The sequence below is a fragment of the Pseudoalteromonas sp. AOP31-A2-14 genome (assembly GCF_052378035.1).
Lineage (GTDB): Bacteria > Pseudomonadota > Gammaproteobacteria > Enterobacterales > Alteromonadaceae > Pseudoalteromonas.
Window position 1 is genome coordinate 736372 of the sequence record NZ_JBQSXI010000001.1, and the last position, 230686, is coordinate 967057.

Here is a 230686-nt window from a genome sequence, read left to right on the forward strand (position 1 = left end):
AACCCGCGAGAGCTTGCAAAAAAAATTATTGATAACCTCGATGTGAGCGATATTGCAGACAAAACTGAAATAGCCGGTCCTGGTTTTATCAATATTCATTTAAAGCCTGAGTTTTTAGCGCAAAGCTTAAAAGCGGCTAACCAAGACGAAAAATTGGCTGTTGCAGAACATGCAAAACCGCAAAAAGTAGTGGTTGATTACTCATCACCAAATCTTGCTAAAGAAATGCATGTAGGCCACTTACGCTCAACCATAATTGGTGATGCGGTTGTACGCGCCCTTGAGTTTAGGGGGGATACTGTTATTCGTCAAAATCACATGGGCGACTGGGGTACTCAGTTTGGTATGTTGATTGCGCATTTGGAAGATCAAATTAATCAAGGTGTAGATTTAGAAGCGGTTGCATTAGCTGATTTGGAAACCTTTTATCGTGATGCTAAAACACGTTTTGATGACGAAGAAGGCTTTGCCGATAAAGCGCGTAACTACGTAGTAAAACTACAAGGTGGCGATGCGCACTGTGAAAAGTTATGGAAGCTATTTATTGCCACTTCAGTTAAGCATTCTGAAGAAGTATATAAGCGCTTAAATGTAACGCTTACATCAGCCGACATTATGGCTGAAAGCGCTTATAACAGCGAGCTTAACGATATTATTGCTTTATTAAAAGATAAAGATATTGCCGTTGAATCACAAGGCGCCCAAGTGGTGTTTTTAGATGAGTTGGCTAACAAAGATGGCGAGCCATCGGCGTTTATTGTGCAAAAATCCGGTGGTGGCTTTTTATATGCAACTACTGATTTAGCAGCCTGTGATTACCGTTCAAATAAACTCGGTGCTCAGCGAATTTTAATTTTTGTTGATGCACGTCAAAGTCTGCACTTTAATCAAGTAGAGCTTACAGCACGTAAAGCTGGTTTGTTACGCGAGCAAACAAGTTACGAATTTTGCCCGTTTGGTACCATGATGGGGGAAGATGGTAAGCCGTTTAAAACCCGTACCGGCGGTACAGTAAAATTAGCAGACTTACTTGAAGAGTCAATCACCCGCGCCGCAGCAAAATTAGCACTGCGTGAATCAGATATGAGCGAAGAAGAATGCAGTGAAATAGCCCGTAAAGTAGGTATTGGCGCGGTTAAATACGCAGATTTATCAAAAAATCGCACCAGTGACTACATTTTTAACTGGGATAGTATGCTGAGCTTTGAAGGCGCTACAGCCCCTTATTTACAGTATGCATATACGCGTGTGCGCAGCATTTTCCGTAAATCAGGTATTGATGCAAGCGCTTTTGATGCCGATGTTTCCATTGCAGAACCACAAGAAAAAGCACTCGCATTAAAGCTTCTACAACTAGAAGAAGTGCTTGATCAAATGATCAATGAGGCCACTCCGCATGTGTTATGTAGCTACCTATATGAGCTAGCAAGTCTTTACATGACATTCTACGAAGCATGCCCAGTGCTTAAAGATGATGTAGAGCCAAGCGTACGTGACAGCCGTTTAGTGCTGTGTAATTTAGTGTCTAAAACATTAGAAACGGGGTTGGATCTACTTGGCATAGAAGTCATGGAGCAAATGTAACCACCGTCGTATTTTAACCTAATATTGCGTTGTCAAACCGACTGACCCTAATCACATACAACACGTATGCTCATAGGGATAAGTCGGTTTTCCGCCTTGTTTTAGGCTAAACTACTTAGGTGGACTCTGCTGCGTGTAGTTCGCTTTAGCTGCGTTGATAAAATTATTTAGCCTAAGTTACATACAAACCGTATGCTCCTAGGTAAAATAACTTTATTGCCTTGCTAGCATTTCTACACTTACAGATAATTTTAGGTGCAAGTGACACTGAGTGTGATTAAGTAATTTTATAGTTGATTGCTTATAAAGAAGGATTTGATTATGAAACTTGAAGATATTCGCCGCGAATACTTACAAGATGGTTTATCTGAGGAGATGCTCAATGATTCTCCTTTTAAGCAGTTTTCAACTTGGCTTGAGCAGGCTGTAACAGCTCAATTACCTGATCCTACAGCGATGGTAGTGGCGACGGTTGATGAAACTGGGCAGCCTTCACAGCGGATCGTGTTATTAAAACACCTTGATGATCAAGGTTTTGTTTTTTTTACTAATACTGGCTCACGTAAAGCGCAAGAGCTTAAAGGTAACAATAAAGTTTCATTGCACTTTCCATGGCATACCATGGAGCGCCAAGTTATTGTTTATGGTGAAGCTAAACCATTACCTACTAAAGCGGTGGCTAAGTACTTTTTATCGCGCCCTAAAGAAAGCCAATTGGCTGCGTGGGCATCAGCGCAGAGCCGGCCCGTTTCATCACGCAAAGTGCTGATGGAAACTTTTGCTAAAATGAAGCAAAAGTTCTCAGAGGGTGAAATCCCATTACCCGATTTTTGGGGCGGTTATTGTGTTGTACCTACTAAAATAGAATTTTGGCAGGGCGGTGCGCACCGTTTGCATGACCGTTTTATGTATCAACGTCATGCCGAAAAAAATTGGACTGTTGCGCGGTTAAATCCATAAACTGTGTTTATTGACTCTCATTGTCACCTCGACTTTTCAGAGTTTGATGATACCCGTCAGCAGCTTATCAGCCAGTGTCATCAAACAGATATTAAGTATTTTATTGTGCCGGGCGTTAGCTTGGCACAATCTAAAAAATTAATATCCTTTGCTAAAATTTATCCAAGCGTACGAATTAGCGCAGGGTTACATCCCTACTTTTTATCAGAACACCTAGAAAACCAAAAAAACGATCACTTACTTGAGCTTAGTGACTTCGCTCATAGTAACAAAATGCACTTAATTGCCATTGGTGAGTGTGGACTTGATCGCAGTGTTGATCATCTTGAAAAACAAACCCGGTTATTTGAAGGGCAAATAGAACTTGCTAATCAACTTGCGCTGCCGCTTATTGTTCACCATCGGCAAAGCCATGATTTGATTGCTCAGTCATTTAAGCGCTGTAAGCCTAAGATGGGCGGCGTTATTCATGCTTTTTCAGGGTCGATGCAACAAGCAGAGTATTATATTAAGCAAGGGTTTAAGTTAGGCGTTGGAGGCGTGATCACTTATCAACGAGCACAAAAAACACGTCAAGTTATTGCTCAACTAGGTGTAGAGCATTTAATGCTTGAGACTGATGCTCCTTCGATGCCGCTGGCTGGCTTCCAAGGGAAAATAAACACCCCACTGCAGATACAGCAGGTGTTTGCAGTACTTTGCCAGCTAAAGCAATTAAGTGATGAGCAAGCTAAAGCAAAGCTTGCTGAACAGCTTTATGATTCATGCTCTGAGGTTTTTCGCATATAACGATTAACTTGCCAGCGCTTTAAACCACTCCCTAGTTGCCATGTAAATATACAGGTGATCACCAACATTAATAATACTTGGCGGCCTAAATCATGGAAGTGACTGTGACTATCAGCTATCGCTGCCCGTGTTAAGTAAGTAACGCTTACAAAGCCTAGCGGGCGTTCATTATCACTAAAAACAGGTTCTATAAATGGCGTTTTGAGTTTACTTATTCCTGGCGTTGAATTAGGCAATTTGCCAAGGACATGGTGCGGCTGCCAATTATCACTATTGGCAATAAGTGCGCCTTGTTGGTCATAAACCGTGGCTGATAATACATATTTATCTTTACTTATATTATTACATAGCTGGTTTAATGCCGGTTTGTTCTTATCTTGTAACAAGGAAGTGGCATTAAGCGCCATTAAACGGGTTAAGCTTTTTGCTGTGTTGTCGGCATTATCATAAAGTAATTGGTGACTTTGAAAGCTGCTATTAATGGCAACCCAGGTAAGCAATAAAAAACACCCAGCGGCGACACCTAAGCGCACTAAACGTCTTCTTTGTGATGCTGAAATTGGGTTTTTAATATGTTTATTTTTCATAGTCACCGCTTGAGCTGCTGACAGCTTTTGCATTTGATGTTACAACTAAGCTAACTATAACCTTAAATCCCCCTCAATGGCGAATTAACTGTCATTTATTGGCGGGGTTGAGTCTTTTATTTGGAGTTATTATGTCTGAGGAGTGCTTAACCTCTTCACCTGTGTCTCTTGCTACGCTTGAAAAAGGGCAGTGGTTCACACTTAACAAAGATGGTGTCAGAGAAAGTACGCAGGTGCCAGTGAGCGGTGAAGGTGTTTTCAGCGTGGCATTTGGCGGCAAGCTTAGTGAGCAATTGATAACTCAAGCGCTTGAGTTTTTTACACAGCATAAACATGATGTTACTCAGTTATGTTATTACCAAGCTGACTTAGCTCTTGCTCCGGCACTTTGCTTTTATAGCCCAAATGCCAGCGGCGCAATTAACCCGCTAATATTAAAAACCTTTAGTGAAACACAAGGTTACCAATTAGTGCAACTAAGCACTTTGCCAAGCTTAAATGAGCCTGGCTTATTGGTAATGGATATGGACTCAACGGCAATCACAATCGAGTGTATTGATGAAATAGCGCGCCTTGCAAACGTATATGATGAAGTCGCTAGTGTCACCGCTGAGGCAATGGCGGGTAAGCTTGATTTTAGCCAAAGTTTACACCAGCGTGTGGCAAAGCTTAGCGGTATTGAGCAAAGTTTGATTAATGAATTAAAACAAAGCTTACCGCTAATGCCAGGTATCAAAGCACTTTGCCAAGTACTTAAACAGCATAATTGGTATTTAGCGATTGCCTCTGGCGGTTTTGTACCTTTTGCTGAGCGCGTGCAGGAGTTAATAGGTTTAGATGAGGTGCACGCAAATGAACTTGAATTTTCAGACAATAAACTAACCGGGAAGGTGCTGGGCACAATTGTGGATGCCCAGCAAAAAGCCAAAGTGCTCAAGCAGCTTCAACAGCAGCTAAATTTACCTAGCTCGCAAACTGTTGCGATTGGCGATGGCGCTAATGACTTAGTGATGATGTCGCAAGCGGGCTTAGGTGTTGCTGTGCATGGCAAACCTAAAGTAGTTGAGCAGGCCACCGCAGCAATATGCCAAGGTTCATTACTACAACTACTGTACTTATTGACTATTCCACATATGAAATCAGCGTAGTCGTTTTAAGCAACTTTGTTTGCGTTTATTTATTCTGGTGATTAACTTAGGTTCTAAGTCTAAATGAATAAGCGCTTCTTGAGTTATATCAATCATATCTCCCACCTCGGTTACAAACCATAGTGCTTCTTCAACGTCTTTTGCCTTGTGATGCGCGTACTGGCTCACGTATTTTAGTTCATTTGATAAGTAGTCAGTATCAGGTCTATCGGTGCGTCAAATGTATATTTGCATAGCAAATACTAAGTCAGCTTTGTGCGCTTTTTTAATAAATAAAGTTTGTGGCTCATAGGCATCACCGTCGGTACAGCGGCTTTTTATGGCTTCTCCAATAGTGTTTTTGCGAGGATCGAAACGGGGAGAAATAACGTAAGTAAACTCGGCGCATCTTGGCGGCTTATATCCTTAATAACAGGTGTGCAGCCTCTTTGTGAAGGTAAAACGGAAACTGACAAACGCTTTTGGTTACCATATTGCGCAGCGCCGTAGATAGGCCTGGTACTTTTGGTAATACTCGATTGTGGTGCTCAATTTTGGCGCTGGCAAGGATAATATTATGCAAACAAGATTATCGAATAGAAATTGTTTATAATCGTCTTTTACGTTTCTCCTTTTAAGCCAGTCGTTGGCAGGTAAGTGGTGAAGCTGCTTATATTCGTTAATCCTATAGGTAAGGTTTTCAGTAATGGCAAAGGCGTCAAAAATCGAGTTTGTTTGCACCGAATGTGGTATGAATTACCAGCGTTGGCAAGGGCAGTGTAAGTGCGGAGCTTGGAATACGTTAGCTGAATTTAAACCCGGTGCCGGGCAAAGTAAATCGGTTGCTAGTCGTGCTGCTGTTGCAGGTTATGCTGGTAACGCGGGGGGGGGGTCTAAAAAAATAAATGATGTACACACTACTGAAGCAGAAAAAAACCTTACCGGTATTGGCGAACTAGACCGCGTTTTAAGCGGCGGCGTAACAACAGGCTCTGTCAATATTATTTCAGGCGATCCGGGAGCGGGTAAAACCACTTTGTTGTCAGACTTAGTTGCCAGAATGTCACAAACAACTCCGTCTCTTTATTGCACCGCAGAAGAGTCACTATCGCAGTTTAAAAACCGGGTAAACCGTTTAAAGCTTGATTATAACCCTGAACAGCTATACCTACTTTCTGAAACTAGCGTCGAAAGCATTGTTGAAGAATTAGATAAAAATCAAATTAAGTTTGCAGTTATCGACTCAATTCAAGCCGTGGTTACTGAAAATGCTAACGGGACACCGGGGTCACCTTCACAAGTAAAAAGTGCGGCGCAAGCGCTTACGCAATATTGTAAACAAAACAATGTCACCATGTTTTTGATTGCACATGTAAATAAAAATAATGAGATTGCAGGGCCCCAGACTCTTGTTCATATTGTTGATGCGTTATTACATATTGATACCAATGATGGCCAAATACGTACACTCAGAGCGAATAAAAACCGGTTCGGTGATATTGATACCGTGGGTATTTTTAGAATGTGCGAAAAAGGTATGTTGAGTGTAGATAACCCCAGTGAAATATTTCTATCTGGCTCTACTACTGAGTCACCCGGCTCAGCAATTACCTGTATTCGTAAAGGTAACCGCAACTTATTATTAGAAATACAATGCTTAACAACCGAAACCGAGGCGGAATTTCCACAGAGAGTGTGTGTGGGGCTTAATATGAATCGGATTAAAATGTTGACGGGTATTTTACGTAAGCACACAAAAACTAAGATTTTCCATGATACTTTTTTTAATATTGTCGGAGGCTTAAAAATTGATGAGTCTGAAACTTGTATTGATTTAGCCCTAGTTAGCGCACTACTAAGCAGCTTAAATGAATTTGTAGTATCACGTACTACCTGCATTATGGGCGAGCTTAGTTTAAATGGTGACGTGCGGCCTATTGACAGTGGTGTACCGCGAGTGAAAGAAGCGGCGCAACACGGCTTTACTGAAATTTTTATTCCATATCGTAATTATCATAAGTCAATGGAAGGGCTGGGGGCTAAAATTACTCCAGTAAAAACGGTGCATGAGTTGTTATCATTGATTAACTAGTCACGTAGTTGTTATGATTGGTGCTATTTAGCCGTATTAAAATAAGGAAATAACATGAATAAATTATTAATAGTGACAGCTGTTGTAGTGGCCGCTGGTATAGGAGGCGTGGGCTATGCTAATCATACAGTCACACAAAAGGTGCAAAAAGAAGTTGATCATCAATTAGAGATGTTTACTAAGCAAACTGGCGTCACAACTCATTATGACGATATCAGCGCAAGTATATTTAATAGTGGTGTTGAGTTTTCAGGTATTTCGTTTATTAGCTCAAATGATCAGCCAATGGCAACGGTAGAGCGTATAGAAATGAGCGGTTATGAGCCGAATAAAATAGCTGAACACACTGAAGTAGCCGTTGAAGCATTTAAGTTTAGTGAAGAGTTTATTGCTCAATTACCACAAGGTTCAAATAATAAATTAGCAAAAGCAACTTATGACCTGTCTAGCTTAATGGATTATGATGAAGAATCAGGTGGCATAGAGCTGGCAGTCAATGTTAATGCTAATGATATTGCTGATGTACAATTTGATCTAGGTGTCACTAAAGCAACTGCATTAATGAATGCGTCGCTTAAAGCAGCTGAAATGCAACAATCTTCAGGCCAAGAAATTAGCATGCAACAACAGCTACAAATTCAAACTCTAGTGATGCAGGCTATGAATGAACTTGAACTACGTTCAATTAATTTAAATATCAATAATGAAGGGCAACTAAAACCTGTCGTTGAAGAAGCGCTTAATAAACAAGGTTTAACTTTTGAACAAATGCAACAGCTGGTTGCACAAGAGTTGCAACAAATTGCCGTTAGTGAAGACTTACGCAAAGCCATGACAGAGTTTAGCTCAGGGCTTAACTCATTCAGCATATCGGCTAGCTTACCAGAAGGGCAAACCATGACCCAAGTAAACCAACAGGTTATGACGCTTATGGGGCAACCTGAGGAACTCGCCAAGTTCATAAATCTAAAAGTGAAAGGTGAATAATTAGAGCGAGAAGTTGTCTTGTCTGGTTTGCTACTTCTAATAAAGTCGCGCAAGGCAACATGCTCTAGAATAAGGTTCTTAGGTAACTTCATGGCTTAAGCCATTTCCTACAAGTCACTTAAATCTCAAAGCGCGGGTTGATTTCGCGTTTTTTATTGAGCTTTACCAGTTTAATGTTTCAAGATGAAGGTTAAAAACAGCTAGTAGCTCGCCGTTGGTTTATTTAAACGCAGCGAGTTTTAACGAAAAGAAACTTATCAAATAATATCAGTGTTTTGGATTAGGTCGCTTCATCTTGCATTTGCGATCTTACTTAAAGTTATAACTTTTTTAAAGCCCAAGAAAAAGCCGTGCTTTGTCAAAAGTACGGCTTAATTTTGTAACTTGTAACTTGTAACTCAGATCTTAGTGCAATATACGAGCTCTAACCGTACCATCAACTGCGCTTAATTCTTTAAGTGCAACTTCAGATTGGTCGGTATCGACATCGATTACTACATAACCAATTGCTTCGTCGGTTTGTAAGTACTGAGCGGCGATGTTGATGCCATGCTGAGCAAACGCTTGGTTAATTTGCGTTAATACACCTGGGCGGTTGTGATGCACGTGTAGTAAGCGGCTGCGATTGGCAAGCTCTGGCAGTGATACTTCAGGGAAGTTAACGGCGGTAATCGTTGAGCCGTTATCTGAGTATTTAGCAAGCTTTCCTGCTACTTCAATACCTATATTTGCTTGTGCTTCTTGAGTTGAACCACCAATGTGCGGAGTTAAAATGACGTTGTCGAATTCACGAAGTGGTGAAACAAACTCTTCATCGTTTGATTTTGGTTCAACTGGGAATACATCAATAGCTGCACCGCTGATTTTTTTATCACGTAATGACTCTGCCAATGCGTCAATATCAACCACGGTACCGCGTGATGCGTTGATGAGAATAGCGCCTTGTTTCATTACTTCAAGTTCAGCTGTACCAATTAAGTTTTTAGTTTGTGGTGTCTCTGGCACGTGTAAACTAATTATATCAGCACGTTGTAAAAGTTGAGTCAGGTTATGTACTTGGGTTGCATTTCCTAGGCTAAGCTTGTCTTCAATGTCATAAAACTCGACATTCATGCCAATATTTTCTGCCATAATGCTTAGCTGAATACCAATATGACCATAACCGACTATACCTAAAGTTTTACCACGAGCTTCAAATGAACCATTAGCTGACTTTAACCAGTTGCCACGGTGCGCCATGGCATTACGCTTGGGAATACCACGAAGTAGCAATAGTATTTCACCGAGTACTAATTCGGCCACTGAGCGGGTATTAGAGAATGGTGCATTAAATACCGCAATACCACGTTCGCGAGCTGCGTTTAAATTGACTTGATTAGTACCAATACAAAAACAACCCACAGCGACAAGTTTCTCAGCGGCTTCTAGTACGGCTTCATTTATATTAGTACGAGAACGAAGGCCTACAAAATGCACGTCTTTTATGCGCTCAATCAGCTCTTCTTCAGGTAGAGAGGTTTTTACGTAATCAATATTACTATAGCCATTACGTTTTAGTGTTTCAACTGCGCTTTGGTGAACCCCTTCAAGCAAGAGAATTTTAATTTTGTCTTTTGCTAACGATACCTTACTCATATCCTCATCCTATTACTTTATTTGTGGACCATTTTTGGTGCCTATAATGACTTTATCTGCATTGCGATGAGCAAATAAGCCGTTGGTTACTACGCCAACAATTTGATTTATTGTTAATTCAAGCTGTTTGGCATCTTTAATTGCTAAGTTATATACGTCTAAAATCACATTACCGTTATCGGTTATTACGCCTTGGCGGTAAACCGGGTCACCACCGAGTTTTAATAGCTCACGAGCAACATAGCTGCGCGCCATTGGAATGACCTCTACGGGTAGTGGGAACTCACCTAATGTATCTACTAGCTTGGTGTCATCAACAATACATATAAACTGTTTGGCCACTGCGGCAACAATTTTTTCACGGGTTAGTGCGGCGCCACCGCCTTTGATCATATCGTTGCTTTGGTTTATTTCATCAGCGCCATCAACGTATACATCTAAAGTGCTAACATCATTGAGCTCAAATACTTCAATCCCTAGGCCTTTTAGCTTTTTAGTAGAAGCTTCTGAACTTGAAACTGCGCCCTTAATTGTGTCTTTAATTGACCCTAGTGCGTCAATAAAGTGATTTACCGTAGAGCCTGTGCCAACACCGACGATGGTGTTGTCTGTTACAAACTCAAGTGCTGCCCATGCAGCGGCTTTTTTTAATTCGTCTTGCGTCATAATATTATGCTCAATTAGTAAGAGAAACGGCTTACCAGTGAAAAACTTTCTCTGGGGTGATTATGCATTTTAATGGCACATCCCATGATTCAATAGGGAGTTTAGGTACTTGTTGGCATTGATGTGCAAGGCCAATAAGTTGCGGTTGGTGCCAATTTTCTTGGTAATAGTTCGCCAAGGTTTTATCGTAAAATCCACCTCCCATACCGAGTCGGTTACCATCTTTATCAAATGCGACTAAGGGCATAAGTAGATAATCAAGTTTAGGTAATGGGCATATTTGACTGCAATTCAACTTAGGCTCAAAGATACCATAGCGGTTTGCTTTCATGGGTGAATTTTCTTCATAGCGCTGAAATAGTAAAGTAGTGCCATTGAAGGGATGAATAATAGGGAGGTTAAGGGTGTGACCTAATGACCAAAGTTCTTTAATTAACAGTGATGTATCTATTTCAGAGTCATTGCTAAAATAAACTCCTATCTGACAGTTTTGGCTGGCTTTTGCATGCTTTAAGTGTTGAGTAAAATTCAACTTAAGCTGTTTGGCTGCAAATTCTTGTTCGTTTTTTGACAGGGAATTACGTGCTTTACGTAGTTTTTGCCTAATTTGTGCTCTGCTGTTTATCATTGATAAATACTTTCGGTGGATTTTTAGCTATCAAGAAAAGAAAATAAGTCAGGAAGTAGAAACGATAACCCCAGTAAGTGGGTCGTTATCTTGCCAGTGATGTTGATCATCACGGGCTTTATTATCTTCGCTGCTTGTAGACTCCGCAACGGTGTTATTAACTGATTGTAGTTTACTTTTGATACCTAGGCTTACCAATAGTTTGGTGTGCTTTAATGCTTTGTTTTTTTCATAGGGTGCGAACAGTGATTTACCCTGTAACAAGCCGGTTACCTTTTGTGGCTGAGTTTTTAGTTTTTCACTTAGTGTTTTTATCACCTCTGCTTGCTCTACTTGTCCGCTAAGCCCAGAAAACATAACACGAAATTTTTCAGCCATAGTTCACCTAAAACAATTATTATGAACAATAAGTATATTAGTATAAGCCTATAACTAGTTAAAAAAAAGCCCGCTTGTGCGGGCTTTTAGCATTAACTTTAAGTACTTAGCTTAGTACTTAGCTGCTTGGCCTTCTTTAGGTAATGATTGCATGATGAAATTACGTAAATCATTGTTAGATGATTCTAAATCAGCGTGTCGTAAATACATCATGTGCCCACTGCGGTAGCCTTTAAAGCTTAAACGGTCACGCATTTTCCCACTAGGGTCAAGTTGCCAAAGCGTGTATTTAGCGTCAAAGTAATTGGTAGCACCATCGTAGTAACCTGACTGGATCATTACGTTTAAGTATGGGTTTTGTGCCATGGCTAAACGTAAGTTTTCACCTGTTTCATTGCCACTACGATCCCATGGGTGAACGTTACCAAATAAATTATATTTAACATCAGTTTTGTAATTAAGTTCTTCACGTAAATAATGGTTTATTGCTGGGGTAAATGAGTGTAACCATGAAGTAAGCTCTGCCCAGTAATCAGGTGATTCGCCAGCATCGCGCTTATCAATACCTAAATAACGCGAATCTAAACGGCCTATCATTTGACCGCGGTCGCGTAGTAACTCTTTCCAGAAAAAGTTTGTCGGTATATCTAAATTATTTTGGCTCACAAACTGTTCAGAAACGCCTGCATATTTAGCCATTTGTTTAATTATTTGACGTTTTTCATCAGCACCAATAAAACCACCTTTAGCAATAGCAGGAATTAGTTTATTTACAGTAAACTCTTCAACCTCAGGAAGTAATTCGTCGAGATCTTTAGCTTGTAAATCTGCGCTTAATGCTTTGTGGTACCAGGCGGTTGCAGCAAAGTAAGGCAAGCGGTTAGCGGCTTTTACTGGACCGTCACGTTTGATGCCGATATCGGTGGGAGACACCAATACCACGCCATTAATATACATCCACTGGCGGTTTTGTAATTCATGAGCTAAGCCTGAAACACGGGTTGTACCGTAGCTTTCACCAATTAAAAACTTAGGTGAACGCCAACGTTCATTACGATTTACAAAGGTGTTTAACCATTCTGCAAGATATTTTATATCGGCCTTAACACCAAAAAACATTTTCTTTTGCGCGTCTTTGCTTGGTAATTCACCTTCGCTGTTCTCAAGCACACGAGAGTAGCCTGTATTAACTGGGTTCACATAGACAATATCGGCGACATCTAAAATTGAGTAAGGGTTGTCTTTAACGCCGTAGGGTTGCACCGGATAGCCTTCGTCATCAATTTTTAATACTCGTGGGCCAGTATAAGCAAGATGCATCCATACAGATGCAGAGCCCGGGCCACCATTAAAAGAAATAACGAGTGGGCGTTTTGTGCGGTCGTCTACTTTGTCGCGTTTATAATAAGTGTATTGTAGGGTAGCAACGGCATCGCCTTTATCATCCCATACAGGTTGTGTACCCGTGGCGACAGTGTATGAAAAGCGTTCGTCATTAATACGTGCTTTGTGTTCGGTAACAACTTTACTATCTACATCTATACGGCGTTGGTTATCTGCACTGGCAAGAGTGCAAAAAGTTAAGCTTACGGTAACTAATGATAAGCTAATAATTTTACTTAGCGTCATAGGTGATCCTTAAAAAGAGTTTCAGCTATTAAAATAAATTTTTAGGTAAATAACAAACTAATGAGACTAGTTACAAATCTATGAGATGAAGTCGATAAATAGTCTGTATGCTAGCAAAATTATTGCTTACTAATTATGCAATGCCGACTATGGATAGTTTTTAGCTCGTTGAAAGTGTGCGTAAATTTTGTGGCCTCAATGATTTATCTGCACTTTTAATTAAATATAGTGCTATGACACTTTAACGACACCGTTTATGAACGAAGAGTTTTGTTATCGAGTAATTCCACGAGAAGGGGGATTACTCGATAATAAATAACCTTATTAATACGTAATTCGTTTTAGGGCTTTAAAATTTACCTGCGTTAGCGGTGAAACGTTTGTTTGGAGCTTAACAATGTTGCATTGTTAGTGCCTCATAAAGTTTTAGAAAAGTTTAGGTTATGGTTATCTGATCATGTGTTCGAAATTAATGCTCAACCACTCTCTATTACGATGAGTGTTGGCTTATATGCATTTTCATTGTGTGAGTTTCGATACCATGTACCTTGCTGATAAAGCGCTGTATCAGGCGTAGCACCATAACCGCGGTGGTATGGTCAGTGGTGATTCAGTCTTTTGCACCAGTACAGATAAGATGCAAAAAAAACGCACCAAAACAGTGCGTTTTTTTAGTTTTTAATCTGCCTTATTAGTTTAAGTTCATGTAATTAAATAAAAATAAATATTGGCACAAAGGTTGGATTATCTAGCACCAAGCAGGATAACAATAAGCGTCCGAAGGGGGCCACTATGAAAATGATTAGTGCAATAATAAAGCCATTCAAACTTGATGATGTGCGAGAAGCACTGGCTGATTTAGGCATAGAGGGGATGACTGTTGTCGATGTGAAAGGCTTTGGCCGTCAGCGTGGGCATACCGAGTTATATCGTGGGGCTGAATACCAAGTCGATTTTATTCCAAAAATTAAACTTGAAATTGCAACGCGCACAGAAAATTGTCAGCGCGTGGTTGAAACCATCACCAAAATAGCGTCAACAGGAAAAATAGGTGACGGAAAAATATTCGTTTATGACTTAGATCAAATCATCCGTATTCGTACCGGTGAATTAGACGAAGAAGCAATTTAAGGGGGAATTTATGGAAAACACAATAATAGAACTAAAGTTTTCGCTCGATACATTTTACTTTTTAATGTCGGGTGTATTGGTAATGTGGATGGCAGCAGGTTTTTCGATGCTAGAAGCAGGCTTAGTTAGAGCTAAAAATACCACTGAAATACTAACTAAAAACGTGGCGTTATTTTCAATTGCTTGCACCATGTTCTTATTAGTAGGTTACAACATTATGTATGTAGATAACACTGAAGGCGGCTTTATTCCTTCGTTTGGTGCACTAATAGGCACTCAATCTGAAGGTGCTGATCATTCTCTTGAATCTGATTTCTTCTTTCAAGTAGTATTTGTGGCAACAGCGATGTCGATTGTATCTGGAGCTGTCGCTGAGCGAATGAAGTTATGGGCATTTTTAGCCTTTACTGTAGTAATGACGGGCTTTATTTACCCTATTGAAGGATATTGGACATGGGGCGGCGGCTTCCTATCTGAAATGGGTTTTGTTGATTTTGCAGGCTCGTCTATTGTACATGGAGCTGGTGCTGCAGCGGCGCTTGCGGGGGTATTATTCCTAGGTGCTCGTAAAGGTAAATACGGCAAAAATGGTGAAATCTATCCAATACCGGGCTCAAATTTACCACTTGCTACTTTAGGTACGCTTATTCTATGGATGGGCTGGTTCGGCTTCAACGGTGGCTCGCAGTTATTAATCTCTGATGCTGAGAATGCGACAGCGGTGGGTAAAATATTTTTAAACACTAATGCTGCTGCTGCGTGTGGTGCAATAGCATCACTGTTCTTATGTAAAATTTTATGGGGGAAAGCTGATTTAACAATGGTATTAAATGGTGCGCTTGCTGGCTTAGTTGTTATTACTGCAGAACCGGCATCACCAACGCCATTGATGGCTTGTTTGTGTGGCCTATTGGGTGGCGCATTAGTTATCTTCAGCATTGTCACCTTAGATAAGCTTAAAATTGATGATCCGGTGGGCGCTATTTCAGTGCATGGTGTGTGTGGCTCATTAGGTATTATGCTAGTACCAATTTCGAATTCAGAGGCAAACTTTATGACTCAGTTAATCGGTTTAGTTTGTATTTTAGGCTTCGTATTTATCGCTTCTTCAATCGTGTGGGCTGTACTTAAGAAAACCGTGGGTATTCGCGTTACAGAAGATGAAGAGTTAAGTGGTATGGATCAGCATGACTGCGGTATCGATGCTTACCCTGAGTTTGTATCTGTACGTAGTAACTAAGGTTACTAAAAAGTCAAAAATCATTGTGTGTTCAAATAAAGCTCTACCTAGGTAGAGCTTTTTTGCACCTACATTTTATTAGGTTTACCTTTCTCCTATCTTCAGTGATCTTACTACTTTGCCTGTGTTCGCATTAAGTTTCAGTGACGGTTAATTTTTCAGGTGCTATTATCATCTGCTCGTGCCTGTAAAATTAACTTATGGAAATAAATAGCAAAAATAAATGGCTGATAAAAAAAGTACTCCTAAAAAGAAAACACCTGCAAAGCGTGGTTCAAAACGTAGTGCGAAACCATCTTCAAAGAAAAGTATGGCAAAACCCAGTTTATTACGCCGTAGTTGGTCCATTTTTTGGAAGTTGAGTCTAGCGGGTATTATTGCTATGGCGCTTTATCTTATTTATCTGGATGCTCGCATCACTCGCCAATTTGAAGGTAATAAATGGCAATTACCTGCGCAAGTTTATGCTCGATCGATGAGTTTTTCACCGGGGCAGTTTTTATCTCGCCAAGAAGTGATTTGGGAGTTGGATCGTTTAAATTACTCCGTGGTCAATAAAATAAGCCGTACAGGACAATATGAAGTTGCAAAAAATAGTATAAAAATTTATCGCCGCGATTTTGAGTTTTATGATGGTCTAGAAGACGCTCACATTATTGAACTACGTTTTGCTGGGCAGAAAGTTGCCACTATTAAAGACAAATTTGGCCGAAGATTGAATACCGCACGACTAGAGCCTGTACAAATAGCCCGAATTGGTAATGACTCAAAACAAGATCGTGAATTTGTACCTTTAGATAAGTTTCCGCCAATGCTAAGAGATACGTTATTAGTTGTTGAAGATCAAGATTTTTATCAGCACCATGGCGTGTCTGTTTGGTCTATTATGCGTGCTTTATATAGTAATATTAAAGCGGGTAGAACAGTACAAGGCGGAAGTACATTAACTCAACAATTGGCAAAAAATATTTATCTTACTCGTGAGCGGACACTCTCTCGTAAGATCAATGAAGCTCTTATCGCACTGATACTCGATTACCGCTATTCTAAAGACCAAATTCTCGAAGCTTATTTAAATGAAGTTTACCTTGGTCAGTCATATAACCAAGGTGTGCATGGCATGGGTTTAGCCGCCGATTTTTACTTTTCTAAGCCGGTTGATGAATTAGAGTACGACCAAATAGCCATGCTGGTGGCTATGGTTAAAGGGCCATCTTATTACAATCCGCGTCGCTATCCTGAGCGCACCATGGAGCGTCGTGATTTAGTGCTGCGTTTAATGGCTGAAAATCAGCTTATTGATACTCGCGAATATCGAGCGTCGTTAAAACGCCCGATTGCGATTGCTAAAATGAAAGATAGCTTACAAAAATCATACCCTGGTTATTTAGAACTCGTAAATCGCGAACTTAAAAAGTTATTACCGGATCAAAAAGTGCTTGATGCAGGGGTGCGCGTATTTACTTACTTTGATCTTCAAAAACAAGCGGCTATGGAAGACTCGATTGTAAAAAGTCTTCCTTATTTAGAAAGACGCGCTGCAACTGATAAGTTGGAAGCGGCGATGATTTCCGTAAATGTTAAAAAGGGCGGTGTATCGGCATTGGTTGCAGGGCGTGACCCGCGATACTTTGGCTATAATCGCGTGTTAGACACTAAACGTAATATTGGCTCACTAGTTAAACCTGCGGTTTATTTAACCGCGCTTGAGTCACCTGAATTTAACTTGGCCACCCAAGTAGATGATTCCCCAGTACAAGTTACTAATGAACAAGGGAAGATATGGCAGCCAGAGAATTTTGATCATCAATTTCGTGGCATGATGCCGTTATATAAAGCATTTAGTCAAAGCATAAATATTCCGGCGGTTAATACAGGTTTAGATATAGGTGTAGAAAAGGTGATAAATACTTTGCAGCGCTTAGGTGCAAAGCAATCTATTCCTGCATATCCTTCTATTTTGTTAGGTGCGATTGAAATGTCGAGCTTCGATGTGGCGCAGTTATATACTACGCTTGCCGCTGATGGAAAATACCGTGAACTGACCGCTATTTCAGCGCTGACCGACTCTGTGGGTAAGGTGCTTTATAAGCACCAAGTGCAACCGCAAGCCCGCTTTGATGAAGCCGCTATGTATATGACTAAATACACAATGAAACGAGTAACTAAAGATGGCACTGCAAAACGTTTGAACGCGCACTTTCCATCAATTCAATTAGCAGGCAAAACTGGTACCAGTAACGATTTACGTGATAGCTGGTTTGCAGGTTTTGATCAAAATACCGTGACAGTTGCTTGGCTTGGTCGAGATGATAATAAAAGTACTGGACTTACCGGTAGTGTCGGTGCATTGGAAGCTTATATTCGTTATCTAAAGCCACTTAATCCAGAGGCGATTGCAGATACGCGTCCGCCATCAATTCGCTGGGCATTTGTTAATGAAGAAACTGGCCTACAAGCCCCCCCTGGCTGCGGTAAAGTGATACAGTTACCGCTAAGAGCTAGCGAATTTAAACCACGGCCAAGTTGTCAGAAGTGATAAATGAATTATCAATAATGCAGTTACATTTATTATAGCTGCATTATTTTGTCTAAGCTTTATTTATGAGTTTACGCTTAAAGTGATATGTTCGTTTTTCTGATGATGAGGAGTATGTAAACCAATTTTATTAAAGATATGGATTTTTTCTAACGAATTAAAGAACCTTTAGCGGCGTTAAAAAGCTCTTTACGTATGACTGTATATGAAAAAAGTAGATCAATGCAGAAGCGATTGTTGAGAAAGACTATATGTCATCATTTTAGCGCTGTTATTGGGCTATTTCCTAGTTTCATTTCCTAGTTTCAATAATCGATCGCTAATTCTATGTGTTTGATATAAAAGCCTATATTTTTTATAAATGTGTAAAGTTTAACCTTTAACGCAATTAACTTCCCTTCCTTTACTTGTTAGATCTTATTATATCAAGATTGAATTTAACTAAGTTTACTTCTTGCTCCAAAGCTACAAAATTATAGTGGTATTGCATTTAACTCACCCATTAAAATTACCTTATTAAATAGTAGCATGAGATATAGCTACTGCTTTGTAACTAACTAAATAGTGCAATTAGTTTGAAGTGAGCGACTGTTTATTATTAAAGCAGTGATATTGGACTTTTAAAAATTATTAATAGCTTTTTAGTATTGATTTATATACAGATATTAAAATCTGTTCCTTATTTGACGATTGCTATATTGACGGATTCTTGTTCAAAAGCTAATGTTAATTATGTAATAATAATGTTAATAAAGTTAATGGGGAATAAAAATGAAGCAATCATCTCTCTGTCGTGCAATTAAGCTTTCTATATTTGCAAGCTCTGTTGCGGCATCAAGTTATATACCACTTAGCGTAGCAGCAGAAGAAGAAGAAGGCGCTACAGAAACGGTAGAACGAATAGAAGTCACTGGTTCACGCATTAAACGTTCTGCTATGGTTGGCGCAAGTCCTGTTACTACAGTAACTTCTGAAGATATAAAAGTTGCAGGTATTACTCGCGTTGAAGATCTATTGAATGACTTACCTGCAGTGTTTGCAGGTCAAACATCGGGCACTGCAAATGGAGCGACAGGTACCGCAACAGTTGATTTACGGAACTTAGGCGCATCACGTACACTTGTACTTATTAATGGCCGACGTATGCCTTCAGGTTCGCCTTCTGCAGGCGGGATTAGTGCTGATGTTAATCAAATCCCAGCTGCATTAATTGAGAGAGTAGACGTATTAACAGGTGGTTCATCAGCTACTTATGGTTCAGATGCTGTTGCAGGTGTAGTTAACTTTATACTCAAAGATGATTTTGAAGGTTTTCAATTCGAATATCAAGGCAGTATGTATCAGCATAGTAATGACCATGGAGATATGCGTAGAGCGTTGGATGAATCTGGTTTTGAAGCGCCAGAAACAAATGTTACAGATGGTAATACCCATGATTTTTCGGTATTACTAGGGGTTAATTCTGCAGATGGGCGTGGCAATTTAACGGCTTATGCAACACTACGTGAAGTTGATGCAGTTACACAAAATAACCGTGATTATAGTGCTTGTGCAATGGATATTAATAGCGATGGCGAACGAGTGTGTGCAGGATCTAGTACAATACCTACAGGTAGGTTTACTGACTTTGATACATTTGATTTGACAACCGATGGAAATACATTTGTAGATCGTGATGGCTTACTTTATAACTACGGGCCGCTTAACTACTTTCAACGTCCTGATACTCGTAAAACTTTTGGTGTTACAGGGCATTATGATTTGAGCGACTCTCATACTGTATATACAGAAATGAGTTATATGGATGATAGAACTGTAGCGCAAATTGCCCCTTCAGGTTCTTTCTTTAATTCGCCTGTTAATGTTCAGTGTAATAACCCTTTTTTATCGGAGCAACAATATAATAAATTATGTGTAACTCAAGGTTTAGGGGTAGATGATTCTGTTTCTATGTTTGTGGGAAAACGTAATGTAGAAGGGGGGGCTAGACAAGATGACTTACGCCATACTTCCTCTCGCTTTGTGTTGGGTATTAGAGGCGAAATAAACGATGATTGGACGTATGATGCATTTATGAACTTTGGTTCTGTTGCTTATATTCAAACTTATCAGAATGATTTATCAATTACACGTATTGGGCGTGCACTGCAAGCTGTCGAAGATGGTGACGGCAATATAGTATGTCAGTCAGTTGTTGATGGATCAGATCCCTCTTGTGTACCTTGGAATGTATTCAACCCTAGTCAAATAGATCAAAGCCAGTTAGATTATTTAACTATCCCACTTTACTCTCGAGGAGATACAAAGACTAAACAATTAAGCGGCTATGTTACTGGTGATTTAACTGATGCTGGCGTGGTTGTTCCTGGTACATCAACAGGTGTAGGTGTTGTGTTTGGTCTTGAGCATCGTAAGGAGTACCTAACCTTAAATCCCGATAGTAACTTTACATCTGGAGATGGTGCTGGCCAAGGCGGACCAACGAGCGGCGTGACTGGTGAATTTGATGTGAGTGAATTTTTTACAGAATTAAACATTCCGCTTATAGAAGATACTTCATATGCTGAGTATATTACCTTAGAGCTTGCTTATAGATACTCAGACTACTCTACTGATAAGCAAACTGACACCTATAAAACAGCCTTTGATGTGCGCTTTAATGAACAGGTGGGCTTAAGAGCGAGTTATCAACGAGCGGTACGAGCAGGTAATGTTCGTGATTTATTTAGACCATCAGGAATCGGGCTATTTAACTGGGAAGACCCATGTGGAGCTGGTGCAGAGAATCCACTTACACAAGAACAATGTGCTAGAACCGGTATTACTGCAAATCAGTATGGTTCAAATGCACTAATAAATGATGCAGGACAATATAATTCTGTTACAGGTGGTAATCCTGACTTATCACCCGAAAAATCAGACACCTACTCATTTGGCCTTTTATTGTCACCAATTGATAACCTAGATATCGCTATTGATTATTTTAACATAACAGTAAATGATGCTATCCAAGCGATACCTGAAGCAACAATTCATAATGAATGTGCTGTTAATGGCAATGATGAGTTTTGTGATTTAATTAATCGGGACCCAAGTACAGGTTCGTTATGGATCGGTAGTAATGCCATTACAGCAACAGATATTAACATTGGTAAAGTTGAAACTGCAGGGGTAGATTTTGATATTTCATATCGCTATTCACTTGATGATTTAGGTGCTATGCGCTTTACGTTAATAGGTACGTGGCTGGATACATATTCGGTTCAAAATTTACCTGGCGGTGATACGGATGATTGTGTAGGTTATTGGGATCGTGCTGTTTGTGGTGCGCCGATGCCTGAGTTACGTACAAATTTAAGTGCAACATGGATAACGCCATGGGATGCAAACATAACTGCTAAAGTACGCTATTTTGGTGATGCCGATGAATATACACGTAATCAACAAAATGAAGTTGTAGCTGGGCCAACATCGCTTAATGCACAAACATATTTTGATTTGGCAGGTAGTTGGAACGTGGCCTCTGATATTAGTTTAAGAGCGGGTATTAATAATGTATTTGATGTCACCCCGCCACTAATACCTAACGGCCCATCAGGTATTGCTAATGGTAATATTTTCCCGGGTTCGTATGATGCACTAGGGCGCTATTTATTTGCAGGTTTTACTTATAGCTTTAATTAATAGTTAAATAATAAAGCCAAACAGAGTGATCTGTTTGGCTTTATTTTATAGGAATAAAATGAAAAGTATTATATTACTCAGCATGTCTTTAATTCTTTGTGGGTGTACTACCTCCCAAGATAAAGTGGCAGCTGAGTCATCAAATATAGAGACTGAAGTAGTCAGAAGTGCAAGTGGGTATAAATGCGAGCAAGAGATTATTACAGGCACTAAGTTCAAAAAAAAGCGCTGTCGTACAAGTGAACAAATCAAAAGAGATGAAGCTCAAGCTAAAGAAATGTTAAGATCTCAAAGAAGCTCTGCGGGCTCCCAGAATGATTAAACATTACTGTTATCTCGGTGTCTTTAAGTATAAATATTTAGGTGGTGAGTCATAGCTTGCTATGTGTTTTCTTTGATACTGTTTGTATATAAAAAAAGCCCTTTCGGGCTTTTTTTATATCTATGTTTTAATTAGTTTGCCGATTAAAGTTTAGCAAATGCGCGTTTAGCGGCGGCAATAGTGTCGCTAATTTCTTGTTCAGAGTGCTCTGAGCAAACAAAACCAGCTTCAAACGAAGAAGGTGCTAAATATACACCTTCTTCAAGCATTAAATGGAAGAATTTTTTAAAGCGCTCTAGATCACACTGCGTAGCTTGTTGGTAAGTAGTTACTTTTTCTTGTTCAGTGAAGAAAAAGCCATACATACCGCCCGCGTAGTTTGTGGTAAGTGGTATACCGGCTTCTTTTGCTCCCGCCTCAAAGCCTTCACATAAGGCTTTTGATTTTGCTTCAAGATCGTCATGTAAGTTAGTTTGTTCAATTAACTCTAAGGCTTTTAGGCCGGCAGCCATTGCGATTGGGTTGCCTGACAAGGTACCTGCTTGATAAACCGGGCCTACAGGGGCAATATAATCCATTATTTCAATTTTACCGCCAAATGCACCAACAGGCATTCCACCGCCAATAACTTTACCTAAACAGGTTAAATCTGGGGTGATGTTGTAATAAGATTGTGCACCGCCAAGAGCTACGCGAAAGCCGGTCATTACTTCATCAAAAATAAGTACTGATTTGTACTCATCACAGACTGCCCGCAAGCCCTCTAAGAAACCTTCAACAGGGGGAATACAGTTCATGTTACCGGCAACGGGTTCAACAATGATACAGGCGATTTCGTCTGCGTACTTTTCAAAAATAGCTTTTACTTCATCAAGATTATTAAACGATACTGTTAGCGTATGTTTAGCAAAGTCCTCAGGGATCCCCGGTGAATTTGGCACGCCCATAGTCAGTGCGCCAGAACCAGCTTTAACAAGTAATGAGTCAGCGTGGCCGTGGTAGCAACCTTCAAATTTTAAAATTTTGTCTCGGCCGGTAAAGCCACGTGCTAAACGAATTGCACTCATTGTTGCTTCAGTGCCAGAGTTTACCATGCGGACTTTTTCAATTGATGGTACGAGTTGCTTTACTTTCTCAGCCATGAAAGTTTCTGTTTCAGTTGGTGCGCCATAGCTTAGGCCGTTTTCAACTGCTTCAAGTACAGCTTGTTTAATAGCAGGGTGATTATGGCCCATGATCATTGGCCCCCACGAGCCTACATAATCAATATAACGATTACCATCTGCATCAAATGTGAACGGCCCTTGTGCTTTAGTGATAAATAAAGGTGTGCCGCCAACTCCATTAAAAGCACGAACCGGTGAGTTTACGCCACCTGGAATTGAAGCTTGGGCGCGGTCAAATAAATCTTGGCTAATAGTCATGAAAAATCCTATTGAGTTGTCATGTTTAAATTAAAAAATCGGCATTAGTATCTGTTTAGCTATTTTGTTTACGGCTAAACCATGGCACCGTCATTTCATATTGGTCAACTTTATCTGCAACATCTAAAGTCAGTGCAAAAAGTGCCATGCGAATTAATACGCCATTTTGTACTTGGCGGAAAATAGCTAAATTGTCATTGAGATTTAAATCGTTATCAAGCTCGTTGGCTTCAAGACGACTGTCACGAGGTAAAGGGTGCATTAGTACCGAGTTTGGTTTGCAATGAGCGTTATAGATTGATTGGCTAATTCTAAAGCCGCCACGGTATTTGTTTGCCTCTTCTTGTGAAGGGAATCGTTCTTCTTGAATACGCGTTTGATAAACAATATCGGCCGCAAGATTACCTTCCATCTTATTTACAATTTCAATTTTATGGCCGGCGTTATCAACCGCATCTAAAATAGAGGTCGGCATTTGCAAACCATCAGGCGCGACCATTGAAAATTTAATATCTTTGTAATGGCATAGTAGCTTTGATAATGAGTGGACGGTGCGGCCATATTTTAAATCACCGACTAGCGCGATATGCATGCCATCGATATTTTGCGCAAAACGATTTAGTTCGCGCTCAATGGTTAGTAAATCCAGTAATGCTTGTGTTGGATGCTCATTGGCACCATCTCCACCGTTAATTACAGGGACACTACAGCCAGTTGCAAATTCGGCTACTGAGCCAGAGTCAGGATGACGCATAGCGACTGTATCCGCGTAGGCCGAAATAACTCGAGCAGTGTCGTATAGTGACTCACCTTTAGCCAATGCAGAGCTTTGCATGCCGGTGGTTTCTCGGACTAACCCGCCCAATAAATTAAACGCAGTTCCAAAGCTTACACGGGTTCGGGTACTGGGCTCAAAAAATAAATTTGCTAAGATTGCGCCCTCCAATACATTGGTGCGCTTTTGTTTTTTAGCATAAGGCTCCATTTTTTTGGCAACTGCAAAAATACGTTCAATACAGTCGCGATCGAGCTGATTGACAGAAAGAATATTTTCACCTTGGAAACTTAACATGGGGTTTTCCTATCACATTTAAAAAGGGCGAAGCGCACAATTAATATGGCCTCGCAATCCGCGCTACTATAGCAAATTTTTTACAAGCTAGGTTTAGTGATGGCTAAAAAGACGATGACTAATAGTATAAGCACCGGAAGCTCGTTGAATAGGCGATAAAAACGATGGCTACGCGTGTTTCTATCGTGCTTAAAATCACTTAATAACTTAAAGCAATAAGCATGATAAAGGTAAAGCACAATCACCAGCACTAACTTGTAGTGCAGCCACATGCTGTACTTAAACCATTCGCGGCCATACTCTACAATAGTAAGTATACCAAAAACAGCAGTTAATATGGCAAATGGCGTAACAAAGTATAATAGCCGACGTTCCATTACTTTAAGCATGGAGTTGCACGCTTTTTCTTCACTCATGGCGTGGTAAACAAATAATCGAGGCAGGTAAAAAATCCCTGCAAACCATGCAATCATAAAAAAGACATGTAAGGATTTATAAACTAATAAAGCAGTCATGTGACTCCGTTTCGTTAAATTATTATAAACTGTTTCTTATGGTCAGAATGTGACTGATTTTATCCCAGCGCATAATCCCCATAATTTGTTGATTGTCGAGTAGGTTATAAACATACACGGCGCCACCACGTTTATCTTTTAATAAGTCAAACGCATCCGCAAGGGTGGCTTGGCTACTAACACCTTGCAGTGAGACATATTTTATATTTATGCTTTGATCAGACATTAAGCTCAAATCATACTCCGCCAACTGATAGCCGTTGTCTTCATCATAAACAATCAATGGTGTTTGGCTATTTACTGCATCTAACGTAGATTTTATTTGTTCTTTATCATTTGAGTAAAGTAACTTAAAATTTTCGTCCATTTCAGCAATCACTCCGACCTTTTGTAAGGCCTCAGTTGCGGGAGATATTTGATATTCTAAACCTTGAAAATCAAGCTGCTGTAAAAATATAGAACGATTACCAAACACTTGTAAAGCGGTTACATAAGCCGCTGATATAACTAGCATCGCAGGAACAATAATTTCTGGGCTTGAAGTTAGCTCCATCACAGTGGTGAGAGCCGCAAGAGGCGCATGCAAGGTGGCAGCCAAAAGCCCTGCCATTCCAAGTACACTATAGGTGCCTGCTATATCCACTTCAGGACTAATAAACTGGGCAAAAAATGCCATTAAAGTCCCCATTAAAACGCCAAGCCCAATAACCGGGCCGATAATCCCGCCTGGAATACCTAAGCCAATAGCAAATAAGGTGGCTAGTAATTTGGCGATTAAAATAGTGGTTAACAGTTGCACATTGTTCGGTGTTTCAATGGCAAGGGTAATTGCGCTCATTCCTGAACCCATAGCTTGTGGCACTAAATACGCAATGCCCCCGGCAATTATCCCCGCAATTAATAGGCGCGGGAACATACTTAATGGTTTAAAGGTACGAATGATCAGCATCAAGTTTTGATTAAATGCAAAAGCCACTGCACCGAGTGCCATACCAAATAAAATTAAAAACGGATAGTGCCAGCCACTGAGAGGATTAACAACAATAAGCGCAAGCTCTGAGGCATTACCAAAAACAAATTGAGTGGCTAAAGCACCGGTGACGGCCGCAAGCATAATAGGTACGAAAATATGTACTTTATATTCCCTAAGTACGACTTCCATAACAAAAATAACCGCAGCCAACGGGGTGTTAAATGACGCGGCAATACCCGCTGCAATACCGCAGCCACTTAAGGTACGCATGGCATTATGAGGTAAATGCAGTTTATCAGCGAGTAAGCTAGCACCTGTTGCTCCTATATGTACTGATGGGCCTTCACGGCCAACCGAAAAACCACTAATAAGAGCTAAAGCACCACCAACAAATTGATTTACAGTGTTGTAAATAGGCATGTGGCCGTAGTAGCGTTTAATACGATGAATTACAAACGGAATACCCAAACGGTAGTGTTTAAAACCAGTAAATGCGGCAAATAAAGCAATTAAAAAAGCGGCAATAATAGGCAGCAGCACTCGCTCAAGTGTTGGCAGCGTAGTGAAGTCGTCAGGGGTTTCTAAAAATAAGCCTTGGAAGAACAAGATAGTGAGGCGAAATAAAATAATTAAAAACGCAGCAACCAATCCTGTGCTTACTCCCAGTAAGCACATCTGTACTGATGTTCTAGGCTTTGCTAGTAGACGCCTTAGCGCTTCAAGCCACATGCATTTTTCCTCATCGCACTTTTTCAGACCGCAGTTTAGCAAATGATGCTGGCTAAGTCGTTGGGACTTTGCAAAAAAGTGAGGGTTTTCGCTGGCATAAATTATATGCTACTGAATAGTTAATTGGGCGATTAAAGTTTACCATTTTTTCGTTAGTCTGAGCTGTTTTTCACGCTTGTGTACATTATTTCATTAACCTTTAGAGCCGTGTATCAAAGTTTATTGCGTTATCATGGAAGTTACGTAGCTTATGTTCGCTGCTACTTGATGCTCCTACTGCCCAGTTGTTTATAGGATACAAATTGTCTTAATAATTCATTGCATCGCTATTTGTACTTACTTAGCCGTTAGCACCAAACAGATGATACAAAATGCGGTTTTATAGGGTTCGTTACGGTGGCCTTAACTTTTAAAAAATACAGCTAATAATAAAAAGGCGATTTTTAAAATAAATATAGCTCAAGAAGAAGTGCTTAGCCATTTTTTAAGCATTACTTTGCGCTATACTTGATTAAAACACTCGGGTATTAGATAATCACGGCAATATAGGAATTGAGGGGTTTGGTATGTCAGAAGAATTACCGATTAAATTCAGCGAAGCAGCTGCTGTACGTGTAAAACAATTAATCGACGAAGAAGAGAATCCTGAACTAAAACTGCGTGTTTACGTAACAGGTGGTGGTTGTTCTGGTTTTCAATATGGCTTTACCTTTGATGAAAAAGCCAACCCAGGTGATTTAGAAATCGTTAAAAATGGCGTAATGCTAGTTATTGATCCGATGAGTATCCAATACTTAGTCGATGGCACGGTTGATTACACAGAAGGACTTGAAGGAGCTCGCTTCTTCGTTAATAATCCTAATGCGACAACCACGTGCGGGTGTGGCGCTAGTTTTAGCGTATAGTGATAAAAAAATACAGTGTAAACTAAGCCGCTTTGAAGCGGCTTTTTTGTTTGCCCAGCGAAGCTGGCAAACCCGATAGGCTGAAAGATGCCTTATCACCCTGACTAAGGGGAAGATAATCTGAATGGCAAGGGCGTCACTGGCCAACGGTGGGGTCTGAAGGAAGCCATAAGAAGTTAGAGGTACACAACTAACCGTAACCTGTTTCGGCAGTATTGGTGGGTCAGCGTGCAAAATAGCGCAACGCCCTATACTTAGTCAGACCAATACTGTGCTTGAGGGTGGGATTTCTAACAGGGAGCCAGTGCAGTAACTGGGGAAGCCTGGCATCTAAACTTAATGAGAGTAAGTGGCCTAAATTCAAGGTGAAAGCCAAGATTTAGTGTCGGTGTGAGGTGGCAGATGAACCCGTAGTAGTGAGTAAGGCTAGGCCGATGAAAGCCAGTAATGGTGTGGAGGGGAAAACCAAGCCGACCATCAACATTATGTTTGATGGGGTCAACTTTAGCCAAAAGCTTTAATTGATTGCGAAGGGGGGAAGTATTCTTTAAGCGTATGAAAGACGGGAACTTTTGTTTATCGGCTCACAAGTATTTCGACGGAAATAGCCAAAATATGACGGCCAAACAGGAATGTAGACGCTGAGAATTGAAGGGCGAGCAATGGAGTAATGACTGACCACTTAGGCAGATTGCCAAAAAAGGCTAGCACACCTAATGTCATCATGAAGAATCAGCGATAAGTAGAGTGACACGAGCAGACATACCGCAAGCAAAGGCAGAAAATGACAGTTTACTACAGCTTGTACGGACAATTATTAGACATTAATAACCTGTACAAGGGATTCAAAAAAGTGAAAGCAGCTAAAGGAGCGGCCGGAATAGATAGGCAGACCGTAGGCGCATTCGCCCTGAATTTAGAAGCAAACTTAAAACAACTGCAACTTGAGCTGCAAACCAAGCAATATAGGGCACAACCTGTCAAACGGGTGGAAATACCCAAAGATGATGGCGGTGTCAGAATGCTAGGTATCCCCGCAGTTCGAGACCGAATAGTGCAACAAACACTATTGAACATACTCCAACCGATATTCGACATCGACTTTCACCCATCGAGTTATGGGTATAGGCCGAAACGAAGCTGTCATGACGCTATCAGTAAAGCAAGTGTATTTATCCGTAAATACCATCGCGACTGGGTCGTAGACATGGATTTGTCGAAGTGTTTTGACCTGCTTGATCATGCTTTGATAATTAGGAGTGTTAGACGCAAAGTGACGGACGGTAGTATTTTAAAACTGATTAATCAGTTCTTAAAAAGCGGAGTAATGATAGGTGAACACTGGGAGGCTAGTACGATAGGAAGCCCACAAGGTGGCGTAATTAGCCCGTTATTGGCCAATATCTACCTAGATGCTTTCGATCAAGAAATGAAAAAGCGTAATCACCGAATAGTGAGGTATGCAGATGATATCTTGATTTTGTGCAGCACAGAAAAAGCAGCGCAAGAAGCACTTAAGGCATCCACCCAGATACTAGAGCGAGACTTGAAATTAACCGTGAACCAAAATAAAACCCATATTGCTCATAGCAGCAAAGGAGTGAAGTTTTTGGGAGTAGAGATAGGTAGCCAGTGGACACGGATACAAGCATCAAAACTCATCGGGTTTAAACAAAAAGTGAAGCAATTAACAAAACGTAACGGCGGCATAAATTTAGCAGAAGTAATAAAACGGCTAAATCCAGTTGTGCGCGGTTTTGTAAATTATTTTAGTATAGCCAATTGTAAACGAGAGCTAAAAGCCTTGGCAGGTTGGATCAGACGAAGACTAAGGGCAATACAGCTGAGGTTGTGGAAGAAGCCATCAAGGCTACATCGACGACTAAAGCAGTTAGGAAAAAAGCCACCGTTTAAGTTCATTAAGATGAACTCGTGGCGTAACTCACTAAGCCCTTTATCTTGTGTATCGATGCCAAACCAATGGTTTGAGGAGCTTGGTTTATATCCAATAGAAAAAGTGAATACGGGATGGCTTGCTTTATCGGCGTTTAGGAAATAAGTTGATAAAATGTGAAGGGTACAGGAGCCGTATACGAGGTCCGTACGTACGGTTCTGTGAGAGGGATGAGGCATAAGCCTCACCCTACTCGATGTACCTGTTGGTTTAAAGTATCAACCAGTTATTACCTTGTTTGCTTGTATTACCCATTATTTACTGTAAAAAGTTTTAGTAAGCTACAGGTGCAACGCTTATGTAGTGTGCTAATTATCTAAATTCTGTTATTTGGATCATCAACACAAAAAATCCCAGCACAAATACAGAAAAGCCTAAAATATAAGCAAAACCTTTCTTGCCTTTTTTTATTGGAACATTATTTTGTTTAAGAAAAAAGTACCAACCAACGCAAAGTACAATCGGTAATAAAAACAATAATCTAAACATCTAATCACCTAACTAAAATTAATATACCTTCTATTTAAGCACAGATTTAGGCTAATACACGAAAAATAAATTATCACAAATAGGTTCAATTATATAAATTTTTTGTTACATTAAATTGGAATTAATTTTGGAGTATTTGCTTTAATATTAGTTATTGGGCTAGGTTAGTGTGTCGTTAGAGTCTATACCTAAAAATAGTATGTTGCTTGTAATTAGTTACTTCCCGCAATTGCTAATAGTATACAATGTCTTTAAGAGTGAGGCGGACAAAATTTCACTCTGGTATGTATACCAATTTTATTAAAATATGATCATTGTCGAATATAAACAGCTCATTAACTGCGTTAAAGCTTATTTATATGTGATTACATGGATGTATTAAAGTAGAGCAATACAGGAGCAATTGCACAGAGCAACTATATATCATTATTTTTCCGTGTTATTGAACCACTTCTCTGTCGCAATAATCGATCATTAATTCAATACAATTGGTATGGTTAACTTTAAATCATCTAGTAGGAGATGTTTTTTATGATGGGTAAAACAGTTTCTTCTGAAGAAAATTCAAAATTAACAAAGTGGCTTAAAACTAAACGTCATGAGAAAGGCCATACAATGCGTAGCCTTGCTCAAGTTCTTGGTACACCGCATTCATTTATTGGTAAAGTTGAAAACCAAGAGCGTCGTTTAGATGTGATTGAATTTTTACGCTACTGTGATGCGTTAGAAGTTGACCCATATGAAGGGTTAGGCTTACTAAAAGAAGACTAAATTACTCCCAGTTTATTCAACTTATACCAATGAGGTGCAAGGATGCACTCGTCTATTCAAAGAATCCTACTCTTATTAATATCTTTAACTACTTTGTTGACCATGGTAACTGTTTTCAAGTTGGTAGAGTTTATGTCTTATTATATATAAAAAGGTTAACGACGGTAACACCATTAGTGCGGTTAAAAGAAAAAATAGCGACCAATTACCTGCCAGCCAATCATCAATGACCACGCCACTGTAACTTGATAGTAAGGTTCTGCCTAAATTACCTAAAGATGCCAATAATGCATAGTGGGTAGCACTAAATGCGCGATCACAGAGCATTGATATAAATGCCACCATCGCCACTAAAGACCATGCTTGCGTGAATCCATCAACAACAACTGCAATAGCATATAAATGTTCTTGTGGGCCTGCAAGCGCTATCCATGAAAACATTAAATTAGAGACAGCCATAGCCACACCACTAATAAATAAGCCTTTAACAATACCGTATTTATGATTAAAAATACTGCCTAAAAAAGCAAATATAATAGTAATAAGGCCAGTACCTAATTTAGAATAGTTAGCTATCTGGGTGTTTGAAAAGCCTACTTCTTTATAGAATACAATAGACATTCTCGCTAAAAAAGCTTCGCCAATTTTAAATAAAAAGATAAATGCTAATAACGCGAGGGCTGTTTTAACGCCATTACGAGCAAAGAAGGTTCTAAATGGGTCGATAACGGTGACGGCAAGCCAAGCAAATACTTTACTTAAATGGGAATTATTGGAGCTGGGTAATTTTTGCTGATATTGGCGCTCCAGTTCGGCGTGTACTGCTTCGCGATTTGACTCTGGTTCTTTAGCCCAAAATACGCTGCTCATTAATAGCAGCATTAAACCGGCTAAAATATAATAAACTTGTGGCCAATCAATGCCTGGCATATCAGCCATATAAAATGGGATAGCACCTAATAATGCATAGCCGCTCCACCAGCCCGATGTTGCCATTGCTGCTGCTGCTGTGGCTTTGTGGCTTTCGCTTTCCGCGAGGGTATCAATCCTAAAAGCATCAATGGCAATGTCTTGGGTGGCAGAAGCGATAGCAATTAATAAACAAAGCGCGGCTGCGATACCTAAGTCGGCGGTAATATCTAAACCCGCAAGTAATATTACGCCAAGTAAAATAAAACACTGGCAAAGAAGTATCCAGCTGCGGCGTTGACCAAGCCAATTGTATAAAAAAGGCAGCTTGATACGGTCAACTAATGGCGACCACAAAAAGTTGATGCTGTAAGCGCCAAAGACAATACCAAATAAGCCAATCATGCCACGGCTCATCCCTTCATCTTGTAACCATGCCGACATCACTGAGCCGATTAAAACCCAAGGGAAACCGCTGCTCATACCAAAAATAAACACGTTGATCAGACGCTTATCTTTGAAGTAGCTAAAGTATTCAGAAAGTGAGATTGATTTATTCATGCGGCCTTCATGGCAGTCAATAAGCGCAGCCAAGCTGCGCATACATTAGGTTATAACGGAGTTGGGTCTAATATTTTAATATTTAAAATAACAACAGGCTTTTTGGGTACAAAATCGTAACCTATTTTATCGTTAAAGCCGGTTTCAACTTTCATTATTTTGTCTAAAGTTTCATAGCCTTCCATGACATTACCGAATACAGCAAAACCCCAATCACGACCAGGGTTTAGATGGTCGTTGTTATCCATGTTAAAAAAGAATTGCCGAGTGCCTGAATGCGGTTCGCGATCTTGGTAGGCCATCGCAATACTGTACATATCGTTTTTAAGGCCATTCCCACTTTCGTTAAAAATAGGGTCGCCTTCATACACACCATCGTATTTTTTATCATAACCGCCGCCTTGAATCACAAAGTCGCGGTCATTTTCTACGTCACGTTCAATACGGTGGAATACCGTGCCTTGGTAACTACCATCAGCAACGTAAGTTAAAAAGTTATTGACGGTAATGGGCGCACGAGAACGGTCGAGTTCAACAGTAATATTACCAAGCGTGGTAACAATCTCAACGCGTGGGAAAATATTGTCTTTTTGCACAAAATGGCCTTCCTGTGCAGCTTGCGCGTTATACGCAAAAAGTAACAAAAAACTAACCATAAAAAAGCGTTTCATATTTAACCTTCTAAAAATTCGAGTAATTCTGAATCTGTTACCATGCGGGTAATTAGTTGTTCAGTCAACTTATTGAGCTGGCCTTCAATTTTTGCTCGGTCATGACTGAGTGGCCCTTCTAGGTTTGCACTACCACGATATACTTTACTGAAATTGCTCGAGTTATTTATCACTCGTAGACCGAATTCAATCGTTGCTCGGCTAGTGTGGCTCATCATTTTTTCTGTAACCACGGCTTGCAGTGCATGAATATCAACTTCAAAACGCGTCGTTGCAAGGTTTGAAATTCTTGCTCCATTTCGGCTTAGGGCAGTGTCTAAAGTGCTTTTTATTGACGCTGTTAGCCCTTGGCTAGCAAGAGTTTTAGTTTTGTCTGAGTCAATTATTTTTAATGTCGCGGTTTCACCACGTAAATCAATCACGCTGGTGCTGAGGCTTTGTTTAATGTTGCTTAACTGGCCGCCTTTATATACAGGGTTCAAAATAACCTGATTAGGTTGATTGCTACATGCTGAAATAGTCGCAAAGGCAGAGCATGCAAGTATAAACTTTAGCAGCTGGATTTTCATAGCGTTCCATTATTTTTAGTTGAGCTTAAAACTACAAATTTCTTATTCGAACCTAACAGTGTGCAATTACCAAACATGCGTTTAAGCTTGTCATGATAATCTAAGTGGCGATTACCAATAATGCGTAATTCACCACCATTTTTTAATGTATCTTTTGCTTGTTTAAACATTTGCCATGCAATATGGTCAGTAACAGCTTGTGCTTGGTGAAAGGGTGGGTTGCACAGCACGATATCAACACTTTCACGGTCAAAATTACTGAGGCAGTCATTTTCAATAAACTCACAGCTTTCAAACCGCTCAGGTAAATTATTTTCTATTGTTAGCCGTGCAGATTCAACGGCCATGTACGACTCATCTACAAATGTTAGTTCGGCGCTTGGGCAGCGGCTAAGTGTCATTAAGCCCACCACACCATTACCACAACCTAAATCAATAATTTTTTTTGATTTACTGGTTTGCGGTAAATAATTAAAAAAGAACCGTGCGCCTATATCTAAAGAATCACGAGAAAACACATTGGCATGATTGCTAATGTTAAACTCGGTTTTTTCAAGCTCCCAGGTAACTGGAAATTCAGACGCTTTATAATCATACTGAGCATGACTTATGATCAAGCGTGATTTTTTAACCGCTAAACTAGTTTTAGTTTCGCCAATAAAGTGTTCAAACGCTTTGATGGTCGAATTATGTATATCTTTTGTTTTCCCTGCTGCAATAACAGGGGTGCCTTTAGTCAGTATGTCGCTTAACTCCGATAGCTGGTACTGCAAAAAACCAACGTTACGTGGAACTTTAATTAATACTAAATCTATGTCTGATGGTAACGCCGATAAACTATCAAGTTGACTAAATTTCGCGGTGCTTAATTTGTTTTCAGCTAAATTATAGGCTGCGGCTTGATGGCTAATATACGAGTCGTTTACTGAACAAACCGTTAACTTATTAAATGCACAAGCAAGTGCGCCAAAACTGTCGTTTAAAATTAATAAAGAACGACAATCAGGGTGATGTTCTGCTACATAATTGATAAGGTATTCATCACCAGAATCCCACGCCTGTAAACTGCGATTTTTTTGATCCAATGGAAAGCGTTCAAGAGTATAAGTATTTTCGCCGAGCTGTACTTGAGTGGTCATCATGGTTTTGTGATCAGTAAACAAAAGTAGGTAAATTCTAACATGCAACGGCAAAACGCCAACCCTAATTACTTACCAAATGGCTTTTCTTATCAAGCAAAAGCAATAAGTGCGCAAAAAAGCCTCGATTTATTCTATTTTTTACGAGATAACCTTAATTGGCAGCAGCCTAACATTACGCTTTTTGGTAAAACCCAATCCATTCCTCGTTTGGAATGTTTTATCGCTGATAAGCTAGTTAGTTATGGTTATTCGGGAACGACGCCAAATGTTGAACCTTGGCCTGAAGTACTGGATGCCATGCGCAAGCGCTTAATTTTTCAGTATAAAGTCCCTTTTAATGCCCTATTGGTTAACTTATACCGTGATGGTAATGACTCGATGGGATGGCATAGCGACAATGAAAAAGAGTTGGGGGTAGAGCCAACAATCGCATCTGTTTCGCTTGGGGCAGAGCGACCTTTTAAAATAAAGCATAAAATTAGTAATGCTATTTATACTATTAATTTACAAAGTGGCAGTTGTTTGATGATGAATGGCACCAGCCAACAAGATTATATGCATGCTTTACCTAAGCAGAAACGCCTAACTCATCCGCGAATAAATCTTACATTTCGGTATGTAATTTTATAAGCAAATTGATATAGTAACGCTACAATTATGTATAATGAGCTTAAATTATGTCAATGCAACAACAAATACAAAGCAAATTAGCGCAATCGATTGCCTGTAAACATCTTAATGTCATAAATGAAAGCCACATGCACAGCCGCGGCAGCGATTCACACTTTAAGGTGATTGTGGTGAGCGAACAGTTTAGCGGTAAACGTTTATTACAGCGCCATCGTGAGGTAAACGAAGCGCTAAAAGATGAGCTAGCTAAGCATATACATGCACTAGCGATTCACACATTTACCCCTGAAGAATTTGATGAGCAAGATAATGAAGTGGCAGACTCACCGGCTTGTTTAGGTGGCTCAAAGGTCGATTAATGAAGACGGTGTGATCAGTATTTGCATTCTTATTTACTGATCAGACCTGTATTTTTGCTATTAGCCTTTAAACTAGCGCTAATTTTTAATGTGATAGATATAGGATGATCAATGGTCATTAAGCCTAAAATTCGTGGATTTATCTGTACTAACGCCCACCCAGTTGGCTGTGCAGAGCATGTACAAGAACAAATTAATTACGTAAAACAACAAGGGGCATTAAAAAGTGCGCCTAAAAATGTTTTAGTTATTGGTGCATCAACAGGTTATGGCCTAGCATCACGCATTACAGCTGCATTTGGTGGTGATGCTAAAACTTTAGGTATTTTCTTTGAAAAAGAAGGCACCGAACGTAAAACAGGTTCAGCAGGTTGGTATAACACTGCAGCTTTTCAAAATGCAGCTGATGAAGCAGGGCTTTGGTCTAAAAATATTAATGGTGATGCGTTTTCGAACGAAATTAAGCAAAAAGCAATTGATACCATTAAAGCTGACCTAGGTAAAATCGATTGTGTTATTTATAGCTTAGCCTCGCCGCGTCGTACTGATCCAAATACCGGTGAGACATATACATCAACACTTAAGCCAATTGGTAGTGCAGTCACCACTAAAAATCTAAACACCTCAAAACGTGAAATCGATGAAGTTACCGTAGAAGCGGCGAGCCAAGATGATATAGACAACACCATTAAAGTAATGGGTGGCGAAGATTGGGAAATGTGGATTAACGCACTTAAAGAAGCTGATGTATTGGCTGATAACTTTAAAACCAGTGCGTACACTTATATTGGTAAAGAGTTAACATGGCCAATTTACGGTCACGCCACTATCGGTAAAGCTAAAGAGGATTTAGACCGTGCAACAGTTGCTATTAAAGAATCGACGAAAGCATTAAACGGCGAAGCGTATGTTTCTTCGTTAAATGCAGTAGTAACACAAGCAAGCTCGGCTATTCCAATTATGCCTTTGTATATTTCTGCATTATTTAAAGTAATGAAAGCAGATGGCACCTACGAAGGTACTATTGAGCAAATTCATGCTTTGTTTTCTGAAAACTTATACGGTGACTCGCCACGCTTTGATGACGGTGGTCACTTATTCCAAAACTACAAAGAGTTAGAAGATGACGTGCAAGCGCGTATTCAAACTGTTTGGGATTCAGTTACTACAGAGTCAATTGATGAATTAACCGATTATGTTGGTTACCATAATGAGTTTTTACGATTATTTGGTTTTGGCATTGATAGTGTTGATTACGAGCAAGAAGTTGACCCAATAGCGCCAATTACGAATATGATCGATTAATTTATTTTGTTTATTTGAAAAAGTCGCTGAGGCGACTTTTTTATTATCTTAATTTAGAGGTTAACCCTACAAAATAAACAGGATTCGTTTAATTCCCACTTCCTCGCCAGCAATACCACTTTGGTCTATATTGAATTTTATTCAGAGTGATAGATTGTAAAAAATAATCCTATCTACCGTATAATTTTTATATTTACACTCGCATAGTGACCCTGATTGATGTTAAAATTCGCGCAATATATATGAGGAGTTTACTGCGTTGCTGGTTTTATGGTTAAACGAGCGGGTCTATGCGAGTGTGCATTTGGCTTGATTAACCGAAATGCGACGTGGTTGGTATGATTTTTCAGTTTCTTTCCGTTAATGTAGTGCAAGTGCGTATGATCAATATAAAAAAAGGTCTGGATTTACCCTTAGAGGGCGCACCTCAGCAAGTTATTCATGATGGTTCTACCGTCAAACGTGTAGCTGTGCTAGGTGAAGAGTTTATTGGTATGCGTCCAACCATGCATGTTCGTGTGGATGACCAAGTGAAAAAAGGCCAGGTACTTTTTGAAGATAAAAAGAACCCAGGCGTCCTATTTACTGCACCAGCTTCTGGCACAGTAAAAGAAATTAATCGTGGTGCAAAACGTGTGCTGCAATCTGTTGTTATTGAAATAAATGGCAGTGAGCAAATCACCTTTGACTCTTTCTCGGCTGATGAGCTTTCGAGCTTAGACCGCGAAAAAGCTAAAGAAGTACTAATCCAGTCAGGTCAGTGGACGGCGCTTCGTGCCCGGCCATTTAGCAAAATTGCGGCAGTGGATGCAAATCCGAGTTCAATTTTTGTGACCGCTATCGACACTAACCCGTTAGCTGCAGATCCTGCGGTTATCATTGCTGAAAATGCAGCTGCATTTGAAGCGGGTTTAGCCGTTGTATCGCGTTTGACTGATGGTAAAGTATTTGTTTGTAAACAAGCAGGCAGCCAAGTGCCAAGTTCATCAATTGCTCAAGTAGAAGTACATGATTTTGATGGCAAACACCCAGCTGGCCTTGTTGGCACACATATTCATCATTTAGACGCTGTTTCAGCGAGCAAACAAGTTTGGCATATTGGTTACCAAGACGTTATAGCGTATGGTCAATTATTCCTAACTGGCGAGATCTTTACTGATCGCGTAATTGCTTTAGGCGGCCCTCGTGTTAAAAATCCTCGTTTAGTTAAAACTCAACTAGGTGCAGCGATGGATGATTTAGTTGCTGGAGAGTTAGAAGACGGTGATAACCGTGTTATTTCTGGTTCTGTTTTATCGGGTGCTATTTCTGCAGGTCCTCAAGCGTTCTTAGGTCGCTACCATGTTCAAGTATCAGTATTACTTGAAGGGCGTGAAAAAGAATTGTTTGGTTGGATCAGACCTGGAAGCGACAAGTTCTCTGTAACTAGAACCTTCTTGTCTCATCTAATGCCAAACCGTCGTTTTGATATGACAACTTCTACTGGTGGTTCAAAACGTGCCATGGTGCCAATTGGCAGCTATGAGCGTGTTATGCCGCTAGATATCTTGCCAACACTTTTATTACGCGACTTAATTGCCCGTGATTTAGATGGTGCGATTGCACTGGGTGCGCTTGAGCTTGATGAAGAAGATTTAGCGTTATGTACCTTCGTTTGTCCGGGCAAGTACGAGTATGGTTCCATCCTACGCGATTGCTTAACAACGATCGAGAAGGAAGGCTAGAGAGATGGGTTTAAAGAAATTTCTAGAAGATATCGAGCCGCATTTTGAAGCTGGTGGTAAACATGAAAAATTTTATGCGCTGTATGAAGCAGCGGCAACTATTTTTTATACCCCAGGCTATGTAAATAAAGGCGCGACACACGTTCGTGATAACATCGACCTAAAACGCATGATGATTTTAGTGTGGATGGCGACGTTCCCAGCCATGTTTTTTGGTATGTTCAATATTGGTCATCAGGCTGCTGGAGCAATTGCACAAGGTTTTGAACTTGCAAACTCTTGGCAGGTTGGTTTGTTCCAACTATTTGGTGGTGAGTTAACCGCTGAGTCAGGTTGGGGCGCAAAAATGTTTTACGGGGCATGCTTCTTCCTCCCTATCTATGCAGTAACATTCGCTGTAGGTGGTTTTTGGGAAGTAATATTTGCCTCAGTGCGTAAACATGAAGTAAACGAAGGTTTCTTTGTAACTTCGGTATTATTCGCACTTATCCTTCCTGCAACGATTCCTTTATGGCAAGTTGCGTTAGGTATTACATTTGGTGTGGTAATCGCTAAAGAAATATTTGGTGGTACTGGCCGTAACTTCCTAAACCCTGCATTAGCGGGTCGTGCGTTTTTATTCTTCGCATACCCTGCACAAATTTCAGGTGACACAGTATGGACCGCAGTAGATTCGTTCTCTGGCGCGACTATGCTTGGTCAAGCGTTTGTAGGGTCACTTGATTACAGCAATATGGCTCTTTGGTGGGATGCGTTTTATGGCTTCATCCAAGGTTCAATGGGCGAAACATCAACACTTGCAATATTGTTCGGTGGTTTGTTCCTTGTTTATGTGCGTATAGCTTCGTGGCGTATCGTACTAGGTGTATTCCTAGGTATGGTTGCAACGGCATTTTTATTAAATGCGATTGGCTCAGACACTAACCCTGTATTTGCTATGCCTTGGCACTGGCATCTAGTGTTAGGTGGTTTTGCGTTTGGTATGTTCTTTATGGCGACTGATCCAGTTTCAGCCTCATTTAGTAATAAAGCAAAGTTTGCTTATGGCGCATTGATTGGTGTTATGGTAGTGATGATCCGCGTAGTTAACCCTGCTTTCCCTGAAGGTATGATGCTAGCGATTTTATTTGCTAACTTATTTGCACCATTATTTGATCACTTTGTAGTGCAAGCTAATATTAAGCGGAGGTTGGCACGTAATGTCTAGTAATAACGAATCAATCGGCAAGACGCTAGGAGTTGTTGTTGCACTATGTTTAGTGTGTGCAGTTATCGTATCGTTTGCTTCAGTTCAGCTTCGCCCTTTACAGCAAGCTAATAAAACACAAGATATTCAAAAAAATATCTTAGCGGCAGCAGGTGTTAATCAAGTTACTGATGTAGCTGAAACCTTTAACGCTAAAATTGAAGCCCGTGTTGTAGATATGAAAACCGGCGAGTTTGTTGAGGATGTTGATCCTAACTCATTCGACTTCGAGAAAAGTAAATTTGATCAAGAGATCAGCTTTGCATTGAAAGAAGAGGGTATTAAAGACATAGCTGGTATTCAGCGTATGACTGAAAATTCACCTGTGTACTTATCTAAAAAAGAAGATGGTTCAACTGATGCGATCATTTTACCCATCCAAGGTTATGGCCTTTGGGGTATTATGTATGGTTTCTTAGCGCTTGAAAGCGATGGCGAAACACTTAGAGATATCAACTTTTATAAGCATAGCGAAACACCCGGTCTTGGTGGCGAAATTCAAAACCCACAATGGACTGCAAAATGGAAAGGTAAAGAATTACCTATCGATGTTGTTAAAAGTGGTGCGAATAATGAGCATAAAATTGATGGCTTATCAGGTGCCACACTAACGTCAAACGGTGTTGATAATACAGTTGATTTTTGGACTGGTGAGCACGGCTTTGGTCCTTTCCTTGAGAAAGTACGTAAAGGAGCGTTGAAATAATGGCTGATACTAAAGAAATGAAGTCGGTCCTATTTGGCCCGGTATTCGCAAATAACCCAATCGCACTACAAGTACTTGGTATTTGTTCAGCGCTTGCGGTTACTTCAAGTTTAAAAAATGCCTTAATCATGTCAATCGCATTGACGCTGGTAACTGGTTTTTCGAGCTTGTTTATCTCATCTATTCGTAATCATATTCCTTCATCTGTACGTATTATCGTGCAAATGACTATCATTGCATCATTGGTAATTGTGGTAGACCAAGTACTACAAGCATTCTCTTATGCTACGGCAAAAGAGCTTTCGGTATTTGTTGGTCTAATCATTACTAACTGTATCGTAATGGGCCGTGCTGAAGCATATGCAATGAAGTCACCACCAATTATGTCATTTCTTGATGGTATTGGTAATGGTTTAGGCTACTCAGTCGTGCTATTAACAGTGGGCTTTATTCGTGAATTATTTGGTAAAGGTTCGCTATTCGGTGTTGATATTATCCCATTAGTACAAAATGGTGGTTGGTATCAGCCTATGGGTCTATTGATTTTACCACCGAGTGCATTCTTCATCATTGGTTTATTCATATGGGTACTTCGTACTTATAAGAAAGACCAAGTAGAAGCGAAAGCGTAAGGGGCGAACAGTGGAACATTATATTAGTTTATTTGTAAAAGCGGTTTTTATTGAAAACTTAGCTTTAGCCTTCTTCTTAGGTATGTGTACTTTCCTTGCAGTATCAAAGAAAGTAACAACGTCTATCGGCCTAGGTGTGGCAGTTATCGTGGTGCTGGGTATTTCAGTACCGGTTAATAACTTGGTTTATCATGCGGTTCTTGCACCTGGTGCTCTCGATTGGCTTGGTTACCCTGAAGCGGATCTTAGCTTCTTACGTTTCTTAACTTTCATTGGTGTTATTGCAGCACTGGTGCAAATTCTTGAAATGGTATTAGATAAGTTCTTCCCTTCACTTTATAACGCGTTAGGTATCTTTTTACCGTTGATCACAGTTAACTGTGCAATCTTTGGTGCAGTATCTTTCATGGTTGAACGTAACTATAACTTCAGCGAGTCTGTGGTCTATGGTATCGGTTCTGGTGTAGGTTGGGCGCTGGCAATTACATTACTTGCTGGTATCCGTGAGAAAATGAAATATTCAGACGTGCCAGATGGCTTACGTGGTTTAGGTATTACCTTTATCACTGTGGGTCTGATGGGGCTTGGCTTTATGTCATTCTCTGGTATTTCACTGTAAGGTAGCGAGGATAAATCATGAATGAGATTTTCTTAGGCGTTGGTGTTTTTATCGCTATCGTTGTACTGCTAGTTTTAGTCATCATTGGTGCTAAATCTCAGTTAGTTGCAAGCGGCGACATTATCATCGGCGTAAATGGCGATCCAGATAAAGCCATTACAACATCTGCGGGTAGCAAGCTTTTAGGGGCACTATCTGAGTCAGGTATTTTCGTATCATCTGCATGTGGTGGCGGTGGCTCTTGTGGCCAATGTCGCGTTAACATCAAAGAAGGTGGCGGTGATATCTTACCAACAGAGCTTGATCATATTTCTAAAGGTGAGGCCCGTGAAGGCTGTCGTTTAGCGTGTCAGGTTAATGTTAAGAACGACATGGAAATTGAACTCGAAGAGTCAATTTTCGGTGTTAAAAAGTGGGATTGTGAAGTTATCTCTAACGATAACAAAGCAACGTTCATTAAAGAACTTGTATTACAAATTCCTGATGGCGAATCAGTGCCGTTTCGTGCCGGTGGTTATATTCAAATAGAAGCCCCTGCGCATCACATTAAATATGCTGATTTCGATGTACCAGAAGAGTACCGTAGCGATTGGAATCAATTTGGTTTCTTTGACCTGGAGTCAAAAGTAGACGAAGAAACAATTCGTGCTTACTCAATGGCTAACTATCCGGAAGAAGAAGGCATCATTATGCTTAACGTGCGTATTGCTGCTCCACCACCAAGAGATTTAAGCTTACCTTGTGGCAAAATGTCATCGTACATTTGGTCACTAACAAAAGGCGATAAAGTGACTATCTCTGGTCCATTTGGTGAGTTCTTTGCAAAGCAAACCGAAGCTGAAATGGTTTTTGTTGGCGGTGGTGCTGGTATGGCGCCGATGCGTTCACATATCTTTGACCAACTTAAACGCTTAAACTCTAAGCGTAAGATAAGCTTTTGGTATGGTGCTCGTTCTGAGCGTGAAATGTTTTATGTTGAAGATTTTGACGGCCTAGCCGCTGAAAATGACAACTTTGTATGGCATACAGCATTGTCTGATCCACAACCAGAAGATAACTGGGAAGGTTACACAGGCTTTATTCATAATGTGTTATACGAAAACTATTTAAAAGATCACGAAGCGCCAGAAGATTGTGAGTACTACATGTGTGGTCCTCCAATGATGAACGCAGCTGTTATCACTCTACTTAAAGACTTAGGTGTTGAGGAAGAGAACATTTTACTTGATGACTTTGGTGGCTAACATTTGCAATAACACTGATACCAAAACTGTTTAGTTTTAGGTAAAAGACCTGCCTCGTAGCACCTAGTGTTATGAGGCTTTTTTTATTTTTATTTTTATTTTTATTACCTAAGTAGGCTGCTATGAATAAAGTTTCCTCCACTCAGGGCATTATTGCCTTATTTTTTTTAACATGTGCTTTATTCATTGCTGGCTGTGGCCAAAATGATGAACCTCAAGAGTTATATCTTGAAGGTGAAACCATGGGCACCACTTTCCATATTAAAGTGTTTGCTAAACAAGAAAAGTTAGATTCACTCAATTTACTGCCAGAGGTAAATGAGCTTCTAAAAAATATTAACCAATCGATGTCGACCTATATTAGCGACTCAGAAATAAACCAGTTTAATCAGCTCCCTGCGGGGCAGGTTATGCCTATTAGTGATGACTTTAGAGCGGTTGTGAGTGAGTCAATACGCCTTGGTGAGTCAACTAAAACCCTTGATGTAACCATGGGGCCGCTAATTGATTTATGGGGGTTTGGCCCGGATAAAAAGCCCACTAAGCGTCCAAGTGATGCTGAGCTTGCTGCAATGACAGGCAATATTGGGATTGATAAGCTTGTTTTAACAGAGCAGGGTTTAGCAAAAACGAGAACCGGCTTAGAGTTGTCGTTTTCTGCAACCGCCAAAGGCTACGGTATTGATAAAGTAGCTGAGCTATTAGAAAGCCATGATTTAAGTAATTATATGGTTGAAATTGGCGGAGAGCTTCGAGTTTCAGGAATAAAAGCAAACAATATCAACTGGAAAATAGCCATCGAGCAACCAGACGCATCTACGGGAGCGCGCTCGGTACACAAAGTACTTAATCCTGGTACAAATGGCATTGCTACTTCTGGCGACTATCGTATTTTTTACGAAATGGATGGTGAAACGTATAGCCATTTGATTGATCCGAGGACAGGCATGCCGAGTCGTCATGACTTAGTGTCAGTAACTGTATTACATCCATCAGCAATGACCGCAGATGGCTTAGCAACGGCACTGACTATAATGGGTACGGAAAAAGCGCAAGAGTACGCACAAAAGCACGATTTAGCGGTGTATCTTATATCTAAATCGAATGACGGTTTGGTGACTTATTCAAGTCCTGCATTCAAACCATATTTGTAGCAAAGCGCAAAGCGGTTTATAATACATTTAGCTCAGCGACTTGCTGAGTGTTATTTTGTTGCTGAATAATAGGGGCTAAGCAATGTCACTTTTTCTTCTTACTTTTTGTTTACTAATTTTAATTGTCGCAGCAATGGCTGTGGGTATGATAGTGCAAAAGAAATCAATGGCCAGCAGTTGTGGTGGTCTAGGCTCTGTCGGTATTGATAAAGCTTGTGACTGTGACGACCCATGCGACAAGCGCAAAAAGCGTATGGCTAAAGAGCAAGTGTGGAAAGAAAACCAAATCTTTTAACCGCTCTTCAATTATAAGAATACTTGTAAGCACTACATGCAAAGTATTAAAAAAAAGCGCCTTGAGGCGCTTTTTTTGTGTTAAACAACTATAGCTCAACTAGTTTACTGCCAAGCACAGCATATTCAGCTTGATGCTTATTATTTTTAAGTAAAAAAGCGGCGCTGCTGTGAAGAGCAGGTAGCGCAGACGCATTCTTAGCGCATGAGTAGCTTAACCAGTCACTTTGGTTATTTAGTAGCGTGGGATCTCCTGAGAAACAGCTGTAGCCTTCTTTTAGCAAAGTGCGGTAACTTTCGTTGGTCAGTGTTAGTGGCTCTTTTAATGAATAAGCCGATCCTATACTAAAGGTTAGCTTGCTAGCATCAAGTTCACTAAAACCTTGGCGAATACTACTAATATCGCCAAGCTCATTTATACGTGGGTAAATTCCTTTATTGTTGATGGCGATATCAATAGCGTAATCGCCTTGCTTGTTTATAACATTGACATTATCAATCAGTAAATCAACCCATGCATTACTTTCATTAAAGGGGATTGCATTATAAGTTGCGACTTTTTGTTGTTGCCAAGTGCCTGAAGCTAGTGAATCTACGGCATCTTTATACATCACACGGTTAACCTTGCGGGCAACTTGGCGATTTGGATCATCAGCATAAGCACCTGACTCAATCAAAATAGTACTGATACCCATTTCTGAAAAGGTATCGCCGAAGCTGCGATATGAATAACTATCGTTATATTTGGCTAAGTGATTAGGAATATGTTGCTCAACACTATCGCTTAAGTGTGCAATTAACTGCATAGCGTTACCACGGCTTTTGTTAATTTCGCGAGCGTTATTATAAGCTGGTGCTAATACTGAAATAGTTGCAGGCTTGCCTTTAGGACCTACGCCGTAGTATGGGTTTTGATCATGAAGGTTAAAGCCAAAGTGCGGTTTGAACTCTTTAGCTGCAGCCATTAATATTTTGCCTTCTAGGGTGCGCTGGGCTTTTGCATCACGATTTAAATCAATGCCTTGAGCATTATAGCGAGTTTGCTTTTGTGCGCCGTCAGGGTTGAGCATTGGAATAATCATTAATGAAATTTTATCTTGCCAGCTAGTGCGCCATTGCTTGTTTTTATCATCTGTAATGTAACCTAAAAAGTCCATGAGCGCAGCTGTAGCGGTATTTTCATCGCCATGCATTTGGCTCCACATCATTATCTTGATTGGTCCAGAGCCAATGTATAGAGCATCTATAGGTTGTCCTAAGTAAGACTTCCCCAAGTTTTTAGTTTTGATTGTCGGATGAGCTGAAAATTGAGTTAAAAGAGGGGTGATATCACTGTGCTTAATTGCCGGTTTATTTAGTCCTTGCGTTTCGAAATCAGTAATAGGTACAGCGCTTGCTATAAAAGAAAAGCTCAGTGTCAAAGTTAAAAAAAATTTACGTGTCATCATTGCATCCTAATATTCTTATTTAGATTTTTATAAAGAATATAATATTTAAATGTGTGCGTCTAAAAAATATCCTTAAAAACAAACCTGCTATATAACTCATAATAAATAATAGCTTTATCTAGCTTGAAGGGTGATTTTAAGTTTTTGTTTTAATTTGTTTTATTGTTAAAGGGAAAGCAAGGTTAATACCTTTATTTAAAAGCATATTTGCTTTATTTTTAGACTAAAGTCTATAGATTAGTTTTTTTCACCTATTGAATTTATTTTTATCAGTTGTCACTAGAGAGCTATTACTCTAAATTTAGTTTCAAGAAAGCGAAGTGAAATACCGCTTACAAAGAATCTTTATAATTGTGTGTGAAGATGTTGTCAAAAGTGGTTCAAGTTTAGTGATTACTAAGCTTGAACTGTTTTTATTTTGCTACCACGCAGTTAATTGGCTTACAGCCGATATAAATTTTAAGCCTGATCAAACAGGCTAAAAACCGAATCTTTATAATTGTGTGTGAAGATGTTGTCAAAAGTGGTTCAAGTTTAGTGATTACTAAACTTGAACTGTTTTTATTTTGCTAGCACGCAGTTAATTGGCTTACAGCCGATATAAATTTTAAGCCTGATCAAACAGGCTAAAAACCGAATCTTTATAATTGTGTGTGAAGATGTTGTCAAAAGTGGTTCAAGTTTAGTGATTACTAAGCTTGAACTGTTTTTATTTTGCTAGCACGCAGTTAATTGGCTTACAGCCGATATAAATTTAAAGCCTGATCAAACAGGCTAAAAACCGAATCTTTATAATTGTGTGTGAAGATGTTGTCAAAGGCGGTTCAAGTTTAGTGATTACTAAGCTTGAACTGTTTTTATTTTGCTACCACGCAGTTAATTGGCTTACAGCCGATATAAATTTAAAGCCTGATCAAACAGGCTAAAACCGAATCTTTATAATTGTGTGTGAAGATGTTGTCAAAGGCGGTTCAAGTTTAGTAGTTACTAAGCTTGGGCTGTTTTTTTATTTACCGCCGCGCAATTATTTGACTTAGAATCAGTATAAACTCAAAGCCTAATTTACTGGCTCAAATAAAGTTTTTTATGTAAGCAACAAAAAAGCGCTAATTAAGCGCTTTTTTTTTGCCTATAATTTATCAATAGTGTTAAATACCAATAGTCTGAGACTTTACCTATTACTTCTCTTATTCCTATTTTAATATTGCCGATAACTGAGGCATATAAATCGTCTGGAGTTAATCACAGATTTAATATTCGTATTCAATGATGCTTAAATTATTTAGGCTAGTTTGTGTAAAGTTAGTAGTTAAGAAAGGGTTTAATCGTCAGGTGGGTACTTGCAGCCTTTATTATTAAAACTAAAGGCTATCAACTCTAATTGAATTTAAATAGCCTTTGTTTATATAGTTAACTTATCAGTAATGGGTGAGTCATGGTTGATTTAATGTACTGGAAATAAAGCAAATAAACCATCGATAAGCGTTCCTTGCCATACCAGATAATCGTGGCCGCCTGCATACTCTCTATAACTTACATCATAGCCTTTAACTTTTAGGATATCTCGCAAATGTCTACTTCCGTCAAGTATGCCCTTTTGACCGTTTCGTGCACCTTCAAAAAGCCCGGCACTGATAAAAAATCTGATAGGTTATCTAGCGTCAATTAACTTGGCCGGTTCCGCGTCAATTATCTTGGCCGGTTGACACCGAATTTTATTTGCTCTTATTGAGCGCTGTTTTGCGTCGGTAACTTTCACCTTCGCAATGAATAATCGTTGCATGATGAACCAAGCGATCTATTGCCGCTACAGTCATCGTTGAATCATCAAATAGTTCATCCCATTGTTCGAATGATTTGTTTGATGTGATGATCATGCTGTGTCGCTCATAGCGATGGGCTATCAATTCAAACAGCACGCTCGTTTCCTGTTCCGTTTTTCGTACGTAACCAACGTCATCAACGATTAATAAGCTGTATTTATCGAGCTTTACAAGTTCGTCTTGCAAGCGTAAATGTCGCTTTGCTTGCTGGAGTTGTTGAACAATCGCTGACGCGGCAACAAACTTAACTTTATGGCCCTGCTCGATAAGGCCATAACCGATACTACTGGCGATATGCGTTTTACCAAGACCACTGGCGCCAAATAGCAATATATTGCCACCGTGCTTCAACCAATCCGGCTGATTTATTAAATCAGCAACAAGGGGCTTACTAACCCCATCAACAAGGGTAAAGTCGAAGCTGCTAAGGTGTTTACCCACGGGCAATTTTGCATCTTTTAAAAGCCGCTGAAGGCGTTTATCATCGCGTGTCGCAAGTTCAATATGGCACAGCTCAGATAAGTATTGCTGTGGGCTCCATTGTTCTTCTATCGCTTTTTTGCCCAGGGTATTCCACTGTTGAAGCATGGTGCTAAGCTTTAATTGTTTCAGCATTAAAGGTAACGAGGCCGTGAAGTTATCCATGTAGACCTCCCGGTATCATGCTGCTATAAGCGCTCAAGCTGTGTTGCTTTATTGTTATTGTGGGTATGTTTGATGCAATCACTAAAAATTGCGCTTCACATTCTCGGATGGCCGGTAATTGTCGCTGAGTAATTGACGCTGCTACAAATCGTCCTAATTGACGTTCGCACCCACTTTGTTTTGCTAAATGGAGCAGTTTTACCATGTAATAGCTCGCTTCATCCGCTAAAAGGTGGGCATTAACGTATTCCCAAATAGCTTTGTAATTGTCGCTTGGAAGTAAGTCGTCACGTAGTTGTGAGTAGCGAAATGCCAATGGTTTTTTAACCAGTGCGTCAATAACATGCAAGTAACTAATATTACGTGCACGGCATCCTTTAGAAGCATAGACACGCGCTAACGTTTGAACTAAATCGCTGCCATAGTGCAGCTCTAAACGGTTGTCATATAAACGAACCAGTAATCGGCTACCAATAAGGCGTGACGGGACGCTATAGGTAACACGTTTCAATGAAATAGTACTCGTACGTGACACCGTTAGATAATGCTCGGTGTAATTGACGCTCATCGTCCGTGGTAAAGCATGTAATTGTCGCTGCTCTACTGCGTATTTATCACTTACACGGCGATTACGGCGAGCTACAATGTCGGCAACAAACGATTCATAGACTTCTCTTGTCTGAAAGTCATAACTACCACGGATTTTTAATGCTTGCTCCAGTTGCGATTTAAGATGCCCATGAGGGCTCTCAATAGCCCCATTTTCATGCGCAATACCGCGGTTATTGCGGGTCGCTTTAAAGCCATAATGGGTGACTAATTCATTAAAGCGCTCTGTAAAATCGTTATCATTAGTGTGATTACGATAGGCGGCACTCAGACTGTCTGTACGCACTTCTTTAGGCACACCGCCGGCTGCTTTAAATGCGTTTTGCACGCCATCAGAAAAAGCAGCAAAGCTTTCACCGCCGTAGATCACTTGGGCGTAAGCCCAGCCACTGGCGGGCATACGATAATGAAACAACATATGCTTTAAGGGTTCACTAGCAATGGTAACGGGTGACTTCACATGTGTAAAATCACACATACCTAATAGGCCATACTCGTGTGTTTGCAGGAATACGACCTCTTTACTTGAGCCATACAGTGCCCGCCATTTATGAATTCGACGCTCTAATGTACGCCGTGAGCTAGGGTTAAATTTGTCGGTGTGAAACTCGCAAAGGTGATCAAAAATTCCCACCGGAGTTAACGTTGCATCACCTTGAAGTAGAGGGACAACAATACTGTCCCAGATAGACTCAAGTGGATCTATACGCGTTCGCCATTGGCGTTTATTAGACAATGGCTGCTCATCCAGTTTATCAATGCGCCTTGCTGAACGTTCTGAAATACCTGCTTTCGCAGCCGCGATAACTTGGCTATTACGTTTTCTATGTTTCATATAAATAGTGACCTGCTGATCAGTGATTCGTGTTCCCGGCACAGTGAACTCCTCCGTTCTGCTGTACCGAACCTTATCAGATCAACCGGCCAAGATAATTGTCGCTAGACCGGCCACCGTAATTGTCGCTTAATAGATAGGTAAAGTTTTAGAATTCATGATCTTTTCAGAAAAATAATATGTTGTTAGTGATTTATTATTTTTAGGGTCCCACCAATATGAACCACTTAAGGAAATTACATTACCAAAAATATCAGAGCGCCTAAAAGCATTAGTAGATGCACCAATACCTCCATAGCTTGATCCAGCCAGCACTCTTTGTTTTGCTAAAAATTGAACTGGCGACGATTTTTCTATAGTTGGTAGTAACTCATTAGTCAGCATTTTAGTAAAATCAGCATTACTGGGTAATTCTTTGCCTCTAGTTTTACTATCTAAACTTTCGATAAATATTGCTTCTATAGGAGGAAGAGAACCATTTTTTACTAAGGTATTGAGTTTTAAGTTTAAGTTAATTTTTTCTAGATATTTAAGTCCATCAAACATTAAAAGCTGAATTGCATCAGACTTTGTTACATCACCAAATCGATAAACTTTAATAGTACGTTTATTTTTTAATATCTCACTATTTAGTTCAAATGATAAAGGCGGTGTCGGAACTTCGTCTAATAAGGTTGCTGGGTATTGAGGCGGGGCATCATTTAATTCTACAACAGACTTTTGTTCATATTTTGTTTTTGCGTTTTTAGGAAAATAATTTGGATTATTAAGATCTCGTTGCGCCGTTGCAAGTAATGCGACTCTTTTTTCATAAGACCCTGCGTTAAATTGTGGTACATCAGGTGCTAATTTATAAGAAAGCCGTGTCGTATTTGGCACTTTATAGCTCTTATACCAAATATTTGATTGTTGAAGTCGCTCCATCCAGCCATGATTACTAGCAGGGGCTCCAAAAATAAGCACATTGTTTTTCGCACCTTTGTAAATAAATGTTATGAGAGTTTCATCATCAACCTGCTCGATTAATGGAGAGCCATTTTTTATAAGTTTATTCCATATATCTTCAGTGCTAACACCGGATTTAAGCATCGAGAAAGCTTGATTTATTAATTTACTGTCGGTTTGTTTTATATAATTATCTTGCTCAGCCTTGCTAACAATTCGGTTAATTTTTATTTCTGGAACTGATCCTGAATATATCATTTTAGGATGATCGTAATCAGCAATAAAGTGTAGCCTAGCTTGCTTCGCATTTTTATCTAATACTTTTCTAATAGGGTTTGATTGTTGATCAATTAAAGAAACGTCTGTTTTGTTTTCAGCAGTAACAACCGCATTAATATAACTTCCTTTATCTACCAAAAAAGTATACGTTTTTTTTGTTTTATCTAGCGTTATTTCACTCTGCTTTGAGTGAGCATTACTTGTGAACCAGAAGGTTAATGTAATGAACAATAAAGTACCTAAGCGCATAGTCTTCCTTAAATCGTTAATTATTATATTTAATCGCAAGCTCTTTGATTATTAAGTTAACAAAGACTAAAACCGCCCAATATAATGATAATCGTTTTTATTTGCGTTTATTATGTGATGATTGTTATGATAAATCAATACAAATATAGGACTGTTGTTAAAGTGCGATTTACTTTTACACTTAAATTTTAAGGTATCTAAATGAAACGGATTTTTTTAATTTGTTTGTTTTTTACACATTCTGTTTATGCAAATACTGATTACCCATTATTAGTTGATATTAACGGGAAAAGTATATTATTGAATAAAAAACCTACACGAGTTGTTGTATACGATTTTGCCGCACTGGATACTCTTGATTTAATGGGGATCGAGCCAATTGCTATCGCTGACGGTGTTTTACCAAATTACTTGTCTGCGTATAGAAATAAAGAAAAAATGATAGCGGGGAGCTTATTTAAGCCTAATATTTCGGTACTCAAAAGTTTAGAGCCTGATTTAATTATAGTAGGGCCACGTTCGAAATCTGCATTAAATGATCTATCTAAAATAGCTCCTACAATAGATATGAGCGTTTCACCGCACAATTTCTTATCTGACATATCTCGGAACTTAAAGGTTTACGGAAAAATTTTTGATAAACAAACCATTGCTAAAAACTATACGCAGAAACTTCAAACTAAGGTAGAGAAATTACGACGTAAGGGATTAAAACAGGGGAGTGGTTTAGTTTTATTTACCATGAAAGATGAATTTATCGTTCACAGTCCAGGCGATCGTTTTGGCATGATTTATAAACTAACAGGACTTGAATATGATCATCACCTGACTGATAAAGTATTTAATAAAACCACTACAGATACACCCGATCTTTCGCTGCTGGAGCAAGGAATGGCTCAGAACCCAGACTGGTTAATAATACTCGATCGAGGTTTAGCAACTGGAGGGAGTAGCCAAATTGGTAAAGCATTTGAAAAGTATTCTATTATTCAAAGTTCTGAAGCTTGGACAAAAAAAAATGTATTTTATCTAAATGCAAATCAGTGGTACTTACTTACAGGTGGCTACAGGGCAAGATCATACTTAACTTGATTATTACTTCGAATCTGTGATCAAATCGCCTTTTTCTCAAAGGCGATTAACATGTCATTCATCAACCATTTCAACGACATTCAAGATACTCGTTCACACATCAACAAAAAACATGAATTGCTGGATGTTATATTCCTTACAGTCACTGCGATTATTTCAGGTGCTGAAGGGTGGAAGGATATTAAGCAATTCGGTGACAGTAAACTGACTTGGTTACGTAAGTTTCGTTCATTTGAAAATGGTATTCCTGTCGATGATACGATTGCTCGTATCATTAGCTCACTGGCCCCTGAAGCTTTATTAGCTTGTTTTGTTTCTTGGGTTAATGAGCTTAGAGATGCGAATAATCAAAGCGTCATTGCCTTTGACGGTAAAACACTTCGCCATTCTTATGATGGTGATAAAAAAACAGCTATTCACAGTGTTTCAGCTTATGCAGTTGAACAGGGCCTAGTACTAGCACAATGCAAATCCAAAAGTAAGAAGAATGAAGTATCAACAGTGATGGCACTTATTGAATTACTTGAGCTTAAAGGCAATATCATCACAGCAGACGCGATGCATTGTTTAAAGAAAGTGACGAAAGCCGTCAGCAAGAAAGACGGAGACTATTTGCTGCAAGTGAAGAATAACCAAGGAAAATTGAACAAAGAAATTCAAGCCTACTATCACAAAGTCAGACGAGAGCAGCCATCACTCATCCAGCAAAATAGCCATGAAACAGTAAATGATGGGCATGGTCGAATAGAGCAGCGCACGTACACTCAACTGTTGGTGACAGATTGGCTTGAGCAGCGCCACGGTTGGGTCAATTTCAACTCCATAGTCGAGGTAGTACGACAGCGTTATGTTGGCGATAGTCATACAATGGAAACGAGTTATTACATCAGCTCGCTAGGGATAAACCCAGAGCAAGTAGCCAAGTCTATTCGCCAGCATTGGGGAATAGAAAACTCAGCACACTGGGTATTAGATATGACATTTAAAGAAGACGATTCACGTATTCGTCGAGGTGATGCCCCCGAGAATATGGCGACCTTCAGACGATTTGCGATGAACTTAGCGAAATTAAGCGCGATAAAAGACAGTATGAAAGGTAAGTTGAAACAGGCTGCTTGGTCAGATGAGGTAAGAGAGCAGCTTATTTTAGGATAAATAACGCTCAAGTATGATTTTGCCCTGCAGGTGGCTATCGGAGTGTTTCAAACATGGTTGATTCGCTCAGTGTGAAATTCAACTCGGTTCGTCATTAATTACCTTGATTTGCACATAGTGTTTTTAGTTAACTTAGAATACACAATGATCTAAATATTAATTGTTTCTATTTGTGTTTGCGGTGCCGTTTTTGTATACTCCGATTTCTTATCAATTCTTGATCAGAAATCGGCTGTATGTAATTAAATCTTCTCGCTTTATATTTGGGTATTTACGGTGTGATTAATAATATTTTTAGCGGTAGATAAAATATTAAATTCTAGGTACAGAAGAATATATGCATTTCAGCTGATTTAACCATATTACCAATAAGGAAGAAATAAATGGGTATTGAAGCCTTGGTTAAAAATAAGCTATCAATAATAATAACTGCTATTTTAATTATGAATAGTCACAGTGTGTTAGGCCAAGAAAAAACATCTAAGTCAGAAAAAAAAGATGAAAAACTGCCTGAAACTATCACTATTGTTGGCCATAAAATTACTGAACTGTATGAACAAAATGATGGTGGCGCATTAGGCAACAGAACTGTGCTTGATACGCCATTTTCAGTGGATATGATTTCCCTTGAAGATATAGAAATACGCCAAGTAAATACCCTAGATAGTTTATTTAGTCGAGAGGCTTCTGTATCCGTAGATGGTAGCGCTTACAGTACCTTCGGCTCGACGATTAGAGTCAGGGGATTACCACTGGACTACACTAATAGTTTTAAGGTAAATGGTTTATCACTTAACAATTTTAGTGGTGAATTGCCTTATGAAGCATTTGAAAAAGTTGCTTTGTTAAAAGGCGCGACAGGTTACATGTATGGAATGGCAGCTCCTGGTGGGGTTGTTAACTACGTTACTAAAAAACCAGTTAATGATTTGCTTAATATAAGTGCAGGCTATCGAAGTGATGGTGTTTTGAATGCTCATATCGATGCGAGTACCAGGTTTGGTGAAGATGATAAATACGGTGTACGAGTTAATGCCGTTAACGAAGAAGGCGATACTTACCTTGAGGATGGAACTGTTGATCGACAGAGCTTATCTGTTGCATTTGATGCATACCTGACCGACAACTTACGTTGGAATGCCGATTTGATCTATAGTGACAGACTTACTGAAAACTCATGGACAACAATGTCAAACTCTATGAGTAGCGATAGTTCATTACCAGAGGCTGTTCATGGTGATAGAAGTATAGGTGTTGATGGTACCTTTGATGATTATAACAACCTTATCCTACTTACGGGCTTAACATGGGATATTAACCATAATTGGCAAGCTAAAATAGAATACGATTATTCAGAGAATGATACTCACTGGGTTAAAACTCTAGCGAATTTACTCAATAGTGAAGGTGATGTCTCAATCAGTCTTTATGAGCAATACTTTAAAGTTAACTATGAGCAGATACAAGGTATTCTAACTGGTCATTTTGAAACCGGTGATATTAGCCATGATTTAGTCATAGGCTCAGCTTATCAGGTTGCTGATACGTATCGAAACGATGGCGGTAAATATGGGCGTAGGGTTACACGTAATTATGGCGTTGATAATTTATATAACGCTGTAGAGCTTCCAGCTTATGAGGCAACACTGCAAGAAGATCTAGATCTTGCTTGGTCAGATACACAGCAATCATTTTTTGTTAATGACTCAATTAAATTTAATGAAAACTATGAATTATTAGTAGGCGTTCGTCATACAAAAATAGAGCATTCTCCTGGTGACTATTTTTTAGCTTATCAAGATGATTATAATGATTCATCAACTACTCCCGTCGTAGCTATGATGTACAAACCAAACAAGCAGACTACTTTCTACACTAGTTATGTTGAATCTTTTGAAGGACAAACATCGTCCGTTGGAGAAAGTTATGCAAATGCTAACGAACTATTAGAGCCACAAAAAAGTGAGCAAATTGAAATAGGTTATAAACAAAGTGGTAATGATTGGTCATCATCAGCGGCCCTATTTCGTATTGAGCGTGGTGCAGAGCTGGTAACTGATGATAATTATCTTATTCAAGATGGTGTTAGTTTATACCAAGGATTGGAGTTAAGTGGTGCATTAGATTTAACCAGTAACTTCTCTGTTTATGGTGAGTTAATGCTATTAGATGCAACTTACGATAAAACGAGCGAAAGCTATCAAGGCAACCAAGTTTCAGGTACTCCTGATTACCAAGTTAGTCTACAAACTAATTATAACATTGAGGCTGTGGATGGACTTACCGTTAACTTAGGGGGTAAGCAACATGGCGAAACATCAGCAAATGCTAATAATGACTGGGAACTACCTTCATATACTATTTTTTATGCTGGGGTTAGCTATAGCCATAAAGTGGGTAATAATAATTTAGTTTTAATTGGTACAGTTGATAATCTTTTTGATAAAGAATTTTGGGCAGTAGGTGACGATTATGGCGTATTAAGAATTGGCGAGCCTCGCACATTTGCAATCAAAGCTAAATTTGAATTCTAAAGTATAAGCTTTTGTAATTGTGAACTGGATTGCATGAGTGATGCAGTTCACAATCACGTAAAAAGTACTTATGCTTATCAAATCTTAAATATTTAATATTATTCTATAATAATTGCGTTTCAATATTAAAACTAATTTAGTACCTAACTAACTATTTATTATGGATTTATTATATTTTTAAGCTGGTTATCTTACTAAATAATCTAGTAAGCTAATTCAAATTTTATATTTTATAGTTTGAACAGTACATTCTCTTTGTTATACTCCCTTCAAACTTTCAGTCTTTTTTGAAAGTTCTATTGATACAGATCAACTTTCATCTAGCTAATATCTGCTAGATAAATTTGATTTTATGTAGCATTAACCATATTGAGCTTTTAGCGGCAATGTTTAAGATTTTTCATTATCGCAATATTACTTTAGTTATTATTTGTAATTTTATTAGGTGAATGGCTTTGAACACACTTTCTTTACAGCATACAAATAAGGAACTTGCCTCTGGCGAGCCATTTGTGTGTGAGCGCTTAAATAAAGCGGGTAAAGGAGCTTGTGTAGCTGTTATCTTACTTGTATTTAATATTGTTATGTTGCTAAGTGGTGCATTAGAAGATGCCTTTAAACTTGAAGCTTTACTTAGTGATGACTTAATTACAGACTCATTACTCGTTGTTATAGCCCAATTTTTAGCTCATCCGATCATTGCAAACCAGCTGCTTATTGGTCTTTGTTGGTTATTGTTCCACATAATTCCTGCACGTCGTGCTGGGATCATTTTACGTAAAACAGCTTTTGCTTTTCAACAAGCAAAAAGCTCAGTCGTAGTACACAGTGCTCACGGCTGTCGTGCGCCACCACAAGTAAATAGTTGATCGCTACTTAAGTTTAGTAGTTTAAATTTAGCTGTTTAGTCACTTGCTCGTTCTGCTTTTTTAATACTACTTAGACTTATTGCGTCTGCGATTCAACTAACCTCCTTCATTTTCTCACGTACTGCATGTTGGGCCTCTTTGTGTCTATAAAAGTCGTCAGAGAATATAAGTCGTTGTTTTATTATTAATAGTTAAAACAACAAATTTCAAACTTTAGGTTGTAGGGTAGTCCTTTGTTAATTCGAAACCTGTTTAATATTGCTCTGGGTACGTTTGTACTCGCATTAACCGGCTGTAAAGGCGGTGTGCTTGATCCAAAAGGGCAAGTTGGGATAGATGAAAAAAACCTGATCATCATCGCCACTGTGCTGATGTTGATAGTGGTTGTGCCAGTCATAATAATGACCTTGTATTTCGCATGGAAATATCGCGATGGCCAAGACCACGAAGTTTATGCGCCTAAGTGGGCGCACTCAAATAAAATTGAAGCTGTAGTATGGGCCATTCCAATTGTAATTGTGGCTATTTTAGGTGTGATTACTTGGCAATCCACTCAAGAATTAGACCCATATAAACCGCTTGAAGGAAAGGGAGAGCACTTAACTGTTGAAGTGGTATCTTTAAACTGGAAGTGGTTATTTATTTATCCGGAGCAGGGGATCGCCACGGTAAATGAATTAGTGTTCCCTGCTAATGTACCTGTCGAATATAAAATCACTTCAGAAAATACCATGAATTCATTTTTCATCCCTCAATTAGGGAGTCAGATTTACTCTATGGCTGGAATGGAAACAAAGCTGCATTTAATTGCTAATGAACCAGGAACTTATAAAGGTTTCTCTTCCAATTTCAGTGGTGAAGGTTTCTCTGACATGAAGTTTAATGCTATTGCCACGCCCACTGAATCGGGCTTTGAGCAGTGGGTTAAAACAGTTAAAAGTGACTCGAAAACACTTACTAAAGCAGATTACTATGAGTTGGCACAGCCGAGTAAAAGTGACCCTGTAACTTATTTTGGTAGTGTAGATGATGGTCTATTTCATACTATTGTAATGAAATATATGAAGGCGCATGGGGATATGAACAAAAAACATCATGCACAAAGTGAGCATAACGTACACGCCGATCATAGTGAGGGTGAGGAATAATTATGTCGTTATTAGGTAAGTTAACTTTAGAGGCAATTCCGTATCACGAACCCATTATTATGGTGACGTTAGCGGCGGTTGCTGTTATAGGCCTACTGCTTGTAGGTCTAATTACTAAATATCAAAAGTGGGGAGTGCTTTGGCACGATTGGATCACCTCAATTGATCATAAACGCTTAGGCGTTATGTATATTATTCTTGCGCTTATTATGCTGTTTCGTGGTTTCTCAGATGCCATTATGATGCGCGGGCAATTAGCACTGGCCACCAGTGGGGCCGCTGGTTTTTTACCACCAGAGCATTATAACCAAATATTTACCGCTCATGGGGTGATCATGATCATCTTTATGGCGATGCCATTTATGATCGGTTTGATGAATATCGTGTTGCCTTTACAAGTTGGTGCGCGTGATGTGGCTTTTCCATTTTTAAATAACTTAAGTTTTTGGTTAACAGCTGGTGGTGCGATATTAATTAATATTTCATTGTTTTTTGGCGAATTTGCAAAAACAGGCTGGATGGCTTATCCACCATTATCCGAACTGTCGATCAGTGCCGGGGTGGGGGTCGACTATTATATATGGGCGCTGCAAATATCCGGTATTGGTACGTTACTGACAGCGGTTAATTTCTTAGTGACTGTATTCAAAATGCGCGCACCCGGCATGACATTGATGAAAATGCCTATATTTACGTGGGCATGTACGTGGGCAAATATCTTAATTGCAGCATCTTTCCCTATTTTAACCGCCGTATTAACCATGTTAACGCTAGATCGTTATTTAGATTTTCACTTCTTTACCAAGGCAGCAGGCGGAAACGCCATGATGTATATCAACCTATTTTGGGCATGGGGTCACCCTGAAGTTTATATCTTGATTTTACCGGCGTTTGGTATTTTTTCTGAAATTATCTCTACCTTTACAGGCAAGCGTTTATTTGGTTACAAGTCAATGGTTTATGCCAGTGGAGCAATCTCTATTTTAGGTTTTGTTGTGTGGTTACACCACTTCTTTACTATGGGGTCGAGCGCTAATGTAAATGCCTTTTTTGGGGTGATGACGATGATCATCGCGGTGCCCACCGGTGTGAAACTATTTAGTTGGTTATTTACGATCTATCGTGGCCGTTTACGCTTTACAGTTCCTGTACTGTGGACGCTTGGGTTCATGGTTACTTTCACTATAGGTGGTATGACAGGGGTGTTACTTGCCATCCCAGGTGCCGACTATGTACTACACAATAGCTTATTCTTAATTGCACATTTTCATAACACTATTATTGGTGGTGCTGTATTTGGCTACTTAGCTGGTTTCGCTTTTTGGTTCCCTAAAGTGATGGGCTTTAAGCTTCATGAAGGGTGGGGTCGAGCGTCATTTTGGTGTTGGATAGTCGGTTTCTTCGTTGCATTTATGCCTTTATATGTACTTGGCTTCTTAGGTATGACACGTCGTTTAAATCACACTAATAACCCCGCTTATGATATGTGGTTGCACATCGCATTTGTAGGCGCGGTGATTATTATGTTCGGTATTATCTTTCAAGTAGTGCAATTGGTTGTCAGCTTTAGAAACCGTGAAGCGCTTGATGATCCTACGGGCGATCCTTGGAACGGCCATACGCTTGAATGGTCAACTGCGTCACCACCACAGTATTACAACTTTGCTACGGTTCCACACGTTAGTGATATTGATGCATGGACCGACATGAAAGAAAAAGGCGAAGCGTATAAAACGCAAAAAAGCTATTCCCCTATTCATATGCCAAAAAATACCTCTGCTGGGGTGTTAATGAGTATCAGCTTTACCACGTTCTGTTTTGCCATGATTTGGCATATTTGGTGGTTAGCGATTGTAGGTGTTGTTGCGGGTTTTGCTGTGTTTATCAAACGTTGTTACAACCCAGATGTTGATTACTACGTGCAACCAGATGAAATTTTAAAAATTGAAAGCGCGCATAACAAAAGCGCTGCTAAAGTAAATGACGCTAAGGAGGTCAGTGCATGAGTGCATTACCTGCAAATGTAGACACCCATGAGCATGATATCCATGCTCATGAACATCATGACACGGGTGGCGATACTGTTTTTGGTTTTTGGCTTTATCTAATGACCGATTGCTTGTTGTTTGCCTCATTTTTTGCAACCTATGCGGTGCTTTTTATGAACACCAATGGTGGCGTATCAGGGCGAGATATTTTTGAACTTGATTTTGTTGCGGTAGAAACCGCAGCACTTTTACTGAGTAGTATAACTTTTGGCTTTGCTATGATCAGCGCACATGCTCAGAAAAAAGCCCTCACGCTTATCTGGCTTGGCGTTACTTTTGCTTTTGGTGCCGCTTTTATAGGTATGGAAATCTATGAGTTTCATCATTTAATTGTGCATGGTAATGGGCCACAGCAAAGTGCATTTTTAACGTCGTTCTTTTCATTAGTCGGCTTACATGGACTACATGTAACCGCTGGCTTGATTTGGATGACAACAATGATGATAGAAGTGGTACGCCGTGGTCTTAAACCAGCAACTATAACTCGTTTAAGCTGCTTAAGCTTATTTTGGCACTTTTTAGACGTGGTATGGATTTGTGTATTTACCGTTGTTTATTTAATGGGGGCAATGTAATGAGTCAAACCGAATCACATGCCTCACATGGCACTGTAAAAGATTATTTAATTGGTTTTGTTTTATCAATTGTACTGACCGCGATCCCTTTTTGGGCTGTTATGAGCGGGACGTTAGAAAAGCAAACGACCTTTTATGGCATTATCGTTATGGCTGTTGTGCAAATTTGGGTACATTTAAAATACTTTTTACACCTAAACTTTAAAACTGAAGAGGGTAAAGCAAGCTCATTATCCTTTATTTTCAGTGCAATAATAATTGTTATGGTTGTTGGATTGTCGGTGTGGATCCTCTATGCATCTAACGCCATGATGATGTATTAATGTTCGAAATAAGCAAATAGTAGGAGTTTAGCTGATGTTTCGTCGTTATTTAAAAGTGACTAAGCCTGGCATTATTATGGGCAACTTGATCTCCGTAGCGGGTGGGTTCTTACTCGCGTCACAAGGAGATATAGATGGCTGGCTAATGTTGGCTACTTTATTAGGGTTATCTTTGGTTGTTGCCTCAGGGTGTGCAATTAATAATGTGATAGACCGTGATATTGATAGTCGCATGGCACGTACCAAAACCCGAGTGACAGTAACGGGCGAGATGTCAGCGAAAGCAGCGTTAGTACATGGAGTTGTACTTGGTGTGGTTGGTTTTAGTTTATTAGCCATTTATACCAACTGGGTCGCTGTATTTTTTGCCGTGTTTGGTTATGTTATTTATGTCGGGGTTTATAGTTTATATATGAAGCGTCGCTCTGTGTATGGCACTTTTATAGGTAGCTTATCCGGTGCGGTCCCCCCTGTTGTCGGCTATTGCGCAGTGAGTGCTCAATTCGATGCTGGTGCATTGATATTGCTCGTTATGTTTAGTTTATGGCAAATGCCGCACTCTTATGCGATTGCTATATTTCGTTATCAAGATTACAAGTCGGCATGTATTCCCGTGCTGCCAGTGGCGCAAGGTATTGATAAAGCAAAAAACCATATCGTCATGTATATAGCAATTTACGCTTTAGTGGTGATGTTACTCACGATTGGTGGTTATACCGGTATGGCATTTTTAGCTGTTGCGTGTACCACCAGTTTTTGGTGGCTATTGATGGCCCTTAGAGGTTACCGACGTAATATTGATATTAGCGGTTGGGCACGCCAAGTGTTTGCGTTTTCAATTATTAATATCACTGCGCTGAGCATTGCAATGGCCGTTGATTACCAACATTTTACGCCACAATTATCATTATTTAGTTAGTTGTGAGTTAGTTCCGAGTTTATTCCAAAGTTAACAAAGGCTCTGATTTATGACGAGCCTTTTTTCTTGTCTAAAATATAAGATAATCTTACTGCAAACCTTAGGAGCCGTAATACAGCGCCTTGAGGAACCACAATTAATAAGTTTATAAGTCAGTTCAGTTCATTTTGCTTTGGTATATGTGTAGAAGTGCGAAACTTTTGTATGCACATGCTGGTTAAATTAGCAAAAATGAGGCGGCTTATAGCTTGGTAAATTAATCGCAAAAATACGAAATCCTTGATTAATTAACACCATTACATGTTCTGCTTTATAAGCGGGGTTGATTGGTGGCAGGCCTTCTTTTACATCCCTTTTTTAGCCGAGATAATACTATTCATATGCATAGGTAGTTACATAAGCCGTTATCGCAAAATAATATCAATAACTATGTGGGTTTAAATTGTAGTAAATAAGCGCAGTAATCGCTTTTTCAATCGCATATTCTGTAAGTTATACACTTATTTAAAAACGCGCAGCTTGCTCAACAACAATGCCATGGCGCTGTGCTAAACGTAAATGGTCTCTGTCGTAACCACCACCAATAACGCTTGCCACTGGTATATTGTGTTCAATACAACGTTTTAATACTAGGTGATCGCGTTTTTCAATACCTTGCCAGCTAATATCAAGCTTACCTAAGCCATCTTGTTGCCATACATCAACACCGGCATCGTACAGGACTAAATCGGGGTTAAGTTCATTGAGTAAAAACTGTAGTGTGTCATCAACAATTCCCAAATATTCATCATCTTGCATATTATTGGCGAGGCCAATATCTAAATCGCTTGAGGACTTTCTAAACGGGAAATTTTTTTCACAGTGAATAGAGCAAGTATACGCATAAGGTTGGTGGGTAAGCATGGCGGCAGTGCCATCACCTTGATGTACGTCTAAGTCAAATATAAGTACGTTAGTTACTTCGCCACTTTGTATAAGTGTTTGAGTGGTAAAGGCAAGATCGTTGACCATACAAAAACCTGAGCCAAAGTCGAAGTGAGCATGATGAGTGCCGCCTGCTAAATGACACGCTAAACCATGTTTAAGTGCAAGGCGTGCAGTTTCTAGCGTACCTAAAGGGGCTGTAAATGTGCGCGCTATTAATGCCTCAGACCAAGGTAATCCTATGCGTCGAAGGGCTTTTTCGTCTAATTGATTGCGCCAAAGATCATCTAAATAGCTCGCACAATGCACGAGTTCTAGCTTATCAGGGTTACCAATCTCAGGCTGTACTAGATTATTATTTATAAGCCCTAACTCTTTAACATGCTGATATAAATTAGCAAACTTGCTCATAACAAAACGGTGTTTGGGATCAAAGTTAAATGAGTAGTTTGGATGATAAACTAAAGGTAAATGTGGGTTTAACGTCATAACCGCGCGCTTTTAATTATTTACGCTATGGTAATCAAGTTTATTTTGATAGTCCATGCTTGTGCTTAAAGGCTTGTTTATAAAAAAGCCCTATCGTTTGATAGGGCTAATATTACTCATAACGAGATTTCAGAGCGATAAATTAATGACTATACATTAGCCAATTTTTTTATACTTAATACGCTTAGGTTGAGTTGCCTCTGCACCTAAGGTCTTTTTAAGCCACTCTTCATATTCTGTGTAGTTACCATCGAAAAAGTTGATTTGACCTTCATCGCGGTAATCTAAAATATGCGTAGCAATACGGTCTAAGAACCAACGGTCATGCGAGATACACATCACGTTGCCCGGAAACTCTAAGATTGCATTTTCAAGAGCACGTAATGTTTCAACGTCCAAGTCATTAGTTGGCTCATCCAGCAGGATTACGTTGCCACCAGCTTTCAATAGTTTTGCTAAATGCAAACGATTACGCTCACCACCTGATAGGTCTTTAACAAACTTTTGCTGATCGTTACCTTTAAAATTAAAGCGACCAACATAAGCACGACTTGGAAACTCAAAATTACCAATTTTTAATATGTCTTGGCCGTCTGAAATTTCTTGGAAAACGGTGTTGCTGTCGTCCATGTTACCGCGGAACTGATCAACCGTTGCAAGCTCCACTGTTTCACCAATAGTGATTTCGCCGCTATCTGGCTTTTCTTCACCACTTAACATTTTAAATAGGGTTGATTTACCCGCGCCATTGGCACCGATAATGCCCACAATTGCGCCTTTTGGCATAGTAAAGTTTAAGTCGTCAATCAGTACACGGTCACCAAAGCTTTTCTTCAAGTTTTTAACTTCAATAACTTGGTCGCCTAAGCGCGGTCCTGGTGGAATAAATAGCTCATTGGTTTCGTTACGCTTTTGGTAATCTGAGTGCTGTAGCTCACTAAACTGCGCCATACGAGCTTTAGACTTTGCTTGACGACCTTTAGGGTTTGAACGCACCCATTCAAGTTCTTGCGCGATTGATTTTTGACGGGCTTTTTCAGATTTTTGCTCTTGCTGTAAGCGTGCATCTTTTTGCTCAAGCCATGAAGAGTAGTTACCTTCCCACGGAATACCTTCACCACGGTCAAGCTCTAGAATCCAACCGGCTACGTTATCAAGGAAATAACGGTCATGGGTTACTGCCACAACAGTGCCTTCGTAATCATGTAAGAAACGTTCAAGCCAAGCTACTGATTCTGCATCCAAGTGGTTAGTTGGCTCATCAAGAATAAGCATGTCAGGCTTTTCAAGTAATAAACGACAAATAGCGATACGACGACGCTCACCACCCGATAACACTTCAACTTTAGCATCCCAAGGTGGCAGACGTAGCGCATCAGCCGCGCGCTCTAATACGTTATCAATATTGTGACCGTCGTGGGCTTGAATGATAGCTTCAAGTTCGCCTTGCTCTTTTGCTAGTGCATCAAAGTCGGCGTCTTCCATAGCGTATTCGTTGTAAACTTCATCAAGACGGTTTAGTGCATTTTTAACTTCACTTACCGCTTCTTCAACGGTTTCGCGCACGGTTTTACTTTCATCAAGTACCGGTTCTTGCGGTAGGTAGCCAATTTTAATGCCCGGTTGAGGGTGAGCTTCACCTTCAAACTCTTGATCAACCCCTGCCATAATGCGCAGTAAGCTTGATTTACCCGAACCGTTTAAGCCAAGTACACCAATTTTTGCGCCAGGGAAAAAATGCAACGAGATATCTTTTAAGATAGTGCGCTTAGGCGGCACAACCTTAGATACATGACTCATCGAGAATATAAACTTATCAGGTAAAACCATGGAAAAAGCCTTCAAATAATAATAAAAATTTCAATGTGTATTGTAGTGGCTCACAGGTGAAACAGTCAACGAAACAGCAAAGCAGAACACTTTTTTGACTAAATAGGCTAATAAAATAAATTCATTTAGACATCTAAACATCTAGAGGTTGAAATTTTTAACTAACCGTTCATAATTAGCCATTGGTGAATTGTACCTTGGAGCTAAGAATGCCTATTACTGTTAAAGATGAATTGCCTGCGATTGCAAAATTACGTCATGAAAATGTGTTCGTAATGCCAAAAAGCCGTGCGAAAACGCAAGAGATTCGCCCGATGCGGTTGGCAATTTTGAATTTAATGCCTAATAAGGTAGAAACCGAGGTACAGTTTATTCGTTTGCTGGCAAACTCTCCGTTGCAAGTTAATGTTGAACTTTTACGCTTAGACACCCACCGTAGTAGAAATACCTCAGAGCAGCATTTAGACACTTTTTATCGTTACTTTTCTGAGGTTAAAGATAATAACTACGATGCACTTATCATCACTGGTGCGCCGCTTGCGCATTTAGAATACGACGAGGTTGCTTATTGGGATGAACTCACCGTATTGCTCGATTGGGCCGAAGAGCATGTTACCTCAACGTTGTTTTCGTGTTGGGCCGCTCATGCGGGTTTATATCATCACCATAAATTAAAACGTGAACTTAAAGAAAATAAACTTTGTGGCGTATTTAATCACCAATGTTATTTTAATCACGGCGCGCTTACTCGCGGTTTTGATGATTCGTTTTTAGTGCCGCACTCTCGTTTCGGTCATATTGATATTGAAAAAATAAATGCCAGCGATGACTTAGTTGTATTGGCAGGCTCACAGCAAGTGGGCGCTTACTTAGTTAAAAATAAATCGGGCAGTCAAGTGTATATAACGGGTCATCCAGAGTACGATGCTCATACGCTCAAGGATGAGTATCAGCGTGACCTAGAAAAAAGCCCTGATGCAGCGATCCCAGAAAACTATTTTCCAGATAATAATGCAGACAATGAGCCGTCGAAAACGTGGCAAAGTCATGCTTTTTTGCTTTTTTCGAACTGGTTAAATTATTATGTGTACCAAACTACACCTTATGATATTAATTTAGTTAGCCAAGCCGTAAGGACTAACAACTATGCCGAATAATAACGTTAATAAAAGTCAGCAGATTACAGAAGCATTAAAGCAGCGCATTTTAATTTTAGATGGTGCAATGGGTACCATGATCCAGCAGCATAAGTTTGAAGAAGACGACTATCGTGGTGAGCGCTTTAAAGATTGGCATGTACTAATAAAAGGTAATAACGACTTATTAAGCCTGACCCAGCCTAAAGTTATTGCGGATATCCATCGGGGTTTTTTAAATGCGGGTGCTGATATTATCGAAACCAACACCTTTAACTCGACCACCATTTCAATGGAAGATTACGACATGGCAAGTATCAGCCGTGAAGTAAACCTAGAGTCTGCTAAATTAGCACGCAGTATTTGTGACGAATACAGTGCTAAAAACCCAGCTAAACCACGCTATGTAGCGGGTGTACTTGGGCCAACCTCAAAAACATGTTCATTGTCGCCAGATGTAAACGACCCTGGTTATCGCAATATCACCTTTGATAAGCTAGTAACTGCGTACGTTGAGTCGACTTTGGCTTTAATGGAAGGCGGTGCAGATTTAATTTTAATTGAAACCATTTTCGACACCCTAAACGCTAAAGCCGCCTCGTTCGCAGTAGAAGAAGCATTTGAGCAAGCTGGACGCACATTACCCGTTATGATTTCAGGCACTATTACTGATGCTTCAGGGCGAACGCTTTCGGGGCAAACCACCGAAGCATTTTATAATTCAATTCGCCATATTAAGCCCATTTCAATTGGCCTTAATTGCGCGCTTGGCCCTGACTTATTGCGCCAATACGTGCAAGAGTTATCGCGTGTGTGTGAAACCTACACTTCAGTGCACCCGAACGCGGGTTTACCCAATGAGTTTGGGGAGTACGACTTAGAAGCGCCTGAAATGGCGAAAGAAATTATAGACTGGGGTAAGTCAGGCTTTATTAATATTGTGGGTGGTTGTTGTGGCACCACACCTGCACATATTAAAGCATTTGTTAAAGGTCTAGAAGGGGTTAAGCCCCGTGTATTACCAGAGCTTGAAGTGCGTATGCGCTTATCAGGCCTTGAAGCGTGTAACTTAAATTAGGATAGCCGACATGACACAACAAATAGCCGTATTTACCAACGTCGGTGAGCGTACCAATGTAACCGGTTCAGCCATGTTCAAACGTTTGATCATGGAAGAAGATTTTGAAACCGCGCTTAATGTTGCCCGTGAGCAAGTAGAAAACGGCGCACAGGTTATTGATATCAACATGGACGAAGCCATGCTGGACTCTAAAGCCGCCATGGTGAAGTTTTTAAATCTCATTGCCTCAGAGCCTGATATTTCTAAAGTACCAATTATGGTCGACTCCTCAAAGTGGGAAGTAATTGAAGCAGGTTTAAAGTGTATTCAAGGTAAGGCGATAGTTAACTCAATCTCGCTTAAAGAAGGCGAAGAGCCGTTTATTCATCAAGCTAAAATTATTAAACGCTTTGGTGCGGCGGCAGTAGTAATGGCATTTGATACTGACGGCCAAGCCGACACCGCTGACCGTAAATTTGCAATTTGTCAGCGTAGCTACCGTATTTTGGTTGATCAGGTGGGCTTTCCACCAGAAGATATTATTTTTGATCCGAATATTTTTGCAGTCGCCACGGGCATCGAAGAACATGATAATTACGCGGTCGAGTTTATCGAAGGGACGCGTCGTATCAAACAAAATTTACCTCATTGTAAAGTGTCGGGCGGGGTGTCTAATGTATCGTTTTCGTTTAGGGGTAATAACCCAGTACGTGAGGCGATTCACTCTGTATTTTTATATCACGCCATTCAAGCGGGTATGGATATGGGCATTGTTAACGCAGGGCAACTCGCCGTTTACGACGATATCCCAGAAGAGTTACGTAAAGCCGTTGAAGATGTTGTTTTAAACGCCGACTCAGGCGCTGGGGAGCGTTTAGTCGAACTTGCGCCTAAATACTCAGGTATGGCCCAAGCGGAACGTGTTGAAGATCTAGAATGGCGCACATGGTCTGTAGAAAAACGCCTAGAGCATGCCCTCGTTAAAGGTATCACCGAATACATAGAAGAAGACACCGAGCAGTGCCGCGTCGCTGCCGCTAAACCTATTCATGTTATTGAAGGGCCATTAATGGATGGTATGAACGTAGTAGGGGATTTATTCGGTGCAGGTAAAATGTTTTTACCACAAGTAGTAAAATCAGCTCGCGTAATGAAGCGTGCCGTAGCCTATCTTGACCCTTACATTGAAGCCGAAAAAGAAGAAGGCGCCACTAATGGTAAAATAGTCATGGCCACTGTTAAAGGTGACGTACACGACATCGGTAAGAATATTGTTGGCGTAGTGCTGCAATGTAATAATTATGAAGTTATTGATTTAGGTGTAATGGTGCCGGCAGAGAAAATACTACAAACCGCCATTGACGAAAAAGCCGATGCTATTGGTTTATCTGGCCTTATAACCCCATCGCTTGATGAAATGGTGCACGTAGCGAAAGAAATGACCCGCCGCGGATTTGAACTACCATTATTGATAGGCGGCGCGACCACTTCTAAAGCGCATACTGCAGTTAAAATTCAGCCGCAATACGATAAAGGAGTGGTATATGTAAATAATGCCAGCCGTGCAGTAGGTGTCGTCTCTAACTTATTATCAAAAGAGCATAAACCCACCTTTTTAGAAAAAATCAGCGCCGAGTATGTAAAAGTACGTGAGCAACAGGCTCGTAAAAAGCCCCGCTCAAAACCGGTAACAATACAACGTGCCCGTGATAATGCCGCCCAACTTGATTGGGATAACTACACGCCTCCTGTGCCTAATAAGCTGGGCGTGACCGAATTTAAAAATGTATCTATTGCTACACTTCGTAAATATATAGATTGGACGCCATACTTTATGACGTGGTCAATCGCAGGTAAATATCCGCGCATAATGACCGACGAGGTGGTTGGAGAGCAAGCACAAAGCTTATTTAAAGACGCTAACGACATGCTCGACGACCTTGAAAAAGCAGGTAGTTTACAACCGCTGGGTGTAATTGGTTTATTCCCTGCGAACCGTGTGGGTGATGATATAGAAATTTACACTGACGAAACTCGCAAAGAGCTGTTAAATACCTCGTGCCATTTACGCCAGCAAACCGAAAAAACCGACTTTGCTAACTACTGTTTGGCCGACTATATTGCGCCAAAAGGGACACCGGATTACTTTGGTGCGTTTGCCGTAACGGGCGGGTTAGAAGAAGACAATCTAGCCAATGCGTTCGACGCCAAGCAAGACGACTACAATAAAATAATGATAAAATCGGTGGCCGATAGGCTCGCAGAAGCGTTTGCCGAATACTTGCACGAACAAGTGCGTAAAGAGTATTGGGGTTATGCGCCCGATGAAAATCTGGGTAACGATGAGCTAATTCGCGAAAACTATCAAGGCATTCGTCCAGCCCCCGGTTACCCAGCGTGCCCTGAGCACACTGAGAAAAAGAAAATTTGGCAGTTGTTAGACACTGAAAAACGCATTGGCATGCGGCTCACTAGCTCATACGCCATGTGGCCAGGTGCTGCGGTTTCGGGCTGGTATTTTTCACACCCAGAGGCTAAATATTACGCTATAGCCGCGATTCAACAAGATCAGGTAGAAGATTATGCCAAACGTACCAACATGAGCTTGGAAGAGGCAGAACGTTGGTTATCGCCTAACTTGGGGTATGAGCCCGATTGAACTTATGCTCTGCATCAGTTCCAAGTAAATGTGAGCTAGAATTATAAAGTAGCCCCCAATAGTTGGAGATTCCAGTTAATGGGGGAGCGTGCAAAACTAAATGGGGGATTGGGCCTAAAACTATAGGCCCAATGTGATGATAAATTAGAACTTATAACTAAAGCTCAGTGATGCATTTTGCGGGGTGCCATAACGATAGTTATTGTAAAAACCTGCTGAGACATAACTATAATATTTCTCATCAAATAAGTTATTAACATTTAACTGTAAATCCATCGAATCGTTAATATCATAACGCGCCATAAGGTTTACTAAGGTATAAGCGTCTTGCTCAACACGTGCAGTGCTTCCTTGTGCGTATGTTTCGCTTTGCCAATTTATGCCTCCACCAATAGTGAGTTCGGGTAAATTATCAACAAACTGATATGTTGTGAATACTTTGAATTGCTTACGAGGGGCATCGGTATTTACTTTGATATCGTCGGCATCTTCAGCCTTAAACTGTGAGTAACCCGCGGACACATTCCAACCAGCAACGGGTTCACCCATAATTTCAAATTCAAAACCATAGCTTTGCGTACCCTCAGCCCCATAGTAAGCACTCATCTGCTCTGCTGTAGGTACATAGTTTGGATCTTCAACGGCTAAGTTATCTTGCTGGATATCAAAAATAGCAACGGATGTTTGTAAGCGCTCATCAAAATACGCACTTTTTAAGCCAATCTCGCTCGCTTTACCATCAATAGGGTCAAGGAAATCACCATTGGTATCTTGATTATTCTGTGGGCTGAAGATTTCTGTGTAGCTTGCGTAAATACGGTGCTGTTCATTAACATCATACAAAGCACCAACGTAGGGAACAAATACGCCTGTGTTACCATAGTTTTCTACTGTGCCGTAATTTACTCGGTCACGTTCCCACGAAGAAATTCGTCCACCACCAATGACTTTTAATGAATCGGTAATCGACAAGCGCGTTGCTGCATAGAAGCCCTTTTGCACTGTGTCGTTATCATCACGTAATGTCGACTCTGCTGTCCAATCAGGCTCTTGAATATCACTGTTTTCAAACTCATAAAAATTACCAATGTCCAAAGCATCCCATGTACCGCCGCCAGCCATTGGGGATGGATCATAAGTACTGGTTTGTCCTTCTTGCTCCGAGTATAGTGCGCCGAGAACGAAGTCATGAGTTTGTGAGAATAATCCATATTGACCCTTCAATTGAAAATCAACACTGTCTTGTTTAGTCGTACCAAATGAATAATCGCGCTGACCTGTAAGGCCTTCACCTGTTTCTTTATCGAGAGCACCACTCACATAAAAAAGTCGTGATGTTTTGTCGTACTCTGAGTGATTGTAATTGGCCACTAATTGCCAGCCATTAGCAAATAAATGCTCAATAGTTGCAAAGTAGTTTTTGTGCGTTGTTTCCCAGCGAGTCCAATCAAGAGCGGTGGTTTTTGATACGTCCCAATCAGTTGCTGTGCCATCAGAGAATATAGCTGGTAAGGCTCCCCAACTAGCGCCATAGGGGTTACTATTTTGATAACTTGCCCCAACTCGTAAAGTCGTATTAGTGCTTAAGTCAGCTTCTAAGACTCCGTATAAAATTTCCTTATTATCTTCATATAAATCAATATAAGAGTCACTATCAACGTACTTTGCAACAACACGACCTCGCACTGTTCCGCTGTCATTTAAGCTATCAGCTATATCGACAGTAAGCTGCTTTTTATTCCAACTTCCAACTGATAAATCTACATAGCCGGTTAAGTCAGTATTGGTTGCACGTTTACGTACTAAGTTAATTGAAGCGGATGGATCACCAGCACCAGTTAATAAACCTGTTGCACCACGTACAAACTCTACACGTTCATAAATAGATATATCTGCCGATGTTTCGCCCGCGTTACCAGCTAAACTCCAAGAAATAGGTACTCCGTCTATTTGATAATTAGTAACATCAAATCCACGTGATTGCATAGAGTTCCTAACATTATCCATTTTGGAGGACGATACACCCACCGTGTTATCTACAATATCAATAATGGTATCAAGATCCTGGTCACGAATTCGTTCAGCGGTGAATACCGTAACGGACTGAGGTGTTTCGCGAATAGATAACCCGAGACCTGTCGCAGTATCGATTGTTTCGTTGACTATGTATTTACCGTTAACCGTGATTTTTTCAATTTTATTTTTATCTTCACTTTGGGTGTTATTTTCTGCTGCAGCAATGTTTGTAGATATAAGTGCGACGCTGACAGCGGTCGCAATAGGAAGTAAGGTAAAATGCATAGTAATTCTCAATTTAAATACGATGAGTGCAAAGGTATCACTAATGAGAATTACTTGCATTAACTTTTCGGTAATATTGTTGTGCTTAAGTTAATTTATGTTTCTATCTATAGCTAATAAGGTTTAATAAATAGTAAACAAATGCCTTGAGGTGAATGTTAATCTGTAGGATTAATTAACATTAAAGCTGATACTTACAATATTATATGTACTATCAACCTCATTACCGCTAACCACCGCTTTTCCAGAAACAGGGTAATCGCTCGAAATAATATACTTACCAAGTTCTTCAGTTGCGACAGTTAACTGACCATTTTGATCCGTAGTTTTCTTGATTTTCTGGCTGGGTGTCTGTATTAAAACGTCGTGCTTGCTAACAGGTTTGCCCTTGTATGTTAAGGTAAAAGTATTGCCTTGCGGCTTTGTTGGTACAAATTCAAGATCTTGTTGCGCTTGAGTATCTTCACGTCCTGCTTTGGCATAAAGTTGTGCTGCTTGGAGTTTATCAGCCGTTTTCTCCATTTTCCAAGGCTTCCATAAATCATCAATATAAGCCCTGACATCTCCTTGCTTGGTAAGGTTTGCTGACCAATAATTTTGGTGTTGAGTAAGCGCTAAAGTAGACTGAATCGAATTTACAAAAACTTTAGTATTTTTAAGACCTGCAATTTTATCCCCCGATTCTGGCTCACCCGGTTCACCTAAATAGAGTTTTACATCATCAGTTGATTTTTCTAACCAAATTTCATGGGCTTGAGCTAAACCACTACAGGTAATTAATAGTGAGATAAATAATGATTTTTTTAAACTTAGCATATAGCTTCCTTTGAAGTTTCTTATAATTTGCTACCCAACGAGATGAAGAGATAAATTAGCAGTAAGTTTAAGAGTAATGATTATCAGTTGCTTTTGCAAATACTTTAATTTGTCCACATAAAGCTAGACCAAATAGGTTTGATAAATAGTTTAGGGCGTGTTGATCTTTGTGGTATGAAAAACAAACAGCATGAAGATAAGGTATAATTGAATTCGCCAGAAAACTTTACACCGAACCTACATGCCAAGATTAATGTTAACAGACGGGACATGGAATGTCTTATCAAAAGTAATGTACTTAAGTGGTCGAATTTATAATAAGCCCAACCATAGAAAAACGCTCGAAGGCATACTGTATAAGATGCGCACAGGTATTCCATGGCGAGATTTACCTTCTGATTTTGGCCGTTGGAGTGCTATCTACAGACGGTTTAATTTATGGTCCAAAAAAGGGATTTTGAATGAACTGTTTCGCGCATTATCTCGTGATGCGGACATGGATTGGGTCTTCATTGATGGCAGTATTGTCAGGGCTCATCAACATAGTTGCGGTGCAAGAACTGCTGACAATGAATCAATTGGAAAGAGCCGAGGTGGAAATTCTACGAAAATTCATCTTGCAGTCGATAGCGGAGGGTTGCCTGTTTATTATGAATTATCCTGTGGGAATACGCATGATATCGTCCATGCAGAGTCACTCGTAGCTAATTGCCCAACAAGTAATATGGTTGTCGCAGATAAAGGCTACGACAGTGAAAAACTGAGAGCGTTTGTTCGTGATAATAACGCTACACCCGTTATTCCACGTAAGGGCAACAGTTTAGTAGGCAATGAAGATATTGACTGGTGCATGTACAAATATCGGCACTTGGTTGAGAATGCATTTGGCCGTATTAAGCAATATAGAGGGATAGCCACGCGGTATGAAAAGCTTGAACGAAATTATCATTCAATGCTCGCTTTAGCATTTACTATGATGTGGCTACCAATGTGGGCTGATTGATATATGTACTACAAAGATCAACAGCCCCTAGTCGATTATTACTTTTATCAATTTTCAATTGTGGCAAACTATCTGACGATACTTTTTGTTACCTTAACGATTATAAATATAGGTATTTTATGAAGTTTTTAAGCTATGTTTTTCTGTGCTTTAGCATATTTAATTGCGCAGCCTCAATGGCTCTGGAGGCCAAATACCATGAGCATATTTCTACATTAGTTACTACTTTTAAAAACAATGATAAAGCAGCGATAGCTTCTCTAATTGATTACCCTCTACACCGCCAATATCCAGTACCTGAGATTAGCAATGAAAACGATCTTATTAATCGTTTTGATGAGGTTTTTGATAATGAACTCATTGCGGTTATAGCTAACTCAAACGTAAATGCTGATTGGAGTAAGGTTGGCTGGCGTGGAATTATGCTAAACCAAGGGGTAGTTTGGGTTGATACCAAGGGTAAGATTACCGGAATTAATCACCAAACAAACAAATCAAAAGCATTGGCAAGTGACATAATTGCACGAGATCAACACGCTCTTCATTCAAGCGTGAGCCGTTATAAGAAGCCAATATTAGATTGGCAAACAGCTAAGTATCATATTCGTGTTGATGATTTGGGTGACTATAATTATCGCTATGTTGCTTGGTCTATTGATAAAAAGCCAAGCGATAAGCCTGATATAATTTTAACCAATGGCGATATAATATTTGAGGGTAGTGGTGGAAACCATCATTACCTATTTAAAAATGGTCGTTTTCGTTATGTATTACATGTCACTGTAATAGGTTGTGACTCATCACCGCTTGGTTGGCTTGAGGTTTATAAAGACGATGATTTATTAATGTCTGAGCCTGTTATTAGCACTTGGTAATTATATAACCAGCGTATAGATAAAAACCGCCAAGCGGCGGTTTTTCAACTGTAAACGTTTAAATATTAATGGCCTTTCTCAAAGTCATTAACTTCACGCTCGGCGTCTTCTTTAGATTTACCGTATTTTTGCTGAATTTTACCAACAAGCTCTTGACGGCTACCCTCAATTTTATCTAAATCATCATCAGTAAGATCGCCCCATTTACGTTGCGCTTTACCTTTAAGTTCTTTCCAATTACCTTCGATACGATCGCTGTTCATAATTAGCTCCTTATCTTTACTTAGCTTAGTGAATTAACTTCACCTAAATAGGAGCAAAGGCTATACCAATTGAACGTTATTTTATTTTTATCTAATTATCAGTGCATTATGTTTTTATGATGAAGGTGTAATGAGTTTAAATGCGATCAGCTATTAAAAATATACAGGGCTTACTGTAATTTTTTCTTACCCAAATAGCAGTCGTTACCTGAGGGTTTTTGTTACACTGTTGGCAAAGTAATTTAGGGTAAATAGTCGTGCTGCCGGTTCAAGATATATATCAACAACTCGTTTCTACATTAAAGTCAAACCCTTTGACGCTATTACAAGCGCCACCGGGTGCGGGTAAGTCAACGTGGCTGCCGCTTAATTTAATGCAAGATGGACATTTTAAACGCATTGTTATGCTTGAGCCTCGGCGTTTAGCGGCGCGTAATATTGCCAGTTACTTAGCTAGTTGCCAAAATGAAACTGTAGGGCAAAGTGTTGGCCTGCGTGTTCGCGGTGAGAGTAAAATAAGTGCTGATACGCGCCTTGAGGTTGTTACCGAAGGCATGCTGACGCGTATGCTACAAAATGATCCTGAGTTAAGCGATGTTGACTTACTGATATTTGACGAGTTTCATGAGCGCTCAATTGCAGGTGATACTTCATTGGCGTTCGCGCTTGAGTCGCAAAGCGCGCTGCGTGACGATTTAACTATTTTGCTTATGTCTGCCACCTTAGATACCGAGCGTTATTCGCAGTTTTTTGGCTGCCCCATAATTGAATCCCCTGGTCGCAGTTATCCTGTTGATGAAGTTTATATTCCTATAAAAGATGAAAGTCGCTGGCTTGATGAAACTCCTGCTATTGTAAAGCAAGCACTTAGTGAACAACCCGGCAGTGCGTTAGTGTTTTTACCTGGTCAGCGTGAAATAGTACGTGTACAGCAAGCGCTTAGTGATTTACCCAAAGGTTGTGAAGTATTTACTTTATTTGGCGAGCAAGATAAAGCCCAGCAGCAAGCTGCAATTGCCCCCGCAGCAAAAGGTAAACGCAAAGTGGTGTTGACCACCAACGTAGCCGAAACCAGTTTAACCATCGAGGGCATTCGCATTGTTATTGATAGCGGCAAACGTCGCGCTGCGAGTTTTAACTTAAAAACCGGTGTAACGGAGCTTACCACGCAAAATATTTCGCGCTCGTCGGCGGTGCAGCGCGCAGGACGTGCAGGGCGAATTGAGCCAGGTGTCGTGTATAGGCTTGGCTCAAAACAAACTTTTGAGCGGCGCAATAGCCACGACAACCCTGAAATTCTCACCTCTGATATCAGCCAACTGATGCTTGAAGCTAAGCTTTGGGGCGCAGGTATAAACGAGCTAACCTTGCTTGATAAGCCAACAGAGCAACAATGTACGCAAGCACTAAATTTACTGCAAATGCTAGAGGCGGTAGATAGTAAAGGTAAGCTCACAACCCTAGGCAGTAAAATGCTCAGTTTTGGCGCTGATATTCGCTTAGCGCACATGTTATTAAAAGCGCAGCAATTGGATGAGCAAAACCCGGGTATTTATCAGCTTGCAATACATTTAGTTGCGCTGCTAGAAAGCCGTGTTAATAGTGCTAATGAACTGAGTTTAGCACTACACAGCATGAAGCAGAGGCCACACCCAGTATTTAAACAGCAGCTTAAATTTTGGTTAAATCGTTTAAAATTAAAAGCGGTAGATAAGGATCTTAAAACCGAATATTTGAGTTTGCTAGTGGCACTTGCTTACCCAGACCGCATCGCAAAAAAACGTGGTAACGGTTATTTACTTGCTAATGGCGCAGGGGCAGAACTTAATAGCGACTATTGGCATAATGATGACTACCTTGCTATTGCAACAATGGGGGGTTACAAAGGCGGGCGTATTTTTGCAGCTACTGCACTTAGCCCGTTTGATTTACAAGCTTATTTACCGCACTTATTTACTGAGCGAACTCGCTGTGAGTTTGATGAAAAAACGGCGCGGTTTATTCATCAAGATGAAATAAAGCTCGGTGCTATTACGCTTAGCAGCCAACCCAGTAAGCAAAAGCTTGATAAAAATGAGCGCGCTAAAGCATGGCTTAACTTATTTACTAAGCAGGGCGTTGCGCTGTTTAACGAACAAAAAGACGCCGACCAGTTATTGGTTAGAATGAGCTTGGCCAGCAAGCTCATGCCTGAAGAATTTCCACATATAAGTGAGGCGCAACTTATTGAAAGTGCTGATAGTTGGTTAGGTGTGTACGTACAAGATATTAAAACTCTTAGCCAGCTTAAAAAGTTTAACTACTTTGAGGCGTTGCAAAGTTGCTTTAATTGGCAACAGCAATGTGCTTTAAAAGAGTTATTACCACTTCGCTTAACAGTGCCAAGTGGCTCAAATGTTAAAGTGGTGTATCAGCTCGATGGTCCAGCTAAACTGAGTGTTCGCATACAAGAAGTGTATGGCATGACCCGCTCCCCAGTACTTGCAAAAGATAAGCTACCACTTTTAATAGAGCTGCTTTCGCCAGGTAAACGTTCATTGCAGCTAACTCAAGATTTAGCCCACTTTTGGGCTACTAGCTACCGCGAAGTACAAAAAGAGATGAAAGGCAGGTACCCAAAGCATTTTTGGCCTGACGATCCCGCAAATAGTGTCGCAACCAATAAAGTAAAAAGTAGGATGTGATCTGTAGTTGCTAATTTATTTGCGACTTTATTTACAAAACGCCCCTATTTATGATTGCTAGTAAGTTAGCTTTATTTTCTTTTTGAAATCTATTTTTTTAGAGAAGTCAGCTTTAACTTTACGCTTTAAAATAAATAATATAAGCGTGATTCTATATTACGCTATGATAATAAAAATAACCTCCATTATAAGATAACAATGCTACGTTTACGGCACTTCAAAAGCACTGATCAACCATTATTGATTAATTACCTTAATAACCTCGATATTAAGCATTTTCTCTCACCAAAAATACCTACACCTTATACCCTTGATGACGCACTTTGGTGGGTTGAAAAAGGTAGTAAAGCCGGGTTTACTCGCGCTATTGAAGTTGATGGGCAGTTGGTTGGCTGTATTGGCGCTCTACCCGGTGAATTTGAATACGCAAAATCGGCTGAAATTGGCTATTGGTTAGCACAAAAATATTGGGGACGTGGTTTAGTTGTTGCAGCCCTTGAGTTATTAATTGAAGAGTTAAAAATAAATACCGATATTGTCAGGCTACATGCAGTGGTATTTGCCGGGAATTCACAATCAACCAAGGTGCTCGAAAAAGTAGGCTTTGAACATGAGGGGCTGCTTAAAAAAGCTATTTATAAAGAGGGTGAATTTTATGATGGCCTGCTGTACGCCAAAGTGCTAACTGAAAGGTCGCGCTAAAAGGGCTATTAGCAATAGTTTGTCAGTAAAGTAAGTAAACTGGTATAAAAAGAAAGGTGTTCCCCAGGTATGTGGCGTTCGGTGTCAGTCCTGAAACCTTGAGGTTTCAGGGCGGGGATCTGCGGTTTACCGTAGGCTTCTCGGTACATGCCGAGCTTGCTCAATAGTAAACGAACAGAAACCCTAACGTAAAATTTATCGGCTCAGGGACTTAACCAAGCTCCAACACCCCAGGGAACAAATTCAGTATATAAGACATAATCCAATCCTTAAACCATAAAAGTAAAAAAGAAGTGCGTTTGGGTGGTTTTTACCCACCTTTAGCGAGGCGTTTACTCTGTAGGTTGCTTTTTAAGCGTTAGAAGTAACTTTCAGTAAGATGCTTTGAGTCGAATGATACATTTTATTGGAGTTGCCATTTATCGAGTGGTAGCATTGAGTTACTTAGTCGAGCGAAGATAAAACTATGAGCGATTTACCAGATTACCAACAAGCCCAGTTAATGCTAGAAAAGAACGAGATTTTTGTTGCCCCTGCAGAAGCCCACGGAGTCATAAGTGGTTTACTTGCTTGTGGCTTAAGTATTGAAGCTAAAGAATATTTAGGTTTACTTAGCGATGTATTTAACGATGGCCAAGCATTTAGCCAAGACCTAAAACAATTTTTTGCTACCATTTATAAGCAAGTTGTTGATAGTTTCAGCGATGATGAATTTCAGTTTGATCTATTTTTACCCGGTGATGATGAAACCCTTATCGACCAAGCTAATGGCTTAGTGTCGTGGGCGGCGGGTTTTATGCTGGGTTTTGGTTTAAAGCAAAAAGACTATGGCAAGCTTTCAGCTGATGTCAAAGAAGTGATCAGTGACTTTAGCGAAATTACTCGCCTTGATACCATGTTTGACGAAACCGAAGAAGACAGTCAAGCACTCCATGAAGTAATTGAATACGTGCGGGTATCTGCTTTATTGTGTTTTGCAGAGTTAGGTAAAGAACAAAGCAGCCAAGAAAACACTAAAAAAACGCTTCATTAACTAGCAATTAGAGTAGGTAATATGACCGCAGACTGTGTATTAGCACTGGCTATAAACAAATCTGAATTTAAAGCCCGCCGAGAGCATTTGATGGCGCAAATGGAGCCAAACAGCGTTGCTATTATTCCTGCTGCTGGCGAAGTTACTCGTAGTCGTGATACCGAATATGCTTTTCGTCAAGATAGCGACTTTTATTATCTAACTGGCTTTAATGAACCTGATGCGGTATTAGTGCTTAGCCCATCAAGTGAAGCGCAAAGTACCTTATTTTGCCGTGATAAAGATAAGCTTGCCGAAGTTTGGCATGGCAGGCGTATTGGCTTTGAAAAAGCAAAAAACGAGTACTTATTCGACGCAACTTGTGCATTGAGTGAACTAACTGAACAATTAATAGATTTGGTGAATGGCCGCACGATTTTATTTTATACGCAGGGTACTTACCCGCAGTTTGACGATAAAATATGGTCGTTATTGGGCTCGCTCCGTAGTAACCGAGCACATAAAGCACCGTCTACCATTAAAGACATAAGTGGCTTAGTTCATGAAATGCGCCTGATTAAATCAGCTCAAGAGCAAGCTATTATGGCCCAAAGTTGCAAAATAAGTGGTGAAGGGCATATTCGTGCTATGGAGTTTGTTAAACCGGGCGTTACTGAATACCAGCTTGAGGCTGAAATACATCATCACTTTGCCATGAATGGGGCTCGTCACCCTGCGTATGGCACTATTGTGGGCGGTGGTGATAATGCCACTATTTTACATTACACCGAAAATAGCGATGTACTGCGTGATGGCGATTTAGTCCTTATTGATTCAGGCTCCGAGTATCAAGGCTATGCCGGTGATATAACCCGTACTTTTCCGGTTAATGGTAAGTTTAGTGCATCGCAAACAGCACTTTACAATATTGTATTAGCTGCGCAACTAGCGGCATTTAACGAAGTTAAGCCCGGTAGTAGCTTAGTTAAAGCAAACCGTGTTGCTAGTAAAATTCTTACCCAAGGGTTACTTGATTTAGGTATTTTAAACGGCGATTTAGATGAGCTAATAGCAAAAGGTGCGTGTAGAGAGTATTACATGCACGGACTTGGTCACTGGCTTGGGCTCGATGTACATGATGTTGGCGATTATAAAAGCCAAGGTAAAGACCGTGAATTCACCCCCGGTATGGTGCTTACTATCGAGCCTGGTTTATATATAAGCCAAGATTCAAATGCGCCAGCGCAATACAAAGGCATTGGCATTCGTATTGAAGATAATCTGTTAGTAACTGACACAGGCTACGAAAATTTAACTGCACACGTACCAAAAACAATTGCTGACGTAGAAGCGCTGATGCAAGCAAAAAAAGACAACTAAGCGCGAGGAAGAAACCGTGGACAAGGCGTTTGATATAGTTATTATTGGTGGTGGACTCGTTGGGGCAAGTTGTGCGCTTGGGTTAAAAAATGCAGCGCCTAACTTATCAATTGCCGTGATAGAACCCAATGAAGTAAGTGATGACTATCACCCAAGCTTTGACGATAGAAGTATTGCTCTTGCTCAGCAGTCAGTTCAGTATTTACAAGACATTAAAGCATTTGATACGAGTGCTTGTTTTGCGGCGGCAATCGAAAAAGTAACCGTTTCAGATCGCGGCCATTTTGGTAAAGCGCATATTGATTGTAGTGACTATCAACAACAAGCGCTAGGTTATGTAGTTGAAGTCAACCCATTTGGGCGCAGCCTTCATCAACAGTTAGCTAAAACCGATATCACCTTGTACTGCCCCGATTCACTCACAAAGCTTGAATACCATGCACAGCATGTTGCACTTACGCTTACATCAAACCAGCAGTTAACGGCTAAATTGCTGGTGGTTGCCGATGGCGCTAATTCGCCAACCCGGCAATTAGCAAATATTGAATTTACCACAAAGCCTTATCAGCAAGCAGCGATTATCGCTAATGTTGAAGTGGCTGATGGGCATAATCATAATGCTTTAGAGCGCTTTACCGAGCATGGGCCTATAGCACTATTACCAATGAGTAATAATCGTTATTCGTTAGTGTGGTGCATGGAGCTTGAGCAAATAGATGCGATTATGGCGCTTGACGACGAAGGTTTTGTAAACGCATTACAAAGTGCGGTTGGTTATCGAGCAGGGCGGTTTACTCAAGTCGGTATGCGCACAAGTTACCCACTAGTTTATGGCCGAGCAGAGTCACTGATCGCACATCGTACGGTTTTAATGGGTAATGCTGGGCATGCTATTCACCCTATTGCGGGGCAAGGTTTTAACTTGGGTCTACGCGATGTACAGTTTTTAAGCGCGCTTGTTGCAAAAGGTGGATCACTTGGCGATTATCACTTTACTACAAGTTACGCAAAGCTGCGTAAGCAAGATATTAATACCGTTATGACGCTTACCGATGGATTGGTACGATTATTTTCAAATTCATCAAGAATACTTGCATTTAGCCGCAGCTGCGGACTATTGGCAATGAGCTTAAGTGATACGCTAAAAGCCCCTCTAGCTAAGCAGTTAATGGGGCAAGTAAAACAAGGTAAACGACTATGAAACAAACGCAAGTATGTATTGTTGGCGGTGGTTGTGTAGGTTTAACTCTCGCATTGGGGCTGGCTAAAGCGAATATTAGTGTGGTTGTAATAGATGCTGCGCCCACTCAGCAATTGCCGGGTGATGAATACGGTTTACGAGTAAGTGCGCTCAGTCTTGCTAGCCAAGCATTACTTGACAGACTTAATGTATGGCCAGAAATAATCGCTCAACGCGCTCGTGCATATACTCACATGGATGTGCGCGACCAAGACAGTTTTGGCAAAATTGCTTTTAACAGCGACGAACTTGGTTTATCGCACTTAGGTCATATTGTTGAAAACGATATTATTCGTTACGCCTTAATTAACGAGCTTGAAAAAAGTAGTAAAGTGACGCTTTTATTTGATACGGCTTATCAGCAGATTCACCAAAGTGACAACGATGTATTTATTACCCTTGATTCGGGTGAACCCGTTATAGCTAAATTGCTGGTTGCTGCTGATGGCGCAAATTCAGCTATACGTAAGCAATTTAATTTACCAGTAACGTTTAAAGATTACGATCACCATGGCATTGTTGCTACAGTCAAAACGGCAGAGCCACATAATAATACGGCGCGTCAAGTTTTTCTACCAAGTGGCCCATTGGCATTTTTGCCGCTGGCAGATGCCAACACTCACTCGATTGTTTGGTCAACGAGTCCTGCACACAGTGATTCATTACTTGCTATGGACGATAATAATTTTAATAAAGCGGTGATGGCTGCTATTGATGGCCAATGTGGTTTATGTGAAGTACAAAGTAAACGGGCTGCTTTCCCGCTTAAAATGCGTTATGCGCAAAAGTGGGTTGAAGGTAAAGTGGTGTTAATAGGTGATGCAGCGCATACAATTCATCCGCTTGCAGGACTTGGTATGAACTTAGGGCTAAAAGATGCCGCCTATTTAATTGAGCTTTTAAGCCAGCAGCAAACAGAGTTTGCAAGTTCGCGCACACTTCGTGATTACGAGCGTACTCGTAAGCTTGACGCACAAAAACACATCGCCATGATGCAAGGGCTAAAAGAGTTATTTAATGGCGCTAACCCATTGAAAAAGTTAGCCCGTGGTGTCGGGTTAAGTGTGGTCGATAACCTCGGACCAATAAAGCACTTGTTCGCAAGCCAAGCAATAGGGAAGTAAAAGTTGTTAGATAATGCCTAATAACCGCTAATAGTATATAAAACGCCAAAATTACAGTGGCGCTTTATATACTTCAGTTACTTTTAAAATGTGATTGTCGTTGGAATTAAAAGTGACTTAGGCTTTAGAATCAGGATTTGAGTTCTCTTCCTGCCTTAAATAACCCGCCGCTTCATCGTCATTTTTGTTAATAGCTTTTTGTGTAGGCTCAGCGCGTGTTTGCTGATTAAGTTGATGAATTTGAGAAGCATTTCCTAAATCACGCTCACTAGTGATTGACGCAATAGACTCGCGGTCTTTTAAGAATGCAATAACATCGTTTTTAATTGCCTGTAGTTGTCCTTCGTCTTTATGCATTTCCATAATATGGCGAGCATGCTCAAGATTTTTGATCCCCGTTGCAGCAAAAGTCGTTGAAACTATACGAGAGACAATAATCCACGGCGTAATACTGCTACGAACTAACGTATTTTCAGAGCGAGTACTATCGTGAATGCCTGTTCCGGTTGATATTTTAGATTCAGTAAAGGTGCCTTCACATTTAAAGTAAACCAATAGAGATTCAAATTGCATTTCAGCAAAAAATAAATGGGCGTTGGTACGTAATAAGCGTGCAAATGCTCTTATTAATAATCCGATTAATAGGAAGTGAAAGGCCGACATAGTTAATTCACTCACTTGCAAAATATGTTGTTCATTTAAGGCTTGTTTAAATGAATTAATATTAGAGTCAGCGATATAATGAAACACGTCGATTAGCGAGTAAGCTAATAAAATCGTAAAGACTAAAGCGACTATATAGAGTAAATTGGCGCTAAGAAGACTAACTAACCTAGCTACACTAAAGAGCTTGCCTAAATCCATCTTGTGCAATTTAGGTTGTATTTCTTGGATCATTTCCCCTTTAAAGCCGCCTTTACCATCAATTTGCTCTTGTAACTGAGGGTCAAGTTCACGATAGACTCTGTTTGGAACTTCTTTATAACGACGGTTCGCCATAACTAAATTATCAAGGTTTATAAAAACTTCATCAGGGTGAACAGACTCTTGCCAATTCTCACGTAGCTCAGATACTTCGGCAGAAGGAGCTATCGTATTTATACGTTCTTTTATCATTATAAAAATAGGCACACTACTTAATGCCGCAAGCACAATAATAGCAATTAAGTATATACCAGCATTTAAGCTCGGTAACTGTTCAAGCCAGCTATTGATTTGTACATTACTGATCTGTTGTTCTTTCATTACCCATGACAGAGAAAGACCTATAGCAATGGGTAAAATAAACGAAAGTGAAATTATTCTAGCAAGTGCGCCACCGCCAAGCGTTTCTATATTTTTTTCAGCGTCACGAGAAATTGGTTTTCCTGTATCACGCCACGATAAAAGCACATAAAACATCAGTAAAGCACTGTAAATAGGAAATGTTAATTCGCCAGCTTCACCCGTAAAACCAGATAAAGTTACAAATGCGACAAGCCCATACGCCAGTAAAGCTACTATGGTACTAACCCAAGAACCAAATAAACGCTGGGCAACATTACGAATTGGGTAAGGCAAAAATACTAATTTAGGAATAATACTATGTACTAAACGAGACAAAAAACCACTGGGCTCTACGAAGGTACTATTTTTACGACCCACCAACATTTCTTCTAATTCGTGGGAGTTGTATGCGACTACTTCAGCTTCTTCTTGGGCTGTTGAACCTTGTGATTTACTATGATTATAAGCAAGAGATGTTGGGTGATTACGACCAACAAAGTACTTCAGCATGGCATAAATACCACCAGAAAGCGTTCGAATGCCTAAAGCTAAAATTAGCATACCAAATAGCATTAAAAGCCAGCCTGTAATGGAGTCTTCTTTAACCAAGCCCGCAGCAATAACTAAAAGGGTAATTCCAGCAACAGATTCAATTGTCCCTCGTAAGGCAGTTACCTTTCCTTCCAGTTTAAAGGGATTTTTTATTCCAAGATCAATTGATCCATAATCAAAAGCCATTGAATATTCCTTGTAATAGCGTTTATGTTAGTTGTTTTAGTATATGTAGTGTATAAAATTATTGGTAAAGATGTAACTGTATAAGATCTTAAATTATTGAATTTTCATAGTGTGAATATTAATTATTTAGGCCTTAAATTATGGAATTAATCAAGCAGCTAAAAAGCTATATTTGATTCAACAAATATGGCTTATAAGTTTCTAGTTTTATAGAGGCCGCTATAGTGATGGTATTAAACCTTTAAGCCATGCGTAAGCTTATAAACTCAGCGAGTTTATCTACCGCATGTCCAGACTCATCAGCACGTTTTATTAAGCTAATACCTATCTGACCAAGTTCTGGTAGTTGTTTGGTGTGTAATTGATAACTTAGCTCGTTTGGCACGGTGCTTTTAGCTAATACTGTGATCCCTAACCCTTCTTTTAACGCGGCAGTAAGTCCGGTCAAGTCGGCATTACTATAAACAATGCGGTATTTAATACCTGCGTTTTTTAGTGCTTCGATGGCGCGACGTCTATAAATACAGCCCTCAGGTGCGGTAACAAGCGTAACCACCTCATTTTGTGCAAGGTTTAAATCACCCACCCAGACTAACTTATCTTGCATAAATACGGGGAACTTTTCAGAATTTAAATCTTCATTAAGCGCGAGCACTAAATCAAATTGATCTTGACGAGCAACCGACAGTAAATGCTTACTTAAACGTGATTTGACTTCTAAAGATACATCAGGGTAAAGCGCCACAAAATCACCAATAATTGCTGGTAAAATGCGTGCCGCAAATTCACTGGGGATCCCTAAGCGTACCTTACCAGTAACACTTTCATTGGTAAATTGCTGTAAAATACTGTCGTTAGTTAATAGCATTTGTTTTGCCATTGGTAATAACACCTCGCCATAATGATTAAGTACTTGGCGTTGGCCTTGTTTTTTAAAGAGCTTATGGCCGAGTAAATCTTCTAAACGTTTAATTTGTAAACTCACCGCAGGTTGCGATAAGCCCAGTAAATCACCGGCTTTAGCAAAGCCACCGACTTCTACAACGGTAATTAAGGTACGTAAGCTATCTGTTGAGATGTTTTTCATATTAAAAATTACTATTTAATTAGGTTAGTTCATAAGTATTATTTATCAATTGATTTAAAATTACAATTTGTTGTTGGTAAACTTGCGCCATATACTTTTGCTATTAAAGCTTGATAGGTGTCAATGATGACTTTTTCTCCCATAATGTTTGCGCGCCACAGCCTTGCTCAGCACGCTGAAAATAACGCGTTTGAGTTTAATACTGAGATGGCCGTTATGGATTTTAGTGGCACCGAAGCGCTGCTGTTTTTAACCTCTATACTGGGATTAGACATCAGCAAATTAACAGCCAGTGGTTTGGGTGTAAAAGGGTCGTTAGATGGCGATATAGACAGTGACTTTGCTTATTCCGTGTATTTTTTTAGTGAAACTGCGTTTAGATTTATATTACCTGCCCAAGCAAGCAAACAGTTACAATCACTTATAAATGAGCAGCAGTTACGTTTTGATATCGACTATGTAATGCGTAGCGACTTAAACGTAATGACCCTATGCGGTGAACAAGCTTTTGACGCTATTGTTGATGCATTTAAATTAACGCCAGGTTTGCGTTTATCAAACTCTCTGAGCTGTTATGGCGCACAAAGCGGAGCGGTATTTGTAACCGCCGTTACGACACAATTAAAGCAATATTTTCAGCTGGTGGCTAAAAATCCAGAGCTTGAAAAATGGCAAGCCTATTTACAGCAGCAAGGGTTTGACACGTCTTTGGTTGACGTGACATGACAGCATATTTTAAAACGACTGAGTGTAATAAACACTTGCCATTTTATGTAATAACAAATCGCAATTTGGGTGCCAGCGAATAACAACTTATGTATAATCGCCGCCCATGTTATTCCCCCTTATTAAGTTGAGGCCACGCCCAGTATTGGGTTAATTTTAAAGTGAAGGAATATTATGACTTCAAAAACAGTTTTACATGCAAAACACTTAGAATCAAAAGCTAAAATGGTTGATTTTCACGGCTGGGAAATGCCTATTAACTATGGTTCGCAAATCGAAGAGCATAACGCAGTACGCACAGATGCCGGTATGTTTGACGTATCACACATGACTATTGTTGATGTGCAAGGCGAGCAAGCTCAAGCGTTTTTACGCAAGCTAGTGGCAAACGATGTAGCTAAACTAACTGTTCCTGGCAAAGCGCTTTATACCGGCATGCTTAACGAGCAAGGCGGTGTAATTGACGATCTGATCATCTATTTCTTCTCTGAAACCAATTACCGTTTAGTGGTTAACTCAGCAACACGTGAAAAAGATTTAGCCCATATGGCTAAAGTATCAGCCGATTTTGCGGTTGAAGTTACTGAGCGTCCTGAATATGCAATGATTGCGGTACAAGGACCCAATGCTAAAGCTAAAACAGCAACACTACTAAGTGCAGAGCAACAAGCTGCAGTTGAAGGTATGAAGCCATTTTTTGGTGTACAAGTAGGTGATTTATTTATCGCCACAACAGGCTATACTGGCGAAGATGGTTACGAAATTGTAGTACCAAACGAGCAAGCCGCTAACCTTTGGCAACAACTGTTAGACGCAGGTGTAAAACCTGCAGGCCTTGGCGCACGTGACACGTTACGCCTAGAAGCCGGTATGAACCTTTACGGCCTTGATATGGACGAAAGCGTATCACCACTTGCCGCTAACATGGCATGGACAATTGCTTGGGAACCTGAAGATCGTGACTTTATCGGTCGTGATGTAGTGGTTAAGCAGCGCGCAGATAAAAGCACCAACAAACTTGTTGGTTTAGTGCTTGAAGAAAAAGGCGTACTGCGCACTGGTTTAAAAGTGATCATTGACGGTGGCGAAGGAATTATTACTTCAGGTACCTTCTCACCAACACTTGGACACAGTATTGCCCTTGCACGTGTACCACGCTCAATTGGTGAAACAGCCCAAGTAGAAATGCGTAAAAAATTAGTTAACGTAAAAGTAGTTAAAGCAGGCTTTGTACGTAACGGTAAATCAGTACTTTAAATATCAATTAAAAATTTGGTGTTATCACCCAATATAAACCAAAGGAATAAACAAATGAGTAATATCCCTAGCGAGTTAAAGTATGCCCCTTCACACGAGTGGGTTCGCAACGAAGGTGACGGTACCTTTACTGTTGGTATTTCTGAGCATGCACAAGAACTTCTTGGTGACATGGTATTCGTAGAATTACCAGAAGTGGGTGACGAAGTAGATGCAGGCGAAGAATGTGCAGTAGCAGAGTCAGTAAAAGCAGCATCAGACATTTATGCACCTATTGGTGGCGAAGTGGTTGCTATTAATGAAGAGCTTGAAGATGCTCCAGAAACGGTAAATAACGACCCATATGCAGAAGGTTGGTTATTCCGTGTTAAAGCATCTGACGAGTCTGAGCTAGACAACTTGCTAGACGCTGAAGGCTACGCAAACACTATCGACGAAGACTAATTATTAGTTTACTCGATTTTAAAAGCCCCGTCATATTAGATACTAGCGGGGCTTTTATGATTTTACCGCTTACTTTTCCATACTGTGTAAGTGCTTAAATCGCCAAGTTTTTAAGTTATTACTGGTTACCCATTAGTAATAACCACTTTTTTTTGGATCATAGGAATCTGGACAAATGTCAAACGCCAAATCTCTTGAGCAACTAGAGCAAAAGCAAGATTTTATTCGCCGCCATATTGGGCCAAGCCCAGAGCAAGTAACTGATATGCTTGGCGCTCTTGGAGTATCGAGTGTTGAAGAGCTGATCGGTCAAACGGTCCCTGCAAGTATTCGTTTAGAGCAGGGCTTAACAGTAGGCGAAAGCCGTACTGAAGTTGAAACACTAAGCTACTTAAAATCAGTAGCAAGTAAAAATAAAGTATTCAAATCGTATATCGGTCAAGGTTACCACCCAACACATGTACCGCACGTAATTTTACGTAACGTACTTGAAAATCCAGGTTGGTACACCGCTTACACTCCTTATCAGCCAGAGATTGCACAAGGGCGTTTAGAGTCATTATTAAACTTCCAAACTATGACCTTAGATCTAACCGGTCTTGATTTAGCCAGTGCGTCATTACTTGACGAGTCAACCGCTGCTGCTGAAGCTATGGGCCTTGCAAAACGCGTATCTAAAGCTAAAAAAGCCAATGTCTTCTTTATTGCCGATGACGTGCACACGCAAACTATTGACGTAGTTGCTACGCGTGCAGAACAATTTGGTTTTGAAATTGTAGTAGGCAAAGCTGAAGATGCCGTAAACCATGATATTTTTGGCGCGCTTTTCCAATACCCATCAACATCAGGTGAAGTGGTTGATATAACAGACTTAATCGCAGGCGTGCAAGACAAAAAAGCCATTGCCTGTGTTGCTGCCGACATCATGAGCTTATTACTATTAAAAGCACCAGGAAAACTAGGCGCAGACGTTGTACTTGGTTCAGCGCAGCGCTTTGGTGTACCCATGGGCTACGGTGGCCCACATGCGGCATTTTTTGCCACTCGCGACAAGTATAAGCGCTCATTACCAGGTCGTATTATTGGTGTATCTAAAGACCGTTTAGGTAACGACGCCCTTCGTATGGCAATGCAAACGCGCGAGCAACATATCCGCCGTGAAAAAGCCAACTCAAACATTTGTACAGCGCAAGTACTACTGGCCAATATGGCTGCGTTTTACGCGGTTTACCACGGCCCTAAGGGCTTAAAAATGATTGCAGAGCGTATTCATCGTTTTGCTGATATTTTAGCAGCTGGCTTACAAGCAAAAGGCGTAAATCTTAAGCACAATACCTGGTTTGATACCCTCACTGTAGTAAGTGATGATAAAAATGACGTAATTACCCGTGCTATCGCAAAAGGCGTTAACTTTGCAACTAACCATGATGGTGAGTATTCAATTTCAGTATCAGAAGCGACGACTCGCGAAGATGTAGCTGAGTTATTTGATATTGTGCTAGGTGACGGCCATGGCTTAAGCCTTGACACAATCGCCGCAGATATCGAAGCAAACGGTAGCGAGTCTATTCCGGCAAGCCTAGTACGTGATGATGAAATTTTAACGCATCCAAATTTCAATTCGTATCATAGCGAAACTGAAATGCTGCGTTATATTAAGCGCCTTGAAAATAAAGATTTAGCGCTTAATCATTCTATGATCTCGTTAGGTTCATGCACTATGAAACTAAACGCGACTGCTGAGATGATCCCAATTACATGGCCTGAATTTTCTAACCTGCACCCATTCTGCCCGTTAGACCAAGCACAAGGTTATCAGATTATGATGGGTGAACTGCACGACTGGTTAGTTAACATTACTGGTTACGATGCGGTATCATTACAACCAAACTCGGGCGCACAAGGTGAGTACGCAGGATTAATTGCGATTCGTAAATACCATGAATCACGCGGCGAAGGCCATCGTAATGTATGCTTAATTCCAAGTTCAGCGCACGGGACTAACCCTGCATCTGCACAAATGGCAAGCATGAAAATCGTGGTGGTTGATTGTGATAAAAACGGTAATGTTGATATGGCCGACCTAAAAGCGAAAGCTGAAGAAGTGTCTGAAAACCTATCGTGCATCATGATCACATACCCGTCTACACATGGCGTATACGAAGAAACCATTCGTGAAATTTGTGATATTACTCACCAGCACGGTGGTCAAGTTTACATGGACGGCGCAAATATGAACGCGCAAGTTGGCGTAACAAGTCCAGGTTCTATCGGCTCTGATGTATCGCACTTAAACCTACATAAAACCTTTTGTATTCCGCATGGTGGCGGCGGCCCAGGTGTTGGCCCAATTGGTGTTAAATCGCACCTTGCGCCATTTATGCCAAACCACAGTGTAATTAATGTAGCCGGTACGAATATCGACAACGGTGCTGTATCAGCCGCGCCTTACGGTTCAGCAGCTATTTTACCTATTTCATGGGCTTACATCACTATGATGGGTTCAGAAGGCTTAAAGCAAGCCACTGAAATGGCGATTGTGAATGCTAACTACTTATCTGAGCAGTTAAGCCAGCACTTCCCAATTTTATACCGTGGCCGCAATAACCGCGTTGCGCACGAGTGTATTGTTGATTTACGCCCATTAAAAGATGCATCAGGCATTACAGAAATGGACGTGGCTAAGCGCCTACAAGACTATGGTTTCCATTCTCCGACTATGTCATTCCCAGTAGCTGGCACGTTAATGATTGAGCCTACTGAGTCTGAGTCTAAAGTAGAAATAGACCGCTTCATCGAAGCCATGGTTTCTATTAAAGGTGAAATAGAGAAGATCATCTCAGGCGAGTGGTCAATCGAAAACAACCCGCTGGTGTTTGCACCGCACACACAAGCAGATGTATTAGGTAACGAGTGGGATAGAGCGTACGACCGTTTCTATGCTGCGTTCCCAGTACCTAGCGTAGCAAAAGACAAATTTTGGCCTACAGTTACCCGTATCGACGACGTATACGGCGACCGTAACTTAGTGTGTGCTTGCCCACCGGTTGAGACTTACCGCGACTAATTTTTTGAAAAAATTCCATGGTAAGTAAGTCCCGTTATAGTTTGGGAGTTTATAAAAATTATAAAAGCCGTTGCAGCAATGCTGAAGTGACCCCATAAAGTTGGACTCATTTCTAAGCGGCAGCCAAGGCCTGATTTCGATATTGTATCGGACTCAGGCCTTTTAGTTTCAGCTTAATACGCTCATTGTTATAATAGTGGATATATTCTTTGATGTTTTCAATGAGTTCATTCGCGTCCTTGAACGTTTCGTTGTGATACATCTCGCTTTTCAGTATGGCAAAGAAATTTTCAGCAACAGCGTTATCTAAACAGTTTCCTTTTCTAGACATACTTTGTTTTAACCCTTTTTCTTTAAGGTGCTTTTGATATTGCTTGTTTTGATATTGCCATCCTTGGTCTGAGTGTACTATCGGCTTCTCGTTCGGCTTCAACTTAGCCGTTGCGGTTTTAAGCATGTCAGTTACCAAGGGAAGCGCAACGGATTTTCTTACTTCGTAACTGATTATCTCTTGGTTGAATAAGTCAATCATAGGCGATAGATATACCTTCTCATTATCCACTTTAAACTCCGTCACATCCGTTACCCATTTTTGATTAGGCTTCTGCGCAGTAAACTCGCGGTTAAGCGTATTTTCTGCGATTTTACCCACTTCACCTTTGTAAGATTTATAGCGCTTAGGCCTTACTTTTGACTTAAGGCCTAACTCATTCATTAGACGTTGAACGCGCTTATGATTAACGAGTACCCCCATTTTTCTTAGGGCACTCGTAATTCTGCGATAGCCATATCGCCCTTTATGCGTGTGATAGATATCACGTATTTTTACGAGTAAATCACTGTTGGCGCAGGGCTGCTCACATGTAGTTCGATGATAATAGTAGACACTCTTCGCCAACCCCGTGGCCTTTAATAGATGTCGTAAGCTATGTTTTGCCTTGAACTCTTCGACGACTATCGTCTTGTCTTTGCTTTTTTCTTTCTGGCTTGAGCCAAGGCTTCTAACTTTTTTAGCACATCATTCTCTGCTCGTAAGTATGCTAACTCTTCTCGTAACTCCTCCTCAGTCATTTGCTCTACTGGTTTTGATGAAGAAGAATTATTTGTCATGGTTGGCCTACCTTTTTTCTGTGGTTGGAGACGGGATATACCATCGCGAGCATAAAGCTTTTGCCATTGAAAAAGAATACCTGGGGACGATAAATCGAAGAACGCACTGGTATAGCTGAGTGACCAACTGTTAGCTGCCATCGATTTTAACACTTCTATCTTAAATGCTTGAGAATAAGGTTTGTGAACAGACCTGAAGCTTTCAGCGCCATGAATTCGATAAACAGCGGTCCAATATCGGACCTGCCTTTGTGTAACATTAAATCTATTACCTATCGCCGGAGAGCTTTCAGATAAAGCGAACTCAGCTACTTTGAGCTTAAAAGCTCGATGATGTTTGGACATAAAAAGACCCCCAGTAATTGGACTGTCCAACTATTGGGGGTCACTTCAAAACTGTAGCGGCTTTTTTGTGCGTGGTGATCAGGCATAAATTATATGTACGTAGGTTGGGAAGAGTGAAACGAAACCCAACAAATCACAAATATACTTACTCGTTAAAAGCCAAGAGTATGTATTATTTATTGTAGGCGTTTAGCTTGCTGACGCGTTGATTGTTAAATCAAAATTCGGTATCCCTTAAATAAAATTGCACGCGTGTAGCCTTTGGGCTACAATTGTTTTATGAAATATCGTATTAAGAAAACCGACGAGTTCGATAAATGGCTTAAAAAGCTCAAAGATCGTCAAGCTTTTATGGCAATAGCTAAACGTATTACACGTGCCATAAATGGTAACTTTGGCGATAGTGAATCTGTTGGTAGTGGCATATCTGAAATGCGAATTTTCGTAGGGAAAGGCTATCGTGTTTATTACATAATTAGAGGTGGCGAAGTTATTTTACTACTCAATGGTGGCCACAAAGGTACACAAGGTAAAGACATTACCAAAGCAAAAGCACTTTTAAGAGAATTGGAGTAATTATTATGGCGCTACAAACATCAGATTTTAACCCGTTTGATTATATGGAAACACAGCAAGAAATTAATACATTTTTAGAAGAGTGTTTAGCTGATGATGATCCAAATACCTTTATTGAAGCACTTGGCTTATTAGTTAAAAAACATGGCGTGAGTGATATTGCTAAAGCAACGGGATTAAACCGTGAAAGCTTATATAAAGCAGTTAACGGTAAAACCAAGCCACGTTGGGAAACTATTTTTAAAGTGATGAAAGCACTTAACTTTCGCCTTACAACACAAGTTGCATAGGCTGGGTAGAGTGAAACGAAACCCAGCCAATCACAAATATATTTACTCGCTCAAAAGCCAAGAGTATGTGTTATTTATTGTAGGCGAACAGCTTGTTGACGCGCGGGCGGCAGCCCGAATAAGTATTTGAATAGGTGTTTGAGGTTATCATCACCGATAACGCGAATGCGTTTCGCGCTTCTAGAAATTAGAAACCTTATTTAAGGTTTCTTGCCAGATTGCTGGCGGCAACCAAGGGGCGGCTACCGCCGACCGCCCCTTGGAACCCCACGGCGCCCCGAGCATCACGCTATTTCCTTCAAACCACAATTGATGTGAACGTAAACGCCATGAAAGCACATCCATGTGCAAGCATGGCTTTCATTTCATCCATGAAATGCATTACTCATCAATTGCTTATTTTCAGGGCGTGATGACGGGGAAGGGTGTTAAATGTGAGATTGGTGCTTGGCCTTGGCAAGAAGCAAGACCTGACCCTCTGTATTACCTAAGGTGAAATAGAAAAGATCATCTCAGGCGAGTGGTCAATCGAAAACAACCCGCTGGTGTTTGCACCGCACACACAAGCAGATGTATTAGGTAACGAGTGGGATAGAGCGTACGACCGTTTCTATGCTGCGTTCCCAGTACCTAGCGTAGCAAAAGACAAATTTTGGCCTACAGTTACCCGTATCGACGACGTATACGGCGACCGTAACCTAGTGTGTGCTTGTCCACCAGTTGAGACATACAGAGATTGATAATTTTTTTGGCGATCAACAATAATTATAAATAGTTCGTTACATGTAACTGTGGCTAACCTTCTGTTTTATATAGCTTTGTTTGAGGTTACACTTTTGGATGTTTTTAACTATCTCAAAAGTAACCTTAATTTGAAATTATTAACATTAAATTCAGGCAGTTAGCTGTATATTAGTTGCGTTACATTGCTATTGTCCGCAAGAACATTGCTCAGAGCCATGTTTTTTCGTATTAACGTAGCATTTTGTGATTGAACTTTAGCGAGCATAGCTTTCAATTCTGCCACCTCAGACCGCAACTCTCGATTGCGGTCTTTGTATTTATTAAGTTCAGTTTGTTTGGCATCACGTTGCTGTCGAATATCTTTGTTTACACCGCCTTTAATACGCTCTAATAGTTCAGGGCAATCACGGTGAATCAATGCTCGACTTACACCTGCTTCTTCGGCAACGGCAGCGACACTCATTTTGCGTTTATGAGAAACAGTATTTGGACGACCTTTTTCGATTCGAACAATGGCAAGTCGAACCGCTTTATGTGTCGCTTTTTCTTTCTGGTTAGACATTTATCACCTCGATATTCTCTCTTTCGTTAATCTCTTGCTTCATAGCTTCAACATCAATACCCAATGCCACTAGAACCTTTTCACAGCGTTCCATGCCTTTTTTTACCGCCGCTCTACCAGCTTCACCAATATCATCCAATTGCATCAGTTTCATTTGCTGCACTAGCATTCCCTCCCAATAGGGCAGGTGTCGCTTATCTACAATGCCGCTTTCACAGCTATCAGGCTTACCACACTTACACTCATCATCATTGGTGCACCACCCAATACCTGTTGAGCGAATTGGTATGGAGCTAGAGTATGCCTTTGCCATAGCACTAAGAGAGCCAAAAGATTTAATTAACTCTTTATCCTCACGGACTTTCATGATGTTTTGAGCTATGTCGCCACCAGTGATAGGCATGTCTAGTTCAAACCAATCTTGCTTAATTTCTTCTTCAACCAGATATTTCTCTCGAAGCATTTCTTCAAACAATTCAGCATCAAAAGCATCATTAAAGGCATACAAAGTGGTCATGGTAATTGACCAATGTTTAAAGTGGTCTTTTAATGCTCTCAAGTCACCTAATTCAGAGTGAACCGCATAATTAGCAAAGGTACGTCTGAATTGGTGCGCTGATAGGTTCCAATTATTCCCTATTTGTTCACATAAGTTTGGCAACCTAGTGTTAGTCATTGCCACCCCTGACAATAGGTAAATTGCGTTTCCTTTTCCCCGGTTTTTCGATAGGTGTAATGGTCTAATGAAACTGGACAGGTTTATAGCGTAAAATGAGCTAAACCCAAAAGGTATCACTATGACCAGAAAATCAAAAGTAACACTCAGTGCACAACAAAAACTTGAATATGCCAAATTAATGGTAGAAGAAGGTTATACCAATAAGCAAATTGAAGAGATGTCTGGCGCAGGAAAGTCAGCAGTATCACGTTGGAAGCAACAATATCTATCTGAGCTAGATGGTAAGAGCCCGGGAAATGTACAAGCACTCACACCAGAACAGCAACGTATTCAATTGCTAGAGAAGCAGCTACAGCGAGCTTTAAGGGATAATGATATATTAAAAAAAGCCACCGCTTTCTTCATTCGCGACAATCAAAATTTAAAGTAATTAAAGCGTTGAAGAAAGCGACCCCAAGCTATACGGTATCTGAGTTGTGTCGTGCTTTAGAAGTCAGTACAAGTAGTTATTACTATGCGCCCGTCGCGCCAAATAAGTCAGAGCAGGCACTGCTGGAGTTAATTAAATCTATCGCTGACGATTCTGGTTATACGTATGGTAGACGCAGAGTGAACGTTGAACTGAATGCGTTAAATCATACGATTGGAATATATAAAACAGCGGCACTGATGAAAAAGTTGAATATAAAAGCCATCAGGCCGAAGAAAAAACATTACTACCCTAACTCAGGTGATGAACATAAGTACGCACAGAACCTCTTAAAACGAGAGTTTAACCCTGATTCACATAACACGCATTGGGTCGGTGATATTACCTATATCAGGAACCATCAAGGGTGGAGCTACTTGGCCTGTGTGTTAGACTTATCAACGAGGGAAGTTGTAGGGTATGCCTTATCAACAAGCCCAAATGCTGAATTGGCTATAGCAGCATTGAATAATGCTATTAAGCGTCAACAGCCGGTTCTTAATCAACTGATGTTTCATTCCGATCAGGGGTGTCAGTATTCTGCGGCCTCGTTTAGAGCTCGGTTATCACAACTAACTATAACGCAAAGTATGAGTCGTCGAGGTAATTGTTGGGATAATGCAGTAATGGAGCGATTTTTTAGAAGTTTAAAAACAGAGCGACTGAATCGCCTGTCATTTATAAATCATCATTCAGTTATAAGTGAGGTGGACAATTATATTCAGTTTTACAATTACAAACGTAGGCATTCTACGCTTAATTATATGACGCCACATCAGAAATATAATGAATTAAAAAATGCCGCTTAGAATCTCTACAGAATTTGTTGACCATTACAAGGCAGATGTGGTTTGAGATTTCCTCAAGTCGATGTGCTTCCACATGATCGTTGCTTGCTTTCGCTTTTAGTAAATCACACTCAAGTTGGTCTTGAAGTGGAGCGCTCAAACGGCCAAGAATATCAATCGCTTCCGTGGCTATCCTTGGCGCAATCCACTCAGCTAACCCTGTATGTGTTTTCTCAGAGACAGTTTCGATGTGGTAGTAAGTGGTGTCACCTTTCGTTTCAGAGCGATACGCATCACGCTTAATGCCTAATATTTCATGGATACGCATACCCGTTGTGAGTAACAGCCAGAAGATACAGCTATCTCGAAGTAGCAATGTTTCTCTCTTTTTTGACGATTCCAGAATTTCATCAGCTTTATCTAGGTATGATTTAGTGAACTGGCACAGCGGAATTAGCACTTTATTTGGAATAATGGGGGTCTTACCTTTGGTAATGGCTTCCCGATACGCTTCACCAACATACCCTGCTTGCTCATTAGCGGTTGATTGAGGCCAAGGATGCTCTTTGACAAAATCAAACTCTTTACAGTGGTAATAAAGGTATTCTAGAACGCGGAATCTATCCACCTTGGTGACTGCTGTCAGTGGTTTAGTCTCGCCTTTTCGTTTTGAGTGCAGGGTATTTACATGCCTAACGTAGGCATTTGAGGTAAAAGCTGTCAGCCCATGTGTAACTGTAGTATCTGAGCTTAAAACCCACTGAAAATAACTTTTCAACTTGTCCAATGTTTTCACAAGAGTATTAAGAGCTAACCCCTTTTTGAATTTGCTCCAGATTACCCACTTTGCCATGCGCTTCATTTGAGTATCATCAATCGTAGAAAAAGTAAGGTTTAATGCACTTGCTATAGTTGCTTTCGTACCTTTCCTAGCAGGAAACACCCATACATCTTCCTCAAATCGAGATAGCGTTTGGTATTCACCATTGGCGAGTTTAATGTAGGTCACGATACCCGTTAGAGAGCCATCAATGACTTGCTCAAGCGCACTGGTGCTTGGCTTTGGGCATTGCTGAATTGCAAACTCAGCTTGCGTGAGTATTAACTCAATTGAACTCATTGCGTCACCTTCAACATATCAAGGTTTTGCCAGTACGGATGTGGATTAGATCTTGCCCGTTCTTTTTCAGCCTCTACACGCTGTAGCTGACCAAGCTTTGCAAATTCAGGGACAACTTCTTCATCTACGATTCTTAGAACATTTTTTAAATGACGCTTCCAGTCTTTACGACCAAACTCGTCACGGCTTCGAATAATCGCCCAATAAAAACTAAAGAGTTTGTACAAATCATCACCTGTAATAACGAAGCTTTTACAGCGGAAGCAGCCTAAAAAGTCATTACAGAACGAGCCATTTTTCGGTGCTTTATCGCCATTCTTAGGGTCTTTACAATGCCCTACAGGGACACTTGGCTCTGCGCACGTTAGCTCTTTAACTCGTATCTCACCCATTAAGCCCAAGTTGCGCTTTGATTGCTCAGGAGCTTGCAGGTAGTGGTCAAGCGTTCCTGTCCCACTGTGTTTGGCTTGCCGCGCAGCAATTAACAAACTCTCACCACTCAGCTCATAAATACCATTGATGAACGTCTTGCGAAAACGGCTTACATTAAGTTTCATCGTTCGAACATCTTCATCTCTTAAGTCGTACTCTTTGATGAATTTTTTGATGTTATATCGAAGCAGCCTTTCTGCTAGAGAGGAGACCGTACCTCTCTCTGCACCTATGTGGGCAACTCTAGGCTCATAGACAAATACCAAGTCGGAATCGATAGACTTTCTCACTTGGCTATTACGCTCAATGATAGCCTCAATAAGATAAGCAACATCAAGCTTTATTCCTTGCACCACTTCAAGTTCCTGTGATTTTCGTAAATTGTGCAATTGCGTGGTGTTGCCTCTTTTTTTGAATACGGTTAAGAGCTTGCGGCAATCTTTAAGTGGGTGGTCGGTCAATGAGTCGGTAGTCATATTGAGAAGCGGAGATGTGTTGATGCCTGTCTGAATCGCCACAGCTAACAAACACAGTGTTAACTGATAACCTGTTAGTGGTTCGGTCTTTTGATAAATCGGCTTAATTGCTTGTTTTAGCGCAACTACCACCTGCCTTTTTTCATGGGAAGTCAGAGGTTTCTCGCCCTTTGCACGTTTACTTGAATTTGGAAATGGGCTCTTAGGAAAGAAATCACTGTTTAGGTTGATGTAACCAATGACTGACCAATAGCCCTTGTCCCTCATGTGTATCAGCATTGACTTGAGATGAGTGTAGTAACCTTTTTGGGTGTTATACCCAATATCACTACCTTTAAGGTGCAGTAAATATTGGTCGATCAACTCTGGTGTAATATCTGCTTGTGTTAAGTCCTCACTCGCTGAATACCTAAATAATGTAAGGTATTCAGCGAAATGGGAAAAACCACTATTAAAATAACTTCTTTGAGTTTCCTCGCTAAGAGCATCGGTATTTTTCAGCAGAGCTTTTGCGGTGTAGTACACTCGATTTGTAATGTCGTCATAACCTTTGCCATAGAAACGAGTAAAATTAATGTTAGAACCATTACCACCTTTTGAACCGATATTGGGGTAATTCACAACAGGGTTGATTGGTCGGACTATTTCTCGATTTTGAGTAGTGTCAATAGTTGGCTCTACTGCCGACGTTTTCTTTAGCTTGTCTTTGTTAATCGACAGTTTTTTTCTTTGCCTAGCCATACTTTACCTACGCAATCGCATCAACTTGTTGCTGATACTCAATCGAAAAGTCATCGACTAAATCATTAACCAAGTGCAAATACTTCATTGTGGTTGTGATACTTGAATGCCCAAGCCGAGCTTGTAGGTACATCAAGGGTTCAAATCTGCTGCTTTTATGTTCTAGCATTCCTTTTAGCATGTGCGTTGCGTAAGTATGTCTTAACATGTGCGGTGATACGTGAAAGGGCAAATTAAGCGACTTGAGAGCCTTACCAAAAGCAGAGCCTTGAGAAGTCCACTCTTGACCATCAGACGTTAAAAACAAGCAGTCTGATACCACTCCTGACTCTTGCTGCTTCCGAAAACGAGCCTCATTGACATAACGCCACAAGTCTTCCATCAGTCGTGTTGGAATGTGTATCTTACGCTCTTTCTCACCTTTGGTTCGCGAAATATTGACCTCGTAGTAAGCTCGATTTCCAGTTGGCTTTCGTATTACGTGCAACGGAAACAACAACAGCTCTTTACGTCTGATACCTGTCTGTAGACATAAGCGAACCATCAGCTTTAAGGTTGGATTTTCAATCGCAGATAGCAGTTCTTTCACTTCAATAGCTGACAAAAACTTAGCTTTCTTCTCAAAGGTTTTCATCATCAAATCAGAGCTGTACTTCTTACCACCATTTCTTTCGGTATGAGCTAGAAACTGCTGCCCTTTATTCACTGAAACGGATTCTAGAGAGTAAGGCAATGATTTAAACCACTTACCAACACCATAGGAGTAGAAACGCACTATCGTTCGTAAGTGCTGATTGGTTGAATTAACCGACATGCCAAACTCACCAACACAAAGGTCACGATAAGCACTGACTAACATTTCATCTTCACTGCTTTCTGAAATATCTCGCCAATCCAAACTGTTCTGCTCACAGAATGTCAGGAATTGAGCTAAATGATTGCCATACGTCCACCAAGTGTTCTCACTATTCACTCGACCTCGTTTTAGGCACTCATAGATCAAGAACTGCATTGCCTCTACACAAAGGTTTCCAGATTCAATCCCTAGATCTGAATTATCAGTCTCCCAAGTCAGTAAAGGGAAATTGGGGTATTTGACGCTTTCTATCTCAAAGTCAGATGTGGATTTCAGTACGATCATAACCATTACTCTATACCTGTGTTAATAACCAGTATGAACAGGTATTTTAGAACATCAAGCAATAGTTACACTTTAAGGGATTCATAACAATTAAGATTGTGAATACATAAAGAAGAAAAAGCGAACCATAGATGGTTCGCTTTTTTTGTTTGCCCAGCGAAGCTGGCAAACCCGATAGGCTGAAAGATGCCTTATCACCCTGACTAAGGGGAAGATAATCTGAATGGCAAGGGCGTCACTGGCCAACGGTGGGGTCTGAAGGAAGCCATAAGAAGTTAGAGGTACACAACTAACCGTAACCTGTTTCGGCAGTATTGGTGGGTCAGCGTGCAAAATAGCGCAACGCCCTATACTTAGTCAGACCAATACTGTGCTTGAGGGTGGGATTTCTAACAGGGAGCCAGTGCAGTAACTGGGGAAGCCTGGCATCTAAACTTAATGAGAGTAAGTGGCCTAAATTCAAGGTGAAAGCCAAGATTTAGTGTCGGTGTGAGGTGGCAGATGAACCCGTAGTAGTGAGTAAGGCTAGGCCGATGAAAGCCAGTAATGGTGTGGAGGGGAAAACCAAGCCGACCATCAACATTATGTTTGATGGGGTCAACTTTAGCCAAAAGCTTTAATTGATTGCGAAGGGGGGAAGTATTCTTTAAGCGTATGAAAGACGGGAACTTTTGTTTATCGGCTCACAAGTATTTCGACGGAAATAGCCAAAATATGACGGCCAAACAGGAATGTAGACGCTGAGAATTGAAGGGCGAGCAATGGAGTAATGACTGACCACTTAGGCAGATTGCCAAAAAAGGCTAGCACACCTAATGTCATCATGAAGAATCAGCGATAAGTAGAGTGACACGAGCAGACATACCGCAAGCAAAGGCAGAAAATGACAGTTTACTACAGCTTGTACGGACAATTATTAGACATTAATAACCTGTACAAGGGATTCAAAAAAGTGAAAGCAGCTAAAGGAGCGGCCGGAATAGATAGGCAGACCGTAGGCGCATTCGCCCTGAATTTAGAAGCAAACTTAAAACAACTGCAACTTGAGCTGCAAACCAAGCAATATAGGGCACAACCTGTCAAACGGGTGGAAATACCCAAAGATGATGGCGGTGTCAGAATGCTAGGTATCCCCGCAGTTCGAGACCGAATAGTGCAACAAACACTATTGAACATACTCCAACCGATATTCGACATCGACTTTCACCCATCGAGTTATGGGTATAGGCCGAAACGAAGCTGTCATGACGCTATCAGTAAAGCAAGTGTATTTATCCGTAAATACCATCGCGACTGGGTCGTAGACATGGATTTGTCGAAGTGTTTTGACCTGCTTGATCATGCTTTGATAATTAGGAGTGTTAGACGCAAAGTGACGGACGGTAGTATTTTAAAACTGATTAATCAGTTCTTAAAAAGCGGAGTAATGATAGGTGAACACTGGGAGGCTAGTACGATAGGAAGCCCACAAGGTGGCGTAATTAGCCCGTTATTGGCCAATATCTACCTAGATGCTTTCGATCAAGAAATGAAAAAGCGTAATCACCGAATAGTGAGGTATGCAGATGATATCTTGATTTTGTGCAGCACAGAAAAAGCAGCGCAAGAAGCACTTAAGGCATCCACCCAGATACTAGAGCGAGACTTGAAATTAACCGTGAACCAAAATAAAACCCATATTGCTCATAGCAGCAAAGGAGTGAAGTTTTTGGGAGTAGAGATAGGTAGCCAGTGGACACGGATACAAGCATCAAAACTCATCGGGTTTAAACAAAAAGTGAAGCAATTAACAAAACGTAACGGCGGCATAAATTTAGCAGAAGTAATAAAACGGCTAAATCCAGTTGTGCGCGGTTTTGTAAATTATTTTAGTATAGCCAATTGTAAACGAGAGCTAAAAGCCTTGGCAGGTTGGATCAGACGAAGACTAAGGGCAATACAGCTGAGGTTGTGGAAGAAGCCATCAAGGCTACATCGACGACTAAAGCAGTTAGGAAAAAAGCCACCGTTTAAGTTCATTAAGATGAACTCGTGGCGTAACTCACTAAGCCCTTTATCTTGTGTATCGATGCCAAACCAATGGTTTGAGGAGCTTGGTTTATATCCAATAGAAAAAGTGAATACGGGATGGCTTGCTTTATCGGCGTTTAGGAAATAAGTTGATAAAATGTGAAGGGTACAGGAGCCGTATACGAGGTCCGTACGTACGGTTCTGTGAGAGGGATGAGGCATAAGCCTCACCCTACTCGATTTACCGTATTTTTGGGATTTACTTAACTTAAGCTCAGCAAGCAAGTGGTCAATCCGCGATTGCATTTCAACCTTATCTTCTTGCAGTGAAATTTTATCTTTTTCTAAGCCATCAAGCTTAGCCTGCATAAGTGCAAGCTGATTTTGTAGTTCGGTGATGAGAATAGTGTCTGGCATTTTAATAGCATGACACATGGGAAAGATCGTTCAAGTAAAAAAAACGATCTGGTTAATTTACATCACTGATAACCCTGATAAAGTTGAGTGGCGGGTTTTATTATTTACCGGTAAGCCAGATAATAACCATTGTAACTGCCGTTGTTCAATCCCCATGGCTACGTGTGCTTGAGCATGATTTGGCCATTGAAATCGTCCTTGCTCTAAGCGACGATAATAAAGCCAAAAACCATTGGTATCCCAAAACAAAATTTTTAATTTATCGCGTTGTTTATTACAAAAAACGAACCACGCTTGGCTTAAAGGATCGAGAGATAGGGTATCGCTGACAATAATACTTAACCCATTGATTGATTTTCGCATGTCGGTGAATCCCGTGACCAAGTAAACTTGGTGGGTGCAAGGTGTCACAGTACGCTCAATAATTTGGCTAGCGTTTGGTTAGCTAATGTCGACTCGAAGTCTATTTGATAGCCGTTTGGTGTGGTGAGTTTAATGATTGAAGGTTGCGTAAAGGCTTGCTCATGAATAACAAACGGGATCACCTGTTGCTTTTTAACCCTTATCGTTTCGTCAGAAAGGCGTTTACGCCAAACATAGAAAGTCGATGCGTTAATGTTGTTATCACGACAAAATTGAATGATGGCTAAACCACTCGATTTTTGCTGCTCAAAAATGCCTTGCCAGTGTTTTATTTTTTGCTGTTTATTCATAATTACCTCAGGTTAATATGCTGAGTAAATTATGCATAGGTAGCATTAATATTGGTATGTGGGTTTAATTGCGCGCTTACCTTTATAACCGCGTTCTTTATCTCTTTTTAATAACTTATGTCCCTTGCCAACCAACACTGCATGCGTTTGATATTTTGCACTTTTGGTCAGCTCGGTCGCGCCAAGATACTGGCTCTTACGTTGATTGCTCTTGAATAGTGACTGGCATGGAACAAACTCATCGCTGCCCTGCGTTTTCAAGTGTGCCGTACCTCGAACTCGGCTAATATAATGCCAGTCATTGTTTCGCACGGCTTTGAGCCAAGGAACTTTAAAGCCCGCATCCGTAACAATAACGGGCCGACAATCACTCGGCAAGATCAGTTTGAGCATCTTCAAGAACCGTTTTTGTACTTTTGGGCAATGATATTGAAAGCTGAATGCACTTTCCTGGTATAAGGTCAAAGAGCGACCTTCACTGACAATGCTAGCACGCAGAATACAGTATTTGGTTTGTGTATCTGCATGACTCCAATCAACCAATATGACGGGATGCTTTTCAGTGACCACAAAACGGCTTAAGCGAACATAAACCGATGTCGATTCACGCAAAAGCTCGTGGTTATTGAGTAGTCGATCAATACGCTTAATATCATGTTTTTCAGTTGTTTTTGAATCCAAATTGCGACCAATAGATGTCAAGGTGCATTGCTGACAGTGCAAAAGAGATTTAACGGCAGCGACTAGAGTATTAAATCTGGCTTTATGAATAGAGTTAGGGGTGACAGCGCGGAGCATATTGTGCAAAATAGTAGACGCATTCATGGTGTTTAGTTCTGTTGTTTTTAAGCGATTCATAAGATCACAAAACACCATGAATGTTCCCTCACTACCCATATTTTTTAACACTATTAGTTCATTGATATATAAAGGCTAATTTTGGGGATACTTTAGGCCTTAACCTCTGCTAGTTCTTATTGTCTGATTTTTAAATGGTTTTTCAATGGTCTTTTTTTTGCTTGTTCCAGTTAGCTTATTAAAAACACTGTTTCATATCGCTACTTGAAAAACCTATTTAGGAAGGAAGATCATGGCTGAGTCATTTAAGTATTCAAAAAACCAAGGGCATGGCGGTGAGTTGCACCAAACTGCTGATAAAAACCACCCTACAATGACCACTGCGCAGGGTTGTCCTATTAGTGATAACCAAAACTCACTCAAAGCGGGGCAACGTGGACCTGGGTTAATGGAAGATCATGTACTTAGGGAAAAGCTATTTCATTTTGATCATGAACGTATTCCAGAGCGGGTTGTTCATGCGAGGGGGTATGGTGCTCATGGCTATTTCGAAACTTACGATGCGCTAGATGATTTAACCTCTGCTGATATTTTTCAACGCAAAGGTGAAAAAACACCTGTTTTTGCACGCTTTTCTACAGTTGCAGGAAGTAAAGGGTCGCCAGATTTAGCCCGCGACGTACGTGGCTTTGCTGTTAAATTTTATACCCAAGAAGGAAACTGGGATTTAGTGGGTAATAATATTCCAGTATTTTTTATTCAAGATGCAATGAAGTTTCCTGATTTAGTTCACAGCGCTAAGGCCGAGCCTGATCGAGGTTTTCCGCAAGCACAAACTGCTCATGATAATTTTTGGGACTTTGTCAGTTTATCGCCAGAGTCGATGCATATGATAATGTGGGCAATGTCAGATAGAGCAATTCCGCGTTCGCTAAGATTTATGGAAGGCTTTGGTGTTCATACTTTTAAGTTTATTAATGCCAACAGTGAAGAAAAATTTGTTAAGTTTCATTGGAAGCCAAAAGGTGGCATGCAGTCTGTTGTATGGAATGAAGCACTTAAACTAAATGGTGCTGATCCTGACTTTCACCGTCGCGATATGTGGGATTCAATTAATCAAGGTAACTACCCTGAATGGGAGTTGGGCGTGCAAGTTTTTGATCAGCAATTTGCAGATGATTTTGAGTTTGACGTATTTGACGCCACAAAATTAATCCCTGAAGAACAAGTGCCGGTTAAGATCGTGGGTAAAATGGTATTAAATAGAGTAGTTGATAATTTTTTTGCTGAAACGGAACAGGTCGCTTTTTGTACACAAAACATAGTGCCGGGGCTTGATTTTACACCCGATCCTTTATTGCAGGGTCGTAACTTTTCATACTTAGATACTCAAACTAAACGCTTAGGTGGTCCTAATTTTACTCAAAATTCCTGTCAATGCACCCAAATGCCCAATGAGAAACTTTTTACAAGACGGGCATATGGCAATGCAAAATCCTAAAGGTCGAGTTAACTATGAACCTAACTCGTTCAGTGGTGACGAGAATAACCCTAGAGAATGCCCTGTACATGGATTTAAAAGCACAGACACACAAACACAAGGCAGTAAATTACGATACCGAACTGATACATTTAGTGACCATTATAGCCAAGCACGCCAGTTTTATTTAAGCCAAACAAAAACTGAGAAAATTCATATTCAAAACGCCTATGTGTTTGAGCTTTCAAAAGTTGAGCACTTACCAATTAGAGAGCGTTTAGTCTCTCATTTATTGAACATTGACGAAGATTTAGCAGAACAAGTAGCCAAAGGGTTGGGGTTACAACAAATGCCAGAGCGAGCTGAAGCTGCACGTGAAACTCGTCAAGACCTACCTTTATCTGACGCACTGAGTATTTTAAAAAATTCACCAAACACCTTTAAAGGAAGAAAGCTCGGTATATTAGTAAGTGAAGGTTTTGATGCGAAGATTTTTGACTCCCTAATAAAAAGCCTTGAAAAGGAAGGGGCTTCTTATGAAGTTATAGCGGCGCAAGTCGGTGGAGCAAAAAACAGTAATGGTGAGCATGTTGCTGCTGATCAAGTCATTAATGGCGGCCCGTCAGTGTTATATGACGCGGTGGCGATATTAACAACAGCATCAGGCGCGAAAGAGCTTGCTAAAATACCTGAAGCGAAAGATTTTGTTAGTGATGCCCATGCACATATGAAGTACATAGGTTATAACGACGAAGCTTCAGCTTTGATTGAAGCCGCAGGATTAAACGAACAATGTGATGATGGTTGGCTAAATTTAGACAAAGTACCATCGAGTGAATTTTTAACCACACTTCGTAATTTAAGATATTGGCAAAGATAATATCATTCATAGCTTAAAGGCCAGTAAAACTGGCCTTTAAATCTTTACGTTATTACAAAGCTTCTAAGCTTTTTTCTAGCATTGCTTTTATTTGTTTTACAATTTTTTCTTCTGTTTCTGGTTCAAATTGCGCTATACGAGGGGTGTGAATGTGGCCTGTAGGAATATCTGAATTTAGCTCATTACGTAAACGAATGCTGCGGTAAGATATTTCGTTCGACAGATAGCCACCGCCGCCGCCTTTTACGGCTATAGCGCCTTTTAACTCTGCATAAGTTTTAGGTTTAAACGATTTTTCGAGGGTGATCACTTCGTGGTTATCGTTTATCGGAAATGCCCCTTTAGCTTGTAGCATCTGTTTTATAGGCAGACTGAATTCTACAAACTCGCTGCCTGGTAGTGGGCGATCGTTCAAGCTTGGGATCTTGGGCGCTGTTGATGTGCCGCCGTATACTATATTGGCGTTGTCGGGGGCGGTTACACTGCGGCGTTTGCCCGGGAAGCGCTCAAGATCGAAGTCTTTACTGCCCATGCTGACTGTTACTATCATATCTACGTTGTTCAGTGCGTAATAGGGTGCAAGTAGTTGTTCAATAATACCTTGGTCAAAATCTTCATAACGCACTGGCACCATTACGGTATTTATTTCGGCGGTAATGCCTTTATATGTGAGCACTTGACCATCTAATAATAGTGCAGCGATGCCGGATGGGTTACTTTGGTTAATGTTTCTATCAAGTAAGAATGGGTCAAAACCGGTCAGTAGTATTTTTTTTCTGGTGCCTTTTGAATAGGCTAAATCGTTGCGCCCGCGACTGCCGTTTTCAAGCATGGTTAAAAGAGTATTTTGTTCGTCACTCGTTAGGGTAAAGCTCGGGTTTGTTGTGCGAATGACTTTGCTTGAAAGTAAGCGTGCCCAGTAAAGTGCTCGGTCGTCATAGTTTTTAGTTGTTGTTATGCGCTCTCTGGCATCGAGCCAAAGTTGGCTCGAGTAATCATGGACTAAATCGCTGGCTTGCTTAAGGTTTTTTAGTTTTTTCCAGCTTTGTTCAAACTCAGCTAGGTCATCTGAAAACGCCGCTAAAACCTTGGGCATTGCTGTTTGAGCTTTTTCAATACGTTGCTCTTCAATAGTAAGGTCTGCGCTTAGAGCTGTAAAAGAAGATAAAATTAAACTAGAGGCAAAAAGTAATCTGATCATGGTTGTCCTATGTAGTCTTCAGTAAGATTGCGGATAAATATCACTATCCTATGTATATTGCACGAGCGCAAATAAAAAAGTTGGTTGCCTTTGTATACGCTCCTTTTGCCCATTCCTAGAGGCTACTGCCGCAAACTGTTATGCTACGCTCATTAAGTTATAACCGAGTAATATTATGATTAATGATAATGATGTAATTAGCACCCTTGAAGAGCTTGAAGCTTTTTTGCTATTAGTTGAAAGTGGTGGATTGGGATTAGAGAATGTCGCGGGTGTAGCACTTGCTACCAATAACAGTGATGGTCGTCCATTTGTGGCTGTACTTGATGATGAACATAAATTGCTGTTAGGACGTTGGGTGACAGATAACGTGTTTGAAAACGGTAAAGATCTTGTGCGTCAGGGCCCTAAAAAGCCACATTAATAAGGTTTTTAGCTAAAAATACTTTCATCAGCAAGCTGAGAAGAGCGTTCTGGTCATCTCAGCTTTAGTTTTTCTGAACTAAAAAACCTCTTATTGAGGTTCTATAAAGTCATTTTCTACTTAATCATCTTGGTCTTTATCAATGTTATACATGACTAGCATTGTGCGTGAGGTGGTTTTTTTAATACGTAAATTCATAGTTGCTGCCAATGCCGATTTGGTGGCATCTGATGTGCCGATGATAACGGCGCTGTCTTGTCTAAATGCACACACTACTGACAAAACCTAGAAAGATAAACACGCCTTTATAGCGTGATAAGGATTTTCTAAAAAACTTACCACTAAGGCTTATGAATAGCTGCTTTTAAATGATAGGGATGAAGAAGTAATTACCATTAAGAATGCTAATGGGTCTTTATCGGCCGGGCGATAAAGTAAGGAGAGTCAAGATTCGGCCCAGTTACTCCATTGCAGGAACTGAGGTTTATATTTTATGCCACTTCAAGCCCCTGAGCCTTACTTTCTCTTAAGGCATTTTTCAGTTTATTTTTATAGTTACTCAAGCATTCTTAGGTAGCTGAGGACATAAGTATAATCGTTTGTTGAACGACTGCTCAACGTGTGCTTTAATTATTGTTCAATAATTGAGGAGCCCAACATGATTAAGTTTTATTTCCACCACACACCAAACCCAATGAAAGTTGCTCTGTTTCTTGAAGAGACAGGCTTGCCATACGAGGTCGTACCGCTTGATACTTTAAAAGGCGAACAACATACTACTGAATTTAAAGAGATTAATCCTAATGCTAAAGCGCCAGCAATTACAGATGATGGAATGCGTGTATTCGATTCAAATGCTATTTTAATGTATCTTTCAGAAAAGCACGGCAAGCTTGCTGGAAAACCTGAAGATCGCGCTGAAATGCTGTCGTGGTTAATGTTTATTGCCTCAGGGCTGGGGCCATATTCAGGGCAATCTGTACACTTTAGGTATGGCGCGCCGGAAAAATTAGATTACGCAATTAACCGTTATTTACGTGAAGCACAACGCCACTATGAAGTTTTAGATACCCATTTAGAAGGGCGTGACTTTATTGTTGGTGATACGTACTCAATTGCTGATGTTTCAGCATGGGGCTGGATTGATAAAGCAAAGGTTGTTTTAGGTGAAGAAGGGTTAGCACCGTATCCAAATTTAACGCGTTGGTTTGACAGTATCGATAGTCGCCCAGCAGTAGAGCGCGCTCGTAGTATTAGCACTGGTATTGAATTCAAGAAAGATTTTGATGAACAGGCTCGCCGCGCATTTTTCCCATCAAACTATGCTAAAACTTAATTTTTAAATTTACGATTTTACTGAGGTGGTTAGTAATAGTTAATTTTTGAATAAAGTGAAGATAAATGGCGCTAGTACTTATTTTAAGTACTAGCGCCATTATTTATATTAATAGGGCTAAGGGAAAGTTAGAACTTAGCGCGAAAGCCTAAGCTGAAACGACGATCAGCTTCGGTGTATTTCCATGCACCATCTAATTCTGATAAGTAAATAGAAGGTTCACCTGTTAAGTTTGTGGCATTACCTACAATTGTGAAGTTTTCGTTAACATCCCAACTTGCTGAGAAGTCTAACTGGCCTCTGTCGTCGCGGTAGTTATTACCATATACAGTGCCTTCTTCTGCAATGCTGCCGTTTAAGTTGATGTTTTCTACTCGTTTTTCGTTTTCAGAATCAAGGAAACTATCACGATAGTTATATGCTAGACGAGTTGAAAATCCATTATATTCCCAAAACAACTGCAGGTTATAAGTGTTTTCAGATATCTCTAATAGTGGGTTACCATTAGGTTGTTCGCTATCAGAATAAGTATAGTTAGCACTTAAACCTAAGCCTGAGAACGCGCCTGGTAAGTTGGAAAAGAACTGTTGGTAGCCTACTTCAAAGCCTTGAATAGTACCATTTTCACCATTCACATTTTTGATAGTATCGATACCTGTTAACCCTGCGTCTCTAAGACCTGAAACATAGTCAAAGCCATCAGCATCAACAGGGAAGTCTGTCGCATCAGAATAAACCATGTTGTCTTGTGATACGCCTGCGTTATCTAGCTGACATACTTGGTTCCATTGCGTTACATTTTGACCTGAAGTTGAGTCTGAAGCAACACAGCTACTCTCGTTACTTAAGAAAGATTTAACATCTTTATAAAAGACTGCAAATGATACAATGTTACCGTCACCAAAATAGTGCTCAACAGATAAATCAAATTGTGTAGCGCGGTATGGTTCTAAATCAATAGAGCCCTGGGTTGCACCTGTTGTATCGTTATTAACATCAAATGCCGGGCTTAGTTCATTAAAATCAGCTCTACGCATTACTTTAGCCGCAGCGAAGCGAAATAGTGTATCGTCAGAGTAATTATAAGTTACATTTAAGCTAGGTAAGAAGTCACTATAATCATTCTCACCAGTTATTTTTTCACCATTACTGTAAACGCTTGATTCAAGGTCAGTTGTAACATAACGACCACCAACAATAGCTGTAATGTAATCAAAATCTAGATGAGCAGATAAATAGATTGCTGCAGTATCTTCAGCAACATTTCTATAGGCACTTTCTTGAAACTCTTGGTTATCAGCAAAGCTTCCTGTGGTTGCCAGGTTAGTTCCTGAAAGTAGCTGTTGTAGCTGTGCGTAGGTATTTGCTGGATTAGATAAACCATTATAAGTTAAGAAGGTTAACAAATCATTTTGACCAGATTGACCAATTTGATCAAATGAATTTTCATGACTCATTGTGGTAAAGCTACCAGGAAAAGCCGCGTTATAATCATCAGCCCATAGCGTTGCACTTGAACCGTCTGAGTCGTTATAAGCATTTTTATATATATCGGTCAATTCAACTTTGTATTGTTCATATTCAAAGTCACGTTTTGTTGCTCGAACACCTGCTTCTAAGCTCGATACCCAGTTGATGCCAAGTGGTTCATCTATTACAACGTCAAAACGTACTGCGGTTTCATCGTTGTAAGTGTTACGTTCTTCACTTTTAAAGGTACGTAAAGCTAAGTTTTGTGGATCGGTAAATGCTGTTGGATCTGAATTTACAATACTTGGCAATTTATTACCTGATTGAGAGAAAGAACTATCGTATAAATTGTTTTCTAAATCAACGCCACCACTTTCTTCATAGACTGATTTTTGAACTGGGCGTAGTGTAAACTCTGAATCAGGGCGGATACTGTCAGACGAGGCGACAGCCACTTCGCCCGAAATCATTACACCATCAGCAACAATCCATTCTGCACCTAGCGCATTTGAGAAAGATTCTGTTTCACGAAAATCACTATACGTTTTTGGAATACCAAATTCGTTAGTAAGCGTATAATTGTTAACACCATTTGCAGTTTGGGTGGTATTGGCATCAGTTGATAAAGAACCTCCAACACCTAAAATAGAGTTACCAGCTTGCTCGCCTGAACGTTTTGTGCCACTTAAATCAAGATAAACCATGCCATCAGCAGATTCAGGAGCCCATTGTAATGATAAAGCAAGCGCAGTACGTTCACGGTTTTCTACATATTGTTCAATACTATGCTCGTCTCTAATAATAGCATTACCGCTTGGAGTGTTTCCAGGTTGGCCATTAATTTCAGTGTCTTGTGGCTTTACTCGGCTAGATGTTTCATCTTGACGAAGTTCACGGTCTTGATACGAAACCATCACAAGTGCACCAAAGGTACCAAGCTCGTCAAAATCCCAGTTATTACCTACAGAACCACTAAAAATGGGGGCTACATTTTCAGTTTTATCTGCATATTCAGCATCAATTGACATAGCTGCGGTGAGCTTATCTAATTCAAGCGGGCGGACTGTTCTTAAGCTTACAGTGCCGCCTAATGCGCCTTCAATCATATCAGCCGTTGGTGATTTTACGACTTCAACAGATTTCAAAAAGCTTGATGGGTAATCTTGTAGGCTGATGCCGTCGCGAGAATCACCGATAGTAGAGCGACCATTTAATTCGACACGGTTCTGGGGCAAGCCACGAATAGAAACGCTATCACCTACACCAAAATCAGAGTTAATAGAGACACCTGTAATGCGTTGCAGTGCTTCAGCAATGTTATTGTCAGGAAGCTTACCAATATCTTCAGATACGATAGCATCAACAATACGGCCGTCAGTACGTTTGATTAAAGAAGCTTCTCTTAAACTTCCTAAAATACCACTTACTTGAATGACTTCTATACCGTCATCTGCTTTTTTCACTTCATTTTCAGCTTCTTGTTCAGCAAGTGCTGATGTGCTTAATAAGCAAAGCGCTGCGGCTCCGATAAGTGTAGAGCTACTTCTTTGTTGTTTGCCTATTAATGTTGAAGTAATGCTATTGAGTTTCATGTATCTCTCCCGATTTTGAGTATCACTCGAGTCATTGTGTGCTACCAGTGAATGTTGGTTTACCAATTTGTTTATCTGGACCATCTTAGTTGTCATACAGATGATGTGATTAAAATTAAACTATTTAGTTTTTTATTTCAAGCTTTGTTTACCATAAATTCACTTTTGGTCTTACAATTATAACTTTATTTTATTTATTTATAATTAATTTAACGAGTTAGCTGGATGTTTTAATTTTGGTTTTAAATTTAATGTTGTAATAACCAGCGGTTAAAAATAAGCAAACAGGTATATTTTGTTTCGCTTGTAGGTGCATAAAAAGTAAGAGGAAGGAGGGAGTTGGGGGGGTTATATAGAATAACTGTGTGATATTAATTACTTGACGCTTACTTAGCTGATAAGTAATGAGTCGTGCGTGTTAAATTGACATTCACATGTAACAAAGCTTTTTTTCGATCTATTACTGAAATTGTTAACTACAAGGTGGATCTTACCGTGTTGTATTACCAATTATGTGTTTTATTTATTTATTGGTAACATTGCTTGGTGTGGTGTGTTTTTAAGAGAGGTAGGCCATCAACAATGAATGACAGATCATAAAAAGCCCAGCACTGAAATGGCTGGGCTTAGTCTCTATTTTGACTGCTAGCTATTAATTGCATAGCAACCGATAATGTTTATATTACTTGTATTAGCTTTTTAATTCGCCTGTAGCTGACTCTATGTGAGCACGGATAAACCATTGAAATTGTTCTAAATCAGCAAGCTGGCTAATTATCATATCTTCAGAAACAGGATCGAGTTCAGAGAGTGTGTTAAGTGCTTTTCTGTGATCTTTGTTAATTCCGTTGTATACCTTGTCCAAAGCCGTTAAATGGTCGGTTACAAGACCTTTGCCAATTGAATAGTCTTGCCAAGTACGACGTTCAACAATCGATTGCGGTGTACCTACAGGCACTCCGCCAAGTGTTGCGATGCGTTCTGCTATGGTATCTGTCATTTCGCGAACAACCTCGACCTGTGGATCCAGCATTTCGTGTACGCCAATAAAGTTAGGGCCAACTACATTCCAATGGATATGCTTTAAGGTCAGTTGTAAATCAATTAGGGCAACCATGCGGTTATCTAAAATAGTGATTGTATCTTGTGCAGACTCATTTTTTACGCCAGGTGCGGTAAAATCAGCTGTTTTGTTTGGTGTGTTACTCATCACTTCTCCTCGTCTTTATAAGTCAATTGTCCACAAGTAAATAAACTAGTTTATGGACATCCTTTATCTTGCATTAAATAATGCAATTACTGCGCCGCAATAAAGATTTTTGCTACAAGCTACGCCACAGAGGATTTTCAGTAAAAAAGTGAGTGTTTTAACTTAATTAAATTAGCGTGAATTATGAAAGTTCTGCTTATATTTGTAAAATCTGCAAAGTTTTAACGTAGGCAGAGATTGTTAATTTGTCACCGGCTCTTATCGAGAAATATAAGACATTGAAGCTTTTGCATTGACTTAGTATATTGTTGCTTGCCTGCAGTGACTGGATGAGCGGTGGAGTTACCTATTTATAACAGTCATGGTGCTATAAGGGAGTATAATTGTTAAAGGTGTAATTTCATTTCGAGTAGGCAAGGCTCGAAACCCAGCTTTTCATAGGCACAAACAGCCGCGGTATTGTTATTGTATACATCAAGGTAAAAATCAGTTACGTGGCGTGCTTTAGCCCACTCAATTAAATATCCCATTATTTGCTGATTTAAGCCCTGACCGCGCATATCTGGTGTAACATACATAAAGCCTAAATAACCGTGCTGTTGGTGCTGCAACTGCTGTTTAGATGTTCTGATTTGTACATACCCAGTAGCTATAATTTGGTTGTTCGTCTCACCAATGGCTAATACAGTGTTGCGATCAGAAATTAACTCTTCAAGATTATAGTATTTAGCATTTACTTGTTTTATTGCTGAATTAAGCGGCCGCTCAGCGTCAATGACAGCCTGCTCCAATTGCTTTAGAACAGGTATATCTGCTTTTGTTGCGGCTCTTAGTTTCATATTTTAAACCTTGCCTTTGTTAAGAGAGTATAAAGTCATCTATCGGTTTTTGGGTTTGCTTTTTAATCTGCATAAAAATGAAAATAATAGCAGCAATCATCATTACCATGGTTGGTAATACAATGACTGGGTAGCTTAACCATGTCATACGACCTAACTCTTCTGCGTAAGCTGTGGTGCCTGCCGGGCTTACTACAATTGCCTTAGCCAAAATATAATTAAGTATTGACGATAAGAAAAATGAGCAGGCAACAATAAAGCCTGCTTGGCGCATTTTTTTATCAAAAATAGCGGTATTATTTTGTTGTTCGAGCTCTTTGGCTAACTTTTCGGTGTCTAAGATTTCTGGGTTTATTAGCAACTTTCTTACTAGCGGGTAAGGTGTATATTGGCTTATAAGTACCACAATACCAATAATGCCAGGCACCATGGCTTCTTTAATTGCAATGTAAGATGGGTCTAACTCCAATAAGCTAATGCCGCCTGTGAGTAGTACACTAATTATGCCCAGTATCGAAAAAAAGTTTACTTTGCCAGATTGCTTAAGCTCCCACAGACCAAATAGTAGTGGAAAAGCCAGTGCTATCACCACTGCCCATACTGGGCCTAAAGTATCGGGGCTGCTAAATTTACTAAGTATAACGGCGGGTAAAACGATATTGAAAATAAGGTTACTAAAAAAATTACTCTTCTTTTTTGTGGGTTCGCTCATTGGGAATACTTGCTTAAAAACTCAATAGCAAAAGTATATCAGCTAACCTTTGGCTGCGTCACGCTATTGCAATTTTGTATTATTCGAGTTTCAGCTTAAATAGGGCTAGCACCTGCGAGCATTTGTAAGTAAAAGTAAAAGTAAAAGTTAATAGTTATTCATACCTACGTGCTTTTTTGGTTTTTATTATGGCGATATAGGCATGCCAACTGGCGTAACTGAGTAGTGGCATAATCACAATAAAGCCAGCAGCACCAGTGGCAAAGCCAATTGCCACTAATACAAATATACAGCCAGACCATACAATCATCGCACTAAAGTTAGTTTTTACAGCATTCATTGAGGACATAACTGCGGTCATTATATCGACACGTCTTTCCATCATCATTTGTGGCGTGAATGCAGATATAGCAAATACAGTCACTAATAAGACGCAACCAACAATTGTGCCTAAGGTTAAAAAAGCCGACAACTCTTCAAAACTTGGATTAGCATAACTTGGGTAAAGAGCATGAACAAGTGCTGCAAGGCGCATCCAAATAATCATGAGTATCATCAGTAATATTGCAAATCCCCATTCACCGGCAGGGTTTCTAAACATTGATTTTAGTGAGTGCATAAGAGTAGGTTTGTGACCTTTTTCAAGCTCCCATGCAACATCATATAAAGCTACAGCAAATGCAGGGCCTATTAAAACAAAGGCTACCGAGGCAGGAAGAATAACTAGATGCGTCCCCGTAAAAAAGGCTGAATATAGAATGGCGACGGGAATGAGGGTAAATATTAATCCATAAATAAGGCTCAATATTGGAGCTTGCGCTATATCTTTAAAAGCCAGTGCTAGCCAATGAAAAGCGGCGAAAGTATTTACTTTATTACATTCTAAACAGCGTGCAAACTGTGCTTTTTTCTCTACAGTGTTTGTTGTAGGCATTAAAGTGCTCCTTTAAAGGTACTCTTTAGGTTTAGAACAAATATCTATTGTTTACAAGTAAGCGATACGCAGCTAATAAATGGCTCGTTCAGTTTTTATGTAGCTCGTTTAAGATCTCGCAATCAATAACTTTGCCGTGGCCGCAACTGTTGGCCAAAGTTGCTAAAGATTGCTCTAACTTGGCTAACTCTTGTTGTGCTTTTCGTATGTTTTCTAACTGCTGGGCTATAATATTATCAACGTATTGGCATGATGAGCTAGGTTGGTTTTTAGCTTCTACAAGTTGCTTTATTTCATCAATAGAGATTTTTAGTTCACGGCAGCGTCGAATAAAAATAAGTGTTTTCACACTATTGTCTTGATAAACCCGATAACCATTATTCGCCCTTGTTGGCGGAGCCAGTAAACCGACGTTTTCATAATAGCGTATGGTTTTAGCTGGTACATTGGTTTGTTTTGCCAGCTCACTAATTTTCATCTTGACCTTCCAGTAACTAGAACCTTTATGATAGGTTATCGTAAATAAAGTAATTTATCAGCACTGCGGTGTTATCGCTTGAAAGCAAAGGCTAAGATTTGAAAGGTACTCATTTAGTTTATATACTAATTTTAGTTATGCATGGCTTTTTTGGCTGTGTGAGTGCGCCTTTTTATCCGCCAGATCAAGACCATCAAAGTTATTCACATATCCAGCATTTAGAGGGTCTTAGCGTAGATTCTCAAAACTCCGAATATGACCAGCAAGATCACGACATACACGTACATTTAAGTTGCCATAGTGGTTATGGTGCGTCAGTGATTATTTTTTCGTGCTTAGATGAAAAAGTCGTTGCACGAAATAATACTTTTACCAATTTAGAGCATACCCCACCGGTTCCGCCACCAAATTCTGTGTAAGTTAATTAATAGCAACTTTAAAGAGCGTTAATGCTTAACAATTTACACAGAAGAGTAGTATATGAAAATTCGATTTTTTAATGCTTGTTTGCACAAGTACATAGCTTTTGGCTGCACATTATTTTTGGCAGCTAATGTGCATGCTGATGAGCCACTCAAGCTTTCAGAGGCATTATCTAAAGCGCTGACAGAACACCCACAATTGCAATCATATCCCTATAAGTTACGCGCACTAGAAGGTGAGCAGTTACAGGCAAGTTTAACGCCGAACCCAGAGCTGGGCGTCGAGCTTGAAAATGTACTCGGTACCGGCTCTCGAAGAGGACTTGAAGCAGGCCAGTTAACCGTTACGCTTGGGCAACTAATTGAACTTGGTGATAAACAAAACCAACGTATTGCAGTTAGTAAGCAAAAGCATCAAGAAGCAATGACCAATTATAAAATAGCCCGCTTAAATGTACTAACCGATACCGCTGATAAATTCTACCAAGTATTAAAATGGCAGCAGCTTATTGCTTGGAACCAGCAAAGAGCAGAAAAAACAAGTGACTTACTCGCCACTATTAAACAACGGGCTGCGGCAGGGGCTGTATCAAATGCAGATGTATCGCGTATTGCGTTTCAATTAGCGCAAGTAAAGTTAAGTGGTATAAGCTTTCAAGGTGAGCTTAAAAAGGCACGTTATGAGCTGAGTCAAATGTGGTTAGCACAGCCTAACTTTAGCCACGCACTTAATGCTCAACAAGCGATTAGTATTCCCAGCGAAATAAGCTGGCAGGAGGCGGTTAATCAAGCACCTAACTACTTACTGTTAGCACAGCAAGTACGCTTAAAGCAGGCTGAACTGGCATTGGCACAAGCGAATAATATAACCGATATCAAGCTAAATGCAGGGCTTCGCTATGACGCACTAAGCGATGATAGCTCAATGGTACTAGGCTTTTCTATGCCTTTAAATTGGCAAGATCCGAACCAGGGAACCGTTGCCATGGCCGATGCTAAGCTAGCTGGCTTAACTCAGCAGCAAGCGGTATTACGTCGTGCTATACGTGCTCAAGCAGCCAGCATTCACACTCAGATGGAAGCCGACCAAGCAATCGCACTTACCTTACAAAACAATTTATTAGCGCAAGCTAAACAGATGCTCCATGACAGTGAAGTCAGTTATCAAAATGGCCAAATATCCGTGTTGCAACTGCTTGATGCTCAACATGCGTTATTTAACTCGCAGCGCCAATTGATTGAACTACGCATTAGTCAGCAGAAAAACCTTGTCGCTATGCAGCGTTTAACTGGCCGCTCATTGGTGAGCAATTTAGCAAGCAAAAGAGATTAATAATATGAATAATAAAATGACGTTTATTTTACCCCGCTTACTATTGATGATGGCTTTTTTATCAACTTCGTTTGCTTACGCAAGCTCAGAGCATGGACATGATGAGAAACATCAAGAACAAGCTACTGGGCCGCATGGCGGTATGCTGCTAGAAAAAGACGGTTTTGCTTTAGAGCTTAGTATTTACGAAGTGGGTGTTGCACCTGAAATGCGCGTTTATGCTTATCAGCATGATGAATCTATGAGTGTTGATAACGAAGCGTTTGAAGTGACGGACCTTCAGGTGACTCTCACGCGTTTAGGAAATAAAGTGCAAACATTGAGTTTTATTGCCGATGACAGCTATTTAGTGAGTGAGCAAACTGTCTCTGCTCCACACTCATTCGATGTTGAAGTCAGTGCGAGTATTAATAAAACGCAATATCAGTGGCAGTTTGAGCAGCATCAAGGGCGTACAAAGCTATCAGAACGAGCAATTAAGTCAGCTAATATCAGTACTGTAAAAGCCACAAGTGGCAGTATTGAATCTAAGGAAACTCTATTTGGGGTTATTACACCAACCACCAAACGCCAATTTACTGTGATGTCGCCATACAGTGGTGTTGTTGAAAATATACTAGTTACAATTGGTGATACGGTAACGAAAGGGCAAGCTTTATTAACGGTAAAAAATAGTAAAACGTTACAAAGCTTTACTATTAAAAGCCCCGCAGCTGGGATTATCAGTGAGCAGTTTGTGAATGCGGGAACGCTCGCATCTGAACAACCTTTACTTGAAGTGGTTGATTTATCAAAGGTGTGGGTAGAGCTGTCAGCATTTCCTGAAAACATAGAAAAAATAGCCGTAGGCCAAACTGCCAAAGTATACGATTTACATAAACACTTAGAAACGAAAGGTGAAGTGTTTTACCTCGCTCCAATGATGACTGGGGGTCATATCGCACGTGCCAGAGTACTTATTGATAACAAGGAAGGGCATTGGCGGCCGGGCATGCATGTTAAATCCGATATTATCACTGGAACTAAAGATGTGGCGGTACGGATTAACAAGCAAGCCCTACAAACAATGATGAACAAGCCGGTTGTATTTACTCGTTTTGGTGGCATTTTTGAAGCGCAACCTGTGACTTTAGGCCTTAGCGATGAGAACTGGGTTGAAGTGATTTCGGGTTTGTCTGTTGGTGATGATTACGTAATTGAAAATAGGGTGGTGTTCTAAAAAGTATGCTGGCATCAGACGTAGCCATAATTGATGTAAAAGAACACCAAATCAAACACTTTAAAATGATTATCAAGCTTTTTTGAGAAGCAACAAGTCTTTCTAACCGCTCGTCTTAATCGGTGTCTAAGGCGACAGTTATTACCCTCTATACCTATGGTATGCTGTTTGCCAACCTGTTTGTGATCACCTTTAAAGGCGGTTTTAAAGCTATCCCAGTTGTCCATACTGATAGAGCCATAGCTTACTTTAAGTTGCTTTAAACGTGCTCTTAGCTTCTTAGCTGTTTTTAAGTCACGTTTGCCCCAGACATAAGCGACAATCTCATTAGTAGCACGGTCATAAGCGTAGATGAGCCAGACTTTACGCTTCTTGCGATACACGTAAGTCCAGAACTCATCAACCTCTAAGCGTTCATAGTAGCGCTTCTTAGGCGCGATCTTATAAACAGATGAGCCTATGGTGCCCAATACTTTACCGATACTGACTGAGGCTATAATAGCTATGTCTCTAACACCGCAACCTCTCACCGTCATTAGCCGTATGATGTCTTCTATTTTAGAGTGACAGCCCTTATAAGTTAAGGCATGGTCACCAATGAATTGACGTTTGCAGTCCTTGCATTGGTAGTTCTGCTTGCCATAGCTTTTTATGCCGTTTTTCTTTAAACTGGGACTGTGACAGTCGGGGCAGCTGATATCTATTTGTGTCTTCATAACCTCAAATATATCATCTTGCTTTGGCTGTCACCCTCCTTTATTTCTTCAGCATACTTTCTGACACACCACCGAAAATAGTTATGTGCTTAAAGCTGATGTATTGAAAGCTGGCGCAAGTCACGCGCATTGAGGTGAAGCATGATAGATAAAATAATTTCTTTTGCGATTGAAAAACGCTGGTTGGTACTATGTTTAACGGCATTAATCGCGGCGATTGGAGTTAATAGCTTAATGCGCCTACCGATTAACGCGGTGCCAGATATAACAAATATACAAGTGCAAATAAATACTAGTGCGCCAGGTTATACACCACTTGAAGCTGAACAGCGGATCACTTATCCAATCGAAACCGCAATGGCTGGTTTACCAGAGCTTGACTATACTCGCTCGTTATCGCGCTACGGATTATCGCAAGTAACGGTTATTTTTAACGAAGGCACTGATATTTATTGGGCAAGGCAGCAAGTTTTTGAGCGCTTACAGCAATCAAAGGCCGAGTTACCCAGTACTATTGAACCAACGCTTGGGCCAATAGCCAGTGGTTTAGGTGAAATATATAACTATGTAATTTATGCAAAACCTAACGCCCTTAATGAACAAGGCAAGCCTTATAGTGCTGAAAACTTACGCACCTTACAAGATTGGGTTGTAAAGCCGCAGTTGCTTAAAGTGCCTGGTGTTACTGAAATAAATAGCATTGGTGGTTATGAACGAGAATATCAAGTGGCGCCAATACCGGGCAAGTTACTTGCGTATAAGTTAAGTATTAGCGATGTGATAACAGCGCTTGAGCTTAATAATGCTAATAAAGGCGCGGGTTATATAGAGCGAAATGGCGAGCAATATTTGGTTCGTTCGCCTGGTCAAATTGGCTCTATCGAACAAATTAAGCAGTTGGTAATAGCTAAACGAGATGACGCGCCTGTAAGGATTAAAGATGTAGCCGAGGTTTATTTTGGCGAGCAATTACGAACGGGTGCGGCAACTTATGAAGGTGAAGAGGCGGTTATGGGGACCGCTATGATGCTGGTGGGTGAAAACAGCCGTATTGTCGCCAGGCAAGTAGCTGAAAAGCTGTCGCAAATTCAGCAAAGCTTACCTCAGGGCGTTATTTTAGAGGCTGTTTACGACCGTACTAGCTTAGTTGATAAAACCATTGAAACAGTAAAAACCAACCTTTTCGAAGGCGCGGTACTGGTGGTTGTAGTGTTATTTTTAATGCTGGGCAATGTTACTGCAGCAATAATAACGGCCATGGTGATCCCGCTTAGTATGTTGTTTGCGGTTACTGGAATGACAGCTAATAGAGTATCGGGCAACTTGATGAGTATGGGCGCGATTGATTTTGGTATTATTGTTGACGGCGCCGTTATAGTCGTTGAAAACGCGCTTAGACGATTAGGCATGGCGCAGCACAAGGCTGGGCGTTTACTTACCTTGCAAGAGCGTTTACATGAGGTTTATTTAAGTACCAAAGAAGTATTTAACCCCGCGGTATTTGGGGTGTTAATTATTATGTTGGTGTATTTACCCATTTTTGCATTAAGTGGTGTAGAAGGAAAAATGTTCCAACCAATGGCCTTTACTGTTGTAGCCGCATTACTTGGCGCGCTGCTTTTCTCAATTACCTTTGTACCTGCTGCGATTGCTATTTTTGTGCGCGGCAAAGTTGTTGAGACCGAAAATCGAGTTATGCGTGGAGCGCGTAAGGTTTATCAACCGTTACTTGCTTTTTCGTTAAAACGGTCAGCGGGTATAGTTGTTTTTGCCATAATTTTATTGGCCGCAGCAGGCTTTCAAGTTACGCGAATGGGTAGTGAGTTTGTGCCTCAATTAGATGAGGGGGATATTGCAATGCATGCACTGCGTATTCCTGGTACCGGGTTAGCGCAATCCGTGGCTATGCAAAAACAGTTAGAGAATGCTATTAGTGAGCTTGATGAAGTTGAACATGTTTTTTCTAAGATTGGTACGCCTGATGTAGCTAACGATCCAATGCCTCCTAATGTTGCCGACACTTTTATAATGCTAAAGCCTCGCGAACAATGGTCTAGTCCGAGTTTAAGTAAAGAGGCTTTAATAGAGAAAGTGAGATCACGAGTGGCCGATGAACCGGGTAATAATTATGAGTTCACGCAACCGATCGAAATGCGCTTTAATGAATTAATTGCTGGCGTGCGCGCCGATGTAGCAGTGCGAATTTATGGTGATGATTTAGATACCTTAAAACAATACGGTGAAAAAGCCACCCAATTACTTAAAGGCGTAGCGGGTTCAAGTGATGTACGTCTTGAGCAGTTATCGGGGTTACCTACTTTATCGGTTATTCCACAGCGCGACCACATGGCATTACTTGGGCTGAACGTTGATGATATCCATCAAGCGGTAAGTACAGCGGTGTCGGGTGTGCAAGCGGGGCTAATTTATGAAGGCGATCGGCGTTTTAAACTAATGGTACGACTAGATAAGCAGCATTCACAAAGTCGTGAGCGCTTAGCGCAAATTCCAGTTGCCGTGCCTAACTCAGGCAATCCTGAACTTGCTTATGTGCCGTTAGGCGAGGTGGCTGACATTCAGTTTGTTGAAGGGCCTAACCAAGTAAATCGTGAAAGTGGTAAACGCAATGTGGTGGTAACCGCTAACGTGAATGAGCGTGACTTAGCCAGCTTTATTGCCCAAACACAAACGGTTATGAATGAGCAGCTAGGGCTACCTAGTGGCTATTGGGTTGACTATGGCGGCACCTTTGAGCAGTTAGAGTCGGCGAGTCAGCGATTATCGTTGGTTGTGCCGCTTACTTTACTGCTTATTTTAGGTTTGCTGTATGGTGCTTTTAACTCGATGAAGGATGCACTGATAGTCTTTAGTGGCGTACCTTTAGCCTTGACAGGTGGCGTACTTGCTTTGGCTTTACGAGATATGCCACTGTCAATTTCGGCGGCGGTCGGTTTTATCGCTTTATCGGGTGTTGCTGTGCTTAATGGGGTGGTAATGTTGTCGTTTATCCGTCAATTAGCAGAGCAAGGCGTAGGGTTACTTGAAGCTATTCAACAAGGGGCAAGCCAACGGTTACGACCCGTTTTAATGACCGCTCTTGTTGCCAGTTTAGGGTTTATACCTATGGCACTTAATGTCGGTACTGGCGCTGAAGTGCAAAGGCCATTAGCGACGGTGGTGATAGGCGGAATAATCAGTTCAACTCTATTAACGTTGTTAGTGTTACCTGCTTTATATAAGCTAATACACCAAGGTAAAGCTGTTAAATAAGCTTTATCTTATTCTTTAAGGCTCAGCTTATGCTGAGCCTTTTTTATGCTTATACTTTTTGAATCAGTTTTAGTAGTTCAGCTGTGGCTGTTGCATCGGCTAGGGCGCGGTGATGATCGGTTAAATTTAAATTAAAATGGGCTGATAAATTACCTAACGAGTAAGACTTAAGCCCAGCAAATGCCTTTCGAGATTCCACCACAGTACACATTTTTGGCATTTTAAAACGGTGCCCTGCCATTTCACATTCTTTACGTATAAAGCCGTAATCAAAATTAACATTATGGGCAACAAAAATACTGCCTTTGAGTTTCTCAAGCAAGGTATCTACTATCTCTGCAAAAGTTGGAGCGTTATACACCATGGCATCAGTAATGCCGGTTAAAGATACGATAAACTTAGGGATACGTTGTTGTGGGTTGACTAGGGTTGACCAACGTTCAATAACCTCACCGTGCTGTAATTGAACAAGGCCAATTTCAGTTATTCTATTATCACCTTTTAAACTACCGGTGGTTTCAATATCGACCACACTGTAAATTCGATTGGGGTTTTTAAACCACTTAACCGCAGCAATTTGGACATTAAATCCGGTTGCTTTTAAACAATCGATAGTCGTTAATTGGTTGCGTCTTAATTTATCTCCTGGTGCTTTTACTTCTTCAAAGTGGAGTTTATGGCCGTTTAACACCATTAAATCAGGGTAGCCATCTTTGAGCTGCATAAAGTGCATAGTCATATTTTTTAGATGATTTTTTAATACCGGTAATGGGCTATTTAGTATCAACACCTCTATGGGAGCTAATAGCTCGTTGTGCCAACGAAATAAGCCATTTGGATGCGCAAAGTAGGAAGCTGCATTTTTATATACATGCTTTAATAAATCATTGGATGAATGCCAGTTTGCTAACAGCTCTTCAATTTGGGCAGATTGAGTTTGATAGAAACTGTCAGTTTTTAATGCTTGTGGAAATAAATCAAACTCATTGCAAGGTGCCGTGGGAGTGTCGATATAAAGTGCCTGCCAAAATACCAAACCAAACAAGCTTTGCCATAAGGTGTTTTCGGTATTAAAGACGGTCAGTCCTTGCTGGGTGTAGAATTCATTAACACCTTGCTCAACATCGCCTCGGTAAATTTCGTCTATTTCTAGCAGACACTGTGTCTCAGCTAACATGGCACTTAAGCGAGAACGGGTTTGCTTATTAAACTTACGCATTAAAAAGTCGTCAGCAAAGTAGAGTAAATCATCATAGAGCGGGTTGTCGATGATTTTTTCAAGTTGCGTCTTCGCCCACTCTTTATTACCTTGGCGGTACTGTTCGCGTATTTGAATTTCAATGGCGGCAGCACTATCTTCGCAGGCCTCTAAAATACTAAAGCTTGAAGCGGAATCCACTTTCTTAAGCTGTTGGTGAAGTTGTAAGAGCAGTTTGTTTTTTAGGTTTACAGCCAGTACACCAACGGCTTGCTGCTCAATGACCGCAGTCGCTAATTGTTGGTAATCGCCCTCACTTTCTGCATTTTTAAATGCAAGTCGATAGCGATTTAAAATGTAGTTAGCGTGTGCCTGCGCTAAGGTGTCAAATCGGGCTAGACTTTGAGTGTAATTCTCTCGAGTGGTGGTAAGGCCCAAGTCACGCATCACAAAACTATTTTTATGGTTAATATCACTATTGCTTAATCGACCAATGTATAAAAACTCAAAATATTCATAAACGTCGCTGCGGTTATTAATAATAAATTGCTTGTATAAAGGGGTTAAGTGCTCTGATTTTGAGGTGAAAAAGTCACTAGCCTGTGTGATTAACTGCGTTTTTGAAGCACTTTTCTTAATAGCAGGTTGAATATCAAATGGGGCAAGTAGCCCAAATAGCACGGGCTTAGTTAAGTGTGCGAGCAGCAGATTATATTGATTATCATTAGGATGAGCGACTAATTGAGCGGCTTTTAATTCTTCAAGTGCCTGTTGAGGCTGTGTTATTTCATCGTAACTGAGCGTGTTTATTGCAATAAGCAAGGGTTTGCGAGAGTAAATACGCGCCAGCATACACTGACCTTGCTCGGTCAATTGGTTTACTTTATTAATAAAGTCACGATGTTTTGACTCTAGTAAGTGTGTGCATTGCGTTTCAATAAAGGTTATTAGCTCTTTGAAGTGGGCTAAGTAATATTTTGCAGGTAACTCTTTTTTCATAACACGCACCGTAACTGTATAAAAAAACAGTATCTAGTATTTGTGTTAACTAATCAAGCACCGGGTTAATCGCTGAATTGCTTTAGAATGTCAGCCATAATGTGATTGTTATATTGATGGACAATGCGTTGACTTTTAAAAAGCTGGGGTAACTCAATTAGCAAAACGATGATGATTAAAAGTATGCCAAAACTATAAATAGTCAGCAGGCCAATGAGCATTAGTGTTAAATTCACTGCACCTCGTTGAAATTTACCTAAATAGAAGTGATGCAAACCAGCGGCAAAAAACCAATTCAGTACCGCGTAGGTATCAGGGTCTTTAATGTGACGCTTTTGTAGTTGGTAAAACTGCTTACGTTGCTCAGTAGGTAATGCATTCACTTTAGCGCGAAGTTGTTCTTCTTGTGCGTTTAGTTCTTCTGATGTCATGAGGTTAATAAGCCTTAAGGTAGCGGATCTGATTTAACGTTTACACAGTCAGGGTCATTGCAACGCCGTATTCTTTTAAGGCCAATATAAAGACCTTTAACCAGCCCATACTTAGTAATTGCTTGATGAGTAAACTCTGAGCAGGATGGGTTGAAATTACAACTAATATTAAAATGCGCTTTAGAGCCGCCATTGTATTGATAGCGGCGAATTGCATTGAGTACAAGTGCTTTAAGCACGGTTTCTGCCTAACGTTAAGATCACAGCTTCACGTGACCAAAAAAGCCAAAACCGTTTACTTTCGATAACCTGAAACACTAACTGCCAGCCGTTTTGTGCCTCATCATTGAGTGTTGCTTCTAGGCGTTTAAGAGGTAACCCACTAGAGCCAAGCAGTAATGTGCCACAGCCCCCTTCAACAACGTGCATTACTTTATATTCATTAAAATTAGACATGTGCTTTCCTTATTCGTTGGTATTTTATTTAAGGTTTTAATACTTAATTTATTTACGGCTAATTTAAAAGTTAAAGCTTAATACAGCTTATTTTATGATTTTTAACGATGTATGTGCAACTTTGAAGTGCATAACTGCCAAGCAGCTATCACAGCCATATGTTTAGCTATCAATTTGGCTAGCGCTTTATATTCTAGTTTTTTCTCGGCCTATCATTGCGCTCTACTATTACACTTTCAGCTGCTAATGACGATATATTTTGAAGCCTATCTATTTTTGCTAATACCGCCGTAATAATCCATTTTTATTTGTCCTCGTTGCCATTAGCAATAAAGGGCTGAACTTTTTAGAGCTTCTTTAGTTGGGAAGGAGCACTCGTTATTGGCTATTCTTTGCTTGTGCAGCTTATTTTGTTAAAGCCCTTCACACTGCGCGGGAATTTTTAAATTACCTATTGGTATTTAAGAGTTGCGCTTTAGTAGCCGCTCACTCACAAGTAAGGCTGAAGCAATAATGCTAGATAATAACATGCAGAAGATAAAAATGGTCGTTATTCCATTACTTAAGAACTCCAAAAACGATGTTAAAAACTGCCCAGAGAAAACCGCCATCGTAAAGTAAGAAAGATTGCGTCCTCTAACCGAGGGGAGGCTTTTCTGTACTGTTAAGTGGTTGAGTAGAGGAATGCTAAAACCAAAGCCAATACCACTAAAAATAGCGCCTAATATTAAAACTATTAACGCACTCGCATAGCTAAAACATAAATAGGCAAGGGCATAAGCGATAAAGGCAATAACGAGTAATTTAATTTCGCCGATGCGTTGCTCAACTTTAGGTATAAAGTGCGCAGTAATTACCGCAATCAACGATATAAATGCTAATAGATAACCGATCACTTGCTCAGTAAGGCCTTGAGCAGCCATATGTTTTGGCAGTAATATAAATGCAGAGAAAAAAGTAACCATTGCCAATAAAGTAACTATGTAAACGCCTATTAGCGGTAAACCTTTGTTTGAGAGTTGCTCTGATGTATTTAAATCAATTGGCTCTGCTAGTTTTGGAGATTGTTTTGGCACCCACAATAACAACATAACTAAAAATACCCATGCGATTAAATAAAGACTTAGCGGAAGCCCCCAGTGAATCGCTGCAAATTGCCCACCAAGAAATAAAAAGATCACTCCGCCAAGTTCTATAGCCATGCCTTGTTTAGCAATCATAGCTAAACGGGCTTTTGCTTCATACCACTGTGAAATAAGCACTGTACCGCTGGCCATAACAATTGCGGTGACTGCGCCAAGGAGTATACGGTTTAAAAATACTAAAGTGGGACCATGAAGCCAAAATACTACAGCGCCAACAGCGCCATACAAAATTAAACCAATCACTAAGGACGGGTAAGCGCCATATTTATCTATTAATTTTCCTGCAAATGGCGCAAATAAAATAGCGCCAAGTGATGGTAGAGTAATTAGCCAAGAGGCATGCTCAGTTACGCCTAATGCGTTAGCAATACTTAATAAACCAGGAGCAACCAGGGAGCCTACCATAATTGTTAAGCTGGCAATGCACAGTAAAGTATAGCTGCCAAGCTGAGATAGTTTACTCATGATAGTTCCTGTTTTTTAGGGGCCAATTTATTAAATATTAAAGCAATCAATATGAAAGTAAGGCTTACACTGGTAACCCCAAGCCAGGCAAAGTATTGATAGGCTTTTGCACCTGCAATTGAGCCCAGTGTACCACCTAGGTAGTAACCCAACATATACACACCGTTTATGCGGCTTTGCGCTTGAGGATCAATTGAAAATACCCTGACTTGATTTGCAACTTGAGCACTGAATACACCAAAGTCGATTAAAATAATACCAACAATTAAGGCTACTAAACTGCTTACGTAAAGACCGGTAATAATAAAACCGATAGCAATAAGTGCCAAAGCAATCTTTACCAGTACTTTGGAACCTATTTTATTAACCCATTTACCAGATGACTTTGCGCCAATTACGCCCGCTAATGCGATAACACCAAATAAACCAGCTTGCTGGGCATTGTAATTAAACGGCGCATGACTAACATGAATAGCAAGGGTTGCCCAAAGTGCATTGAAAGCAGCAAACCAGCTAGCCCCCGCTAAGGTAAAAATTTGCAGCGGCTTGTGCTTTTTATATAGTACAAACGTACTTTTAAGTAGTTGCTTATAATTTAAATTTGTATGTGCCGTGTTATGGGGAAGTAATTTGTAGAGTAGTAGACCAAATACAGCCGCAAGTAAGGCCGACATTACAAATACAGCGCGCCAACCAAAATACTCGGCGACTGAACCACTGAGCGTTCTTGATAGCAATATACCTACCGTTAATCCCATCATTAATGTGCCCAATGTTGCGCCTTTTTCTTCAGGCTTAATCATCGATGCCGCAAATGGAATAAGCTGCTGAGTAATATTAGCGCTTAAACCAATTAGAAATACACCGACTAATAATACAACTAAATTCGGGGCTGCAAAGGCAAGAAGAGATGACAAAACAAGTAAAACAGAGAGGGTATCGATAACTCGTTTTCTCGGGACTGAATCACCAAGCGGCGATATAAACAATAGCGCTGCGGCATAACCAAATTGTGTAAGTGCAACAACGCTCCCGGCTTTTGCATCTGTTAAATTAAATTCACGAGCGATCAGTGGCAATAGTGGCTGGCTGTAGTATAAATTTGCAGCCGTAGCGGCAATGGCTGCGGTCATTAAAAATAATAACATTTTACTTATAGAAGACGCTGAGCTCATTTTTTTCTCATAAACAACAAGTATACCGATAGAGTAAAATATATTAATCTATAATAAAAATGATGTTATTTTATAGAATCTATAACAAATTTGTATGGTGGTTGGGTGGATTTAAAAATACTTAAAAGTTTTGTGAGTGTGGCAACACATAAAAGTTTCTCAGCCGCGGCGCGTGAACTTCATACTGTTCAGCCGGCTATTAGTCGTCATATTGCGATGCTGGAAAAGGATTTAGAGGTGGCTTTATTTACCCGTAGTTCTCGAAAAGTCATTATTACCAGTGCCGGAGAACAACTATTAAAAGATGCTAAACATATATTATCACTGACTAAACAGGTCAAAAGCCAAGTAAAGCAAGCACAAAATGGCCAAATAGGATCGTTGAGAGTAGGCTATTTAAGCTCTGCATGCTTAAGTTTTATGGCAAACTTAGTGCGCGAATATAAACAGCAATACCCACATGTACATGTAAGTTTGTTTGAAATGACAGCTTCAGAACAAATAACAGCATTTAAAAATAATCGTATTGATATTGGCATTTCTAGGTTATTGCCAGATCATTTAGCTGAAGAGTTTGTGAGCCAAGATATTTACATTGATAGGCTTGTTGCGGTTGTGGCTGAAAACCACCCTATAGCAACCAGTCACAATATCGATTTGTCACAGTTAAATCACGATAAATATATTTTATTTAACCGTGAGGAAGCAGTTGGGTTGTTTGACGATATTATTACTTTATGTAAACAAGCAGGGTTTTCACCTAATATTATTAGCCAACCTCAGCATATGCAAACATTACTCACCGAGGTTGCTGCAGGGTTAGGTGTGGCGATTGTCCCTAACTGTATTAGGAAGTTGTTCAGTGATGGCTGTCATTTTTTAGATTTAAATGGCATAGGCAAGACTATTCCTACTCAATTGCATTACAAAAATGCCCAGCTTAGCCCTACAGTGGAAGCGTTTGTGAATATTTCACTAGCTAATAAGTCAACAATAAAAGCAAGTATGGAGTGAGCTACTTAGTAGTGTAATTGTAGTGCAAAATAATTTTGCACTACAATTTTAGTTTATTTAAAGCGATGAAATATCTTTATCACCATCAAATAATTCAAATATGTTATTTTCATCAAATGATGTTGTAGCTACATGAAGTAGTGTGTTTGCGACATTTTCACGACTAATTTTAGCCTTGTCTTTGTCATCAGGGCGCTTTGTGGTTACCTGCATTGAAGCGCTATCGTTGGTTAATGTGCCAGGACGCACAATAGTGTAGTTTAAACCGCTATTAATTAAATGCTCGTCTGCCATATGCTTTGCAACTAAATAAGGTTTCAAATCACTTTTTATGACATCAGGGTTATCTGCACCAATGGAGCTGACCATAATAAAGTGTTGAACACTTTGCTCTTTTGCATAGTTTACTGCTTTAGTTGCTGCCCATAAGTCAATCAGCATGGTTTTATCATCACCTGTATTACCACCAGAACCGGCAGCAAATATAACTTGCTCGCAACCGTTAAATGCTTGGCTAAAATCGTCTTCAAGATCTTGTTCAACAATGGTTAAATACGTGCTGTCTAAATCGCTTAATTTACTTTTATCGCGCACTAGTGCTACGACGTGCTGTTGTTTGTTTAATAATAATTGTGTGGCCATTTTACCAATTTGACCGCTTGCACCAATAATTAAGGTTTTGCTCATAATAAATTCCTTCTAGTGTTTAGTTGACGTTATATATAGAGCTTGGGGGTAAAGTTTATTTTTAAAGTAAAATGGGGATTTTCGTAAATATTATATAGGGGTTATAGTCTCAGGCGATAAATTTCTTATATAAAAAGCTTATTTTTTGTATGTAGATGAGCTACGAGGGGCACCTAATAATATGGCTATATGGCAAATACACACAGATAAAAAAGCACTCACTCCTAACGCACCTCCATAGCTTTTAAATAAGGGGACAAAGTTATCAAATAATACTGAAAAAATAACACTAGCAGAAAATAGGGTATATACGCCAAAGCGTTTTGGGGCGCTCATGCCGATAAATGTGCCACCAAAAAAAAGGCTGCTATAAAGCTCTGCGTTCAAGTTTGTAATTGATAAAATAAAGTACGCGATAATTGATAAAAGAGCAGATGCTCTGATGGCATCAAGGCGATTATGTTTAGCTAAAAAGAAGGTTAGAAAAGCACCAAGTAAAGAAAGTATAATAGAAGCTATGCTCATAACGTAATGCCTTTTGCGAGTATAAATAAAGCAACACTAACGAAAGCGATGCTGCCTAATTTACCACCAAACCCTGTAAACATCTTGCGAGTTGTGACATATAAAATAGCACCAATTAAAGAAATGATGGCTAACTCCCAATAGCTTTGTATTAATCCTTGTGAGCACATACCCGCAAAACTTCCCGCGTATACCGCTGCATACGGATGATTACCATAGCGTTTAGGAAAGGGTATAAAGCTACCAATTAGCCCCACCAAACAGGATGCTATGACTGCGGGTACAGAAAATTGGGTATGTAAAAAAAAGCAGGCTAAGCAACCGCTGAAAAAGGTAAGGTATTTTAGAATGAAAAACGATGTCATACAGAGGTAATTTTTATTATGGCTCCAACTGCCTATTAGAATAAAGCATAAAGTGCTTATGTTATATAAGTTTGTAGGAATAAGCCGTTGTTTGTTTTGTTGGAAGTTATGTTTATATACTTAAGCCAGCTGGCTTAAGTATAAGTTTATAGTGTAAATACAGCTATTAATTTTGATTAAGCAAGTTTGTTATTAAAAAACGATAATGTGCGTTGCCACGCAAGTTCAGCACTTTTTTCATCAAAACGACTGGTTGAATCATTATGAAAGCCGTGGTGAGCTCCTTTGTACATATGCATCTGGTATTCTACATTTTGTGCTTTCAAGTCACGTTCGTAATCAGGCCATGTGGCATTAACGCGTTCATCTAATTCACCTAGTTGGATAAGTAAAGGTGCTTTGATATTTTGACGTAAATCTTCAGTGGCTGGTGTGCCATAAAATGGCACACCAGCACTAAGTAATGATGAGTCAACAGCGGCTAAATAGTTAACAATATAGCCACCAAAACAAAAGCCCACAGCACCAAGTTTACCGCTGCTGTTAGGGTGTGATTTTAAAAACTGTGCTGCAGCTACAAAGTCATTTTGAAGTTTTTCTTTGTCCATACTGCGTTGCATAGCTCTGCCTTCGTCATCGTTGCCTGGGTAGCCTCCCAGTGGGTAAAGTGCATCGGGTGCAAAAGCGATAAATCCCGCTTTAGCTAGACGTCTTGCTACATCCTTTACGTAGGGGTTTAAGCCGCGGTTTTCATGAACCACCAATACCACAGGGTATTGGTCTTGTACTTTTGATGGGACAACTAAATAACCTTGGCCTGTTGTATGGCCGTTAGGTGAGTCAAAAGTCTCATAGGTGGCTTTTATATCTTCATCATTAAACGATACTTGCTCGGCAAGGGCGTAATTTGGTAGTAATGCCGAGGTTAGCATCGACATTGAAAAGCCAATAGCTGCGAGTCCGCCAAGCTTTTTCATAAAGGTGCGCCTATCCATCATGCCGTGGGCATATGCATCATACCAATCAAAAGCTTCTTGGGGGATGTGGTTAGAGTGCTGTTTATTCATGGTTACTCCGCTATGTTAGTATTATTTTTGATGACTAATAACATAGCTGAGCTTGATTGAAATGTATACTAAGGTTATCTACAGAATTGTGTTTTTAGGAGTGAAGTATTAACGTATAGCTGATTTTAATTTTCAATCTACTTAACTATAAACTACTCTGTAAACTAATGAGTAATTTGATCTTATTCGATTTTATTATGCAATGAATAGGGAGTATAAAATGGCAGTTTCAGCTATTCCAAAAGGTTATCACTCAATAACCCCTTATCTAATTGTTAATGGTGCAACTAAAGCAATTGAGTACTATCGGCAAGTATTTAATGCAGAGCTAATAATGCAAATGCCGTTGCCTGATGGCGGAGTGGCTCACGCGGAAATAAAAATAGGTGATTCGAATATTATGCTCTCTGATATGTGCCCTGAGGTAAATTTTAAAAGCCCCGATGAGCTTGGTGGCACGCCAGTGAGTATTATGCTGTATGTTGAAGATGTTGATGCGGTATTTGCCAAAGCGCTTGAATTAGGTGCAACAGAAGTACGCCCCATACATGACCAATTCTATGGTGATAGAGCTGGCTCATTACAAGACCCATTTGGCCATGTATGGACTATTGGCACTCATAAAGAAGATGTTAGTGAAGATGAGTTAAATAAACGCATGGCTGATTTAATGTGTAAAGATCAAGATGCTTAACTGTGAGAAATATTATTAATAGGCTGCTATAACCGTATTTCGAACTGTATTAGTTGTTACGTATAAATTATTCTCAACCTGCTGTGCAGTTTGTTTTGGTCGCTCATCTTATTCTGTTTTAATTATACCCATACTTACCGTCGCTTTTATGTATTTACGATGTGAGGAGTTAAGCGATAGTGGAGCACTGAAATCTATAGCGTTAAATCGCTATTGTTTGATAAGTGCAGGTTAATCATAAATATATTACAGTGCTAGTATAATAGTATACGGAAGTTGTTTATGAGTGTAATGCAAAGCCTTAAAGAAAGAACGCGTCAGTTTGTCGATTCAAAACATATGCTAAAAAGCATTACTGTGGCGTCGTTTTTAGAATCGACCATAGTGCCAATCCCTCTGGAAGCTGTGATGGTACCGCTAATGCAAGCAAGGCGAGAAAAGCTTTGGCTGATTGCATTTATGGCTACATTGGGGTGTATTGTTGGTGCATTGGTGGGTTACGGACTTGGCTATTACTTATTTGATGCTATTGGTGATTGGGCTATTAATACCTTTTCAAACCCGGAACAGTTTGAGCAAGTGAAACAAAAAATGCAGGCGCAAGGATTTTGGTTTGTAATGACTTTGGGAATTGTGCCTATTCCTTTTCAAGTCGCAATGCTCGCAGCAGGCGCTACTAAATACTCCTTGGCGCTATTTTTACTGGCGACCACAATAGCCCGATCTATTCGTTACTTTGGTTTAGCTTTAGTGGTTTATTACGCTGGTAACCAAGCGCAAAAAGTTATTGAAAAACATAAGGTTAAAGCGGTTGTAGGTTTAACTGCATTGGTGCTTATTGCTTGGTGGATTAGCACCTTATTTTAAACCAAGCGCTTTCTTTGTCTTGGGTGTGAAAATAGCTACACAGGAAATGTTGTGCCGACATAAGCGGGGAGTATACCCAACCACCTCAAGATGCGAGTTTCAGTTGGAATTAAAAGTGATTTAGGCAAGACATTGATTGCAAGTAATGGTTATTCCCTCGCTAAAATCAAAAGGCTGCAAACTTGCTTGCAGCCTTGATAATAGATTAATTATTTCTTATATCGTTCAAACCACGCAAGCGTGTGTTCTACTTTAGAGATCATACGAGATGGACGCCCTGCAATACCATGTGGAGAACCAGGTACACGAATAAGAACGGAGTCTACTTTTTGTAACTTGAGAGCTTGATAGAATTGTTCAGACTCTGAAATAGGCGTACGGCGGTCTTCTTCACCTGTCATAAGTAAAGCAGGTGTTGTAACGTTTCCTACTAATGACAAAGGAGAACGTTGCCAATAATGCTCAACATGATCCCAAGGCATACCAGGGAATTGATTGCGAATTTGGCCGATATAACTGTCAGCTGTTAGCGTTTTACTCAGCCAATTTATTACCGGTTTGGTGATTGCCGCGGCGTTAAAGCGATTGGTTAAGCCAATTGCATATGCAGCAGCAATGCCGCCTGCAGAGCCACCCGCTATAAATAAGTTTTCTTCATCGATAAACCCTTTGGCTATCATGGCATCAACCGCTGAGTCGTGATCGGCAAAGTCTTCTTTTGAGCTATATTTTCCATCTAGTAATAAAGCAAAGTCTTTACCGTAACTAGTAGAACCTCGGTAATTTACATATACAACAACATAACCTTCACTGGCGTATCGTTGTAGCTCAGCTGTAAAACTAGGTCCGTAAGCTAAGTGTGGGCCACCGTGGATTTCAAGTAATAAAGGGTACTTTTTAGTTTTATCAAAGTTAGGTGGAGTAATATACCAACCTTGAATATTTTCATTATCAAATGAAGACTTAACATTTAACTCATGAACCTCACCCAATTGCTTATGACCTAGTAAGTCTTCATTTAAAGTGGTTAAGGTTTTGCTTTTTCCTTTATATAAGTACGCTAAATCAGCCGGACGCTGACTACTGCCTTGGGTATATGCAACCGCGCCATTTTTAGCGAGGCTGAAGCTACCACTGATATACGGGCGACCGATAGAAGTTCCCGATAGCGAATCCACAAGATCGGTTACTTTACCTTTGGATGATAACTTTGCCAGTTTGCGCTTACCAAAATCGTCATATTGAATAACAAAGTCACCGTTGCCTGACCATTTATAATCAGCAACTGAGCGGTCAAAGTTATTACTTATGTTGGCAATTTTTTTATTACTTTTAGTAATGACATTGAGCTGGTAATTTATGTAGGGAACGGGGGCGTTATCACGGGCAAGAAACGCAATTTTTTTACCATTTTCTGAATACGTAGGGCGAAACTCTCGGCCAGGCAATTGAGTTAACTGGGTGTAAGTACCTTGATTAATATCAACTTCATATAAATCAGATTCAGTGGTGCGATATTCCCAATCAACATGCTGATCTGATGAAAAAGCGAGTTTGCTATCATTTGGAGACCATGCAAGTGGCCCATAATGCTGGTAATTCCCCGTTGTTAATTGCCTCGCTGTGCCGCCATTTGCCGGTACAACAAATACATGACGATAGGCTGGTTCTAAATAGCCAGAACCATCCGCTTGATAGCGGGCTTTTTCATAAACCTTAACGGGTTTTGACCAAGCGGCCCCTTTAGGCTTTTTAGGTAATTTAACTGACTTCACAAAGTCTGTTTTACCAGCTGGCACATTCATTGTGAATGCAATGTTGTCGCTATTATTAGACCAACTTAAACTACGTATTGATTTAGGTAGCTGTGTTAATAAAGCTAATTTGTCTTGCTCTAACCAATAAACATGAAGTTGATTACTTCCGCTTCTGTTGGACGTAAATGCGATTTTTTTAGAGTCAGGAGACCATGTAGGTTGCCCGTAATTATGTTCATCAGCGAGCAATGGGTAATGTTGATTTTGCTTTACATCGTACATCCAAATACTGCGTTTTGCAGCATCTTGCATGATGTCATAACCACTTCTTAGGTAGATGATTTTCTTTCCGTCAGGGCTTATTTGCGGGTTGTTGACATACTCTAGCTGGAAAATGTCTTCGGCAGTAAAAGTGTCACTTGCATAAAGTTGTACGGAGTAAGACGCACAGAGCAGCGCCGAGCTTAATGTTAGTAATGCATTTAATTTCATAGTTTTTCATTTTTTGTATAATAAAACATCATCCTAAGGTGCAAAAATTTCTTGAGCAAGAGAATTGAGATTAATGAGCTCGTCCTTAAGTTAAATTGCAATATATACAAAACTGTTAATGACGATATTTTGGGGTATATAGAGAAAGGCTCCATTAGCGTTTACTTACAAATGGGCACCATGACTGCTTGAAGACAAAAATGCCGCAATGAAGCGGCATTTTTCTATTTAAATTATTTGATGGCTTTTTTTACTTCACGCCAGTCAATAATCTTAAAGTTTTGTGGTTGTAGCGGCATACGATTATAACCATCTTGTACTACAAGCATGCCTTCAGGGTAGCCTGGTAAAGCAGCGGATGTAACGGTTAAACCATCCGTTTCACCTGCACCGTCAATACCTTTATCAAGATTAGCTGTTACATTAAACTTACCAGCAAAGCTTAGGCTAGGTTGTGTATCATCTGATATTTTATAAAGAACATAGCTATTATCGCCTTGGCTAGACACCACTAAATAGCGGGCATCATCAGCATGATAAATTTCCATGCCTTCAACATCTGCAACGAGTTGCTCGTTAACGCCTTGCAACATCACTGGTGAACTACCCGCAGTAGGCTCTGCATTTATATACCAAATACCTTGGTCTTCTTCACCGGCAAATAATTGACCTAGTTTATCGTCAGCAGTACAACCTTCAGGTTGGCTTGGCAATGTAAACTCTCTAACTAGCTCACCGTTTAGGTTGTCTTGGTTACCCATTAATTTATATTGCTGGAATAAGCCTGATTTATCATTAACAAACACATAATGACCCGAATCAGATGAATACATACACATACCGTAAATTTCAGGTAAGTTAGTGGCAACTTCTGTTACGTGGTTTACTTTGTTGTCGCCATCAATAGTAAATACACTAATGCTGTTAAGAGTACGGTTACTTGCCGTGATCCAAGTATTGGTTTCGTTGTTTATTTCAGGGTGCTGACGTACATCAACGTTATTTAAACGGCCTATATCGAGGGACTGTACTTTATTACCATCAAGGTCGTATACCATTAGCCCTCGGCGCTTATCTGTGCCAAGTATTAAGCTGTTTTTGGCGTCTTTCTCATTTACCCAAATTGCAGGGTCATCAGCTGCATCACCAAAAGCTTCAACGGGTGTTGTTTGTGCACTTGCTTTAATGTGACTCATAGCCACTTTGCTGTGCTGAATATGAGTTTGTGGCGTGTGGTTAACGTTTGCTTTAATATATGCGCCCGTTTTGTCATCAATTAATATCAGCTCTGCTTGGTTATCACTAATAAAGTGGGCTGCAACTGATTCAATTGCAAGCTCGCCAGAAAGCGACCACTGACTCAGTTTTTCTGTTTGAGCGTTGTAGGCATAAACCATATTATCGTCAGTGGCGGTTAGCCATAAAGTGCCATCTTGTGAGACAGATAAAGCACCTATTTCAGTTTTTAGTTCACCGTATGGCTCAACTAGTGCAACTGGTTGCTTATTCGCATCTGATTCAGCATCAGCGTTGATAGCCCAAACCCCCAGCTCTGCTTCACCGACGTACAGAGTTTTAGTTTCATCGTTTACCGCACAGCCAGATGCTTCTGTAACTGCTGAGAACTCACGCACAGCGACATTTTTAGTTTGATCAGTAGCTAAATCATAAATAATAGTTTCGCTGATCAAGCCACGGACATCAGGTACAAATGCAGATACTGTTTCGTTGTTGAGGTTTTTAAATAAGCACACTGCATCAGGTTGCGCTTGAGGGGGAGTAATACGCGTTAACTCATTTAACTGCCAAGATAGGCCATTTTTTACAAGGCTAAAAATAACAACATTGTCTTGGTTGTTATCAAGGCTTGCCAGCAAAAATTGCTGTGCTGATATTTTTTTCAGTGATATTGATTCAAAGTTACCAGCTAACAGTACACTGCTTTGGTTTTTATCGGCAAATAATAAGCCTTGGCTTTCGCTAGCAATTAGCCACTGATCATTACCAAGTGCAGCTGCTTGCGAGCCTTGTATGTTTTTCTGTGGGCCAAACAATTTAACAGCAATAGTCGGTTTTGCTACTACAGCATTACTTTTAGTTTGAGAAACTTCATTACTTGTACAGCCACTCAGCGCAGTTACAAGAAGTGCACTTGAAAGCACTACTGAAATTGAATTTAGTTTAAAGTTCATTATTTATCCTTTACTTATCTATGTGCTTTTCAGTGCTAAAGCGTATTTCACCAAGGTGATTAATAGCGTTCACTCTTAGTGTCTCGCCATTGATAGATACACTTAAAAAGCCAGGAGTTGTTTCTGCATAGCGGGTAAACTCACGCTGCTTTACAAAGCGCGCTTCACTCCCACCGCCAGAGACAAAATGGGCAACCTTACTATTTTTTGGTTGGTTGTATTGCAGGTCATGCTCGTGCCCAGCGATGTAAGCATGCACGTTATGACGCTCCATTATGGGTTCTAAAATATCGCGAAGACCTTGGTTGCGACCAAAGCGTTTACCACTTGAGTAAAGTGGATGATGACCCACAACAATTTTCCATTTTGCGTCACTTCCCGCAAGTTGGGTTTCAAGCCAAGTAAGCTGGGTTTTATACCCTTGGCCTTGGGTGGAACGGTATTTTTCGCGATCTTTGTACTGCGGTTGAATCGGGTTGGTGTCTAAAAATACCATTAATACTTGTTCGTTGTTTTCAAGTGTAAATGTTTTACTGTAATACCTTGCAGGTAACTGCCAGCGCTGACTTTTGTCAGTGTAGTCAATTTGTGCTTGAGCATTACCCAGGTAGTCGTGATTACCTAATACAACATACCAGTCTTCAAATGTATGCGGGCCGTGGTATATGTCTTCATAAGCTGATTGCCATAGCGGATCGTTAACACTTGCCACACCATTAGGGTAAAAGTTATCGCCTGTCGAAACTATAAAGTCGGCATCGGTTTGGTACATGGCTATTTCTAGTTGGTGAGCCACTTCTTTTTGGTAAAAGTGGCCGTTATGCCCCCAATCACCTATTACCATAAAGTTAAGGCTATCCGGTAGCGTATTTAGTTTGGCAATTTTTTGCTGTTGATAAAGCGCATCTTTATAAATAACAGGTTCCCCAGCACTAAGCACAAATGACGAGAGCAGGGCGGCTGTAAAGAAAGACAATTTAAACATGGTGTAACTCCAAAAAGGCACGTAGTGATAAGCTACTATGTGCCTAATATAACTGTGAGTGTTATTAGAACGCGTAACGCAGCATGACTTGAATTACAGGACCTGCTTCTTCAGATTCAAGCTCGTACTCATCAAAATCACGGTTGTTTTGATCATCAAGCGAATCAAATTTGTTAAATACTTCATCTTTACTAGCATCAAGTAAGTTTGAACCAACTAGACGAAGTGTTACATCTTCCCAGCGCTTCTCAACGAACAGCTCTAGGTCAGCGCCATAAGAGGTCGTTACTTCTTCACCAACAAAGCGTCCGTATGCATCACCTTGGTTACGGTATGTGGCACCAAATGATGCGGCTAAGTCAGGTAAATCTTGAATAAAGCCAATGTTATAAACGTAATCCGATTGGTCATTAAATTTACGTTCACCAAAGCTATCTTCAACTTTACTGTCGAGCCAAGAATAGTTTAAGAATATACCTGTGTTAGGCATGTTGAACGCGTTAAGCGGTGTTGATAAGTCAAATTCAATACCTTGAACTATGCCATCGCCGGTATTTTGTGGTTGCAGTACAAATGTGCCTTGGCCTTCAGAGCCTTCAGCACCAGTACTGGCAATCTCGATTAAGTCGCTAACGTCACGGTAGAAAAGGTTAACACCCACAACACCACTTTTACCTAAACGGTATTCGTAGCCTAAATCCATACCCCAAGACGATTCAGGTTTAAGATTTGGGTTCCCTAAAAAGTCATTATCAGCGAGCTCTTCTTCAAGTAGCGCCGGTGTCATGTAATCAAAGTCTGGACGACGTAAGCTGCGAGCTACAGATGCACTAATACGGCCGTTATCACTTACGCTGTAACGAAGGTGAGCTGATGGTAAGAAAAAGTCATAATCGTTTTCGGCTGTTACGCTTTCATTGGTATCAGTAATACTAGAATCAGTTGACTCCCAGCGTACTCCCATTTCCCACGAGAACAGTTCATCTTCATGTTTGATTAGCGCAAATAAATCAAAGCGGTCTTCTTCAAGTGTATTAACACCACCGTCCACAGCTTCAAATTCGTTATTAAATGCAGCGAGTGACATAGGAGTCTGGCTAAATTGATCCCAACCTGTAAGTGTTTGCTCATTTTCATCTTCTGCTTCAAAAATGGCTGTATCGCGCTCTTTACCTTGTACAAAAGCACCAAATTGAACTTCTTTTGTATCAGCTACAAGTAAGCTATGCTGCCATTGTAATGACCATTCTTTATCATCGATATCAACAGTTTCTTCTACTTCTTCAAAAACCATAGGTAGTTCAGATGTATCAAGCTCAACTTCTTGCTCGTACACTGATTCTTCAAAGCTGGCATAGCCTATTTTAAACTTACTGATACCACCAAATAGTGGTAATTCATAACCTGAGTTAATGTTGTAGTTAGTTTGGTCAATATACGCGACGTTCGCGTTATCTGAGAGTAAGTTGCCGCCTTCAACAATTGAGCCTGATGTTGCAGTTGCATCGTTATATTCAAAAGAGCGTTCGTCTTCGGTACGGTCGGTGTCAACCCACATTGCGCTAATATCAAATTTTCCGCCGTTATCAAATGCTTTTTCAAAGCTGGCATTAAGTGATGTGTCATCACCATCTCGGGTATCAGATTGATCTTCACGGTTATCAAAATCATCTGTTGCGTAATTAGGGTTATTTTCTGGGCTATCGCCATATCGGATGCTTGATTTTTGTTTTGGGTTATAACGACCTTGTAAATTCGCACCTAATAGTAAACGGCCACCGGCAAACTCAGTACCATAAACGCCCGCAAAGCTTTCTTTAATTTCACCATCGTCATAACGAAGAGCACCAGCACGAATGTAACCGCCATCTAGGCTATAGCCATCTCGAAGAACAATGTTAAGTGTACCGGCAATTGCATCGGCAGAGCGGTTGGCACTTGATGAACGAATAATTTCTACACGCTCAATTAATTCAGCTGGAATACGGTCAACAAAGAATGAGCGGTCAGCGCCAGCACCTGGCACTTCTTCGCCATTGATAAGTACTTTTGTATAAGCAGGGCTTAAGCCACGCATGCGTGCCCCGTCAGACTCAAGTACGTCTGATAAAAAAGTCACACTAGGAACACGCTTTAGTGCATCACCCGCCGTTAATGGCTCAAAGCGCTGAAAGTATTCTTGTGAGTACTCAAGCGTAGGGGCTAATTCTTGCGAGCGATTGCGATAACCAATCTCGCCGTATACAACAAGTTCTTCAGAAACTTTTACTTCTGGCTCTGTTGATGATGTTTGTTCTTGTGCATTGACGCTAACACTAAATTGGCTCAGTGCGAGTGCTGCTACAACAGCATTTAGTTTAAATTGTTTCATTGGTTTGCTCCGGTTGTCCTTGGTTTGGTGAGCAAACTAAAAAAAGTTAATGACGCTAATGTGACAGTTTTAAAGTTAATCCGCGATAACCTCTTAATTTATCGGCTTTAGACTCTTCATTTGAGCTTTTTAAACAGTGTTACAAGTCACTAATAATGGCTGTTACTAGGGGCTGTTGATCTTTGTAGTACATATATCAATCAGCCCACATTGGTAGCCACATCATAGTAAATGCTAAAGCGAGCATTGAATGATAATTTCGTTCAAGCTTTTCATACCGCGTGGCTATCCCTCTATATTGCTTAATACGGCCAAATGCATTCTCAACCAAGTGCCGATATTTGTACATGCACCAGTCAATATCTTCATTGCCTACTAAACTGTTGCCCTTACGTGGAATAACGGGTGTAGCGTTATTATCACGAACAAACGCTCTCAGTTTTTCACTGTCGTAGCCTTTATCTGCGACAACCATATTACTTGTTGGGCAATTAGCTACGAGTGACTCTGCATGGACGATATCATGCGTATTCCCACAGGATAATTCATAATAAACAGGCAACCCTCCGCTATCGACTGCAAGATGAATTTTCGTAGAATTTCCACCTCGGCTCTTTCCAATTGATTCATTGTCAGCAGTTCTTGCACCGCAACTATGTTGATGAGCCCTGACAATACTGCCATCAATGAAGACCCAATCCATGTCCGCATCACGAGATAATGCGCGAAACAGTTCATTCAAAATCCCTTTTTTGGACCATAAATTAAACCGTCTGTAGATAGCACTCCAACGGCCAAAATCAGAAGGTAAATCTCGCCATGGAATACCTGTGCGCATCTTATACAGTATGCCTTCGAGCGTTTTTCTATGGTTGGGCTTATTATAAATTCGACCACTTAAGTACATTACTTTTGATAAGACATTCCATGTCCCGTCTGTTAACATTAATCTTGGCATGTAGGTTCGGTGTAAAGTTTTCTGGCGAATTCAATTATACCTTATCTTCATGCTGTTTGTTTTTCATACCACAAAGATCAACACGCCCTAGATAATTTATTTATAAACTTTAATCTGAATGTCATATCAATGAGCCAAAATGACCCTGATGTATAAAATGATCCCGCGCTAGGATATGGATCAAACCAAGCTTAAGAAGACTCAATATCATGCGATATAACCCATTTACCAGCCATGTAAAATTAACCAATACGATTATTTTGTTCTTGGTTATTGCCGTTGCAATATGTGCATACTTTGGCGAGCTTAAACAATGGCAAGAAATTGCGTGGCTCGATATTGTCGGTGAAGGTGGAATTGTGTTGATGACTCTTAGCTGGATTATCGCATTATTAATTTCCCGCCCGCCAGGCAAAGTAACGACGCTGTTGGTACTTGGCTTAGGTTTGTTTATGTTTTCAGCCACGCTTGATCTACTCGATGAGTGGTTTAAACAACCTTCGCAATTATGGCTCACTTGGTTTGAATCATTACCTGCACCGTTAGGTATGTCGCTAACCAGTATTGGGCTTTATTATTGGCATCAAGAGCAGTTTGTTTTAAACCGTCAATTACGTCGGCGTGAAGGGCATTTAAGAGAACATGAAAAAGTCTGCCCTGTAACAGGGTTATACCGAGTTAACTATTTACATTCGTTAATACAGCAACGTCAAAGTGAGCAACAAGTCGCCACTTTGGGTGTCATTGATATTCGAGACTTTGCAAAATTTAATGCTCAATTTGGTTTTAGTGAAGGCGATAGGTTACTGCGAGAAATCAGTGATTTATTAGTAATGAATTGCCGTTTGAATGATGTGTTATGCCGCTATGCGGGTGACTGCTTTATTGTGCTTATGCCGGGTACCAGTCAAAGCCAAGCAAAAGAGTTATTAGCGCAAATGAAAGCGGCCCTTAACCATTGTGCGTTTAAAGTCGCAAAAAGCAAAGGCGCGCAGTTTCAGCATATTTTAACCGCGACAATGGCAATGGACTTTGACTAAGACCCTGTGCAGCAAACCAGCGAATTACATCAACAATTACAACAACAAAAGGCGCTTGTAGGTGCAGCAGTATATTAGTCTAGAGGATAAATACATCAGCGCTGAGGGTATCATAACAGCGCTGGTGGAACTTGCTCAAGGGCGTGGCATCTCGTTGCATAAGCTGCTGCGTGGTACGGGTATTTTTGAGCAAGATTTGTATAATTTATCACAGCGTTTTAGTGTATCGCAGCTACTGGCATTAATTAGCCAGTTTAAAACCTTAATGAAAAGTAACGATAGTGGTTTTTTACTTGGTCATCAATTGATTAATGACTTTAGCCCTGCAATGCAAAGTGTTCAGCTAAGCCCTAGGCTCGGTGAGTCTTTAAAACAATTGCACCTAATTCGCGCCATGCTTGCGCCTTTATTTTTTACTCGCCAGCATATTTTTCACGATGATTTTTATCTGTACTTACAGCCAAGTGTTGGTATGGACGAATCATTAAAAAATTATAGCTTTGAAATTTACAGCGCTGCGTTTATGAGTTTACTCAAAAGAGTCAGCAATCACTATCCGCACTGTTATTTTGATTTTACCTGCAAACGACCTAGGCATATTCAAGAATATGAGCAACATTTAGGTTTACGGGTACGTTTTGAGCAACCGTTTACTCGCTGGCACTTTGACAAGCAGCTCCTCAAATACGCTAACCCTCAAGCCAGTAAATTACGCTGGCAACAATGTTTGGCACAAAGCCAGCAGTATCTAAAGTCTCCGGTTTCTTTTGTTGAAGCGGTTTGTAAGCGTATTTATTACGATAAAAACAACAGCCTTGCCAATAGTGCTCAATACTTTGCAATGAGCCCAGCTACGTTTAAACGTAAGTTAAAACAACACGGAGTGAGTTATTCGCAATTACAAGATGAACAAAATAAACTCAAAGCTCTGCATTTACTGGGGGTTTGTCAGCAAGGTAATGAGCAAGTCGCGATGCGTTTAGCGTTTTACGATATACCCAATTTTCGTCGTGCATTTAAACGCTGGACGGGTTTTACACCAAGTCAGTTAAAAATATAATAGCCAATTTTAGTCACGCTAAGTTAGACTCATGTTATTACTATCTTTTATCGAGTTTTTAATATGATTGAGTATCCTGTTGATCAACTCCCTCAGCTTATTGATGAGCTATTACAGTGTGATACCACGACACGAAAGAATAAGTTATTAGCGGATGCTAAAGAAAAACTCTCCACTGAGCACTTGTCGTTATTATTCGAAGCGTTGCCAAAAGAGCAACGACTAGAAATTTGGCAACTACTTGATGAAGACACTCAGCATGAAATTTTTATCAATCTGGGCGCTGATAGCTGTCGTTGGCTATTACAAACTCTTGATGAAGCTGAGGGGTTTAAGCTTTTAGATGAAGTTAGTGTTGAAGAGTTACTTGAGCTTGAAGAGGTTATACCTGAGCACTTTGTTGATTATGCACGCAGGCAACTTGATGAAGTACAAACTAAACAATACGATTTAGCGCAGCAGTTTGATCCAGAACAGTTGGGTCACTGGCTTGATTTTGATGCTTTAAAAGTGTCAGAAAAGCTGACCGTTGGTGGCGCACAAAAAATCTTACACAAAGGGCTGCCAAAGTTTACCGAAGTGATTTATTTAGTTAGTCGAAAAGGCACGCTTATTGGAGAGGTGAGTGTAAATAACTTATTAAAAGCCGCAGAATCAGCTTCATTGTTAGAGTATGCAAATTTAGAGGTCGCCTCACTGCATGCTGATGATGACTTATACGAAGCGGCTGAAGTGGTGATTCACAGCGAAAAAATGGCAATGCCGGTGGTAGATGCTGATAATAAATTGCTTGGCCGTTTAAAAGTATCTTCAGCTTACGAATTACGCCAAGAAGTTACCGATGAAGCGGCTGCTAAAGCGGGTGGTTTACGTGAGGATGAGGATTTATTCTCAAGCGTTAGAAAGTCAGCAAAAAACCGGGGTATTTGGCTCGGCATTAATTTAGTAACAGCATTTTTAGCCTCGTGGTTTATCGGTTTATTTGGCGCAACTATAGAGCAGGTTGTGGCGCTTGCTGTATTAATGCCTGTTGTTGCCTCTATGGGCGGAATAGCCGGTAGTCAAACTTTAACCGTTATAGTACGTGGTTTAGCGCTTGGTCAGGTTACTGATTCTAACCGCAAGGCCTTGCTTAAAAAAGAATTACGCGTAGGGGCTGTAAATGGGTGTGTATGGGCGTTAGTGATTGGTGTGCTAACGAATTTTTGGTTTAACGATATAATGCTCTGCATAACTATTACTGTCGCTATATTATTAAACTTGATTGTGGCATCTATTTCAGGGGTTGTGATCCCCTCAGTGCTCGACAAAATGAAAATAGATCCGGCGTTATCCGGGTCTGTTATTTTAACCACGGTAACTGATATTGTTGGTTTTGTTACCTTTTTAGGGTTGGGTAGTTTACTTCTTTTATAAAAGCGAGTTGTTAAGGCAAGTGATGTTTGTAATCACTTGCTGATTTCTTCACCCTGATGTTTAGCGGCCAAGTCGTCTAGCTCAGCGCAGGTATAGTCAAATCCTTTACCATCAAAAAGGTAGGTTATTTTTACCGCTTTTGCGCCATTAATTAAACGTGCATTCACCTTCGCAACCGACCAATTTTTAAGTTCGTTTAAAAAGCGGTTAGCTATTTGTGAGGTATTAAATTGGTAGCGAATTTCTGTGTTCATTTATTTATACCAAGTGACAGCATATGCTTTGCAAATATACGCAAACTATTTCAAGATACAAGTGACAGTTTTGCAAAAAAGAAGCTTATATGAGGTGATCGTTATTATTTTTAATTTAGTAATGTTATTTTGTCTCGACCTTTAACTCTCGTTAAGGTGCACTAAGGCGTAAGTGGTTTTAATTTAAACGGTTATAATAAAGAGCATAAAATGAAAAAATTTGTTAGTTTGGTCAGTATACTGGCTATTTTATTAGTTGTGATACCTGGGCCACGGCAAGATCATTATAAATTGAACTTATAGAGCAAGTAGTGATCAGATCAAGGCATAATAATTACTTGGTCGCATAAATATGAGCACTACTTTTCTGAAACATTTTAATTCAATTACAGATCCTCGCATTGAACGTTGTAAAAAGCATGAACTTATCGATATTCTTCTCCTTGCTATTAGCGCTGTACTCTCTGGTGCAGAAGGATGGGAAGATATTGAAGACTTTGGGCACCTAAAGCTTGATTGGTTAAAAAAATACGGCACGTTCAACGCAGGAATTCCAAAACATGACACGATTGCTCGCGTCATGTGTCGGTTAAAAGCAAATGAAATAGAAAGGGCATTTCAATCTTGGATATCATCACTGATTGAAACTACAGGTGCAGATATCATCGCTATCGATGGCAAAACCGCACGGCGTTCATTTACCACAAAAGACAGAAAAAGTGCCTTACACACGGTCAGTGCATGGAGTTGCCAACACCAGTTAGTGCTTGGGCAGACGGCTGTTGATAATAAAACAAATGAAATCACCGCAATACCAGAATTACTCACCCTGCTCGATATTGAAAACAGTATCATTACGTTAGATGCGATGGGATGCCAACAAGAAATAGCAAAACAAATCATCCAACAAAAAGCAGATTATATTCTTGCACTTAAAGGTAATCATTCAGGCATGCAAAAGGAACTAGAAGCGTGGTGGCACAAGTGCGAGCGTGAAAGGTTAACTAAGCATAATTGTGATGAACATACCGAAATAAGCTCAGGACATGGGCGTGTTGAAACACGTACATGCCAGCAGTTACTTATAGATAAAAGCTGGCTAGGCAAGGATTATCGTTGGCCTGGCTTAACGAGTATTATTAAGGTCAGGGCTGAAGTTCATGATAAGTCGGCAGGGTCGGATACCACTGAAACACGCTGGTATATAAGTTCATTAGACTTAAATGCAGCGCAAGCACTCAATGCAGTACGCAGTCACTGGCAGGTTGAAAGCATGCATTGGATGCTTGATATGAACTTCAGAGAAGATGAATCGAGAATACGCAAACTTCAAGGGCCATTAATGTTTAATGTAATGCGAAAGATAGCCATGGCGCTTTTTAAACAAGATGCATCTAAGTCAGCAAGTATGGCGAGGAAAAAGAAAATGGCAGGGCTAGACGATGATTACCGCTCAACCCTGCTAGAGTCTGGGATTAAAATGCGCTAGCCGTGATACCTGGGCCCTTATATAAGTTTAATATTTTAGATCTAGGTCCAGCGTTTGCTGCTATTCGCTATGGTGTTTATGCTGGCGGTGCAGTGATTTTGTTGTTAATTGTGCAAGTGATTTTTATGCGCAGCACTGTTAATTGGCGATTAGCTGGTATGAGTACTATTTTTGCATTAATGGCTATTACCATGCCATTAAGTATTATGAGCAAAGCTAAAAGTGTGCCGCCGATTCATGATATTTCAACTGATGTAGTTACCCCGCCTGAGTTTAATGCGATAGCTAAGCTGCGCTTAGATGCACCAAACCCTGTTGAATACGCTGGCGCTAAAACAGCAGCACAGCAGTTAAAAGCATACCCAGAACTAACCACATTACACTACACAGAAAATTCAAAACATGTCTTTCGCGTAGCAAAAGATGCCGTAGATGCACTTGGTTGGGAGCTAGTTAACTATGATGTTGAACAAGGCATTATAGAAGCTACAGACGCAACTGTATGGTTTGGTTTTAAAGATGATGTGGTGGTAAGAGTTAGCAGTAGAGGGGATGCCAGCGAGCTAGATATCCGTAGTAAGTCACGCGTTGGTAAAAGTGATTTAGGTAAAAATGCAGAGCGTATTAAAGTGTTTATTAATGAACTAAATAAAGAACTTAGTTTAAAGTAAAGCGAAAACCCAGTTAGCTAGTTTAGCTAACTGGGTTTTCTTGAGTCATTGTTACTAGTAAGAAGCAGCGGTAGACTTTTGTTTGCTTATTTGTAATGCGCTGATAAGCCACATAATAAATCCACCAGTAAATAATACTGCTGCGACATAACCTGTTTTATTAGGTAATGCGCCATTTGCGATTACAAGACCTCCTACCCATGGCCCGATTGCGTTAGCAACATTAAAAGCACATTGTACTAAAGCGCCAATCATAGCGTGTCCATCAGGGGAAATATCCATCAGCATTGCCTGAATAACCGTACCAAGACCAACACTGCAGCCTATAAAAAAGACTACCGGATACATTAGCCAAATATGTTCACTGGCACTGACATATAACGCTGCAAAAATTATTGCGCATATTAGGGTAAAACCAGTGGTGTAAAGTGGAGAGTGATCAGCTGCTTTACCAAGTACATAATTGCCTAGCGTACAACCAATACCAAACATGATCATTGCGATTGAAATAGTATAGGCTGGTGTGTGGGTGACCACTAAAATTGTATCGGCAATATAGGTATAGATGCAAAATACCCCACCAAAGCCAATAATTATGATCGCCAAAACTGACCAAACGAGTTTATTTTTAAGTACACCCATTTCATTAATAATATTTGAAGGTTGTAGGTTTTCTTTATTAGGTACTACTTTATAAACTAAAAATAATGCGAGTAAAGCAAGCGCCGCAGCACCAGCTAGGCAATATCGCCAACTAAAATTTTGGCCTATTAATGTTACAACAGGCACACCAACAATGGTTGCTACTGTGAGTCCCATAAATACTTTAGACATAAAGCTAGCTCGTTTACCTGATGGTGCTATTTCTGCGGCAAGTAAAATAGCGGCGCCAAAATATGCGCCATGGGGCAGCCCACTTAAAAAGCGAAATATAACTAGCTGCTGTAATGACGTTGCAAGTGCACTTAAACCGTTTGCTATAAACATCATGGTTATAAATATCAATAAAGCTTTGCGCTTACGAATATTTGCGGTAGTGAGCATTAAAATTGGCGCGCCCACAACAACGCCGAGTGCATATGCGCTGATTGCATATCCGCTTTGCGCTGGTGTGGTAGAAAATGTCTCGGTGATCAGTGGTAGCATAGGCATCATGGAAAACTCTGATAACCCCAAAATAAAAGTGCCGAGTGCAAGTACTAACAAAATAGCAGCGGTGCTAGTTGAACTATCAGCGGCGCTAGGATGCGATGACATAGATAACCCTTGTAAAGAATGATAAATTTAACAGCGAAAGAAGCTGGATGAATAGTTGGTATGCAGAAAACTGCAAGGAGAATAAATTATGCCGCATTATATGCTAAAAATACTTCAGGATCTTGTATTAAAGCTAGTTAAGGTGAATCAATTAGGAACGTTCCACATGTTGATTTTACTGGAATGTTAATAAATAAAAAACTAATTATGACTCCATGTTTCAGTTACATTTACAATGCTTCTAATAGTAGTAGAAGTAAATGCAGAACTTTGCGCTAAGTGACCTAAAAATAATAACATTTCATATAAAATTACTCGCCGGTTAATCTTACTGATTAGCATAGGCTGCTTTTATAGCTGCGACAATTTGTCACATTTAAAGTCACTCCTCGTCATTATATAATTGCTCAATCATTGAGCCTTTTGATTTTTAGTTTATGAATTCAGATTTTTTAGCACGTTTTTCAGTTACTCATATCGCTGTTGTATTAAGCACATTATTTTCAAGTTCATTATTAGCCGATGACTCCATCGAAGTTATTGAAGTTGAAGGCCATACGCAAAATAATCACCAACTATTAGGTCCTGCTGATTCGTTATTAAGTGACTTAGGCGTTGACTTCTCGGCGGCTGGTGGCGTTTCGAGTTTACCTATTCTTAATGGCATGATGGGTGATAGAGTCAAGGTGTTGGTGGATGGTGCCGATATTACGGCGGCATGCGGTAACCAAATGAACCCACCTTTGTCTTATATATCAGCAAATCAAATTACCTCATATCAAGTAGTGGCAGGTGTTTCACCTGTCAGCGCTGGTGGCGACAATATTGCAGGGGTGATCAGTGTTAATTCTATAGCACCTCAGTACAGTGATAGTGATTCATTAAGCTGGCATTCGGGTTATGTTTCTGCGCAATATCGCAGTATTAATAACGCGCAAACTATGGGGCTTGGCGCTCGTGTTGCCAGTGATACATTCAGTTTAAGCTATCAAGGCGCATATGAAGACGTTGATAGTTATGAAGATGGTAACGGGGATCTTGTGTTAGATACCTTGTATCGCGCCCAAAACCATGCATTAATAGCTGCATTAAGAGATGAAAAGCAACAACTAGTTGTTAAATTAACGCATCAAAAAATACCATTTCAAGGGTTTCCAAACCAATATATGGATATGACTGATAACACCAGTTACGGTTTGATCAGCCAATATAAACGCACTCTCGAAAACGGTGAGTTCCAAGCTCAGATTAACTATAACGATGTAAAGCACGAAATGGGTTTTTTCACGGCGGAAAAGACAGGCATGATGCCGATGAATACCGATGCGCAAGATATGAGTTATCAACTTAACTGGCGTTTAGAACTCGACAAAGGCACCACATTATTATTAGGACAAGAATACTTTGGTTATCGCATTGATGATTGGTGGCCTGCGATTGAAGATTCAATGATGATGGGACCAAATGATTATGTAAATATAAATGATGGTGAACGGGATCGCTACACCGCTTTTGCAGAGTTACAAAAGCAGCTAGATAAAAAGTGGTGGGTATCAGCGGGCGCACGAATTGAATATGTGCAGACGGATGCTGGCGAAGTACAACCTTATAGCGATATGACCATGGATGGCGGCATGGACGATATGCCTAATATGGATTCAATGGGTGATATGTCGGATATGGACGACATGTCATCGATGATGATGGATGACCAAAATCAAGATGCAGCAATGGCATTTAATGCTATGGATAGAGAACGCAGCGATACATTAGTTGATGTAAGCCTACTCGTCCGCTATCAAATAACAAATGAAGATGAGCTAGAATTTGGCTTAGCACGTAAAAATCGGGCCCCTAATTTATATGAACGCTATAGTTGGGGAGTGAGTACCATGTCAACCAGCATGGTTGGCTGGTTTGGTGATGGTAACGGTTATATTGGTAACCCTGATTTAGAAGCAGAAACCGCACATACAATCAGTAGTAGTTATACTAAATCTGCGAAAGATGATACTTGGCAGATAAGCGCCAATGTTTGGTATACCCAAGTTAATGATTATATTGATGGCACGGTTGTGGATAGCGCTAACCGAACTGAAATGCCCATTACGCAGCGAAATACGCTCCAGTTTACTAATTTAGACGCTACTTTATACGGTGGGAAAATTGAAGCTGCTGTACGTGTGAGCGATAGTAAAAGCGCTGGTATATGGGACTTAACGGCGGCTATTACCAGTACTCATGGTGAACGTGATGATAGTAATGAACCACTTTATCAAATTATGCCATTACATAGTAAATTAGCACTAGCTCAGCAAATTGGTAATTGGCAGAGCTCACTCAGTTGGGAGTGGGTTGATAGTAAAACACGTATTGATCCCCGTCGTCTCGAAAATCAAACAGATAGCTATAGCTTATTAAACTTACAGACGAAAGGTACGTGGGATAAGCTAACCGTTAAACTTGCTGTAACAAACTTACTTGATGAATACTACCAACAGCCACTAGGTGGCGTGAGTATCGCGCAATTTAATGTGGATCAGAGCCAAGGGTTTACTCAATTAGCAGGGCAGGGACGTTCGGTTAATCTGGGTATGAGTTTCGCATTCTAACGTATTGCGCCTTTATAATTAAAGCGAAAATCCTTAGTTAAAAAGGGTTGATTCAGGGTCAACGTCGTTTGTTTCGGTTGACTCTGTGGCTGCTAAGGCTATTTTTTCGCGCTCAGCTTTTGATACGTAAGCTGGCTTGTTGCTTTTATGCAGCTTCGCATTAGTGCGTTTATCTTTGTTGTTAAATTTAGTGATGATCTTTTTTCTGCGATTCATGATGATAACTTATACAGTTAAAAATGGTGGTATATTATACAGTGTAACGAGTGTTATTAGCCATCTAATTTTCTCTGCTCAGAAAATAATGACACTGTTAGGTACAATGCTAGTATGTTGACTTAGATCAGCGTTAAACTTACCGCTTAAGTTTGTTCTCTCAATATAAATAGGAACTCGTTTTGAAACAGTTTGTTTTAGCAAGTTTGGCATTATTGGCTGTAAACGTTCAGGCTAATAATAGCTTCAATGACACCACAGCAGAATATGCGGTAGAAACGTATCAAGATGCGCAAATCCACACCCTAACTAATTTAGTTTCATACCCGACAGTTAATAAAGAAGGCATTGCTACGCCAACTAACCCTGATTTTATTGGCTTTAAAGCGCTATTAAAAATGAAAGCCGCAGAGCTGGGTCTAGACTACCAAGACTTAGGGTATACCGTACTTATTGGTATGGGTAAACAAAGCGATAAAGTGACTGTCGTTACGCACGGTGATGTACAACCGGCCGATGCTAGTAAATGGCAGCAAAGTCCATTTGAAATTGACAGTACTTCAGAGCCAGGCAAATTAATTGCCCGCGGTACAGAAGATGATAAAGGCGCTATTGTCACGGCGTTATATGCGATGAAAGCAATTAAAGATCATGGCATTGAGCTTAATAATCGTATTGAGTTAATGATTTACCTAGCTGAAGAATCCGACTGGGGGCCGCTTGAAGAATTTATGAAAAGCTACCAGCAGCCTAAATATGCGGTCACTATTGATGCGTCATACCCGGTAGTGGTTGCTGAAAAAGGCTGGAGCTTAATTGCGCCTACATTTGACGCCACATCAGCGCAAACTAGCGTGTATGTGAGCGACTTAAAAGGGGGCGCATTTGTTAGCCAAATACCTGAGGATGCAAGTGTGATACTTCATAACGCAACCGATGCTGATATTAAGACCCTTAATGCTAATATTGCGGCACTTAAGCATGTCAAAGTTGCTGTCACTGGGGTTAGCCAAGGTATTGAAGTGTCAGTGAAAGGTACGTCAGCTCATTCATCAGAGCCAGAAGCAGGATATAATGCGATTGCACATTTAGCTGAGGTCTTCAAAGGTATCGAGCTTGAAAATAATAGCGATGGTCAAGCTATTGAGTTTATAAACCAACTTATTGGCCTTGACTTATATGGCAAAAAATTTGGTGCAATTGCTTATGAGCATGACTTTATGGGACCAATGACGGTATCGCCAACAGTATTAAAGCGTGATGGTAATGAAATTACTTTATCGGTCAATATGCGCCGCCCAATGGGTAAAGATGAGAATACGCTGAAGCAACAAATAGACACTGCGCTTACACAGTGGCAAACCACAAATCAAGTGACGCTAAAAGATACGCAAATTGTTATCGGTACGCCGATGTTGCTTGATAACGCTCCACATGCCCAAGCATTGCTTGATATTTTTAAATATTATACTGGTGATGAGCAGGCAAGCTTTGTATCTATTGGTGGTGGTACTAACGCCAAATTATTTGATAATGCAGTGTCGTTTGGCCCCTCAATGCCTGGCAAAAAATATACAGGTCATTCAGAGCATGAGTTTATAACCGTTGAGCAGCTTAAGTTAAACCTTAAAATGTACACCGCGATGATGATAAAATTAGGTAATATGTAATGGCTTTAATTTAGTCTATATCTTGTGCTATTAAAGGTATTTACAGATTGGTTAATGCGCTAAAAGCCAAGCCTAAATGGCTTGGCATATTGGTTATTACAAATAATTAGTTGAGCTTAGCTGTTAATGATATCTCAGCATTCATGAGCTTTGAAATAGGGCACCCCTCTTTGGTTTGCAGGCAAAGCTCATCAAATTTCAATTGTGAAATGCCGTCAATTTTAGCCTCAACATTTAATGCTATATGGCTTACTTCAAAACCATCGTCTACTTCATCAAGGCTCACCACAGCGGTGGTTTTAATGTCGTCGGCAACATAGTCGGCTTCAGTGAGCGCAAGCGATAACGCCATTGAGTAACATGCACTGTGCGCTGCGGCCACAAGCTCTTCAGGATTGGTACCTGTTTTTCCTTCAAAGCGAGTATTAAAACCGTAAGGTTGCTCATTCAATGCACCACTTTCGCTGCTAATTAATCCTTTGCCTGATTTTATATCCCCAGACCAATTTGCTGATGCTGATTTTTTAATCGTCATAATGTCTCCTTGGGTTTTACTTGTAAAGTTTGCAGTGGCAGTGCAAGCCTTTCATATTTTGCGTTACGAATAGGCGTAAACTGCCGATGTAATGAATGCTGTGCAATATTAACACCAAGGTTTATATCCCCCGTTGGCGACATCGCTGTGAGCAGTAAATAACATTAGGCCAATCACGTTGCCACTTTTTTCGCCATGCAAAAGGACGCTTGCAAACAGGGCAGGTTTTCTTTGCGAGGGTAAGCTTTTTATGTGCCATGCTTAGCCTGCTAGTTCTTAGTGGCTGAAACGTTAACATGTCTTTTAATAATGGCAGGTATCGCTTTTTGTACATCTTTGCGTTCACGGTATTGCCATAAGCGATCTTTGGCAGCTATAGAGGCCTGCCTTAAATGAATAATAGGAGTTGGATAATCTTCGCCTATTTTAAAGTCATTAAATAGCGCTTCCATGGGTGTTTGTCGCCAGGGTTGGTGTAAATATTCAATAGGTAGTTTTTCTAGCTCAGGACACCACTTTTTTATAAACACTCCTGTTGGATCTTTTTCTTCTGACTGTTTAATTGGGTTGTAGTGACGAATTGTACACGGCTAGCGCATTTTAATCCCAGACTCTAGCAGGGTTGAGCGGTAATCATCGTCTAGCCCTGCCATTTTCTTTTTCCTCGCCATACTTGCTGACTTAGATGCATCTTGTTTAAAAAGCGCCATGGCTATCTTTCGCATTACATTAAACATTAATGGCCCTTGAAGTTTGCGTATTCTCGATTCATCTTCTCTGAAGTTCATATCAAGCATCCAATGCATGCTTTCAACCTGCCAGTGACTGCGTACTGCATTGAGTGCTTGCGCTGCATTTAAGTCTAATGAACTTATATACCAGCGTGTTTCAGTGGTATCCGACCCTGCCGACTTATCATGAACTTCAGCCCTGACCTTAATAATACTCGTTAAGCCAGGCCAACGATAATCCTTGCCTAGCCAGCTTTTATCTATAAGTAACTGCTGGCATGTACGTGTTTCAACACGCCCATGTCCTGAGCTTATTTCGGTATGTTCATCACAATTATGCTTAGTTAACCTTTCACGCTCGCACTTGTGCCACCACGCTTCTAGTTCCTTTTGCATGCCTGAATGATTACCTTTAAGTGCAAGAATATAATCTGCTTTTTGTTGGATGATTTGTTTTGCTATTTCTTGTTGGCATCCCATCGCATCTAACGTAATGATACTGTTTTCAATATCGAGCAGGGTGAGTAATTCTGGTATTGCGGTGATTTCATTTGTTTTATTATCAACAGCCGTCTGCCCAAGCACTAACTGGTGTTGGCAACTCCATGCACTGACCGTGTGTAAGGCACTTTTTCTGTCTTTTGTGGTAAATGAACGCCGTGCGGTTTTGCCATCGATAGCGATGATATCTGCACCTGTAGTTTCAATCAGTGATGATATCCAAGATTGAAATGCCCTTTCTATTTCATTTGCTTTTAACCGACACATGACGCGAGCAATCGTGTCATGTTTTGGAATTCCTGCGTTGAACGTGCCGTATTTTTTTAACCAATCAAGCTTTAGGTGCCCAAAGTCTTCAATATCTTCCCATCCTTCTGCACCAGAGAGTACAGCGCTAATAGCAAGGAGAAGAATATCGATAAGTTCATGCTTTTTACAACGTTCAATGCGAGGATCTGTAATTGAATTAAAATGTTTCAGAAAAGTAGTGCTCATATTTATGCGACCAAGTAATTATTATGCCTTGATCTGATCACTACTTGCTCTATAAGTTCAATTTATAATGATCTTGCCGTGACGAATTGTATTGATACCGGTAACAGAAGCTTGCATTTGAACTTGCGGATAGTGAATGCCAGGCTCAAAGTCTAAAAAATAGTTAGCTAGCGGTAAACTTGCCTGTTGCCAACTAATGTTTAAATGATGAGTTACAAAGCTTACTAGCATTGCGCGCATGCGGAAATTAATATACCCGGTGTGTTTTAAACAGCGCATGCAGGCATCAATAATGGGAATACCTGTTTGCCCCTGGGCCCAACGCTTTATATCGTCAGCGACCTTATCGTCATTGCGGTAGGGAAATTGATGATATCCTGCGTTAAGCGCTTTAAACTCCATCGAGCATTCGCTTTCAAACTTTTGCATAAAATGGCAATGCCAATGCAAGCGCGAGACAAACGCTGCAAGCGGGCGCTTCCACCCACGCTTGTCAGGATGTTTTGAGTTATAAGCGTCAATTGCCTTTTGGTACACTTGCCTGAGGCTTATATTACCCCACGCTAGATAAGGCGAGAGCCTAGAGCAATGTGTTTGGCTTAAACTTGGGCTTGAAATGCCTTTTTGATAGCCTTTGCCTCTACTTTCAAAAAAGCTTTGCATAACTTGCTGCGCTACCAACGCACCGCCTATTTGAAAGTGCGGATGTTGCTCGGTGTAGGCGTCGGGTAAAGTGGGGAGCTGGTAATCGTTTAATGTCACCGTATTGACGTTTTTCCAGTTTGGAATAGCAATAGGGCTGTGCATAAACTGATGCCAATGTTCGTTCCAGCCTTTACGGTTTTTAGCCCCGCGTATAACCCCACCTGTAGGAAACTCAAGCCAGTTAATTGCGTGGTGTTTACACCATTTTTTAACTGCTTTGTCGCGCTCAAACGTATTATTTAACCCAATTTCTTGATGGCTCAATAAGCTAACAATTTCAAACTGGTTGTTTAATGAATCGAGTAACTCATCCATAGGGCTGTTAAACAGATAAACGCGGGCATTAAATCGCGCGAGCTGTTTATTCATTTCAACTAAAGATTGATAAACAAAACGCCAATGACGCTCGTTATAGTGAGCATCATTAAGGAGCAGGGGCTCAAAATTATAAATAAGCAGGGTCGGCAGTACGCTGTCAAACGCGTACTTAAGTGGCTGATGATCAGATAAACGCAAATCTCGCTTAAACCAGACTATATTAACTTTTTCGCGCATTAGTAACTGCTTAATGGCCAATCTGCAGCATCAGCTGAGTCTATGCTATACACATCACCACCTCGCCAATGCTTAATAAACCTATGCTCGGGATCATAAGTGTGAGTTTGTTTAACTAAATTAAAATGCCTACCAGAACGAGGATCAGCGCCCGCTCCAGCTAGGTACTGCCAGTTGCCCCAATTAGCTGCGACATCATAATCTATCAGTTGTTGTTCAAAGTAAGCCGCGCCGAAGCGCCAGTCAACACTGAGCTCATTGACTAAGCAGCTAGCCACGATTTGACGGCCACGATTAGACATATAACCCGTTTGATTGAGCTGTTTCATACACGCATTGACAATGGGGTAGGCAGTGGTGCCGGTGCACCATTGCTTAAAGCGCCCAGGATAAAAGCTGGTCAGTGGACTAGTTGAAGCTATGCCGTCAAAGGCAAATAATTTACTGCCAAAGCGTAAACTATCAGGGCAAGATCATACTTAACTTGATTATTACTTCGAATCTGTGATCAAATCGCCTTTTTCTCAAAGGCGATTAACATGTCATTCATCAACCATTTCAACGACATTCAAGATACTCGTTCACACATCAACAAAAAACATGAATTGCTGGATGTTATATTCCTTACAGTCACTGCGATTATTTCAGGTGCTGAAGGGTGGAAGGATATTAAGCAATTCGGTGACAGTAAACTGACTTGGTTACGTAAGTTTCGTTCATTTGAAAATGGTATTCCTGTCGATGATACGATTGCTCGTATCATTAGCTCACTGGCCCCTGAAGCTTTATTAGCTTGTTTTGTTTCTTGGGTTAATGAGCTTAGAGATGCGAATAATCAAAGCGTCATTGCCTTTGACGGTAAAACACTTCGCCATTCTTATGATGGTGATAAAAAAACAGCTATTCACAGTGTTTCAGCTTATGCAGTTGAACAGGGCCTAGTACTAGCACAATGCAAATCCAAAAGTAAGAAGAATGAAGTATCAACAGTGATGGCACTTATTGAATTACTTGAGCTTAAAGGCAATATCATCACAGCAGACGCGATGCATTGTTTAAAGAAAGTGACGAAAGCCGTCAGCAAGAAAGACGGAGACTATTTGCTGCAAGTGAAGAATAACCAAGGAAAATTGAACAAAGAAATTCAAGCCTACTATCACAAAGTCAGACGAGAGCAGCCATCACTCATCCAGCAAAATAGCCATGAAACAGTAAATGATGGGCATGGTCGAATAGAGCAGCGCACGTACACTCAACTGTTGGTGACAGATTGGCTTGAGCAGCGCCACGGTTGGGTCAATTTCAACTCCATAGTCGAGGTAGTACGACAGCGTTATGTTGGCGATAGTCATACAATGGAAACGAGTTATTACATCAGCTCGCTAGGGATAAACCCAGAGCAAGTAGCCAAGTCTATTCGCCAGCATTGGGGAATAGAAAACTCAGCACACTGGGTATTAGATATGACATTTAAAGAAGACGATTCACGTATTCGTCGAGGTGATGCCCCCGAGAATATGGCGACCTTCAGACGATTTGCGATGAACTTAGCGAAATTAAGCGCGATAAAAGACAGTATGAAAGGTAAGTTGAAACAGGCTGCTTGGTCAGATGAGGTAAGAGAGCAGCTTATTTTAGGATAAATAACGCTCAAGTATGATTTTGCCCTGCGTAAACTATAAAGTTGGAAGTATTCGCGCCAAAGTAGCTCAAAGTAAATCCAGTAGGTGGATTCATTCGCGCCATGTTGTTGCTCATACTCGCCAAGCGCATGCATTATCTGGCGCACAGATATATTTCCATTGGCAAGCCAAGGCGAGAATTTAGTTGAATTAGCGATGCCATCAAGGGCATTACGCGTAAGTTTGTATTCACTCGGCGCAAGACTTGAAAAGTACTGAGTAATATGGCGTTTAGCTGCCAGCTCGCCAGCATTAAATTCGGGGGATACCTCTTTTACGTTAGGCAAGGTTTTAGCCCAAGGTACAGCGGCAATAAGTGGCGCTGGAAAATGGCTTGGTTTCTCCACGGCGGGTTTTATCAATAAGCTCGACGATTCTATTTTCTTACGAAATTGACTGAATGTTAAGGGCAGTTCAGTTAGTTCAAAAGGCAATTGATGATTGCTATACAGGGTAAACGTATTACCCTGTATAAGTGTGAGGTTGGTATATTTTGTAGTGATTGATGCCAGTGTCCGCCTTTCGTTTAAGCCGATTTGTTCGCTGCAATAAAGTAAACGAGTATTGTGATGAGAGTAATAATGATCAATGACTTCCATCGGTTTTTGAAAATAAACAACCAGATGTTGACCGAATGCATTAAGTTGGTTGTTTAATTCATGTAGCGACTTTTCTAAAAAAGCCCACCTCTGTTCGCCCAGAGCTTGGCTGTTAAAGCGGTTGCCTCTAAACCAGTCAGGGTCAATGCAATAAATAAAGCTGATTGATGAGCTTTGCTCACAGGCGCGCTTTAAAAGTGCATTGTCTGATAGGCGCAGGTCGTTGGTGAACCAATATATAGAGTGTGTCATATAATTAATTTGTCATTGCCGTTGTATTCATTCAATGTGTTTCAATACGTGGCAAACGGTGAAGACGTTTAATACCTATGACTTTTTATTTTTCAATCTGAAGTAAAGTGATCTATACGTGTTCAAAGTAGCCAAATGCCTTGTCGGTATATAATAGCGATAATTTTGCAAACGCATTAAATAAGCCGTTTTTAGCGCCATCTGTCGATCTTGCATATTCTTTTATTTGGCTATAAAAAAATAAGGGCTGCGGTGCAGCCCTTAAAAATTATTAGGTTAGCTTAAAAATCACTTTTACTATGACGTTCAGCTAGTTGCTTGTCTTCATCGCCCCAAGTGCGGTTAACTCTACGGCCACGCTTTACAGCTGGACGACGTGCAATTTGTTTTGCCCAGCGTAGCACATGAGTATAAGACTCAACGTCTAAAAATTCACCCGCATCGTATATATCGCCAAGTACTAACGAGCCATACCAGGGCCAAATTGCGATATCAGCAATTGAATACTCGCTGCCAGCCATATAGTCATGATCGCTTAAATGGCGATTAAGTACATCGAGTTGGCGTTTAACTTCTAATGTGAATCGATCAATAGGGTACTTCATTTTATAAGGTGCATATGCGTAAAAATGACCAAAGCCGCCACCTAAATAAGGCGCTGAACCCATTTGCCAAAATAGCCAATTACGGCACTCTGTTTTACTTGTGTGATCTTCTGGGATAAGAGCATTAAACTTCTCAGCTAAGTATTGCAAAATAGCGCCAGATTCAAACACTCGTGTGGTTGGTGTGGTGCTGTGATCCATTAATGCAGGAATTTTTGAGTTCGGATTAACATTTACAAAGCCTGATGAAAATTGGTCGCCATCACCAATTTTAATTAAAAACGCATCATAATCGGCATCATTTTTACCCAGCTCTAATAGCTCTTCGAGCATAATAGTGGCCTTTTGGCCATTAGGAGTTGCTAGTGAATACAGCTGTAATGCATGTTCGCCTTTGGGTAAATCCTGCTGGTGTGTTGCGCCGGCTGTAGGGCGATTGGTTTTCGCCCATTCACCGCCATTGTCAGCGTCAAAGTGCCAAACTTTAGGAGGGGTATAGTTTTCACTGTTACTCATGGAGATTGTCCTTATTGCAATTTAAATCGATTTTATAATTACTTACGGGTTCTTCATCCTAATTGAACATTTACAGCAAGGGAAGTAAAGTTAAAGCTTAATCCACTTAAGGGAAATGATAATGAGCAACCATGGTTTAACAATTGGACTTGAACGTACCAGCCATAATTTTTATTTAACGCTTAAAGTGGTTGGTAAATTAACGCATGCAGACTACCTGCAACTAGCGCCTATGATTGACGGCGCATTAAATTCAGCTCCGGATGCCATAATGAACATTTTTGTTGATGCAAGCGAGCTGCAAGGTTTTCAAGCTCAAGCTGCGTGGGATGATTTAAAACTAAGTCTTAAACATAACAATAACTTTAGCAAAATAGCTTTGTTAGGTAATGCTAAATGGCAGAAAATCGCTGCTAAAGTGGGAAACTGGTTCACTACAGGTGAATTAAAATACTTTGAAGATAGGCAAGTAGCCTTAGAGTGGTTGCACCGATAATAAATGAGTTATAATTATTTCCTTACCTTTTTAGTAGGCGAGTGTTATCAGCAATAGTAAACCCCAAACAAAAAGTGATTTAGAAGCTGTTTTGGTAAAAAACTCTCAGCTTAAAATAGCGACCTTTAATCTGTTTAACTACCTTGAGCCACCCAATGCTTTTTATGAATTTGAGCGTATTTATAGCGTGCAGCAGTGGGCCAAAAAGCAGCGCTGGATTGTTGATTATGTAAATGAATATCAGCCTGATGTAATTGGTTTTCAAGAAGTGTTTAGCGCTGATTCGTTAAAAGCGCTTTTGTATCAAGAGGGCTATATCCATTTTGCAGTGGTTGATGAGCCAGAAATTATAGATGACTTTATTTATAAGCGCCCAGTAGTAGCAGTTGCTTCACGCTTTCCTATTACTGAAGTGGCGGCCGTCCAACATAATATTGAATTTGCACAAGCGCTTGGACTTAGTGCTGAATTTTTATTTAGTCGCAAGGTACTCAGAGCAACAATAGAGCTACCACATATTGGTGAGACAGATTGTTATGTTGTGCACTTTAAATCTAAGCGCTCGATGATTGACCTTGCAGAAAGTAAGGTAGCCACTGCTGAGAAAAATATTATCGAACACTTAAAAGCCAATATTGCAGGTGGCTTTGCCTCTACTATACAGCGCGGTAGTGAAGCAACATTACTGATGGTTGAAATAATTGCGCGGCGCGAAGCTAGCCAAAACCCAATGTTATTAATGGGCGATTTTAATAATAACTTAAACGATGGTGTGCTCAGCCATTTACTTACTGATTCACTGCGTTTTGCCCCCAGCTTTGATTGTAACGTCTACCTTTCAAAGTATTGCTTAAATGATGCCTGGGACTTATTTGTAAAATCCCAGCTCAATAAAGCTATAGGGCAAGAGAGTGAGTGCACCCAGCAAGTTGCAATCCCAAAGCGTGCGCCAACACATTACTTTGGTGCAAGTAGCTCAGTGCTGGATTATATTCTGCTGTCTTGTGAGTTTGATGCAGGCTACCATGATAGCTTTTATGAAGTTAGCGATTACCATACCTACGACCGTCATTTGATCAACTCAGTATTTGAACGAGATGACCAAAGCACTGATCATGCAGTGGTGTTAGTGACATTGCAGTTGAGAAGTTAGTCTTAACTGCAAGTAATCTTATAACCGAGAAACGAAAGACTCAGCCACTTTCATAGTGTAACTTTAGATCTTGCGGCTTTCATTTTTTCTATCATGTTTTGCTAAATAATAGCCAATCAAAATACCAGCGACTGCGCCAAATAGGTGGCTTTCAAACGAAATATACAGCCCTTTAGGTAGTACGCCCCATATTAAACTGCTGTATAACACAATCACAATAATGCTTATAGCAATTGCCTTTAATGAGCGATGAATGATGCCATAACTAATTAAAAAGCCCCACAAGCCATATACCACGCCACTTAAACCAACGTGAATATTTGCGCGGCCAAATAACCACACTAATAAGCCGCCGACAAGAGCGGTAAATATAAATACCCCCCAAAAACGTTTTATACTGTATTGGCATACCAGCCAGGCGAGTACAGAAAATGGAATTAAGTTACTGATCAAATGCGCCCAGCCACCATGCAAAAAAGGCGCTAATATTAAACCGCTCAAGCCTGATATATTTCGTGGGTAAATCCCTAAGGAATTTAAGTTAATGCCGGGTAGGGTGTTTACCAGTTGTAAAAAGGTACAAAGCGCGACAATGCTTAAAATAGCAAAACGTTTGCTGACAAAGGGAGGGAGTTTTAATTTATGTTTTTGAGTTATCATACATCAGCTTAATTAAAATACATGCAGTGAGTATCATAGTTGAAAAGCCTTGCTGCAATCAACAAGGCTTGGGTATGTAAATTTAAATCGATTGCCCTAGTTTAGCAAGTAGCTTTTGTGCAGCAAGTTCCGAGCTTGTAGGGTTTTGCCCCGTTATAAGCAAACCGTCTTCAAGGGCAAGTTCACCCCAATCATCGGTTTTTTGGTATTGGCCGCCGTGTTTGATCAGTACGTCTTCTACAAGCAATGGTACAACGTTTGTAAGTTGTACCGCTTCTTCTTCAGAGTTACTAAAGCCGGTGACTTTTTTATCAAATACAATTGAAGTACCATCGCTATTTTTAGCATTAATCAACACTGCGCTGGCGTGGCAGACTGCACCAACAGGCTTGTTGTTCTTAATAAAGTCCTCAATCAATGAAATTGAATCTGAGTTATCAACTAAATCCCATAAAGGACCATGACCGCCAGGGTAAAATACGCCATCAAAGTCGCTTGCATTAACTTCGCTTAGCGGCTGCGTGTTAGCCATTAATGTTTGCGCTGGTTTGTCGTTATCAAAGCGCTCAGTCGCTTTTGTTGCGGCGTCAGGTGCTGCGCTATTTGGATCAACTGGTGGTTGGCCACCTTTTACTGATGCAAGCGTCACATCTGCACCAGCATCAATAAATGCATAGTAAGGGGCGGCAAACTCTTCAACCCAAAAGCCTGTTTTATGGCCTGTGTCACCTAGTTCATCATGAGAGGTTAATACCATTAAAATCTTTTTAGCTGTCATTACTGTTCCTTAATTTCTAAACGATTAATTACACTATAGGGCTTTTAATAGAATCTAACAACGCAGATAAATTTAACTACATTGGTTTAATTATTGATACAATTAGTTGTGAATTTGTTGAGGTAAGTATGAAAGTATCATTTGAACAGCTTAAAAGTATGGTGGTGTTTGCGCAGATTGTTGAACAAGGCAGCCTAACCGCAGCAGCAAAGCAATTGGGTTTATCGCGCGCTGTAGTGAGCTATCATCTAAAAAAACTCGAAAAGCAACTGCATGTTACTTTATTAAACCGTTCAACGCGCACCATGACGCTGACAGAAGCCGGAAGCCAGTATTATCAACGTTGTCGATTAATTGCCGAACATGCTGAGGCCGCTAACCTGCAAATAGAAAATATTAAAAATGAACCTGAAGGACTCATTAAACTCAGTTGTCCGGTTAACGTCGGGCTTGAGCTAATAGTGCCGGCGCTAAATGAGTTTAAAGTTATTTACCCTAAAATAGATATTGATTTAGCGCTAACGGACGAAGTCGTTGATATTATCAAGCAAGGTGTTGATTTAGCTATTCGTGGAGTCGCACTTGATGATTCGAGCTTACAAGCCACTAAGCTTGCTACACTCAAAACTTGCTTATGTGGCTCGGTTGAATACTTTAACCGTGCAGGAAAACCAACAATACCAGCTGAACTTGCAAAGCATCAATGGGTTATTTATCAGCGCAGTAGCCGAGCGTTGACTATTAATAAAGACCATAAAAGCTATAGCGTCGACCTTAAAGGCTCTATTAGTACCAATAATGCAGCTGCACGCACTGCTTTTGTCGAAGCGGGTCACGGCATAGCAAAAGTACCACTTTACGATGCTTGGCCAAAAGTACAAAACGGTAAGCTGGCTATAATATTAGCTGATTATCAAACCCCAGATATTGAGTTATATGGAGTCTTTCCGCCAGGTGCAGCAGGTAGCAAAAAACTCCGCGTATTGATTGATTTCCTTAAAGCCTATTTTGCTAAGCAATTAGTCAGCACTAGGCTTTAAAGCGTTCGAGAAAATAACGCCACCGCTTGCTGATACATAGAAATTGCCAGAGCGGGGTCGTAACGTTCGCCTTCGTCACGCATAAAGGCATGCTGGGCATTAACTTCTTGCCATTGGTAGTTAATGCCCGTTGTGACTGCTTGCTGATAGATTTTAGCGCGGCCTTCTTTTGGTACATGGGGGTCTTGTTTACCCCAAATAAGGTGAATTTCACCTTGGATATCAGCCATACGTTCGAACGAATTATTGCCAGTTCCCGCGGGTAAAGTATCACTGTGAATATCTGTAGCATATAAGCAAAATGCCGCTTTAATTGCAGGATTTAGAGCGGCTCTGTAAGCTAAGTGCCCACCAATACACACGCCCATTGCACCCACTGAGCCAGTACAATAGTTTTGTGTTTGTGCAAAGTCGATTAACGCTTGGGTGTCACTGTCATGGGATTCAAGTGGCTTTGCCCATTTATCCGCATTGCCTTTGTCTTTACCTTCATCGTCGTAAGCAAGCACAGTTCCAATAGGATTTAACTCATGAAACACTTCAGGTACGAACACTACAAAACCGTGACCGGCTAAAATCGAAGCGCTGCGTGCAATGGGGGCGGTTTGCTGGAAAATCTCAGAGTAAAAAATTATAGCCGGGAACTGGCCGTCTGCTTGAGGGCGATAAACACTGGTACGCATAGTACCCGTTGCTGTTTCGATATCATGGCTTTGGTGCTGAATAATCATAATGCGCCTTTAGAGGAAAAATTAGCTTATCATAGCAAAGCATTACGTATTACTCACTGTTTGGCATATTCATACAACTGGCGTAATAACTTACCGTTGCAGGCCAGTCTGAGAATATCGCCATCACTCCCACATCTTTTGCTAGTACATCAACCACCGTCATTATATCACCGTCGTTATTTATCACATCAGCGATTGATTGGTAATAATAACCGCCGCCATTATTAAGTGGCCCAGAACGTTCAAGGCTCCACGTAATCAGCTCTAGCCCGGCTTCTTGAGCAGCAAGTGCGTATTTTGATGGTATGATTTTTTGATTGTCATCAACAGCCAATAGCATCCAAATTGGTGGCGCAAGAATACGTACGCCGTCAGCATAAAGCTCTGCCATACTCGGTTGCCAGGTCTCGGGGTTATTAGGAACAATATTCGCTGTTTCGTCGCGACCGTCTAAATATACGCTGTTATTTGCAAATTCTGGATTGTTTTTGATCCAATATTTTACGTCATCAAGGTTAAATGATTGCGGGAAAACGTGTTCACTCGGCACGTTTTGTTCTGAGTATTCATTTAGCATCTTCTGTGCATAATGTGCTTGAGTAAAGCCATTAAACGGCATGGGTACTTGTGGTGATTTAAGCTCAGGGGTCATTTTTACGCCCAGCTGTTTGAATAGGGTAATGCTTTGCTTATGGCTCATTAATGTACCATTGCTTGCGTATAAATCTGTACGCCAACTGGGCGTACCATTTAAATATTCAGCGACTGTGGGTGCTTGGTTATTCGCGCCGTCCATTTTACCTTTTAACGTTAAAAATTCAGCCAGAGTAATATCACTGGTGCAGCATTTTGCTTGAGCGGGTTGGCCGTTTTTGGCAGGGCTGAATGGCACGGTGCATTTTGCTGCAAGTTCAGGTACGGCTAAAATATTGGTGGTGGTATGTAAATCACATTGCGAATGTCGACAAACCAACTCTTTGTCTTTCGTAAAGGCTACATCGCACTCCAAAACACCTGCGCCCATTCGCGCTGCTGCAATATAGGATTCTTTTGTGTGTTCAGGGTATTGCATGGGGGCACCGCGGTGAGCTACCGAAAAGTCAGTACGATAAAAAGGCCCCTCGCTGCATGCTTGTAGTTGTGTTTTAAGGGCACTTTGTTGCATGCTGTTGATAAGGTAATAAGGCCGCGTACCTACTTGAGTGTTGGTACTTTTTGACGTTTGGCTACAGGCGCTCAGCAATATGATAAATAACGTACAAACTAATAACTTCATAAATAACCCACAGCCAAGCCTCATTATTCTAGTTTACGGTTCATTTATGGCATTTCTATTAAAGTACTTATTCCTAAATTCGGATAATAAGTGCAATTTCTCAGATTAGATGGCCAGCTGTTATAATTCGGCCATTTTCTCGCCAAAGGAAATTGCTTTAATGAAATATAAACAGCTGACACAAGAAGAAAGATACCAGATTTACGCGTTAATAAAAGCAGGAAATAACCAAAAGCAGATAGCTGAAGAACTAACTCGTTCACCGTCATCTATTTCTAGAGAGCTAAAACGCAATAAAGGACTTAAAGGCTATCGGCCTAACCAAGCCAATAACTTTGCTGAACAAAGACGTAAGTCATCTTTCAAAGCAAGTAAGTTAACAGAGGACGTCACTCACTGGATTAATAAATTGTTGCATGACGGACTTTCCCCTGAGCAAGTGGCAGGCCGCTTAGCTTTAGAGAAACAGGTCGTTTTACATCATGAAACAATTTATCAATATATTTACAGAGACAAGGCTCGTGGTGGCAAGCTACATAAGACACTCACTCGTGCATGTAAAAAGTATAAAAAACGCTATGGAAGCTATGATAAACGTGGACAGATAGTTAATCGAGTCAGCATTGATGAACGCCCAAGTATTGTGGATTCAAAGTCTAGGATTGGTGATTGGGAGGGCGATACAGTGATAGGTAAAGGGCGTAAAAATGCGCTTGTCACAATGGTTGAACGTAAAACGTTATATACAGTCGTTCACAGAATTGAAAGCAAGCATGCGAAAATAACAGCCGATGCGCTGATCACGTGTATGACACCATATAAAGGTAAGGTTATTACCGTGACGTTAGATAATGGAAAAGAGTTTGCTCACCATGAGCATGTTGCACAAAAATTAGAAGCTGATGTGTATTTCGCTCATCCCTATTCATCATGGGAGCGGGGCATAAATGAGAATACCAACGGCTTACTTAGACGCTTCTTCCCCAAGGGAACTGACTTTATGGCGCTAAGTGAAGCAGAGATACAGGCGGCAGTTGATAAGCTCAACCATCGGCCAAGAAAAACAAGAGGGTATAAAACCCCTCATGAATTATTTACGGGGCAATCAGAAGTTCTGGTGGCTGCATAATGATTGCACTTAATACTTGAATTCAAGATTTAATAACAACGCCAGTAAAATAATAGCTCCGCCAACACTGAGTTTTAAAAGGTCGGCATCACGATTCCAAATCAGTACATTGACTAAAATACCTGCAGGGATCAGTAAGTTGTTCATTACGGCAAGCCCGCCGACATTGACAAGTGTGGCGCCTTTATTCCAGGCAAAATAACCCAGTCCTGATGCAACAGTGCCAAGGTAAACTAAAACTCCCCATTGTGTAAGCGTATTTGGCAACTTGTTTGTATTACCAAATAGCGTAAAACAAATACTCGCAACAATTAGCGCACCGATAAAAAACCAGCCAAACACGGCTTTTTGGGGAATTACGCTATTACTCATTAAGCGCTTATAAGCGACTTGCCCAATAGCAAAACATAGGTTGGCGGCTTGTACTAGCAATAAACCAAAAATAAAGTTTTCATCTACTCCTTCATATCGAATGGCGATAGCACCAACAATAGCGAGTAGTGCAACAAATAAAGACTGCGGGTTAAAACGTCGTTCAAGCGCATCATTTAAAAGAGCAATGTATAGCGGCGTCATTACTGTAAATAACAGTACTTCAGGTACGCTTAGGTATAAAAATGAGTGATAGTAAAAGCTATACATTACGCCAAGCTGCACTGCGCCAATCAGCATGAGTTTAATAATAATAGCTTTGGGAATATGTTTTAATTTTAAAAATGGTAAAAATACCAGTGTCGCCAGTGCTACGCGAATTAATACGCTAAACCAGGCATCAACTTGCCCAGCTAAATACACGCCAATTAAACTAAACGAAAAAGCCCAAAGCAGGGTAACTGAAAAAAGATAGGTCATTATAATTTTAATACTTCTAAATATTTTTAATAAAAGCTGACTATATACCCTAAGCACCTCAAGATGCGAGTTCAGTTAGAATTAAAAGCGATTTAAACAAGGCGTTGATTGCAAAAAATAGTTATTCCTTTGTTAAAATAACAAATTGGAGAAGGCCATATAGATATAGAATGAAGACCAATGGGGATGGTCTTCATTAACTGATAATTCAATTATTTCTAAAGTCACTTACTACATCGTTTGAGTGTTCAAGTAGCTTACGACCTTGGCGGCTTGATTGTGTGAGCGCGATAAATAAAATATCAATTACAAAATCCTGCGCTGTGCGGGCTAAAATAGACGACAACCGAACTGACTCTTCTTCAGCGACTGAATAAAGCCTTACATCTGCTTGATCGGCAATAGGACTATTACCAAACTTAGTTACAGAAATAACATGGCAGTCATTTTCTTTCGCTTGCTTCACAACTTCAGCAATCTCTCGAGTAACCCCTGACTCACTAATTGCGATAACTAAATCCCCCTTGCTGAAGGTTGATACGTAAGCAAGTTGTGCGTGACCATCAGGCTCTGCCACTGCGGGCATGCCAAGCTTTTGCAGCTTATAAGAGAAATCTTTCGATACAAGTGCAGAGCCTCCTAGGCCGCATATAAGTACGCGTTTTGATGCTTTTAATAAACTTACTGCCTGTTCAATAGCAGGGGCTTCATTCAAGTTTTTGGTTTCAGTGAGTACGGCTAATTTGCTGCTTAATAGTTTTTCAGCTATCTGTTCTAATGAGTCACTTAAAGTGATTTTACCATGTAATTTTGGTTCTGTGGTTTCATTATTAAGCGCGTCAATTACGGCAAGTTTAAAGGTTGGAAAACCTTTATAGCCAAGCTTTTGAGAAAATTTAACTACGCTCGATTGGCTCACGCCGACAACCTTTGCAAGTTCTACTGAAGATAAGTTTCTAATGGCGTTAGCAGAGTTTAATGTGAAATCTGCTAGTTTAGCCTCGCTACTTGAAAGTGATTGGCGTAAGGCTTTTATTTTGACAAATGTAGACATATTACTCGCTTATTTATGTAATTTTAATATTTATATCATTATTCCAAATGGCTTTATACCGATGTTAGGTTCTTCTTCGTTTTTAAAGTCTACCTGTCTGATAATTAAGTAAATTACTTTTTTTATTTGTAGGAATAGTTATTTAAGAGCTAGGAATAATATAATAACTAATTAATGGACTTACAACTACTGAGGGTAAATAAAAGAATACCTTTGTATTCAACCGAGGTATTAATAACTCACTCTAGGTATAAAATATCCTATACACTTTGTTTTTTAAAAATAAAATATTTACATGTTTTTTGTCTGTGTTACTGTCATGTAAAGGAGCTTTGCTTTTTAGTGATAGTGGTGGTGTAACCAATAGTTATATCCTTGCTTTAAAGTTAGTATAGTAAATATACGTATAAAATTTATCTATTTCCTGTTTCAACTAAATAGTCGCTCGCTATTTAATGTTTTTACTTTGACGATTGTGTAATGAGAAGACAATAATGTTTATATCTTGGTTAAAAAAAGCTGGTTTAATAATAACTACAACACTGGTTGTAAGCTGTGCTTCAACGCCTTATGAGTTTACTCAGTCGGCTAACTATAGCCATCGTATAAAGTTTTTAGTAATGCACTACACGGCTATCGACTATGAAAAGTCAGAGCGAGTATTAGTTGAGGAAGGCGGCTTGAGCGCCCATTATTTATTACCAGAGTCAAACGACGACAGTTACCCTGATGATGAGCTAAAAGTTATTCAGTTAGTTGATGAGCGCGATCGAGCATGGCATGCAGGAAAAAGCTTTTGGCAAGGCCGTGAAGATTTAAACGATCAATCCATCGGTATTGAAATCGTTAATGTGCCTACTTGTCATTACCCTGAAGTTAAGCCTACTGTTTACATGGAAAATGATGCCTCTAAGCTGTGTGTTTTCCCAGATTTTGACACTAAGCAAGTTGAACTGCTGATTGAGTTGAGTAAAGATATTTTGGCTCGTAATCCTGATATTGGCCCAACTCAAGTAGTTGGTCATTCAGATATTGCGCCAACACGTAAAAATGATCCGGGTCCTCGTTTCCCATGGTATCAACTTTATGAAGCCGGCGTTGGCGCATGGTATGACAGCGAAACAGTAGATAAATACTGGCAACAGTTTAGTTTATCAACACCATCAGTTGCCTTGATGCAAAAAGCGCTACGTAGCTATGGTTATGATATTCACGTGACGAACCAACTTGACCCACAAACCCTCGATACCTTAAGCGCGTTTCAAATGCACTTTCTACCGTGGCATGTAAGCGGTAACGCTGATGCGCGAAGTGCGTCAGTACTGTTTGCTTTGATGGAAAAATATTTTCCTAAAAAAGCAGCTAAGTTAATGGCTGATTATCAACAACAGCAACAAGCTCCAGAGCCTGTCGTTGAGCCACTCGCTAATGCGCAAGTTGTTGTAAAAGTGCCTACGGCCAATCCAAGTTCACGTAAGCTAGTTAATGACCGTGGTACGTTTAAAGCCTATAAAGGCCGTGGGAAAATCATTATTGAGAACAACAATGCAACGAGTGGTGAAATTTTCATTAATGGCGAAAAAATCAATATAGCTAAGCCACTTAAAGCGAAAAAAATATATCAATACAGCTTAAAAAAACGCACTCATGATGGCATTAACACTTTTAAAGTTGAAAATATACGTCCTGAGGGTGCAAGCTTAACACTACGTTTTCCTTACCCAACCCTTAATACCAAAGCTGTAAATAAAACGTCTTTTAGTGAAGTTGATAAACTGATCAATAAAGAGGTTGCCGAGGGCTTCCCAGGTGCAGTTCTTGCAGTCGTTAAAGATGGTCAATTAATAAAGTCCTAAATTCGGATAATAAGTGCAATTTCTCAGATTAGATGGCCAGCTGTTATAATTCGGCCATTTTCTCGCCAAAGGAAATTGCTTTAATGAAATATAAACAGCTGACACAAGAAGAAAGATACCAGATTTACGCGTTAATAAAAGCAGGAAATAACCAAAAGCAGATAGCTGAAGAACTAACTCGTTCACCGTCATCTATTTCTAGAGAGCTAAAACGCAATAAAGGACTTAAAGGCTATCGGCCTAACCAAGCCAATAACTTTGCTGAACAAAGACGTAAGTCATCTTTCAAAGCAAGTAAGTTAACAGAGGACGTCACTCACTGGATTAATAAATTGTTGCATGACGGACTTTCCCCTGAGCAAGTGGCAGGCCGCTTAGCTTTAGAGAAACAGGTCGTTTTACATCATGAAACAATTTATCAATATATTTACAGAGACAAGGCTCGTGGTGGCAAGCTACATAAGACACTCACTCGTGCATGTAAAAAGTATAAAAAACGCTATGGAAGCTATGATAAACGTGGACAGATAGTTAATCGAGTCAGCATTGATGAACGCCCAAGTATTGTGGATTCAAAGTCTAGGATTGGTGATTGGGAGGGCGATACAGTGATAGGTAAAGGGCGTAAAAATGCGCTTGTCACAATGGTTGAACGTAAAACGTTATATACAGTCGTTCACAGAATTGAAAGCAAGCATGCGAAAATAACAGCCGATGCGCTGATCACGTGTATGACACCATATAAAGGTAAGGTTATTACCGTGACGTTAGATAATGGAAAAGAGTTTGCTCACCATGAGCATGTTGCACAAAAATTAGAAGCTGATGTGTATTTCGCTCATCCCTATTCATCATGGGAGCGGGGCATAAATGAGAATACCAACGGCTTACTTAGACGCTTCTTCCCCAAGGGAACTGACTTTATGGCGCTAAGTGAAGCAGAGATACAGGCGGCAGTTGATAAGCTCAACCATCGGCCAAGAAAAACAAGAGGGTATAAAACCCCTCATGAATTATTTACGGGGCAATCAGAAGTTCTGGTGGCTGCATAATGATTGCACTTAATACTTGAATTCAAGAGTTAAGCCATTATGGGGATGCTAAAAAATACAATGCTGATGGCTCATTACTCGCTAACCCACAAAAAATGCAAAGCGATACGCTATTTGATATTGCCTCAAACTCTAAAATGTTTGCGACTAACTTTGCGCTTATGAAGCTTGTCAGCGAAGGTAAGCTTGATGTCAATAAACCTCTTTTTTATTATTTACCAGAGTTTCGAGGTGCCGGTCGCGAACAGCGTTTAGTCAAAGATTTACTTACTCACAGTGCAGGCTACCCCGCGGTGGTTGATTTTCATCGTAAGGACAATAAGTTTGGCGAACGGTTCTTTTCACAAAATAGCTTACGCACTAAAAACCTATTATTAACCGGTGTGCCCTTTGTTGCAGGGCGTAATGTAAAGCACTTATACTCAGATATCGATTTTATGTTATTAGGCGTACTTGTTGAGCGCCTTTCTGGTCAGCCGCTAGATGCCTACGTCGAAGGGCAAATTTATCAGCCGCTTGGGCTTACGCATACTATGTATAATCCATTGCAAAAAGGGGTGACTAAAAAATATATTGCTGCCACGGAGTTAATGGGCAATACCCGCGGTGGCCGAATATTATTTGATAACGTCCGTACTGATGTACTGCAAGGTGAAGTGCATGACGAAAAAGCTTTTTATGCTCTAGGGGGTGTAGCAGGGCATGCTGGGTTATTTAGTACCGCACAGGACTTATCAGTACTTGCTCAGGTACTTTTAAACCGTGGTGGCTATGGCAAAAAGCAACTGTTTACCCCGCAAGTAATCGAGCAGTTTATTGCTGCGCAACCCAATGATGAAACCTATGGTTTGGGTTGGCGTCGCGCAGGTAACCAGGCTCTTAAATGGCACTTTGGCCCATATGCGAGCCCTGAAGCTTATGGTCATACTGGCTGGACTGGTACTGTCACTGTGATTGATCCTGCTTATGACCTCGCGATTATATTACTCACGAATGCACGCCATAGCTCTATTGAAGGTGATGAAACACATTATGAGTTTGCAGGTAAAAAGTTTGAAACCGGTAAATACGGTTCTATAATTTCGCTTGTTTACGAAGCGTTACTTAACCACTAATTAAATCATTAATTAAAACTACTAGTCGAATTAAGTTGAGTTTATTACGGAACTGATTAAGCTAGTGGACTTATTCTGGCTTTGGTTATTAAAAAAGCCAATAATAATTATAACAGCGCCAATAGGCTGCACTAAAAAGGTTTTTTATGTCTTGGTATTCTATTTTGCCACCGCTTATTGCGATAATTATCGTGTTTTGGCGTAAAGAAGTAATTATGGCACTGCTAGTCGCCGTTACTTCATCAGAGTTTTTACTTGCGTTACAAGGCGACGGAAATACGCTTTTTTATACTTTTATTAATACGATTGAGCGAGTGGTCGCGGTCGCAAGTTCTCCGGGTAATAGTCGTATACTTATTTTTAGTATTTTGATTGGTGCGTTACTTGCCTATATTCGTGAATCAGGTGGTGTAGCAGCAACGGTTAATATGTTGATGAACAAAGGCGTGGCAAAAAGTAAGCGTCAAGTTGGCTTTTTAACTATGTTCTCTGGTATTGCGGTGTTTATCGAGTCGAACTTAAGTGTATTAACCGCGGGTATTTTATCTCGTGGGCTGTTTGACAAGTTTAAAATGAGCCGCGCTCGTTTGGCTTACATTATCGATAGTACCAGTGCGCCGGTATGTATTTTAATTTTACTTAATGGCTGGGGCGCATACGTTCTTGGTTTATTAGGTAACTATGAAATGTCAGAGTCCGCAGTGTCGGTGCTTTGGGGCAGCATAGGCTATAACTTTTATGCGATAATCACTTTACTTATTGTTTTTTATACAATCTCATTTGACAAAGTACACGGCCCCTTAAAAAAAGCCGAAGAGCAATTAGAGCATCAACAAACTGAACTGCAAGAAGAAGTTAAAGGTACTAAAGCACGTTTTATGCTTATGCCGCTATTAACTTTAATAGGCAGTATGGTTGGCTTTATGTTCTGGACTGGTGATGGCGATATTGCCAATGGTAGTGGCTCTAAATCTGTACTTTATGCAACTATCTTAGCTTGTGTAGTGGCTTATTTTTTAATGGTTACTGCACGCCAGTTCACTCACCACAAACTCGTTGATATTGGCTTTAAGGGGATGGGCGAATTACTGCCGCTGGTCGCTATTGTATTGCTATCACTTACCTTAGGTGCAAGCTTAAAAGATTTAGGCACCGGTGATTTTGTAGCGGGGCTAGTGGGTGATTACTTACCTATTTACCTCGTAGTACCGGTGTTGTTTGTTACCGGCGGCGTCATTTCATTCACTACGGGTACGTCTTGGGGGACATTCGCTATCTTAATTCCAATTGGTGTACCACTTATTCAAGCGCTTGGCTTACCACCTTCATTAGTCATTGCAGCTATTTTAGGTGGTGGTGTATTTGGTGATCACTGCTCACCAATATCAGACACCAGTGCGGTGTCGGCCATTGCTTCAGGCTGTGATTTACTTACCCATGTTAAAACACAAATGCCATATGCCTTGTTCGCTGGTAGCTTAACGTTTGTAGCATACTTAGTAACGAGTATTATTGTGCTGTAGATAGATGTGAGTTAGCTAGAGCAAAGCTAGCAAGTTAGAAAATCAAAAGCCTGCAAACTTGCAGGTTTTTTTGTGAATTGCAGTTATACCAATATTATTTTTATGTGATCTGATTTATAAAAGTTTAATCATCATTGAGCGCCGCGTAGGCTCGATTCTATATCGTGTTTTTAAAGCTGAAATCAAAGCCAATTTTAAACCTAGACATTATTGGTAAACTAACTTATAACTTGAGCTTTAGCCCAAAAAGCAGAAAGGTTTGAAGTGGCGAATCGTTATATTTTAAACATCATTATCAGGATAAACCCTGACCTAGACTAAAGCTATTTTTGATTTTTTATAAAGCGTAGGAGCTGACTTTAGTCGCGAAATTTCAGCTCCAATCGTAACTTATATGCGCGGGACAAGCCCGCTAATATAAGGTTTTGGTGGTTAATTAGCTTTTAGACACCACCCGATAAACCCCCATTCCGTCGATTCCGAGATATAGATCACCGTTAGGGTGGGTAGAGATACTACGCACTCTGCCTGCACCTTCAAATAGTTTGCTATGACTTGTTACTTTATTGCCATCTAACTTAACTAAAACTAAGTGAGCAAACTTCATCGCACCGACAAGGGCATGACCCTGCCACTGTGGATATTTCTCACTATTAACAAATTCCATACCAGAAGGAGCGATAGAAGGAACCCACACCCAATCCGGTTGCTCCATACCTTCTCGGCTTGTTTCATCTGTTATTTTAGTGCCAATGTAATTAACGCCATGGGTGATCTCCGGCCAGCCATAGTTTGCCCCAGACTTGATAATATTGATTTCATCACCGCCACGAGGCCCATGTTCGTGGCTCCAAATTTGGCCCGTTTTAGGATGCATCGCCATGCCTTGCGGATTCCTGTGGCCATACGAATAAATGCTATTGCGCGCGTTTTGCTGATTTACAAACGGGTTTGATTTTGGAATCGAGCCATCGCTATTAATACGGTGTATTTTTCCTGCATCGTATTCTAAGCTTTGCGGATGAACATCTCGCTCACCGCGGTCGCCAATTGAAAAATACAGGTAACCATCTTTATCAAATTCAATGCGAGAACCGTAGTGTTTAGTCGTTGTGGTGTTGGGGGCACCATCAAACAATAGCTGTGTGTCGGTTAATTGCATATCTTTTAACTTCGCACGCATGATTGAGGTATTGTAGCCTTCCTCATCACCTTCATAGCCCGAGTATGAAAAGTAAATCCAGCCATTGTCTTTAAAGTTAGGGTCAAGCTCGATATCTAATAAGCCTCCTTGGCCTTCAGCATGTACTTTAGGTACACCTTTAATAGCTTGCTTTAACAGTTTGCCATTACGGATCATTCTAAGTTTGCCGGCTCTGTCAGTTACTAACAAGTCTTGTTCGTTAAGCCAAGCCATGCCCCAAGGAATTTGAATCCCCTCGGCAACTAATTCAAGCTCGTACTTATCGGCACTTGCGGCAACGGGCATAGGTTGTTTGGGCTGGGCGTTGGCCTGAAAAGAACTAAAACCGAAAATACCGAAGACCAAGCTGGTATAAAAATACTTTTTCATGATAACTCCAATTTATTAAAGGTGATGGCATTAGGGTAGCTTGTTATAAACAAAATTGTTACCAACATTAAGTAATGTGTCACTACATACCTACGAAAAAATATAAGATAAGCCCAGAAAACAGGAGCTTAGAGTCGTTTGATTCAGCGTTTTTATTGACGGCTTATTGGAGGTTTAATTTTGCTTCACTTTGCGAAAATGAAACGTGAAATGCCATACTCTTTTTTAACTTGATCCTGTTAATTAGCTTTGCTTGAGGCTTTCGCACTGACGACGGTAGTCAAGGAGGGGCCGCTAAGACTCTGGACTTTATCATTGCACCCCGAGCATCACGCTATACTCTTTAAATTATAATTAATGGCAATTATACAGCTTTGATTTTATCTATAAATTACTCATCCATTGCTTTTTTTACAGCGTGATGTCGGGGGAAGAAGTTAAACGTAATACTTGTGAAAAGATTTAAAAAGCAAACGCTCTAGTATCAGCAGCTTTTACTACAAACTTTGATATGTGAAAACAAAGCTTAACTCTTTCCTTTGGCTGCTATTTTTAATCAGGTTTAATTGATTCATATCGCGTCCCTTAAGCTTACTTTTACACGCCAAGCCACTTTTATTTTTAGTGTTGTTTCACTTTATGATACTAATAAAGTGCCTTTGTACATTTGCATTTGGCAATGAAAAGCGTACTCCCCCGCTTGAAGTGCGGGTAGTTTTACGGTGTTATTTTCATTCATGGCCAGCGTTTTACTTATATCGAGTGCTGGAAATATAACCGTTTCGGCACACGGAGTGCCGTCTAGTCTATTAAAAGTCAGCTCTACTTCTTTATTAGCAGCCACTTTAATGTGTGCAGGCGAATAAACGCCGTTATTTACCGTTATGGTTATTTTATTATTAGTGCTTTGTACTTGTTGAGGCTTATATAACCAAAACCAGTAAATAATTGCGGCTATTAACAAGGCGCCTAGTATATTAATCATCAGCATAGTGATTACTCCTACCTATAAAATTACGATTTACTGGGTTTAAAAAAGCGTAAGCGGTTTGCATTACTTACTACGGTAAGTGATGACATTGCCATGGCAGCTCCCGCTACAACTGGATTTAGTAAAATACCAAAAAATGGGTATAACAGCCCTGCAGCAAGCGGAATACCGGCCACGTTATAAATAAATGCTCCAAATAAGTTTTGTTTGATGTTTACTATGGTGGCATTACTGACAGCAATTGCATCGCTAAGGCCATGCAATGAGCCACGCATTAACGTTATATCTGCACTTTCAATGGCGACATCAGTACCGGTGCCAATGGCAAAACCAACGTCGGCTTGCGCCAGTGCGGGGGCATCATTTATACCATCGCCGGTCATCCCTACTATTTCACCTTTGGCCTGGTGTTTGGTGACTTCGCTGGCTTTATCATCAGGCATAACCTCTGCTATAAAGTCATCAACGCCCACTTTTTTTGCCACTGCTTGTGCGGTTACTTGGTTATCACCCGTGAGCATAACAATGCGTATACCTTTGCTTTTCAGTCGCTTAATTGCTTTTTCTGAATCTTCTTTGATGGGATCAGCCACGGCTATAATTGCTTGCAGCTGTGTATCTGTTGCGAAGTACATAGGCGTTTTAGCGGCGTTGGCTAATTCCTTAGCTTGTGCTTGCGCTTCTTTGATATTGATATTGTGCTGGCTCATTAGCGCTTCGTTGCCAAGCAATAGGGTTTTTCCATCAAATTTACCGATGACACCTTGGCCGGTTATGGCTTCAAAGTCTGTGACTTTTTCAAGCGCTATATCATTGTTTTTAGCATAATTAACAATGGCTTCAGCTAAGGGGTGTTCAGAACCTCCTTCAAGGCTAGCGGCAAGCTTTAAGGTCTCTGCTTTATCGCTGTTATGAAAATTAATTACATCGGTAACGGTTGGCTGACCTTGGGTGATGGTACCTGTTTTGTCTAAAATCATAGTCGTTATTTTAGAGGTTGTTTGCAGCGCTTCACCATTACGAATAAGTATGCCCGACTCTGCGGCTTTACCAATACCTACCATTATTGACATAGGCGTTGCTAAACCCAATGCGCAAGGGCAGGCAATAATAAGTACTGTGGTAACGGCCACAACCGCATAAGCGATAGTGGGTTCCGGGCCAAAGTTTAACCAAGCAAGACCAGCTAACACTGCGATAATCATTACGGTAGGGACAAATACGCTTGATATCACATCAGCTAAACGGCCTATTGAAGGTTTAGAGTTTTGCGCGCGTTTTACCATATTAATAATATTGGCGAGAGTGGTTTCGCTGCCAATATGTGTGGCTTTGAATAACAATGTGCCACTTTTATTAATACTCCCGGCCACGACGGTGTCGCCTTCGCTTTTGTTTATGGGCATTGGCTCGCCAGTGAGCATTGATTCATCAACAGTGCTACTGCCTTCGAGTACTTCACCATCTACTGATATTTTTTCACCGGGGCGGACACGCACGGTATCATTTTTTAATACCTCACTAATATCAACATCTTGTTCTTGGTTATCTCGAACAACACGAGCTGTTTTGGGTTGTAAGCCAATTAAGCGTTTTATAGCCTCGGAAGTACGCCCTCTGGCTTTTACTTCAAAGGCCAGACCTAGACTTATTAAGCCAATGATCATCGCTGAGGCTTCAAAATAAACGTGTCTAGCGACCTCGGGTAATATACTTGGTGCAATAACAACTACCATAGAGTATAACCAAGCAGTCCCTGTGCCTAAGGCGATGAGGGTGTCCATATTTGCGGTGTGATTTTTAAAAGACTGCCACGCTCCGTTATAAAACTGTTTACCTGCAACGGTCATCACCGCTAAGGTAACTATGCCGACAATAAACCAACCAATACGCTGGACATGGGTTGTTACACTCATATCAAAAATAAGTCCATAAAGCATAAGAGGTACACCTACGCCTAAGGCTAATACCATGTTACGCATTAGCTTTTTGTAATGCGCGTTATCGGCTTCGGCTTTTTCATCAAGGGCGTCTTGCTCCGACTCGCTATTGATTGGCTTAGCTTTATAGCCTATAGCCTCGACCGCTTGTATAAGTTGATCTGAAGCTGTATTACCCTCAACTTGAACAGTACGATCAGCAAAATTCATTTCAACATGTTGCGCACCTTCCACAGCTCCAAGGGCTTTTTCAATTTTAGCAACGCAGCTGCCGCAGTTAGCGCCTTCAATCATAAAATTTTGCACTGTGTCTTTACTATGACTCATTTTGCTTCCTCGGTATTAACTTGTTCGTTAAGGGGATCAATAAAGGTTTCAATTAAGCTGCATACATCCGCACTAGCTACAGCATTGTCTGAGTTTTGCCATTGTTTTGCAGCGGCTTGCATGCGGGTTCTTAGTTTGAGTGTTTCTTGGAATAGCTGCTCTGTTTCTGCGAGCCGCTTGGTTATTATTTTACGAGTGAGTGGGCACGGGCAATTGCCTTGTTCCGACTCTGCAACTATTTGTTGAATATCTTTAATAGAGAAACCAAGTTGACGCGCACTTATAATAAATTTTAAACGTTGTTGGTCGTATGTGGTATATATTTGATAACCATTACTTTCGCTACGAATTGGGTTAAGTAACTTTACACGGGTATAATGGCGCACAGTATCTTGGGTCACTTTCATGGTTTTAGCTAACTGTTTTACGTACATAACCTAACTCCATCGCTATTTAATAGTGATATAATAAACCTATGAGCAACACATAGGTCAACCACTATTTTAAAATGAAGACTTTTGTTATTTTTGATTTATATATAAAATTCATCATTTACTCATAGCATTAACAATGCAGTAGTAACTTTGCAGTTACTGTTGAAATATGCGTGAACTCGGTGTTGATTTATAGTACAAATTAACTGTAGTTTAGTGTGCCTCACTACCCGATGCTTAAGCGTTAAACTTAATTGTTCAGTATCTTTTGAACTTCAGGCTTAGAAACACCTCGCGCTGCACTAAAAGTGGAACTTTATAGATTGGTTTTGACCGCAATAATGAGCATAAATGCCGTGTAATCGCCATAATCTGAAGTTCCAATATAAATTTTAACTTTTACGGGGCAGGCAATTACATAAAATCCAACTCAGCCTTAATTTTCTAGGTTTTTCGTTCGATGTGGTGAATTGTTCTATCATAGCTAAAACGTTACACTATTTTTTCTTGCTAGCTTTGTTTTAAACATTTAAAACAGTAAGTTAAATGTTTAAGTTGAACTAAGCATTGAGATTTTATTTTTGTGTCTTTTTTTTGGTTCTAAAAAAGGTAAAGTGAATTTAATTTACAAATAAATTAATAGGATGGTGATGTTTTAGGTTACTTGAATTCAAGTATTAAGTGCAATCATTATGCAGCCACCAGAACTTCTGATTGCCCCGTAAATAATTCATGAGGGGTTTTATACCCTCTTGTTTTTCTTGGCCGATGGTTGAGCTTATCAACTGCCGCCTGTATCTCTGCTTCACTTAGCGCCATAAAGTCAGTTCCCTTGGGGAAGAAGCGTCTAAGTAAGCCGTTGGTATTCTCATTTATGCCCCGCTCCCATGATGAATAGGGATGAGCGAAATACACATCAGCTTCTAATTTTTGTGCAACATGCTCATGGTGAGCAAACTCTTTTCCATTATCTAACGTCACGGTAATAACCTTACCTTTATATGGTGTCATACACGTGATCAGCGCATCGGCTGTTATTTTCGCATGCTTGCTTTCAATTCTGTGAACGACTGTATATAACGTTTTACGTTCAACCATTGTGACAAGCGCATTTTTACGCCCTTTACCTATCACTGTATCGCCCTCCCAATCACCAATCCTAGACTTTGAATCCACAATACTTGGGCGTTCATCAATGCTGACTCGATTAACTATCTGTCCACGTTTATCATAGCTTCCATAGCGTTTTTTATACTTTTTACATGCACGAGTGAGTGTCTTATGTAGCTTGCCACCACGAGCCTTGTCTCTGTAAATATATTGATAAATTGTTTCATGATGTAAAACGACCTGTTTCTCTAAAGCTAAGCGGCCTGCCACTTGCTCAGGGGAAAGTCCGTCATGCAACAATTTATTAATCCAGTGAGTGACGTCCTCTGTTAACTTACTTGCTTTGAAAGATGACTTACGTCTTTGTTCAGCAAAGTTATTGGCTTGGTTAGGCCGATAGCCTTTAAGTCCTTTATTGCGTTTTAGCTCTCTAGAAATAGATGACGGTGAACGAGTTAGTTCTTCAGCTATCTGCTTTTGGTTATTTCCTGCTTTTATTAACGCGTAAATCTGGTATCTTTCTTCTTGTGTCAGCTGTTTATATTTCATTAAAGCAATTTCCTTTGGCGAGAAAATGGCCGAATTATAACAGCTGGCCATCTAATCTGAGAAATTGCACTTATTATCCGAATTTAGGTTATTGTATGCCATGGACTTTAAATTTTTTAGAGTGGCAATTCTTACTTTAACTCACATAAGGGTATAAATTTACAGTATGTTTGTAATTGATAATATCATTCTCGTTAGTGCTATTTTAATTTTACTTGGGGTGATCTCGAGTAAGTTGTCGGCACGTGTGGGTTTACCTGTGCTAGTGCTATTTTTACTTGTGGGGATGCTTGCAGGTGAAGACGGTATTGCTGGTATTTCATTTAATAATGCAGAGGCTGCACATGCTCTGGGTACTTTAGCGCTTGCCATTATTTTGTTTGATGGGGGGTTACAAACGCCTACCAGTTCCATTAAACAAGTATGGAAACCAGCCTCTGCCTTAGCAACGGTGAGTGTGTTATTCACTGCTATTATCACTGGTCTTGTGGCAACTTACATTTTAGGTATTCCTATATTACAAGGTATTTTATTAGGGGCGATCGTTGGTTCTACCGATGCCGCAGCGGTGTTTGCTTTACTACGAAGTGCGGGCATTCATTTAAATAAAAAGCTTAAGTCTACACTCGAAATTGAAAGTGCCTCAAATGATCCTATGGCTATTTTTCTAACAGTTGGCTTGTTAGAAATACTTATGAATGAGATGCCTATGGGCATGGGGTTACTCCTTTTATTTGTTCAGCAAATGGGTGTGGGCGCTATCTGTGGTTTGCTAACGGGTAAATTAGCTGTTTGGTTCGTTAATAGTATTAAGCTAAATGCATCGGGCTTGTATTTGGTTATGGTAACTGCATTTGGATTACTATCTTTTGGCCTTTCGTCAACGCTCGGTGGTAGCGGTTTCTTAGCTGTATTCATAACCGGTGTGATTTTAGGTAACAGTAAGTTTGTATATAAACGCGGTATTTTCCTTTTTCATGATGGTTTAGCATGGTTAGGACAAATAACCATGTTTGTTGTACTAGGATTACTAATAAACCCATCATCATTAGTTGATGTATGGTTAGAAGGGTTGCTTATTGCACTTGCGTTAATTTTTGTTGCAAGACCACTGGCGGTTGCACCTATATTAAAATTATTTGGTTTTAATAATCGAGAAACCTTTTTTGTATCTTGGGTTGGCCTACGTGGCTCAGTGCCAATTATTTTAGCTATATTCCCATTATTGTTTGGCCTTTCGGGGGCTGATCTTATTTTTAATGTGGTTTTCTTTGTGGTGTTAATTTCAGCAACATTGCAGGGGGCCACGATGCCTTGGCTTGCTAATAAATTAAATCTTGTTGAAACACCGCCTGATTTAGCTGCCGCAACGCTGGAAATTACCGCTTTAAATGATATTGATATAGAGATTGTGGAATATACCTTAAGTGATGTTTCTCGCGCCTCTGGGCGTCGATTGTCACGAGCAGCACTACCAGAAAGTGTAGTAGTGGCTATGATCACACGAGGGCCGTCAATCATTCCACCAAGGGGGTCAACTAAGTTAAAACCAAACGACCACTTGTTTGTTGTTTTAAAGCCCGCTAATAGACCTTTTGTAGATTTAGTGTTTACTGCAACGGATAAAACAACTCATCAAGATAGCCATTTGGCCCACAATGAGCTTAGAGTTAAAGGCGTTACTTTGGTAGGGGATATATTTTACTCTTATAATATGAAAATAGATGGGCGAGAAGAGCTTAGCTTGGAAGAGGTCATTAACCAAAAAGTTTCACCACCACTTTGCAAAGGATCTATAGTGGTTATCGATAATATTCAATTAAGAGTCATAACTATGGTGCATTCACGTATTGTTACCATTGGTTTAAAGTATTTGAAGCAACCAAAAAAAATTCTTAAACTCAAATCATAAATGCATAACTTAACTTGCATTAATTTATACGGTATTTGCCACTAAAACGTGTGGTAAATTAAAAGGGTGAAATATTTTTAAAAAGCTTCGTCATTGCGTGCTCTGATTGGCTACAATGGCGACTTTGAAATTAGGTTTAACTTTACTAGGCTATTATGCAACTGATTGAAATTAATAAATCGCGTTATCGTAAGCATTTAAATCGCGTGATTGTTGGCTGTGGTCTCGCGTTAGCTGCCGGTAGCTTAGCTATTTCACAAACGCTTATTACGTTATTCCCAGATGAAAGTGGTAGTCATTTTCACTGGAATTTGTTAGGCGTGATAGTGACAAGCCTTACGATTGCGTATGCGCTTAATAAATACCGTACACACAACTATATGACTGAGGTTGTATATGTGTGGGAGCTTAAACAAACACTTAATAAAATCACCCGGAAAATGGCGAAACTTAAAGTGGCAGGGCGCGAGGGTAACCCAGAGGCGCTGTTGGCTATTCATTATAGCTATGCGGGCTCGCGCTTGTTATGGCAGCTTGATGATAACACTATCACCATGGATGAATTAGCTATTAAACAGGCAGAGCTTGATAATGTGGCTGAGAAGTTTAATGTGACCTTAAACGCCGATGATTACGACGCTAAAATTTTGCAAAAATTTTAATTCTGAAAAGCCAACACTCCCTAATCAATAAAGGCTTACAATGAGCTGATTGTTTATTGGGTCCCACTACCGCCTTATGTACGTAAGTTGTGCTTACAGAGAAGGCTGTGATTTTCAATACTATTTAATTAACCAGTGTGGTTTTTAGGGTTTACCCGTTAGGGCGTATACCCGTATTAAAAGATGGCGAAGTCACATTGGCTGGTTCCAGTGTTATTTGCTTTATATAGAAGAAAAATATCAGTAATTACCTCCACGAATGCCGGGGAAGCTTGCGATACTTTGATTAATAGCTAACATGTTTATTACTTTGTTAGCTATTAAGATGTAAAGCTTAGTTTAAATCAAACCGATCTAAGTTCATTACCTTTACCCACACAGCAATAAAGTCATCAATGAACTTTTGTTGACAGTCTTGACTTGCATACACTTCGGCAATCGCTCTTAACTGTGAGTTAGAGCCAAAGACTAAATCAAAGCGTGTTGCTGTCCATTGTTGTTCGCCTGTTTCACGGTCGTGTGTGGTATAGAGTGTATCTCCTTCGCTCGCTTGCCATTGCGTGTTCATTTCGAGTAGGTTTACGAAAAAGTCATTGCTGAGTGTGCCTGGAGTATGTGTAAGTACGCCATGAGTACTTTCATCAAAGTTAATATTAATAACCTTTAAACCGCCCATTAATACGGTCATTTCAGGGGCAGTGAGGGTGAGTAACTGGGCGCGATCAATCAATAAGTTTTCGGCTTTGATCGCTATGTTAGGGACTATATAGTTTCTGAAGCCATCTGCAATTGGCTCTAAGTAAGTAAATGAGTCAACATCAGTTTGCTCAAGGCTTGCATCCATTCGCCCCGCATTAAATGGAACCGTTACTATATGACCTGCTTTTTTTGTGGCTTGTTCAATACCAACATTACCTGCAAGTACAATTAAATCAGCTAAGGAAACTTTTTTATTCCCACTTTGCTTTTGATTAAAATCGCTTTGCACGTTTTCAAGTGCATTAAGTACTTTAGTTAATTGTGTTGGTTGGTTTACTGTCCAGTTTTTTTGCGGAGCAAGACGAATACGCGCACCATTGGCACCGCCACGCATATCTGAACCTCTGTACGTTGATGCTGACGCCCATGCTGTGCCCACTAACTCAGATATACTGAGTTTTGTTGCTGCAATACTTGTTTTAAGTGCGTCTATATCTTGGCTATTAACTAACTGATGATCTACATCAGGGATAGGATCTTGCCAATCTAGTTCTTGACTAGGTACTTCAGAGCCTAAATAGCGAGCTTTAGGTCCCATGTCACGATGTGTTAATTTATACCAAGCGCGAGCAAATACATCGGCAAATTCATCTGGGTTTTCATAAAAGTGACGCGATATTTTTTCATAGTATGGGTCAAATCGAAGTGCTAAGTCAGTGGTTAGCATGGTCGGTACGTGGCGTTTGGTGCTATCGTGAGCGTCGGGTACTTCACCTTTACCTTGGTTATTTTTAGGCTGCCATTGATGCGCGCCGCCGGGGCTTTTTGTTAATTCCCACTCATAGCCAAATAAGTTTTCAAAAAAGTAGTTACTCCACTGGGTAGGGGTTTGTGACCAAGTGACCTCTAGACCACTACCTACAGTGTCGCCTGCAATGCCTGAGCCAAAACCGCCTTTCCAGCCTAAGCCTTGCTCGGCTAGATCTGCAGCTTCTGGAGCGAGGCCCACTTGTGAGTCATCACTAGCGCCATGGGTTTTACCAAAAGTATGGCCGCCGGCAATGAGTGCCACGGTTTCTTCGTCGTTCATCGCCATGCGCGCAAACGTTTCACGAATATCAACGGCAGCGGCAAGTGGATCTGGGTTACCGTTTGGCCCTTCTGGATTAACATAAATTAGTCCCATTTGTACGGCGGCAAGCGGTTTTTCTAAATCACGTTCGCCAGAATAGCGGGTGTCGTCTAACCATGTTGTTTCATCACCCCAATAAATGTCTTGTTCTGGTTCCCAAATATCAGTGCGGCCTCCGGCAAAACCATAGGTTTTAAAGCCCATTGATTCGAGCGCTACATTACCGGTTAATACTAGTAAATCCGCCCATGAGATGGCTTGCCCGTATTTTTGTTTTATCGGCCACAGTAAGCGCCGTGCTTTGTCTAGGTTTACATTATCAGGCCAGCTATTTAATGGCGCAAAACGTTGGTTACCTGTGCCTGCACCGCCTCGACCATCGCCAATACGATAAGTTCCAGCGCTGTGCCACGCCATACGAATAAATAAAGGGCCGTAATGGCCAAAGTCTGCAGGCCACCAGTCTTGCGAATCAGTCATTAAGCTATGTAAATCTTGCTTAACCGCGGTTAAGTTAAGTTTATTAAATGCTTTGGCATAATTAAAATGGGCATCCATGGGGTTAGAAAGTGTTGAATGTTGGTGTAATAAGTCAACGCGTAGGCGGCCTGGCCACCAGTCTTGATTAGTTGTACCTTTGCCTGCGGTATGATTAAAAGGGCATTTACTTTGCGCCATTGAGCTTTCCTTAATAATATGAACGGTAGTTGAATGAGTTTAGAGTATAGCCAGCAACTTTGCCTACTTGTGCAAAACTTTTAAATTTGAATGAGTAAATATGGTTAAGCTATAAGGTTGCAAACAGTTAAACTCTTAAAATATAAACTTTAGTTAAACTCATAACGTACAGAGTAAGCAGAGCAACTGCACAGGTATTTTTATGAATCAAATTAACCCAAAAAAGTTACGTGGTAGTAAGTGGACCGCGGTATCACCAGTAAATAAAGAAAAGCACTTTTTAATTACGGATGTAGCGTTCGATGAAGATGGCAATGTAATACACTGTGAAATTGAGGCTGTTATGTCAAATCGCTTACAGGCAATAGATTGGCGGCAATTAAAAGATCACACTATTTGGTTACAAGGCTGGCAGTAAAAGCTGTGGTATCATTTTATCAACTAAGGTATCAAAAAAGGTTTAATGATGAATACAAAGCTATACAAAGAGGTGCTTAATTTAGCTGGCGAACTGGTAGAAGCCGCTCAGCGTAAAAATCAAACCCCGTTTGACGCGCTTTATACGCGATTAAACTCACTGTGCCAAGAAAATGAAAATACTGATAAAGATCATCCCGTACAATGGGAAACACTTGCTGATTTTACTGATGATTTTGCCGAGGCTGTAAGTCTTTATGAAAAAGCATTAGTAAAAGCAAGTGCCATTAATGCAAAAGATTACATGTCATCAATTAGCTACTCAATGGCAACCATGCAGGTTGAATTAGGGCAAACAGACGCGGCGATTACGAGTCTTAAAAATGCAAAAGTCAGTGCCAATAAAATTGCTGATAAAGAATTAAGAACCGAAATTGACGAGTTACTCGCAGAGCTTGATGGCTAGTTGCTAAGGCTATTTATATGAAAAAAATACTTATTGTATGCTTAGGTAATATTTGTCGCTCACCCACGGCTGAGGCCGTGTTAAAAGCCAGAGCTAATAAGCACTCAATGCAGCTTGAGATAGATTCGGCGGGTACTATCGGTTACCACCAAGGTAACCCCCCAGATAGACGTTCACAGGCCGCAGGGCTTAAACGAGGTTATAGTTTTAAAGGGATCACATCACGTAAAGTGGTTGAACATGATTTTAGCTATTTTGACTTAATACTTGCTGCCGATAAGCAAAATTTAGCGGATTTAACCGCGCTTTGCCCTGAGCATTTGCAGCATAAATTGTCGTTGTTTTTAAGCCATGGCACAGGTGATATTGATGAAATTCCTGACCCTTATTATGGTGGCGATAATGGCTTTGAGCAGGTGCTTGATTTAATTGAAGATGCCAGTGATGAGTTATTAAATAAACTATAAATAGCCCTTTATGGGCTATTTATAGTTGTGATTACTAGTTTATTTTAAAGTCTAATTGCAGGTGGCAACAATAGCTTGGCTATAATACTTGAATTGCTGGTAACTGCCTCAATATAGTTACCAATTACAGCGATGGAAGTTCATTAGAATTTACTTTGTGATAGTATCACGATTAAGTTATCGCATTTATTTTTAAATTTGGATTTGTCGTGGCAGAAGTAAGAGCTAGAGTCCAGCTTAATGTTGGCAAGAACAGTGATATTCCCGCAGAGATTGTCTCATTTCGCGGTTTAAATGATGGCCAAGAACATGTGGCCTTTGTGTTCAATCAAGCAGATACAACGCAAACTGTGCCGCTAATTCGCATGCATTCAGAGTGCTTAACGGGCGATGTTTTTCATTCTTCGCGTTGTGATTGTGGTGAGCAACTTAATGAATCCGTTGAAGCCATGCATGAACAAGGCGGGGTACTGTTGTATTTACGGCAAGAGGGCCGTGGTATCGGTTTATATAACAAGATTGATGCCTATGTATTGCAGTCTCAGGGTATGAATACATATGAAGCAAATAACCATTTAGGTTTTGCTGATGATTTACGTGATTTTTCTGATGCGGTATTGATGCTTGAAACGCTTGGCTTGAGTCACGTAAAGTTAATGACTAATAACCCTAACAAGCTTAATGCACTACGTGACGCAGGTATTGAGGTTGATACCGTGGTGGGCACGCATGCCCATATTAAAGCGGGGTTAGTCGGTAATCGTGCTTATTTAGAAACAAAAATTAAACATGGTGCGCACATGTTAGATATTAAGAAGATTAAAAAACCTTAATTTTCAGCGCTTGTCTATGTAATCCCAATCCACGCCGAGTTATACTCGGCGTGTTTCGTCGTTAAGTTAAGAGCAATTATGTCAATTGAGTTACGGGTATTTAAGGCCGATGCAGGCTTGAAATGGTTTAAAGCAGGGTGGCTTATTTTTAAAACTCAGCCACTTACCTTTATTTTTATGCATTTATTTATCGGCATCATCGGATTAATTTCATTATTTTTACCGTTGCTGCAAATTGTCGCAGCACTTGCTACGCCATTTTTAACTGCGGGCTTTTACCAAGCAGTGATTACCAAACAGCAGGGCGGAAAAATTATGCTGGCCGATATTCTAAAGCCGTTTTCAAATAAAGGAAATCGCGTCGGTTTATTGCGTTTAGGGCTTTATCAAATGGCGGCAGGGGTTTTAATGGCTTTATTGGCAAACGGTTTATTTGCTGATGCTGTTGCGATTATGACCCAGCAAGATATTGACCCAAATGTCGCGCTTGAACAAATGCTAGCGTCCATATCTATGGCTAATGTTGTGCTGTTTTTAATTGCGTTAAGTATCTATTTAACTGCGTTTGCCTATGCTGTACCGCTGATTTACTTTAATCAACAAAAGCGTATCTTTGAAGTTTTAAAGAGTTCATTTATGGTGTTTTATCATAATATAGGTGCGCTTAGTGTATATGGTGCAATATGTGCATTTTTTATGGTGTTGTCGATGTTCTTGTCGTTCTTGCCGCTGTTGATTTTAATGCCAATTTGCTACATTAGCTTTTTTGTATCGTATCAGGCTATTTTTATGCCGGTTGTACCTGCAGCACCAGAAGAAAGCAGTACCAGTGACAATGACGATGATCAATCAGGCCGCTTTGACGCTTAATGGTTTATTAAATGGATGATGCACTAAAAAAGAAATTAAAAAATTATGTTTTGTGGTTGCTAGGTCGCCAAGATTATTCGCGTAGAGAGCTCACCACAAAGCTTAAGAAAAAAGAGGCAACCCCCGAATTTATCGAAAGCTTATTAGATTGGTGCGAAGAGCACAATTTTATTAATGAGCAACGTTATTGTGAGGGGTTTGTTCGCCGCCATCTAGCTAAATACCATGGTTTAAAGCGTATTAAAAGCGAAGCGATGGGCAAAGGAATTGATAGTTACTTGCTTGAGCAGGTAATTGAAAACCAAGAAGTTGACTGGTTTGAACTTGCGCAGGAAGCGTACAATAAAAAATATTCTACAACACAAACAGACTTCGACTACAAAGAAAAAACAAGGCGCGTACGCTACTTGATGTACCGAGGTTTTAGTTACGAACAAATCGATTTTGCAATGCAAGCACAGTAAAAAAAACGGGTGAGACTTTCACATGCAACAAATAACTACCGCACAGATCAGGCAACAATTTTTAGACTTTTTTGCCAATAAACAACACCAAATTGTTCCATCAAGTTCGCTTATTCCGGGGAACGATGCCACTTTATTATTTAATAATGCCGGTATGGTGCAATTTAAAGATGTATTTTTAGGCGGCGAAAGTCGTCCTTATAATCGTGCAACCAGCTCACAACGCTGTGTCCGTGCCGGTGGTAAGCACAATGATTTAGAAAACGTAGGTTACACTGCACGTCACCATACCTTTTTTGAAATGCTAGGTAACTTTAGTTTTGGTGATTACTTTAAGCGTGAAGCGATTAAGTTTGCTTGGGAGTTTTTAACTGAGCAAGTAAACCTGCCTAAAGAAAAGTTACTCGTTACTATTTACCATGATGATGAAGAAGCTTTTGATATTTGGGCTAATGATGTAGGTATTGCTGAAGATCGTATTATTCGTATTGCAACGGCTGATAATTTTTGGTCGATGGGTGATACAGGCCCATGCGGGCCGTGCTCAGAAATATTTTACGATCACGGTGAAGATATTTGGGGGGGGCCTCCGGGAACGCCAGAAGAAGACGGCGACCGTTTCATTGAAATTTGGAATCTTGTCTTCATGCAATACAACCGCCATGGAGATGGTGAAATGGAGCCTCTTCCTAAGCAGTCAGTTGATACTGGTATGGGCCTTGAACGTATTTCTGCTATTTTACAGGGAGTACACTCAAACTATGAAATTGACTTATTTCAGGCACTAATTAAAGCTGCGGCACAGATCACCAATGCCCAAGATTTAGATGACAAGTCATTACGTGTAGTGGCTGATCATATTCGTTCGTGTGCGTTTTTAATATCTGATGGCGTAATGCCTTCAAACGAAGGGCGTGGTTATGTGTTGCGTCGCATTATTCGTCGCGCTGTGCGCCATGGTAATAAATTAGGTGCGCAGGGTGCGTTTTTCTACAAGCTGGTTGCGGCATTAATTGAACAAATGGGCCAAGCCTACCCAGAGCTTGCTAAGCAGCAAGAGATCATTGAAAAAGTACTACGTATCGAAGAGGAGCAGTTTGGTAAAACGCTTGAACGTGGTTTAGCTATTTTAGAAGAAAGCTTAAATGAATTAAGCGGTGATGTGATCCCCGGAGACTTAGTGTTTAAGCTTTACGATACGTATGGTTTCCCTGCTGATTTAACAGCCGATGTAGCTCGTGAACGCTGTATGAGTATTGACGAGCAAGGCTTTGAAGAGTGTATGGCTGTACAACGCAAAACAGCCCAGCAAGCGGGTAAGTTTGGTGCCGATTACAATCAACAGTTAAAGTCAGACAAGCATACTGATTTTAAAGGCTACGATAGCGAACATCACACCGGTACTGTAATTGAGCTATTTGCCGATGGCCAAGCGGTGTCTGCGCTCGAAGATGGTCAGCAAGGTATTGTGATTTTAGACCGTACACCATTTTATGCAGAGTCGGGCGGTCAAACTGGCGATACGGGTAGCTTAAAAGTAGCAGGCGGTGAGTTTGTCGTAACAAATACTACTAAACTAGGCAGTGCATTTGCGCATCATGGGCAAGTACAAGGGCGCATTGGTACTAACGACAAAGTCGATGCTAACATTGATGGCGCCCGCCGCGACCGAATTAAGAAAAACCATACCGCAACCCATATTTTACATGAAGCGCTGCGCAAAATATTAGGTGAGCATGTGAATCAAAAAGGTTCATTGGTAGAGCCAGATCGCATGCGTTTTGACTTCTCACACTTTGAAGCCGTAACTAAAGATGAACTGCGCCAAATTGAAGCTGCGGTTAATGATGAAGTGCGTCGTAACTTTGCACTTAATACTGAGTTAATGGCAATTGATGACGCCAAAGCAAAAGGGGCGATGGCACTATTTGGTGAAAAATACGATGACGAAGTGCGCGTCGTAACCATTGGTGATTATTCTATCGAACTTTGTGGTGGTACTCACGTTGAGCGCACCGGAGATATTGGCTTATTTAAAATAGTATCAGAAAGTGGTATTGCTGCGGGTGTACGCCGTATTGAGGCGGTAACTGGCGGTGATGCAATAGCCTATATTAGTGAGCAGGAGCAGCAGCTAAGTAAAGTGGCGGCATTGGTAAAAGGTGATAACGTTTCTGTACTTGAAAAAGTCAGCGCATTGCTTGAAAAATCAAAAGGCTTTGAAAAGCAAATTGCGCAGCTTAATGACAAACTAGCCAGCGCAGCAGGAGCTTCTTTGCTTGATAACGTAGTTGAAATCAATGGTATTAAGCTATTGGTTGCAAACGTCGAAGGCACTGAACCTAAAGCATTACGTGGTATGGTTGATGACCTCAAAAATAAGATTGGCTCAGGTGTTATCGCGCTCGGTGTTGCCAGCGGCGATAAAGTTAGTTTAATTGCGGGTGTAACTAAAGATTTAACTGGCAAAGTAAAAGCTGGTGAACTGGTCAATCATATGGCATCACAAGTAGGTGGTAAAGGTGGCGGACGTCCTGATATGGCGCAAGCTGGTGGCTCTGAGCCAGAAAACCTCGCCGCAGCACTTGATAGCGTCACTTCGTGGTTTACTGAGCGTACTTAAACTTAAGTGGCGCTTATAGTACAAAAATTCGGCGGCACCTCGGTGGGTTCAACAGAGCGCATTGAGGCGGTCGCCGATTTGGTTATTAAAACCAGGCAACAAAGTCACCAAGTCGTGGTGGTGTTGTCGGCTATGTCGGGTGAAACGAATCGACTAATGAGCCTTGCCAAACAAATAGATGCTCGGCCGAGTGCTCGTGAACTAGATGTTTTACTTACAGCCGGTGAGCAGGTTTCTGTTTCATTGCTTGCCATGGCGATTATAAAGCGTGGACATTCCGCAGTGAGTTTATTAGCCGATCAAGTAAACATTCGCACTGATAATATGTTTGGTAAAGCGCGAGTAGAAGAAATTGCTGCAACGCGTTTAAAACATGAACTAGAACATAACCGTATTGCCATAATAGCGGGCTTTCAAGGCCGTGATATCGAAGGTAATATTACTACGTTAGGCCGTGGTGGTACTGATACTTCTGCGGTTGAAATTGCCGGCGCTATCGGCGCTGATGAATGCCAAATTTATACCGATGTAGATGGTGTATACACCACTGATCCGCGTATTGAACCAAAAGCACGGCGCATGAGCCATGTTACCTTTGAAGAAATGCTTGAAATGGCAAGTTTGGGTGCAAAGGTATTACATATTCGCTCAGTTGAAGCTGCGGGTAAATATAACTTGCCTTTACGCGTGCTTTCAAGCTTTGCACCAGACGAAGGAACCTTGATAAGTTTTGAAGAAAGTAATATGAAAACCAATATTGTCTCAGGGATTGCCTTTAACCGCGATGAAAGCTTGCTCCAAATAAATAATGTACCGCAAGGCACTGCAAATTTAGCGATTATATTGAAACTTTTTGCTGATAATGGCATCGAAATAGATATGATTAATCAAGTTAATCAGAAGTTTGGAAAAGTAGATTATGCTTTAACAGTGCACACTATTGATTTTGAAGCCGCACTTGAAGTACTTAACAGTAATCACCATTATATAGAGAGTGAAGGTATTTTAGGCAATAATTCAGTTGCGAAAGTATCGGCCGTTGGTGTGGGTATGAAGTCACACTCAGGTGTGGCGAGTTTGTTTTTTGAAGCCCTTGCACAAGAAAATATTAATGTATTATTGGTGTCTACATCAGAGATAAAAATTTCTGTATTAATAGATGAAAAATACTTAGAGTTGGCAGTACGTGCATTGCACAAAGTTTTTTTAACAGAAAATGAATAGAATTGGAGTTTTTACTTACTTTTAAGGCTAATTTTATTTAATATGTGAACGCGGAATCTTTTAATTTATTGGAACATGGGAGCAAGAGAATGCTAATACTAACTCGTCGAGTAGGTGAGACCCTAATGATTGGTGATGAAGTCACGGTTACAGTATTAGGCGTAAAGGGAAATCAAGTTCGTATCGGTGTTAATGCACCAAAAGATGTATCTGTACATCGCGAAGAGATTTATATGCGTATCCAAGCTGAAAAGTCTAACCCAGATCCGGGCAATGCTTAATTAACTATTTTTATTTTAAAGATAAATAGAAAGCGTCACAGTTGTGGCGCTTTTTTTATGAAAAAAATAACCTCATCAGTTAATATTTGCTTTGAAATATATTGCATGCCGCGTTTATTTTTAAGTAATAGCCCTTGATGTGTTTCAATAACTTCATCAACTTGTTGCCAATTAAGCTGATAGCTTTTATATGGATTGCTAGCTGTGATGCCAACATCATTTATTACTAGTTCAACATCAGAACCAGAAGCACGGCTAAGCATTTGACGTGTTACCCACCATGGTCTGCGATAGTAAAATGCGACGCACTCTAAAACCGCCATCATGATCATAAAGCTACCAAGGTAATGTCTATTCAATACATAAAAGCTAACCAAACCCAGTATCGTTAATAGTACTAATAAAAGGTATTTGGGTTTAGCTTGGGTACTATAAGCTAATGACTCATCAAAACACTCGTAAAAATAAGGTTTATCCAGGGTATAAGTTGCAGTAAATAACATAGCCACTCTGAGAGTTTTTAGTATGGTGCTTATTTTAGCAAGGTAATGACAAAATAGCCGTTGTTTTTGGTATTCATTTAGCGTAATCGCGAAAGATTATATTTTAAACTGGGCATTAAGAGTCATAACTATGCTAGGTGTAGTGGCATTACTTACCAGTAGTGCTTTTTTAATGTCCCAAGAGGTTAATTAGCCAGTGATATCACTAAATTTTAAATGCTAAAACCCCAGAGAAAAGCGCGTTAAACTGACATTACTGCCGAGGTAACAGGGCTTTCGCTTATACGTTTGCGTCGTTAATACCGGCATCAAGCATTAAGTTCTCAAGCTCGTCTTGTAATTCAAACAATTCAGGTTCGACATGGCTTAACTCGCAGTTATTCTTAAGTGCTGTTTCAAGTGTTTCGGCCAGAGACTTCAATTTGGGTACGCCCGTGTAGCAACAAGCACCATGAAATTTATGAATAATATTGAGTACGTGTTCGCAATCTTGTTTTTTTATTGCCGTATTAAGCAGTCGCAGAGTTTCAGGTACACTGAGCAGTAGCATGTTGAGCATTTCAATAGCTAGCTCATGTTTGCCGCCTGCGCGTTGTAGCGCTAATGACCAATCCAGTCGAGTGCTCTTAAATGGTGGCTCAAAAGCAGGTTGCTCAGGCTTATTTTTATCTCGTCTAACAGGTAACTGCGGACTATGATCGCAAATGGTTTGCTTAAGCATGTCTTCATCAATGGGTTTTGTTAGGTAACCTTTAAAGCCATCTTTAAGCAGTTGTTCTTTTTCACCGGCTAAGGCATGAGCAGTGACTGCTATGATTGGTGTGTCTTCATTTAGTGATGATTCTTTAATCAGTTTACAGGCTGTAATGCCATCCATAATGGGCATTTGTATATCCATAAATATTATGTCGTACTTATGGCTTTTACTTAAGCTATAAGCCTGGGAGCCATTGTGAGCGGTGTCAATAAACTCTATTTGTTCGTTTAATAGCGTACAGATAAGTTTTAAGTTTGCATCGTTATCATCAACCACTAATGCTTTAAGGGGTAATAATTTATCACCTCCTTGTTCGATATTATGCACAGGGTGATCGAGGCGATAAGGCGCTGCGAGTATTTCACATAATTTACGGTGGTTTAACGGTTTACTCAAACAAGCATCAACGCCACTGCCAATATAAGCCTCACGCATATTATGCGAAACAGTGTTAAGCATTAAGTACAGGTAATCGGTCGAGCCGCGCACGGCTTTAACATAGCTTTTAATGCGCTGCATTTCATCGACCGAAGCCACGTGACCAATTAAGCAAATGTCATAATTAAAGTCGTTCTTAAGCTCGTTAAAAAAGGCTTTTTCGTTAAAGCACGCTGTAACTTTAGTGTCCCAATCGCCAAGAAGTTCAACAACAGCGTGATGGGTATGCTCATGGGGTTCAAGATATAAAATACGTTTATTTGCTAATGATTTACTGGGGAGATCGCTAGTGAATTTATGATTAGGCAACCTAAATACGCCATTAAAAGTAAAACAAGTACCATTTCCGGGTGCTGAGTTTAAGGTGATGTGACCATTCATCGCCTCGACAATATGTTTGGTAATAATTAGGCCAAGACCAGTGCCTCCAAACTTACGAGTAATACTCGAATCAGCTTGGCCAAACGGTGTAAATAGCGTGTCTTGTTTGTCCATCGGAATACCAACACCCGTGTCAGTGACGGAGACTAAGATTGAAACACGCTCTTCGTCTAATAAGCGATGGCTAATATCAATTTTAATGGCGCCTTTTTCAGTAAATTTAATGGCATTACTAATTAGGTTTATCAGTACTTGTTTAAAGCGAGTTGGATCACCGGTTAAGTGGTCGGGCACGTGGGAGTTGATATAAATCGACAATTCTAAATTTTTATCATCGGCGCTTGGTGCTAGTAAAGTCAGTACTTCATTGATGGTGTCACGTAATTGAAATTGAATAGATTCAAGTTCCATAGCACCGGCTTCAAGTTTAGAAAAATCTAAAATGTCACTGATAATGGTCATTAAGCTATTGGCTGATAGCTCAATAGTATCTAAGTAATCCTTTTGATGCTTATTAAGCGGAGTTTTATGTAGCTGACGAGTAAAGCCAATGACACCATTGAGGGGAGTACGCAGTTCGTGACTCATCTTGGCTAAAAAGTCAGACTTAACCCGGTTAGCGTCTTGGGCCTCTTTTTTGGCAAAGTTAAGTTGAATATTAGATGTTTCATATTGCTCTAGCGTTTCGCGGTAATCACTGGTAGCCAAATCAATTTGCTTTTGCATTTCATCTTTTTGCATCACCATTGAATCAGAAATGGTGTTTAAGCCTTGGCGTAATAAATCAAACTCTCCTATCATCGGCTCGCTTAGACCGGTTTCTCTTTTACCTTCTATCAATTTATCGGTAGCAAGTACTAGCTTATTAAGTGGGTAGATAAACATTCGGCTCAGTTTTATAGCCAGTAAAACGGCAAATACCAATGCAAAAACAATCACAATACCACTCACTAAAAGCGCCCGCTGTTGATTAATAATGGCTTGGTTTTTATTAAGCTGTATGACTAGTGTACCTATTGAAGTTTGAAAGCTGTCACTTCCCCATTGGGTGTCGGTAGTTGAATGATTAATAACAGGTGTAAAAAAGGTTATTAAGTCCTCACTTTCAATGACCTTGGTCATTTGTAATTGTTGAAGCTTTTTTGAATGCAACAAGTCATCAAAATCGCGATGGTAGTTACTGGTTAATAACAGTTTATTGTTTTGGTCAAAAATCGTGATCGACTTAATAGCGGGCGAATGTTTATTGTGGGTATGGCTAATTAAACTATTAAGTAGTTGTTTATCTTTAATAAGTAGTGGTTGCTCTATGGCAATGGCCAGTGGCTCTGAGATGGTTGTACCGTGCTGATATAAAATTTCATCGAGCTCTATATAACGATTTATAGTAAAATAGCTGCCTAATAGCAGCCCGATTAGTACGGTAGGAATTAATGTCAGCGCTAACACAGAATCGCGCAAACCAAGTTTAGTCATAATTAGGCATTGTTATCATTATTTATATGGTTAAAGAGTATATACTTATATCCAAGTAATCAATGTTATCAAACTACCTCGTATCATCAATATCTAAGGTGTTGCCCAATGGCGCAGTTCTTCCAAGCAAAAAAGAAACCCCTTGTAGCTCAATCTGTCACACTTAGCATTAGTGGCATGGACCACCAAGGCCGCGGTATAGCTAAGCATCATAACAAAGTTTGTTTTGTTGATGGCGCCTTACCCAACGAGCAAGTAAAAGCCAAACTCGTACAAGACAAGGCGCGTTTTAGCGTGGCTAAGACTCAAAAGCTACTTATTGCGAGTGAATATAGAGAGCCGCCTTTTTGTCCCCATTATAGTTTGTGCGGTGGCTGTCAGTTACAACATTTTCGCCTTGATAGACAGTTAGTTGAAAAGCAAATTGCGGTTAGCCAATTATTTGCAAAATTTAGTCGTATTGAAGACTTACCTTGGCAAGCGCCATTGCAAAGTAAACCAAAGCATTATAGGCGCAGTGCGCGATTGGCTGTAATGGCAGATAAAACGAGCAAGCGGATGAAGCTAGGTTATCGTCAGCAAGGATCAAAAAATATTATTAGTGTTACAGAGTGCGCTGTTTTAGATGAAGCATTTAGTGCCGTTTTTACGGTGTTTGATGGGTTATTGAATCAATATGCGGGGCTAAAATCGGTCAGTCATTTGCAGCTGTGTAAATCGGAGCAGCAAAGTATCATTATTATTCGCCATACTAAAACAATAAATGAGACGCTAAAAAGTATGGTTGCTGACGTTGCCGCAAACTATGATTGGCAATTGATTTGGCAAAATGAGAGTCATGTTATTGATCATCAACATATTGCTACACCATATTATAATTTGCCTGAGTTTGATTTGAAGCTCGAATTTAGCCTTAATAACTTTATTCAAGTGAATGCTGATGTAAATCACGCTATGCTTAAGCAAGCGGTTGAATGGCTTAAATTAAATGGCGACGAGCAAGTGCTTGATCTATTTTGTGGTGTGGGTAACTTTTCACTGGTTTTAGCTAAATATGTTGATTCGGTTGTTGGTATTGAAGGGGTTGACTCGGCAGTTGCAATGGCTAAGCAAAATGCGCAAACTAACAGTATTACAAATGCGCAATTTCATTGCTTTGATTTAACCGAAGACATGCAATCTGCGCCTTGGTTTAATCGAGGACTTAATAAAAACCCTAGAGGGTTTGATGTGCTCATCCTAGACCCGTCTCGTACTGGCGCAATAGCGATACTTGAACAATTACCATTAAAGCAATTTAAAACAATTTTATATGTTTCTTGCGACCCTGTTACTTTAGCCCGTGACAGTGCCATTATTACGCAAGCAGGCTTTTCAGTTGAAAAAATAGGGCTAATGAATATGTTTCCCCATACTGGACATATTGAAACAATGGCGTTATTTCAAAGGAGGTAGAACGTATTATGGTCGCTACTCGACAATCACACCAGCAAGATGAACTGGTTGATTTTGCTACACGCTTAAATGAGCTTAACGTTTCTCAAGACAAGCGAGAACTGTTAGAAAAAGCATATGCTCTTTGCGCTTTTTGTGAAAACCATAAGCACCAAAATAATGCTATTGAAATGGTCGAAATTTTGGTCGAGATGAATCTTGATGCAGACACTTTAGCGACCGCTTATTTAACGCCTTATTTTTTAGCTGACCTTATTACTATCGATACCGTTACTGATGAGCTTGGTAGCCATATTGCGATGCTATTGACGGGGGTAGGGCAAATGGTAACGATCAGTACACTTGCGCATCAAGGAAAGGGAACGGTTCAGGTGGATAATATTCGCCGTATGTTGCTTGCTATGGTTGAAGATGTCAGAGCGGTAGTGATAAAACTTGCCGAGCAAGTATGCCATTTACGTGAAGTTAAAAATGCAGATGAAGAAGAGCGAGTAATTGCGGCAAAAGCCACTGTGGATATTTTTGCACCACTAGCAAACCGTTTAGGAATTGGACAACTAAAGTGGGAGTTGGAAGATTTATCGTTTCGTTACTTGCATCCCGACACCTATAAAAATATAGCTAAGCAGCTAGACGATAAACGCTTAGGCCGAGAAGCCTACATGGCTGATATGGTTGAGCAAATTAAAACAAAGCTAGGCAACGCGGGGATCAAGGCTGAGGTATACGGCCGACCTAAACACATCTACAGTATTTATAAAAAAATGATGCAAAAGCATTATAAGTTTGATCAGCTATTTGATATTCGCGCTATGCGTATTGTGGTTGATGAACTACAAGATTGCTATGGAACACTGGGTATTGTGCATACAAACTGGCGTCACCTTAATAAAGAATTTGACGACTACATAGCCACCCCTAAACAAAACGGCTATCAGTCAATTCATACGGTCGTATTTGGTCCAGAAGGCAAAACCGTCGAAATACAAATTCGTACTCACGCTATGCATCAAGATGCGGAGCTCGGTGTTGCTGCCCACTGGATGTATAAAGAAGGCGCATTACCTGGACGTGGTTCGGGTTATGAGCAAAAAATCAGTTGGCTGCGTAAACTATTGCAATGGCAAGAAGAAGTGGTTGATGGCAGTGACTTAGCCGACGAGCTTAAAAACCAAGTGGTTGAAGATCGCGTTTATATATTTACCCCACGCGGCGATATTTTCGATTTACCACTCGGTGCCACTCCTCTTGATTTTGCCTATTACATTCATTCTAATGTGGGGCATCGTTGTATTGGTGCAAAGGTTTTTGGCAAAATAGTGCCATTTACGCATCAATTAAGCACTGGCGACCAAGTTGAAATTTTAACCCAAAAGCAGCCTAACCCCAGCCGTGACTGGTTAAACCCATCTTTAGGGTATATTAAATCATCACGAGCACGGGCTAAAATTCATCATTGGTTTAAGCAGCTCGATCGAGATAAAAACTTAAGTGCTGGTAAAGAAATTCTCGATAGCGAATTACAAAAGCTCGACCTAACCCATAAAGATTTAGCTCCAGCGATTAAACGTTATAACTTTAAAGAGTTAGATGACTTAATGGTTGCTATTGGCGCAGGAGATGTACGTTTAAATCAACTGCTTAACTTTATAACTGATCGGCATGAAAACGAGCCTGTGATCCGTTTTAAAAATCCCACGAAAATGAGTGGTGATAAAAACGGTATAGTGGTTGATGGCGTAGGTAGTTTAATGAGCCATGTTGCTAAATGCTGCCGCCCAGTACCAGGTGAACCCATTATTGGCTATATAACACAAGGTAGAGGCATTGCCGTACATAGGGATGACTGTGACTCATTTGAGCGGCTACATGAGAAACACCCAGAGCGGGTTCTGGCCGTCAGCTGGTCAGATGAAGTAAACGGCTCGTACACGTTAACCATCAAAGTTGAGGCCGATGATCGCCCTGGTATTCTTCGGGATATTAGTTCGATATTAGCGAACGAAAAAGTCAATGTACTGAATATGAATGTGAACACTTTAGAAGATAAGCAGTTAGCGCTATTTACTATGCAAGTTGAAGTGCATGATTTATCAAGCACCAATCGATTGCTATCTAAATTACAGCAAATTGATGGTGTACATAATGCTAAGCGTGGGCAATAAAAAAAACGGGTTAACACCATTATCTATTTAAGGAGTTAAATTATGGAACGTTATTTTGAGCGGGCAATGTTGTTAACCTTTTTATTGCTTAGTGGCTGCGTTGTTGTGCCTACAGTTGATAATTTACATACCAGTCGATGTGAGATTTCTAGTGATCGTAAGACATTAAAAGTAATAGATTTAGCTGAACAAACTAATAGCTATTACTCCATAAGTGGCTTGGTTTTATACCCAATTACAGGCGTCGTTTCTGGTGTCTATGTGGCAGTTAATAATGTTTATCATTATGGAGAAGAAGAAATTTTTTGTAGTTCCAAAAAAGAGGTTACGTGTAGCTCTGATGAAACGATTACTTGTCGCTCAAGTGCTCCCCCATCTAAAGGCAGTGATATTTAATGAATGTAAACGACAGCGCCTCTATTGATAAACTACTTGCAATCATGTCTCAACTGCGCGATCCAAAAGTAGGGTGCGGCTGGGATTTAAAGCAAGATTTTAAATCTATTGTGCCTCACACCCTTGAAGAAGCTTACGAAGTTGCAGATTGCATTGAGCGGGGGGACTTCAGCGAGCTTAAAAATGAACTGGGTGATTTGTTATTTCAAGTTATATTTTATGCGCAATTAGCCCATGAGCAGCAGTTGTTTGATTTTAATGATGTGGTGAGTTCGCTTAACGATAAGTTAGTGCGCCGCCACCCTCATGTTTTTGATAACCAGCAAACCTTAAGTGATGAACAGCTGAGTGCACAGTGGCAGGCGATTAAAGCTAAAGAACGGGCAGAAAAAGCCCCTAAACAGCCGTCACTTTGGCAAGATATTCCAGTGGCGATACCTAGTTTAAGTAAAGCTAAAAAAATTCAGCAACGCGTATCCTCCCTTGGCTTTGATTGGCCCACTTACCACGGTGCTTTAGATAAAGTAGGCGAAGAAGTTGATGAAGTAAAAGAAGCCCTTGCTGTCAACCCACAATCAGATCATAGCGCAGAAGAAATTGGCGATTTACTGTTTGCCACCGTTAATGTTGCGCGCCATATTAAACGCGATCCAGAGCAGCTATTACGAAGTGCTAATGATAAGTTTTCAGCACGCTTTGAAAAAGTACAAGGCTATTTAATTGCCCATGGAAAAAACTTAGAAAGCGCAACTATTGATGAAATGAACGCGGCGTGGGAAGTAATTAAAAAAGACAGCCGTTAATAACTATTTTACCGTACTTTAGGTTACTTCAAAGTAAGTGTTCTTTTTATAGTCGGATATGCTATTTATCTCTGGATTGATGGCAGGGGCTTTGCTATAATTTCGCCCCGTCTTGATTATATTCCAAAATCACTTATTTGGGTATTATATTCCTTTTAATTCCTGATATTCTAGGGTTCGCATGAGTACAAAATTTATCTTCGTTACTGGCGGAGTTGTTTCTTCGTTGGGTAAAGGTATTGCAGCAGCATCACTAGCCGCCATTTTAGAAGCCCGTGGTTTAAACGTTACCATTTTAAAGCTGGATCCTTACATTAACGTTGACCCAGGCACAATGAGCCCAATTCAACACGGTGAAGTATATGTTACAGAAGACGGCGCAGAAACAGACCTTGATTTAGGTCACTATGAGCGTTTTATTCGTACCAAAATGACTAGTCGTAATAACTTCACACAAGGGCGTGTATATGAAGACGTATTACGTCGCGAGCGCCGTGGTGAATACCTAGGTGCTACAATTCAGGTTATTCCACATATCACAAATGATATTAAGCAACGTGTATACGACGGTGCTGAAGGTCATGATATTGCTATTGTAGAGATTGGCGGCACGGTAGGTGATATAGAATCACAACCGTTTATTGAAGCAATTCGTCAAATGGGAACTGAAATTGGTCGCGAACGCGCGCTATTTATTCACTTAACGCTAGTGCCATTTTTAGGTCCGGCAGGTGAAGTGAAAACTAAACCAACTCAGCACTCTGTTAAAGAACTGCGTTCAATTGGTATTCAACCCGATATTCTTATCTGTCGTTCTGATCGTAAACTACCAAATAATGAGCGTGCAAAAATCTCATTATTTACTAACGTGGAAGAAAAAGCGGTTATTTCATTACCTGATGTAGACAGCATTTATAAAATTCCAGCCTTGTTAAAATCACAAGAGCTAGATAATTTTGTTTGTCGTCGTTTCCACCTAGAAGCCCCTGAAGCAGACTTAGTTGAGTGGGAACAGGTGTTATATCAAGAGTCAAACCCGACAGGGGAAGTGACAATTGGTATGGTAGGTAAATATATAGAATTACCAGACGCATACAAATCTGTTAATGAAGCATTAAAGCATGCAGGCCTTAAAAATCGTTTAACCATTAATATTGAGTATGTTGACTCGCAAGACGTTGAAAACAAAGGCACTGAGCTGCTTTCTCATCTTGACGCTATTTTAGTACCGGGTGGTTTTGGTAGTCGTGGTGTTGAAGGTAAAATTTTAGCGGCTAAATACGCCCGTGAAAATAAAGTACCCTACCTTGGTATTTGTTTAGGCATGCAAGTTGCGCTTATTGAGTATGCACGTAATGTAGCCGGCCTTGTTGATGCAAACTCTACTGAGTTCAACTTAAAGTCTTCTAATGCGGTTGTTGGTTTAATTACAGAATGGCAAGATGCTGAAGGTAAGATTGAAGTACGTGATGAAGGCTCTGACTTAGGTGGCACAATGCGTTTAGGCGCACAAAAATGCTATTTAAAGGCTGGTTCTAAAGTACGTGATGTTTATGGCAGCGACGAAATTGTTGAACGCCATCGTCACCGCTACGAAGTGAACAACAACTTTGTTGAAAAGCTTGAACAAGCAGGGTTAAGCTTCACTGGTTTATCAGAAGATAAAAAACTAGTGGAAATTATCGAAAATAAAGATCACCCGTGGTTTATTGCGGCGCAGTTCCATCCGGAATTCACCTCGACACCGCGTGATGGTCACCCGTTATTTGAAGGATTTGTAGCTGCGGCTAATATCCACCAAAAAGCGTCATCGTAATTTGAATAAGCCGTGCACTATGCACGGCTTATTTGTTTAAAGCGGCAGCATTAAGGAAAATTAATAAAGCCGACAAACTCATTATTTGGGAAAAGAGGAATCAAAATGTCAAATATCGTAAAAGTGATCGGTCGCGAAATTATGGACTCGCGTGGTAACCCAACTGTAGAAGCTGATGTTCATTTAGCTGATGGTTCTTGGGGTCGCGCAGCTGCACCATCGGGTGCATCAACAGGTACTCGCGAAGCGCTAGAGCTACGTGATGGTGATAAAGCACGTTATTTAGGTAAAGGTGTATTAAAAGCAGTTGGTTTTATTAATAATGAAATCGCTTCTGCTTTAGAAGGGCAAAGTGCATTAGAGCAAAGCGCTGTTGATAAAGTAATGCTAGATTTAGATGGCACTGAGAACAAAGAAAAACTAGGCGCCAATGCAATCTTAGCTGTATCACTTGCTACAGCCAAAGCGGCTGCCCAATCTAAAAAAGTTGAGCTTTATGAGCACATTGCTGATTTAAACGGCACACCAGGTGTTTATTCTATGCCACTGCCTATGATGAATATCATTAATGGTGGTGAGCACGCTGATAACTCAGTAGATATTCAAGAATTTATGATCCAACCAGTTGGTGCACCTAGCTTTCGCGAAGGTTTACGTATGGGCGCTGAAGTATTTCATAGCCTTGCTAAAGTACTTAAAGCTGACGGTCATTCAACTGCGGTTGGTGATGAAGGTGGTTTTGCACCAAATCTTGCCTCTAACGAAGCGGCGCTTGCTGCAATTAAAGTGGCTGTTGCCAATGCAGGTTATGAGCTAGGCAAAGATATTACACTTGCTATGGATTGCGCTGCATCAGAGTTTTATGACAAAGAAGCAAATATCTACGATCTTAAAGGTGAAGGTAAAAAATTCACTTCAGAAGAATTTAACTACTTCTTACAAGATCTTACTGAGCAATACCCAATTGTATCTATCGAAGATGGTCTTGATGAGTCAGACTGGGATGGCTTTGCGCATCAAACTAAATTAATGGGTGACAAAGTCCAATTAGTAGGCGACGATTTATTCGTAACCAATACTAAGATTTTAAAGCGGGGTATCGACAACGGTATTGCTAACTCTATCTTAATCAAATTTAACCAAATTGGTTCTCTAACAGAAACGTTAGCAGCAATTAAAATGGCTAAAGATGCCGGCTTTACAGTTGTTATCTCACATCGCTCAGGTGAAACAGAAGATGCAACAATTGCAGACTTAGCTGTAGGTACTGCGGCAGGGCAAATAAAAACGGGTTCATTAAGCCGCTCGGATCGTGTTGCTAAATATAACCAGCTACTTCGTATTGAAGAAGTACTAGGTTCAAAAGCTCCTTATAAAGGTCTTAAAGAAGTTAAAGGTCAGTAATTCTTTAATTAGAAAATGATTTTTTAATCTTAGGAAATCCTCACCTCGGTGGGGATTTTTTGTTTTTATAGGTGGGATCTCACATCGCGACTTTTATCAAGCAATAAACCAAAACATGCACGAAACAAGTTTCTGCCTATAAGGTAGTTGTGCTGGTAATTACAGTTGAAATTGCTGCTTTAAAATTTCTCTCGTAAAGCTGGTTTTTAAATAAAAACCGCGGGGTAGGGTTTTGATTATTTGTCCGTTTGGACCTATCGCGTCAGTGATGACTTTGCTGTTGGCAGCTTTTGGTCGTATTTGCATAGCATCGCCTAAGTGCCCTGATATTTCGCCAATTCGGCCAAGCGCGATTAATTCCATTTGTTCTTCCCAGTCACGTTGTAACTTTGCGTCCTGGCAGGGCGTGGGCTGCCACAAAAAACCACTGCCGATGGCACGCTCAAAAGGAGGAATTTCACGTTCACCTAAAATAGGTAACCATAGAACATGATTGAGCTTTTTACGTACATTACTTTGCTTCCAAGTCATGCCGGTCACATTTAATAGCGGTGTGACAGAAACAAATGTGGTTTCGAGTGGCTTACCTTTATACGAAATAGGCAATGTTTTTAGCTCGACGCCTAACTCTTCAAAATCAGGAGTCGGTTTAGAGCCTGCACTAGCACCTAATACGTACTCAATAAGTTGCCCAGTCCAGCCTTTCTCTTTAAGTAAATCTTCGGGAGTTTTAAATTGATACTGCTGTGCGACTTGGCCTAAAGTTAACCCTGCAATATTATTGACTCGGTTCATTAATTCATTGATTGAGTTTGGTTTTTCTGGACGCATAGCTTATTAATCGATTGTAAGTTTGACAGTACCATGATAGCAAAGTGACTACGCCGTGAATATATTTGTATTTGGGTGTTTTTTGCCCAGGGGGGTTCTGGAGCTATTTTAAACAGCGCTTAAATTGCTGTGGTTAAGCTCAAACCTCTGTTATTTATGGTTTTTTTATTTTTATTGAGCTATTCATCGGCGATTTATATAAAACTTGTCTGGATAAATACAGTTATATAAACATGTTTATCCACAGAATCTGTGGAGAAAGGCATTTATCAGTAGCTGTATTGTGGATTTGTTTGCAAAATAAGCATAGTTAATAAAGGTTATGCACAAGCTGTGGGTAAGATGCGGAAAAAATGTAATAGTATTTGCCGTATTGCAGCTAATGTGGAACAATCATTAAAAATCGACTTACAAATGAGGCACTAAGGTGATTGATGCCGAAGGTTTTCGTGCCAATGTCGGAATTGTAATTTGCAATAATCAAGGACAGGTTTTTTGGGCTAGACGATATGGTCAGCACTCTTGGCAATTCCCGCAAGGCGGTGTCGACAGTGGCGAAACTCCCGAACAAACTATGTATCGAGAATTACACGAAGAGGTTGGTTTACGACCTGAAGATGTAGAAATTGTAGCAAATTCAAAACATTGGTTGCGTTATAAGTTACCCAAGCGTTTGATCCGCCGAGACTCAAGTCCGGTGTGTATTGGGCAAAAACAAAAATGGTTTTTATTAAAACTGCGTTGTAAAGATGAAGATGTAAACTTACTTAAAACCCATCATCCGGAATTTGATGATTGGCGTTGGGTTAGTTATTGGTATCCAGTAAGGCAAGTCGTGTCGTTTAAGCGTGATGTTTACAGACGTGTGATGAAAGAGTTTGCCCCATTTGCGATGCCGTTTAATAAACGTGAACAGCATAATGATACATGGCGTCATAAAGGTAGATGATGCAATAAGGGCTAATGAGAAGTTAAATACATAGGAGCAGCATAATGCTGGCAACACTGAGATCTATCGCTGAGTCGGTATCGCGTCAAGCGAGCCTAGACAGTGCGTTGTCATGCTTTGTGACAATGGTTAAAGATGCCATGCAAACACAGTGCTGTTCTATTTATTTTGCCGATTACAGTCAAGATAACTTTGTATTGATGGCTACCGAAGGTTTAAACCCTGACGCAGTTGGTAAATTTAGAATTGGTTTTACCGAAGGTTTAGTGGGCTTGGTTGCACAGCGTGAAGAGCCTATTAATATTGCATTTGCAAAATCACACCCCCGTTTTAAACTCTCCCCTGAAGTGAATGAAGAAGGCTATAATGCCTTTTTGTCTGTGCCGGTTGTGCATCAAAAAAAGGTATTGGGTGTTATTGTTGTTCAGCAAAAAATAGCTCGTGTATTTAGCCAAGACGAAGAGTCCTTTTTAATTACTCTTTCTGCACAGCTAGCCTCACAACTAGCACATGCTGAAATAAAAGAAGTATTACGGCTTGATGAGTCTTCTCATCAAACATCGGTTTTAAAAGGGGTTTCAAGTGCGCCAGGAATTGCAATAGGGCAAGCGTTTGTTGTGCTTCCTAAGCTTGATTTTAAATCTATCGAGCTTAAGCATGATGATAACACCACAGAACAGCGACGTTTATTTACGCAAGCCGTATCTGCTACGCGCAAAGAGTTTAATACTTTATCGCTCACTTTAAGTGACTCGATTCCCCAAGAAGCCCTTGCCGTATTTGATGTTTATCAGCAATTATTAGATGCAAAAAGTTTAGGCCAAAATGTTGAAGCTGAGCTTAAAGAAGGCTGGAGTGCGCAAAGTGCATTAAAAATTGTTATAGAGCGTTTAATTGCGCAGTTTAACGCCATGCAAGATCCTTATATTAAAGAGCGCGCAGTTGATGTTAAAGACATTGGCTTGCGGGTTTTACATCACTTAATTAATACTGAGCGTGCGGTTAAAGACTACCCCCAAGATACTATTTTAATTGCTAATACGTTAACGCCTGCCATGCTTGCCGAAGTACCCAAAGGGCATTTAGCGGGGGTGGTAAGTGTTAACGGTGCTGCTAATAGCCATGCCTCTATATTAACTCGTGCTATGGGTATCCCTGCTATTTGGGGTATTGAAGACTTACCGTTACTACAATTTAATGCCAAAGCGATGATCTTAGATGCCTACGCGGGGCGCTTATATATCTCGCCTTCGCAAATGCTTAAAGACGAATACACTCGGATGCAATATCAAGAAACAATCTTGAATGATAAGTTTGTTGCTGAACAAGATTTTGAGGCTATTACGCTTGATGGCGAACATATTAGCTTATTGCTTAATGCGGGGCTCGATCTTAATACTGATAACAATAACGACAAAATATGTGATGGTGTTGGCCTTTATCGAACTGAAGCATGGTTTATGCAAAAAGGACAATTCCCCTCGCAGTCTGAGCAAGAAAAATGGTATCGCGAAGTTTTAGCTAGTTATCATCCAGAACCCGTTGTGATGCGTACTTTAGACATTGGTGGCGATAAAGTACTTGATTACTTTGATATTAGTGAAGAAAACCCTTTTTTAGGTTGGCGTGGTATACGGATAACGCTTGATCATCCTGAGCTTTTTTCAGCTCAACTCAAAGCTATGCTAAAAGCAAATGTTGGCTTAGGTAATTTGAAAATTATGCTACCGATGATAAGCGGCGCAGAAGAGGTGGATGAAGCGTTAGGATTATTAGAGCAAGCCTATTTTGAACTTTCAGAAAAGTACCCAGAGACAGTTATTGAACGTCCTGAAATAGGTATTATGTTAGAAGTCCCTTCAAGCGTATTTTTACTGCCAGAATGGTCTAATAAAGTTGATTTTTGTTCGGTGGGTAGTAACGATTTAACCCAGTACATGTTAGCGGTAGATCGTTCTAATGCGCGCGTAGCTGAGCTATTTAATCCTTATCACCCTGGAGTATTACGAGTACTACATAAAGTCGCTAAAGAATGTTTAGCTCTTGAATTACCCTTTAGCTTATGTGGTGAGCTGGGTGGCGATCCTGAAGGTGCATTATTATTAATCGCCATGGGATATCGGCGCTTAAGTATGAACTATTCATCATTGAATAAAATGAAATGGGTAATTAGGCGCTTAAAAGTAAGTGATATGGAAAAATTGTTAGCTGAGTGTCTAGCACAATCAAATGCCAAACAAGTCTTAAGGCTTACCCGTAACTTTATGCTTGAACACCAGTTAGGTGACTTATTTTATACGCCTAACAAACAAACGAGTGACTAAAGGTAAGTAAAGTTTTCTTTTAAATAAGTGATATATTGCATTAGTATATGCATATAACTAAAAATAAAAGAGTTTGCTATGCATGACTCAGTATTACTTATAATTGGCTGCGCAGTACTTGGTAGCGTAGTTGGTTTTTTAGCGGGTTTATTAGGTATTGGTGGTGGACTTATCATCGTGCCAGTATTAAGCGCTTTATTAGTGCACTTTAATGTGGCCTCAATAGAGCATGTTATGGTGATTGCCATTGCGACATCGCTTGCCTCTATTATATTTACTTCAACATCTTCAGCTCTCGCTCATCATAAAAATAGTAACGTACCTTGGCATCTTGCTCCATGGGTAATGAGTGGGGTGGGCTTAGGTGCTTTAATAAGTGGTTTTGCAGCCAGTTATATGCCAGAAAAAATGCTCCGTGTGGTGTTTGCTATAAGTGTTGTATTTATTGCAGCAAGAATGGTGCACTCAACACGCAGAAAGATTATTCACGAGCGCCCATTACCTAAAGGCCCCATATTAGGAAGCATTTGTGCCCTAATGGGCGCACTAGCAGGGTTAATTGGCATTGGCGGCGGGGCATTAATTGTACCGCTGTTAAATTATTTCTCAGTGGATATTAAAAAATCCATAGGCTGCGCTGCGGCTTGTGGTATCGTCATTGCGCTATTTGGTTCGGTTGGGTATATTTCTGCTGGTTGGAAGGTTACTGACTTATCGCATGGCTTTATCGGCTTTGTGTATTTACCCGCATTATTAGGAATTGTTACTACTTCGTGGTTTATGGCTCCTGTTGGTGCGAAGGCGACACATTATTTACCGGTTTCAACAATTAAAAAATTCTTCGCGGGGTTATTAATAATCATCGCGCTGCAAATGGTTTTTAGCTAAAGGTTTATTTATATGGCACTTGAGTTTCCAGAAATTGATCCGATCATTTTTTCAGTCGGGCCACTGAGCGTACGTTGGTATGGATTAATGTATTTAATAGGGTTTGCTTTTGCGATGTGGTGGGCGAACCGCCAAGCTGCCAAACCCAACTCAGGCTGGAGTAAAGAACAAGTAAGTGACTTACTCTTTTATAGCATGCTAGGGGTGATTTTAGGTGGTCGTATTGGTTATGTGCTATTTTATCAATTTAGTTACTTTTTAGAAAATCCGCTGTACTTATTTAGAATTGATCAAGGCGGAATGTCTTTCCATGGCGGTACTTTAGGGGTGATAACTGCTATATTTGTATTTGCTTGGACGCGTAAAAAATCAATATTTGCCGTCGGTGACTTTGTTGTGCCATTAGTACCTGTTGGCCTACTTGCTGGGCGTATTGGTAATTTTATTAATGGCGAGTTGTGGGGGCGCACCACTGACGTACCTTGGGCAATGGTATTCCCAACTGGCGGACCATTACCGCGCCATCCATCGCAGCTTTATGAAGCCTTTTTTGAAGGGGTAGTGTTATTTATTATTTTGTATGTTTTTGCTAAAAAACCACGCCCAGCGGGCAGTATTGCCGGCGTATTTTTACTAGGTTATGGGGTATTTCGCTTTGCGATTGAATACTTCAGAGAGCCCGATGCGCACTTAGGCTTATTTGCTGGGTTTATTTCAATGGGGCAAATTTTATCGCTACCTATGGTTGTTGGTGGGTTAGGTTTGATTATTTGGGCTTATAAAAAGCCACAGCCTGTTTTAGCAAATAAAGTTTAAGAGTTAAAAATGAAACAATATTTAGAGTTATGTCAGCGTATTGTTGATGAAGGTATTTGGGTTGAAAATAAGCGTACAGGAACGCGTTGTTTAACAGTAATTAATGCTGAACTTGAATACGATGTAGCTAATAATCGCTTTCCAATGATTACGACTCGTAAAAGTTATTATAAAGCAGCAATTGCAGAGCTACTAGGCTATTTACGTGGTTATAGCAGTGCTGCTCAGTTTCGCGAGATTGGCTGTATGACTTGGAATGCTAACGCCAACGAAAACCAGGCTTGGTTAAATAACCCACACCGTAAAGGTGAGGACGACATGGGGCGCGTATACGGCGTACAGGGTAGAGCATGGCAAAAGCCCGACGGTACGCCACTTGATCAGTTAAAAAAAGTTATTGATAACCTAAAAAGTGGTATTGATGATCGCGGCGAAATAATTACTTTTTATAACCCTGGCGAATTTGAGCTAGGCTGCCTTCGCCCATGTATGCATACGCATACTTTTTCGTTATTAGGTGATACGCTATATTTAACCTCGTATCAGCGCAGTTGTGATGTGCCGCTTGGCTTGAATTTCAACCAAATTCAATGCTTTGTATTACTGGCAGTGGTTGCACAAATTACCGGCCATAAAGCAGGTAAGGCGTATCATAAAATTGTTAACGCCCATATTTACGAAAATCAGCTTGAGTCAATGCGCGATGTGCAGCTTAAGCGTGAGCCGTTTGAGTCACCAACGCTCACTATTAATCCTAAAATAAAGACACTTGAAGATATAGAAACATGGGTTACCCGAGATGACTTTACAGTGGATAACTACCAATGCCATGACGCAATAAAATATCCATTTTCAGTTTAATTATTTAATATATAAATTGAACTTGGGTAAAAATTAACTTATATCTATTTTAGATTATTTAATCACTTTTTAAGGAAAAACGTATGAAAGCAGTGATCCCAGTAGCAGGACTTGGCACGCGTATGTTGCCAGCAACTAAAGCAATTCCAAAAGAAATGCTACCTATCGTAGACAGACCATTAATTCAATATGTTGTTAATGAAGCTGTTGCCGCAGGCGTGAAAGAAATTGTATTGGTAACTCACTCGAGTAAAAACTCGATTGAAAACCATTTTGATACTAGTTTTGAACTTGAAGCAACGCTTGAAAAGCGTGTAAAGCGTCAGCTATTAGCTGAAGTACAAGCTATTTGTCCTAGTGATGTGACCATTTTGCATGTACGTCAAGGTGAAGCTAAAGGGCTAGGTCACGCTATAAATTGCGCAGCACCGATTATTGGTGATGAACCATTTATAGTTATTTTACCTGATGTGATAATAGATGAAGTAGAAAGCGATCTTAAAAAAGATAACCTTGCTGAAATGATCTCCCGCTTTGAAGAAACCAGCGAAAGCCAAATTATGGTTGAAGCCGTACCAAAGGAAGATGTAGATAAGTTTGGTGTGGTTGATTTAGGGGATGTTAACTTAGAGCAAGGTCAAAGTTCAGCTATTTTTAACATGGTTGAAAAGCCACCAGTAGATAAAGCACCATCGAATTTAGCGGTTGTAGGGCGTTATGTGTTAAGCAAAAACATTTGGCCGCTACTTGCTAAAACACCTAAAGGCGCGGGTGATGAAATTCAACTGACCGATGCCATAGCTATGCTTATGAAAACAGAAACCGTAGATGCTTATGCTATCAAAGGCCGTAGCCATGATTGCGGTAGTAAGTTAGGTTACTTAAAAGCAAATATTGAATTTGCATTGCGTCGTGAAGAATTTAAAGATGAGCTTACGCCATTCATTAAATCACTGCTTTAATAGACTTACCTTATATAAAATAAAAAGAGTGCCATCGGCACTTTTTTTATTTTTAGGTTCAACTTTGAAAGCATACTTATAAAATATTGAATTATTTTAACCGCTTGATTTAAAAAATAAGTGGCGGTTATAATAGCCAAGGTATATCACTCTTCATGGCCTCTTAGTTAAATGGATATAACGGCCCCCTCCTAAGGGGCAGTTGCAAGTTCGATTCTTGCAGGGGCTACCAATTAAATCAATGAGTTAGACTATTTACCCCTTCTTTTTTAATTTCTGTGTAGCACATATGTAGCATGTCGAGTTATTTAAATGATAGATAATCTTCAGCTCATATAATTGTACCGACCCTATGTTTGCACTAGTATCACCTATCGTAGATTTATTTTAATCAATAAAAATTAAGGCTCTACTATGGATAGTTCAGTTAAAAATAAAGTATTAGAAAAAATCGAAAAGTTTTTCTTAAAGCTAGCTAATAAAGTTAGGCAAAAACTAGAACCCTCATCAAACTTAAAATTAGTTGATTTAACTCCAACGGATTCAGCTGAGGACTGTGATGCATACTTTGAGGCAATTGATCAGGGGATGAAAAACCCTAATGTTAAAAATATTGCTTTAACAGGACCGTATGGTTCAGGTAAAAGCAGTATAATAAAGTCATATGAAAAGCAACGTTCAGGCACCTATAGATTATTAAATATTTCATTAGCCTCATTCAAAGAAGAGGGTAAACAACTTACTGATGAACAAAAAGAAGACCAAGATAGGTCAATTGAAAGAAGCATTATTCAACAAATGCTCTATGGCGCAGATTCAAGTAAATTAATTCATTCTCGTTTTAAACGTATCAAAATTATGCAATCGAGCACGGCTGCGTTCATATCTTTTACATATTTTATTTGGTTTATAAGTTCTATCTTTTTACTCTCCATTGATATTAATAATTTACTTATATATTCAGAATTTTTTTCTTTAGAAGTGATCTGCTTAATTTATGCCACAGCTATACCCACGTTGTTTTTTTATGACTTTTTAAAGCTCAAAAGTGGCTTTTCACTTAAAAAACTTTCGTTAAAAAATTTGGAATTAGAAACTGGTGAAGTTGCGGAGAATTCAATTCTGAATCGTTATTTAGATGAAATCATATATTTTTTCCAAGTTTCTAAATACAACTTAGTAGTAATAGAGGACTTAGACAGGTTCGGAAGCCCAGAGATTTTTGTTAAATTAAGAGAGATAAATAAACTCATAAATGATAATGATAAAACAACTGGAGAAATTAAATTTTTATATGCACTCAAAGACGACATGTTCGTTCATAAAAATAGGGCTAAGTTTTTTGATTTGATAATACCTGTGATACCGATAGTGAATTCAAAAAACTCGTTGGATAAAATTTTAAATACCCGATTAAATATCAATAATTCATCTGCTTACGAAGAGATTAAAGGTTCTAGTTTTTTGCGTGAGGTATCATATTATTTAGATGATATGAGATTGATTCATAATATATTTAATGAGTTCGAAATTTGGTGGTGTGTCAGAAAGTATGCTGAAGAAATAAAGGAGGGTGACAGCCAAAGCAAGATGATATATTTGAGGTTATGAAGACACAAATAGATATCAGCTGCCCCGACTGTCACAGTCCCAGTTTAAAGAAAAACGGCATAAAAAGCTATGGCAAGCAGAACTACCAATGCAAGGACTGCAAACGTCAATTCATTGGTGACCATGCCTTAACTTATAAGGGCTGTCACTCTAAAATAGAAGACATCATACGGCTAATGACGGTGAGAGGTTGCGGTGTTAGAGACATAGCTATTATAGCCTCAGTCAGTATCGGTAAAGTATTGGGCACCATAGGCTCATCTGTTTATAAGATCGCGCCTAAGAAGCGCTACTATGAACGCTTAGAGGTTGATGAGTTCTGGACTTACGTGTATCGCAAGAAGCGTAAAGTCTGGCTCATCTACGCTTATGACCGTGCTACTAATGAGATTGTCGCTTATGTCTGGGGCAAACGTGACTTAAAAACAGCTAAGAAGCTAAGAGCACGTTTAAAGCAACTTAAAGTAAGCTATGGCTCTATCAGTATGGACAACTGGGATAGCTTTAAAACCGCCTTTAAAGGTGATCACAAACAGGTTGGCAAACAGCATACCATAGGTATAGAGGGTAATAACTGTCGCCTTAGACACCGATTAAGACGAGCGGTTAGAAAGACTTGTTGCTTCTCAAAAAAGCTTGATAATCATTTTAAAGTGTTTGATTTGGTGTTCTTTTACATCAATTATGGCTACGTCTGATGCCAGCATACTTTTTAGAACACCACCCGAAATTTATTATCAAATACTAAATAAAGAAAATGTTAAATCTATAAAGCTATTTGCGCTGATAATTTTTAAGAATGTTTATCCAAGCGATTTTGAACTACTCCATCATCGGTGTTTGTCAAACTAGTTGTCGCGATCACTACGTTATGCACTCTCAGCCTTGACACTATTTTGTTCAGGGTTTAAGTACACTTCTTTTGGTAAATCCCAATTACGGATATTACCGCTCCAGCGCTCAGGGTGAGCATCTTTAGCACCTTGATAAACTTCTTTTCTATTAGCCAATATGTCACCCGCTAATCCTGAATGCCTTTGATGTGGGCTGACGTATTTGATGCCACTATGTTTGTGGTTAAAATTATACCAGTGGCTAAATTTCAACACCCAACTACGCGCCTCATCAATTATTGAAAACCCTTTATACGGATAGTCAGGGCGATATTTACACGTTTTAAATATCGACTCAGCATAAGCATTATCATTGCTCACCCTAGGACGATTAAAAGACGACACGACACCTAAACTATAAAGTGTTTCAAGCATTGATGAGCCTTTCATTGGGCTTCCATTATCCGAATGCAGTACCAGAGGATTATCTTTAACTCCTTCTTTTAAATGAGCTTTCTTAATTAATATTGATGCATTTTCTGCTGATTCGTCATCATGAATTTCCCATCCAACAATCTTTCGACTAAATATATCGAGTATCAAATATAAATAAAAATGCAGCCCTTTAGCGGGGCCTGGTAACCCTCTCTGTCAGACTAGTTGTCGCGCTTAATATTCAACCATTAAACAGAGGGCGTGGAGTAACAATGAAACATTATTCAGCGCAAAGCAAAGAGTCGGCTCTTCAGAAGATGATGCCTCCAAATAATATAGCAATAGCCCAATTATCAATCGAGATGGGGATTGGTGAATCAACCTTGTATAATTGGCGAAAACAAGCAATTGATAAGGGGCATTTAGTGCCAGGTGATGGAAAGAATGCTGAGCAGTGGTCATCAGCAAATAAATTCTCAGTCGTGTTGGAAACAGCCTCTTTAAATCAAGCTGAGTTAGCGGAATATTGCCGAGGCAAAGGTCTTTATGTGGAACAAGTATCGGCTTGGCGAAATGCGTGTATAGATGCAAACGCTAACGTTAAAGAGCAAGAAAAAGCCTTCTCCACCGAAACAAAGAAAGATAAAAAACAGATCAATCAATTAGAAAAGGAGCTACGTCGAAAAGATAAGGCACTCGCTGAAACCGCAGCACTATTGGTGTTAAGAAAAAAAGCAAATGCGATCTGGGGGGAAGCCGAGGACGAATGATCCTCGACTCAGCTCGCATTCAAGCAGTTAAACTAGTTAATGAAGCTGTGAGTTCTGGTGCGCCAAAGTTTAAAGCTTGCCGTGAACTTGGGATCAGTGTCCGGACGTATCAACGTTGGACTGTTGACGGGAACATAAAAACAGATGGTAGACCAATATCTCAGCGCCCTGAGCCAAAAAATAAGCTATCAAAAGCAGAGAGAGATAACATATTAGCCATCGTTAATAGCGATGATTTTAAGAGCTTACCACCAAGCCAAATCGTCCCTACATTAGCAGATGAGGGTATTTATCTTGCTTCTGAATCAACATATTATCGTGTTCTTCATGAAGAAAAACAGCAAAACGCTCGCGGACGTAGTCAGATAAAAGAGAGAAAAGTACCGACGACACACTGTGCTACAGGGCCAAACCAAGTGTGGTGTTGGGATATTACTTGGTTACCAGGCCCCGCTAAAGGGCTGCATTTTTATTTATATTTGATACTCGATATATTTAGTCGAAAGATTGTTGGATGGGAAATTCATGATGACGAATCAGCAGAAAATGCATCAATATTAATTAAGAAAGCTCATTTAAAAGAAGGAGTTAAAGATAATCCTCTGGTACTGCATTCGGATAATGGAAGCCCAATGAAAGGCTCATCAATGCTTGAAACACTTTATAGTTTAGGTGTCGTGTCGTCTTTTAATCGTCCTAGGGTGAGCAATGATAATGCTTATGCTGAGTCGATATTTAAAACGTGTAAATATCGCCCTGACTATCCGTATAAAGGGTTTTCAACAATTGATGAGGCGCGTAGTTGGGTGTTGAAATTTAGCCACTGGTATAATTTTAACCACAAACATAGTGGCATCAAATACGTCAGCCCACATCAAAGGCATTCAGGATTAGCGGGTGACATATTGGCTAATAGAAAAGAAGTTTATCAAGGTGCTAAAGATGCTCACCCTGAGCGCTGGAGCGGTAATATCCGTAATTGGGATTTACCAAAAGAAGTGTACTTAAACCCTGAACAAAATAGTGTCAAGGCTGAGAGTGCATAACGTAGTGATCGCGACAACTAGTTTGACAAACACCGGTAACCAAGTAATATCCCAACACCACACTTGGTTTGGCCCTGTAGCACAGTGTGTCGTCGGTACTTTTCTCTCTTTTATCTGACTACGTCCGCGAGCGTTTTGCTGTTTTTCTTCATGAAGAACACGATAATATGTTGATTCAGAAGCAAGATAAATACCCTCATCTGCTAATGTAGGGACGATTTGGCTTGGTGGTAAGCTCTTAAAATCATCGCTATTAACGATGGCTAATATGTTATCTCTCTCTGCTTTTGATAGCTTATTTTTTGGCTCAGGGCGCTGAGATATTGGTCTACCATCTGTTTTTATGTTCCCGTCAACAGTCCAACGTTGATACGTCCGGACACTGATCCCAAGTTCACGGCAAGCTTTAAACTTTGGCGCACCAGAACTCACAGCTTCATTAACTAGTTTAACTGCTTGAATGCGAGCTGAGTCGAGGATCATTCGTCCTCGGCTTCCCCCCAGATCGCATTTGCTTTTTTTCTTAACACCAATAGTGCTGCGGTTTCAGCGAGTGCCTTATCTTTTCGACGTAGCTCCTTTTCTAATTGATTGATCTGTTTTTTATCTTTCTTTGTTTCGGTGGAGAAGGCTTTTTCTTGCTCTTTAACGTTAGCGTTTGCATCTATACACGCATTTCGCCAAGCCGATACTTGTTCCACATAAAGACCTTTGCCTCGGCAATATTCCGCTAACTCAGCTTGATTTAAAGAGGCTGTTTCCAACACGACTGAGAATTTATTTGCTGATGACCACTGCTCAGCATTCTTTCCATCACCTGGCACTAAATGCCCCTTATCAATTGCTTGTTTTCGCCAATTATACAAGGTTGATTCACCAATCCCCATCTCGATTGATAATTGGGCTATTGCTATATTATTTGGAGGCATCATCTTCTGAAGAGCCGACTCTTTGCTTTGCGCTGAATAATGTTTCATTGTTACTCCACGCCCTCTGTTTAATGGTTGAATATTAAGCGCGACAACTAGTCTGACAGAGAGGGAAACCGAAATACGCTTAGAAGACTTCCCATCACCGCAAGAGCTTTGGGCTAAATATTGTGCCTACAAGGGCTATACAGAATCGCAACTCCCTATAATTAACCAAGCCTATTATGACGATGGCAGCGGCAAACACCCGCGTTACTATCAGCTTCAAGCGATTAATAAAACAGTAGAGGCTATATCGTCAGGTAAAGACCGCGTACTTCTCGTTATGGCAACAGGCACCGGTAAAACTTATACCGCGTTTCAAATTATTTGGCGCTTATGGAAGTCACGCGCTAAAAAACGCATATTATTTTTAGCCGACCGCAACATATTGGTTGATCAAACTCGTATAAATGACTTTCAGCCGTTTGGTACTTCAATGACCAAAATTACCGGCAGAACAATCGACCCAGCTTACGAAATACACCTAGCACTTTACCAAGCACTAACAGGACCAGAAGAATCCCAAAAAGCCTTTAAGCAAGTAGACCCTGACTTTTTCGACCTTATTATTATTGACGAGTGCCACCGAGGTAGCGCAAGTGAAGATAGCGCTTGGCGTGAAATACTCACTTACTTTAAAGGTGCTGCTCAAGTTGGCTTAACCGCAACACCAAAAGAAACAGAGGAAGTATCAAACTCAGACTATTTTGGCGACCCAGCTTATACCTATTCTCTAAAAGAAGGTATTGAAGATGGCTTCTTAGCACCCTACAAAGTGGTACGTGTCGATCTCGATGTAGACCTACAAGGCTGGCGACCAACAAAAGGGCAGGTTGATAACAACGGTGAAGTAATACAAGACCGCATATACAACCAAAAAGACTTTGACCGCACAATGGTAATTGACGAGCGAACACAGCTGGTGGCAGAAACCATTACCAACTATTTAAAACGTACAGACCCTATGGCTAAAACCATCGTGTTTTGTAACGACATAGATCACGCCGAACGTATGCGCCGTGCCATTGCCAACTTAAACCCTGAGCAAATGGCAAAAAACGACAAATACGTGATGAAAATCACTGGCGATGACGAACTAGGCAAAGGCCAGCTCGACAACTTTATAAACCCTAAACGCCCGTACCCGGTAATTGCTACCACCTCAGAGCTTATGACCACAGGGGTAGACGCTAAAACTTGTAAGTTAGTAGTGCTTGATCAAAACATACAATCAATGACCAAGTTTAAACAAATTATTGGTCGTGGTACCCGTATTGACGATCGCTACGGTAAGCTTTGGTTTACGATACTCGACTTTAAAAAAGCCACCGAATTATTTGCCGATGAACGCTTTGATGGCACACCAGAAAAAATAATAAAAGTAACGCCCACTGATATTGAAGACGAAGACGTTGATCTTGAATCACAAGATGATACAACCTGCGCAGAAACACCAGACAACGTATTTGACGACCAAACCACTGACGATACAACCGATGCCAACAACGACACCATTAACGACCCCAAAGGCGATGGCACCTTTTCTGATGGAGAGTATGGTGAATGGGACGATGAAACTAACAAAATGGTTAAGTACCGCATATCAGGTGTTACCGTTAATAAAGTGGCAGAGCGAGTCCAGTATTACGATACCGACGGTAAACTTGTTACCGAGTCATTTATAGATTACACCCGTAAAACCATGAGCAAGCAGTTCAGTTCACTTGACGACTTTGTAAAGCGTTGGAACGAGTCAGATCGCAAACAAGCAATCATCGACGAGCTTTCCGAAGAAGGGATTATTTGGTCAGCGCTTGAGGAAGAAGTAGGCAAAGACATGGACCCCTTTGATATGATTTGCCATGTAGTTTACGACCAACCACCCCTTACTCGTAAAGAGCGCGCAGATAACGTACAAAAGCGTAACTATTTCACTAAATATTCGGGTACCGCACACACCGTACTCGAGAACCTTCTGTTAAAATACGCCGATGTAGGCGTGCAAGAAATAGAATCTATGCAAGCACTTAAAGTGGCGCCATTTAACGAAATTGGCAGCCTAGGTGAAATTATTAAAAAAGGCTTTGGCGGCAAACCACAATACGAGCAAGCACTCAAAGAGCTCGAAGCCGAAATTTACCAAATGCCAACGTCTAAAACAGCTTAAATTTATCATTGCTGTCGCTTTGTATGAGCTACAGCAATGTATTAACAAATCATAATAAACAGCTTTCATATTCGCTTTTTACCGCTGTTTATAAAAATAATCAAACAAGAGAATACTATGTCTATCAGTTCAGCTATTAAATCTATTCAAGATATTATGCGTAAAGACGCCGGTGTCGATGGCGACGCACAACGCCTTGGCCAAATGTCGTGGTTACTATTTTTAAAAGTATTCGACGCACAAGAAGAAGAACTAGAGCTTGAATTAGACGACTACCGCGAGCCAATCCCTGAGCAATTTTTATGGCGCAATTGGGCGGCCGATAACGAGGGTATAACGGGCGATGAGCTGTTAGAGTTTGTAAACGATAAGCTTTTTCCAGAGCTTAAAAATCTCACCGCACCCATAGATAAAAACCCACGTGGTTATGTAGTCACCCAAGCCTTTAGCGATGCTTTTAACTACATGAAAAACGGCACGCTACTGCGCCAGGTTATTAATAAGCTAAACGAAATAGACTTTACCGATTCAAAAGAGCGCCACTTATTTGGTGACCTTTACGAGCAAATACTAAAAGATTTACAAAGCGCAGGCAACGCAGGTGAGTTTTACACCCCCCGCGCCATTACTAAATTTATAGTGGCGGTAACCGACCCAAAACTAGGCGAGTCAATCATGGACCCGGCTTGTGGTACTGGTGGCTTTTTAGCATGTGCGTTCGATCATGTAAAAGCAAACTATGTTAAATCGGGCGACGACCACCAAATACTTCAAAAGCAAATACACGGCGTAGAAAAAAAACAACTCCCGCACTTACTGTGTACTACCAACATGATGCTTCACGGCATTGAAGTACCGGTACAAGTTAAACACGGCAATACGTTAAATAAACCGCTTTCAAGCTGGGACGACCAAGTAGATGTCATCATCACCAACCCACCATTTGGCGGCACTGAAGAAGACGGCATAGAAAAAAACTTTCCAAGCGACATGCAAACTCGCGAAACAGCCGACTTGTTCTTACAGCTCATTATAGAAGTGCTCAACACTAAAGGCCGCGCAGCAGTTGTATTGCCAGATGGCACCTTATTTGGTGAAGGCGTAAAAACCAAAATTAAAAAGCTATTAGTAGAGGAATGTAACTTACACACCATAGTACGCTTACCTAATGGCGTATTTGCTCCGTACACAAGTATTAAAACTAACATATTGTTTTTTACTAAAGGCACGCCAACCAAAGACGTGTGGTTTTACGAACACCCATACCCAGCCGGTGTTAAAAATTACAACAAAACCAAACCAATGAAGTTTGAAGAGTTTAAAACTGAACTCGAATGGTGGGGCAACGAAGCAGACGGTTTTGCGAGTCGAACTGAAACCGAGCAAGCGTGGAAAGTATCAATCGACGATATTATTGCTCGTAACTACAACCTCGACATTAAAAACCCGCATGTAGGGGAGGTAATCAGCCACGACCCGCAAGAGCTTTTAGCCGGCTACTCAAAGCAGCAAGCTGATATACAAGCACTGCGTGACCAGCTTAAAGGCATATTGTCAGCGGCACTGTCTAAAGATGTTGAGGGCAAGTAATGGCAGAGTCAAAAACACCAAGCACAAACGCCGAGCAACTAATAACTGAACATCTGGATATTTGGACCACAGCCATAGAACAAAAATCATCAGCAGGGCGCGGTTCATCTAAAAAGTTTTCACTTCACGGCATTAAAAAACTCCGCGAATTAATTTTAGAGCTCGCAGTGCGTGGCAAATTAGTGCCACAAGATCCAAATGACGAACCCGCCTCAGTATTGCTGGAGCGAATAGCCGATGAAAAAGCGCAATTGGTAAAAGATAAAAAAATTAAGAAGCCAAAAGTACTGCTGGAAATTAGTGAAGATGAAAAACCGTTTGAATTGCCAAAAGGTTGGGAGTGGACGAAGTTCGGTTGTTTATCAGAGGTTCAGGCAGGTTTTGCATTTAAATCGTAAGCGCGTAATTAGCCCCACATACCAATGTTAATGGCACCTATGCATAATTTACTCAGCATATTAACCTGAGGTAATTATGAATAAACAGCAAAAAATAAAACACTGGCAAGGCATTTTTGAGCAGCAAAAATCGAGTGGTTTAGCCATCATTCAATTTTGTCGTGATAACAACATTAACGCATCGACTTTCTATGTTTGGCGTAAACGCCTTTCTGACGAAACGGTAAGGGTTAAAAAGCAACAGGTGATCCCGTTTGTTATTCATGAGCAAGCCTTTACGCAACCTTCAATCATTAAACTCACCACACCAAACGGCTATCAAATAGACTTCGAGTCGACATTAGCTAACCAAACGCTAGCCAAATTATTGAGCGTACTGTGACACCTTGCACACACCAAGTTTACTTGGTCACGGGGTTCACCGACATGCGCAAATCAATCAATGGCCTAAGTATTATTGTCAGCGATACCCTATCTCTCGATCCTTTAAGCCAAGCGTGGTTCGTTTTTTGTAATAAACAACGCGATAAATTAAAGATTTTATTTTGGGATACCAACGGTTTTTGGCTCTATTATCGTCGTTTAGAACAAGGACGATTTCAGTGGCCAAAACAGACTAATGAACACACGGCTATGGGCATCGAGCAACGCCAATTACAGTGGTTGCTATCAGGGTTACCGGTCAGTAATCAAACACGGCACCCGACTTTATCGGGGTTATCGGTGATGTAAATTAATCAGATCGTTTTTTTTACTTGAACGATCTTTCCCATGTGTCATGCTATTAAAATGCCAGACACTATTCTCATCACCGAACTACAAAATCAGCTTGCACTTATGCAGGCTAAGCTTGATGCTTTACAAGAAGATAAGGTTGAAATGCAATCGCGGATTGACCACTTGCTTGCTGAGCTTAAGTTAAGTAAATCCCAAAAATACGGTAAAAAAAGTGAAAAAGCCCCACGGGGCACCTTCAATGAAGCGGAGCAGCATAAAACGACTGAGCCGCCTAAACACCATAAGAAAGGCAAACAAACGCTGGCTGAGCACTTTGAACGAGAAGAGGTTGAGCACACCTTAACCGAGTTAACGTGTCAGTGTTGCGGTGAGCAACTACATCAATGTGGTAGTGAAGACAGCGAACAAGTTAAAATTATTCCGGCGAAAGTCAGCGTCATTAAGCACAAACAATTTAAATATGCTTGCAGACATTGCGAGCATGAACAATTGACCAGTAAAATCATCACCGCGCCTAAACCTAAACAACCGATACCGGGGAGTATTGCCAGTCCCGAGGCATTAGCGGCGGTTGTGACAGGCAAATACTGCGATGCCTTACCGCTTTATCGTTTCGTTGAAATACTGGGCCGTGGCGGCCTTGAACTATCGCGCGGAACATTAGCTAATTGGTGTATTAAAGCGGGCCTGCTAATCAGCCCCTTAGTGGCAGCCATGCAACGTCACTTGCTTAATGAGCACAGTTTATGTGCCGATGAAACCCGTACACAAGTCTTAGATGAAGGTGACAATCCTAGCAGCAATTCCTACATGTGGGTTTATCGCAGCAATGAGGTTAGCCATGAGCCTGTCGTGATTTACGATTACCAAGCAGGTCGAAGTCGCGCTTGCGCAAAAGAATTTCTTGCCGGTTATCAAGGCTATTTACAGTGCGACGGTTACCGTGTTTATGACGGTATTGAAGGCATTACCCCTGTTGGTTGTTGGGCACACGCTAGACGCAAATATAACGATGCCTTAAAAGCAGAGTCGAAAAACAAAGGTCGAGCGCATAAAGCCATCAGCTTTATCAGCCAATTATATAAACTGGAAACCCAGGCTAAAAACAAACAGTTATCCCCTCAAGCGCGGTATCAGTTACGACAAGAAAAAGCCTTACCCATATTAATGCACTTTAAAGCGTGGCTTGATGAAGCCGAAGGTAAAGTAACGGCGGGGAGTTATATTGGCAAAGCGATAAAATACACGCTTAATCAATGGCCGAAATTAATGCGATATAGTGAAGATGGCGAACTAGGGATTGATAATAATATTACTGAGCGAGATATTCGGCCGTTTACCACTGGTAGGAAAAACTGGCTATTCTCAAAGTCAATTAATGGTGCCCAAGCAAGCGCCACACTCTATAGTATTGTGATGACGTGTCGTGCCAATGACATCAATCCTTATAACTACTTTGTGCATTTATTTAAAACGTTGCCGAATCGAGATGAGGGTGATGATGATTTTACCGACCTAATGCCGTGGAATGTGCAGCTAGACTTCGATTATAGCTAAGCGCACTGCTTAAATGCGCGCTTACTTTAAATCTAGAGAGTTTAATGAGTCAGGCATGGGGTTGCCTTTAATTAGAATACGTGATGTTGGGCAGCCTTTCTCTGGTACTTTTTATTCAGGTGAATTTAGAGATGAGTTTTTGGTTTCAAAAGGCGATTACCTTATTAGTATGGATGGTAATTTTAGAGTTGCTGCTTGGAGCAGCAAACCGGCTCTACTCAACCAACGGGTTAGCCGGCTTCAGTTTTATATTAAAGGACTTGGCGAAGCTTTTCTCGCTCAAACTTTACAGTTAAAACTACTTCATCTACAAGGTATAAAGGCATACACAACAGTAGATCATCTATCTGCCGGTCAAATAAAAAATTGTGTTATCGGCTTTCCTTCGCTACGAGAACAGCACCGCATCGTAGCTAAAGTCGATGAGTTAATGAGCTTGTGTGACGCGCTTGAGGCGCAAACCGAAAGTAGTATTACGGCACATCAAACATTAGTTGAAGTGCTGTTAGAGGCCTTGCTAAAAGCACCAGAGGAAGGGGCAACACCCGAACAATCCACAGCACAGTTTCAACAAAACTGGCAACGCTTAAGCGAGCACTTCGACACGCTATTCACCACCACCGCCAGCATTGACACGCTAAAGCAAACCATCTTACAACTAGCAGTAATGGGCAAACTCGTCCCACAAAACCCAAACGACGAACCCGCCGCCAAACTCCTAGAGCGCATAGCAGCAGAAAAAGCCCAACTGATTAAAGACAAAAAAATCAAAAAGCAAAAACCACTGCCTGAAATCACCGACGAAGAAAAACCCTTTGAATTACCACAAGGTTGGGCATATACAAGATTAGATGATCTTTGTGCAACCGTAAGTTCCGGTTCCACACCTCCTAAATCTGAACTAAGTGAAACTGGCGATATTCCATTTTTAAAAGTCTATAATATTCAAAATCAAGAGATAGAATTTAAACAACGGACACTATTCGTTACAAAAGACGCTCATATGGGGAAGTTGAATCGCTCCATTCTGTACCCTGGCGATGTGATCATGAATCTCGTGGGACCGCCTCTTGGTAAGGTTGCAATAATGCCGAGTACTTATCCAGAGTGGAACTGTAATCAAAACATTGTTTGCTTTAGACCTCTCGAATTAGAGTTGAATAAATATATTTATACTTACTTAAAATCACACC

197 protein-coding genes, 1 tRNA gene, 1 other RNA gene and 9 pseudogenes (2 of these 208 running past the window's edge) are annotated in these 230686 nt (G+C 40.3%); 115 read left to right on the top strand and 93 right to left on the bottom strand.

All coding sequences use genetic code 11. From position 1 onward, the window contains the following. The 3 genes from argS to ACT3S9_RS03455 form a co-directional block, all read left to right on the top strand. Positions 1–1584 carry the 3' portion of an arginine--tRNA ligase gene (gene argS, locus ACT3S9_RS03445; RefSeq protein ID WP_441835051.1) on the top strand. 159 nt of this gene lie to the left of the window's left edge, so the window shows 1584 of its 1743 coding nt (coding positions 160–1743); its start codon lies beyond the left edge, outside the window; the stop codon is at positions 1582–1584. Positions 1585–1905: 321 nt separating this feature from the next. Then, positions 1906–2544 carry a pyridoxamine 5'-phosphate oxidase gene (pdxH, locus tag ACT3S9_RS03450; RefSeq protein ID WP_441835050.1) on the top strand — a complete coding sequence of 213 codons (639 nt, stop codon included), beginning with the start codon at positions 1906–1908 and terminating at the stop codon, positions 2542–2544. 3 nt (positions 2545–2547) lie between these two features. Beyond that, positions 2548–3333 (top strand): TatD family hydrolase, encoded by a 786-nt coding sequence (locus ACT3S9_RS03455; protein WP_441835049.1) that lies wholly within the window; start codon positions 2548–2550, stop codon positions 3331–3333. Here the strand turns inward: ACT3S9_RS03455 and ACT3S9_RS03460 are convergent. Continuing rightward, a complete protein-coding gene (locus ACT3S9_RS03460; protein ID WP_441835048.1) occupies positions 3300–3920 on the bottom strand; it encodes an AhpA/YtjB family protein in 621 nt (206 codons plus the stop codon). The genes ACT3S9_RS03455 and ACT3S9_RS03460 overlap by 34 nt on opposite strands. A 131-nt stretch (positions 3921–4051) precedes the next feature. On the opposite strand from ACT3S9_RS03460, the gene serB reads away from it, so the two are divergent. Next, positions 4052–5068, top strand: coding sequence for a phosphoserine phosphatase SerB (gene serB, locus ACT3S9_RS03465; RefSeq protein ID WP_441835047.1), 1017 nt, complete (start codon positions 4052–4054; stop codon positions 5066–5068). Here the strand turns inward: serB and ACT3S9_RS03470 are convergent. Both ACT3S9_RS03470 and ACT3S9_RS03475 read right to left on the bottom strand, forming a co-directional pair. Then, positions 5060–5236 carry a hypothetical protein gene (locus tag ACT3S9_RS03470; RefSeq protein WP_441835046.1) on the bottom strand — a complete coding sequence of 59 codons (177 nt, stop codon included), beginning with the start codon at positions 5234–5236 and terminating at the stop codon, positions 5060–5062. The genes serB and ACT3S9_RS03470 overlap by 9 nt on opposite strands. A gap of 51 nt (positions 5237–5287) precedes the next feature. After that, positions 5288–5576, bottom strand: a pseudogene (locus tag ACT3S9_RS03475) (PilZ domain-containing protein); the annotation flags it as partial. Positions 5577–5753: 177 nt separating this feature from the next. Between ACT3S9_RS03475 and radA the strand changes: the two are divergent. Together radA and ACT3S9_RS03485 are read left to right on the top strand one after the other, a co-directional pair. After that, positions 5754–7139: a DNA repair protein RadA gene (gene radA, locus ACT3S9_RS03480; protein ID WP_441835045.1), complete on the top strand. Its 1386-nt coding sequence runs from the start codon at positions 5754–5756 to the stop codon at positions 7137–7139. Positions 7140–7193: 54 nt separating this feature from the next. Beyond that, positions 7194–8126 carry a hypothetical protein gene (locus tag ACT3S9_RS03485; protein ID WP_441835044.1) on the top strand — a complete coding sequence of 311 codons (933 nt, stop codon included), beginning with the start codon at positions 7194–7196 and terminating at the stop codon, positions 8124–8126. Positions 8127–8531: 405 nt separating this feature from the next. Here the strand turns inward: ACT3S9_RS03485 and serA are convergent, their stop codons facing one another. The 5 genes from serA to ACT3S9_RS03510 all read right to left on the bottom strand — a co-directional run bounded on the left by serA (position 8532) and on the right by ACT3S9_RS03510 (position 13062). Further along, the gene (gene serA, locus ACT3S9_RS03490) at positions 8532–9761 is read right to left on the bottom strand and encodes a phosphoglycerate dehydrogenase (RefSeq protein ID WP_441835043.1); all 1230 of its coding nucleotides are present in this window, start codon (positions 9759–9761) and stop codon (positions 8532–8534) included. A gap of 12 nt (positions 9762–9773) precedes the next feature. Then, positions 9774–10427, bottom strand: a complete 654-nt coding sequence (rpiA, locus tag ACT3S9_RS03495; protein ID WP_444750715.1) for a ribose-5-phosphate isomerase RpiA — start codon at positions 10425–10427, stop codon at positions 9774–9776. A 31-nt stretch (positions 10428–10458) separates the two neighbouring features. Next, the gene (locus ACT3S9_RS03500; protein WP_441835041.1) at positions 10459–11055 is read right to left on the bottom strand and encodes a 5-formyltetrahydrofolate cyclo-ligase; all 597 of its coding nucleotides are present in this window, start codon (positions 11053–11055) and stop codon (positions 10459–10461) included. Positions 11056–11103: 48 nt separating this feature from the next. Beyond that, positions 11104–11433, bottom strand: a complete 330-nt coding sequence (locus tag ACT3S9_RS03505; protein ID WP_441835040.1) for a hypothetical protein — start codon at positions 11431–11433, stop codon at positions 11104–11106. A gap of 111 nt (positions 11434–11544) precedes the next feature. Beyond that, entirely contained in the window at positions 11545–13062 is a 1518-nt protein-coding gene (locus tag ACT3S9_RS03510) for a S10 family peptidase (protein WP_441835039.1), read from the bottom strand. A gap of 792 nt (positions 13063–13854) precedes the next feature. On the opposite strand from ACT3S9_RS03510, the gene ACT3S9_RS03515 reads away from it, so the two are divergent. The 5 genes from ACT3S9_RS03515 to ACT3S9_RS03535 all read left to right on the top strand — a co-directional run bounded on the left by ACT3S9_RS03515 (position 13855) and on the right by ACT3S9_RS03535 (position 21978). Further along, complete coding sequence (locus tag ACT3S9_RS03515) at positions 13855–14193, top strand: P-II family nitrogen regulator (RefSeq protein WP_169020707.1); 339 nt, start codon at positions 13855–13857, stop codon at positions 14191–14193. Between the two features lie 10 nt (positions 14194–14203). Continuing rightward, a complete protein-coding gene (locus ACT3S9_RS03520) occupies positions 14204–15433 on the top strand; it encodes an ammonium transporter (RefSeq protein ID WP_441835038.1) in 1230 nt (409 codons plus the stop codon). A gap of 223 nt (positions 15434–15656) precedes the next feature. Further along, a complete protein-coding gene (gene mrcB, locus ACT3S9_RS03525; protein WP_441836595.1) occupies positions 15657–17972 on the top strand; it encodes a penicillin-binding protein 1B in 2316 nt (771 codons plus the stop codon). 771 nt (positions 17973–18743) lie between these two features. Continuing rightward, positions 18744–21656, top strand: a complete 2913-nt coding sequence (locus tag ACT3S9_RS03530) for a TonB-dependent receptor domain-containing protein (protein WP_444750716.1) — start codon at positions 18744–18746, stop codon at positions 21654–21656. Positions 21657–21714: 58 nt separating this feature from the next. Next, the gene (locus tag ACT3S9_RS03535; protein ID WP_441835253.1) at positions 21715–21978 is read left to right on the top strand and encodes a hypothetical protein; all 264 of its coding nucleotides are present in this window, start codon (positions 21715–21717) and stop codon (positions 21976–21978) included. Positions 21979–22121: 143 nt separating this feature from the next. Here the strand turns inward: ACT3S9_RS03535 and hemL are convergent, their stop codons facing one another. The 4 genes from hemL to ACT3S9_RS03555 all read right to left on the bottom strand — a co-directional run bounded on the left by hemL (position 22122) and on the right by ACT3S9_RS03555 (position 26691). Further along, on the bottom strand, positions 22122–23402 hold the full coding sequence (gene hemL, locus ACT3S9_RS03540) for a glutamate-1-semialdehyde 2,1-aminomutase (RefSeq protein ID WP_441835254.1): 1281 nt from the start codon (positions 23400–23402) through the stop codon (positions 22122–22124). A gap of 55 nt (positions 23403–23457) precedes the next feature. Further along, positions 23458–24474: an aspartate carbamoyltransferase gene (locus ACT3S9_RS03545; RefSeq protein ID WP_441835255.1), complete on the bottom strand. Its 1017-nt coding sequence runs from the start codon at positions 24472–24474 to the stop codon at positions 23458–23460. Positions 24475–24554: 80 nt separating this feature from the next. Next, entirely contained in the window at positions 24555–24989 is a 435-nt protein-coding gene (locus ACT3S9_RS03550) for a CopD family protein (protein WP_441835256.1), read from the bottom strand. A 22-nt stretch (positions 24990–25011) separates the two neighbouring features. After that, complete coding sequence (locus ACT3S9_RS03555) at positions 25012–26691, bottom strand: chloride channel protein (RefSeq protein WP_441835257.1); 1680 nt, start codon at positions 26689–26691, stop codon at positions 25012–25014. A 566-nt stretch (positions 26692–27257) separates the two neighbouring features. On the opposite strand from ACT3S9_RS03555, the gene erpA reads away from it, so the two are divergent. Together erpA and ltrA (ACT3S9_RS03565) are read left to right on the top strand one after the other, a co-directional pair. After that, positions 27258–27596, top strand: coding sequence for an iron-sulfur cluster insertion protein ErpA (erpA, locus tag ACT3S9_RS03560; RefSeq protein ID WP_441835258.1), 339 nt, complete (start codon positions 27258–27260; stop codon positions 27594–27596). Between the two features lie 784 nt (positions 27597–28380). Then, positions 28381–29655, top strand: coding sequence for a group II intron reverse transcriptase/maturase (ltrA, locus tag ACT3S9_RS03565; protein ID WP_086960535.1), 1275 nt, complete (start codon positions 28381–28383; stop codon positions 29653–29655). A 207-nt stretch (positions 29656–29862) separates the two neighbouring features. On the opposite strand, the gene ACT3S9_RS03570 is transcribed toward ltrA (ACT3S9_RS03565), so the two are convergent. Then, the gene (locus tag ACT3S9_RS03570; RefSeq protein WP_444750717.1) at positions 29863–30039 is read right to left on the bottom strand and encodes a hypothetical protein; all 177 of its coding nucleotides are present in this window, start codon (positions 30037–30039) and stop codon (positions 29863–29865) included. Positions 30040–30570: 531 nt separating this feature from the next. Here ACT3S9_RS03570 and ACT3S9_RS03575 point away from each other — a divergent pair. Next, entirely contained in the window at positions 30571–30810 is a 240-nt protein-coding gene (locus ACT3S9_RS03575; RefSeq protein WP_441835259.1) for a helix-turn-helix domain-containing protein, read from the top strand. 84 nt (positions 30811–30894) lie between these two features. Here ACT3S9_RS03575 and ACT3S9_RS03580 read toward each other — a convergent pair whose 3' ends face one another. From ACT3S9_RS03580 to ACT3S9_RS03595, 4 genes are read right to left on the bottom strand one after another with little or no spacing between them, the layout of a single operon-like run. Continuing rightward, positions 30895–32280 (bottom strand): AmpG family muropeptide MFS transporter, encoded by a 1386-nt coding sequence (locus tag ACT3S9_RS03580; protein WP_441835260.1) that lies wholly within the window; start codon positions 32278–32280, stop codon positions 30895–30897. A 50-nt stretch (positions 32281–32330) separates the two neighbouring features. Continuing rightward, the gene (locus ACT3S9_RS03585; RefSeq protein ID WP_441835261.1) at positions 32331–32951 is read right to left on the bottom strand and encodes a peptidylprolyl isomerase; all 621 of its coding nucleotides are present in this window, start codon (positions 32949–32951) and stop codon (positions 32331–32333) included. Between the two features lie 2 nt (positions 32952–32953). Next, complete coding sequence (locus ACT3S9_RS03590) at positions 32954–33520, bottom strand: YajG family lipoprotein (protein WP_441835262.1); 567 nt, start codon at positions 33518–33520, stop codon at positions 32954–32956. Further along, positions 33517–34659 (bottom strand): methyltransferase, encoded by a 1143-nt coding sequence (locus ACT3S9_RS03595; RefSeq protein ID WP_441835271.1) that lies wholly within the window; start codon positions 34657–34659, stop codon positions 33517–33519. The genes ACT3S9_RS03590 and ACT3S9_RS03595 overlap by 4 nt, the downstream gene beginning before the upstream one ends. 42 nt (positions 34660–34701) lie before the next feature. Between ACT3S9_RS03595 and ACT3S9_RS03600 the strand changes: the two genes are divergently transcribed. The 11 genes from ACT3S9_RS03600 to nqrM all read left to right on the top strand — a co-directional run bounded on the left by ACT3S9_RS03600 (position 34702) and on the right by nqrM (position 44576). Then, positions 34702–35292 carry an alpha-ketoglutarate-dependent dioxygenase AlkB family protein gene (locus tag ACT3S9_RS03600; protein ID WP_441835263.1) on the top strand — a complete coding sequence of 197 codons (591 nt, stop codon included), beginning with the start codon at positions 34702–34704 and terminating at the stop codon, positions 35290–35292. Between the two features lie 47 nt (positions 35293–35339). Continuing rightward, a complete protein-coding gene (locus ACT3S9_RS03605) occupies positions 35340–35651 on the top strand; it encodes a BolA family protein (RefSeq protein ID WP_441835264.1) in 312 nt (103 codons plus the stop codon). Between the two features lie 111 nt (positions 35652–35762). Continuing rightward, complete coding sequence (gene fabV / locus ACT3S9_RS03610; RefSeq protein ID WP_441835265.1) at positions 35763–36956, top strand: enoyl-ACP reductase FabV; 1194 nt, start codon at positions 35763–35765, stop codon at positions 36954–36956. A gap of 380 nt (positions 36957–37336) precedes the next feature. Further along, on the top strand, positions 37337–38680 hold the full coding sequence (locus ACT3S9_RS03615; protein WP_441835272.1) for a Na(+)-translocating NADH-quinone reductase subunit A: 1344 nt from the start codon (positions 37337–37339) through the stop codon (positions 38678–38680). Positions 38681–38684: 4 nt separating this feature from the next. Further along, positions 38685–39887 (top strand): NADH:ubiquinone reductase (Na(+)-transporting) subunit B, encoded by a 1203-nt coding sequence (locus ACT3S9_RS03620; RefSeq protein ID WP_441835266.1) that lies wholly within the window; start codon positions 38685–38687, stop codon positions 39885–39887. After that, a complete protein-coding gene (locus tag ACT3S9_RS03625) occupies positions 39880–40632 on the top strand; it encodes a Na(+)-translocating NADH-quinone reductase subunit C (RefSeq protein WP_441835267.1) in 753 nt (250 codons plus the stop codon). The genes ACT3S9_RS03620 and ACT3S9_RS03625 overlap by 8 nt, the downstream gene beginning before the upstream one ends. Next, the gene (locus ACT3S9_RS03630) at positions 40632–41264 is read left to right on the top strand and encodes an NADH:ubiquinone reductase (Na(+)-transporting) subunit D (RefSeq protein WP_441835268.1); all 633 of its coding nucleotides are present in this window, start codon (positions 40632–40634) and stop codon (positions 41262–41264) included. The genes ACT3S9_RS03625 and ACT3S9_RS03630 overlap by 1 nt, the downstream gene beginning before the upstream one ends. A 10-nt stretch (positions 41265–41274) precedes the next feature. Beyond that, entirely contained in the window at positions 41275–41883 is a 609-nt protein-coding gene (nqrE, locus tag ACT3S9_RS03635; protein WP_441835269.1) for an NADH:ubiquinone reductase (Na(+)-transporting) subunit E, read from the top strand. Between the two features lie 17 nt (positions 41884–41900). Further along, positions 41901–43127: an NADH:ubiquinone reductase (Na(+)-transporting) subunit F gene (gene nqrF, locus ACT3S9_RS03640; RefSeq protein WP_441835270.1), complete on the top strand. Its 1227-nt coding sequence runs from the start codon at positions 41901–41903 to the stop codon at positions 43125–43127. A gap of 122 nt (positions 43128–43249) precedes the next feature. Then, positions 43250–44281, top strand: a complete 1032-nt coding sequence (locus ACT3S9_RS03645) for an FAD:protein FMN transferase (RefSeq protein ID WP_441836646.1) — start codon at positions 43250–43252, stop codon at positions 44279–44281. Positions 44282–44363: 82 nt separating this feature from the next. Further along, positions 44364–44576 carry a (Na+)-NQR maturation NqrM gene (gene nqrM, locus ACT3S9_RS03650; RefSeq protein ID WP_441836645.1) on the top strand — a complete coding sequence of 71 codons (213 nt, stop codon included), beginning with the start codon at positions 44364–44366 and terminating at the stop codon, positions 44574–44576. Between the two features lie 88 nt (positions 44577–44664). Here nqrM and ACT3S9_RS03655 read toward each other — a convergent pair whose 3' ends face one another. From ACT3S9_RS03655 to ACT3S9_RS03675, 5 genes are all read right to left on the bottom strand, one after another. Then, positions 44665–46020, bottom strand: coding sequence for a M14 family zinc carboxypeptidase (locus ACT3S9_RS03655; RefSeq protein WP_441836644.1), 1356 nt, complete (start codon positions 46018–46020; stop codon positions 44665–44667). A gap of 1447 nt (positions 46021–47467) precedes the next feature. After that, positions 47468–47593 carry a hypothetical protein gene (locus ACT3S9_RS03660; RefSeq protein WP_444750718.1) on the bottom strand — a complete coding sequence of 42 codons (126 nt, stop codon included), beginning with the start codon at positions 47591–47593 and terminating at the stop codon, positions 47468–47470. A 145-nt stretch (positions 47594–47738) separates the two neighbouring features. Further along, the gene (gene istB / locus ACT3S9_RS03665) at positions 47739–48491 is read right to left on the bottom strand and encodes an IS21-like element helper ATPase IstB (RefSeq protein WP_208835222.1); all 753 of its coding nucleotides are present in this window, start codon (positions 48489–48491) and stop codon (positions 47739–47741) included. Next, the gene (gene istA / locus ACT3S9_RS03670; protein WP_443490040.1) at positions 48484–49977 is read right to left on the bottom strand and encodes an IS21 family transposase; all 1494 of its coding nucleotides are present in this window, start codon (positions 49975–49977) and stop codon (positions 48484–48486) included. Before istA ends, istB begins: the two co-directional genes overlap by 8 nt. 87 nt (positions 49978–50064) lie before the next feature. Next, positions 50065–51408: an enterochelin esterase domain-containing protein gene (locus ACT3S9_RS03675; RefSeq protein WP_444750719.1), complete on the bottom strand. Its 1344-nt coding sequence runs from the start codon at positions 51406–51408 to the stop codon at positions 50065–50067. Positions 51409–51609: 201 nt separating this feature from the next. Between ACT3S9_RS03675 and ACT3S9_RS03680 the strand changes: the two genes are divergently transcribed. The 9 genes from ACT3S9_RS03680 (at position 51610) to cyoE (ending at position 62071) form a co-directional block, all read left to right on the top strand. Continuing rightward, positions 51610–52500 (top strand): ABC transporter substrate-binding protein, encoded by an 891-nt coding sequence (locus ACT3S9_RS03680; protein WP_441995384.1) that lies wholly within the window; start codon positions 51610–51612, stop codon positions 52498–52500. Between the two features lie 51 nt (positions 52501–52551). Beyond that, positions 52552–53655, top strand: coding sequence for an ISAs1 family transposase (locus ACT3S9_RS03685; protein WP_096793603.1), 1104 nt, complete (start codon positions 52552–52554; stop codon positions 53653–53655). A gap of 383 nt (positions 53656–54038) precedes the next feature. Further along, positions 54039–56189, top strand: coding sequence for a TonB-dependent siderophore receptor (locus tag ACT3S9_RS03690; RefSeq protein WP_444750720.1), 2151 nt, complete (start codon positions 54039–54041; stop codon positions 56187–56189). Positions 56190–56644: 455 nt separating this feature from the next. Beyond that, positions 56645–57058 carry a hypothetical protein gene (locus tag ACT3S9_RS03695; RefSeq protein ID WP_441835438.1) on the top strand — a complete coding sequence of 138 codons (414 nt, stop codon included), beginning with the start codon at positions 56645–56647 and terminating at the stop codon, positions 57056–57058. Between the two features lie 233 nt (positions 57059–57291). After that, on the top strand, positions 57292–58206 hold the full coding sequence (cyoA, locus tag ACT3S9_RS03700) for a ubiquinol oxidase subunit II (RefSeq protein ID WP_441835439.1): 915 nt from the start codon (positions 57292–57294) through the stop codon (positions 58204–58206). A 2-nt stretch (positions 58207–58208) separates the two neighbouring features. Beyond that, complete coding sequence (cyoB, locus tag ACT3S9_RS03705) at positions 58209–60212, top strand: cytochrome o ubiquinol oxidase subunit I (protein WP_441835440.1); 2004 nt, start codon at positions 58209–58211, stop codon at positions 60210–60212. Beyond that, the gene (gene cyoC, locus ACT3S9_RS03710) at positions 60209–60829 is read left to right on the top strand and encodes a cytochrome o ubiquinol oxidase subunit III (RefSeq protein ID WP_441835441.1); all 621 of its coding nucleotides are present in this window, start codon (positions 60209–60211) and stop codon (positions 60827–60829) included. The genes cyoB and cyoC overlap by 4 nt, the downstream gene beginning before the upstream one ends. After that, positions 60829–61152, top strand: coding sequence for a cytochrome o ubiquinol oxidase subunit IV (gene cyoD, locus ACT3S9_RS03715; RefSeq protein ID WP_441835442.1), 324 nt, complete (start codon positions 60829–60831; stop codon positions 61150–61152). The genes cyoC and cyoD overlap by 1 nt, the downstream gene beginning before the upstream one ends. Positions 61153–61186: 34 nt before the next feature. After that, positions 61187–62071: a heme o synthase gene (gene cyoE, locus ACT3S9_RS03720; protein ID WP_441835443.1), complete on the top strand. Its 885-nt coding sequence runs from the start codon at positions 61187–61189 to the stop codon at positions 62069–62071. Positions 62072–62575: 504 nt separating this feature from the next. On the opposite strand, the gene ACT3S9_RS03725 is transcribed toward cyoE, so the two are convergent. Further along, on the bottom strand, positions 62576–63484 hold the full coding sequence (locus ACT3S9_RS03725; protein WP_441835444.1) for a histone deacetylase family protein: 909 nt from the start codon (positions 63482–63484) through the stop codon (positions 62576–62578). Between the two features lie 156 nt (positions 63485–63640). Further along, a complete protein-coding gene (gene ettA, locus ACT3S9_RS03730) occupies positions 63641–65314 on the bottom strand; it encodes an energy-dependent translational throttle protein EttA (protein WP_441835445.1) in 1674 nt (557 codons plus the stop codon). Positions 65315–65523: 209 nt separating this feature from the next. Here ettA and metA point away from each other — a divergent pair, with 209 nt between their 5' ends. The 3 genes from metA to metH are packed head-to-tail and all read left to right on the top strand — an operon-like array spanning position 65524 to position 70169. After that, on the top strand, positions 65524–66471 hold the full coding sequence (metA, locus tag ACT3S9_RS03735; protein WP_441835446.1) for a homoserine O-succinyltransferase MetA: 948 nt from the start codon (positions 65524–65526) through the stop codon (positions 66469–66471). After that, positions 66461–67528, top strand: coding sequence for a homocysteine S-methyltransferase family protein (locus ACT3S9_RS03740; RefSeq protein ID WP_441835447.1), 1068 nt, complete (start codon positions 66461–66463; stop codon positions 67526–67528). The genes metA and ACT3S9_RS03740 overlap by 11 nt, the downstream gene beginning before the upstream one ends. A gap of 10 nt (positions 67529–67538) precedes the next feature. Next, entirely contained in the window at positions 67539–70169 is a 2631-nt protein-coding gene (metH, locus tag ACT3S9_RS03745; protein ID WP_444750721.1) for a methionine synthase, read from the top strand. Between the two features lie 144 nt (positions 70170–70313). Here metH and ACT3S9_RS03750 read toward each other — a convergent pair whose 3' ends face one another. Together ACT3S9_RS03750 and ACT3S9_RS03755 are read right to left on the bottom strand one after the other, a co-directional pair. Next, positions 70314–72470, bottom strand: coding sequence for a TonB-dependent siderophore receptor (locus ACT3S9_RS03750; protein WP_444751101.1), 2157 nt, complete (start codon positions 72468–72470; stop codon positions 70314–70316). Positions 72471–72641: 171 nt separating this feature from the next. Continuing rightward, on the bottom strand, positions 72642–73286 hold the full coding sequence (locus tag ACT3S9_RS03755) for a DUF4198 domain-containing protein (RefSeq protein ID WP_441993663.1): 645 nt from the start codon (positions 73284–73286) through the stop codon (positions 72642–72644). Between the two features lie 241 nt (positions 73287–73527). On the opposite strand from ACT3S9_RS03755, the gene ACT3S9_RS03760 reads away from it, so the two are divergent. After that, complete coding sequence (locus tag ACT3S9_RS03760) at positions 73528–74289, top strand: IS5 family transposase (protein WP_089367531.1); 762 nt, start codon at positions 73528–73530, stop codon at positions 74287–74289. A gap of 119 nt (positions 74290–74408) precedes the next feature. Further along, complete coding sequence (locus tag ACT3S9_RS03765) at positions 74409–75164, top strand: hypothetical protein (RefSeq protein WP_444750722.1); 756 nt, start codon at positions 74409–74411, stop codon at positions 75162–75164. A gap of 65 nt (positions 75165–75229) precedes the next feature. Here ACT3S9_RS03765 and ACT3S9_RS03770 read toward each other — a convergent pair whose 3' ends face one another. Beyond that, on the bottom strand, positions 75230–75427 hold the full coding sequence (locus ACT3S9_RS03770; protein WP_444750723.1) for a CsbD family protein: 198 nt from the start codon (positions 75425–75427) through the stop codon (positions 75230–75232). A 257-nt stretch (positions 75428–75684) separates the two neighbouring features. Between ACT3S9_RS03770 and hrpB the strand changes: the two genes are divergently transcribed. Together hrpB and ACT3S9_RS03780 are read left to right on the top strand one after the other, a co-directional pair. Beyond that, positions 75685–78111 (top strand): ATP-dependent helicase HrpB, encoded by a 2427-nt coding sequence (gene hrpB / locus ACT3S9_RS03775; RefSeq protein ID WP_444750724.1) that lies wholly within the window; start codon positions 75685–75687, stop codon positions 78109–78111. A gap of 198 nt (positions 78112–78309) precedes the next feature. Next, positions 78310–78813: a GNAT family N-acetyltransferase gene (locus ACT3S9_RS03780; RefSeq protein WP_441835691.1), complete on the top strand. Its 504-nt coding sequence runs from the start codon at positions 78310–78312 to the stop codon at positions 78811–78813. A gap of 56 nt (positions 78814–78869) precedes the next feature. On the opposite strand, the gene ssrS is transcribed toward ACT3S9_RS03780, so the two are convergent. Further along, positions 78870–79053: non-coding RNA, 6S RNA (gene ssrS / locus ACT3S9_RS03785), on the bottom strand. Between the two features lie 226 nt (positions 79054–79279). Here ssrS and ACT3S9_RS03790 point away from each other — a divergent pair. The 4 genes from ACT3S9_RS03790 to ACT3S9_RS03805 are packed head-to-tail and all read left to right on the top strand — an operon-like array spanning position 79280 to position 83569. Continuing rightward, positions 79280–79846, top strand: coding sequence for a UPF0149 family protein (locus ACT3S9_RS03790; protein ID WP_441835690.1), 567 nt, complete (start codon positions 79280–79282; stop codon positions 79844–79846). Between the two features lie 21 nt (positions 79847–79867). Continuing rightward, positions 79868–81205, top strand: a complete 1338-nt coding sequence (gene pepP, locus ACT3S9_RS03795; protein ID WP_441835689.1) for a Xaa-Pro aminopeptidase — start codon at positions 79868–79870, stop codon at positions 81203–81205. Positions 81206–81221: 16 nt separating this feature from the next. After that, the gene (gene ubiH, locus ACT3S9_RS03800; RefSeq protein ID WP_441835688.1) at positions 81222–82406 is read left to right on the top strand and encodes a 2-octaprenyl-6-methoxyphenyl hydroxylase; all 1185 of its coding nucleotides are present in this window, start codon (positions 81222–81224) and stop codon (positions 82404–82406) included. After that, entirely contained in the window at positions 82403–83569 is a 1167-nt protein-coding gene (locus tag ACT3S9_RS03805) for an FAD-dependent monooxygenase (protein ID WP_441835687.1), read from the top strand. The genes ubiH and ACT3S9_RS03805 overlap by 4 nt, the downstream gene beginning before the upstream one ends. A gap of 117 nt (positions 83570–83686) precedes the next feature. Here ACT3S9_RS03805 and ACT3S9_RS03810 read toward each other — a convergent pair whose 3' ends face one another. Further along, a complete protein-coding gene (locus tag ACT3S9_RS03810; RefSeq protein WP_441835686.1) occupies positions 83687–85573 on the bottom strand; it encodes a hypothetical protein in 1887 nt (628 codons plus the stop codon). Positions 85574–85814: 241 nt separating this feature from the next. Continuing rightward, a complete protein-coding gene (locus tag ACT3S9_RS03815) occupies positions 85815–86660 on the bottom strand; it encodes a LysR family transcriptional regulator (RefSeq protein WP_444750725.1) in 846 nt (281 codons plus the stop codon). Between the two features lie 126 nt (positions 86661–86786). On the opposite strand from ACT3S9_RS03815, the gene ACT3S9_RS03820 reads away from it, so the two are divergent. The 4 genes from ACT3S9_RS03820 to gcvP all read left to right on the top strand — a co-directional run bounded on the left by ACT3S9_RS03820 (position 86787) and on the right by gcvP (position 92154). After that, on the top strand, positions 86787–87386 hold the full coding sequence (locus ACT3S9_RS03820; RefSeq protein ID WP_441835692.1) for a hypothetical protein: 600 nt from the start codon (positions 86787–86789) through the stop codon (positions 87384–87386). Positions 87387–87560: 174 nt separating this feature from the next. Then, positions 87561–88643 (top strand): glycine cleavage system aminomethyltransferase GcvT, encoded by a 1083-nt coding sequence (gcvT, locus tag ACT3S9_RS03825; RefSeq protein WP_441835684.1) that lies wholly within the window; start codon positions 87561–87563, stop codon positions 88641–88643. Positions 88644–88697: 54 nt separating this feature from the next. After that, positions 88698–89087 (top strand): glycine cleavage system protein GcvH, encoded by a 390-nt coding sequence (gene gcvH, locus ACT3S9_RS03830; RefSeq protein ID WP_441835682.1) that lies wholly within the window; start codon positions 88698–88700, stop codon positions 89085–89087. 175 nt (positions 89088–89262) lie between these two features. Next, positions 89263–92154 (top strand): aminomethyl-transferring glycine dehydrogenase, encoded by a 2892-nt coding sequence (gcvP, locus tag ACT3S9_RS03835; protein WP_444750726.1) that lies wholly within the window; start codon positions 89263–89265, stop codon positions 92152–92154. 112 nt (positions 92155–92266) lie between these two features. Here gcvP and ACT3S9_RS03840 read toward each other — a convergent pair whose 3' ends face one another. Together ACT3S9_RS03840 and ACT3S9_RS03845 are read right to left on the bottom strand one after the other, a co-directional pair. Further along, positions 92267–93112: an IS3 family transposase gene (locus tag ACT3S9_RS03840; protein ID WP_444511517.1), complete on the bottom strand. Its 846-nt coding sequence runs from the start codon at positions 93110–93112 to the stop codon at positions 92267–92269. Further along, complete coding sequence (locus tag ACT3S9_RS03845) at positions 93109–93609, bottom strand: transposase (protein ID WP_444750572.1); 501 nt, start codon at positions 93607–93609, stop codon at positions 93109–93111. Before ACT3S9_RS03845 ends, ACT3S9_RS03840 begins: the two co-directional genes overlap by 4 nt. Positions 93610–93888: 279 nt before the next feature. Here ACT3S9_RS03845 and ACT3S9_RS03850 point away from each other — a divergent pair, with 279 nt between their 5' ends. The 3 genes and pseudogenes from ACT3S9_RS03850 to ACT3S9_RS03860 all read left to right on the top strand — a co-directional run. Continuing rightward, entirely contained in the window at positions 93889–94185 is a 297-nt protein-coding gene (locus ACT3S9_RS03850; RefSeq protein WP_444750727.1) for a type II toxin-antitoxin system RelE/ParE family toxin, read from the top strand. Positions 94186–94190: 5 nt separating this feature from the next. After that, the gene (locus tag ACT3S9_RS03855) at positions 94191–94475 is read left to right on the top strand and encodes an addiction module antidote protein (protein ID WP_007579952.1); all 285 of its coding nucleotides are present in this window, start codon (positions 94191–94193) and stop codon (positions 94473–94475) included. Between the two features lie 491 nt (positions 94476–94966). Continuing rightward, positions 94967–95215: pseudogene (locus ACT3S9_RS03860) on the top strand (hypothetical protein); the annotation flags it as partial. Positions 95216–95376: 161 nt separating this feature from the next. On the opposite strand, the gene ACT3S9_RS03865 reads toward ACT3S9_RS03860, so the two are convergent. Together ACT3S9_RS03865 and ACT3S9_RS03870 are read right to left on the bottom strand one after the other, a co-directional pair. Continuing rightward, complete coding sequence (locus ACT3S9_RS03865; protein WP_192532726.1) at positions 95377–95781, bottom strand: TetR family transcriptional regulator; 405 nt, start codon at positions 95779–95781, stop codon at positions 95377–95379. Beyond that, the gene (locus tag ACT3S9_RS03870; RefSeq protein WP_226898100.1) at positions 95774–96457 is read right to left on the bottom strand and encodes a hypothetical protein; all 684 of its coding nucleotides are present in this window, start codon (positions 96455–96457) and stop codon (positions 95774–95776) included. The genes ACT3S9_RS03865 and ACT3S9_RS03870 overlap by 8 nt, the downstream gene beginning before the upstream one ends. Positions 96458–96578: 121 nt before the next feature. Here ACT3S9_RS03870 and ACT3S9_RS03875 point away from each other — a divergent pair. Then, a protein-coding gene (locus ACT3S9_RS03875; RefSeq protein WP_086962489.1) for an IS3 family transposase occupies positions 96579–97738 on the top strand; the annotation gives its coding sequence in 2 pieces (ribosomal slippage) (positions 96579–96852 and positions 96852–97738; 1161 coding nt in all). Here the strand turns inward: ACT3S9_RS03875 and ACT3S9_RS03880 are convergent. Genes ACT3S9_RS03880 through ACT3S9_RS03890 form a run of 3 tightly spaced genes read right to left on the bottom strand, consistent with a single transcriptional unit; the run spans position 97686 to position 101498 of the window. Then, positions 97686–98837, bottom strand: coding sequence for a hypothetical protein (locus ACT3S9_RS03880; RefSeq protein ID WP_444750728.1), 1152 nt, complete (start codon positions 98835–98837; stop codon positions 97686–97688). The genes ACT3S9_RS03875 and ACT3S9_RS03880 overlap by 53 nt on opposite strands. Then, positions 98834–100486, bottom strand: a complete 1653-nt coding sequence (locus ACT3S9_RS03885; protein WP_444511450.1) for a phage integrase SAM-like domain-containing protein — start codon at positions 100484–100486, stop codon at positions 98834–98836. The genes ACT3S9_RS03880 and ACT3S9_RS03885 overlap by 4 nt, the downstream gene beginning before the upstream one ends. A 7-nt stretch (positions 100487–100493) precedes the next feature. Further along, positions 100494–101498, bottom strand: a complete 1005-nt coding sequence (locus ACT3S9_RS03890; protein ID WP_444751102.1) for a tyrosine-type recombinase/integrase — start codon at positions 101496–101498, stop codon at positions 100494–100496. A gap of 1012 nt (positions 101499–102510) precedes the next feature. Between ACT3S9_RS03890 and ltrA (ACT3S9_RS03895) the strand changes: the two genes are divergently transcribed. Further along, positions 102511–103785 carry a group II intron reverse transcriptase/maturase gene (ltrA, locus tag ACT3S9_RS03895; protein ID WP_086960535.1) on the top strand — a complete coding sequence of 425 codons (1275 nt, stop codon included), beginning with the start codon at positions 102511–102513 and terminating at the stop codon, positions 103783–103785. A 326-nt stretch (positions 103786–104111) separates the two neighbouring features. On the opposite strand, the gene tnpB (ACT3S9_RS03900) is transcribed toward ltrA (ACT3S9_RS03895), so the two are convergent. Genes tnpB (ACT3S9_RS03900) through ACT3S9_RS03910 form a run of 3 tightly spaced genes read right to left on the bottom strand, consistent with a single transcriptional unit; the run spans position 104112 to position 105625 of the window. Continuing rightward, entirely contained in the window at positions 104112–104465 is a 354-nt protein-coding gene (gene tnpB, locus ACT3S9_RS03900) for an IS66 family insertion sequence element accessory protein TnpB (protein WP_024605589.1), read from the bottom strand. Beyond that, entirely contained in the window at positions 104462–104767 is a 306-nt protein-coding gene (gene tnpA, locus ACT3S9_RS03905) for an IS66 family insertion sequence element accessory protein TnpA (protein WP_443489032.1), read from the bottom strand. Before tnpA (ACT3S9_RS03905) ends, tnpB (ACT3S9_RS03900) begins: the two co-directional genes overlap by 4 nt. Before the next feature lie 45 nt (positions 104768–104812). Next, a complete protein-coding gene (locus tag ACT3S9_RS03910) occupies positions 104813–105625 on the bottom strand; it encodes an IS4 family transposase (protein ID WP_444750729.1) in 813 nt (270 codons plus the stop codon). A 232-nt stretch (positions 105626–105857) separates the two neighbouring features. On the opposite strand from ACT3S9_RS03910, the pseudogene ACT3S9_RS03915 reads away from it, so the two are divergent. After that, a pseudogene (locus tag ACT3S9_RS03915) lies at positions 105858–107925 on the top strand (catalase). 52 nt (positions 107926–107977) lie between these two features. Here the strand turns inward: ACT3S9_RS03915 and ACT3S9_RS03920 are convergent. Beyond that, entirely contained in the window at positions 107978–109126 is a 1149-nt protein-coding gene (locus tag ACT3S9_RS03920; RefSeq protein ID WP_441835988.1) for a hypothetical protein, read from the bottom strand. A 175-nt stretch (positions 109127–109301) separates the two neighbouring features. Between ACT3S9_RS03920 and ACT3S9_RS03925 the strand changes: the two genes are divergently transcribed. Next, complete coding sequence (locus ACT3S9_RS03925) at positions 109302–109550, top strand: hypothetical protein (protein WP_441835987.1); 249 nt, start codon at positions 109302–109304, stop codon at positions 109548–109550. A 120-nt stretch (positions 109551–109670) separates the two neighbouring features. Here ACT3S9_RS03925 and ACT3S9_RS03930 read toward each other — a convergent pair whose 3' ends face one another. Continuing rightward, positions 109671–109823 (bottom strand): hypothetical protein, encoded by a 153-nt coding sequence (locus ACT3S9_RS03930; RefSeq protein WP_441835986.1) that lies wholly within the window; start codon positions 109821–109823, stop codon positions 109671–109673. A gap of 385 nt (positions 109824–110208) precedes the next feature. Here ACT3S9_RS03930 and ACT3S9_RS03935 point away from each other — a divergent pair, with 385 nt between their 5' ends. Then, positions 110209–110886, top strand: coding sequence for a glutathione S-transferase family protein (locus ACT3S9_RS03935; protein ID WP_441835985.1), 678 nt, complete (start codon positions 110209–110211; stop codon positions 110884–110886). Positions 110887–111014: 128 nt separating this feature from the next. On the opposite strand, the gene ACT3S9_RS03940 is transcribed toward ACT3S9_RS03935, so the two are convergent. From ACT3S9_RS03940 to ACT3S9_RS03965, 6 genes are all read right to left on the bottom strand, one after another. Further along, a complete protein-coding gene (locus tag ACT3S9_RS03940; protein WP_441835984.1) occupies positions 111015–113948 on the bottom strand; it encodes a TonB-dependent receptor in 2934 nt (977 codons plus the stop codon). Positions 113949–114639: 691 nt separating this feature from the next. After that, entirely contained in the window at positions 114640–115158 is a 519-nt protein-coding gene (dps, locus tag ACT3S9_RS03945) for a DNA starvation/stationary phase protection protein Dps (protein WP_441835983.1), read from the bottom strand. A gap of 386 nt (positions 115159–115544) precedes the next feature. Then, entirely contained in the window at positions 115545–115997 is a 453-nt protein-coding gene (locus ACT3S9_RS03950; RefSeq protein WP_444750730.1) for a GNAT family N-acetyltransferase, read from the bottom strand. Positions 115998–116016: 19 nt separating this feature from the next. Beyond that, the gene (locus ACT3S9_RS03955) at positions 116017–116709 is read right to left on the bottom strand and encodes a VC0807 family protein (RefSeq protein WP_441835707.1); all 693 of its coding nucleotides are present in this window, start codon (positions 116707–116709) and stop codon (positions 116017–116019) included. Positions 116710–116863: 154 nt separating this feature from the next. Beyond that, complete coding sequence (locus tag ACT3S9_RS03960) at positions 116864–117643, bottom strand: DUF2189 domain-containing protein (RefSeq protein WP_441835708.1); 780 nt, start codon at positions 117641–117643, stop codon at positions 116864–116866. A gap of 88 nt (positions 117644–117731) precedes the next feature. Continuing rightward, positions 117732–118121, bottom strand: a complete 390-nt coding sequence (locus ACT3S9_RS03965) for a Cd(II)/Pb(II)-responsive transcriptional regulator (RefSeq protein ID WP_441835709.1) — start codon at positions 118119–118121, stop codon at positions 117732–117734. 98 nt (positions 118122–118219) lie between these two features. Between ACT3S9_RS03965 and ACT3S9_RS03970 the strand changes: the two genes are divergently transcribed. From ACT3S9_RS03970 to ACT3S9_RS03980, 3 genes are all read left to right on the top strand, one after another. Beyond that, positions 118220–118540: a hypothetical protein gene (locus ACT3S9_RS03970; protein ID WP_441835710.1), complete on the top strand. Its 321-nt coding sequence runs from the start codon at positions 118220–118222 to the stop codon at positions 118538–118540. A 61-nt stretch (positions 118541–118601) separates the two neighbouring features. After that, entirely contained in the window at positions 118602–119876 is a 1275-nt protein-coding gene (locus ACT3S9_RS03975; protein WP_444750731.1) for a TolC family protein, read from the top strand. A 4-nt stretch (positions 119877–119880) separates the two neighbouring features. Then, positions 119881–121095: an efflux RND transporter periplasmic adaptor subunit gene (locus tag ACT3S9_RS03980; RefSeq protein WP_444750732.1), complete on the top strand. Its 1215-nt coding sequence runs from the start codon at positions 119881–119883 to the stop codon at positions 121093–121095. A 14-nt stretch (positions 121096–121109) separates the two neighbouring features. Here the strand turns inward: ACT3S9_RS03980 and ACT3S9_RS03985 are convergent, their stop codons facing one another. Then, a complete protein-coding gene (locus ACT3S9_RS03985; RefSeq protein ID WP_443489204.1) occupies positions 121110–121811 on the bottom strand; it encodes an IS1 family transposase in 702 nt (233 codons plus the stop codon). A 141-nt stretch (positions 121812–121952) separates the two neighbouring features. On the opposite strand from ACT3S9_RS03985, the gene ACT3S9_RS03990 reads away from it, so the two are divergent. Next, positions 121953–125081: an efflux RND transporter permease subunit gene (locus ACT3S9_RS03990; RefSeq protein WP_444750733.1), complete on the top strand. Its 3129-nt coding sequence runs from the start codon at positions 121953–121955 to the stop codon at positions 125079–125081. Positions 125082–125130: 49 nt separating this feature from the next. Here ACT3S9_RS03990 and ACT3S9_RS03995 read toward each other — a convergent pair whose 3' ends face one another. The 6 genes from ACT3S9_RS03995 to ACT3S9_RS04020 form a co-directional block, all read right to left on the bottom strand. Next, positions 125131–127278, bottom strand: coding sequence for an exonuclease domain-containing protein (locus ACT3S9_RS03995; RefSeq protein ID WP_444750734.1), 2148 nt, complete (start codon positions 127276–127278; stop codon positions 125131–125133). 65 nt (positions 127279–127343) lie between these two features. Continuing rightward, positions 127344–127709, bottom strand: coding sequence for a TM2 domain-containing protein (locus ACT3S9_RS04000; protein ID WP_444750735.1), 366 nt, complete (start codon positions 127707–127709; stop codon positions 127344–127346). A 14-nt stretch (positions 127710–127723) separates the two neighbouring features. Beyond that, positions 127724–127948, bottom strand: coding sequence for a membrane protein insertion efficiency factor YidD (gene yidD, locus ACT3S9_RS04005; protein WP_441835716.1), 225 nt, complete (start codon positions 127946–127948; stop codon positions 127724–127726). Beyond that, a complete protein-coding gene (locus ACT3S9_RS04010; RefSeq protein WP_244390307.1) occupies positions 127941–128165 on the bottom strand; it encodes a DUF4177 domain-containing protein in 225 nt (74 codons plus the stop codon). Before ACT3S9_RS04010 ends, yidD begins: the two co-directional genes overlap by 8 nt. Before the next feature lie 461 nt (positions 128166–128626). After that, a complete protein-coding gene (locus ACT3S9_RS04015; protein ID WP_444750736.1) occupies positions 128627–129775 on the bottom strand; it encodes an MFS transporter in 1149 nt (382 codons plus the stop codon). Continuing rightward, positions 129772–130950: an MFS transporter gene (locus ACT3S9_RS04020; RefSeq protein ID WP_444750737.1), complete on the bottom strand. Its 1179-nt coding sequence runs from the start codon at positions 130948–130950 to the stop codon at positions 129772–129774. Before ACT3S9_RS04020 ends, ACT3S9_RS04015 begins: the two co-directional genes overlap by 4 nt. Before the next feature lie 105 nt (positions 130951–131055). Between ACT3S9_RS04020 and ACT3S9_RS04025 the strand changes: the two genes are divergently transcribed. Then, positions 131056–131964, top strand: coding sequence for a LysR family transcriptional regulator (locus tag ACT3S9_RS04025; protein WP_444750738.1), 909 nt, complete (start codon positions 131056–131058; stop codon positions 131962–131964). 57 nt (positions 131965–132021) lie between these two features. Here the strand turns inward: ACT3S9_RS04025 and ACT3S9_RS04030 are convergent, their stop codons facing one another. The 4 genes from ACT3S9_RS04030 to ACT3S9_RS04045 form a co-directional block, all read right to left on the bottom strand. After that, on the bottom strand, positions 132022–132651 hold the full coding sequence (locus tag ACT3S9_RS04030; RefSeq protein WP_444750739.1) for an SDR family oxidoreductase: 630 nt from the start codon (positions 132649–132651) through the stop codon (positions 132022–132024). Positions 132652–132789: 138 nt separating this feature from the next. After that, on the bottom strand, positions 132790–133176 hold the full coding sequence (locus tag ACT3S9_RS04035) for a hypothetical protein (protein WP_441836531.1): 387 nt from the start codon (positions 133174–133176) through the stop codon (positions 132790–132792). After that, positions 133173–133541, bottom strand: coding sequence for a hypothetical protein (locus ACT3S9_RS04040; protein ID WP_444750740.1), 369 nt, complete (start codon positions 133539–133541; stop codon positions 133173–133175). The genes ACT3S9_RS04035 and ACT3S9_RS04040 overlap by 4 nt, the downstream gene beginning before the upstream one ends. A 176-nt stretch (positions 133542–133717) precedes the next feature. Continuing rightward, positions 133718–134608 (bottom strand): dienelactone hydrolase family protein, encoded by an 891-nt coding sequence (locus ACT3S9_RS04045; RefSeq protein WP_444750741.1) that lies wholly within the window; start codon positions 134606–134608, stop codon positions 133718–133720. A 220-nt stretch (positions 134609–134828) separates the two neighbouring features. Here ACT3S9_RS04045 and ACT3S9_RS04050 point away from each other — a divergent pair, with 220 nt between their 5' ends. Continuing rightward, a complete protein-coding gene (locus ACT3S9_RS04050; RefSeq protein WP_444750742.1) occupies positions 134829–135302 on the top strand; it encodes a VOC family protein in 474 nt (157 codons plus the stop codon). Between the two features lie 282 nt (positions 135303–135584). Continuing rightward, positions 135585–136169 carry a YqaA family protein gene (locus tag ACT3S9_RS04055; RefSeq protein ID WP_444750743.1) on the top strand — a complete coding sequence of 195 codons (585 nt, stop codon included), beginning with the start codon at positions 135585–135587 and terminating at the stop codon, positions 136167–136169. 209 nt (positions 136170–136378) lie between these two features. Here ACT3S9_RS04055 and ACT3S9_RS04060 read toward each other — a convergent pair whose 3' ends face one another. From ACT3S9_RS04060 to ACT3S9_RS04080, 5 genes are all read right to left on the bottom strand, one after another. After that, positions 136379–138418, bottom strand: coding sequence for a prolyl oligopeptidase family serine peptidase (locus ACT3S9_RS04060; protein ID WP_444750744.1), 2040 nt, complete (start codon positions 138416–138418; stop codon positions 136379–136381). A gap of 233 nt (positions 138419–138651) precedes the next feature. Further along, entirely contained in the window at positions 138652–140610 is a 1959-nt protein-coding gene (locus ACT3S9_RS04065) for a phytase (RefSeq protein WP_444750745.1), read from the bottom strand. Positions 140611–140620: 10 nt separating this feature from the next. Next, complete coding sequence (locus ACT3S9_RS04070) at positions 140621–141595, bottom strand: metallophosphoesterase (protein ID WP_444750746.1); 975 nt, start codon at positions 141593–141595, stop codon at positions 140621–140623. A gap of 64 nt (positions 141596–141659) precedes the next feature. Continuing rightward, entirely contained in the window at positions 141660–143966 is a 2307-nt protein-coding gene (locus tag ACT3S9_RS04075) for a TonB-dependent receptor plug domain-containing protein (RefSeq protein ID WP_444750747.1), read from the bottom strand. Between the two features lie 196 nt (positions 143967–144162). After that, positions 144163–144924 carry an IS5 family transposase gene (locus ACT3S9_RS04080; protein ID WP_089367531.1) on the bottom strand — a complete coding sequence of 254 codons (762 nt, stop codon included), beginning with the start codon at positions 144922–144924 and terminating at the stop codon, positions 144163–144165. Positions 144925–145133: 209 nt separating this feature from the next. On the opposite strand from ACT3S9_RS04080, the gene ACT3S9_RS04085 reads away from it, so the two are divergent. The 3 genes from ACT3S9_RS04085 to ACT3S9_RS04095 all read left to right on the top strand — a co-directional run bounded on the left by ACT3S9_RS04085 (position 145134) and on the right by ACT3S9_RS04095 (position 148440). Continuing rightward, positions 145134–145964, top strand: a complete 831-nt coding sequence (locus ACT3S9_RS04085; protein WP_444750748.1) for a GGDEF domain-containing protein — start codon at positions 145134–145136, stop codon at positions 145962–145964. Positions 145965–146025: 61 nt separating this feature from the next. Beyond that, positions 146026–147024 (top strand): helix-turn-helix domain-containing protein, encoded by a 999-nt coding sequence (locus ACT3S9_RS04090; protein WP_444750749.1) that lies wholly within the window; start codon positions 146026–146028, stop codon positions 147022–147024. Between the two features lie 63 nt (positions 147025–147087). Further along, positions 147088–148440 (top strand): magnesium transporter, encoded by a 1353-nt coding sequence (locus tag ACT3S9_RS04095; RefSeq protein WP_441835112.1) that lies wholly within the window; start codon positions 147088–147090, stop codon positions 148438–148440. Between the two features lie 32 nt (positions 148441–148472). On the opposite strand, the gene ACT3S9_RS04100 is transcribed toward ACT3S9_RS04095, so the two are convergent. Then, positions 148473–148694 (bottom strand): hypothetical protein, encoded by a 222-nt coding sequence (locus ACT3S9_RS04100; protein ID WP_441835113.1) that lies wholly within the window; start codon positions 148692–148694, stop codon positions 148473–148475. 352 nt (positions 148695–149046) lie between these two features. Between ACT3S9_RS04100 and ACT3S9_RS04105 the strand changes: the two genes are divergently transcribed. Both ACT3S9_RS04105 and ACT3S9_RS04110 read left to right on the top strand, forming a co-directional pair. Next, positions 149047–150183: an ISAs1 family transposase gene (locus ACT3S9_RS04105; RefSeq protein ID WP_008466968.1), complete on the top strand. Its 1137-nt coding sequence runs from the start codon at positions 149047–149049 to the stop codon at positions 150181–150183. 2 nt (positions 150184–150185) lie between these two features. Next, positions 150186–150854 (top strand): DUF1499 domain-containing protein, encoded by a 669-nt coding sequence (locus ACT3S9_RS04110; RefSeq protein WP_444750750.1) that lies wholly within the window; start codon positions 150186–150188, stop codon positions 150852–150854. A gap of 54 nt (positions 150855–150908) precedes the next feature. Here ACT3S9_RS04110 and ACT3S9_RS04115 read toward each other — a convergent pair whose 3' ends face one another. Then, the gene (locus ACT3S9_RS04115; RefSeq protein ID WP_444750751.1) at positions 150909–152111 is read right to left on the bottom strand and encodes an MFS transporter; all 1203 of its coding nucleotides are present in this window, start codon (positions 152109–152111) and stop codon (positions 150909–150911) included. Positions 152112–152548: 437 nt separating this feature from the next. On the opposite strand from ACT3S9_RS04115, the gene ACT3S9_RS04120 reads away from it, so the two are divergent. After that, complete coding sequence (locus ACT3S9_RS04120; protein ID WP_444750752.1) at positions 152549–154723, top strand: TonB-dependent receptor; 2175 nt, start codon at positions 152549–152551, stop codon at positions 154721–154723. Positions 154724–154756: 33 nt separating this feature from the next. Here ACT3S9_RS04120 and ACT3S9_RS04125 read toward each other — a convergent pair whose 3' ends face one another. After that, on the bottom strand, positions 154757–154939 hold the full coding sequence (locus ACT3S9_RS04125) for a DUF2986 domain-containing protein (protein WP_444750753.1): 183 nt from the start codon (positions 154937–154939) through the stop codon (positions 154757–154759). Positions 154940–155121: 182 nt separating this feature from the next. Here ACT3S9_RS04125 and ACT3S9_RS04130 point away from each other — a divergent pair, with 182 nt between their 5' ends. Then, positions 155122–156609: a dipeptidase gene (locus tag ACT3S9_RS04130; RefSeq protein WP_444750754.1), complete on the top strand. Its 1488-nt coding sequence runs from the start codon at positions 155122–155124 to the stop codon at positions 156607–156609. Between the two features lie 106 nt (positions 156610–156715). Here ACT3S9_RS04130 and ACT3S9_RS04135 read toward each other — a convergent pair whose 3' ends face one another. The 6 genes and pseudogenes from ACT3S9_RS04135 to ACT3S9_RS04160 form a co-directional block, all read right to left on the bottom strand. Beyond that, positions 156716–157144: an OsmC family protein gene (locus tag ACT3S9_RS04135; protein WP_444750755.1), complete on the bottom strand. Its 429-nt coding sequence runs from the start codon at positions 157142–157144 to the stop codon at positions 156716–156718. 121 nt (positions 157145–157265) lie between these two features. Then, the gene (locus tag ACT3S9_RS04140) at positions 157266–157403 is read right to left on the bottom strand and encodes a DUF2256 domain-containing protein (protein WP_444750756.1); all 138 of its coding nucleotides are present in this window, start codon (positions 157401–157403) and stop codon (positions 157266–157268) included. A gap of 10 nt (positions 157404–157413) precedes the next feature. After that, positions 157414–157728: pseudogene (locus tag ACT3S9_RS04145) on the bottom strand (FAD-binding domain-containing protein); the annotation flags it as partial. Between the two features lie 6 nt (positions 157729–157734). Next, a complete protein-coding gene (locus ACT3S9_RS04150) occupies positions 157735–158871 on the bottom strand; it encodes an ISAs1 family transposase (RefSeq protein WP_008466968.1) in 1137 nt (378 codons plus the stop codon). Between the two features lie 78 nt (positions 158872–158949). Continuing rightward, positions 158950–160131, bottom strand: a pseudogene (locus ACT3S9_RS04155) (FAD-binding domain-containing protein); the annotation flags it as partial. Next, positions 160131–160592: pseudogene (locus tag ACT3S9_RS04160) on the bottom strand (FAD-binding domain-containing protein); the annotation flags it as partial. The pseudogenes ACT3S9_RS04160 and ACT3S9_RS04155, both read right to left, overlap by 1 nt. 78 nt (positions 160593–160670) lie before the next feature. Here ACT3S9_RS04160 and ACT3S9_RS04165 point away from each other — a divergent pair. Next, the gene (locus tag ACT3S9_RS04165; protein ID WP_096793603.1) at positions 160671–161774 is read left to right on the top strand and encodes an ISAs1 family transposase; all 1104 of its coding nucleotides are present in this window, start codon (positions 160671–160673) and stop codon (positions 161772–161774) included. 401 nt (positions 161775–162175) lie between these two features. On the opposite strand, the pseudogene ACT3S9_RS04170 reads toward ACT3S9_RS04165, so the two are convergent. Both ACT3S9_RS04170 and yghU read right to left on the bottom strand, forming a co-directional pair. Then, a pseudogene (locus tag ACT3S9_RS04170) lies at positions 162176–162664 on the bottom strand (deoxyribodipyrimidine photo-lyase); the annotation flags it as partial. A gap of 281 nt (positions 162665–162945) precedes the next feature. After that, positions 162946–163785 carry a glutathione-dependent disulfide-bond oxidoreductase gene (gene yghU, locus ACT3S9_RS04175; protein ID WP_444750757.1) on the bottom strand — a complete coding sequence of 280 codons (840 nt, stop codon included), beginning with the start codon at positions 163783–163785 and terminating at the stop codon, positions 162946–162948. A 121-nt stretch (positions 163786–163906) separates the two neighbouring features. Between yghU and ACT3S9_RS04180 the strand changes: the two genes are divergently transcribed. Both ACT3S9_RS04180 and ACT3S9_RS04185 read left to right on the top strand, forming a co-directional pair. Next, entirely contained in the window at positions 163907–164281 is a 375-nt protein-coding gene (locus ACT3S9_RS04180; protein ID WP_444750758.1) for an STAS/SEC14 domain-containing protein, read from the top strand. 130 nt (positions 164282–164411) lie between these two features. Beyond that, positions 164412–165434: an endonuclease/exonuclease/phosphatase family protein gene (locus tag ACT3S9_RS04185; protein ID WP_444751103.1), complete on the top strand. Its 1023-nt coding sequence runs from the start codon at positions 164412–164414 to the stop codon at positions 165432–165434. 63 nt (positions 165435–165497) lie between these two features. Here ACT3S9_RS04185 and ACT3S9_RS04190 read toward each other — a convergent pair whose 3' ends face one another. Beyond that, positions 165498–166094 (bottom strand): rhomboid family intramembrane serine protease, encoded by a 597-nt coding sequence (locus tag ACT3S9_RS04190; RefSeq protein ID WP_444750759.1) that lies wholly within the window; start codon positions 166092–166094, stop codon positions 165498–165500. Between the two features lie 82 nt (positions 166095–166176). After that, entirely contained in the window at positions 166177–166872 is a 696-nt protein-coding gene (locus ACT3S9_RS04195) for a type 1 glutamine amidotransferase domain-containing protein (protein ID WP_441835126.1), read from the bottom strand. Positions 166873–167000: 128 nt separating this feature from the next. Here ACT3S9_RS04195 and ACT3S9_RS04200 point away from each other — a divergent pair, with 128 nt between their 5' ends. Further along, the gene (locus ACT3S9_RS04200) at positions 167001–167912 is read left to right on the top strand and encodes a LysR family transcriptional regulator (protein ID WP_441835127.1); all 912 of its coding nucleotides are present in this window, start codon (positions 167001–167003) and stop codon (positions 167910–167912) included. On the opposite strand, the gene ACT3S9_RS04205 is transcribed toward ACT3S9_RS04200, so the two are convergent. Beyond that, positions 167909–168643 (bottom strand): dienelactone hydrolase family protein, encoded by a 735-nt coding sequence (locus ACT3S9_RS04205; RefSeq protein WP_444750760.1) that lies wholly within the window; start codon positions 168641–168643, stop codon positions 167909–167911. The two genes, ACT3S9_RS04200 and ACT3S9_RS04205, sit on opposite strands and share 4 nt — an antisense overlap. Positions 168644–168692: 49 nt before the next feature. Next, on the bottom strand, positions 168693–169919 hold the full coding sequence (locus ACT3S9_RS04210; protein WP_444750761.1) for a glycerophosphodiester phosphodiesterase family protein: 1227 nt from the start codon (positions 169917–169919) through the stop codon (positions 168693–168695). A gap of 160 nt (positions 169920–170079) precedes the next feature. On the opposite strand from ACT3S9_RS04210, the gene ACT3S9_RS04215 reads away from it, so the two are divergent. Next, the gene (locus ACT3S9_RS04215; protein ID WP_086959932.1) at positions 170080–171048 is read left to right on the top strand and encodes an IS30 family transposase; all 969 of its coding nucleotides are present in this window, start codon (positions 170080–170082) and stop codon (positions 171046–171048) included. A 9-nt stretch (positions 171049–171057) separates the two neighbouring features. Here ACT3S9_RS04215 and ACT3S9_RS04220 read toward each other — a convergent pair whose 3' ends face one another. Together ACT3S9_RS04220 and ACT3S9_RS04225 are read right to left on the bottom strand one after the other, a co-directional pair. Further along, the gene (locus ACT3S9_RS04220) at positions 171058–171900 is read right to left on the bottom strand and encodes a carboxylate/amino acid/amine transporter (protein ID WP_444750762.1); all 843 of its coding nucleotides are present in this window, start codon (positions 171898–171900) and stop codon (positions 171058–171060) included. Between the two features lie 208 nt (positions 171901–172108). Continuing rightward, a complete protein-coding gene (locus tag ACT3S9_RS04225; RefSeq protein WP_441835131.1) occupies positions 172109–172954 on the bottom strand; it encodes a MurR/RpiR family transcriptional regulator in 846 nt (281 codons plus the stop codon). Between the two features lie 494 nt (positions 172955–173448). Here ACT3S9_RS04225 and ACT3S9_RS04230 point away from each other — a divergent pair, with 494 nt between their 5' ends. The 4 genes and pseudogenes from ACT3S9_RS04230 (at position 173449) to ACT3S9_RS04245 (ending at position 178500) form a co-directional block, all read left to right on the top strand. Continuing rightward, positions 173449–174810: an N-acetylmuramoyl-L-alanine amidase gene (locus tag ACT3S9_RS04230; protein ID WP_444750763.1), complete on the top strand. Its 1362-nt coding sequence runs from the start codon at positions 173449–173451 to the stop codon at positions 174808–174810. 83 nt (positions 174811–174893) lie between these two features. Further along, the gene (locus tag ACT3S9_RS04235) at positions 174894–175862 is read left to right on the top strand and encodes an IS30 family transposase (protein WP_086959932.1); all 969 of its coding nucleotides are present in this window, start codon (positions 174894–174896) and stop codon (positions 175860–175862) included. A gap of 26 nt (positions 175863–175888) precedes the next feature. Beyond that, positions 175889–176977, top strand: a pseudogene (gene pbp4b, locus ACT3S9_RS04240) (penicillin binding protein PBP4B); the annotation flags it as partial. 146 nt (positions 176978–177123) lie between these two features. After that, positions 177124–178500 carry a Na+/H+ antiporter NhaC family protein gene (locus tag ACT3S9_RS04245; RefSeq protein WP_444750764.1) on the top strand — a complete coding sequence of 459 codons (1377 nt, stop codon included), beginning with the start codon at positions 177124–177126 and terminating at the stop codon, positions 178498–178500. 436 nt (positions 178501–178936) lie between these two features. Here ACT3S9_RS04245 and ACT3S9_RS04250 read toward each other — a convergent pair whose 3' ends face one another. From ACT3S9_RS04250 to ACT3S9_RS04270, 5 genes are all read right to left on the bottom strand, one after another. After that, entirely contained in the window at positions 178937–180073 is a 1137-nt protein-coding gene (locus tag ACT3S9_RS04250; protein WP_444750765.1) for a PQQ-dependent sugar dehydrogenase, read from the bottom strand. A gap of 637 nt (positions 180074–180710) precedes the next feature. Further along, the gene (locus tag ACT3S9_RS04255; RefSeq protein ID WP_441836060.1) at positions 180711–181064 is read right to left on the bottom strand and encodes a cupredoxin domain-containing protein; all 354 of its coding nucleotides are present in this window, start codon (positions 181062–181064) and stop codon (positions 180711–180713) included. A 23-nt stretch (positions 181065–181087) separates the two neighbouring features. Further along, the gene (locus ACT3S9_RS04260; RefSeq protein ID WP_441836061.1) at positions 181088–183331 is read right to left on the bottom strand and encodes a heavy metal translocating P-type ATPase; all 2244 of its coding nucleotides are present in this window, start codon (positions 183329–183331) and stop codon (positions 181088–181090) included. Next, positions 183328–183765, bottom strand: coding sequence for a MerR family transcriptional regulator (locus tag ACT3S9_RS04265; RefSeq protein WP_444750766.1), 438 nt, complete (start codon positions 183763–183765; stop codon positions 183328–183330). Before ACT3S9_RS04265 ends, ACT3S9_RS04260 begins: the two co-directional genes overlap by 4 nt. A gap of 690 nt (positions 183766–184455) precedes the next feature. Next, positions 184456–185424, bottom strand: a complete 969-nt coding sequence (locus ACT3S9_RS04270; RefSeq protein WP_086959932.1) for an IS30 family transposase — start codon at positions 185422–185424, stop codon at positions 184456–184458. Positions 185425–185590: 166 nt separating this feature from the next. Here ACT3S9_RS04270 and ACT3S9_RS04275 point away from each other — a divergent pair, with 166 nt between their 5' ends. Both ACT3S9_RS04275 and ACT3S9_RS04280 read left to right on the top strand, forming a co-directional pair. Then, positions 185591–187336 carry a potassium/proton antiporter gene (locus ACT3S9_RS04275; protein ID WP_444750767.1) on the top strand — a complete coding sequence of 582 codons (1746 nt, stop codon included), beginning with the start codon at positions 185591–185593 and terminating at the stop codon, positions 187334–187336. Positions 187337–187491: 155 nt separating this feature from the next. After that, positions 187492–187998 carry a DUF3087 domain-containing protein gene (locus ACT3S9_RS04280; RefSeq protein WP_444750768.1) on the top strand — a complete coding sequence of 169 codons (507 nt, stop codon included), beginning with the start codon at positions 187492–187494 and terminating at the stop codon, positions 187996–187998. A gap of 334 nt (positions 187999–188332) precedes the next feature. Here ACT3S9_RS04280 and katG read toward each other — a convergent pair whose 3' ends face one another. Beyond that, positions 188333–190507, bottom strand: coding sequence for a catalase/peroxidase HPI (katG, locus tag ACT3S9_RS04285; protein WP_444750769.1), 2175 nt, complete (start codon positions 190505–190507; stop codon positions 188333–188335). Between the two features lie 202 nt (positions 190508–190709). Between katG and ACT3S9_RS04290 the strand changes: the two genes are divergently transcribed. From ACT3S9_RS04290 to csrA, 9 genes are all read left to right on the top strand, one after another. Next, positions 190710–190925, top strand: a complete 216-nt coding sequence (locus tag ACT3S9_RS04290; protein ID WP_444750770.1) for a TIGR02450 family Trp-rich protein — start codon at positions 190710–190712, stop codon at positions 190923–190925. Positions 190926–190970: 45 nt separating this feature from the next. After that, a complete protein-coding gene (locus ACT3S9_RS04295) occupies positions 190971–191390 on the top strand; it encodes a tetratricopeptide repeat protein (protein WP_444750771.1) in 420 nt (139 codons plus the stop codon). A gap of 17 nt (positions 191391–191407) precedes the next feature. Then, positions 191408–191857: a low molecular weight protein-tyrosine-phosphatase gene (locus tag ACT3S9_RS04300; protein WP_444750772.1), complete on the top strand. Its 450-nt coding sequence runs from the start codon at positions 191408–191410 to the stop codon at positions 191855–191857. A gap of 209 nt (positions 191858–192066) precedes the next feature. After that, positions 192067–192690: a GTP cyclohydrolase II gene (locus tag ACT3S9_RS04305; RefSeq protein ID WP_444750773.1), complete on the top strand. Its 624-nt coding sequence runs from the start codon at positions 192067–192069 to the stop codon at positions 192688–192690. A 78-nt stretch (positions 192691–192768) separates the two neighbouring features. Then, positions 192769–193560: a BPSS1780 family membrane protein gene (locus ACT3S9_RS04310; RefSeq protein WP_444750774.1), complete on the top strand. Its 792-nt coding sequence runs from the start codon at positions 192769–192771 to the stop codon at positions 193558–193560. An 11-nt stretch (positions 193561–193571) separates the two neighbouring features. Continuing rightward, entirely contained in the window at positions 193572–194024 is a 453-nt protein-coding gene (locus tag ACT3S9_RS04315) for a regulatory protein RecX (RefSeq protein ID WP_444750775.1), read from the top strand. 22 nt (positions 194025–194046) lie between these two features. Then, positions 194047–196647: an alanine--tRNA ligase gene (gene alaS, locus ACT3S9_RS04320; RefSeq protein WP_441835671.1), complete on the top strand. Its 2601-nt coding sequence runs from the start codon at positions 194047–194049 to the stop codon at positions 196645–196647. 6 nt (positions 196648–196653) lie between these two features. Further along, positions 196654–197871: an aspartate kinase gene (locus ACT3S9_RS04325; RefSeq protein ID WP_441835670.1), complete on the top strand. Its 1218-nt coding sequence runs from the start codon at positions 196654–196656 to the stop codon at positions 197869–197871. Positions 197872–197960: 89 nt separating this feature from the next. Continuing rightward, on the top strand, positions 197961–198152 hold the full coding sequence (csrA, locus tag ACT3S9_RS04330; protein WP_441835669.1) for a carbon storage regulator CsrA: 192 nt from the start codon (positions 197961–197963) through the stop codon (positions 198150–198152). 35 nt (positions 198153–198187) lie between these two features. On the opposite strand, the gene ACT3S9_RS04335 is transcribed toward csrA, so the two are convergent. Both ACT3S9_RS04335 and barA read right to left on the bottom strand, forming a co-directional pair. Then, on the bottom strand, positions 198188–198655 hold the full coding sequence (locus ACT3S9_RS04335) for a YcxB family protein (protein ID WP_441835668.1): 468 nt from the start codon (positions 198653–198655) through the stop codon (positions 198188–198190). Between the two features lie 280 nt (positions 198656–198935). Continuing rightward, entirely contained in the window at positions 198936–201707 is a 2772-nt protein-coding gene (barA, locus tag ACT3S9_RS04340; protein WP_441835667.1) for a two-component sensor histidine kinase BarA, read from the bottom strand. A gap of 108 nt (positions 201708–201815) precedes the next feature. Here barA and rlmD point away from each other — a divergent pair, with 108 nt between their 5' ends. The 6 genes from rlmD (at position 201816) to eno (ending at position 209746) form a co-directional block, all read left to right on the top strand. Continuing rightward, complete coding sequence (rlmD, locus tag ACT3S9_RS04345) at positions 201816–203162, top strand: 23S rRNA (uracil(1939)-C(5))-methyltransferase RlmD (RefSeq protein WP_441835666.1); 1347 nt, start codon at positions 201816–201818, stop codon at positions 203160–203162. 8 nt (positions 203163–203170) lie between these two features. Further along, the gene (gene relA, locus ACT3S9_RS04350; protein WP_444750776.1) at positions 203171–205327 is read left to right on the top strand and encodes a GTP diphosphokinase; all 2157 of its coding nucleotides are present in this window, start codon (positions 203171–203173) and stop codon (positions 205325–205327) included. Positions 205328–205369: 42 nt separating this feature from the next. Continuing rightward, positions 205370–205723 carry a hypothetical protein gene (locus tag ACT3S9_RS04355; RefSeq protein ID WP_444750777.1) on the top strand — a complete coding sequence of 118 codons (354 nt, stop codon included), beginning with the start codon at positions 205370–205372 and terminating at the stop codon, positions 205721–205723. Continuing rightward, entirely contained in the window at positions 205723–206526 is an 804-nt protein-coding gene (mazG, locus tag ACT3S9_RS04360; RefSeq protein ID WP_444750778.1) for a nucleoside triphosphate pyrophosphohydrolase, read from the top strand. Before ACT3S9_RS04355 ends, mazG begins: the two co-directional genes overlap by 1 nt. Before the next feature lie 181 nt (positions 206527–206707). Further along, positions 206708–208342, top strand: a complete 1635-nt coding sequence (locus ACT3S9_RS04365; RefSeq protein WP_444750779.1) for a CTP synthase — start codon at positions 206708–206710, stop codon at positions 208340–208342. Positions 208343–208447: 105 nt separating this feature from the next. Beyond that, the gene (gene eno, locus ACT3S9_RS04370; protein ID WP_444750780.1) at positions 208448–209746 is read left to right on the top strand and encodes a phosphopyruvate hydratase; all 1299 of its coding nucleotides are present in this window, start codon (positions 208448–208450) and stop codon (positions 209744–209746) included. A 159-nt stretch (positions 209747–209905) separates the two neighbouring features. Here the strand turns inward: eno and mutH are convergent, their stop codons facing one another. Continuing rightward, complete coding sequence (mutH, locus tag ACT3S9_RS04375; protein WP_441992889.1) at positions 209906–210577, bottom strand: DNA mismatch repair endonuclease MutH; 672 nt, start codon at positions 210575–210577, stop codon at positions 209906–209908. Between the two features lie 427 nt (positions 210578–211004). Between mutH and rppH the strand changes: the two genes are divergently transcribed. The 10 genes from rppH (at position 211005) to ACT3S9_RS04425 (ending at position 219840) form a co-directional block, all read left to right on the top strand. Further along, on the top strand, positions 211005–211526 hold the full coding sequence (gene rppH, locus ACT3S9_RS04380) for an RNA pyrophosphohydrolase (RefSeq protein ID WP_441836349.1): 522 nt from the start codon (positions 211005–211007) through the stop codon (positions 211524–211526). A 44-nt stretch (positions 211527–211570) separates the two neighbouring features. After that, the gene (gene ptsP / locus ACT3S9_RS04385; RefSeq protein ID WP_441992890.1) at positions 211571–213850 is read left to right on the top strand and encodes a phosphoenolpyruvate--protein phosphotransferase; all 2280 of its coding nucleotides are present in this window, start codon (positions 211571–211573) and stop codon (positions 213848–213850) included. Positions 213851–213928: 78 nt separating this feature from the next. Then, a complete protein-coding gene (locus ACT3S9_RS04390) occupies positions 213929–214738 on the top strand; it encodes a sulfite exporter TauE/SafE family protein (RefSeq protein ID WP_441836347.1) in 810 nt (269 codons plus the stop codon). Between the two features lie 12 nt (positions 214739–214750). Continuing rightward, a complete protein-coding gene (gene lgt, locus ACT3S9_RS04395; RefSeq protein ID WP_444750781.1) occupies positions 214751–215554 on the top strand; it encodes a prolipoprotein diacylglyceryl transferase in 804 nt (267 codons plus the stop codon). Between the two features lie 9 nt (positions 215555–215563). Then, entirely contained in the window at positions 215564–216415 is an 852-nt protein-coding gene (locus ACT3S9_RS04400) for a thymidylate synthase (RefSeq protein WP_444750782.1), read from the top strand. Between the two features lie 83 nt (positions 216416–216498). After that, on the top strand, positions 216499–217377 hold the full coding sequence (galU, locus tag ACT3S9_RS04405; protein WP_444750783.1) for a UTP--glucose-1-phosphate uridylyltransferase GalU: 879 nt from the start codon (positions 216499–216501) through the stop codon (positions 217375–217377). A gap of 157 nt (positions 217378–217534) precedes the next feature. Then, positions 217535–217609: transfer RNA gene (locus ACT3S9_RS04410), tRNA-Arg, on the top strand. 182 nt (positions 217610–217791) lie between these two features. Continuing rightward, complete coding sequence (locus tag ACT3S9_RS04415; RefSeq protein WP_444750784.1) at positions 217792–218988, top strand: YobI family P-loop NTPase; 1197 nt, start codon at positions 217792–217794, stop codon at positions 218986–218988. Continuing rightward, positions 218985–219686 carry an IS1 family transposase gene (locus ACT3S9_RS04420; RefSeq protein ID WP_443489204.1) on the top strand — a complete coding sequence of 234 codons (702 nt, stop codon included), beginning with the start codon at positions 218985–218987 and terminating at the stop codon, positions 219684–219686. The genes ACT3S9_RS04415 and ACT3S9_RS04420 overlap by 4 nt, the downstream gene beginning before the upstream one ends. Continuing rightward, the gene (locus tag ACT3S9_RS04425) at positions 219673–219840 is read left to right on the top strand and encodes a YobI family P-loop NTPase (protein WP_444750785.1); all 168 of its coding nucleotides are present in this window, start codon (positions 219673–219675) and stop codon (positions 219838–219840) included. Before ACT3S9_RS04420 ends, ACT3S9_RS04425 begins: the two co-directional genes overlap by 14 nt. Positions 219841–219857: 17 nt before the next feature. Here the strand turns inward: ACT3S9_RS04425 and ACT3S9_RS04430 are convergent, their stop codons facing one another. After that, the gene (locus tag ACT3S9_RS04430; RefSeq protein ID WP_444751104.1) at positions 219858–220442 is read right to left on the bottom strand and encodes a transposase; all 585 of its coding nucleotides are present in this window, start codon (positions 220440–220442) and stop codon (positions 219858–219860) included. 86 nt (positions 220443–220528) lie between these two features. On the opposite strand from ACT3S9_RS04430, the gene ACT3S9_RS04435 reads away from it, so the two are divergent. Then, a protein-coding gene (locus tag ACT3S9_RS04435; protein WP_110957763.1) for an IS3 family transposase occupies positions 220529–222072 on the top strand; the annotation gives its coding sequence in 2 pieces (ribosomal slippage) (positions 220529–220994 and positions 220994–222072; 1545 coding nt in all). Here the strand turns inward: ACT3S9_RS04435 and ACT3S9_RS04440 are convergent. Both ACT3S9_RS04440 and ACT3S9_RS04445 read right to left on the bottom strand, forming a co-directional pair. Then, the gene (locus ACT3S9_RS04440) at positions 222031–222555 is read right to left on the bottom strand and encodes a hypothetical protein (RefSeq protein ID WP_444750786.1); all 525 of its coding nucleotides are present in this window, start codon (positions 222553–222555) and stop codon (positions 222031–222033) included. The genes ACT3S9_RS04435 and ACT3S9_RS04440 overlap by 42 nt on opposite strands. Next, complete coding sequence (locus ACT3S9_RS04445) at positions 222552–223049, bottom strand: hypothetical protein (protein ID WP_110957785.1); 498 nt, start codon at positions 223047–223049, stop codon at positions 222552–222554. Before ACT3S9_RS04445 ends, ACT3S9_RS04440 begins: the two co-directional genes overlap by 4 nt. A 64-nt stretch (positions 223050–223113) precedes the next feature. Here ACT3S9_RS04445 and hsdR point away from each other — a divergent pair. The 7 genes and pseudogenes from hsdR to ACT3S9_RS04480 form a co-directional block, all read left to right on the top strand. Continuing rightward, positions 223114–225210: pseudogene (gene hsdR / locus ACT3S9_RS04450) on the top strand (EcoAI/FtnUII family type I restriction enzme subunit R); the annotation flags it as partial. 117 nt (positions 225211–225327) lie between these two features. Further along, positions 225328–226800: an N-6 DNA methylase gene (locus ACT3S9_RS04455; protein ID WP_444750787.1), complete on the top strand. Its 1473-nt coding sequence runs from the start codon at positions 225328–225330 to the stop codon at positions 226798–226800. Then, positions 226800–227198: a hypothetical protein gene (locus ACT3S9_RS04460; protein ID WP_444750788.1), complete on the top strand. Its 399-nt coding sequence runs from the start codon at positions 226800–226802 to the stop codon at positions 227196–227198. The genes ACT3S9_RS04455 and ACT3S9_RS04460 overlap by 1 nt, the downstream gene beginning before the upstream one ends. Before the next feature lie 76 nt (positions 227199–227274). Then, complete coding sequence (gene tnpA, locus ACT3S9_RS04465) at positions 227275–227580, top strand: IS66 family insertion sequence element accessory protein TnpA (protein WP_301563154.1); 306 nt, start codon at positions 227275–227277, stop codon at positions 227578–227580. Then, positions 227577–227930 (top strand): IS66 family insertion sequence element accessory protein TnpB, encoded by a 354-nt coding sequence (gene tnpB, locus ACT3S9_RS04470; protein WP_301563133.1) that lies wholly within the window; start codon positions 227577–227579, stop codon positions 227928–227930. The genes tnpA (ACT3S9_RS04465) and tnpB (ACT3S9_RS04470) overlap by 4 nt, the downstream gene beginning before the upstream one ends. 39 nt (positions 227931–227969) lie before the next feature. Further along, positions 227970–229493 (top strand): IS66 family transposase, encoded by a 1524-nt coding sequence (tnpC, locus tag ACT3S9_RS04475; RefSeq protein ID WP_443489209.1) that lies wholly within the window; start codon positions 227970–227972, stop codon positions 229491–229493. A gap of 55 nt (positions 229494–229548) precedes the next feature. Next, on the top strand, positions 229549–230686 hold the 5' portion of the coding sequence (locus ACT3S9_RS04480) for a restriction endonuclease subunit S (protein WP_444750789.1). The gene runs 227 nt beyond the window's last position; 1138 of the gene's 1365 nt are visible here — the first part of the coding sequence; it begins with the start codon at positions 229549–229551; the stop codon falls past the right edge of the window.

What these genes read in the sequence shown, in the direction of transcription:
- ACT3S9_RS03940 (WP_441835984.1), bottom strand. Translation starts at nt 113,948, where the DNA reads ATGAAACTCAATAGCATTACTTCAACATTAATAGGCAAACAACAAAGA.
- ACT3S9_RS04165 (WP_096793603.1), top strand. Translation starts at nt 160,671, where the DNA reads ATGTCATTCATCAACCATTTCAACGACATTCAAGATACTCGTTCACAC.
- ACT3S9_RS04070 (WP_444750746.1), bottom strand. Translation starts at nt 141,595, where the DNA reads ATGTTTAAATTGTCTTTCTTTACAGCCGCCCTGCTCTCGTCATTTGTG.
- ACT3S9_RS03855 (WP_007579952.1), top strand. Translation starts at nt 94,191, where the DNA reads ATGGCGCTACAAACATCAGATTTTAACCCGTTTGATTATATGGAAACA.
- ACT3S9_RS03595 (WP_441835271.1), bottom strand. Translation starts at nt 34,659, where the DNA reads ATGACCACTCAAGTACAGCTCGGCGAAAATACTTATACTCTTGAACGC.
- ACT3S9_RS03995 (WP_444750734.1), bottom strand. Translation starts at nt 127,278, where the DNA reads ATGAAAAAAGAGTTACCTGCAAAATATTACTTAGCCCACTTCAAAGAG.
- ACT3S9_RS04215 (WP_086959932.1), top strand. Translation starts at nt 170,080, where the DNA reads ATGAAATATAAACAGCTGACACAAGAAGAAAGATACCAGATTTACGCG.
- ACT3S9_RS04045 (WP_444750741.1), bottom strand. Translation starts at nt 134,608, where the DNA reads ATGAATAAACAGCACTCTAACCACATCCCCCAAGAAGCTTTTGATTGG.
- ACT3S9_RS04230 (WP_444750763.1), top strand. Translation starts at nt 173,449, where the DNA reads ATGTTTATATCTTGGTTAAAAAAAGCTGGTTTAATAATAACTACAACA.
- ACT3S9_RS04290 (WP_444750770.1), top strand. Translation starts at nt 190,710, where the DNA reads ATGAATCAAATTAACCCAAAAAAGTTACGTGGTAGTAAGTGGACCGCG.
- ACT3S9_RS03990 (WP_444750733.1), top strand. Translation starts at nt 121,953, where the DNA reads ATGATAGATAAAATAATTTCTTTTGCGATTGAAAAACGCTGGTTGGTA.
- ACT3S9_RS04440 (WP_444750786.1), bottom strand. Translation starts at nt 222,555, where the DNA reads ATGATCCTCGACTCAGCTCGCATTCAAGCAGTTAAACTAGTTAATGAA.
- ACT3S9_RS03770 (WP_444750723.1), bottom strand. Translation starts at nt 75,427, where the DNA reads ATGAACAGCGATCGTATCGAAGGTAATTGGAAAGAACTTAAAGGTAAA.
- ACT3S9_RS04055 (WP_444750743.1), top strand. Translation starts at nt 135,585, where the DNA reads ATGAGTGTAATGCAAAGCCTTAAAGAAAGAACGCGTCAGTTTGTCGAT.
- ACT3S9_RS03750 (WP_444751101.1), bottom strand. Translation starts at nt 72,470, where the DNA reads ATGCATTTTACCTTACTTCCTATTGCGACCGCTGTCAGCGTCGCACTT.
- ACT3S9_RS03645 (WP_441836646.1), top strand. Translation starts at nt 43,250, where the DNA reads ATGAATAAAGTTTCCTCCACTCAGGGCATTATTGCCTTATTTTTTTTA.
- ACT3S9_RS03765 (WP_444750722.1), top strand. Translation starts at nt 74,409, where the DNA reads ATGAAGTTTTTAAGCTATGTTTTTCTGTGCTTTAGCATATTTAATTGC.
- dps (WP_441835983.1), bottom strand. Translation starts at nt 115,158, where the DNA reads ATGAGTAACACACCAAACAAAACAGCTGATTTTACCGCACCTGGCGTA.
- rpiA (WP_444750715.1), bottom strand. Translation starts at nt 10,427, where the DNA reads ATGACGCAAGACGAATTAAAAAAAGCCGCTGCATGGGCAGCACTTGAG.
- ACT3S9_RS03460 (WP_441835048.1), bottom strand. Translation starts at nt 3,920, where the DNA reads ATGAAAAATAAACATATTAAAAACCCAATTTCAGCATCACAAAGAAGA.
- ACT3S9_RS04455 (WP_444750787.1), top strand. Translation starts at nt 225,328, where the DNA reads ATGTCTATCAGTTCAGCTATTAAATCTATTCAAGATATTATGCGTAAA.
- ltrA (WP_086960535.1), top strand. Translation starts at nt 102,511, where the DNA reads ATGACAGTTTACTACAGCTTGTACGGACAATTATTAGACATTAATAAC.
- radA (WP_441835045.1), top strand. Translation starts at nt 5,754, where the DNA reads ATGGCAAAGGCGTCAAAAATCGAGTTTGTTTGCACCGAATGTGGTATG.
- serA (WP_441835043.1), bottom strand. Translation starts at nt 9,761, where the DNA reads ATGAGTAAGGTATCGTTAGCAAAAGACAAAATTAAAATTCTCTTGCTT.
- lgt (WP_444750781.1), top strand. Translation starts at nt 214,751, where the DNA reads ATGGCACTTGAGTTTCCAGAAATTGATCCGATCATTTTTTCAGTCGGG.
- ACT3S9_RS04260 (WP_441836061.1), bottom strand. Translation starts at nt 183,331, where the DNA reads ATGAGTCATAGTAAAGACACAGTGCAAAATTTTATGATTGAAGGCGCT.
- ACT3S9_RS03550 (WP_441835256.1), bottom strand. Translation starts at nt 24,989, where the DNA reads ATGACTGCTTTATTAGTTTATAAATCCTTACATGTCTTTTTTATGATT.
- ACT3S9_RS04300 (WP_444750772.1), top strand. Translation starts at nt 191,408, where the DNA reads ATGAAAAAAATACTTATTGTATGCTTAGGTAATATTTGTCGCTCACCC.
- ACT3S9_RS03890 (WP_444751102.1), bottom strand. Translation starts at nt 101,498, where the DNA reads ATGCAGTTCTTGATCTATGAGTGCCTAAAACGAGGTCGAGTGAATAGT.
- ACT3S9_RS04050 (WP_444750742.1), top strand. Translation starts at nt 134,829, where the DNA reads ATGGCAGTTTCAGCTATTCCAAAAGGTTATCACTCAATAACCCCTTAT.
- gcvT (WP_441835684.1), top strand. Translation starts at nt 87,561, where the DNA reads ATGACTTCAAAAACAGTTTTACATGCAAAACACTTAGAATCAAAAGCT.
- ACT3S9_RS03690 (WP_444750720.1), top strand. Translation starts at nt 54,039, where the DNA reads ATGGGTATTGAAGCCTTGGTTAAAAATAAGCTATCAATAATAATAACT.
- tnpC (WP_443489209.1), top strand. Translation starts at nt 227,970, where the DNA reads ATGTGTCATGCTATTAAAATGCCAGACACTATTCTCATCACCGAACTA.
- ltrA (WP_086960535.1), top strand. Translation starts at nt 28,381, where the DNA reads ATGACAGTTTACTACAGCTTGTACGGACAATTATTAGACATTAATAAC.
- ACT3S9_RS03510 (WP_441835039.1), bottom strand. Translation starts at nt 13,062, where the DNA reads ATGACGCTAAGTAAAATTATTAGCTTATCATTAGTTACCGTAAGCTTA.
- yghU (WP_444750757.1), bottom strand. Translation starts at nt 163,785, where the DNA reads ATGAGTAACAGTGAAAACTATACCCCTCCTAAAGTTTGGCACTTTGAC.
- ACT3S9_RS04100 (WP_441835113.1), bottom strand. Translation starts at nt 148,694, where the DNA reads ATGAACACAGAAATTCGCTACCAATTTAATACCTCACAAATAGCTAAC.
- ACT3S9_RS04140 (WP_444750756.1), bottom strand. Translation starts at nt 157,403, where the DNA reads ATGGCACATAAAAAGCTTACCCTCGCAAAGAAAACCTGCCCTGTTTGC.
- ACT3S9_RS04220 (WP_444750762.1), bottom strand. Translation starts at nt 171,900, where the DNA reads ATGACCTATCTTTTTTCAGTTACCCTGCTTTGGGCTTTTTCGTTTAGT.
- ACT3S9_RS04135 (WP_444750755.1), bottom strand. Translation starts at nt 157,144, where the DNA reads ATGACGATTAAAAAATCAGCATCAGCAAATTGGTCTGGGGATATAAAA.
- tnpA (WP_443489032.1), bottom strand. Translation starts at nt 104,767, where the DNA reads ATGAATAAACAGCAAAAAATAAAACACTGGCAAGGCATTTTTGAGCAG.
- eno (WP_444750780.1), top strand. Translation starts at nt 208,448, where the DNA reads ATGTCAAATATCGTAAAAGTGATCGGTCGCGAAATTATGGACTCGCGT.
- cyoD (WP_441835442.1), top strand. Translation starts at nt 60,829, where the DNA reads ATGAGTCAAACCGAATCACATGCCTCACATGGCACTGTAAAAGATTAT.
- ACT3S9_RS03950 (WP_444750730.1), bottom strand. Translation starts at nt 115,997, where the DNA reads ATGAAACTAAGAGCCGCAACAAAAGCAGATATACCTGTTCTAAAGCAA.
- erpA (WP_441835258.1), top strand. Translation starts at nt 27,258, where the DNA reads ATGTCAGAAGAATTACCGATTAAATTCAGCGAAGCAGCTGCTGTACGT.
- ACT3S9_RS03885 (WP_444511450.1), bottom strand. Translation starts at nt 100,486, where the DNA reads ATGGCTAGGCAAAGAAAAAAACTGTCGATTAACAAAGACAAGCTAAAG.
- pepP (WP_441835689.1), top strand. Translation starts at nt 79,868, where the DNA reads ATGACCGCAGACTGTGTATTAGCACTGGCTATAAACAAATCTGAATTT.
- ACT3S9_RS04010 (WP_244390307.1), bottom strand. Translation starts at nt 128,165, where the DNA reads ATGTCTAATTTTAATGAATATAAAGTAATGCACGTTGTTGAAGGGGGC.
- ACT3S9_RS04265 (WP_444750766.1), bottom strand. Translation starts at nt 183,765, where the DNA reads ATGTACGTAAAACAGTTAGCTAAAACCATGAAAGTGACCCAAGATACT.
- ACT3S9_RS03780 (WP_441835691.1), top strand. Translation starts at nt 78,310, where the DNA reads ATGCTACGTTTACGGCACTTCAAAAGCACTGATCAACCATTATTGATT.
- ACT3S9_RS04200 (WP_441835127.1), top strand. Translation starts at nt 167,001, where the DNA reads ATGAAAGTATCATTTGAACAGCTTAAAAGTATGGTGGTGTTTGCGCAG.
- ACT3S9_RS04095 (WP_441835112.1), top strand. Translation starts at nt 147,088, where the DNA reads ATGATTGAGTATCCTGTTGATCAACTCCCTCAGCTTATTGATGAGCTA.
- ACT3S9_RS03755 (WP_441993663.1), bottom strand. Translation starts at nt 73,286, where the DNA reads ATGCTAAGTTTAAAAAAATCATTATTTATCTCACTATTAATTACCTGT.
- ACT3S9_RS04250 (WP_444750765.1), bottom strand. Translation starts at nt 180,073, where the DNA reads ATGAAAAAGTATTTTTATACCAGCTTGGTCTTCGGTATTTTCGGTTTT.
- gcvP (WP_444750726.1), top strand. Translation starts at nt 89,263, where the DNA reads ATGTCAAACGCCAAATCTCTTGAGCAACTAGAGCAAAAGCAAGATTTT.
- ACT3S9_RS03760 (WP_089367531.1), top strand. Translation starts at nt 73,528, where the DNA reads ATGCCAAGATTAATGTTAACAGACGGGACATGGAATGTCTTATCAAAA.
- ACT3S9_RS03805 (WP_441835687.1), top strand. Translation starts at nt 82,403, where the DNA reads ATGAAACAAACGCAAGTATGTATTGTTGGCGGTGGTTGTGTAGGTTTA.
- ACT3S9_RS04075 (WP_444750747.1), bottom strand. Translation starts at nt 143,966, where the DNA reads ATGAAACAATTTAAACTAAATGCTGTTGTAGCAGCACTCGCACTGAGC.
- serB (WP_441835047.1), top strand. Translation starts at nt 4,052, where the DNA reads ATGTCTGAGGAGTGCTTAACCTCTTCACCTGTGTCTCTTGCTACGCTT.
- ACT3S9_RS03725 (WP_441835444.1), bottom strand. Translation starts at nt 63,484, where the DNA reads ATGACGTTAAACCCACATTTACCTTTAGTTTATCATCCAAACTACTCA.
- ACT3S9_RS04355 (WP_444750777.1), top strand. Translation starts at nt 205,370, where the DNA reads ATGGAACGTTATTTTGAGCGGGCAATGTTGTTAACCTTTTTATTGCTT.
- ACT3S9_RS03655 (WP_441836644.1), bottom strand. Translation starts at nt 46,020, where the DNA reads ATGACACGTAAATTTTTTTTAACTTTGACACTGAGCTTTTCTTTTATA.
- ACT3S9_RS03870 (WP_226898100.1), bottom strand. Translation starts at nt 96,457, where the DNA reads ATGACTAACACTAGGTTGCCAAACTTATGTGAACAAATAGGGAATAAT.
- ACT3S9_RS03985 (WP_443489204.1), bottom strand. Translation starts at nt 121,811, where the DNA reads ATGAAGACACAAATAGATATCAGCTGCCCCGACTGTCACAGTCCCAGT.
- ACT3S9_RS03615 (WP_441835272.1), top strand. Translation starts at nt 37,337, where the DNA reads ATGATCAATATAAAAAAAGGTCTGGATTTACCCTTAGAGGGCGCACCT.
- ACT3S9_RS03600 (WP_441835263.1), top strand. Translation starts at nt 34,702, where the DNA reads ATGCAACGGCAAAACGCCAACCCTAATTACTTACCAAATGGCTTTTCT.
- ACT3S9_RS04120 (WP_444750752.1), top strand. Translation starts at nt 152,549, where the DNA reads ATGAATTCAGATTTTTTAGCACGTTTTTCAGTTACTCATATCGCTGTT.
- ACT3S9_RS04460 (WP_444750788.1), top strand. Translation starts at nt 226,800, where the DNA reads ATGGCAGAGTCAAAAACACCAAGCACAAACGCCGAGCAACTAATAACT.
- ACT3S9_RS03880 (WP_444750728.1), bottom strand. Translation starts at nt 98,837, where the DNA reads ATGAGTTCAATTGAGTTAATACTCACGCAAGCTGAGTTTGCAATTCAG.
- mutH (WP_441992889.1), bottom strand. Translation starts at nt 210,577, where the DNA reads ATGCGTCCAGAAAAACCAAACTCAATCAATGAATTAATGAACCGAGTC.
- ACT3S9_RS04015 (WP_444750736.1), bottom strand. Translation starts at nt 129,775, where the DNA reads ATGAGTAAACTATCTCAGCTTGGCAGCTATACTTTACTGTGCATTGCC.
- ACT3S9_RS04020 (WP_444750737.1), bottom strand. Translation starts at nt 130,950, where the DNA reads ATGAGCTCAGCGTCTTCTATAAGTAAAATGTTATTATTTTTAATGACC.
- ACT3S9_RS04445 (WP_110957785.1), bottom strand. Translation starts at nt 223,049, where the DNA reads ATGAAACATTATTCAGCGCAAAGCAAAGAGTCGGCTCTTCAGAAGATG.
- barA (WP_441835667.1), bottom strand. Translation starts at nt 201,707, where the DNA reads ATGACTAAACTTGGTTTGCGCGATTCTGTGTTAGCGCTGACATTAATT.
- ACT3S9_RS04205 (WP_444750760.1), bottom strand. Translation starts at nt 168,643, where the DNA reads ATGATTATTCAGCACCAAAGCCATGATATCGAAACAGCAACGGGTACT.
- nqrM (WP_441836645.1), top strand. Translation starts at nt 44,364, where the DNA reads ATGTCACTTTTTCTTCTTACTTTTTGTTTACTAATTTTAATTGTCGCA.
- ACT3S9_RS04275 (WP_444750767.1), top strand. Translation starts at nt 185,591, where the DNA reads ATGTTTGTAATTGATAATATCATTCTCGTTAGTGCTATTTTAATTTTA.
- ACT3S9_RS03590 (WP_441835262.1), bottom strand. Translation starts at nt 33,520, where the DNA reads ATGAAAATCCAGCTGCTAAAGTTTATACTTGCATGCTCTGCCTTTGCG.
- istB (WP_208835222.1), bottom strand. Translation starts at nt 48,491, where the DNA reads ATGGATAACTTCACGGCCTCGTTACCTTTAATGCTGAAACAATTAAAG.
- ACT3S9_RS04315 (WP_444750775.1), top strand. Translation starts at nt 193,572, where the DNA reads ATGGATGATGCACTAAAAAAGAAATTAAAAAATTATGTTTTGTGGTTG.
- ACT3S9_RS04425 (WP_444750785.1), top strand. Translation starts at nt 219,673, where the DNA reads ATGGCTACGTCTGATGCCAGCATACTTTTTAGAACACCACCCGAAATT.
- ACT3S9_RS04415 (WP_444750784.1), top strand. Translation starts at nt 217,792, where the DNA reads ATGGATAGTTCAGTTAAAAATAAAGTATTAGAAAAAATCGAAAAGTTT.
- ACT3S9_RS04400 (WP_444750782.1), top strand. Translation starts at nt 215,564, where the DNA reads ATGAAACAATATTTAGAGTTATGTCAGCGTATTGTTGATGAAGGTATT.
- ACT3S9_RS03575 (WP_441835259.1), top strand. Translation starts at nt 30,571, where the DNA reads ATGATGGGTAAAACAGTTTCTTCTGAAGAAAATTCAAAATTAACAAAG.
- alaS (WP_441835671.1), top strand. Translation starts at nt 194,047, where the DNA reads ATGCAACAAATAACTACCGCACAGATCAGGCAACAATTTTTAGACTTT.
- ACT3S9_RS03605 (WP_441835264.1), top strand. Translation starts at nt 35,340, where the DNA reads ATGTCAATGCAACAACAAATACAAAGCAAATTAGCGCAATCGATTGCC.
- metH (WP_444750721.1), top strand. Translation starts at nt 67,539, where the DNA reads ATGACACAACAAATAGCCGTATTTACCAACGTCGGTGAGCGTACCAAT.
- metA (WP_441835446.1), top strand. Translation starts at nt 65,524, where the DNA reads ATGCCTATTACTGTTAAAGATGAATTGCCTGCGATTGCAAAATTACGT.
- ACT3S9_RS03505 (WP_441835040.1), bottom strand. Translation starts at nt 11,433, where the DNA reads ATGGCTGAAAAATTTCGTGTTATGTTTTCTGGGCTTAGCGGACAAGTA.
- ACT3S9_RS03845 (WP_444750572.1), bottom strand. Translation starts at nt 93,609, where the DNA reads ATGTCCAAACATCATCGAGCTTTTAAGCTCAAAGTAGCTGAGTTCGCT.
- cyoC (WP_441835441.1), top strand. Translation starts at nt 60,209, where the DNA reads ATGAGTGCATTACCTGCAAATGTAGACACCCATGAGCATGATATCCAT.
- ACT3S9_RS04420 (WP_443489204.1), top strand. Translation starts at nt 218,985, where the DNA reads ATGAAGACACAAATAGATATCAGCTGCCCCGACTGTCACAGTCCCAGT.
- ACT3S9_RS04225 (WP_441835131.1), bottom strand. Translation starts at nt 172,954, where the DNA reads ATGTCTACATTTGTCAAAATAAAAGCCTTACGCCAATCACTTTCAAGT.
- ACT3S9_RS04270 (WP_086959932.1), bottom strand. Translation starts at nt 185,424, where the DNA reads ATGAAATATAAACAGCTGACACAAGAAGAAAGATACCAGATTTACGCG.
- ACT3S9_RS04390 (WP_441836347.1), top strand. Translation starts at nt 213,929, where the DNA reads ATGCATGACTCAGTATTACTTATAATTGGCTGCGCAGTACTTGGTAGC.
- ACT3S9_RS04310 (WP_444750774.1), top strand. Translation starts at nt 192,769, where the DNA reads ATGTCAATTGAGTTACGGGTATTTAAGGCCGATGCAGGCTTGAAATGG.
- ACT3S9_RS04295 (WP_444750771.1), top strand. Translation starts at nt 190,971, where the DNA reads ATGATGAATACAAAGCTATACAAAGAGGTGCTTAATTTAGCTGGCGAA.
- ACT3S9_RS04365 (WP_444750779.1), top strand. Translation starts at nt 206,708, where the DNA reads ATGAGTACAAAATTTATCTTCGTTACTGGCGGAGTTGTTTCTTCGTTG.
- ACT3S9_RS04180 (WP_444750758.1), top strand. Translation starts at nt 163,907, where the DNA reads ATGAGCAACCATGGTTTAACAATTGGACTTGAACGTACCAGCCATAAT.
- ACT3S9_RS03685 (WP_096793603.1), top strand. Translation starts at nt 52,552, where the DNA reads ATGTCATTCATCAACCATTTCAACGACATTCAAGATACTCGTTCACAC.
- ACT3S9_RS04065 (WP_444750745.1), bottom strand. Translation starts at nt 140,610, where the DNA reads ATGAACTTTAAACTAAATTCAATTTCAGTAGTGCTTTCAAGTGCACTT.
- ACT3S9_RS03850 (WP_444750727.1), top strand. Translation starts at nt 93,889, where the DNA reads ATGAAATATCGTATTAAGAAAACCGACGAGTTCGATAAATGGCTTAAA.
- ACT3S9_RS03515 (WP_169020707.1), top strand. Translation starts at nt 13,855, where the DNA reads ATGAAAATGATTAGTGCAATAATAAAGCCATTCAAACTTGATGATGTG.
- ACT3S9_RS04195 (WP_441835126.1), bottom strand. Translation starts at nt 166,872, where the DNA reads ATGACAGCTAAAAAGATTTTAATGGTATTAACCTCTCATGATGAACTA.
- relA (WP_444750776.1), top strand. Translation starts at nt 203,171, where the DNA reads ATGGTCGCTACTCGACAATCACACCAGCAAGATGAACTGGTTGATTTT.
- ACT3S9_RS04085 (WP_444750748.1), top strand. Translation starts at nt 145,134, where the DNA reads ATGCGATATAACCCATTTACCAGCCATGTAAAATTAACCAATACGATT.
- ACT3S9_RS04115 (WP_444750751.1), bottom strand. Translation starts at nt 152,111, where the DNA reads ATGTCATCGCATCCTAGCGCCGCTGATAGTTCAACTAGCACCGCTGCT.
- ACT3S9_RS04255 (WP_441836060.1), bottom strand. Translation starts at nt 181,064, where the DNA reads ATGCTGATGATTAATATACTAGGCGCCTTGTTAATAGCCGCAATTATT.
- ACT3S9_RS03530 (WP_444750716.1), top strand. Translation starts at nt 18,744, where the DNA reads ATGAAGCAATCATCTCTCTGTCGTGCAATTAAGCTTTCTATATTTGCA.
- ACT3S9_RS04190 (WP_444750759.1), bottom strand. Translation starts at nt 166,094, where the DNA reads ATGATAACTCAAAAACATAAATTAAAACTCCCTCCCTTTGTCAGCAAA.
- ACT3S9_RS03790 (WP_441835690.1), top strand. Translation starts at nt 79,280, where the DNA reads ATGAGCGATTTACCAGATTACCAACAAGCCCAGTTAATGCTAGAAAAG.
- gcvH (WP_441835682.1), top strand. Translation starts at nt 88,698, where the DNA reads ATGAGTAATATCCCTAGCGAGTTAAAGTATGCCCCTTCACACGAGTGG.
- ACT3S9_RS03485 (WP_441835044.1), top strand. Translation starts at nt 7,194, where the DNA reads ATGAATAAATTATTAATAGTGACAGCTGTTGTAGTGGCCGCTGGTATA.
- ACT3S9_RS04125 (WP_444750753.1), bottom strand. Translation starts at nt 154,939, where the DNA reads ATGAATCGCAGAAAAAAGATCATCACTAAATTTAACAACAAAGATAAA.
- ACT3S9_RS03980 (WP_444750732.1), top strand. Translation starts at nt 119,881, where the DNA reads ATGAATAATAAAATGACGTTTATTTTACCCCGCTTACTATTGATGATG.
- ACT3S9_RS04060 (WP_444750744.1), bottom strand. Translation starts at nt 138,418, where the DNA reads ATGAAATTAAATGCATTACTAACATTAAGCTCGGCGCTGCTCTGTGCG.
- ACT3S9_RS03965 (WP_441835709.1), bottom strand. Translation starts at nt 118,121, where the DNA reads ATGAAAATTAGTGAGCTGGCAAAACAAACCAATGTACCAGCTAAAACC.
- tnpA (WP_301563154.1), top strand. Translation starts at nt 227,275, where the DNA reads ATGAATAAACAGCAAAAAATAAAACACTGGCAAGGCATTTTTGAGCAG.
- ACT3S9_RS04040 (WP_444750740.1), bottom strand. Translation starts at nt 133,541, where the DNA reads ATGACATCGTTTTTCATTCTAAAATACCTTACCTTTTTCAGCGGTTGC.
- ACT3S9_RS03925 (WP_441835987.1), top strand. Translation starts at nt 109,302, where the DNA reads ATGATTAATGATAATGATGTAATTAGCACCCTTGAAGAGCTTGAAGCT.
- ACT3S9_RS03555 (WP_441835257.1), bottom strand. Translation starts at nt 26,691, where the DNA reads ATGTGGCTTGAAGCGCTAAGGCGTCTACTAGCAAAGCCTAGAACATCA.
- ACT3S9_RS03585 (WP_441835261.1), bottom strand. Translation starts at nt 32,951, where the DNA reads ATGAAACGCTTTTTTATGGTTAGTTTTTTGTTACTTTTTGCGTATAAC.
- ACT3S9_RS03545 (WP_441835255.1), bottom strand. Translation starts at nt 24,474, where the DNA reads ATGTTAAGTTTCCAAGGTGAAAATATTCTTTCTGTCAATCAGCTCGAT.
- ptsP (WP_441992890.1), top strand. Translation starts at nt 211,571, where the DNA reads ATGCTGGCAACACTGAGATCTATCGCTGAGTCGGTATCGCGTCAAGCG.
- ACT3S9_RS03625 (WP_441835267.1), top strand. Translation starts at nt 39,880, where the DNA reads ATGTCTAGTAATAACGAATCAATCGGCAAGACGCTAGGAGTTGTTGTT.
- ACT3S9_RS04150 (WP_008466968.1), bottom strand. Translation starts at nt 158,871, where the DNA reads ATGAGCACTACTTTTCTGAAACATTTTAATTCAATTACAGATCCTCGC.
- nqrF (WP_441835270.1), top strand. Translation starts at nt 41,901, where the DNA reads ATGAATGAGATTTTCTTAGGCGTTGGTGTTTTTATCGCTATCGTTGTA.
- ACT3S9_RS03570 (WP_444750717.1), bottom strand. Translation starts at nt 30,039, where the DNA reads ATGTTTAGATTATTGTTTTTATTACCGATTGTACTTTGCGTTGGTTGG.
- ACT3S9_RS04235 (WP_086959932.1), top strand. Translation starts at nt 174,894, where the DNA reads ATGAAATATAAACAGCTGACACAAGAAGAAAGATACCAGATTTACGCG.
- ettA (WP_441835445.1), bottom strand. Translation starts at nt 65,314, where the DNA reads ATGGTTTTACCTGATAAGTTTATATTCTCGATGAGTCATGTATCTAAG.
- ACT3S9_RS03920 (WP_441835988.1), bottom strand. Translation starts at nt 109,126, where the DNA reads ATGATCAGATTACTTTTTGCCTCTAGTTTAATTTTATCTTCTTTTACA.
- ACT3S9_RS03675 (WP_444750719.1), bottom strand. Translation starts at nt 51,408, where the DNA reads ATGCGCTTAGGTACTTTATTGTTCATTACATTAACCTTCTGGTTCACA.
- ACT3S9_RS03975 (WP_444750731.1), top strand. Translation starts at nt 118,602, where the DNA reads ATGAAAATTCGATTTTTTAATGCTTGTTTGCACAAGTACATAGCTTTT.
- ACT3S9_RS03500 (WP_441835041.1), bottom strand. Translation starts at nt 11,055, where the DNA reads ATGATAAACAGCAGAGCACAAATTAGGCAAAAACTACGTAAAGCACGT.
- ACT3S9_RS04280 (WP_444750768.1), top strand. Translation starts at nt 187,492, where the DNA reads ATGCAACTGATTGAAATTAATAAATCGCGTTATCGTAAGCATTTAAAT.
- csrA (WP_441835669.1), top strand. Translation starts at nt 197,961, where the DNA reads ATGCTAATACTAACTCGTCGAGTAGGTGAGACCCTAATGATTGGTGAT.
- ACT3S9_RS04035 (WP_441836531.1), bottom strand. Translation starts at nt 133,176, where the DNA reads ATGAGCATAGCTTCTATTATACTTTCTTTACTTGGTGCTTTTCTAACC.
- ACT3S9_RS03630 (WP_441835268.1), top strand. Translation starts at nt 40,632, where the DNA reads ATGGCTGATACTAAAGAAATGAAGTCGGTCCTATTTGGCCCGGTATTC.
- ACT3S9_RS04000 (WP_444750735.1), bottom strand. Translation starts at nt 127,709, where the DNA reads ATGACATCAGAAGAACTAAACGCACAAGAAGAACAACTTCGCGCTAAA.
- ACT3S9_RS03815 (WP_444750725.1), bottom strand. Translation starts at nt 86,660, where the DNA reads ATGAAAAACATCTCAACAGATAGCTTACGTACCTTAATTACCGTTGTA.
- ACT3S9_RS03960 (WP_441835708.1), bottom strand. Translation starts at nt 117,643, where the DNA reads ATGCCTACAACAAACACTGTAGAGAAAAAAGCACAGTTTGCACGCTGT.
- rlmD (WP_441835666.1), top strand. Translation starts at nt 201,816, where the DNA reads ATGGCGCAGTTCTTCCAAGCAAAAAAGAAACCCCTTGTAGCTCAATCT.
- cyoB (WP_441835440.1), top strand. Translation starts at nt 58,209, where the DNA reads ATGTCGTTATTAGGTAAGTTAACTTTAGAGGCAATTCCGTATCACGAA.
- ACT3S9_RS03910 (WP_444750729.1), bottom strand. Translation starts at nt 105,625, where the DNA reads ATGAATCGCTTAAAAACAACAGAACTAAACACCATGAATGCGTCTACT.
- cyoE (WP_441835443.1), top strand. Translation starts at nt 61,187, where the DNA reads ATGTTTCGTCGTTATTTAAAAGTGACTAAGCCTGGCATTATTATGGGC.
- ACT3S9_RS03535 (WP_441835253.1), top strand. Translation starts at nt 21,715, where the DNA reads ATGAAAAGTATTATATTACTCAGCATGTCTTTAATTCTTTGTGGGTGT.
- ACT3S9_RS04245 (WP_444750764.1), top strand. Translation starts at nt 177,124, where the DNA reads ATGTCTTGGTATTCTATTTTGCCACCGCTTATTGCGATAATTATCGTG.
- ACT3S9_RS04335 (WP_441835668.1), bottom strand. Translation starts at nt 198,655, where the DNA reads ATGTTATTTACTGCAACTTATACCCTGGATAAACCTTATTTTTACGAG.
- ACT3S9_RS03865 (WP_192532726.1), bottom strand. Translation starts at nt 95,781, where the DNA reads ATGTCTAACCAGAAAGAAAAAGCGACACATAAAGCGGTTCGACTTGCC.
- ACT3S9_RS04030 (WP_444750739.1), bottom strand. Translation starts at nt 132,651, where the DNA reads ATGAGCAAAACCTTAATTATTGGTGCAAGCGGTCAAATTGGTAAAATG.
- ACT3S9_RS03680 (WP_441995384.1), top strand. Translation starts at nt 51,610, where the DNA reads ATGAAACGGATTTTTTTAATTTGTTTGTTTTTTACACATTCTGTTTAT.
- ACT3S9_RS03935 (WP_441835985.1), top strand. Translation starts at nt 110,209, where the DNA reads ATGATTAAGTTTTATTTCCACCACACACCAAACCCAATGAAAGTTGCT.
- ACT3S9_RS04080 (WP_089367531.1), bottom strand. Translation starts at nt 144,924, where the DNA reads ATGCCAAGATTAATGTTAACAGACGGGACATGGAATGTCTTATCAAAA.
- ACT3S9_RS03520 (WP_441835038.1), top strand. Translation starts at nt 14,204, where the DNA reads ATGGAAAACACAATAATAGAACTAAAGTTTTCGCTCGATACATTTTAC.
- hemL (WP_441835254.1), bottom strand. Translation starts at nt 23,402, where the DNA reads ATGACTATTAGCCAAGATTTATTTGACCGCGCCCAAGCTTCAATTCCA.
- ACT3S9_RS03740 (WP_441835447.1), top strand. Translation starts at nt 66,461, where the DNA reads ATGCCGAATAATAACGTTAATAAAAGTCAGCAGATTACAGAAGCATTA.
- pdxH (WP_441835050.1), top strand. Translation starts at nt 1,906, where the DNA reads ATGAAACTTGAAGATATTCGCCGCGAATACTTACAAGATGGTTTATCT.
- ACT3S9_RS03810 (WP_441835686.1), bottom strand. Translation starts at nt 85,573, where the DNA reads ATGGCTTTTGATTATGGATCAATTGATCTTGGAATAAAAAATCCCTTT.
- fabV (WP_441835265.1), top strand. Translation starts at nt 35,763, where the DNA reads ATGGTCATTAAGCCTAAAATTCGTGGATTTATCTGTACTAACGCCCAC.
- ACT3S9_RS03955 (WP_441835707.1), bottom strand. Translation starts at nt 116,709, where the DNA reads ATGAGCGAACCCACAAAAAAGAAGAGTAATTTTTTTAGTAACCTTATT.
- mazG (WP_444750778.1), top strand. Translation starts at nt 205,723, where the DNA reads ATGAATGTAAACGACAGCGCCTCTATTGATAAACTACTTGCAATCATG.
- mrcB (WP_441836595.1), top strand. Translation starts at nt 15,657, where the DNA reads ATGGCTGATAAAAAAAGTACTCCTAAAAAGAAAACACCTGCAAAGCGT.
- ACT3S9_RS04105 (WP_008466968.1), top strand. Translation starts at nt 149,047, where the DNA reads ATGAGCACTACTTTTCTGAAACATTTTAATTCAATTACAGATCCTCGC.
- ACT3S9_RS03820 (WP_441835692.1), top strand. Translation starts at nt 86,787, where the DNA reads ATGACTTTTTCTCCCATAATGTTTGCGCGCCACAGCCTTGCTCAGCAC.
- ACT3S9_RS04210 (WP_444750761.1), bottom strand. Translation starts at nt 169,919, where the DNA reads ATGAAGTTATTAGTTTGTACGTTATTTATCATATTGCTGAGCGCCTGT.
- galU (WP_444750783.1), top strand. Translation starts at nt 216,499, where the DNA reads ATGAAAGCAGTGATCCCAGTAGCAGGACTTGGCACGCGTATGTTGCCA.
- ACT3S9_RS03580 (WP_441835260.1), bottom strand. Translation starts at nt 32,280, where the DNA reads ATGAATAAATCAATCTCACTTTCTGAATACTTTAGCTACTTCAAAGAT.
- katG (WP_444750769.1), bottom strand. Translation starts at nt 190,507, where the DNA reads ATGGCGCAAAGTAAATGCCCTTTTAATCATACCGCAGGCAAAGGTACA.
- ACT3S9_RS03620 (WP_441835266.1), top strand. Translation starts at nt 38,685, where the DNA reads ATGGGTTTAAAGAAATTTCTAGAAGATATCGAGCCGCATTTTGAAGCT.